This is a genomic window from Pedobacter mendelii, from assembly GCF_014635725.1.
Lineage (GTDB): Bacteria > Bacteroidota > Bacteroidia > Sphingobacteriales > Sphingobacteriaceae > Pedobacter > Pedobacter mendelii.
Window position 1 is genome coordinate 1 of record NZ_BMDJ01000003.1, and the last position, 230,686, is coordinate 230,686.

150 protein-coding genes, 1 other RNA gene and 1 pseudogene (1 of these 152 cut by a window edge) are annotated in these 230,686 nt (G+C 35.4%); 80 read left to right on the forward strand and 72 right to left on the reverse strand.

The features are described from left to right. The 5 genes from IEV50_RS06300 to IEV50_RS06320 form a co-directional block, all read right to left on the reverse strand. Positions 1 to 2,421 (reverse strand): Ig-like domain-containing protein (locus IEV50_RS06300; RefSeq protein ID WP_188412393.1); only part of this gene is annotated, 2,421 nt, incomplete at its 3' end. A 1,456-nt stretch (positions 2,422 to 3,877) separates the two neighbouring features. Next, on the reverse strand, positions 3,878 to 5,053 hold the full coding sequence (gene uxuA / locus IEV50_RS06305; protein WP_188412394.1) for a mannonate dehydratase: 1,176 nt from the start codon (positions 5,051 to 5,053) through the stop codon (positions 3,878 to 3,880). Between the two features lie 50 nt (positions 5,054 to 5,103). Beyond that, complete coding sequence (locus IEV50_RS06310; protein WP_188412395.1) at positions 5,104 to 6,519, reverse strand: glycoside hydrolase family 28 protein; 1,416 nt, start codon at positions 6,517 to 6,519, stop codon at positions 5,104 to 5,106. Positions 6,520 to 6,674: 155 nt separating this feature from the next. After that, the gene (locus IEV50_RS06315; protein ID WP_188412396.1) at positions 6,675 to 8,303 is read right to left on the reverse strand and encodes a sodium/sugar symporter; all 1,629 of its coding nucleotides are present in this window, start codon (positions 8,301 to 8,303) and stop codon (positions 6,675 to 6,677) included. A 124-nt stretch (positions 8,304 to 8,427) separates the two neighbouring features. Then, positions 8,428 to 9,435 carry a LacI family DNA-binding transcriptional regulator gene (locus IEV50_RS06320; protein WP_188412397.1) on the reverse strand — a complete coding sequence of 336 codons (1,008 nt, stop codon included), beginning with the start codon at positions 9,433 to 9,435 and terminating at the stop codon, positions 8,428 to 8,430. Between the two features lie 490 nt (positions 9,436 to 9,925). On the opposite strand from IEV50_RS06320, the gene IEV50_RS06325 reads away from it, so the two are divergent. The 13 genes from IEV50_RS06325 to IEV50_RS06385 all read left to right on the forward strand — a co-directional run bounded on the left by IEV50_RS06325 (position 9,926) and on the right by IEV50_RS06385 (position 33,609). Then, on the forward strand, positions 9,926 to 10,813 hold the full coding sequence (locus tag IEV50_RS06325; protein WP_188412398.1) for an inositol oxygenase family protein: 888 nt from the start codon (positions 9,926 to 9,928) through the stop codon (positions 10,811 to 10,813). Positions 10,814 to 10,880: 67 nt separating this feature from the next. Further along, positions 10,881 to 13,910 carry a SusC/RagA family TonB-linked outer membrane protein gene (locus IEV50_RS06330; RefSeq protein ID WP_188412399.1) on the forward strand — a complete coding sequence of 1,010 codons (3,030 nt, stop codon included), beginning with the start codon at positions 10,881 to 10,883 and terminating at the stop codon, positions 13,908 to 13,910. A gap of 12 nt (positions 13,911 to 13,922) precedes the next feature. Next, a complete protein-coding gene (locus tag IEV50_RS06335) occupies positions 13,923 to 15,518 on the forward strand; it encodes a RagB/SusD family nutrient uptake outer membrane protein (RefSeq protein ID WP_188412400.1) in 1,596 nt (531 codons plus the stop codon). Between the two features lie 96 nt (positions 15,519 to 15,614). Next, on the forward strand, positions 15,615 to 16,604 hold the full coding sequence (locus IEV50_RS06340; protein ID WP_188412401.1) for a purple acid phosphatase family protein: 990 nt from the start codon (positions 15,615 to 15,617) through the stop codon (positions 16,602 to 16,604). A 79-nt stretch (positions 16,605 to 16,683) separates the two neighbouring features. After that, complete coding sequence (locus IEV50_RS06345; RefSeq protein WP_229746653.1) at positions 16,684 to 17,895, forward strand: acyltransferase family protein; 1,212 nt, start codon at positions 16,684 to 16,686, stop codon at positions 17,893 to 17,895. A gap of 1 nt (position 17,896) precedes the next feature. Then, positions 17,897 to 20,119: an alpha-N-acetylglucosaminidase gene (locus IEV50_RS06350; RefSeq protein WP_188412402.1), complete on the forward strand. Its 2,223-nt coding sequence runs from the start codon at positions 17,897 to 17,899 to the stop codon at positions 20,117 to 20,119. Positions 20,120 to 20,128: 9 nt separating this feature from the next. Next, positions 20,129 to 21,646 (forward strand): glycoside hydrolase family 28 protein, encoded by a 1,518-nt coding sequence (locus IEV50_RS06355; protein ID WP_188412403.1) that lies wholly within the window; start codon positions 20,129 to 20,131, stop codon positions 21,644 to 21,646. 46 nt (positions 21,647 to 21,692) lie between these two features. Beyond that, entirely contained in the window at positions 21,693 to 23,975 is a 2,283-nt protein-coding gene (locus IEV50_RS06360; protein ID WP_188412404.1) for a GH92 family glycosyl hydrolase, read from the forward strand. A 399-nt stretch (positions 23,976 to 24,374) separates the two neighbouring features. Beyond that, on the forward strand, positions 24,375 to 26,375 hold the full coding sequence (locus IEV50_RS06365) for an alpha-L-arabinofuranosidase family protein (RefSeq protein ID WP_188412405.1): 2,001 nt from the start codon (positions 24,375 to 24,377) through the stop codon (positions 26,373 to 26,375). A gap of 6 nt (positions 26,376 to 26,381) precedes the next feature. Next, complete coding sequence (locus IEV50_RS06370; protein ID WP_188412406.1) at positions 26,382 to 27,920, forward strand: alpha-N-arabinofuranosidase; 1,539 nt, start codon at positions 26,382 to 26,384, stop codon at positions 27,918 to 27,920. A gap of 3 nt (positions 27,921 to 27,923) precedes the next feature. Next, positions 27,924 to 29,858 carry a glycoside hydrolase family 97 protein gene (locus IEV50_RS06375; RefSeq protein WP_188412407.1) on the forward strand — a complete coding sequence of 645 codons (1,935 nt, stop codon included), beginning with the start codon at positions 27,924 to 27,926 and terminating at the stop codon, positions 29,856 to 29,858. 9 nt (positions 29,859 to 29,867) lie between these two features. After that, the gene (locus IEV50_RS06380; protein WP_188412408.1) at positions 29,868 to 30,803 is read left to right on the forward strand and encodes a glycoside hydrolase family 43 protein; all 936 of its coding nucleotides are present in this window, start codon (positions 29,868 to 29,870) and stop codon (positions 30,801 to 30,803) included. 217 nt (positions 30,804 to 31,020) lie between these two features. Continuing rightward, entirely contained in the window at positions 31,021 to 33,609 is a 2,589-nt protein-coding gene (locus IEV50_RS06385) for a glycoside hydrolase family 3 protein (protein WP_188412409.1), read from the forward strand. A gap of 115 nt (positions 33,610 to 33,724) precedes the next feature. On the opposite strand, the gene IEV50_RS06390 is transcribed toward IEV50_RS06385, so the two are convergent. From IEV50_RS06390 to IEV50_RS06450, 13 genes are all read right to left on the reverse strand, one after another. After that, the gene (locus tag IEV50_RS06390) at positions 33,725 to 35,380 is read right to left on the reverse strand and encodes an alpha-L-fucosidase (protein ID WP_188412410.1); all 1,656 of its coding nucleotides are present in this window, start codon (positions 35,378 to 35,380) and stop codon (positions 33,725 to 33,727) included. Positions 35,381 to 35,411: 31 nt separating this feature from the next. Beyond that, on the reverse strand, positions 35,412 to 38,186 hold the full coding sequence (locus IEV50_RS06395) for a family 78 glycoside hydrolase catalytic domain (RefSeq protein ID WP_188412411.1): 2,775 nt from the start codon (positions 38,184 to 38,186) through the stop codon (positions 35,412 to 35,414). Between the two features lie 28 nt (positions 38,187 to 38,214). After that, entirely contained in the window at positions 38,215 to 39,894 is a 1,680-nt protein-coding gene (locus tag IEV50_RS06400) for an alpha-L-fucosidase (protein WP_188412412.1), read from the reverse strand. 42 nt (positions 39,895 to 39,936) lie between these two features. Then, positions 39,937 to 42,390: a glycoside hydrolase family 95 protein gene (locus IEV50_RS06405; RefSeq protein ID WP_188412413.1), complete on the reverse strand. Its 2,454-nt coding sequence runs from the start codon at positions 42,388 to 42,390 to the stop codon at positions 39,937 to 39,939. A gap of 79 nt (positions 42,391 to 42,469) precedes the next feature. Next, complete coding sequence (locus IEV50_RS06410) at positions 42,470 to 44,179, reverse strand: RagB/SusD family nutrient uptake outer membrane protein (RefSeq protein ID WP_188412414.1); 1,710 nt, start codon at positions 44,177 to 44,179, stop codon at positions 42,470 to 42,472. 25 nt (positions 44,180 to 44,204) lie between these two features. Next, complete coding sequence (locus tag IEV50_RS06415; protein ID WP_188412415.1) at positions 44,205 to 47,288, reverse strand: SusC/RagA family TonB-linked outer membrane protein; 3,084 nt, start codon at positions 47,286 to 47,288, stop codon at positions 44,205 to 44,207. A 376-nt stretch (positions 47,289 to 47,664) separates the two neighbouring features. Continuing rightward, positions 47,665 to 49,812 (reverse strand): glycoside hydrolase family 31 protein, encoded by a 2,148-nt coding sequence (locus tag IEV50_RS06420; protein ID WP_188412416.1) that lies wholly within the window; start codon positions 49,810 to 49,812, stop codon positions 47,665 to 47,667. Positions 49,813 to 49,821: 9 nt separating this feature from the next. Next, the gene (locus tag IEV50_RS06425) at positions 49,822 to 52,314 is read right to left on the reverse strand and encodes a glycosyl hydrolase (protein ID WP_188412417.1); all 2,493 of its coding nucleotides are present in this window, start codon (positions 52,312 to 52,314) and stop codon (positions 49,822 to 49,824) included. A 331-nt stretch (positions 52,315 to 52,645) separates the two neighbouring features. Beyond that, positions 52,646 to 53,515, reverse strand: a complete 870-nt coding sequence (locus IEV50_RS06430) for an AraC family transcriptional regulator (protein WP_188412418.1) — start codon at positions 53,513 to 53,515, stop codon at positions 52,646 to 52,648. A gap of 151 nt (positions 53,516 to 53,666) precedes the next feature. Continuing rightward, positions 53,667 to 55,097 (reverse strand): arabinose isomerase, encoded by a 1,431-nt coding sequence (locus IEV50_RS06435; protein WP_188412419.1) that lies wholly within the window; start codon positions 55,095 to 55,097, stop codon positions 53,667 to 53,669. Between the two features lie 34 nt (positions 55,098 to 55,131). Further along, the gene (locus IEV50_RS06440; RefSeq protein WP_188412420.1) at positions 55,132 to 58,392 is read right to left on the reverse strand and encodes a family 78 glycoside hydrolase catalytic domain; all 3,261 of its coding nucleotides are present in this window, start codon (positions 58,390 to 58,392) and stop codon (positions 55,132 to 55,134) included. A gap of 110 nt (positions 58,393 to 58,502) precedes the next feature. Next, positions 58,503 to 59,975 (reverse strand): RagB/SusD family nutrient uptake outer membrane protein, encoded by a 1,473-nt coding sequence (locus IEV50_RS06445; RefSeq protein ID WP_188412421.1) that lies wholly within the window; start codon positions 59,973 to 59,975, stop codon positions 58,503 to 58,505. Positions 59,976 to 59,992: 17 nt separating this feature from the next. Next, positions 59,993 to 63,007 carry a SusC/RagA family TonB-linked outer membrane protein gene (locus tag IEV50_RS06450; RefSeq protein ID WP_229746654.1) on the reverse strand — a complete coding sequence of 1,005 codons (3,015 nt, stop codon included), beginning with the start codon at positions 63,005 to 63,007 and terminating at the stop codon, positions 59,993 to 59,995. Positions 63,008 to 63,305: 298 nt separating this feature from the next. Between IEV50_RS06450 and IEV50_RS06455 the strand changes: the two genes are divergently transcribed. After that, positions 63,306 to 64,208 carry an AraC family transcriptional regulator gene (locus tag IEV50_RS06455; protein WP_188412423.1) on the forward strand — a complete coding sequence of 301 codons (903 nt, stop codon included), beginning with the start codon at positions 63,306 to 63,308 and terminating at the stop codon, positions 64,206 to 64,208. A gap of 415 nt (positions 64,209 to 64,623) precedes the next feature. On the opposite strand, the gene IEV50_RS06460 is transcribed toward IEV50_RS06455, so the two are convergent. The 12 genes from IEV50_RS06460 to IEV50_RS06515 all read right to left on the reverse strand — a co-directional run bounded on the left by IEV50_RS06460 (position 64,624) and on the right by IEV50_RS06515 (position 91,611). Next, a complete protein-coding gene (locus IEV50_RS06460; RefSeq protein ID WP_188412424.1) occupies positions 64,624 to 66,789 on the reverse strand; it encodes a glycoside hydrolase family 3 C-terminal domain-containing protein in 2,166 nt (721 codons plus the stop codon). An 18-nt stretch (positions 66,790 to 66,807) separates the two neighbouring features. Beyond that, complete coding sequence (locus IEV50_RS06465; RefSeq protein WP_229746655.1) at positions 66,808 to 69,555, reverse strand: glycoside hydrolase family 2 protein; 2,748 nt, start codon at positions 69,553 to 69,555, stop codon at positions 66,808 to 66,810. 37 nt (positions 69,556 to 69,592) lie between these two features. Then, on the reverse strand, positions 69,593 to 71,584 hold the full coding sequence (locus IEV50_RS06470; protein ID WP_188412426.1) for a retaining alpha-galactosidase: 1,992 nt from the start codon (positions 71,582 to 71,584) through the stop codon (positions 69,593 to 69,595). Between the two features lie 3 nt (positions 71,585 to 71,587). Further along, a complete protein-coding gene (gene galA / locus IEV50_RS06475; RefSeq protein ID WP_188412427.1) occupies positions 71,588 to 74,437 on the reverse strand; it encodes a beta-galactosidase GalA in 2,850 nt (949 codons plus the stop codon). A 14-nt stretch (positions 74,438 to 74,451) separates the two neighbouring features. Next, positions 74,452 to 76,116, reverse strand: coding sequence for an alpha-L-arabinofuranosidase (locus IEV50_RS06480; protein WP_188412428.1), 1,665 nt, complete (start codon positions 76,114 to 76,116; stop codon positions 74,452 to 74,454). Positions 76,117 to 76,122: 6 nt separating this feature from the next. Then, entirely contained in the window at positions 76,123 to 77,880 is a 1,758-nt protein-coding gene (locus IEV50_RS06485; protein WP_188412429.1) for an alpha-L-arabinofuranosidase family protein, read from the reverse strand. 68 nt (positions 77,881 to 77,948) lie between these two features. Beyond that, a complete protein-coding gene (locus tag IEV50_RS06490) occupies positions 77,949 to 79,184 on the reverse strand; it encodes a glycan-binding surface protein (protein ID WP_188412430.1) in 1,236 nt (411 codons plus the stop codon). Between the two features lie 29 nt (positions 79,185 to 79,213). After that, positions 79,214 to 80,797 (reverse strand): RagB/SusD family nutrient uptake outer membrane protein, encoded by a 1,584-nt coding sequence (locus IEV50_RS06495; protein ID WP_188412431.1) that lies wholly within the window; start codon positions 80,795 to 80,797, stop codon positions 79,214 to 79,216. Positions 80,798 to 80,814: 17 nt separating this feature from the next. Beyond that, a complete protein-coding gene (locus IEV50_RS06500; RefSeq protein WP_188412432.1) occupies positions 80,815 to 83,979 on the reverse strand; it encodes a SusC/RagA family TonB-linked outer membrane protein in 3,165 nt (1,054 codons plus the stop codon). 36 nt (positions 83,980 to 84,015) lie between these two features. Next, positions 84,016 to 86,862, reverse strand: a complete 2,847-nt coding sequence (locus IEV50_RS06505) for a glycoside hydrolase family 31 protein (RefSeq protein WP_188412433.1) — start codon at positions 86,860 to 86,862, stop codon at positions 84,016 to 84,018. Between the two features lie 169 nt (positions 86,863 to 87,031). Next, on the reverse strand, positions 87,032 to 91,159 hold the full coding sequence (locus IEV50_RS06510; RefSeq protein ID WP_188412434.1) for a hybrid sensor histidine kinase/response regulator transcription factor: 4,128 nt from the start codon (positions 91,157 to 91,159) through the stop codon (positions 87,032 to 87,034). Positions 91,160 to 91,410: 251 nt separating this feature from the next. Continuing rightward, a complete protein-coding gene (locus IEV50_RS06515) occupies positions 91,411 to 91,611 on the reverse strand; it encodes a hypothetical protein (protein WP_188412435.1) in 201 nt (66 codons plus the stop codon). A 137-nt stretch (positions 91,612 to 91,748) separates the two neighbouring features. Between IEV50_RS06515 and IEV50_RS06520 the strand changes: the two genes are divergently transcribed. After that, complete coding sequence (locus IEV50_RS06520; protein WP_188412436.1) at positions 91,749 to 92,111, forward strand: response regulator; 363 nt, start codon at positions 91,749 to 91,751, stop codon at positions 92,109 to 92,111. A 53-nt stretch (positions 92,112 to 92,164) separates the two neighbouring features. On the opposite strand, the gene IEV50_RS06525 is transcribed toward IEV50_RS06520, so the two are convergent. The 5 genes from IEV50_RS06525 to IEV50_RS06545 form a co-directional block, all read right to left on the reverse strand. Continuing rightward, positions 92,165 to 93,037 (reverse strand): sugar phosphate isomerase/epimerase family protein, encoded by an 873-nt coding sequence (locus tag IEV50_RS06525; RefSeq protein WP_188412437.1) that lies wholly within the window; start codon positions 93,035 to 93,037, stop codon positions 92,165 to 92,167. 128 nt (positions 93,038 to 93,165) lie between these two features. Then, a complete protein-coding gene (locus IEV50_RS06530; protein ID WP_188412438.1) occupies positions 93,166 to 94,029 on the reverse strand; it encodes a DUF808 domain-containing protein in 864 nt (287 codons plus the stop codon). A gap of 607 nt (positions 94,030 to 94,636) precedes the next feature. Further along, positions 94,637 to 96,628: an OmpA family protein gene (locus IEV50_RS06535; RefSeq protein ID WP_188412439.1), complete on the reverse strand. Its 1,992-nt coding sequence runs from the start codon at positions 96,626 to 96,628 to the stop codon at positions 94,637 to 94,639. 9 nt (positions 96,629 to 96,637) lie between these two features. Then, positions 96,638 to 97,639: a PorP/SprF family type IX secretion system membrane protein gene (locus tag IEV50_RS06540; protein ID WP_188412440.1), complete on the reverse strand. Its 1,002-nt coding sequence runs from the start codon at positions 97,637 to 97,639 to the stop codon at positions 96,638 to 96,640. A 36-nt stretch (positions 97,640 to 97,675) separates the two neighbouring features. Then, complete coding sequence (locus IEV50_RS06545; RefSeq protein WP_188412441.1) at positions 97,676 to 107,491, reverse strand: Ig-like domain-containing protein; 9,816 nt, start codon at positions 107,489 to 107,491, stop codon at positions 97,676 to 97,678. A 260-nt stretch (positions 107,492 to 107,751) separates the two neighbouring features. On the opposite strand from IEV50_RS06545, the gene IEV50_RS06550 reads away from it, so the two are divergent. Both IEV50_RS06550 and IEV50_RS06555 read left to right on the forward strand, forming a co-directional pair. Continuing rightward, the gene (locus tag IEV50_RS06550; RefSeq protein WP_188412442.1) at positions 107,752 to 110,061 is read left to right on the forward strand and encodes a hypothetical protein; all 2,310 of its coding nucleotides are present in this window, start codon (positions 107,752 to 107,754) and stop codon (positions 110,059 to 110,061) included. A 79-nt stretch (positions 110,062 to 110,140) separates the two neighbouring features. After that, a complete protein-coding gene (locus tag IEV50_RS06555; protein ID WP_188412443.1) occupies positions 110,141 to 110,335 on the forward strand; it encodes a hypothetical protein in 195 nt (64 codons plus the stop codon). Positions 110,336 to 110,341: 6 nt separating this feature from the next. Here IEV50_RS06555 and IEV50_RS06560 read toward each other — a convergent pair whose 3' ends face one another. Further along, positions 110,342 to 110,542, reverse strand: coding sequence for a hypothetical protein (locus IEV50_RS06560; protein ID WP_188412444.1), 201 nt, complete (start codon positions 110,540 to 110,542; stop codon positions 110,342 to 110,344). A gap of 391 nt (positions 110,543 to 110,933) precedes the next feature. Between IEV50_RS06560 and bla the strand changes: the two genes are divergently transcribed. Next, positions 110,934 to 111,812, forward strand: coding sequence for a subclass B3 metallo-beta-lactamase (gene bla / locus IEV50_RS06565; protein ID WP_188412445.1), 879 nt, complete (start codon positions 110,934 to 110,936; stop codon positions 111,810 to 111,812). 3 nt (positions 111,813 to 111,815) lie between these two features. Beyond that, positions 111,816 to 112,793, forward strand: coding sequence for a Gfo/Idh/MocA family protein (locus IEV50_RS06570; RefSeq protein WP_188412446.1), 978 nt, complete (start codon positions 111,816 to 111,818; stop codon positions 112,791 to 112,793). Between the two features lies 1 nt (position 112,794). On the opposite strand, the gene IEV50_RS06575 is transcribed toward IEV50_RS06570, so the two are convergent. Then, positions 112,795 to 113,868: a calcium:cation antiporter gene (locus tag IEV50_RS06575; protein WP_188412447.1), complete on the reverse strand. Its 1,074-nt coding sequence runs from the start codon at positions 113,866 to 113,868 to the stop codon at positions 112,795 to 112,797. Between the two features lie 264 nt (positions 113,869 to 114,132). On the opposite strand from IEV50_RS06575, the gene IEV50_RS06580 reads away from it, so the two are divergent. The 4 genes from IEV50_RS06580 to IEV50_RS19825 all read left to right on the forward strand — a co-directional run bounded on the left by IEV50_RS06580 (position 114,133) and on the right by IEV50_RS19825 (position 118,889). Then, positions 114,133 to 115,209 (forward strand): fatty acid desaturase family protein, encoded by a 1,077-nt coding sequence (locus IEV50_RS06580; RefSeq protein ID WP_188412448.1) that lies wholly within the window; start codon positions 114,133 to 114,135, stop codon positions 115,207 to 115,209. A gap of 255 nt (positions 115,210 to 115,464) precedes the next feature. After that, the gene (locus tag IEV50_RS06585; RefSeq protein WP_188412449.1) at positions 115,465 to 115,632 is read left to right on the forward strand and encodes a hypothetical protein; all 168 of its coding nucleotides are present in this window, start codon (positions 115,465 to 115,467) and stop codon (positions 115,630 to 115,632) included. Positions 115,633 to 115,876: 244 nt separating this feature from the next. Further along, positions 115,877 to 116,650: an HAD-IIA family hydrolase gene (locus tag IEV50_RS06590; RefSeq protein WP_188412450.1), complete on the forward strand. Its 774-nt coding sequence runs from the start codon at positions 115,877 to 115,879 to the stop codon at positions 116,648 to 116,650. A gap of 154 nt (positions 116,651 to 116,804) precedes the next feature. Next, complete coding sequence (locus IEV50_RS19825; protein WP_188412451.1) at positions 116,805 to 118,889, forward strand: AAA family ATPase; 2,085 nt, start codon at positions 116,805 to 116,807, stop codon at positions 118,887 to 118,889. A gap of 182 nt (positions 118,890 to 119,071) precedes the next feature. Here the strand turns inward: IEV50_RS19825 and IEV50_RS19895 are convergent. Next, a pseudogene (locus IEV50_RS19895) lies at positions 119,072 to 119,350 on the reverse strand (SusD/RagB family nutrient-binding outer membrane lipoprotein); the annotation flags it as partial. Between the two features lie 377 nt (positions 119,351 to 119,727). Between IEV50_RS19895 and IEV50_RS19740 the strand changes: the two are divergent. Further along, complete coding sequence (locus IEV50_RS19740) at positions 119,728 to 119,862, forward strand: hypothetical protein (RefSeq protein WP_262890404.1); 135 nt, start codon at positions 119,728 to 119,730, stop codon at positions 119,860 to 119,862. Positions 119,863 to 119,923: 61 nt separating this feature from the next. Here IEV50_RS19740 and IEV50_RS06605 read toward each other — a convergent pair whose 3' ends face one another. The 5 genes from IEV50_RS06605 to rhaT all read right to left on the reverse strand — a co-directional run bounded on the left by IEV50_RS06605 (position 119,924) and on the right by rhaT (position 127,118). Next, positions 119,924 to 121,072, reverse strand: a complete 1,149-nt coding sequence (locus IEV50_RS06605; protein ID WP_188412452.1) for an alpha-hydroxy acid oxidase — start codon at positions 121,070 to 121,072, stop codon at positions 119,924 to 119,926. A 12-nt stretch (positions 121,073 to 121,084) separates the two neighbouring features. After that, positions 121,085 to 122,470: an FGGY-family carbohydrate kinase gene (locus tag IEV50_RS06610; protein ID WP_188412453.1), complete on the reverse strand. Its 1,386-nt coding sequence runs from the start codon at positions 122,468 to 122,470 to the stop codon at positions 121,085 to 121,087. Positions 122,471 to 122,488: 18 nt separating this feature from the next. Next, the gene (locus tag IEV50_RS06615) at positions 122,489 to 123,772 is read right to left on the reverse strand and encodes a sugar isomerase (protein WP_188412454.1); all 1,284 of its coding nucleotides are present in this window, start codon (positions 123,770 to 123,772) and stop codon (positions 122,489 to 122,491) included. Positions 123,773 to 123,878: 106 nt separating this feature from the next. Beyond that, positions 123,879 to 125,999 carry a bifunctional aldolase/short-chain dehydrogenase gene (locus IEV50_RS06620; protein ID WP_188412455.1) on the reverse strand — a complete coding sequence of 707 codons (2,121 nt, stop codon included), beginning with the start codon at positions 125,997 to 125,999 and terminating at the stop codon, positions 123,879 to 123,881. Between the two features lie 27 nt (positions 126,000 to 126,026). After that, positions 126,027 to 127,118: an L-rhamnose/proton symporter RhaT gene (gene rhaT, locus IEV50_RS06625; RefSeq protein WP_188412456.1), complete on the reverse strand. Its 1,092-nt coding sequence runs from the start codon at positions 127,116 to 127,118 to the stop codon at positions 126,027 to 126,029. 118 nt (positions 127,119 to 127,236) lie between these two features. On the opposite strand from rhaT, the gene IEV50_RS06630 reads away from it, so the two are divergent. The 5 genes from IEV50_RS06630 (at position 127,237) to IEV50_RS06650 (ending at position 134,260) form a co-directional block, all read left to right on the forward strand. Continuing rightward, on the forward strand, positions 127,237 to 128,268 hold the full coding sequence (locus IEV50_RS06630) for a GntR family transcriptional regulator (RefSeq protein ID WP_229746657.1): 1,032 nt from the start codon (positions 127,237 to 127,239) through the stop codon (positions 128,266 to 128,268). Positions 128,269 to 128,488: 220 nt separating this feature from the next. Further along, on the forward strand, positions 128,489 to 130,189 hold the full coding sequence (locus IEV50_RS06635; protein ID WP_188412458.1) for a ribulokinase: 1,701 nt from the start codon (positions 128,489 to 128,491) through the stop codon (positions 130,187 to 130,189). Continuing rightward, entirely contained in the window at positions 130,186 to 130,887 is a 702-nt protein-coding gene (locus IEV50_RS06640; protein WP_188412459.1) for an L-ribulose-5-phosphate 4-epimerase, read from the forward strand. The genes IEV50_RS06635 and IEV50_RS06640 overlap by 4 nt, the downstream gene beginning before the upstream one ends. Positions 130,888 to 131,047: 160 nt before the next feature. Beyond that, entirely contained in the window at positions 131,048 to 132,538 is a 1,491-nt protein-coding gene (araA, locus tag IEV50_RS06645) for an L-arabinose isomerase (protein ID WP_188412460.1), read from the forward strand. A gap of 21 nt (positions 132,539 to 132,559) precedes the next feature. Continuing rightward, on the forward strand, positions 132,560 to 134,260 hold the full coding sequence (locus IEV50_RS06650) for a sodium:solute symporter family transporter (protein WP_188412461.1): 1,701 nt from the start codon (positions 132,560 to 132,562) through the stop codon (positions 134,258 to 134,260). 267 nt (positions 134,261 to 134,527) lie between these two features. Here IEV50_RS06650 and IEV50_RS06655 read toward each other — a convergent pair whose 3' ends face one another. The 3 genes from IEV50_RS06655 to fucP all read right to left on the reverse strand — a co-directional run bounded on the left by IEV50_RS06655 (position 134,528) and on the right by fucP (position 137,821). Further along, positions 134,528 to 135,547 carry a zinc-binding alcohol dehydrogenase family protein gene (locus IEV50_RS06655; protein WP_188412462.1) on the reverse strand — a complete coding sequence of 340 codons (1,020 nt, stop codon included), beginning with the start codon at positions 135,545 to 135,547 and terminating at the stop codon, positions 134,528 to 134,530. 121 nt (positions 135,548 to 135,668) lie between these two features. Next, entirely contained in the window at positions 135,669 to 136,457 is a 789-nt protein-coding gene (locus IEV50_RS06660) for an SDR family oxidoreductase (RefSeq protein ID WP_188412463.1), read from the reverse strand. A gap of 35 nt (positions 136,458 to 136,492) precedes the next feature. Further along, positions 136,493 to 137,821 (reverse strand): L-fucose:H+ symporter permease, encoded by a 1,329-nt coding sequence (fucP, locus tag IEV50_RS06665; RefSeq protein ID WP_188412464.1) that lies wholly within the window; start codon positions 137,819 to 137,821, stop codon positions 136,493 to 136,495. A gap of 415 nt (positions 137,822 to 138,236) precedes the next feature. On the opposite strand from fucP, the gene IEV50_RS06670 reads away from it, so the two are divergent. The 4 genes from IEV50_RS06670 to IEV50_RS06685 are packed head-to-tail and all read left to right on the forward strand — an operon-like array spanning position 138,237 to position 141,062. Next, the gene (locus tag IEV50_RS06670; RefSeq protein WP_188412465.1) at positions 138,237 to 139,001 is read left to right on the forward strand and encodes an SDR family NAD(P)-dependent oxidoreductase; all 765 of its coding nucleotides are present in this window, start codon (positions 138,237 to 138,239) and stop codon (positions 138,999 to 139,001) included. Between the two features lie 25 nt (positions 139,002 to 139,026). After that, positions 139,027 to 139,884 (forward strand): fumarylacetoacetate hydrolase family protein, encoded by an 858-nt coding sequence (locus IEV50_RS06675; RefSeq protein ID WP_188412466.1) that lies wholly within the window; start codon positions 139,027 to 139,029, stop codon positions 139,882 to 139,884. Then, on the forward strand, positions 139,884 to 140,213 hold the full coding sequence (locus tag IEV50_RS06680; protein WP_188412467.1) for an L-rhamnose mutarotase: 330 nt from the start codon (positions 139,884 to 139,886) through the stop codon (positions 140,211 to 140,213). The genes IEV50_RS06675 and IEV50_RS06680 overlap by 1 nt, the downstream gene beginning before the upstream one ends. A 9-nt stretch (positions 140,214 to 140,222) precedes the next feature. Continuing rightward, entirely contained in the window at positions 140,223 to 141,062 is an 840-nt protein-coding gene (locus IEV50_RS06685) for an amidohydrolase family protein (RefSeq protein WP_188412468.1), read from the forward strand. Here IEV50_RS06685 and IEV50_RS06690 read toward each other — a convergent pair. Beyond that, the gene (locus IEV50_RS06690; RefSeq protein WP_188412469.1) at positions 141,054 to 142,205 is read right to left on the reverse strand and encodes an aldose epimerase family protein; all 1,152 of its coding nucleotides are present in this window, start codon (positions 142,203 to 142,205) and stop codon (positions 141,054 to 141,056) included. The two genes, IEV50_RS06685 and IEV50_RS06690, sit on opposite strands and share 9 nt — an antisense overlap. 132 nt (positions 142,206 to 142,337) lie before the next feature. Between IEV50_RS06690 and IEV50_RS06695 the strand changes: the two genes are divergently transcribed. Both IEV50_RS06695 and IEV50_RS06700 read left to right on the forward strand, forming a co-directional pair. Continuing rightward, positions 142,338 to 143,009 (forward strand): HAD family hydrolase, encoded by a 672-nt coding sequence (locus tag IEV50_RS06695; RefSeq protein WP_188412470.1) that lies wholly within the window; start codon positions 142,338 to 142,340, stop codon positions 143,007 to 143,009. 1 nt (position 143,010) lies between these two features. Then, entirely contained in the window at positions 143,011 to 143,706 is a 696-nt protein-coding gene (locus IEV50_RS06700) for an NUDIX hydrolase (protein WP_188412471.1), read from the forward strand. A 1-nt stretch (position 143,707) separates the two neighbouring features. On the opposite strand, the gene IEV50_RS06705 is transcribed toward IEV50_RS06700, so the two are convergent. Continuing rightward, a complete protein-coding gene (locus tag IEV50_RS06705) occupies positions 143,708 to 144,484 on the reverse strand; it encodes a helix-turn-helix domain-containing protein (protein WP_188412472.1) in 777 nt (258 codons plus the stop codon). Between the two features lie 313 nt (positions 144,485 to 144,797). On the opposite strand from IEV50_RS06705, the gene IEV50_RS06710 reads away from it, so the two are divergent. Beyond that, on the forward strand, positions 144,798 to 145,163 hold the full coding sequence (locus IEV50_RS06710; RefSeq protein WP_188412473.1) for a hypothetical protein: 366 nt from the start codon (positions 144,798 to 144,800) through the stop codon (positions 145,161 to 145,163). Positions 145,164 to 145,238: 75 nt separating this feature from the next. Continuing rightward, a complete protein-coding gene (locus IEV50_RS06715) occupies positions 145,239 to 146,516 on the forward strand; it encodes an Hsp70 family protein (RefSeq protein ID WP_188412474.1) in 1,278 nt (425 codons plus the stop codon). 1 nt (position 146,517) lies between these two features. On the opposite strand, the gene IEV50_RS06720 is transcribed toward IEV50_RS06715, so the two are convergent. After that, complete coding sequence (locus IEV50_RS06720) at positions 146,518 to 148,155, reverse strand: carboxylesterase/lipase family protein (RefSeq protein WP_188412475.1); 1,638 nt, start codon at positions 148,153 to 148,155, stop codon at positions 146,518 to 146,520. Positions 148,156 to 149,076: 921 nt separating this feature from the next. Beyond that, positions 149,077 to 150,639, reverse strand: a complete 1,563-nt coding sequence (gene treF, locus IEV50_RS06725; RefSeq protein WP_229746658.1) for an alpha,alpha-trehalase TreF — start codon at positions 150,637 to 150,639, stop codon at positions 149,077 to 149,079. 86 nt (positions 150,640 to 150,725) lie between these two features. On the opposite strand from treF, the gene IEV50_RS06730 reads away from it, so the two are divergent. Next, positions 150,726 to 151,184 carry a hypothetical protein gene (locus IEV50_RS06730; protein ID WP_188412477.1) on the forward strand — a complete coding sequence of 153 codons (459 nt, stop codon included), beginning with the start codon at positions 150,726 to 150,728 and terminating at the stop codon, positions 151,182 to 151,184. A 3-nt stretch (positions 151,185 to 151,187) separates the two neighbouring features. Here the strand turns inward: IEV50_RS06730 and IEV50_RS06735 are convergent, their stop codons facing one another. Continuing rightward, entirely contained in the window at positions 151,188 to 152,381 is a 1,194-nt protein-coding gene (locus tag IEV50_RS06735) for a GAF domain-containing sensor histidine kinase (RefSeq protein ID WP_229746659.1), read from the reverse strand. Positions 152,382 to 152,583: 202 nt separating this feature from the next. Here IEV50_RS06735 and IEV50_RS06740 point away from each other — a divergent pair, with 202 nt between their 5' ends. Beyond that, on the forward strand, positions 152,584 to 152,766 hold the full coding sequence (locus IEV50_RS06740) for a hypothetical protein (protein ID WP_188412478.1): 183 nt from the start codon (positions 152,584 to 152,586) through the stop codon (positions 152,764 to 152,766). 229 nt (positions 152,767 to 152,995) lie between these two features. Here the strand turns inward: IEV50_RS06740 and IEV50_RS06745 are convergent, their stop codons facing one another. Further along, complete coding sequence (locus IEV50_RS06745; RefSeq protein WP_188412479.1) at positions 152,996 to 153,763, reverse strand: LuxR C-terminal-related transcriptional regulator; 768 nt, start codon at positions 153,761 to 153,763, stop codon at positions 152,996 to 152,998. 131 nt (positions 153,764 to 153,894) lie between these two features. On the opposite strand from IEV50_RS06745, the gene IEV50_RS06750 reads away from it, so the two are divergent. From IEV50_RS06750 to IEV50_RS06785, 8 genes are read left to right on the forward strand one after another with little or no spacing between them, the layout of a single operon-like run. Then, positions 153,895 to 155,106, forward strand: coding sequence for a hypothetical protein (locus tag IEV50_RS06750; protein ID WP_188412480.1), 1,212 nt, complete (start codon positions 153,895 to 153,897; stop codon positions 155,104 to 155,106). An 18-nt stretch (positions 155,107 to 155,124) separates the two neighbouring features. Then, positions 155,125 to 155,415 (forward strand): hypothetical protein, encoded by a 291-nt coding sequence (locus IEV50_RS06755; RefSeq protein WP_188412481.1) that lies wholly within the window; start codon positions 155,125 to 155,127, stop codon positions 155,413 to 155,415. A 9-nt stretch (positions 155,416 to 155,424) separates the two neighbouring features. Beyond that, a complete protein-coding gene (locus tag IEV50_RS06760; protein ID WP_188412482.1) occupies positions 155,425 to 156,576 on the forward strand; it encodes a hypothetical protein in 1,152 nt (383 codons plus the stop codon). A gap of 33 nt (positions 156,577 to 156,609) precedes the next feature. Further along, on the forward strand, positions 156,610 to 157,917 hold the full coding sequence (locus tag IEV50_RS06765) for a patatin-like phospholipase family protein (RefSeq protein WP_188412483.1): 1,308 nt from the start codon (positions 156,610 to 156,612) through the stop codon (positions 157,915 to 157,917). 18 nt (positions 157,918 to 157,935) lie between these two features. Continuing rightward, positions 157,936 to 161,955 (forward strand): PDC sensor domain-containing protein, encoded by a 4,020-nt coding sequence (locus IEV50_RS06770; RefSeq protein WP_188412484.1) that lies wholly within the window; start codon positions 157,936 to 157,938, stop codon positions 161,953 to 161,955. Between the two features lie 30 nt (positions 161,956 to 161,985). Continuing rightward, positions 161,986 to 162,186, forward strand: coding sequence for a hypothetical protein (locus tag IEV50_RS06775; RefSeq protein ID WP_188412485.1), 201 nt, complete (start codon positions 161,986 to 161,988; stop codon positions 162,184 to 162,186). Between the two features lie 48 nt (positions 162,187 to 162,234). After that, on the forward strand, positions 162,235 to 162,870 hold the full coding sequence (locus tag IEV50_RS06780; protein WP_188412486.1) for an HAD family hydrolase: 636 nt from the start codon (positions 162,235 to 162,237) through the stop codon (positions 162,868 to 162,870). 9 nt (positions 162,871 to 162,879) lie between these two features. Continuing rightward, positions 162,880 to 163,200: an Mpo1-like protein gene (locus IEV50_RS06785; protein ID WP_188412487.1), complete on the forward strand. Its 321-nt coding sequence runs from the start codon at positions 162,880 to 162,882 to the stop codon at positions 163,198 to 163,200. 390 nt (positions 163,201 to 163,590) lie between these two features. On the opposite strand, the gene IEV50_RS06790 is transcribed toward IEV50_RS06785, so the two are convergent. Next, positions 163,591 to 164,775, reverse strand: coding sequence for a proline dehydrogenase family protein (locus IEV50_RS06790; protein ID WP_188412488.1), 1,185 nt, complete (start codon positions 164,773 to 164,775; stop codon positions 163,591 to 163,593). Positions 164,776 to 164,871: 96 nt separating this feature from the next. On the opposite strand from IEV50_RS06790, the gene IEV50_RS06795 reads away from it, so the two are divergent. From IEV50_RS06795 to IEV50_RS06835, 9 genes are all read left to right on the forward strand, one after another. Next, on the forward strand, positions 164,872 to 165,078 hold the full coding sequence (locus IEV50_RS06795; protein WP_188412489.1) for an RNA-binding S4 domain-containing protein: 207 nt from the start codon (positions 164,872 to 164,874) through the stop codon (positions 165,076 to 165,078). After that, positions 165,078 to 166,136, forward strand: coding sequence for a 3-dehydroquinate synthase (gene aroB, locus IEV50_RS06800; RefSeq protein WP_188412490.1), 1,059 nt, complete (start codon positions 165,078 to 165,080; stop codon positions 166,134 to 166,136). Before IEV50_RS06795 ends, aroB begins: the two co-directional genes overlap by 1 nt. A gap of 1 nt (position 166,137) precedes the next feature. Beyond that, entirely contained in the window at positions 166,138 to 167,103 is a 966-nt protein-coding gene (locus tag IEV50_RS06805) for a sterol desaturase family protein (RefSeq protein WP_188412491.1), read from the forward strand. A 594-nt stretch (positions 167,104 to 167,697) separates the two neighbouring features. Continuing rightward, positions 167,698 to 168,531, forward strand: a complete 834-nt coding sequence (locus tag IEV50_RS06810) for a prephenate dehydratase (protein ID WP_188412492.1) — start codon at positions 167,698 to 167,700, stop codon at positions 168,529 to 168,531. Between the two features lie 118 nt (positions 168,532 to 168,649). After that, positions 168,650 to 169,789 carry a chorismate mutase gene (locus tag IEV50_RS06815; protein WP_188412493.1) on the forward strand — a complete coding sequence of 380 codons (1,140 nt, stop codon included), beginning with the start codon at positions 168,650 to 168,652 and terminating at the stop codon, positions 169,787 to 169,789. Positions 169,790 to 169,916: 127 nt separating this feature from the next. Next, positions 169,917 to 171,185, forward strand: a complete 1,269-nt coding sequence (aroA, locus tag IEV50_RS06820) for a 3-phosphoshikimate 1-carboxyvinyltransferase (RefSeq protein ID WP_188412494.1) — start codon at positions 169,917 to 169,919, stop codon at positions 171,183 to 171,185. A gap of 143 nt (positions 171,186 to 171,328) precedes the next feature. Beyond that, positions 171,329 to 172,429 carry a chorismate synthase gene (aroC, locus tag IEV50_RS06825; protein WP_188412495.1) on the forward strand — a complete coding sequence of 367 codons (1,101 nt, stop codon included), beginning with the start codon at positions 171,329 to 171,331 and terminating at the stop codon, positions 172,427 to 172,429. A 96-nt stretch (positions 172,430 to 172,525) separates the two neighbouring features. Continuing rightward, positions 172,526 to 173,137, forward strand: coding sequence for a DUF1684 domain-containing protein (locus tag IEV50_RS06830; protein ID WP_188412496.1), 612 nt, complete (start codon positions 172,526 to 172,528; stop codon positions 173,135 to 173,137). Positions 173,138 to 173,253: 116 nt separating this feature from the next. After that, entirely contained in the window at positions 173,254 to 173,994 is a 741-nt protein-coding gene (locus IEV50_RS06835) for a LytR/AlgR family response regulator transcription factor (protein WP_188412497.1), read from the forward strand. 4 nt (positions 173,995 to 173,998) lie between these two features. On the opposite strand, the gene IEV50_RS06840 is transcribed toward IEV50_RS06835, so the two are convergent. Together IEV50_RS06840 and IEV50_RS06845 are read right to left on the reverse strand one after the other, a co-directional pair. Further along, positions 173,999 to 176,329 (reverse strand): ATP-binding protein, encoded by a 2,331-nt coding sequence (locus IEV50_RS06840; RefSeq protein WP_188412498.1) that lies wholly within the window; start codon positions 176,327 to 176,329, stop codon positions 173,999 to 174,001. A 277-nt stretch (positions 176,330 to 176,606) separates the two neighbouring features. Beyond that, the gene (locus IEV50_RS06845) at positions 176,607 to 179,027 is read right to left on the reverse strand and encodes an alpha-ketoacid dehydrogenase subunit alpha/beta (protein ID WP_188412499.1); all 2,421 of its coding nucleotides are present in this window, start codon (positions 179,025 to 179,027) and stop codon (positions 176,607 to 176,609) included. Positions 179,028 to 179,199: 172 nt separating this feature from the next. Between IEV50_RS06845 and IEV50_RS06850 the strand changes: the two genes are divergently transcribed. Together IEV50_RS06850 and IEV50_RS06855 are read left to right on the forward strand one after the other, a co-directional pair. Then, positions 179,200 to 179,598, forward strand: a complete 399-nt coding sequence (locus tag IEV50_RS06850; RefSeq protein WP_188412500.1) for a DUF1573 domain-containing protein — start codon at positions 179,200 to 179,202, stop codon at positions 179,596 to 179,598. A gap of 62 nt (positions 179,599 to 179,660) precedes the next feature. Continuing rightward, positions 179,661 to 180,860 (forward strand): pyridoxal phosphate-dependent aminotransferase, encoded by a 1,200-nt coding sequence (locus tag IEV50_RS06855; protein WP_188412501.1) that lies wholly within the window; start codon positions 179,661 to 179,663, stop codon positions 180,858 to 180,860. A gap of 232 nt (positions 180,861 to 181,092) precedes the next feature. On the opposite strand, the gene IEV50_RS06860 is transcribed toward IEV50_RS06855, so the two are convergent. The 7 genes from IEV50_RS06860 to IEV50_RS06890 form a co-directional block, all read right to left on the reverse strand. Beyond that, positions 181,093 to 182,184, reverse strand: coding sequence for a phosphotransferase enzyme family protein (locus IEV50_RS06860; RefSeq protein WP_188412502.1), 1,092 nt, complete (start codon positions 182,182 to 182,184; stop codon positions 181,093 to 181,095). 74 nt (positions 182,185 to 182,258) lie between these two features. Then, positions 182,259 to 183,611 carry a Gfo/Idh/MocA family protein gene (locus IEV50_RS06865; protein ID WP_188412503.1) on the reverse strand — a complete coding sequence of 451 codons (1,353 nt, stop codon included), beginning with the start codon at positions 183,609 to 183,611 and terminating at the stop codon, positions 182,259 to 182,261. 130 nt (positions 183,612 to 183,741) lie between these two features. Then, positions 183,742 to 183,891, reverse strand: a complete 150-nt coding sequence (locus IEV50_RS06870) for a hypothetical protein (protein WP_188412504.1) — start codon at positions 183,889 to 183,891, stop codon at positions 183,742 to 183,744. 359 nt (positions 183,892 to 184,250) lie between these two features. Continuing rightward, positions 184,251 to 184,616, reverse strand: a transfer-messenger RNA (tmRNA) gene (gene ssrA / locus IEV50_RS06875). Between the two features lie 84 nt (positions 184,617 to 184,700). Next, the gene (locus tag IEV50_RS06880) at positions 184,701 to 185,654 is read right to left on the reverse strand and encodes a ligand-gated ion channel (protein WP_188412505.1); all 954 of its coding nucleotides are present in this window, start codon (positions 185,652 to 185,654) and stop codon (positions 184,701 to 184,703) included. A gap of 29 nt (positions 185,655 to 185,683) precedes the next feature. Then, positions 185,684 to 186,457 carry an NIPSNAP family protein gene (locus IEV50_RS06885; protein ID WP_188412506.1) on the reverse strand — a complete coding sequence of 258 codons (774 nt, stop codon included), beginning with the start codon at positions 186,455 to 186,457 and terminating at the stop codon, positions 185,684 to 185,686. Positions 186,458 to 186,478: 21 nt separating this feature from the next. After that, positions 186,479 to 187,108 (reverse strand): DUF4159 domain-containing protein, encoded by a 630-nt coding sequence (locus IEV50_RS06890; protein ID WP_188412507.1) that lies wholly within the window; start codon positions 187,106 to 187,108, stop codon positions 186,479 to 186,481. A gap of 182 nt (positions 187,109 to 187,290) precedes the next feature. Between IEV50_RS06890 and IEV50_RS06895 the strand changes: the two genes are divergently transcribed. The 8 genes from IEV50_RS06895 to IEV50_RS06930 all read left to right on the forward strand — a co-directional run bounded on the left by IEV50_RS06895 (position 187,291) and on the right by IEV50_RS06930 (position 199,171). Next, positions 187,291 to 188,259 carry an AAA family ATPase gene (locus IEV50_RS06895; protein WP_229746660.1) on the forward strand — a complete coding sequence of 323 codons (969 nt, stop codon included), beginning with the start codon at positions 187,291 to 187,293 and terminating at the stop codon, positions 188,257 to 188,259. Then, positions 188,259 to 189,146, forward strand: coding sequence for a DUF58 domain-containing protein (locus IEV50_RS06900; RefSeq protein ID WP_229746661.1), 888 nt, complete (start codon positions 188,259 to 188,261; stop codon positions 189,144 to 189,146). Before IEV50_RS06895 ends, IEV50_RS06900 begins: the two co-directional genes overlap by 1 nt. 3 nt (positions 189,147 to 189,149) lie before the next feature. Continuing rightward, positions 189,150 to 190,517, forward strand: a complete 1,368-nt coding sequence (locus tag IEV50_RS06905; protein ID WP_188412509.1) for a BatA domain-containing protein — start codon at positions 189,150 to 189,152, stop codon at positions 190,515 to 190,517. After that, on the forward strand, positions 190,504 to 192,636 hold the full coding sequence (locus tag IEV50_RS06910) for a DUF4175 family protein (protein WP_188412510.1): 2,133 nt from the start codon (positions 190,504 to 190,506) through the stop codon (positions 192,634 to 192,636). Before IEV50_RS06905 ends, IEV50_RS06910 begins: the two co-directional genes overlap by 14 nt. 2 nt (positions 192,637 to 192,638) lie before the next feature. Further along, a complete protein-coding gene (locus IEV50_RS06915; protein ID WP_188412511.1) occupies positions 192,639 to 194,423 on the forward strand; it encodes a hypothetical protein in 1,785 nt (594 codons plus the stop codon). A 92-nt stretch (positions 194,424 to 194,515) separates the two neighbouring features. Further along, complete coding sequence (locus IEV50_RS06920; RefSeq protein ID WP_188412512.1) at positions 194,516 to 196,150, forward strand: TldD/PmbA family protein; 1,635 nt, start codon at positions 194,516 to 194,518, stop codon at positions 196,148 to 196,150. 2 nt (positions 196,151 to 196,152) lie between these two features. Continuing rightward, the gene (locus IEV50_RS06925) at positions 196,153 to 197,469 is read left to right on the forward strand and encodes a TldD/PmbA family protein (protein ID WP_188412513.1); all 1,317 of its coding nucleotides are present in this window, start codon (positions 196,153 to 196,155) and stop codon (positions 197,467 to 197,469) included. A 61-nt stretch (positions 197,470 to 197,530) separates the two neighbouring features. Continuing rightward, positions 197,531 to 199,171, forward strand: coding sequence for a TldD/PmbA family protein (locus IEV50_RS06930; protein WP_188412514.1), 1,641 nt, complete (start codon positions 197,531 to 197,533; stop codon positions 199,169 to 199,171). A gap of 170 nt (positions 199,172 to 199,341) precedes the next feature. Here the strand turns inward: IEV50_RS06930 and IEV50_RS06935 are convergent, their stop codons facing one another. The 3 genes from IEV50_RS06935 to IEV50_RS06945 form a co-directional block, all read right to left on the reverse strand. Beyond that, the gene (locus IEV50_RS06935; protein WP_188412515.1) at positions 199,342 to 200,229 is read right to left on the reverse strand and encodes an SMP-30/gluconolactonase/LRE family protein; all 888 of its coding nucleotides are present in this window, start codon (positions 200,227 to 200,229) and stop codon (positions 199,342 to 199,344) included. 806 nt (positions 200,230 to 201,035) lie between these two features. After that, entirely contained in the window at positions 201,036 to 202,796 is a 1,761-nt protein-coding gene (locus IEV50_RS06940) for an ABC transporter ATP-binding protein (RefSeq protein WP_188412516.1), read from the reverse strand. Beyond that, complete coding sequence (locus tag IEV50_RS06945; protein ID WP_188412517.1) at positions 202,780 to 204,516, reverse strand: ABC transporter ATP-binding protein; 1,737 nt, start codon at positions 204,514 to 204,516, stop codon at positions 202,780 to 202,782. The genes IEV50_RS06940 and IEV50_RS06945 overlap by 17 nt, the downstream gene beginning before the upstream one ends. A gap of 323 nt (positions 204,517 to 204,839) precedes the next feature. Here IEV50_RS06945 and IEV50_RS06950 point away from each other — a divergent pair, with 323 nt between their 5' ends. Continuing rightward, complete coding sequence (locus IEV50_RS06950; protein WP_229746662.1) at positions 204,840 to 205,745, forward strand: CvfB family protein; 906 nt, start codon at positions 204,840 to 204,842, stop codon at positions 205,743 to 205,745. A gap of 883 nt (positions 205,746 to 206,628) precedes the next feature. On the opposite strand, the gene IEV50_RS06955 is transcribed toward IEV50_RS06950, so the two are convergent. Together IEV50_RS06955 and IEV50_RS06960 are read right to left on the reverse strand one after the other, a co-directional pair. Next, complete coding sequence (locus IEV50_RS06955; RefSeq protein ID WP_188412518.1) at positions 206,629 to 208,062, reverse strand: ATP-dependent DNA helicase; 1,434 nt, start codon at positions 208,060 to 208,062, stop codon at positions 206,629 to 206,631. A 677-nt stretch (positions 208,063 to 208,739) separates the two neighbouring features. Then, positions 208,740 to 209,879 carry a putative sensor domain DACNV-containing protein gene (locus tag IEV50_RS06960; RefSeq protein WP_188412519.1) on the reverse strand — a complete coding sequence of 380 codons (1,140 nt, stop codon included), beginning with the start codon at positions 209,877 to 209,879 and terminating at the stop codon, positions 208,740 to 208,742. A 232-nt stretch (positions 209,880 to 210,111) separates the two neighbouring features. On the opposite strand from IEV50_RS06960, the gene IEV50_RS06965 reads away from it, so the two are divergent. The 5 genes from IEV50_RS06965 (at position 210,112) to IEV50_RS06985 (ending at position 213,353) form a co-directional block, all read left to right on the forward strand. Then, positions 210,112 to 210,918 carry a DUF3822 family protein gene (locus IEV50_RS06965; RefSeq protein ID WP_188412520.1) on the forward strand — a complete coding sequence of 269 codons (807 nt, stop codon included), beginning with the start codon at positions 210,112 to 210,114 and terminating at the stop codon, positions 210,916 to 210,918. After that, positions 210,909 to 211,454 (forward strand): 16S rRNA (guanine(966)-N(2))-methyltransferase RsmD, encoded by a 546-nt coding sequence (gene rsmD / locus IEV50_RS06970; RefSeq protein WP_188412521.1) that lies wholly within the window; start codon positions 210,909 to 210,911, stop codon positions 211,452 to 211,454. The genes IEV50_RS06965 and rsmD overlap by 10 nt, the downstream gene beginning before the upstream one ends. A gap of 146 nt (positions 211,455 to 211,600) precedes the next feature. Beyond that, positions 211,601 to 212,071, forward strand: a complete 471-nt coding sequence (gene coaD, locus IEV50_RS06975) for a pantetheine-phosphate adenylyltransferase (protein WP_188412522.1) — start codon at positions 211,601 to 211,603, stop codon at positions 212,069 to 212,071. Between the two features lie 180 nt (positions 212,072 to 212,251). Then, positions 212,252 to 212,755 (forward strand): RNA polymerase sigma factor, encoded by a 504-nt coding sequence (locus IEV50_RS06980; protein WP_188412523.1) that lies wholly within the window; start codon positions 212,252 to 212,254, stop codon positions 212,753 to 212,755. Next, complete coding sequence (locus tag IEV50_RS06985) at positions 212,745 to 213,353, forward strand: hypothetical protein (protein WP_188412524.1); 609 nt, start codon at positions 212,745 to 212,747, stop codon at positions 213,351 to 213,353. Before IEV50_RS06980 ends, IEV50_RS06985 begins: the two co-directional genes overlap by 11 nt. A 291-nt stretch (positions 213,354 to 213,644) precedes the next feature. Here IEV50_RS06985 and IEV50_RS06990 read toward each other — a convergent pair whose 3' ends face one another. Continuing rightward, the gene (locus tag IEV50_RS06990; RefSeq protein ID WP_188412525.1) at positions 213,645 to 214,256 is read right to left on the reverse strand and encodes an NUDIX hydrolase; all 612 of its coding nucleotides are present in this window, start codon (positions 214,254 to 214,256) and stop codon (positions 213,645 to 213,647) included. Between IEV50_RS06990 and pyrE the strand changes: the two genes are divergently transcribed. The 6 genes from pyrE (at position 214,255) to clpB (ending at position 221,660) form a co-directional block, all read left to right on the forward strand. Continuing rightward, a complete protein-coding gene (gene pyrE / locus IEV50_RS06995) occupies positions 214,255 to 214,899 on the forward strand; it encodes an orotate phosphoribosyltransferase (RefSeq protein ID WP_188412526.1) in 645 nt (214 codons plus the stop codon). The two genes, IEV50_RS06990 and pyrE, sit on opposite strands and share 2 nt — an antisense overlap. A 52-nt stretch (positions 214,900 to 214,951) precedes the next feature. Further along, positions 214,952 to 215,350 (forward strand): SRPBCC family protein, encoded by a 399-nt coding sequence (locus IEV50_RS07000; RefSeq protein WP_188412527.1) that lies wholly within the window; start codon positions 214,952 to 214,954, stop codon positions 215,348 to 215,350. A gap of 642 nt (positions 215,351 to 215,992) precedes the next feature. After that, positions 215,993 to 217,576, forward strand: coding sequence for a hypothetical protein (locus tag IEV50_RS07005; RefSeq protein WP_188412528.1), 1,584 nt, complete (start codon positions 215,993 to 215,995; stop codon positions 217,574 to 217,576). 18 nt (positions 217,577 to 217,594) lie between these two features. Next, positions 217,595 to 218,017 (forward strand): hypothetical protein, encoded by a 423-nt coding sequence (locus tag IEV50_RS07010; protein WP_188412529.1) that lies wholly within the window; start codon positions 217,595 to 217,597, stop codon positions 218,015 to 218,017. Positions 218,018 to 218,165: 148 nt separating this feature from the next. Then, positions 218,166 to 218,636: a hypothetical protein gene (locus tag IEV50_RS07015; RefSeq protein WP_188412530.1), complete on the forward strand. Its 471-nt coding sequence runs from the start codon at positions 218,166 to 218,168 to the stop codon at positions 218,634 to 218,636. 426 nt (positions 218,637 to 219,062) lie between these two features. Continuing rightward, entirely contained in the window at positions 219,063 to 221,660 is a 2,598-nt protein-coding gene (gene clpB, locus IEV50_RS07020; protein ID WP_188412531.1) for an ATP-dependent chaperone ClpB, read from the forward strand. Positions 221,661 to 221,824: 164 nt separating this feature from the next. Here the strand turns inward: clpB and IEV50_RS07025 are convergent, their stop codons facing one another. Further along, complete coding sequence (locus tag IEV50_RS07025; protein WP_188412532.1) at positions 221,825 to 222,622, reverse strand: hypothetical protein; 798 nt, start codon at positions 222,620 to 222,622, stop codon at positions 221,825 to 221,827. A 372-nt stretch (positions 222,623 to 222,994) separates the two neighbouring features. On the opposite strand from IEV50_RS07025, the gene IEV50_RS07030 reads away from it, so the two are divergent. Continuing rightward, the gene (locus IEV50_RS07030) at positions 222,995 to 223,648 is read left to right on the forward strand and encodes a putative outer membrane beta-barrel protein (RefSeq protein ID WP_188412533.1); all 654 of its coding nucleotides are present in this window, start codon (positions 222,995 to 222,997) and stop codon (positions 223,646 to 223,648) included. 198 nt (positions 223,649 to 223,846) lie between these two features. Here the strand turns inward: IEV50_RS07030 and IEV50_RS07035 are convergent, their stop codons facing one another. Further along, positions 223,847 to 225,505: a M28 family metallopeptidase gene (locus tag IEV50_RS07035; RefSeq protein ID WP_188412534.1), complete on the reverse strand. Its 1,659-nt coding sequence runs from the start codon at positions 225,503 to 225,505 to the stop codon at positions 223,847 to 223,849. A gap of 335 nt (positions 225,506 to 225,840) precedes the next feature. Then, positions 225,841 to 228,669, reverse strand: a complete 2,829-nt coding sequence (locus tag IEV50_RS07040; RefSeq protein WP_188412535.1) for a S8 family peptidase — start codon at positions 228,667 to 228,669, stop codon at positions 225,841 to 225,843. Between the two features lie 123 nt (positions 228,670 to 228,792). Here IEV50_RS07040 and IEV50_RS07045 point away from each other — a divergent pair, with 123 nt between their 5' ends. After that, entirely contained in the window at positions 228,793 to 229,629 is an 837-nt protein-coding gene (locus IEV50_RS07045) for a M57 family metalloprotease (RefSeq protein ID WP_188412536.1), read from the forward strand. 695 nt (positions 229,630 to 230,324) lie between these two features. Here IEV50_RS07045 and IEV50_RS07050 read toward each other — a convergent pair. Next, positions 230,325 to 230,686 carry the 3' end of a hypothetical protein gene (locus IEV50_RS07050; RefSeq protein WP_188412537.1) on the reverse strand. Its footprint extends 364 nt past the window's final position, so 362 of the gene's 726 nt are visible here — the last part of the coding sequence; its start codon lies off the right edge, out of view; its stop codon occupies positions 230,325 to 230,327.

A 230,686-nucleotide genomic window follows, 5' to 3' on the forward strand; every position in this document is an offset into this window, starting at 1 on the left:
ACTGGAAATACAACCATCACTATTTTTTACCGTTACCGAATAGGTACCTGATGCCAGGCCGGTAAAACTTGTAGAAGCCTGATAATTCGTGCCATCTATGCTGTAAGTTAATCCAGATCCTGTCGGAGCAGTAACCGTAATACTCCCCGTTGCAGTGCTACAAGTAGGCTGAACAGCAGTTGCCGTTGGAGTAGTTGGCAAACCATTAATGGTTACACTACTTGTTGAACTACAACCATTGCTATTGGTATAGGTAATTGTTGCTGTTCCAGCGGCAATACCAGTTACCAGCCCTGTATTGCTCACCGTGGCAACTGCCGTATTCGAAGAAGCCCATGGAGTTGTTGTTGCGGCAGTACCAGATCCTGAAAGTTGAGTGGTACCATTTACACATGCACTCGCCGTTCCTGTAATGGTTGGGGCTGCATTGATGGTTATCGTAGTGCTGGCGGTACAGCCGGTGCTATTCGTATAAGTTATCGTGGTTGTCCCAGCAGAAAGGCCTGTAACTAAGCCTGTATTGCTTACGGTGGCAACGGCTATATTTGATGAGACCCAGGGATTCGTTGTGGCGGGAGTATTTGAACCTGTTAGTTGTGTACCTGCGCCACCCACACAACCAGTTGTGGGGCCTGTAATTGTTGCAGGTACACAAGAATCTGTTATTGTATATGTTGATGTGACCTGGCCATTCGTACAATTGGTTGTTTCGCCTAACGCTAAACCATTAGAGGGATTGGTAAGTGTTAAAGTAATCGTTTCATCACTTTCTGGAGAAATCAGATCAGTAAGTATCTGGATGTAAGATGCCAGGCTAATTGCGGTAGTTGCAGTACCATCGTAAGTTCCTGCAGGAATGTTAACAGTAATGTTGCCTGTAGCTGGGGTAGTGGTATAATCTGTTCCCCTAGTGGCGCTACCACCTACTATAAGTTGTACTGTGGTGGCAACTGTAGTTGTACCAGTGAGCAATAACCGGGGTAAGTTTGCCGTTGGCGTGGTTTCTGGACCGGTAGCCGTTGCAGTGCTTAAGGATACAAGCGTAGATAAGGAGGTAAGACTGACGTTATCTAAAAAGTTGCCACCACCTATTCCTGCACTGGCAGTACTTATAGCCCGGTAGCCGTAAGTTACCTTTTGTACGGAACCAGTGGTATTTCGCCAGGTACCAGTATATTGGGTCCATCCGTTCGCATCAGTCACCGTAGAAGTAATTGTGGTAGTGGCTGGGGTCGAAACAGTTCCCGTATGCGTTCCTGCGGTGGCGTTGTTATCCCGAAAACTAGCAACATCTACATCATTAATCCTTAAGGCCATCCCATCTACACCATCTCTACCCCTATGTGCAAACGACCATGTGAAGGTTTCTCCGTTCAATACACAAATGGGTCGCTGTTCAAGCATGCCATTGGTAAAAGCATTTAATTCTGCAAAAAAAGTACCTTGCCTGGCTGGAACACCCATACCCGGGCCGTTCCATAGCTCGATAAAACTTCCATCTATAGGTGATGTTGAAGGATTTGGTGCCGCTGCCATAGCCACAGCTTCAGTCGCACTCCAGCCAGGCACGGTATTTTCCCTAGTTTGAGCGAAAGTAGAACCAGTATAACCTTGCTCAAATCCGCCATTGGTAAAGGCACGTACGAAAGGCGAGACCGCTTCAAAGACCTGTAGTTCAGTCGGATCAAAATAGTCGTGTTGGAGATCAATAACCATGATGTAACGGGCTTTATGTACCCCTACATTTAGTTTAAGCTGCCCCCCTACGGTTGTAGTATGACCAGGAAAAACAGGACCTAACTTTGAACCAGAAGCCCCTGGAACCGCTTCAGTTCCAGATGCTGTAACTTCACCAAATGTTCCACCACCAGCAGGATCTGTATATATTAATCGATTAAAGAGTGAACTGTTAGCATTATTGATATAATTAGCAGGATTAACATAACTACCTTGTGTAGGAACAAGAGCCGAAACCTGAGCCGCTACGGCACTTGGGAAGCTCACAAACATAAATCGTTGTACCCGAGGGAGACTTGCCCTGTCTCCAAGGGTAATGCTACTGATGAAGTAATCAGCCCCCAAATCGATCATGAACCATTCTGCATTTGTACCTGTGGAGGCATTATTGGTGTGCCCAATTGTACTAAAGTTTCCATCTACCAAATTTGAATTTGGAAGCGTCACAGCATCGAGGTTTGATGATGAAGTAACCGTTTTACCCAGGGCTAAATTAGTCTGCGCCTGCGCGAGACCGATTTGCATGCCAAAAACTAACAAAAATAATAATGCCAGTTTTACAAAAAAACCAAACGAAGATTCGTTTTTAACAGTAAGTGGTATGTTGAGTTGAGAAACACGCGTAAATAACTGGTAGATCGATGGATCTTTTAAAGCATGTTTAGAAGGGTAAAGTTTTTTCATATCTTGATTGATGAAAATGTAAAAGCATTAGTTTATTGCGTTAACGTACTAACCGGCCTTTTGGTGATCGGATGAAAAATGAAGGAGAAACGCTTCTTAGAAGCCGTACATTTTAACGAGGAAAAAATTGGCGGATTGTAGATTTTTTTCATAGACGATGAATAAATTTTTATCAAACGAGCAGTTAGAACGACCCTTGGTTTATCTGTTTGCTTTTAAATTATTTGTGCACTTAATATTTAGCTACAGCTATTAAATAATAATTCAGAAAGAGAAAAACTTTAAGAGTAGTTAAATTTAATTTGTAGTTTTTTAGAGGAAGAGCTAGATATTATGAAATAAAATTAATGCAGAAATTTGCAGTAGAGAATAAACAATCGACACAAAGGCATTTTCACTCCATGAAGTGCATGTTTAACTCCATGAATTAATATTTAGATTATGATCTAACTAGAAAAAGTAATTGTCAAAATATAATTTTTACATATTTGCTGTGCGTTATGATAACCGCAATTCATGTTACAAGTAAAGAAATATTAAGACTTGATAGGATTGAAATCTTTGCTTAGCGAAGCTGGCCATCAGGAAATCTATTCTTCAAAATGATTTTATTAATAATATGATTTCGATTAGACCAGTACCTAACAAAAATTACGTGTGAGAATTTTTTCTGTCTAATCTAACTACATAGTCTTAAATGGATATACTAAAAAAGTGGTATAACTGGACTAGAGAAATATGTGAGCTATATGAAGAGAAAAAAATATAAGCCCAGGAAATCCAGCTCAAGACATTATAGAAAGAGTAATACAGCTTGGTTACCAAGATACATATCCTACATTATCAGATGGACGGGAGAGGTATAAAATGTCCATTGGTAATAAAAAGGAAAAAAAGTATTACAAACCTGATAGTTCGATTAATATTTCTCGAAAACAGGGTTCCAAGCACCGTCTACGGCATGGTGAGGCACGAAGCAATCCATTTAGGTAAGATAGATTGCTTCAGCTTGCACAACTCCAGCTTAGCAATGACGACCACTCTTATAAAATGCTCTCATCTATACTATAAAAGGCATCTTAATAATCAAACTCCCAGGTTTGTAGATAAAATACAAATAACCATAATCTTTGGTCGATGGTTCGAACCAAGCTGGGTTAATAAGTAAAAAGAGGCTGTCTCATAAATCAATTTATCTTCGAATCTTGTCACGTTGAGCTTGTCGAAACGCCTAAAAAGGCAGTTTTTTCAAGTCCTAGACAGGATGACATTTTTTATTAATGATACAACCTCTTTTTTAAACTTTTATCAAAAATTTAAATCACTTTTAAAGTTTAATAATAAAGATATTACAACTTACCAATTCCAAATTTTAGCTTTCAAAAGCTAAATATTTTAATTTTTTCCTAAAAGCTACTAAATACAATTCTTCTGATATTTACAGCAGGATTAAATTTTAATAATTTCCGGTTACGCCGATTTCAAGTCCGCGGAGTTCTGCCAACCCTCTTAAACGTCCAATAGCAGAATAACCCGGATTTGTTTGCTTTTTCAAATCATCTAACATTTGGTGACCATGATCGGGCCGAAAAGGAATTGATTCTTCTCGTAAAGCATTTTCTTCTGATAAGGCCTTCATAATTTCGTACATGTTCACATCACCGCCTAAATGGTCGGCTTCGTAAAAACTTCCATCTTCATCTTTGGTTACATTACGTAAATGAGCAAAATAAACTCTTTCCTTAACAACTTTAAAGATTGCTAAAGCATTATTATCTACTCCTGCACCTAGAGAACCTGTGCAAAAACAAACCCCATTAAAAGGTTGGTTTACATGCTGAAGGATATAATTAAAATCATCTATCGTACTTGCAATTCTTGGCAAACCTAAAATAGGATATGGAGGATCATCTGGATGAATTGTCATTTTAATGCCTTCGCTTTCACAAACATCTGCAATAGACGATAGGAAATAAACCAAGTTTTCCCTCAAGCCATCAAAACCAATTTTTTTATACTCGGTAATGCTGTTTCGCAGGGTTTCCAATTCGATTTCTTTCTCATTAGGAATACCCATTAAAACGTTTATCTGCAAATCTTTTAGCTCCTGCTGATTTAATGTAGCAAACTTGTCTTTCGCCCGGTTTAAAATAGATTCAGAATAATCCAACTCCGCTTCATCTCTTTTTAAAATATATAAATCGAAAATTGCCAAGTCTATCCAATTAAAATATAGGGCTTTGGAACCATCTCTCATTTCTAAATCCAGTTGTGTACGTGTCCAATCCAACACTGGCATAAAGTTATAGCAAACTGTTTTTATACCACATTGCGATAAGTTTTGAAGCGATTTTTTGTACTTTTCGATATATTCGTCTGCGTTAGCAGCACGGGTTTTAATGGCTTCATGCACAGGAACGCTTTCTACAACAGACCATGTTAAACCAGCAGTTTCGATAATAGATTTACGCTCTAAAATATCGTTTACCGGCCAAATTTCGCCATGTGCAATGTGGTGTAGTGCGGTAACAATTCCGGTAGCACCAGCTTGTTTTACATCCTTTAAACTAACAGGATCATTTGGCCCATACCAGCGCCAAGTTTGTTCTAATTTTTTATATTCAGTTTTCATAAATTTAAATTGAGGATGGAAATTATACAAAAAATCCAAATAAATTTTTGTTAAAATGTACTGTTGGTTTCCTGAAAATTTACCGTTCTAAGTTTAGCAACATTTTTTTGTTCAATTGCTTTTCCGGCATAACTAGGTTTTTTTAAACCCCAAATTACTTCGCTGTTTAGCAAATTAATGTTTCCTGTATTTTCAAAATAAAAACCAGCAATAGGACTTTTTACCAACCCTTCTACATTGCTTGGACGGCGATCGTAAACGCCACCGCTCACATTGGTTGTTTTGTTAACCGTAACACTAACCTGGTCAAAATTAATGTTAAAAATCTTATCCTGACTTTCGCCACTAATGTAAACGCCACTTTCTCCTGTACAGCGAATATTGCTAAAATAAATATTTTTTACTGCACCAACTTTACCTTTTGTTTGTCCTTTTGGTAAGCGCCATCCGGCATCTTTATTATTTGCCGTTGCACGTGGATACGCGGTTATGTAAATAGGTTCTGCTTTTCCCCACCAAACATCACTAAAAAGTTTCGATTCGATAATCAAGTTAGAAAAAGTAACGTCGCTAACTGTTCCTTCATCCCTGTTTTGAATGCCAATACCCCTATTACTGTTTCTAATATTGCAATTGTTAATTAGCACGTTACTAATTCTATCCATATTTTCGGAGCCTATTTTAATGGCACAAGAACTTGAAGTCATGGTGCAGTTGCTAATCACAATATTTTCGCATGCGCCATATTCTTCAAACTCGCGTCGGTTTTTTAGGCATATACAATCATCTCCCGATTCGATATAGCAATTTGTAATTCTAACGTTTTTACTGTGGTCGAGATCAATTCCGTCGCTGTTTCTAATTTTTATGCTATTAAGCAGGGTAATATTCGAAATGGAAACGTCATCACAACCAATAAGATGGATAGTCCAATAAGCAGAATTTTGAAAGGTAACACCATCTATATTAAGTTTTTTACATCCAATTAGTGTTAGCAAATGCGGACGAGGATCGATAACATTAAAAGGCTTTAACACATAAGAATCAGATAATTCATCGCCCATGAAAGAAATGCCGTTGCCATCAATTATTCCGGTGCCGGTAATGCTCACCTGCTCCAGTTTTTCTCCGCCTATCCAAATGGTTCCTTCGCCTTTATTTTCGCGGAATGCACTTTTTGTATAAATGCTTTCATCAGCGCTAGCCAATATTTTTGCGCCACCCTCTACTCTTAATTCTACAAAAGATTTTAAATCGAATGGTCCTGCCAGAAAAACATGCCCTGCAGGTACAAGTACTTGTCCACCACCCGCTGCCGAGCAAGCGTTTATGGCTTTTTGAATGGCGGAGGCATCATTGGTTTTACCATCGCCAACGGCTCCATAATTTTTGATGTTAAATTTTTGTTGTGCAAATACATTTAAAGAAAGTAGGAGTGCTAATGTAATAAGTACTTTAATTTTCATTCTATATTGGTATTGGTTCATTTTGTGTAAAACGCTTCATCAATTTATATTCATTTAATGCAAATTATTGTTTTTGTTGGAGCTAATTTGCATTTGAATTAGCAATGTTACTATGATGTAGGCTAGTTGACTCTTCATTTAACATCTTCAATCTGCTACCAGAAAACGGTATAAAGAGCTGCTAAAATGCCACAAATTATAACTGATGAAACCGCAAATGCTGGTGTTACTTTAAACATACTTCTATCAATTTCCAATCCTTGCTCGTTATTTTTACTTTTCGGATCGGTAAGGGTTACAGCAACCATAATAATTATAATGATTACAAAAACCCACGACATTCTATTTAAAAAAGGAATATCCGCAATAAAGCCATTACTTAAAACTGGTAAAAACTTAAGGAAAATTGATAATGGGATGGTTAGCAAAGCAGCAGCAAGTGCTGCCCTTGAAGTAGTTCTTTTCCAGAAAAAGCCTAGCAAAAAGATAGCAAATACGCCTGGTGATATGAAACCAACGTATTCCTGAATGAATTGATAGACCTGATCAAAACTTCTTAAAGCTGGAGCCACAACGATTGCAATAAGTGATGCCACCACAACCGACCAACGACCAACAGAAACTAGTTTCTTTTCGGTTGCTTCTGGCTTAATATACTTTTTATAAATATCTAATGTGAATATAGTTGCAATACTGTTTGATTTTCCGGCCAGTGATGCAACAATTGCAGCTGTTAGTGCGGCAAATGCCATTCCCTTAATCCCTGTTGGCAATAAATTCATCAAAACCGGATAAGCATGATCGGGTTTAACAATTCCATTAGAATCGAGCATTTCTGCCTGAAAATAACCCCGTTGATAAAGCACATAAGCAGCAATACCTGGTATAACTACAATTACTGGAATAAGCAATTTTAAAAAGGCTGCAAATAACAATCCGCTTCTTCCTGTTTTCAAATCGGCACCCAGTGCTCGTTGCACAATATATTGATTACAACCCCAATAATTTAAGTTATTGATCCATAAGCCACCAACAAGAACCGCTATGCCTGGTAATTCATTATAAAACTTATCACCCTTGTTAAAAATCATGTGGAAATGATCAGATGCCTCGGTACGTAAAAGTGGAAGCGCACCAAGAACAGTTTGTGTATCCAGTTTTTCGGAAACCAACTTTAACGCCATATAGCAGGTAATTAAACCACCAACTACCAACACAACTACCTGAATTACATCAGTATAGCCAATTACTTTCATGCCGCCGAGCGTAATAATCGCCGAAAAAATAGCCAGAAATATTATACAAGTACTAAATGGAATACCGGTAATGGTTTCAATTGCGATTGCACCAAGAAAAAATATCGAAGTTAAATTGACAAAAACATATACAAGAAGCCAAAAAACTGCCATCAATGTGCTAACTGTATTATTATAACGTGTAGATAGAAATTGGGGCATGGTATAAATTTTGTTCTTCAGGTAAATTGGAAGAAAATAAACCGCAACAATGATGAGTGTTGCTGCAGCCATCCACTCATAACTAGCAATTGCAAGCCCCATTGCAAAACCCGAACCGGACATACCAATGAAATGTTCTGCAGAAATGTTAGATGCAATAATAGATGCACCTATAGCCCACCAAGTAAGAGAACCTTCGGCCAAAAAATAATCTTTGGTATCGGTCTGTTTATTTTTCTTACTGCGATAAACCCAATATCCGTAAGCAGAAACAATGATAAAATATATAAAAAAGACTGCACAATCGAGTGCGGAAAGGTGGTTCATAGAAAAAGTTATATTTGGTTTTTTTTTAAAAATCAGAAAAAATACTAACGTTAGCAGCTTTATACTTTTATTTAATTACGTAAACGTTTTCGAATAACCCGAAAAAAAAATATCAATAAAATAATTAGCAGCCTGTAGATGCCCTTTTAATGAGGGATGATTTTAATACAATATTCTGATCATCATCAATACCTCTTTTATTCAAAATTTTAAATAGACATTTTGCTGCCTCATTTCCAATTTCAAACGCGGGTTGCGTTATAGTTGTGAGCGATGGATTAAGTAATTTAGCCGAACTCATGTTAGAAAAACTAAGGATTTTTACATCCTTAGGTATCTGAAGCTGCAAATAATTACAGGCTAAATAAGCCGGTATAATAAATTCTTCTATTGATGAGAATAGTGCGTCTGGATATTGGTCTTGAAAAAGTTTCTTTATATTATCCAAATTTACATCTTCATCTTCACTATAATTTAGCACCAAATTTTCATCATAGCTAATTCCATGAGCATTCAAAGCATCTTTGTACCCAGAGAACCTTGCTCTTCCGGCAGGAAGATTTCCCAATCCATACAGGTAAGCAATTTTTAAACAGCCACATTTAATAAGGTGTTCGGTAGCCGTAAAGGAAATCTGATAATCATCTGTTGTTATCTTAAAGGCATCCAAAGATTCGTAGACACGATCAAAAAATACAAGCGGTATTTTCTTTACCAAATCCCTATAGTAATCGCTGTTGTATTCATTACTCGATACAGATGTTAAAATCCCATCCACTCTGCCATTAAGCAAACTGTTGGTAAATGACATTTCCATTTCGGTATCTTCATGAGTTTGGTAAATTAGCACATGGTGGCCGTATTTCCTGGCAATCTCCTCAATACCCTTAATAGCCAATGAGAAAAAATTATTTGCTATACAAGGTATAATTACAGCGATGGTTTTAGTTTTATTGCTTCTTAAATTACTTGCCGCAGGATTTGGCGTATAATTGAGTTCTTTTGCAAGCGACAAAACTCTGTTTTTTGTTTTTAAGCTAATTTCATAGCTATCATTTAACGCCTTTGAAACTGTTGCAATAGAAATATTCAACTCCTGCGCAAGCCTTTTGATATTTACCTCTCCCGACATCTTTAGTTACTCAAGTCTGTTAGTTTTTTTATTCTTTGAAAACAAAATGGTTTTCTTAATTAATATCCCTTTTAATGATTACCACCTAATAATAATAACATCAGGATTATATCTATAAAAAAGGAAAACGTAAAATGTTATCTATTACATTTTATTTATAATGGGTAGAACTATTTGGCTATTTATAAACCGTTATTACATGCATGCAACGTAATAATTTCGTTTTTACGAAAATATAAATAATAGTTATAATAATAGTTAATTAATATTCTAATTAAATGCTAAACGCAAAAACGAATATTACTTTATCAGCCTCTACTCAGCAGAAACAACATAAATATTTGGCTTACAGTTAAATACAACAAAAATAGGAATATTACGTAATCGTTTAAGTAAATAAAATTGGCAAAACATAAAAGTTTAAGCTTTCAAAAACTCAACTTTAACTTATCAAACTAAAGTATATTTTAACCAAATTATTTCCAAACGTATGAGAAACGAAAATTTAGTTTCAAAGGAAGATCAAAATCCTTTGAAAAATATTGATCAGTGGGAAGAGGATTTATTAATCCGTTATCCAGATCCCGCAAGCATAAATGCTGATAAAGAAGAGCAACAGTTTAGAAATTATGAAGAAACTGAAAAAGATGGTGTAAAAGAGTTTTACAGATTAAACCATACTTATCAAACTTATGATTTCGTTCAGCAAAAAAAAGCAGATTATTTAAAGTTTGATAAAGAAGAAATGCCGGTTTGGAGTGCATTCGATTTCCTGAACAAGCTTGTTGACGATTCAGATCCTGATACCGATTTAGATCAGATGCAACACCTTTTACAAACTTCTGAAGCAATTCGAAATGATGGGCATCCGGATTGGATGGTATTGGTTGGCCTTATACACGATATGGGTAAAGTACTTTGCCTTTATGGCGAGCCACAATGGGCTGTTGTAGGAGATACCTTTCCGGTTGGTTGCGCCTATTCTGATAAAATAGTTTATCCTGAATTCTTTAACCTAAATCCCGATATTAAAAATCCAACCTACCAAACAAAACTTGGCGTATATACTCAAAATTGCGGACTTGATAGTGTTCACATGTCTTGGGGCCATGATGAATATGTATACCATATGATGAAACCATATATCCCTGAGCCAGGATTATATATGCTTCGTTACCATTCCTTTTATTCACAGCATAGAGATAATGCTTACGACCATTTAATGAGCGAAAAAGACCATGAAATGTTCAAATGGGTACAGTTATTTAACCCTTATGATTTATATTCAAAAAACCCAAATCAAAAAAGCTGGGATGAGTTAAAGCCATATTACGAAGCATTGGTTAACAAATACTTACCAGCAAACATTAAATTTTAAAAACAACTAATTAACATTTTTTATAACCAAATAACAAACAATTTATGAACCTAATTTTACAAACGTCATGAGATTTAAATTTACAACAATAAAGTATGGCGGAATCTTTTTGCTGCTGTTACTTATTGGACAGTCTTTCAATATCGCTTATGCGCAAACTGAAAGAAAAATTTCTGGAAATTTATTAGATAATACAAATCAACCCATTATTGGAGCTTCTGTAGCAGTAAAGGGAACTTCTAAAGTAACGGTTACAGGAGATGCTGGTGCTTTTAGCATACTTGCTAAAAATGGCGACCAGCTGATTTTTACTTTCATGGGCTTTGAAACCAAGGAAGTAACAGTAGGAACCTCCTCAACATACAAAGTTGTAATTGACGAAGCAAGTGCATCATTAAACGATGTTGTAGTAGTTGGTTATGGAAAAAGTACTCGAAAGGCATTAACCAGTTCTATATCAACCATAAAAGGTGATGAATTAAACAAAGGTGCTATAAGTGATGTTGGACAAATGTTACAAGGTAAAGTACCTGGTTTGAACATTACCAGAAGTGGAGATCCAAACCGTTCGGCAGCCATTATTTTGCGTGGCGCTTCTACCCTGCGTGAGGGTGCACAATCGCCATTATTTGTAATTGATGGTGTAGTTGGTGCTGATATTTCTATCCTTGCTCCAGATGATATTGCATCGATTGATGTATTAAAAGATGCTGCTGCTGCTGCAATTTATGGTAACAGGGCGGCAAACGGAGTAATTATGGTTACCACAAAGAAAGGTGTAGCCGGACAAACTCAATTATCATATAGTGGCTATTTTGGAGTAGAGAATGTTTCTAACCAGTATGAAATGATGAACTCTGACCAGCTGCGTGCTTTTCTAGCAAAGAATAATTCTTCTTTGTTAGCAGCAAATGATCAAGGTGCCAATACGAACTGGCAAGATGAGGTTCAACGTACAGATGCCATATCTCAAAACCATAACATATCATTTAGTGGCGGTACAGAAAGAACGACTTACAATGCCAGTTTAAACTATTTTAAACAACAAGGTATCATCAAAACGAGTGATTTAGATCGTTTTATTGGTCGCGTTGGTGTTGAGCAAAAAGCGCTTAACGACAAATTAAAATTGGGTTTTAGCTTAACCAATTCTGTAAGTAATTCCAATTTAGTGCCTTATAGAAATACCGTTCTTTCTCAGATGTTGACATATATGCCAACTTCTCCAGTTAAGAATGCTAATGGATCCTATTTTGATAATTTAAACCAATCGAATTATTATAATCCAGTTTCGATGTTAGAAAATGCTCAAGAGAACCTAAAATACAAAAACCTACTTGGTAGTTTTACAGCTAACTTGAAACTTCCTTTTGGGTTTTCTTATGATGTATCAGCTTCGTATCAGAACTTTCAAACAGTTTATGGCGCATTTTATAATAGTATATATACATCTCGTTATAACAATGTACGTAGTACACCAGATCCGCCAGCAAACCCTTCTATAGTTCCATTAATAGGTCAAAACGGTGTTGCTGTTAGAAATGCGTATCAAAATACCAATAAAATAATCGAAACCTATTTAACCTGGGATCGTAAATTTGGAGACCACGCTATTAACGCAGTAATTGGCTATTCTTATCAGAGCTCAATTAATGGTGATGGTGTACAGGCATCATCAACAAACTTTCCAATTAACCAGGTAGGTTATTACAACCTAAGTTTAGGAAACCCTTATGCAATCAAGGATTTTCAAGTTAATTATGGAGGTAATACCTATCAGGAAGTTTTATTGATCTCCGATTTTGCAAGAGTCAATTATAATTACAAAAACAAATACGTTTTACAGGGTTCAATAAGAAAAGATGGTTCATCTGTTTTTGGTAGAAACGAACAATGGGGTTACTTCCCTTCTGTTGGTGGCGCCTGGAATATCGATCAGGAAAACTTTATGAAAAATCAAAACCTTTTAACAACCTTAAAGTTAAGAGCAAGTTATGGTATTGCAGGTAACTCAGCTGGTTTTGACCCACTTACTACAAGATTGATTTATGGAAATGTAGGGCAATTTTACTACAACGGCGTAAATGAATCGGCAATTGGAGCAGTGCAAAATGAAAATCCAGATTTACGTTGGGAAAGAACTGCTACAACCAATTTAGGAACAGATTTTAGTTTATTTAAAGGCAGGTTATCTGGTTCATTTGATTGGTATAATAAAGTTACAAGTGATTTAATTTATACATATGATGTAGATCCTAATGTTTATCCTTTTAACAGACTTACAGCTAACGTTGGAAAGATGAGTAATAAAGGTATAGAGTTTGTACTTAATGCTACTCCTATCGCAGGCAAAGAATTCTTTTGGACAACAAACATAAACTTAGCACGAAACGTTAATAAAATAATAAGTTTATCAGATAGCAGATTAGCTTTAGCAAAAGTATATTCTGTACAACCTGATGGAGGCGGACAAACTGGGTCTACAGTTCAACTCTTGGAACCAGGCTTGCCAATCGGAACTTTCTACACTTTTAAATATGCAGGTAAAAATGCAGCTGGTGTATCTCAATATTATGATGCCAAAGGTAATTTAACTACCAATCCTGCAAATAGAACGGATTATTATGTTGTTGGAAATGCACAGCCAAAAGCATTAATCGGTTGGTCAAATAACATCAGCTACCGAAATTTCGATTTCAGTGTTTTCATGAGAGCGGTATTGGGTAATAAGATTATGAATATCACCAGAGCAGATTTGTTCCGTCCGAACACGGCGCAGTTTACAAATATTCCGGTAGAAGTTGCAGATGAATCTACAGCAGATTTTAATTCATACAAATATTCATCCCGTTTTGTAGAGAACGGAAGTTATCTACGTTTGGATAATGCCACACTAGGCTATACCTTCAAAAAAGGTATCCCAGGTGTTAAATCACTAAGATTATACACAACGGCAAATAACCTTTTTGTAATTACAGGATATAAAGGTATTGACCCAGAGATTAACCAAGGCGGTATTGCGCCTGGTGTAGATACCAATAACTTCTATCCAAAAACCAGAACATTTTTATTCGGTTTAAATGTATCATTTAACTAATCCATAAACAAGATGAAAAATCTTATCAATATAACTGCAGGAGCCTTATTAGCCATGGCTACTTTTTCTTCCTGCCAAAAGCTAGATGTGGATGTAAAAACACAGCTAACACCAGAAACCTTTCCGCAAACAGATCAACATTATATTCAACTTACAGGGCAAGTTTATGCACAGCTACGTGGCATTAGTGTAGAATATTTCTTTATGCAAAGCTTAAGTACTGATGAAGCGATTATGCCTGCAAGAGGTGGTAACTGGTACGATGGTGGTCGATATGAACAACACACCAAACACACCTGGGATAAAGATAACGCCCACATTGGTGGCGTATGGACTTTCCTTTCTACAACCATAAGTAAAGCCAATCAAAGCCTTTTTTTAATTAAAGATGCACCTGAAACTACAGCTAAAAAAACAGCAACAGCTGAAATGCGTACGGTTAGAGCATTAGCACTTTACATGATGATGGATCTTTGGGGAAATGTGCCAATCGTAACTCAATTTGGTGATGTAACACCACCAGATACCAAACCGAGAGCCGAGGTATTTGCTTTTATTGAGAAAGAAGTTAAAGAATCTATTCCAGATTTAAGCTCGGTTGTGGGTGTACCAACCTATGGCAGACCAACAAAGTATGCAGCTTATGCTTTATTGGCTAAAATGTTTTTGAATGCAGAAGTTTACATTGGCACAAACCGTTACAACGATGCCGTTGCCATGTGCGATAACATTATTACTGCTACCGGTGTGCCATTTAGTTTAGAAACCGATTATCGTAAAATGTTCTTTATTGATAACGGACCTCAAACCAAAGAATTTATTTTTGCTATCCCTTATGATGCATCATTTAGCGGAGGTTACATGTTCTACGCAAGGTATTCTTTGCCTCGTTCATTACAATCAAAATTTAGTTTAAAAGTTACTCCAAGTGCACCAATGAGTACTTTACCAGAATATTATGCAAACTTCAATGACCCTAATGATAAGAGAAATGCGCAATGGATTAGAGGTTTACAATTTAATAACGACGGAACACCAGTTATGGTTGGTACCACTAAAAAAGGTTATGACCAATTCTATACTGGAACTGATGGTGGTGATAAGATTTCTTATCAAGTAAATATTACTCCAAATATTACGCTAAGAGATGCTACGAGACCATTTGATGCCGGAAACGATGAAATTGCATGGAATATGGGTTACCGTAATAATAAATTTTATTGCGATAGCACGTCATCTACAAGAAATCAAAATAATGATTTACCAGTATTTAGATATTCAGACATATTGTTAATGAAAGCAGAAGCAATTCTTCGTGGTGCCACACCAACGCAAGGTCAAACTGCTTTATCTTTGGTAAACCAATTACGAGCTGTAAGAACGACTTCACCAGCTTGGACTGCTGTAACGCTTGAAGATTTATACAAAGAACGTTGCAGAGAAATGGCTTGGGAAACCTGGCATAGAAATGATATGATTCGTTTTGGCAAATTCGAAGGAACGTGGGGTTTTAAAACAGATGCACAAACGTTCCATCGATTGTTCCCTATCCCTGCTACAGCAACTTTACTAAACCCAAAATTAAAACAAAATCCGGGTTACAATTAATGTTTAGTTGAATAAACACATAATAAGTTTCCGAATTTCCGGTGGCTTATTATGCGTTTTAATATATACACTTAAACTAAAAAAATCACCTTTTTAATGAATGTTCGCCTGCTTTTTTTTGTATTTCTTTATTTAAATATTTTAAACTTATCTGTAAATGCACAGTTAATTTTAAGAGATTCTTCTTCCAATAAGGCACCTACGAAAACACTATTTAAAAAAGACGCTGCCCTTAACTTTATTGCCATGGGTGATTGGGGCAGAAATGGTGCTGACCATCAAAAACCTGTCGCAGCACAACTGGGCAAAACAGCTGCAGAAGTTAAAGCACAATTCATCATATCTACGGGTGATAATTTTTACCCAAGTGGAGTAATTAGTGAGCAAGACCCTTTGTTTAAGTATTCATTCGAAGATATTTACACAGCATTTTCATTACAATGGGATTGGTATGTTGTATTGGGAAACCATGATTACAAATCAAATCCTGATGCACAGGTTGCCTATTCTAAAATAAGCAGAAGATGGAAAATGCCAGCTCGTTATTTTGCAAAGAAATTCCCAATAAACGGCGATTTAAATAATCAGGTTTTGATTGCTTTTATAGATACAAATCCATTAATTCCAGAGTTTTATAAAAATACAGAATACGGACCCAATGTAAAACGACAAGATACAACAGCTCAAAAGCGTTGGTTAAACAAAACTTTAAGCGATACAGACCCATCAATAAAATGGAAAATAGTTGTTGGCCACCACCCTATTTATACTGGTGGTAGTCGTACCGAAGCCTATGACACCAAAGCTGTTCGATCATCTTTAAAGCCGACTTTTGATAAATATGGCGTTGATGTTTATTTAACAGGGCATGAGCACAGCTTGCAATACATTAAACCAGCAGGCAAAACACATTACTTCATTTCTGGCGCTGCATCAGAAAAAACACCTGTTAAATTAATACCCGATGCACAGATGGTTGCATCAGAATATGGTTTTATGCTTTTTTCAATAACTAAAGAACAATTACTTGTTCAAACGATAAACGAAGAAGGCTATATTATTTACAGTACCCTTATCAAAAAATAATCTATTTTTCGTTAGTTATCCTAATTTACTTCACTTAGGCTAAGCTAACTATTCGACAGCTTATATGGCTTTACCCTTAATGTCAGATAAAGAAATGCCCCAGGTAAAAAGCAAAAGGCTTTTGTCTTTAGATGCATTGCGTGGGTTCGATATGTTCTGGATTATCAGCGGAGAGCAAATATTTCATGGTTTAGCCAATGGTGTAATGGAAAAACAATCCCTTACCAGAAGCCAATACGACTGGACGATTTCAACCAATAAAAACTTATCATTTTTTGAACATCTATTTATTGCAATCAGTAATCAGCTGCATCACTCACCTTGGAATGGCTTCACTTTTTATGATTTAATTTTCCCACTTTTTATATTTATTTCAGGTGTATCGATGCCCTTTTCCTATCAAAAATATTTAACAGCAAAAAAAAGCAAAGAAAATGCATCCAAACTTATCTTTTTTGCTTTGATAAAAAGAACATTAATTCTACTTGTGCTCGGCATGATGGTTAACGGCTTATTGAAATTTAATGGCTATGAACAAATACGCTTCGCGAGCGTACTCGGACGAATTGCCCTATCTACTTTTTTTGCTGCTATAATTTACCTTAACTTTTCGCTTCGTAAACAGATTATATGGTTTGTTTCTATTTTAGTCGGTTACCATATTATTATGATTTTTATTCCGGTTCCTGGTTTTGGAAGGGGAAACTTTACACCCGATGGAAATCTTGCTGCTTATGTTGATCGCATACTCCTTCCTGGTAAATTGCATAGAGTGGTTTATGATCCAGAAGGATTACTCAGTACAATTCCAGCCATTGCTACGGCATTACTAGGCGTGTTTACAGGTTCCTTTCTAATATCAAAAGCACACAACTTAAGCCCTTTAAAAAAAGTATTCGGTTTAGTAATTGCCGGTATCATTTTGTTATTAACAGGTTTTCTCTGGAATATATTTTTTCCGATTAATAAAAATATGTGGACAAGTTCGTTTGTACTCTTTGCGGGTGGTTGGAGTGTAATTTTATTTGCAATATTTTATTATATAATAGATGTAAAGTCAATCAAAATATGGAGTTTACCATTTGTATGGATAGGAACAAATTCTATTTTAATTTATGTTTGTGCACACGGCCTTTTTAATTTTGAAGCAACTTCACAATTTCTTTTTGGAGGGCTGGTACAAAAAATGCCTCCAAATTTACAACAGGCATTCTTATGGTTAGGTGTATTATCTATACAGCTATTCATACTAAAGTTTCTTTACGATAGAAAGCTATTTTTAAAAATTTAAAATGAAATTAAAAATATACATATTAGGAATAATCCTGGCATTAAATTGCTTTGACACTAAAGCACAAAAATACCTTGCATCATCAAATGAGCTAATCGAAAGAATTTTACCAAAACAACATAGCTCCTTTTTAACCGAAAGTATTATTTCCAAGAATGGGATGGATGTTTTCGAAATTGAAAGTAAAAACCAAAAAGTTGTTTTAAGAGGGACTAGCGGGGTTGCAATTGCTTCAGCTTTTTATTATTACCTAACAGAATACGCTCATTGTCAGGTTACTTGGAATGGCACAAACTTAAAATTACCAGTAAAATTACCTATAGTAAAACATAAAATAAGAAAAGAAACTCCATACGAATACAGATATTACCTTAATTACTGTACCTTCAACTACAGCATGAGTTGGTGGGATTGGCCAAGATGGGAAAAGGAAATTGATTGGATGGCAATACATGGAATTAATATGCCGCTCGCCATTACGGGTGAAGAATATACATGGTATCTGCTGTATAAAGAAATGGGCTTTACAGATAACGATTTGAAAGATTTCTTTACTGGCCCGGCTTATTTCTCTTGGTTTTGGATGGGTAATATTGATGGATGGGGTGGCCCGCTCCCATTGAGTTGGATGAAAAGTCATTTCGAATTGCAAAAGAAAATATTGGCCAGACAGCGTTCTCTTGGCATGAAACCTGTACTTCCGGCTTTTACTGGTCATGTGCCTGCGGCATTTAAAAAGAAATTTCCAAATGCTAAACTTAAAGCAACCAATTGGACAAACGGCTTTGCCGATACTTACATTCTTGATTCTGAAGACCCGATGTTTGCTTCAATAGGAAAAAAATTCCTTCAAAAACAAACCGAGCTTTTAGGTACGGACCATTTATATTCTGCCGATACTTTTAACGAAAATGAACCGCCATCGGCAGAACCAGAATTTTTGAGCAAGTTAAGTGCAAGAATTTACGATGGCATGTCGGCCGCCGACCCTAAAGCAATTTGGGTAATGCAGGGATGGCTTTTTTACAGCGACAGAAAGTTTTGGAAAGAACCTCAAACAGAAGCGCTTTTGAAATCAGTACCAAACGATAAAATGATTTTGCTCGACCTGGCTACAGAAATTGAACCGGTTTGGAAACGTACTGAAGGTTTTTATGGCAAACCGTGGATTTGGAATATGCTGCATAATTTTGGTGGGAATACAAATCTATTCGGAAGAATGGATGTTGTTGCCAATGCACCTGCTGAAGCATTAAATAATCCGCAAAGTGGTAAAATGAAAGGCATCGGCCTAACGATGGAAGGCATAGAGCAAAATCCTGTTTTATATGAACTGATGATGGCTAATGTTTGGCAGTCGAAGCCCATTGATCTCAAATTGTGGCTACCACAATTTGTTCTCAATCGTTATGGAAACAAAAATGAACATGCACTAAAAGCCTGGGATATTTTAAGAAAAACGGTTTATACTGTTCCGGCAGATAAGTATATAAGAGATGGTGCTGAATCGATAATACAAGCCCGGCCAACTTTTGACTCGCTTACCCGTTGGGCAAAAACGACGTTGAATTATAATCAACAAGAACTATTACCAGCCTGGGATGAATTAATAAAATCGGTTCCTTCCTGCCAAAATAGTGATGGTTTTCAATATGATATTGTAGATGTTACCCGCCAGGTACTCGCAAATTATTCATTGCAAATTCAAAGAAATTTTGTTTTAGCCTATCAAAAAAAGGATTTGGCTACATTTAAAATAGAAAGCGAAAAATTTATTCAGCTTATTAATGACATGGATAAATTACTGGCTACAAGGAAAGATTTTATGTTGGGACCTTGGGTAGCTGATGCAAGAGCTTGGGGTACAAATACTGAAGAAAAAGCACGATACGAAATGAATGCGAAAGACTTGATAACGCTTTGGGGCGATGCTAAAAATCCGCTGAATGAATATGCATGCAGGCAATGGAGTGGATTGATGACAGACTTTTACAAACCCAGATGGCAGCTTTTCTTTTCTCAGATGGAAGATGACTTAATCAATAAAAAAGGATTAAATATTGAAAGATTTAACGATGATATCAGTGAGTGGGAATGGAAATGGGTAAATCAGAGAAAAGATTATCCAATAAAAACAGTGGGCAATCCGGTTAATATTGCAAAGCAAATGCATCAAAAATATCGTGGCTTAATTGAAAAATACGCTGCGATAAACAAAAATTAAGAAAGAAACATGAAAAACCTTATTTATCTAATTACCCTATTTGCATCTATTTCTAGTGCATTAGCGCAAAATAAAACCTTCAACATTATTGATTTTGGTGCAAAGCCGGGATTAAATTTCATCAATACCAAAAATATTCAAAGTGCGATAGATGCTGCATCAAAAAATGGCGGCAAAGTAATTATCCCGGATGGGCAATTTGTTACCGGACCGATAGAAATAAAATCTGGTGTAGAGCTGTATTTATCAGCCGATGCAGAATTGCTTGGAAGCATTAACCGATTAGATTATGGAAAGAAGAATGCAGAGGCGTTAATTTATGCGAAGAAACAGCATTCAATTGCTATAAGTGGTAAAGGAATTATCAATGGAAGAGGTCGCGAAGTGGTTAAAAACCTACTTACCTTATTACACCAAGGCGTTTTAGAAGATGAAACCTGGAAAGTAAAAAGACCATCAGAAAGTAACCGACCTCGATTAATTGCTTTTACCGACTGCGAAGATGTTTCAGTAAAAAATGTGAAATTAAAAAATAGTGCGGGTTGGGTTCAGGATTTTGTGAGATGTAATAAAGTAAACATAGACAGCATAACGGTAGAAAGTACCGAATATTGGAATAATGATGGAATTGATATTGTAAACAGTAAAAACGTTCGTATAACGAATTGTAATGTTGATGCAGCAGATGATGGAATTTGCTTAAAATCTGAAGGCATGCTTGGTATTTGTGAGAATGTTTATGTAGAAAATTGCATCATCCGATCGAGCGCTAGTGGATTTAAATTAGGAACAGGTTCTTACGGAGGTTTTCGAAATATTAAAGTTAGAAACATTACCGTTTACAATACCTACCGTTCGGCCATTGCACTAGAAGCTGTTGACGGTGGCTTTATTGATGGTGTTGATATTGAAGGCGTTGTAGCCAAATATACAGGTAATGCGATTTTTATTCGCTTAGGACATAGAAACAAAACCGATAAATTTAGTACGATAAAAAACATTCGGATTGCCAACGTTAAAGCAGATATTCCAAATACAAAGCCTGATGCCGGCTACCCTATCGAAGGACCACTACCAAAAGTTCCGCCTCATAACTTACTTCCAGCATCAATTGTTGGCATACCAGGACATTTGATAGAAAACGTATTGCTCCAAAATATCGAAATTACGTATGGCGGTGGTGCTTCAGAAAAAACAGCAAACATTCCAATTAATGAGTTGGATAAAGTTGTCGAAAACGAAGCCGGATACCCTGAATTTAGCATGTTTGGAGAATTACCTGCATGGGGATTTTATGTTCGCCACGCAAAAGGCATTACCTTTAAAAATGTTAAATTAAATTATATTGAAAGCGATTTCAGGCCGGCGGTAATATTTGATGATGTAAATGGAATTGATGTGAATGGACTGAAAATCGATAAATCTGAACATCCCAATGTAATGGTATTAAAAAATACTGGTGCTGTTTCCATTAAAAACACGAAATTCCCTTCAAATAAAAAAGAATCGATAAAAGAGATTCAATAATTTAATGACCCGAAGAATTATCATGCATTTATTTACCTTAAAAAGAATGACAAAAAAAAACATTTTAGGATATAAGAATACAGCAATATACCTATTTTTGGTATTGTCAAGTTTGAATTTTGGGTCAGTATATGCGCAGCAGTTAGACTTAATCAAGTACGTTCAGCCATTTTCGGGCACATCGGCTAGTACAACAATGGCTAGCCAGCATATAGAAGATAAAACAGAACGTTTAGCAAATACAATTCCAGCAGTAGCGCCTCCGTTTAGTATGACGCAGTGGACACCCCAAACGCAGTTAACAGAAACAAAATGTTTAGCCCCATACTATTTCAATAATAAAAAAATTTATGGCTTCCGGGCAAGCCACTGGATAAGTGGTTCATGCACACAAGATTATGGCAGTTTTACCATCATGCCAATCTCAGGTAAGCTTAAAACGAATTCTAATGATTATGCTGCAGATTATAATCATGAAAATGAAGCATCAACCCCATCCTACTACAGGATTAATCTTAATAGCTATAAATTACAAGTAGAACTCACCTCAACACTTAGGTGCGGCGTAATGAGAATTACGGCGATGAAAACAGATAGCTTATATCTTTTGGTAAGTCCAAACAGCGACGAAAACAAGGGCTATATTCAAATCGATAAAGCAAAAGGTGAGATTTCGGGTTACAATCCTGTTCATCGAATTTATCAGGGATGGGGTGAAGCTGCCGGATTTAGTGGTTATTTTTTTATCCGTATCAAAAAAGTGCTTAAAACCGGCGGGGTTTACAGTGAAGGAAATGTTTCGCAAAATCAAAACATTAATAATCAAAAAAATATAGGTGCTTACGCTGGTTTTAAACTACAAAAAGGCGAACAAATTATTATCTATTCCGGCACTTCTTTTACCAGTATTGATGCCGCAAAACGCAATCTAGAAAGCGAGATAAATAATGATTCTTTTGAAACTGTTTTAGCTAAAACCAACGCAGCATGGGAAAAGTCTTTATCACAAATAAAGGTTTCAGACTTGAATGAAAAGAAGAAAAAAATCTTTTATACTGCACTGTATCATGCACAACAACATCCCAGATTATTTAATGATGTGGATGGCAAATACCCTCAATTTGCAGGCAATTATCAAACAAAAACAATTAGTAAAGGCAACTACTACGATGATTTTTCCATGTGGGATATCTATCGTGCGCAACTTCCGCTTATAGAATTACTAAAACCCGATTTGGCGAATTCATTTGCAAATTCATTGGTTTTAAAAGGTCAGCAAGGCAGCTGGCTACCCATCTTCCCTTGTTGGAACAGTTACACCGCAGCAATGATTGGCGATCATGCAACAGCTTTTCTCGCTTCTGCTTACAACAAAGGTATCAGAGATTATGATGTAAAAGAGGCTTATCGCCTGATGAGGCAAAATGCATTCCAAATGCCCGATTCAGCAGATTATTTAAATGGTAAAGGCCGACGAGGAATTAATAGTTATTTAAAATATGGGTACATTCCTATAGAAGATAGCATCCCAAATGCATTTCATAAAAAAGAACAGGTAAGCAGAACCTTAGAATATGCTTATGATGATTATGCATTAGCTACGATAGCAAAAGATTTAGGTAAAAAAGAAGACTATAACCTACTTTCAAAAAGATCATTAAATTATCAAAACATATTTGATGCGAAAATTGGGATGGTTAGAGGAAGATTTGAAAATGGAAATTGGTATAGTCCTTTCTATCCAGATCATCGTGAGCCATACATTACGGAAGGAACACCCAGACAATATACTTTTTATGTACCTCATGATATGCCTGGACTCATAAAATTGATGGGCGGGAGTAAAAAACTTGAAAATGAATTAGATTCTTTATTCAACAATAAAGAGTATTGGCATGGAAATGAACCTGGTCATCAGATTCCATTTTTATACAATTACACCGCGTCTCCATGGAAAACTCAAATTCAGGTTAGCCGTATTTTGGATGAAGAATATGATGAAGGCGCAGGTGGACTAAGCGGTAATGACGATGCCGGGCAAATGTCGGCATGGTATGTATTTGCAGCACTTGGCTTTTATCCGGTAGATCCAGTTTCAGGAAATTATCAATTAACAAGTCCTACTTTTAAGCAGACCACTATATCGTTTAACGATGGAAAGAAATTAACTATAAAAGCAATTAAAAGCAGCAACACCTCTATCTATATTTCTAAAATCACTTTAAACGGAAAAGCTTTTGATAAAACTTATATCACTCATAATAATTTGATTAAAGGAGGCGAAATCGTTTTTTATTTGACTGAAAAACCTAAAATTAAGTACCATTAAGTATGAAGTTATCGTCATTCACTCTCATGAGGGAATCTTAAAACGTAAATATTATCAAGGATTTATGGTATGCGGCGCAAAGATCATGAACTATAGCTTACGAATAAGATTTCCACAAGTCGTCAATTCCAAATTGATTGGAAATGCTAAAACGGTGGGTTTGCCTTTCTATTGCGTTAAGATTCCCGCCTGCGCGGGAAAGACGGATGGAGAAACTCAACGAGTATCCCTCAGCAAGTCGTCATTTCCAAATTGATTGAAAATGCTAAGTCGGTGGGTTGAAATTAGCAATACAAACAACAGAAAATAACATTTTAAATAAATAATAATCGTATAAATGACGTTTATTATTTTAAAAGTTTTATTTTTACTACACGATTCTTTCCAAATATCATCATTATGAAACGAAATAATACTGCAAATTGCATATTCTATGTATTCCTGGTATGTATTTTAACCAGTTTAAGCCCTGTTAATTTGCATGCACAAACGTCAAAAACCATTACAATAAATACTGATAATTCAATTGCAAAAGTGCAATCCAATATGTGGGGTGTATTTTTTGAAGACATTAATTTTGGTGCTGATGGTGGCATTTACGCAGAATTAATTAAAAACAGATCTTTTGAGTTTGCTAAACCGCTAATGGGTTGGGCGATACAAAGAGCAAAAGCAAATGAGGGCGAAATTTTAGTTGTAAACCGAAAAGAAGAAAATATAACCAATCCAAGGTACATTCAAATTAACACTGAAAAAGGAAATTTCGGTATAAGCAATGAAGGCTTTAAAGGTATCGGTGTAAAAAAAGGCCTTCGTTACGATTTCTCGGTTATGTATCGGCAACAAAATACAGGTGTAAAATTGCGTTTGCAATTGTTATCGGCTGACAACAAAATTATTGGTGAAGGAAACCTAAATCCAGAAAAATCTAGCAGTGATTGGAAAAAACAATCGACAAGCTTTGTAGCGACAAAAACTGATGCTAAAGCCAAATTCACCATATTATTTGAAGGTAAGGGAAAAATAGATCTTGATATGATTTCGTTATTCCCAGGCGATACCTGGAAGAATCGCCCGCAAGGTTTACGTGCAGATATGGTTAAAATGCTTGCCGATATGAAGCCTGGTTTTGTACGTTTCCCAGGGGGGTGTATTGTTGAAGGCACCGACCTTGCAAACAGATATCAATGGAAAAAAACCATTGGACCTATTGAAAACAGGCAATTAATTATGAATCGCTGGAATGTAGAATTTGCCCATCGCCCGGCACCGGATTATTACCAGAGTTTCGGCCTAGGTTTTTTTGAATATTTTCAACTGGCAGAAGATATAGGTTCTGATGCGCTCCCAATCTTAAATTGCGGAATGGCCTGCCAGTTCAATACAGGAGAAGTTGCTTCGCTTGATGAGTTAGATCCTTATGTTCAGGATGCACTAGATCTTATTGAATTTGCAAATGGCGACATAACTACTAAATGGGGAAAAATGAGAGCAGACCTGGGTCATCCAAAACCATTTAACCTAAAAATGATGGGCATTGGAAATGAAAACTGGGGGCCGCAATATTTAGAACGTTTGGCCATTTTCACTAAAGCAATCAAAACCAAATATCCTGATTTTAAACTCATAAATAGTTCAGGCACAGATCCTGAAGGCGATAGATTTAACTTACTAAATACTTCACTCAGAAATTCCAACGCAGATTTTATAGATGAACATTATTATCGCCCTGCGGATTGGTTCCTTAAAAATGCTGGACGTTATGATGACTATCCAAGAGACGGCTCAAAAGTTTTTGTTGGCGAATATGCCGTTCATGCAGATAAAAACGTAATTGGTAGTAGTAGGAATAACTGGCAAAGTGCCTTGGCAGCTGCTTCACTTATGACCGGGCTTGAGCGAAATGCAGATGTTGTTCAAATGGCATCCTACGCGCCGCTTTTTGCGCATATCGACGCATGGCAATGGGCTCCAGATATGATTTGGGTAGATAATTTGAATGCTTATGGAACGCCGGATTATTATGTCCAAAAACTCTTCTCGACCAATAAAGGCACCGATGTAATTGCATCAAAAATTGATGGAAAGAATATAATTGGCCAGGATGGTTTATACGCTTCGGCGGTAACCGATAAAATCAGCAAAGAAGTCATCATCAAAATTTCCAACACGACAGATAAAGCGCAAAACATTGATTTTAATTTGGAAGGAAAACGGAGTTTAAAAACGAAAGGCTATGTAGATGAACTTGCGAACACGAATTTAAATCAGCTGAATTCTTTTGAAAATCCTGATGCGATAAGTCCGAAAAGAAATTCAATTACTGTTAAAAATAAAAAACTGTCGCTTACTTTGAAACCCTATTCTTTCAACGTAATCAAAATACCATTCACCAAATAAATGATTATGAAAAAATTATTGCTATTGATTATTACATTAGGTTCAACGATTTATGTAAATGCCCAAACTGAAGTAAAACTAACGATTAACCAGGCAAATGAGCAAGTTATCAGCAAACACATTTACGGCCATTTTTCAGAGCATTTAGGCCGATGCATTTATGATGGTTTTTGGGTAGATGAAAATTCTTCCATTCCGAATAAAGGTCGTATCAGGCTTGATGTAGTTGATGCGCTGAAAAAAATAAACATTCCAAACCTGCGTTGGCCGGGTGGTTGTTTTGCCGATGAATACCATTGGAGAGATGGTATCGGCCCAAGAAACCAGCGACCTAAAATGGTTAATACCAACTGGGGAGGCGTAACAGAAGACAATAGCTTTGGTACTCATGAATTCCTCGAACTTTGTGATATGTTAAAATGTGAACCCTATGTTGCAGGTAATGTTGGTAGTGGTACCGTTGAAGAAATGGCTAAATGGGTTGAATACCTCAATTTTGATGGAGTAAGTCCAATGGCAACTATTCGTGCACAAAATGGGAGAGAAAAGCCTTGGAAAGTTACTTTCTGGGGTGTTGGAAACGAAAGCTGGGGATGTGGTGGCCACATGACTGCTGATTATTACACCGATTTATATAAAAGATACGCTACTTACGCCAGAGATTATGCAGGTGCACCTTTAAAAAGAATTGCCAGTGGTGCCAATGCTGATGATTACAACTGGACGGAAACCTGCATGAAAAATATTGGCTCCAGAATGTGGGGACTTACTTTGCATTACTACACTATTCCAACAAACAACTGGAAAGCAAAAGGCTCTGCAACTCAATTTAATGAGGAAGAGTATTTCAGTACCATGAAAAACTGTTTAAAGATGGAAGAACTGGTAACCAAACATTCGGCAATAATGGACAAATATGACCCAAAAAAGAAAGTTGCCCTTGTTGTGGATGAATGGGGAATTTGGACCGATGTTGAACCTGGAACAAATCCTGGTTTTCTTTACCAGCAAAACAGCCTTCGCGATGCATTAATTGCTGGTACAACGCTTAACATTTTCAATAACCATTCTGATAGGGTAAAAATGGCAAATCTTGCGCAAACTGTAAATGTTTTGCAAGCACTTATCCTAACTGAAAAAGATAAAATGGTTTTAACCCCTACTTATCATATTTTCGATTTATACAAAGTTCATCAAGATGCCAAATACCTTCCTATAGCATTTACCAGCCCTGAATATATTGTTGGAAATAATAAAATCCCGGCATTGAATGTATCTGCTTCTCAAGATTCTACTGGAGCAATTCATATTTCACTAGTAAATTTAGATCCAAAAAATAAAATTTCATTGAGTACAGATTTAGACGGGCTAAAGTGGAAAACGGTAACTGGTCAGATATTGACATCTGCGAAACTTACAGATATAAATACATTTTCTAACCCCGATAAAATTCGTAATTCAAAGTTTTCAGGTGCTAAAAAATCAGGTAATTTGCTAAAAGTTGAGTTGCCATCACAATCAGTTGTCGTATTGGAATTAAAATAGAACATGATAAAGAAATACTTTTTACTATTGTTGTTGTTTACTACAGCTGCATCACAGCTTACTAAAGCTCAAACAAAGTTTAACATCATAAGTCCGGATAAGATGCTAAATGTTGAAGTTTTTATTAAAGATGGAAAAGCATTTTACACCATACAAAGAGGTTCAGAACAGGTTTTAAAATCTTCGGAGCTAGGTGTGGTTAGAGCTGATGAAGATTTATCTAAAGGGCTGTCATTAATTTCGGCTTCTAAAGTCGAGGTGGTTAAAGATGCTTATATCCTTAAAAACGCCAAGCGGTTAAATCATAATTACATTGCTAACAAGCGAGTTTTTCATTTAAAAAATTCATCAGGGAAAAAGATAGATGTTATTTTTCAGGTATCAGATGATGGAGTTGCCTTTCGATATTATTTCCCGGAAAAAGATGCTAAGCTGAAAAACATTATGGATGAAAAAAGTTCATTTCATTTCTTTGAGCAAACTAAAGCATGGCTACAGCCAATGTCTGTGGCCAAAACCGGTTGGGAAAGTACCAACCCATCTTACGAAGAATATTATCAAAAAGAAATAAATGTTGGAACACCGGCACCAACAAATGCAGGTTGGGTATACCCTGCCCTTTTCCATTATAAAGATACCTGGATGTTGATATCGGAAACTGGATTAGATGAAAATTATTGTGCTACTCGCTTAGAACAAAACTCGGGTAATGGAAATTATAAAGTTGGTTTTCCAGACAAAAGAGAGGCATTTACTGGCCAAAATGTAAATCCTGAGTCTACGCTTCCATGGTTTACACCCTGGCGTATCATTGCGGTGGGTAGCCTTAAAAAAATAACAGAATCTACACTAGGAACTGATTTGGCGTATCCGGCAAAATCAAAAATAAATCCAGATTTGTTTAAGATGGGAAAGGCTTCCTGGAGCTGGATTATGTTGAAGGATAGTTCTATAACCTACAACACGCAAAAAAAATATATCGATTTCGCTGCGGAAATGAAGTGGGAATATACGCTTATCGATGTAGATTGGGATACAAAAATTGGTTATGATAAAATGCAGGAATTGGCCAATTATGCCAAGCAAAAAAATGTGGGCTTAATATTATGGTACAATTCTGCTGGTGACTGGAATACGGTGAAATATACACCAAAAAACAAATTGACCACGCATGAAAACCGTTTAAAAGAATTTGCAATTTTACAGAAAATGGGCATCAAAGGCATCAAAGTTGATTTTTTTGGTGGTGATGGCCAATCTATGATTAAATATTATTTCGAAATTTTTGAAGATGCCGCCAGGTTTAACTTAAGTGTAAACTGCCACGGAGCAACATTACCAAGAGGCTGGCAGCGAACCTTTCCAAACCTGATGACGATGGAATCCATAAAAGGAATGGAATTTATCACCTTTAAGCAGGAGAATGCAGACGAAGAACCGCAACACGCTACAACAATTCCATTTACAAGAAACGTTTTCGACCCGATGGATTTTACGCCAATGCGCTTATACGAAATCCCTAAAATCGACAAAAAAACGACGAGTACTTTTGAATTGGCCTTACCAGTAATTTTCCAATCTGGGATTCAGCATTTGGCAGAAGCACCCGATGGAATGGAAAGAATGCCAGCTTTTATAAAAACTTTTCTACAGAACTTTCCTTCGAGCTGGAGCGATACCGAACTAATAGATGGTTACCCGGGTAAGTTTGTTGTTATGGCAAGAAAAGCAGGTAATAAATGGTACCTGGCCGGTATAAATGGTGAAGGAAATGCTAAGAAAATCACCTTAGATTTATCAAAATTTGGAGGTAAAAGCGCAAAACTAATAGAAGATGGTGCTGAAAAATTCTCTTTTACTCAAAATGAAATTCAAGTTAACACAACAATACAAATAACAATGAAACCTTTTGGAGGATTCGTAATTACAATAGAATAACCAATTAAAATGAAAAAAATACTTATCACCTGCGTCCTGTTCATTACCATTCTGATGAATGTTCAGGCACAATCTAAAAAAGAAACCTATCTTTTTGCTTACTTCAAAGATAATGGAGAAGATGGATTGCATCTGGCTTATAGCACAGATGCTTACAATTGGACAACACTTAAAAACGATAAGTCGTTTCTAACACCAACAATAAGCAATGATAAATTAATGAGAGACCCATGTATTTTGCGAGGTGCAGATGGTCTCTTCCACATGGTATGGACCGTTAGCTGGAAGTCTAATGGCATCGGTTACGCCAGCTCTAAAGATTTAATAAATTGGAGTGCACAACAATTCTTACCGGTTATGGAAAAAGAAGAAGGTGTTGGAAATTCCTGGGCACCTGAAATAACTTTTGATAATAAAAGCAAAACCTACATGATTTACTGGTCTAGCACTATTAAAGGAAAATTCTCTGAAACTTTATTAAAAAAAGATGATAAAAATAACAATAGAATTTATTATGTAACCACTAAGGATTTTAAATCATTTTCGCCAACAAAACTACTTTATGAACCGGGGTTTAATGTAATAGATGCATCAATAGTTAATGATAACGACAAGTTTGTTATGTTTTTAAAAGATGAAACAAAGGAACCTGTTCAGAAAAATATCAAAATCGCACATAGTGATAACTTAACCGGGCCTTACTCAAAAGCAAGTGAACCCATTACAGGAAACTATTGGGCAGAAGGACCAACATCTTTAAAGCTTGGGAATGAATGGATTGTTTATTTTGATAAATACACTGAGCATAAGTACGGAGCGATTAAATCAAACGATTTAAATACATGGACAGATGTTTCTGATAAAATTTCGCTGCCAAAGGGATTAAGACATGGAACCATAATAACGATAACGAAAAAGGAACTTAAAAAGTTACAAAAGCAGTAAGTCTGCCTTGGTTCTTTTTAGCTTCACTTGTTTATAAAAAATGAGTAAATAGCATTAAGATTAAATCGTTTTAAACGATACATTATTTCACGCTCTTTAAAAACAAACGTGAGCATTAAAGTTTCACTAAATCGTTTACGTAAATAAATTTGACAAAAACTAAGCATTAACACATTAAAACAGCAACTTTAAAAAGTAAGAACTGATTTTTAACCAAATGAATTTTAAAGTAAAACTTTATCTAAGAATATCTTTTTTATGCCTATTTCCTTTTACTGGAATTGCACAACAAAAAAATAAATTACCATTTAACGATACAAAATTACCAATCGAAACCAGATTGCAAGATGTTGTGAAAAGGCTAACCATTGATGAGAAAATTGGTATGCTTTCAGAAACCTCATCAGCGGTTGAAAGATTAGGAATTGATAAATATTATTATGGAAATGAAGGTTTACATGGTATTATGCGTCCTGGAAAGTTTACCGTTTTCCCCCAATCTATTGCTCTTGCCGCCTCATGGAATCCGGCTTTAATAAATAGCGTAGCTACTGCAATATCCGATGAAGCCCGTGGTAAATGGAATGAACTAGGAAAAGGAAAAAATCAAAATGCCCCATTTAGCGATTTACTTACCTTATGGTCTCCTACAATAAACATGGCTCGCGACCCAAGATGGGGACGTACTGCAGAAACCTATGGAGAAGATCCATACCTGACTTCATGCTTTTCAGTTGCTTATATAAAAGGACTACAAGGAAATGATCCAAATCACATCAAAGTAGTTGCGACACCAAAACACCTTGCAGTTAACAACGAAGAAAACAATCGGCTGGCGGCAAATTCGATCGTTTCTGAAAAAACGCTTCGGGAATACTATCTTCCGGCCTTTAAAAGTAGTGTAGTTGAGGGCAATGCACAAAGTATCATGTCTGCTTACAATAAGGTTAACTGGATACCATCAACAGCAAGCAGATGGTTGTTAACCGATGTACTCCGTAAAGAGTGGGGATTTGATGGATATGTAGTAAGTGACTGTGGTGCAGCATGTAACATATTCAGCAAGCATCAATTTACGGCTTCAATGGAAGAAGCTGCTGCCGCTGCGATAAAGGCAGGTATGGATATGGAATGTGCCGCCGGTTGCAATTTAATTAAGGAGTATTTAAAGTTAGCCTGGCAGAAAAAACTAGTTACCGATGATGAGATAAACAATTCAGTAAAAAATGTTTTAAGGGTACGGTTTCGCTTGGGGCTATTTGATAAAACAGGTGCCGGACCTTATGACAATATTAGTTCTTCCGTAATTGGAAATGCGGCGCATCAAAAACTTGCTTTGGATGCAGCTAAAGAAAGTATAATACTTCTAAAGAATGATAAAAATATTTTGCCGTTGCAGCTTCAGAAGCTAAAATCTATCGCAGTAGTTGGTCATAACGCAGATGTGAATGTTTTTGGCGGCTACAGCGGTGTTCCTTTTAATGCACCTGTAACACCTTTGCAAGGCATAAAAAACCTAGTTGGGAATACCGCTACCATAAATTATGCACCAACAAAGTTAGATCTGTTTAATGTTGAAATGATTCCTTCTGATGAATTATTATCTGCAAGCGGACAAAACGGATTGGATGCAGAATATTTTGATAATAAATTTTTAGAAGGTACACCGAAAAAAAGAATTGATGCTCAGGTTAATTTCAACACAAAGGAGAATCCACCTGATCCTTTTATTCCCGCAGGAAAAAAATCCATTCGCTGGACGGGTTGGTTAGTACCATCGAAAAGTGGTGAATATACTTTAGCAGTAAGTTCTGATGATGGTTCCCGCACCTGGTTTAATGGAAAAATGGTAACAAACAGCTGGAAAGACAGAGGCGAAATATTAGATAGCTTTAAGGTAAGACTCGAAGCAGGAAAAAAATATCCGGTAAAAATTGAATATTATGATACTGGAAATGATGCTGTATGCAGGTTTTGGTGGCACACACCATTTGCGAAAGATCGGGTTTATACGGCACAAGTAGAGGCTGCTAAAAAGAGCGATGTTGTAGTTGCAATTATAGGAACAGGCCTTTATAATGAACGTGAAGGCCATGATAAAGAAAGCCTTGACCTTCCTGGCGACCAAATGACAATGCTAAAGACTGTTTATCAGGCCAATCCTAATGTAGTTGTGGTAATGGTTACCGGTAGTCAGCACACTATTGGTTGGATAAAAGAAAACGTCCCTGGCATTGTTAATATATACTTTGGTGGCGAACAGGCTGGTAATGCTATTGCATCTGCGCTTTTCGGCAAATATAATCCATCCGGGAAATTACCGCTAACCTATTACGAAAGCCTGGATAAGGTGCCTGCAATGAACAGGTATGAAATTAGTGAAGGCCGAACGTATATGTATTACCCCGGAAAACCGCTCTATGAATTTGGTTATGGATTGAGCTATACCACTTTTAAATATTCGGCTTTGCAGGTTAAAAGAATCGTTGAAAATGGAAAAAAACGTATTGCTATTGAACTCGAAATTGAAAATACTGGCAATATGGATGGAGAGGAAGTAGTACAATTGTACACAAGTTACCCAGATTCAAAACATGAGGTGCCTTTAAAACAATTAAAGGGCTTTAAAAAAGTATTTGTGGCTAAAGGCAAAAAACTGAAAGTAGATTTTAAAATTAATGAAGATGATATTTCATTCTGGTCTGTTGAAAAAGGCTGGCAAGCAGAAAAGGGTAATGTGATGATAAACATTGGTTCTTCATCAAATGATATCCGGTTGCATTCGTTAATTAATTTAGATAAGTAACGAAGGTTTTTATAATTATACTTCCACCTTAACACGAATATAACAACGGTAAAGAATTTAAAATTCTTTACCGTTATTAATTTATAAATTCAGGACCTTAATGGGCGTGCGAAGATTACACAATCTGAAATACGGCTGCATAACTGCCTTTTAAACGTTCCGGAACATCAATAATCAAACCTTCTGCATTGTGTGCAAAATTAATAGCATTTGTGTCTCCAGGCAAGGTAACCTTTTTAACTTTGCCAGAGTAATGGCGGGAATTTAAAGCGAGTGTTTTAATAAACACCTTTTCCGAATTAATTTCTCCTAATACGGTTGCGTAAATCATATCCTCTTTTGTTGCAAAACGTATATCGGCTGAAGTGAAAGGCTTGCCTTTACCTTCATTAAAACCCTGCGCCTTTAAAGGCTGAGCATTCTCGAGTGCCGGCCCTTCTCCAAGAATTTCCCAAGGTCTCGTACCAAAAATACTCGATTTATTTACAGCCATCCATTTCGTTATTTCTTGTAAAATTGCTTGCTCCTGTTCATCAATAGAACCATCTCCTCTCAAAGGAATATTTAACAACAGGTTTCCATTTTTACTTACTACATCTACAAGCGTTTGGATAACTGCTTTAGCACTTTTGTAGCCATTCCGGTCATATATCCTGCGATCGTAATGCCAATCACCAATGCACGTGTCGGTTTGCCATGGAAGTGGTTCAATTTCATTACTTTGTCCCCTTTCAATATCCCAAACCATGCATTTTCTTTGTTGCACATCCAATATTTTACCAAATAAAACCGCATTCTGTTTTCCATGTTTTTTAATACTTTTATTGTACAGATGAGCTGCAATTTTAAGCCCTGCATCGCTAATCGGCCACAATGGCAATACCGTATCATCAAAATAAACCAAATCAGGTTCGTATTTGTTGATTAGAGAAATGGTGCGGTTATAAAATTTATCGCAATAGGCCTTGCTTGGAATACTTACACCTTTTTGCCATTCCCAAATCTTTATATTCGAATAAGTTGTATTCTCATTAGTACTTAATCCGTGTCGCTGTGCATACAATTCCTGAGGATCCATGCCCTCCCACCATTTACCTGCTCCATCTTCTTTTGTAATATTACCATCATAAGGCATGCCTGCGAAAGGCCCGGTTTTATCTACAAACTGAGCAGACTCAAACCATGTCCAGGCATGAGAAGCATGCACGCTAACGCCAAATTTCAATCCCTGATTTTTCGCAGCCTTCGCCCAACCACCTATTAAATCTTTTTTCGGACCAAATTTGGTTGAATTCCATGGTTGATATTTATTGGGGTATAAATCAAAATTATCATGGTGATTAGCGAGGGCAAAGAAGTATTCAGCTCCTGCATTCTTGTATAATTCCAATAAAGCTTCGGGTTCCCACTTATCAGCTTTCCATTCATTTATTACATCTTTAAAACCGAACTTTGATGGATGACCATATTTTTGAACGTGAAATTTATAAGTTTCAGAACCTTCAAGATACATTTTACGTGCGTACCAATCGCCATGTTCAGGCTGGCATTGTGGCCCCCAATGTGCCCAAATTCCAAATTTAGCATCGCGAAACCAATCTGGCACTTGGAATTGGCTCAAGGAATCCCAAGTTGGTTTAAATGGACCTTGTTGCATTATTTCTCCAGCTGAAGAAGATGGATATAAAAAATCGTCTGCTTTCAAAAAACCCGGAAGGTATAATGCCGGAATTGTTCCAATCGCAGCTTTTAACAAGGTTCTTCTTTTCATGTAAATTGTAGTTTAGAATGTGAAAGCTATATTATTTTATCTGAAAATGATAATTACCTGAACCTACTTTAAATATTTTTTTACCTTCACTATAACCCGAATATTTTATTGAATTATTCGATGTAATGGGTTTACCACTTTCTAAAACTGCGGCACCAGCACTGGAGGGTAAATATAAAGTTGCTTTTGCATTGGCTGGTATTTCAATATCTATTTTAAAAGCATCTTTCTCTTTTCTCCAGTTAACACTAATTAAACCTCTTGGCGAATTATAGCTTGCTTTTACAAAGGTTACGTCTCCCACAGGTTCTGGTCTAATTTCAATATTACCAGAAGCCACATCATTTTCTTCCGCTCTTATTCCTGCTAAACCACTATAAAACCATTCCATTAAATGGCCTAACATAAAATGATTGTTAGATGCATCACTATTAGCCTGCCATGATTCGGTTAGCGCAGTTGCACCTTTTGCTATCTGGTATCCATAACCAGGTACATCTGAACGGCTATTCATATCAAAAATAACATCCGAACGCCCTGCATCATCTAAAGCTCTCAGTAAATATCGATATCCGATATCGCCCGAGGTAAGACTGTTATCTCGCTTTTTTAAATCTTTAATTAAATTATCCAAAACAGCCTGCTTTTTATCAGGCTCAGTCAAATTCATATACAATGCCATTGCATTAGCAGTCTGACTTCCGGTAGCGTACTGATTGGTTTCTTTATTAAAAAATTTCTGATTGAAGGCCAGCTTAACCTTTTTACCTAAATCATCATATTTTTTGGAATCATCATTTTTCCCTAAGGCTTTGGCAATTTTACTTAAAATGGTTAAGTCGTAATAATAAATTGCGGTAGCCGTTACGCCTCTAGGTGTAAGTTGAGAAACACCCGGAGTTTTTGGTCCAATATCGTACCAATCGCCTAAACCATGATAAAGCATATTGTCTTTGGCTTTTGTTCCCAGGTAATTAATGTAACGGCTCATCATACCGTAATTTTCCTCGAGTACTTGTGTATCACCATACCATTGATATACATACCATGGCAGAATAATTCCATTGCTCCCCCATTCCGGCGAATCCCTAAATCCTCCACCAAATTCTGCATATTCGGGGGCAATATCAGGAATAAGGCCTTCTGCAGTTTGCGACATGCGCATGTCGGATATAACCTTTTTACACAATGTTGCAATATCATAAGTGTACCTGATAGAACTTCCAACAAGATGCGCTTCTTCTAGCCAACCTAGTTTTTCTCTATGCGGGCAATCGGTAAACACACTTGCCATATTACTTTTTACAGCCCAATCAATTAAGTCGAATGTTTTATTAAAAAGTGTGTTTGAACTTGTAAAAGTTCCAATTTGTGGCGCAGCATTACGAGTGTGAAGTAACTTGGCTTGTAACACAACAGGTAATTTATTTTCATTAATTTCATCTGCAGGTACTGCACCTTCAATTTGTAAATAACGAAACCCATAATACATAAATTTAGGCTGCCAGCTTTCTGATTCTACTCCGCTAAGCGTATAATTAAAAAAAACAGGACTGCCAATTGCATTTTGAGTAACCGTTCCATCGCTTGCAAGTAATTCACCAGGAATAAGTTTAATGGTTTTTCCTTTTAAGCCTTTAACATTTATGAAAGGAATACCTGATGCATTTTGCCCAAAATCGTAAACCCACATACCTGGTTTAGGTTGTGTTATTTTTTTGGGTTTAAAATTATCAAATATTTTCAAAGGCTCTTCTGCCTGTACATTTAACTGTGATGGGCCTCCAACCACAATAGCATCACGCCATCCCGACGCATTAAATGCTGGTTTATCCCAACCGTTTGGCAATAAATTCGCATCATAATCTTCACCTCCATAAATGCTTGAAAAAGTTACCGGTCCGGCTATGGTTTTCCATGAATTATCACTAATAAAATCTTGTGTTGAGCCATCTTTATATTCAAATGTTATTCTGCAAATCATTTTAGGATAACCGAAAGCACCAGTTAGTTTTCTATATCTTTCTGATAATGAATAATAAAACCCGTTGCCAAGCATTACACCAAATGCATTAGAACCCGATTTAATTTGTTTTGTGATATCAAAAGCTACATATAGCGCATGCTTGTCATATTTTGTCCAACCAGGATCGAGGAAATGATCTCCAACTTTTGTTCCATTAAGAGAAAGTTCAAAATGACCAAGTCCTGATATAAATATTAAAGCCTTTTTTACCTCTTTTTTTATAATAATTTCTTTCCTCAAAAGCGGAAGAATATTATTTTTACCTTTAGTTCCTAAATCTCCAAGTTCGGGTTGCGACGGAACAATGATTTGAGATTCAGGTAGTTTTTCATAACCTATCCATTGTGCACCTTTCCAATCTGTTTTACTAAATAAACCTGTTTGCCAGGCCGATATTTTACTCCAGGTGCTTACACCGCCTGCCTCATCCCAAACCATCACTTTCCAGAAATAATTTTTTACAGATAAAAGCTTTTTACCTCCATATCTTATTTGAATCGAACCATCAGAAGAAACTTTCTTCGTATCCCAAATATTTCCGATGTTTTTTAATAAAGATAAAGAATCATCAGATACTAAAATACGATAAGCACCTTGCATCACATTTCTTTTATTGCTTTTTAGTTGCCAGTTTAATATCGGTTTTGGTACATCTACGCCTACCGGACGTTTTTTATATTCACATAACAGATTACTGACCATTAAATTTTGAGCTTTAGCGCTTAATGAACATGCGAAAACAAAAATTAACAGGTAAAATATTTTAAATTGGTATTTCATCTTATAAAATTTATTTGAAATTATTTTATTATTCTTTGCCATAAAGCTGCCATTCTAAAAGTGTTGGTTGTGTACTTTGATTGTGAATAGTAAGTTTAAAATATCGGGCTTTTACCGATTTAAAATTTTTAATCATCCCGATACCGCCTGTAGTTGCTTTAAGTACAGGCAACCAACTATCCCCTTTCTTATATTCTAAAATAATGTCTTGTTTTTTATCTTCCCAAGGGTGCCATGGTTCATCAATAATAAGGGTTGATATATCAAAAACAGTATTTAAATCTATTTCTAAAATGGCATCTTTTTGCCCTTTAGCAGCCTCCCATTTTGTTAATCGGTTTCCATCTAGAAGATTTTTAGCAATTGCATTAGGTTGTTCTGATGATGCCGTTATTTTTTTACCTGCAACAGGCGGTGGTGCTACATTAGGTTCTCCGCTAAATTCAACAACTACGACTGTGTTTATAGTATCTGGCAATTGCTTAGGAAGCATAAGCTCAAGATTTTTTCCGGCTCGTTTTGTTCGCAATAATTTAGAAGAATCGCTTAGCAGATAGGCTCTGGTAACTTTATTCAACATCGGAACTTTTAATTTGCCATCTAAAGGATTATCAAAAACGTGCAAATAAAGTTTTTGCTGTTTGCGGGTTGCCCTACCCCATGAAAGAAAAGGAAAAGGGCTCGAAGTGGTACCATAAACAGATTCCTGATTTACTTTAAGCCATTTACCGATTTCGGCCAGGCGCTCAATACTTACTGCCGGAATTTCTCCATGAGCATCGGGTCCAACGTTTAGTAGAAAGTTACCGCCTTTGCTTACAACATCTGTAAGATTGCGGATAAGTGTTTTTGCACTTTTCCAATCCTTATCGTTAGATTTAAATCCCCATGTATCATTTATTGTCATACAGGCCTCCCAATTGCGCCCGGGAAAACCTGTTGATGGAACAAACTGCTCTGGTGTTTCCGTATCACCATCAAAACCACCACCTAACCTGTTATTGGTAATTAAATTTGGATGTTGCTTTACAATAGCATCAAATTTGGCGGCACGTTCAGGAGTCATATTTTGTGGTGTATCCCACCATAAAATATCAGGTTCGCCATAATTAGAAAGAATTTCTTTAACCTGAGGAATGGAGATTTTATCTAAATAAGCATCAAAGCTGCCTTTTTGGGCTTCATCCCATGAACCACCACTTGCAGCTCCTCCAGGATGTACCCAATCCTGAGCCTGTGAGTAATAAAACCCAATTTTTATTCCGGCTTTTTTACAGGCATCAACCAATGGCTTTAAAATATCTTTTTTATAAGGAGAAGCACCCATAATATCCCAATCGGTAACTTTAGAATCGAACATGGCAAACCCATCATGGTGTTTAGAAGTGATGATGATGTATTTCATTCCAGCATCCTTTGCCATTTTAACCCAAGCCTCTGGATCGTAACGGTCTGGATTAAATTCTTGAGCGTAACTTTGATAGTCTTTAACAGGAATCTTTGCCGTATTCATTATCCACTCTCCTATACCTTTTACAGGCTTATCTTTATATATCCCTGCCGGAACAGAATAAATGCCCCAGTGGATAAACATACCGAATTTAGCATCTTTCCACCATTCCATTTTTTTTTCATCTTTAGTTGCATGCTGTGCAAATGCCTTTATAAAGCAAGCAAAAACGATGAAGGTTAGAACTATTTTTTTCATTATGTGTGTTTTTTAATAGGTGATAAAATATTGTACAATTTCTTATGAACCAGATAAAGAATAATGCTGCCCTGCCACAGTTCTGAATTCGTTTATATAGCCAAGAGTAATTTTAGAAGTTTTAATACGAATTGTACCTTTAATTTTCAAAGGACGGGCTGAAAGAACCTTACAAATACCGGTTTTTTTTGCTACAATTTCGGCAGTTGATAATTTTCCATTTGCCCAGGCAATATTTACTGTATATGCACCACGTGCAATTAAACCATTTATTTTTCCGTCTTTCCAGGCTTTAGGCAAAGCAGGCAACAAATGAATATAGCCATCCTGACTTTGAAGCAGCATTTCTGCAACACCAGATGTACCTCCAAAATTCCCATCGATTTGAAAAGGTGGATGTGCATCAAACATGTTGGGATAAATCCCACCACCTTCACTGTAATTTGTGTCGTTTTCACGCGTAATTCTAAATAAATTCCGATAAAGCTTATAAGCATGATCGCCATCTAAAAGCCTTGCCCATAAATTTACTTTCCAGGCTAAACTCCATCCTGTGCCATCATCGCCACGCAGTTCAAGTGTTTTTTTTGCGGCATCAGAAAACTTTGGATTGATTAGCGGGGAAATTTGATTAGCAGGATATAACGCATATAAATGAGAAACATGCCTGTGGTGTGGATCTGGAGATTCGAAATCTTTATTCCACTCCTGAAGCTGCCCCTTGCTGCCAATTTGGAAAGGTAATAGCTTAGCTTTCTTTGCAATAAGTGTATCACGGAAAGCTTTATCAATATTTAAAATTTGACTGGCAGCGATAAGGTTGTCAAAAAGATCCCTTATAATTCCGATATCCATTGTGGTTGAAACCGATACCTGCCCTACTTTTTTCGATCCATAAATAAAATCATTTTCAGGAGAGAAAGACGGGGCAGTTACTAAATTCCCCGATCTATCTGGCACCAGCCAATCTAATGTAAAAGCCGCAGCGCCTTTCATTAAAGGGTAAGCGGTTTTGGCTAAAAATTCTTTGTCTTGAGTAAACAAATAATGTTCCCATAAATGGCGTGTAAGCCAGTCGCCACCCATTGGCCAGTTTGCCCATTTCGGATCGCCCGAACCCAAATCGCCTACCGGATTTGCTAAAGCCCATATATCGCTATTATGATGTGTAACCCAACCCTTTGTATTATAGAAGGATGATGAAATTTCACTTCCAGTTACAGAAAGATTTTTTATGAGGCCAAAAAGTGGTGTGTGCATTTCTGATAGATTGCAGTTTTCTGCCATCCAATAATTCATTTGCACATTTATATTTGTTGTGTAATTGGAACTCCAAGGCGGACGCATTTCTTTATTCCAAATGCCCTGCAAATTTGCAGGCACACCTGCAACTCTCGAACTGCTGATTAATAAATAACGACCATATTGAAAGTACATCGCTTCTAATTCAGAATCATTTGCACCTTTGGTATAAGCTTCCAGTCTTTCATCTGTAGGCATATTCATTTTTGACTTTTCGCCTGCATTAAGCTGAAAGAATACGCGATTAAAATATTTTTGAAAATCTTTAAGGTGAGCAGTTAATAATACATTCCAGGTTTTTTTTGTAGCTAAATCTAATTTATCCTTTGCCAGTTTTTGTGCATTCAAATTTGGGCAATTGTTAAATCCATTAAAACCTGTAGCAGCAGAAAGATAAATTAAAACTTCAGTTGCACCACTTACAGTGATTCCGGCGGTATCAACTTTAATTTTACCATCATTACTAATTGCTTTTGTTAATAATTCGAAAGGCATTCCGGCACAATCCTGGTCAGTTCCATATCGAATAGGATCTTTAGTATTTTCAACGTAATTTGGGTCTACGTGTATAGGTGCTCTTCCTGATAAAGATAAAATATTACCTGCTAAAACATTTTTGCCAGACCGGAGTTGTGAGCTTGTACCGATAAAAAAGTTAAGCATTTTAGGTTTACTTGCTGAAATTTTCATTACAATAACCTGATCAGGAGCGCTTGAAAAAACCTCACGTTTATAGGTTACGCCATTTACCGTAAAACTGGTTGTTGCGACGGCACGCTGAATATCTAAATCACGCTTATAACCTGATACCTGATCATTTCCAAAATTCTGTTTAATTTTTAAATCACCCAATGGCATATAGCTCTCGGAATAAACGCCCTGCATTTTTTGGGCTAGTTTTCTTGCAGATGCGTAATCCTCATTAAATAATGCTTTACGAACCTGTGGCAAATAAGTAGAAGCAGTTGGATTTACATTTTCTTTTACCGGCCCGCCAGACCACAGCGTGGCTTCGTTTAGCTGTAATAATTCTTCATTTACACCTCCAAAAACCATTGCCCCTATACGGCCGTTTCCAATGGGTAATGCTTCTGTCCATTGAGCAGAGGGTTTAGTATACCAAAGTTTTTGTGCGAAGGTTTGGTTACCAATAAAAACGAAAAGAAACAGGCTTAAAAGAAAAAACTTATACATAGGATGATTATCAATTGATTAACATATAAAATAACAAAGATCTTATGAAGTTTTCATAAGATCTTTGTTAAAAATTATTTTAGTAGCCTGGGTTTTGAGGGAACGGCCCTCTATTCAGATCTATTTGAGCTTGGGGAATTGGCCTTAATAAAAACTTTGCATCAAGAATTGTTTTGCCTGCCTGAGCAGCTTTCAACTCATCATTATACAGGATAGAACGCGTGAGCAATTTATTAGTTGATACACTACCAACGGTTTCATACATCCTTTTTAATTCATACCATCTAAATTCTTCTCCAACCAGTTCTCTGGCCCGTTCTTCAAGTATTGCATCTAAAGTAACTATACCTGTATATTGCATTTCTGTTGCATAAAGTATTCCACTTGCCGGGTTAGTTCCTGTTTTAGCTGCTCTTGTTCTCAAGATATTTATATAAGCCAGTGCTTTAGCTTGATTGTTTAGTTTTACGTATGCTTCAGCGGCAATCAGATAGGTTTCAGCAAGCCTGAACACATAAGTATCTCTTGCGCCACCATTATCTACATAACCACTAACAAAAGGATCGCGGAACTTTTTAAATTGTGGGTAGTTGCGGACACCATTTAGGAAAGGAGACGTTCTATACTCATCAGGGTTAATAACAATATATTTTCTTAAAGCCTTTTGCGCCGCAGTAAATGGTATTACAGGATAATAGATTAATGTATCGCCAACTGCAAAAGATTTTCCGTTAAATGTGCCAGCTACCTGGGTAAGAACCGCATCGTAAACAGTTGCAGCATAACGGCTATCACTATTCTTATTAAATAAACTAAAAAAGTATGGGTCTGGAGCTATTGCATTATTGGTTTTGCCATAAAAAACGCTTCTACCTAAAAGTGCTGAGTTTTGAACATCCCAAAGAAACCATTGTTGTAAAGTATTTCCTCCACCATTAAAAAGTGCATTTGTACTATACTGAACAGAGAAAATAACTTCATTATTACTTTGATAATTTGGAACTGTTGGATCGAATAAATCAGAGAATTTAGATTTTAAAGCATAGCTTCCTGAACTGATTACGGTTTCTGCAAGTGCTGCCGCTTGAGTAAAATCGGCATTACCCCCACCATAAGTTTTATAGCCTCTAGTTAAGTATACCTTCGCAAGTAAATGCTGTGCAAAACCTTTTGTAACGCGACCAAAATCAGTCGTAGTCGCAGGCAATGCAGTAATGGCTTCATTCAAGTCTTTAATTACCTGATCGTATACATCTTTTTCAGGTGACCTGGTATAAGCTAGTGTAACTTCAGTTGTACGGGTTATGACAATTGGAACATCTCCAAAAGTTTCGGCCAGGTAATAATAATAAAAAGCCCTTAATGCTTTAGCTTCAGCAACCCTGATATTTATAGTTGCTGCATTGCCATCTGTTAACTGTGTGGCCCAGTATATGGTATTGTTCGCAATATTTATGGCTGAATACATTTGCGCATAAAGAGACGCAGAATTCCCGTTTTGTGAATTGAGATTAATGTTATAAAGGTTTTCTCCATTATTATCATTAATATTCGCCGTACTGTAGGTATCTGTACCCAAATTAAAAAAGGTAGGAAAATTTACAATACCCCTTAATGTAGCATAATTAGACTTGGCAAGATCTTCGAAACCAGAAAATTTATTATAATAGGTTTCGGCGGTGCGGTTTGCCGGATTATTCTCATCTGTAAACTTTTTACAGCCTGTTATACTGATTAACAATGCCGATGCACTGATCAGTAGGTATTTTATATTAATATTTTTCATCATATCTAGTATTAAATTATGACTGCTATTATAAAGTTAATGTTAAACCGAACATGAAAGTTCGTGTTCTAAAATCCTGGTTAAGGAAAGAGTTCCCACTTGGATTTTCAGGATCCCAACCAACAAACTTCGAGAATATAAAAGGATTGAATGCATTAGCATAAACCCTAAGACCTTGAATACCCACTTTATTTAACATCGTTTTTGGCAAAGTATAGCCAAGCGTCATATTACTGATTTTGGTATAAGAACTATTCTGAAATTGAGCAACAGTTCTGGCATCTCCATCTGTTTCAATAGCTGTATTTGCCCAGGTGTTGCTTGGATTAGTTGGTGTCCAGTAATCTCTGTCGAATGCACCAAAACGCGCCCTGGTTTGATCACCATTCATTACCTGCTCCAGGAACACGCTGTTTTCAAAAGTTCCCTGACGAGTATACAATGTTATACTGAAATCAAAATTTGCATAATTCATAGTACTGGTTAAACCACCAAACCATTTTGGCATATCACTACCTATAATTTGTCTGTCGCTTGGATCAATTTTCCCATCAGGAACACCGTTTGGACCACTTACATCTTCGATTTTATATTGCCCTGGTATTCTGCCATAACTTTTAGCTGCATTAAGCTCTTCGTTCTGCCAAACACCTATAATTTTATAGCGATAAACGACCCTTGATTTCTGACCGATGAAAAATCCATTTCCTATATCATCTTTTCCATCACCATATAATGAAAGAATTTTGTTTTTGTTAATTGCAAAATTAAAGCTTGTGTTCCAGGTAAATTTATCAGAGCGAACGTTTACCGTGTTAATTCCAACTTCAATACCTTGGTTACGGACTGTACCTAAGTTAGCTCGTGTATTTGGGTAACCATTCGCAACAGGAATTTGTTGATTCAGTAGAGATCCATTTGTTGTTTTACGATAAAGATCTAGTTGCAAACCAATTCTGTTTTTAAACATTTGCATATCTAAACCTAAATTGTATTCGTCTGTTTTCTCCCAGGTTGTGCTTTGATTTCCGAAGTTAGGTGCAAATCCATTCGCACCATTTCCGTTAAAATCATAAACCGTTTGATTTAATGAAGATTGAGTAAAGTAAGGTTGTATAAAGGTACTTAATGCAGCGTTACCCGACTTTCCATAAGACAACCTAAGTTTCAATAGATCTATAGCCTTTACATTGCTGAAAAAGTTTTCTTTACTAACTATCCAGGCAAATGCACCTGATGGGAAGTAACCCCATTTACGACCAGGTGCAAATATAGAGTTACCATCGGCACGAATAGTTGCCGTAAATAGGTATTTATCATTATATGTATAATTTGCTCGTCCATAAACAGAAGTAATATTTTGCTGGCTATAACCACTACCTACAGTGATTACTGGAGCAATACCGTTAACAGTTGTTGCCGACTGTAAGTTATACCATAAAGAATTAAATGGAAGTCCTGTCGCCGAATTTGAGAAAAAGTCTTGCTGGTGATATTCAAATGAATTACCAACAGTTACATCAAACTTATGCTTACCAATTTCATTGTTGTAAACCAATAAGTTATCCCATGTATAATTAATCCATTGATTGGCAGCTGTAGATGCACTATTAGGTAAAGTACCCAATCTGGATTTCGAAAACGTATCGTTAAACTGTCCTTGTTTTTGTATGGTTATATCCGGACTGAAAGACGTACGGACTTTTAGCCCTTTTATAATATTTGCTTCTGCATAAATATTAGGTAAAACATGCAGGTACTGTTGTTGCCTGATTTCGTTTCTAAAATCGAATAATGGATTGGTAATTTGCGCTTCAGATTCATAAGCAAAAAAGCGTTCCGATCCATCTGCATTGTAAGCACTACCTGTGGGGCGAAGGCGGTAGGCACTTCTAAAAGCTTCTCCACTACTTGGGTGTATATCAGCAAAGGTTGTATACATTGATGCCCCAGCTTTAAAAGTTTTGTTTATGGTTTTATCCAAACCAGCCTTTAAAGTATATTTCTTTGTACTTTCGGCTTTCGTTGTTCCCTGGTAAAGCTGATAACCTGCAGCAATAAAATAATTGGTTTTATCATCGCCTCCGCTTATTGATAAATTTTGATTTGATGAGATACCGTTTCTTTTAATTAAATCTATCCAATCTGTGTACGTACCATTTGCAATGTTACTTAATTCAGTTGCTGAAAAAATAGTATTGTCTGCAATAGGTGTTGTTGGGATGGGTTGATTATTCCTGATTGCAGTAGCTCTTGGTAATTCGTAAAAATAATCACGAACGTAATTTACAAATGTTGGCCCATCCATTACCGGCGGCAAATTGTAAGGATTTACTATACCGATAAAAGCGTCATAAGTTATTTTTGTAGCACCTTTAGAACCTCGTTTTGTAGTAACCAAAATAACACCATTAGAACCCCTTGATCCATAAATTGCCGTAGATGAAACATCTTTCAGTACATCAATACGTTCAATATCGGCAGGATTAATATCATTTATAGGATTGGTTGCACTACCATTTTGTCCTACCGGAATTCCATCAATAACATAAAGTGGCTGCGTACTTCCTGTAATAGAATTTGCACCTCTGATTTCGATACTAAAGTCAGCACCTGGCTTTCCAGAGCTACGCTTAATATCAACGCCCGGTAGCCTACCTTGCATAGCTTCTTGAGCACCAGTAGCACGTGCCCTGGTAATTTCTTCAGACTGCAACGAATTTACAGCACCGGTAAGGTCTATTTTCTTTTTAGTACCATAACCGATAACCACCACATCGCTCAAATCATTTTGGCTTTCTGCAAGGGTTACGTTAACAGTACTTTTATCGCTTACTGTGATTTCTTTTGGGTTTGAGCCAATAAGCGTAAATACCAAAACAGATGTTGGGGATGCAGAAATACTATATTTACCATTTGCATCAGTTGAAGTTCCCAGTTGAGAACCTTTTATTTTTACGGAAACGCCAGGAATTGGCTCTCCTTTGGCATCAGTTACTTTACCCGTTACATTGGTTTGGGCTAAAGCATAACTGAGCAGCAGAAATAACTGCATGATCACAATACCTACAATCTTGCAGTTTTGGAAACAATAAAGTCTAGATTTACTCATAATTATTATTTTGGTTAGTTAAAAAATTCGACAGCATATAAGCAATTTTAAAAGCTGGTTTATGCATCAAAATATATTTGGTTTTATTATGTAAGTTGCCTAAAAAAATATAAACGTTATTATAACATTAATTATTTATTTACTTAAACGTTTAAGTGATTTATTTAAAATCTTAATTATCTGTATTTTAATATGTTATATTTTTATTTATGAAAGAGAAATCCATCAACAAGCTGAAATAAATAGCTAAAAAGGATTATATTACATTCTAAATATCTATAAATTCAGTATTTTAGTCTTAACTAAAATAAATTTAAAATCAAATATTTAGATTTTATGTATTTATTTATTAATAGAACCTAACGATTGGTTATAGTTAAGGTGTCATCATTTTATAGGTAATTTTATTAATAGAGTTTGGCTTACCTTTTTGGGCGACACTTATACTCCCAACTAACTTGTTATTGATTTTTGAAATTTTTATAGCTCTCACCGAATATTCTCCTTTTTCATAATTATAAGTCTCTCCATCATCGTCATAAAGTTGGTATATGCCAGGCTTAGAACCATAGTACCTAAATTCAATATCTATTTTTTCAGATGCTTTTGGTGCATGTAAGATTGGCTTTGTCATCGGAATTATTCCACCATCTTTTACATAAACCGGAATTTTCTCTAAACCAGGAATTGTTGTTATCACTTCTCCATTTCCTACATATTTTCCGGTGTAAAAATCAAACCATTTTCCTTTTGGCAAAATGACTGTTCGACTTTTTTGCCCTGTAAACATTGGTGCAACAAGCAAGTTTTCGCCTGCCATATATTGGTCTTTTATTTCTCTCGTAATTGCCTTAGCGTAAGGATTTTCTTCTAAATTATCATTCTTAGTTTCTTTAACCGGAGTGATGTTTTGAAAACCTTGTTCTAAATTCGTTGCCCTGAAAGGAGGAATACCTTCAAAATGATATTTAGCAAATTCACTGTACCAGTAAGGCATCATTTGCATTCTTAACAAGGCAAATTCTTTTATAATTGGCGCAACCTCTGGAAATGTCCATGGTTTAGTTCCGCTAGCCCATGCATTAATCATGGCCATAGGCGAAAATACATTTGACTGAAAACGTCTTACCCATTCTTCAGGGTTACTCGATGCCCTCACTTCTGGTGTCCATAACACACCTGCAAAACCACTATTAATCAAAGCTGTTATAAAATCCTGATGGTTATAATAATCATTGTAAATAACGTAAGGGAAAGAAACACCTCCGGCATTAGAACCTCTTACTAAACCGTAGGTTCTTACATTTCTATCTTGATACAATTTAGTTGTATACCGTTGCATCAATAAGCCATAGGTTTGGCGCATTTGCTCTGCAGAAATTCCTGATGGAAACGTTGCCAAATCAGGCCATAAATAACCATCACCACCATCCACTTCATCAATTTTATATCCACTGATACCTATGCTCACTTTATTTTTCTCTAAAGCGCCAAACAGGAGACTTCTAGCACTATCTGTATTAAGATCTGGCACTACGCCTGCCCAAACCGTATGTGATGCGGTGTAGGGAAACAGCCTTTTATAAAATGGTGCATCTGGAGAAACATAAGGATTTATCCATAAATTAAGCCGGATATTTTTTTCGAGCAATTCTTTCACCATTTTTTCAGGTTCAGGAAATCTTTTCTTATCCCACTCAAAAGTATTTGGATAGGATTTACTTTGCCACCCAGGCTCAAGTCCGATAAAATCGAGCGGATAACCTTTTTCTTCAAAAGCCATCGCTTCTTTATATACCCCATCAGCGTCTGTCAGTCGTTCCATACGTTGCGTAAAGCCTAAACCCCATCGCGGGGGTAAACATCCTCCCCCATTAAAAAGGTTAAATCGTTGAACCGCATTCATGGCTGTCGGACCGCCCATCACAAAAATTTCTACACCTTCTGCAGGTACCAGAATTTCTACGCCATCCGAGTAAGGATGTGGATTCCAGTCGGGGTCTGTATTTCTATCTTGTACTTTTGGCGGGTTTTTACTATCACGCTGAACAGTAGCACCAGCATACACTTTAAGATAACGGGCGCTGTTTATAAATATGCCATAACCCTTTGATGAGACATAAAAAGGTGTTGGAGAATGCGTTCTTCCATTGTCACTACCATTATAATGATCGACATGGAGCTCCATAATTTTCCCTCTCTGATTAACCGTTTTAAAGTTAAGCCCAAACCCAAAAAGCTGTTCAGTTTTGTCTAATGGAAATTTTAAGTAAGTTTTTCCATCAACTACCTTTGCCGTAATATCAGATTTTGAAAGTGGAAAAGAAGATTTTTCTAATCTTACCAAACCTTCATGATAAGGTACCACTCCTGAAGCAGTTAGAAGATTATATTGTTCTGGATTTCCGATAGTTGTTTTCCAAATACCAGGCTCTACTTCCAACCATTCTAATTGCTGAGCATTAAGCTCTGTACAAAAGAAAAATAAATAAAAACATAAAAAAATGTATCGTATTGCTCTCATCTAAATTGGCTACTTATTTTCAGAATAAACAATTTTAACCGGACCTAACAAGCCTGAAGAAATTAAGGGAGAATCTTTGGTGAAATAATTCCATGTTGTAAAAGTATACCTACCTTTTGATGGACGAGGTTTATTATTTAGAAACCAATCTGGAAACTCCTTTAAAAAGGATCCACTATTCATATGACCTGGAAGCCATTCCATATCTGCAGGTTCTTGCTCATCGCCAATTAAACGATTGGCCCAAACATTGGTTACAGCAATTTCAATTTTATTATTTGTTTTCTTTAAGAGGCCTTGAGGAATTTTTACAATCCATGGTGCCGTCCAAACGACTCCAAGGTCAACATTATTCAATTTGATGCTTGCAATATGTTTTACTGTGCCTAAATCGAGTTTCAAATCTTGTTTATTTTGCGTAGAAAGATATTCTGCATTAAAATTTTTGGTGTACAATGCTGTTCCACTGTAATATTTAATGCCATTGTCTGCATTTTTTGTCCAATCGGTTAAGGTTTTAAAACCCACCGAATTTTTTGGACCGCCCCATACTTCATCAAATTTAACACTCCAGCTGCCATCTAGCATTCCCAAAAGCTTATTGGAAGGGAAATTATTGCCTTTAGATTTTTTTTCTGAAGGTTTTCTAAATACGATAAAGTAACTCTGAGAATCTTCAAAATTAAGCTGAATGCTTGTAGAACCATTTTGCTCTTCAAATTCAGGAAGATCACGCATTGTGCCAGTCATTGGGTCCCAAAGTTCAGGTTGCTTTCCTGCAATACTAAAAGTACATTTTGCATTTCCTGGAGATCGGTTTGTATTGGCTACAAAATAAACATCGATATTTCCTTCGCTTCTATGGATATGATTTATATCTGCATTCCCGGTTTTCTCGCTAACGATAAAATCATCTTTAGCATCATTAATTCTTCCCCATTGCAATAGTGCTTGGCAACGTTTCCAATATTCTATCATTGCTTTACCAGGTTCCCACCAGGTTTGTGTACGATCGAAGTGTGTACCCCACTGTCCCATTGTTGCGCCGGGCTTATATTTATCATCCCAAGGTTGCTGAACAAAACGATGCAATATTAACCGATTTACACCTGCACAAAAAGAAGCATCGCCCATAGATTTTAACCAGGCTGGTGTTTCATTCCATTTACTATCTTGTGGATCGCCTGTAAATGCCTCAGCCTCAATAATATTCTGACCTGATTTTCTTAATGCTGCAACTGTTGGATCCAATTCATAAGGCGCATATTTTCCTTTGTGCGTCCAAAATTCTGTCATCACCTTACCAACAAAAGGCATTACTTCATCTTGCCTCCATGGCCCGCCATATGGTTCTGCTAAAAAGGTGAGGTTAGCTTTTTTGAGTTTTTTGGCGATGGTTGCAAAATATACATCTCTATATAAATCCTTTATTGTAGCACCAAAATCATCCTTAAACTTAGCAGATTCCTCATTATTTCCGACAGTACGTTTAGCAAAGGTGGCCAAATATGGAAGTAAATCATAACCTCTTCTGGCTGAGAATTCTTCACGCATTTTGGCTGTCCAGCTTGGGTCACCAGCTTCATAGCTATCGAAGTGTACATGGGTAAAGCTTTTCCCTACTAAATCACCTAAATGTTTCTGTATTTCACCAATTACATGATCAAGGTGAAAGTCAATCGCTTGCTGGCTCATCTTATCGCACTCTAAGCCTGTCGCTTTCCATTGCGCTGGCTGAATTAAAGTACCAGTTGTGGTATGTCCGAATCGATAAATAATCCAGTTTCCGGCAGGTGCATCCCATTCCAATTGGCCGTCAGCATTCATTTTAGATGTTAAATCAATAACATTTTGCTTCGCTACAATACCTGTTGCGGGTAGCGCAATTACCGCTATATCCTTGTAAAATGTATTTCTCGCTTCAATTTCAGGCTTTTCTACTAAACCTGTTTTTGGATTGTATATTGGCCATGGTGTATTTCCTCTTGGATTTACTTTAGGCTTATTTATTTTTAGGCTAATATGTTTATTTCCGGCAACATCTGTTTGTCCCCAACAAATTTCCTGCATGGATAGCTCCGGCGTAATCCAAGGCCCACCGCTAGACTCGTAAGATGGTCCGTTAAACATTCCGAAATCCATATTTAATCGCTTCGATTCTTCTGCTGCATGGCGAACAAGTTTCCACCAAGGTTCAGTCCAGGAAATCAGTTCTGGTGTAGGGCTTTTGCCGATTTCACCTGCCCAAGGTGTTGTAACATCGGCCAGGCTAAACATGGTTGTTCTATTAAATCCTTCTTTTTTAAGGGCTTCCAAATCTTTGGTTATACCTGATTTACTCAGGTTAGAACCCATCCACATCCATAATACACCAGGATTAGCACTTTCAGGAGGATTTAAAAAAACATTCTCAGGATTTATTGCAGCTTTTATTTGCGCCTGGGAATTAACACTAATTCCTAAAATTATAATGAATAAAAAAAATCTTATAAGTTTGATCATAATATTTCTTTGTTAAAAGAGGTATGTTTTCTTTTAGATTACAACAATTTTTTAGTTATTAAAATCATTTACTTATCATTAATTCAGGAAACTCCATTATGGCAAAAACCTGATATAGACAGTTGAGAACTTTATAAAATTTGTTATTCTTTTTATATGTAGACATTTTGATGTTTAAGAATATTAGTCTTCTTTCATCAAAGAAATATCTGGTTAGGTATTATTTAATAATCAAAGAAACAAATTTTATATACCTGAAATTTGCTCAAATTGACCACTTATTAATAGATTTTAACACAATAGTAAATGATATGCAACAATTATGTTAATTTCACCTAATATTGTGATGGTGTTTGTAATCTTTTGGTGTCATTCCTGTAATAGTTTTAAAGTTTTTATGCAGGCATGAAAAATTATTGAATCCTGATTCATAACATATATTTTTCATGTTTAATTTGTTATCAAGTATTAATTTGCAAGCATAACCAACCCGCATATCTGCAAGAAAATTCATGAATGTTTTACCGGTTCGGGTTTTAAAATACCTGCAAAAAGAACTTGCAGACATACCTGCTATACTGGCTACCTCATCAAGTTCTATCTTATTTTTAAAATTGTTAATTACGAAATTATAGATATTATCCATTCTTTCGTTTTCAGATTCTTTAAAATCTTGTTTAAAACCAATGCTTGTAAGTAGAGTTGGTGCTGGAATTTTACTTATTATATTCAGGCAATCCAATAGCCGGATTATTCTCACCATTCCCTGTGAATTATAAACAGCTTCAATTTTTTCTGCTATTTCACATGCATCATTTGCTTTAATCAGTATGCCTCTTTTTGCTATTTCTAACAGTGATCGCATATTGCCTAATTCCGGGAGCATGAGAAACCTATCTCCTAAAAAATTATCAAAAAAGTGAATCACAGTTGAATAAGGTTCCTGATTTTCCTTATCGTTAATAAAGCAGTTATCATATTTCCAATAATGTGGTAAGTCACTTCCGATGAGAACCACATCTCCCGGACCAAAATTCCTGATATTATCTCCTACGAATTGAGTACCGGTACCTTTATGAAAGGTAATGAGTTCGAGTTGCTTATGATAGTGCCATCTATTGTTAATATTCGCATATAAATCCTTTCTTACGCTAAAAGACTGACTTTCAATATTGATGATATTTAGATGTTGAGGTTTCATGAAATATTTGGTTAGAATGTACTCAATAAATTTGCGAGGTTAATTCTGAATTGTTTACTTATTTTTTTTATTAAAGATAGTTTTGTTAATCCTTTTCTAATGGAGTAATATTATAAGTTGTTAAATTATTATAATGCCTTTATTAATGCTATTAACAAACTTTTATTACAGTCATATTTAATAATTGACCCAGTTTCTCTACCTTATCGGCAATATGCCCAATGCCTACAGCGCAATGATGGGCCGGACCATTGGCATTCCAGTCATTTACAAATTTTCTTGCACCTATACTAAATTTATAGCGACTATTCGTATTGCCTATTTGCAATATTGGTCCACTTACAGATGCTCCTTCAGCTACCAAAAGCATTAATTTTCCATCTTTTGTTTCAGCAACAGAAAGGAGGGTTACAGGACCATTTTTTACCGACATTTCTACAGACAAACCGCTTCCTACTTTTCCATGGTATACTTTTAACGGCTTTACTTTAGTTTTTCCCTCTGCAATAGCAATATGCCCGGGTCCATCATGCCCCATTAGCACCACATCATTTTTAAAATCCATAGCATAATACTCCGTGAAAGAACCACCTGCTCCAAAACTATCCATGATTTTCATAGCTTGTGCATTTTTAATTTCGTATTCGCCGGCAACAGGAATTCCACGGGCAGTAAGTAAAGAATTACCCAAAATGATAGAACTAATAGTATTTTCATTTTCCTGATTACCTGTTCCTTTATAATAATATGCCATTGAACCCAGCTTGTACTTTTCAACCAGCATATCAAGAGCAATTGATGTTCTTGCCGAATCACTTAATGCTTGCAAAGAACAATCTTCTTCAACTTCAAACTGATTTTTAAAATATTCTATTCGGGCATTTATTTCAGTTTCGCTTACAGATTTTCTTAAAGCAGCTAATTCATCTACCTCTAAGAGTTCAACATGACCACCAAAATGAGCATATTGTTGAGTCAAATCTGAATATATATCAAGCATACCACTGTAATAATGGCCCATACAACCCAACCTGTTGTACGACATAATATTGGCGACCCGACCAGCTTCAATCCATTGAGAAACTTCTTGCCAGCATTCCTCATCATCGTGAAGCATACCAGTTATCTGATAAAATTTAATGCCTGTTCTATTAAATACATTTGCAATTTCTGGTACCGGGCAAGCAGAACAAAATGCCAACCATTCAGCAGTCATTTTTACTCTATCGTCCATCTGATTAAACTTTTCATAATCAATAGCTGGTTCAGGAGAAATATTAAGAATAATTACCGGAACTTTTGCCCGCTGAACGATGGGCAAAACCGTAGAAGAAAGTGCGTAAGTAGTTACATACAAAAATATTAGGTCTACTTTTTCCGTTCTAAATCTATCGCCCGCTTCAAAAGCCTTATCAATATTATCTATTAACCCAACATTAACAACATCGGGATGCATGGTAGTAATTTTATCTTCAACGGTAGAAAGATAACCTTTCAATCGCTCTTCAAGGCCCTCAAATTGGTTCCAATAGGTATCTAAACCAATGGCAAATAAACCAACCTTAAATGTATTTTTATTCATAGTGTTTGTGTAATATTCAATTGGTGGGGTAAAATCAGGATTTATTTTTTATAAGAAAGTGATATGCGCCTGATTTAGCCTCAAACACTAATTTATCTGATTCTGATTTTAAGAATTTTAATCCTTTAACGTTATTTACTGGCATCCCGCTTTCTGTAAGCAAACCAACATCGCTGCATGGAATAAAGATAGTTGCACTTGTATTAACAGGAATTACAACATCAAGATTTATCCCATCTTTATTACGTTTCCAGCTGCAGTTAATATTTCCACTTATAGATTTAAATTCGCCGTTTACCCAATTAAGTTGACTAAGAAGGGCTGGTTTGATTATTATCTTTCTAAATCCAGGCCCTGATTCGTCTGGACTTATGCCAACTAAATCATTAAAAAACCATTCGTTAATCTGCCCCGACATAAAATGATTTTGCGAGCCAAAATCTCCTACCCCAGCATCCCATTTTTCGGTTAAACTAGTTGCACCTTTCTTTATCTGATAACCATAACCAGGCTTATCAGATTGATTATTCATATCGTAAACTACATCAGAACGACCACCATCCGCCAGGGCTCTTAATAAAAACCTGTAACCTACTTCACCAGAATTGAAGCTGTTATTATTTTTGCGAATAGAATCGACTAAAGAATTAAAAAGTTTGGTGCGGTTTTGTGGTTCAACAATATTTAAAAATAAAGGCATAGCCGATGTAGTATTTGAACCTGTTGCATATAATCCAGTTTCTTTATTAAAAAATTTTTCATTGAAAGATTTACGAATCTGCTCGCTTGATTGTTTATAGAATGCAGCGTCATCTTCCTTATTAAGCTCTTTTGCAATGTTGTAAAGAATTAGGTTATCGTAATAATAGATAGCCGTTCCGGTAAAAGCTTCTGGTGTAAGTTGAGAACCCCAGGCTGGCTTTGGTCCAATATCATACCAATCGCCTAAACCTGTTGTAATGATATTGCTTTTAGCTGTTGAAGCTAAAAAGTTAACATAGTCTTTCATTCTATCATAATAACGCTCCAGCAAGGAAATATCTCCCGAAAATAAATATTGCTGCCATGGAACAATAATAAATGAACTTCCCCACTCTGTTGAGTTACGAAAGCCGTTGCTTAAATCGGAAGATCCTGCAATAAAATATTCGGGAGCGATATTAGGTACAAAGCCGTTTGATAACTGTGCATCAGCCATATCACTCATCGTTTTTCTAAAAAGCGGCGACATGTCAAAATTGTACCTTAGCGATGGGCCGTTAAGGTGGTTTTCTTCTAACCAGCCCATTTTCTCGCGATGAGGGCAATCCGTCATCAGGCTTTGCATATTGCTTCTCTGTGCCCATCTAACCAAATCATATATTTGATTAAACAATTTGTTGGAGGTCGAAAATTTTCCTACAGGGGTAGAAGAGGAATGGACAATCATATCCTCCAATGCGGTTACTACAGGTAATTTACTGCCCTTCTTGGCCGTAAATAACTCTACCTGTACATATCTCGCACCCTGATAAAAGAATTTTGGCTTCCAATTTTCTTGGCCATTTCCTTTAAGTGTATATTGCCACCAGGCCGGTCTCACGCCATCCTGAGTGGCAGACTTTCGATCAACTAGTCCATTTTCTCCTAAAAGCTCAGATGGAATCATACGAACATAATCTCCTTTTTTACCAATAACTGTAAGCTTTGGCATCATAGAAGCATTTTGTCCGAAATCATAAATCCAAAGGTTATCTTTAATCTTTATAATTTTAACAGCTTTTCTGGTTTCAATAACTTTTACCTGAGGTGCTGCAGCTGAGGTTCCTTTCAATTTACCGCCAGGGCCGCCTTTGGTTTCCACTGCCTGGCTCCATTTATTACTAATTTTAAAGTTAGGTTTATTCCAGCCTTCAATTTCAAGATTTGCATCGTAATCTTCTCCGCCAAACATGTTTGAATAGGTTATTGGCCCAGGCGAAACCTGCCATGATTTATCTGTACCAACCGTTTTTACAGTTCCATCAGTATATTCTAAACGCAATTGAGCTATCGCTTTTAATGGCCCATAAGCATTTAGAAATTTAACGTAACGAATAGAATCGGGTTGAATGTTATACATGCCATTGCCTAAAACAATTCCAATAGCATTGGCTCCCGGCAAAACTCTATCCGTAATATCGTATGAGTTGTATAAAATGGTTTTCTTATATTCTGTCCACCCTGGAGCCAATAAATCTGAACCAACTTTTTTACCATTTACACTTAACTCAAATTCAGACATGCCACTAACAAACACCACTGCCCTCACCAAATTTTTATTTACGTCAAAATCTTTTCTCAGCGACATTGAGGAATAGTTTGGCAGCGATTGGCGATCTTCAGGCTCATCTGTTATGTTTTTCTTTGTCCATCCATTTTTCTCACTACTTTCTGATGCTTGTACAGGCATTCCTGAAGCTATATTTTTCCCATTTGAAAAAACCTCCATCTGCCTAAGTGCAAATTGAAAGCTGTTACCCCATTTCCATAATTTATTGGCGGTTAATCTTACAAATCTACCTGATGTATTTTTTACTGAAATGGATACAGGCTTCCAACCAGGATTTCTAAATCCTGTAGCTGTGTAATCTGCGATAACAATAGGATTAGTGAATTTTTCATCATCAGCTACTTCTACTTTGAAACGTGAAGGGAAACCGTATCCAGCACGATCTTCAAAAAACATTGGCGTTAGCCGTACCGATGATATTGGAGATGATTTTTTTAAATCAACCTGTACCCATTTTGTTTCCATTTCTGATGAACTGGTCTCTGCACGATAACCAAAAGGCGTAAGTGCAAATTTTTCTGCACCATTAGCACTTATCCAATCTGCATTCCACTCTTTGTCGGTTAAAATACCCATTGTCCATTTAGCCGGCAAACTCCATTTTGAAACATTACCACTATTATCCCAAATCCTTACTTTCCAGAAATACGTTCTACCCGATTTTAAATTAAAGCCAGAATATTTAATAAACGACATCTTGCTTGAAGTAACTTTCTTTGAATCCCATAAATCCCCGTAGTTTTTTTGCAGGTTAATGGCTGTGCTTGATACGATTATCTGATAAGCGGTTTGCTCAATGCCCCTACTACCCAAATCTGAATTAATGATGTAACTTAAACCAGGTTGCATTACATCAACACCAAGTGGATTGCTATATAACTCGCATTTTAAGTTTATCGGTTCTAGTGCAGCAGGCTTTGCAGAGCAAACAGAATAAGCCAAAAAAAATAAAATGGCTATAGAATATTTTTGTATTTGATGCATTATTATAGGTTTATGTTAATGTAAAAAAGAGCGTCATTCCCTTTAAGTTGAGAATGACGACAAGCTTTATCTATTGATTTTTTAGCCGGATATTACGGCCACTTAAATTACTAAAAAAACGGACTCAACGCAGCTTCTGATGCTGGAAGCGGGAATAACAATCTAATATTTGTATAAGAACCCGGCGATGGCGTTATACCTGCAGGAAAATAATAGCTTAATGGGTTTGCTTTAAATCTTGTTCCAAAAGCTTTCATTACCTGATCGGCATTGCCTGTTCTCACTAAATCTAACCATCTTTTGTTTTCAAATGCAAGTTCTATCCTTCTTTCGACTAAAATTGCATCTCTAACCGCTGCTTGGCCAGCAGCAATACTAGGCGCTAAACCAGTTCGAGGGTTTGCTCTAACCATATTTAAATAAGTTAAAGCTTCTCCTGGTCTGTTTTGCTCATTTGCAGCTTCTGCTAAGAACAGTAAAACTTCTGCATAACGGTAAACTGGCCAGTTATCATTAGTATTATTTGTATTGGCATGTGCGTGGGCATATTTTTTAATGTACGGATAAGTTACTCCACTTGCCGTTAAAAAACCGATTGAAGCGTCTTTACGCTTATCTCCAGGCTCGTAGGCAGCAATCATATCGGGCGTTGGTAAGTTAAATCCCTGAATGGTTCTTGGCACTTCTGCTATGCCGGTTACAGCAGTAATTTCTGCAGCAGAAATTGGCTGAATTAAGAAAGTATAAAAGAAGTTACTTGCTAAACCCTCAGGCCCTTCTTTAAATTGTACCTCAAAAATTGATTCACTATTATTTTTTTGTGAAGGACTAAAAACATTATTGTAATCTGATAAAAGGCTATACCCGGTTACCTCTTTTAATATTGCCTCGGCTTCTGCCCACCTCTTTAAAACCACATAAACGTTTCCAAGTAAAGTTTTAGCTGCGCCTGATGTTGCACGACCTGCTTCTTGCGCCGCCTTATTAGGTAACAAAGTTGCGGCTTGCTTTGCATCAGAAATAATCTGATTGTAAACAGTTTCTACGCTAGAAAGTGGAAGCGAAGTACCATCAAGTGTTGTAACCGGTTTTAAGTGAATTGGAACCTGCCCGAAGTACTGAACCAAATCGAAATAAGCAAATGCACGTAAAAAATAAGCCTGGCCTTTAATATTATTTTTTGATGCCGCGTTAAATTCTACCGCATCAATAGGGTCAAGTACTTGGTTTGCCCTGGCGATAATTGTATAATCTGTAAAGTATTTGTTTGCGGTAACCGGGCTATTGGCATCATCGGTAAAATCTTTAATATATTCCGATTGAATAGAACCTCTATCATTTGGATTATATTTATAAGTGGTATTATCCGAACGCTGCTCTCCCATTGCCCAAGCTCCGTTGTTACCGCTGTAAAGACCTCTTAAAGGAGCGTAAGCGCCATTTATTGCCTGTTGAAAATCACTCTCAGATTTAAAGAATATGTTTGTACTTAATCCTGTTTTTTGAGGAATTTCTAAAAAGGATTTTTTACATCCTGCCAATGATATTACCAGGATGAATGATAAAATTATATTTTTTTTCATGATTGTCTGATTAAAAGTTATTTAAGATTTACATTTAAACCAAGCGTAAATGTTCTTGGCACCGGATAAGCTGAATAGTCTAAACCTTGTTTTAATGAACTTGGTGCATTACCGTTAAGATCAGTACCAATTTCAGGATTTATACCATCATAGTTGGTAAAAACAAATGCCTGTTGTACACTCGTGTATAACCTAACACTCTTTAACCATTTTATCTTTTCAACTGGCAGTGTATAGCCTAATGTAATATTTTTTATGGTTAAGTAACTTCCATCCTGTATAAAACGGGTATGAAACTGCGCACGATCATCACCGGTAGATGCAGTTGTTTTACCATATTTGCCCGCACCAGGGTTTTGCGGCGAACGCCAGCGATCTTTCACCTCTTTAAGCACATTAAATACACCATCCAGGTTTGTTGTGCCTTCATCCATCATTCTCGCAATATCATTACCATAAGAACCACTTGCAACAACAGATAAATCAAAGTTTTTATAAGCAAAGCTATTGGTAAAGCCAAAAACAAATTTCGGGAACGGATTACCAATAACCGTCCTGTCGCCTTCTGCATCACCATATTTAATTACACCATCGCCATTTAAATCTCTGAATTTTATTGTTCCAACCTGCGAGTTTACGCTTTTTGGAGAATTATTGAAATCAGCCTGGTCTTTATATACACCATCCTGTATTAATCCCCAAAACTGACCTATTCTTTCTCCTACCCTGGTTATGGTATGTGCAGTACCATCAGACACGAACAAATCATTGCTTAAAGAAGATAGTGCAAGTACTTTATTATCACTAAATGCAATATTAAAATTTGTATTCCATTTAAAGTTACCCACTAAATTGTTTGAGGTAACTGCAAATTCATGCCCCCAAAATTTAATTGAACCAACATTACCTGTAAATGATGAAAATCCTGACTCACGGGGAACTGGTAATTGAAATAACAGGTTAGAGGTTTTTTTAGTATAATAATCATAGGTAAAATTAATTCGGTTGTTAAACAAAGCCAAATCCACACCAAAATCAAATTGTTTGGTCGATTCCCATGCCAACTCTGTATTACCTAATCTGGTTACTGCTGCGCCACTGTTAATTGTAGAGCCAAAAGCACTATTTACACCGCCGGCAACAGTTGCATATTGCTCATAATTTGGGAGATTATTGTTACCAGTTAGGCCATAACTACCACGAAGTTTTAAAAATGATATGGTTTTAAAATTGCTTAAAAATGATTCTTCACTTACAACCCAGCCTGCAGATACGGATGGGAAGTTACCCCACTTATTATCTACACCGAAGCGAGAAGAACCATCGCGGCGTACACTTGCAGCAAGAAAATACTTGCCTTTGTAGTTATAATTAAATTTAGCCAAAAACGATACTAAACTCCATTCTTGTATATCAGAAGATGGGTTGTTTTTAACCAGTGCAGCACTAATTGTCTCAATCCTGTCATCCGGGAAATTAGAACCGCTTATGGCACTATAATCACTACGGAACTTCTGTTTGGTGAAACCACCTAAAATATCAAAATTATGGTCCTTAATTTGTTTCGAATAACCGATAGTGTTTTCTGATAACCAGGAAAGATATTGATAATTTGAATCGAACACATTTGCAGAAAGTGCACTAGGTGCTGAAGCAAAACTTCTTGATGCGGTAGATGGCTGAAAAGAGTGAAATAATGATTGAGCAAAATCTACATTAATGCTTGATTTTAAAATTAATTTAGGGATTGGCTCATACTCCAGGTAGCCATTAGAAAGGATCCTATTGTCTTTTGCCTTGTTTGTAATATCCTGAATAGACCTTACCCAGTTTGGTGTTGGGAAAGAGGTAATTCCTGGTGTGGTTACAGAAACAGGGTATGTTCCATCAGGATTTTGATAATTAAGCACTGGCGGCGTTAACAAAGCATTGTTGATTAAACCACCACCACCGAAAAACGTTCCGTCTGTTGCAGGCGAATTATTTACCGTATGTGTAGGTGCTAAGTTGAATCCTAATTTAAGTTTCTCATTTAATTTAAAGGTTGAATTTAAACGGACAGAAAAACGTTCGTAGTTAGAATTTAGCAAAACACCATCCTGTTTTAAATAACCTGCAACAATAGCACTGCTAAAATTTTCTTTATTGGTATTAATAGAAATGCTATAATTGGTTATAGGAGCTGAACGCAACATTGCATCGTACCAATCAACCCCTTCTCCGTATTGAGCCGGATTTTGTAATGGAACAGGTACGGGTTGACCCAAATCTTCGTAATATTCTTTTTTAAATTGCGCCCACTCTGTTCCATTCATCATATCAGGCCTTCCTTTTTGAGGTACCTGTTGTGTACCTGTATATACACTTGCAGATATATTTGTTTGACCAGATTTTGCACTTTTAGTGGTTACAACGACAACCCCAAAAGCGGCTCTTGAACCATATAAAGAGGTTGATGCAGCATCCTTTAAAACCGTTATGTTTTCAATTTCATCCGGATTGATATTGCTGATATCTCCTGCTATCGGGAAACCATCAACAACATATAATGGCGCGTTACCTGTGCTAATTGATGCGCTACCACGTATGCGCACTTGTAAACCTTGCCCTGGTTTCCCAGAAGCCTGGTTAATTTGCACACCGGCAAGCTTGCCCTGAAGTTTTTGCGTAATCTGGGCGGCAGGTATGTCCTGAAGTTCTTTTGAATTAACCGTTTGCAGTGCCCCTGTAGAACTTCTTTGCGTGGTTGTTCCATAGGCAACTACCACAACATCATCTAATGCCTGAGTTTGCTCGGTTAATTTAGCATTAACAATCGTTCTGTTTCCGACCTGAATTTCGGCAGCTTTAAATCCAATAAATGAAAAAACAAGTATTGAGTTGTTGTTCGGAACGGTTATCTTATAATTTCCTTCTCCATCGGAACTTGATGTAATTTGACTACCCTTAACCATAATGCTTACTCCGGGTAATAGGTCGCCAGTGGAAGACGTGACCTTTCCGGTAACAGTTATCGATTGGGATTGGGCCATTAACGGCACTGAAATTAAAAAGAAACACGCGGTTGCGCAGATGCCAATTAAGTAATTGAGCATAACCTTCCTAAAAAGGTTTTGGGATGTAAAAATCTTCATGAATTCTTTAGTATTTGGTTAGTAACTGTTTGATTTAGTTATTATGATAAAATTAGGCTTTGCATTAGCGATAGAAAATACACGATTTGATTATTCGATTATAAATTTTGACTTTTACATGCCTTTTAAATATGAGTTCGCTATTTTGAAAAAATTATAACACTTATGATAAGTTCCACTAATTCAATTAAGGGATATGGTTAACTATTTCAAATATCTTCCTGTAAGCGAAGATGAAAAAATATGGGGCTTGTATGTGCTAAATGCCGGATGTACTCGTATTGAGCCCGAGCAGGCTTACCCTTACAAAAATCATCCTTCACACCATAACTTCACATGGGATAATGGCCGCGTATTGAATGAATTTCAACTAATATATATTACAAAGGGCAAAGGTTTCTTTGAATCAGAATCGGCAGGTAAACAAGAAATTGCTGCAGGTAACATAATACTTTTATTTCCTGGCGAAAGGCATCGTTATAAACCAAATACAGATACAGGCTGGGATGAGTATTGGATTGGTTTTAAAGGCGGAATAATTGAAAATTTAATATCAAACAATTTTTTCAACAAAGAAATACCCATTACTGATTTAGGTTTTAACGAACGTATATTAAATTCATTGCTCGAAATTATAGAAAGAACCAAAGAAGAAAAGTCTGGATATCAATCATTAATTTCTGGTGCTGTTCTTTATCTTTTAGGTCACATACACAGTAGCACCAAACAGGTAAGTTTTAATGGTAAAGAAGAACTGGTAAAAATGATAGATAATGCTAGGGTGATATTAAGGGCAAATGTTGATGAAAATATATCTCCTGAACAAGTTGCCTGCGAACTAAAAGTAAGCTATTCATATTTTCGAAAAATATTCAAAACCTATGTTGGGATATCTCCTGGGCAGTACTTAATACAATTAAAAATACAAAGAGCCAAAGAACATTTATTAAACCATGAGAAATCCATTAAGCAAATCGCTTACGATTTAAACTTCGAATCTAATTTTTATTTTTCTAAAATTTTTAAAGATAAAACTGGCTTTACGCCTAATCAGTATCGTGATATGCAGAACGTAAAGATGAAATCAGCGAAGATTTAGACTTGCACCTAATTAATGGGTCAACTTAAATTTAAAAGCTACCTTGGGTTTAAGGTTTATAGATAAAATCAAAGGAGGCTGACCGGAACTTTATTCTTTCGCAAACTTAATATTATCGCCTGCAAAATAAAAATGAATAACTGCTCCGGTAATAAGTTACCTACTTCTTAAACAGAGTCATTAACTGAAAGTATAGAACTGTTCAATGCAAGTTTAAAACTGTTTACTGCGATTTCAAAACTACTTACTGCAACATATAAATCTAAATATCACCTTGTAAATGGTAAGTTTTACCACCTAAGAGACCAAAGATACACCTTAGGCATATTAAGCTAAACTATTATTTTCTTAAATTAACTAAGGTGTCTTACTTGGTCAATATATTTAAAAAGCCTGAATTAAACAGTCTCAATCATTAGAATACAACTTCTCCTGATGCCTGAATGTCTTTTGATGAATTGCCTACAGCAATCAGATATTGTCCCTTATCTGCAACCCATGCTTTTTTCTTTTCATCGTAATAAGAAAAAGCATCTTTATTCAGTATAAATTTTACGGTTTTGGTTTCGCCAGCTTTCAAAAATACCTTTTCAAAGGCTTTCAATTCTTTTCTAGGTCTTGATACTAAGGGATTAATCGGTTCTACATAGACCTGCACAACTTGCGCCCCATCTTTTTTACCTGTATTTTTAATGTCAATTGAATAGCTAACCTGTTTATCTCCCGTTACTTTTTTTACGGCATTTTGGTAGGAGAAACTGGTATAAGATAAACCATGTCCGAATGGAAATTGTGGCTCAACATTATAGGTATCGAAATAACGGTAACCCACAAATATATCATCCTTATAATGTACAGTTCCATTTACGCCAGGAAATTCGCCAAGTTTATGCGCCGGCGAATCTTCCAGTTTTTTAGGAAAGGTCATCGGTAATTTACCTGATGGATTTACCTCACCGAAAATAATTTTAGCTAAAGCTGTTCCGCCTTCCATGCCCGGGTACCAGCCTTCGATAATGGCTTTACTTTCGCCAACCCACTCGCGGACATCTATCGGGCCACCACCCATTAAAACGATAATGGTTTTAGGATTGGCTTTTAAAACGGCTTTAATTAATTCGTTTTGCCCGAAAGGCATATTCATATCCGGTTTATCCACACCTTCTGCATCATAAGCATTATCATCCCATTTGCTATAGTCGTAACCGTGTGTCCATCCACAGAAAATTATAGCGGCATCTGTTTTACTGGCTATATTCACTGCTTCCTGAATTAATGTATCATCTGCCTGTTGATTTCGGGCAATTTTATATCCTTGTGCATATTGTACACTTATTCCACCGCCAACTAAATTCTTTATCCCTTGCAAAGGCGTAATTTCATATTTTGCTTTAACTTGAGAACTTCCACCGCCCATTGCATTTTCGCGATTTGCGTTCTGACCAATAATGGCTATACTTTTAATTTTACTTTTAGCCAATGGCAAAACATTATCCTCATTTTTCAGCAATACAATTCCTTCTTCGGCAACCTTTAATGCAGTTTGTTGATGTGCTTTTGTATTATATGCACCAGGCGTTCTTTTTGCCGCAATCATATTGGTTTTGAACATCACTCTTAAAATACGGCGAACTTTATCATCTACTAAAGCAACCGGAACTTTGCCGCTTTTAACTAAAGCAATTACGGTATCGCCCATAAAAAACTGATCGTATTTTAACGGTGGTGTTCCAATGTCAGATCCCATTTCCAAATCGGTTCCATTTTCTAATGCTTCCATGGTGTTATGCACCGCTCCCCAGTCGCTCATCACCAAGCCTTTAAAACCCCATTCTCCTTTTAATATATCGTTAATCAGATATTTGTTTTCCGTTGCATATTGCCCCCTGAACTTATTATAAGCCCCCATTACCGTATTAACCTGCCCTATTTTAACGGCAGCCTCAAAGCCCGGTAAATAAATTTCGCGTAAGGCTCGTTCACTCATTTCCACATTCACGGTTCCTCTATCTACTTCTTCATTATTGGCAGCGAAATGTTTTAAAGAAGCAGATACACCCTGAGCCTGAACACCTTTAATATAACCAACTGCCATTTGCGAAATTAGATAAGGGTCTTCACTCTGATATTCGAAATTACGACCGTTTAACGGCGAACGAATAATGTTAATACCTGGACCAAGGATTACATCTTTTCCTCTAAATTTAGCTTCGCTACCTAAAACCGCACCAAAATCGTATCCTAATTTTGGGTTCCATGTTGCAGCAAGTGCATTTCCTGTTGGAAGATACGTTCCGGCATCATTTACATTTTTTAAAGGTGTCCAACCTCTTCCATGTTCTATACGAACGCCATGAGGACCATCCGAAGTAACCATTTCAGGAATTCCTAAACGTTTTACACCTCCTGAAGTAAAAGAAGAATTTGCATGCAACATGCCTACCTTTTCATCTAGCGTCATTTTTTTAATCAATGCAGTTATTTTTGCTTCAGTTGCAGGATTAAATAAACTTTGTGCATTAACGGTTAATACAGTTAGCATCAAAACACTTCCAACGAAGCCTGTTATTTTATTATTCATGTATTTATTTTATACTTTTTAGTTAAAATCGAACCAAAGGCTACCTTTATTCCAGGAATAATTTAGCTGCATATTTTTTTGGCTCTGCGGACCAAGTTTTTCAGCAGCTTGAAACTTAGTTCCTATTGCACTAATTCCATCTAAAAAACCTAAATCGCCATCAGGGAATGCAGGAGTGGTATTATTATTAGTCGCACCAGCTGCTTTTTGAGGTTTTAGCATTTGAAAAAATGTGCCCTTTTTTGAGGTGTAAATTGTAAATGGTGATTGTTTATTCTTTACCGTTACCCAATACACATTTGAATAATAGCCCTTAAACTCTGGGTATTTCCAACTTTCTCCGGTTATGGTGTTGTTAAAATCATTATTCCAAACGCCAAAAGTTGTGCCTTTCAATCTATTTTTCCAAACGCGATAAGGACCATTTCCTTCCCATTTCATACCGGTGATGTTTTCTTCAGGATAGTTAAAAGTAATGCCCATAAAATCAACTTCGCCGCTTACGCTATATTCATAATCGAGTTTAACAGTCTTTCCTGATGAGAAAATCCATTTCACTTTAAATTTCGCTTCGTTATTATAAATAGGCTCAATAATGTAATCATCGCCCGAGGCATAATGCTTAAACTCTTTAAGCTCACATTTAACACCCGCCAAAGCTGGTCCGCCAGAAATTGAAATTTCGGATTTCGCATTTTTAACATTCTGGATGTAGCCTGTTTTTTTATCGAATTGATAAGAAATGCCATCAACAACAAGGGTTAAAGCCTTACCAGTTTCTGAAACATTTATTTTGGATTTTGAATTCGCAGTATTTGTTATTGGAGCAGCAGGCATTTTGATTGCCCAACTCCAGGTAAAAAGTTCTTGTTTAAAAGCATCAAAAGCTGTTAAATACAAAACATCGTTACTTTTCCAGTTTGCAGGAAGTGGAATGCTTAAAAAACCCTTCTCGCCGGGAGATAAAGTAATGCCCTTAATTTTACCTGAGGCTACCAGACTTTGCTGATTATTTGCTACTGGATTTGGCAGGTTTGATAACTTCCACTCGAAACTACATTGATTTAAGTTTGTGAAGCTATATTGATTTTCGACTAAAACCTTTCCATCAAAATTAGCAGGCAAATCTTTCATAGCAATTTGCACCGGCGACCAAATTTCTTTAATGGTATAAAAACTTCCTTCCTTTTCACGGTGTGGGCCTAAAATTCCATCTGGTGCGGCATTGCCTTGGATATCCATTTGGCCATTTCTGTCTAAACGAGTTACACCTTCATCAGCAAATGACCATAAAAATCCACCTGCTGCGTAAGGATGCTTCATCATCATAGACCAAAAATCATCCAAACCCGCACCATGCCCACCATCGTGCAAGCCATGCATAAACTCGGTCGGGAAAAACACGTCATTTCCGTATAAAGCTGTATTAACTACATAATTATAATCCGGGTAGTGTTTGGTATCGGTGCCATTGAAGCGCTCCCAAGGATGAATAACCAAACGTTTCTGGTTATCGTATTTTGCATACAGGTAATCTAAATCGTAATTGAAGCCACCTTCGTTTCCATTTGCCCACATTACAATTGATGGGTGGTTAACATCCCGAACAACGAGTTCCTTTACGAGTTTTGTGCCAACTTCGGTATCGTATTTAGCCTGCCAGCCGGTTAATTCATTTATTACGAATAATCCTAATGAATCGCAGGCATCCAAGAAGCTCGGATCAGGCGGATAATGAGACATACGAACCGCATTCATATTCATCTCCTTAACCAGTTTTACATCTTCAATGTTAAGCACTTTGCTTAAAGTCCTTCCCGATTCAGGCCATTCGCTGTGCCTGTTAACACCTTTGAAAATCACTTTTTTATTGTTTACATAAAAGCCATCATGCGGGCGAAGTTCTGCTGTCCTGAAACCAAATTTTTGTTTCATCCGGTGGATTAGTCGGCCGTTGGCATCGCTTAAAGAAACAACAACCTGATAAAGATTTGGTGATTCCGGGTTCCATAAGTTGATATCTTTAAACTGGCCTTTAAGTTTTGTAGCATTTTCAACAGATGTAATTTTAGAAGATATTTCTAATCCGACCTTTTCGCCGCTTATTTTTTGAACCTGAGCTTTTAAAACTGAACCTAATGGTGCATTTTCGGTGTAGGCATCGAGGTTAAATGAACCATTTGCTTTGGCATCGATAGCAATTCTGTCTACATGTGCTTTTGGCAAAATTTTTAAATACACCGGTCTGAAAAGGCCTCCAAAAAGCCAGAAATCTGCTTTCCTTTCTGCATTGTTTACCGATTTATCTGCAGACTGCTTACTTACTTTTACTTCCAGCAGGTTTTCACCATCAAAATTTAATAGGGGTGTAATGTTGTATTGAAAAGTATAAAACCCGCCCTGGTGTATCGCACCAGCTGACTTTCCGTTAATTTTTACTTCAGCCTCTGTCATTGCTGCCTCAAAAACGATGAAAATCTCTTTATCGTAATTGCTTTTAGCAACCTTAAACTTGTATTTGTATTGCCCAGTTTCTTCAGGATTTTGGGTATCTTTATAATAGTTGTAAGTACCAAAACCTTGTTGTTCCCAATTTGATGGCACTTGTATTTTATCCCAAGTCCCACTTTTCATCCCGGTATTTACAAAGAAATCCCAAGTAACAGTATGGTCTTTATCTTTTCCGGATAAATATTGATATTGAGTTTCCTGAGCATTTAAATTTAGTGTAAGAAACACAGTTGCGCACATAAAAAATAGCTTCATAATCATATTTGTATTTTTGACTGTAAACGTTAACAATTTAATTTATCGGATATACTTTTGCAGCCCAGCCACCACCACCAAACATATTTACTTTTAGTTTTGTATTCGAATTTACTTCAATAATTTCTCTTTTGTAGTCGGTTGCATCTTTATCTGCATTTAAGCCATCCTTAAATACAATTGCCTGGAATTTCCCTTTCCCTAAAAAAGAAAAATCTATTGTTATTTCTCTTTGATTCCAATTATTTAATGCGCCAATAAACCAATCGCTATTATGTTTTCGGGCAATAGCCGCATAAGCACCAACTTCAGCATTCAGCGCCACCGATTCGATAAAAACTGTAGGAATTGATGCAATAAAATCGGTACTTTCCTGCTCTTTCATATAAGCAGTTGGACTGTCGGCCATCATTTGCAACGGGGCTTCGAAAACAATAAATGTTGCCAATTGATGTGAACGTGTTCCTTGGCTCATTGGTTTTGAGTTACTAGGTTTAAATTCCGCTTTAGTGGCATTGCGCATTGCTCCTGGCGTGTAATCCATTGGGCCGGCAAGCATTCTGATAAATGGAATAGTTACATCATATTTGGGAACATCATCATTTGGTGTCCATTTTACATTTTCTAAGCCTTTAACGCCTTCAAAGTTTAAAACATTTGGATAAGTTCGCTGTAAGCCAGTTGGTTTATACATGCCATGAAAATCGATTAGAAGTTTATGAGCAGCAGCATTTTTTGCAATTTGATAAACTGATGAAACCATTTTTTGATCATCACGGTCTAAAAAATCTATTTTAAAACCCTTCACACCCATTCTGGAATATTGTTCGAAGGCATTATCCATTACTTTAGAAACTGCAAACCAACTTGCCCACAGAATTATTCCTACATTTTTTTGTTTTGCGTAAGTAATGATTTCAGGAAGGTTAATCTTGTCGGATACTTTAGTCATATCGGTTTCATCGCTCCACCCTTCATCTAAAATCACATATTCAACCTTATTTGCTGCTGCAAAATCTATGTAATACTTATAAGTTTGTGTATTTATTCCAGCTTTGAAATCCACACCACTAATGTTCCAGTCATTCCACCAATCCCAGGCTACCTTACCGGGTTTTATCCAATCCATATCAGCAATTCGCGATGGTGAAGCCAACTTCTGCACCATATCGTTATCAAGCAGATCTTTATCGTTCTCACTTATTACAACAGCCCGCCATGGAAAGCTTCTTGTACCTTTAGTTTTCGCAATATAATCAGCCCTTTGGGTAACCATATAATTCATATTGTTAAAACCACCAGCCTTTTCTGCCAGCGGATATGGCGCAAACAAACCTTTTAACGAATTACTGTTTTTTGGGTTTTTGCTGATAAACATACCCGGATAATCTTCCAAATCTGCTTCTAAAATAACCGCTTTCTTGGCAGAATTGATGTTGAACATTAAAGGTAAAAAAGCCAATGAATCATTAAACATTGCCGATACTCGGGTTTCAGTATATAACGATTCGAAAGAGGAAATAAATTGTTCCTCTCCCCTTAAGTCTCTAACATAAGGGATCAATGAAGTTTTATCTTCAGATAGATTAAAATTTGCCTCCTCGCTGTTTACCGTAATTTCGCCTTTTTTAGCCGTAGAAAACCGATAAGCAACACCATCATTGTAAGCCCTGAAAGTAAGACTATAATCGCCTTTAAAATCAATAATTAATTGATTGTATTTATCCTGAACCGAACTTCTTTTATAAATGGGTGTTACAAAACTGGTATTTATTGATGTTTTATTTGTTTTGATGATCTTCGGATTTTCACCTAAAACTTCTCCCGTTGCTAATGTTAAAGACATATTCGATGGCGCTAAAACCACATCATTTTGATTTTTGACTGACCAGCTAATTTCAGACCCAATTTGAACCAAAATTTCATTGTTTCCGTTAGGTGATTTGAGTGTAAAGACTTTATCCTGCGCATAAACAAAAGCAGTTATGCAATTTAGCAAAATAAAAATCTGAGCTATTTTTATGCGCATAACTTATAATTTTATTTTAATGATGGCCGGTTTTAAACCATTTGACGAGGCTTTTAAAGTAACTTCTCCTGCTTCGCCAGTAGATTGTACAATAACCTGTGCCAAGCCGCTAAATAATTTTCTTTTCCAGTCGGCAGCAGGTTTTAACACCTGAAATAAACCAGGATCAGCATTAATATTATCCCAGCTTTGAACTTTCAAAATTGGTGTTGCCAATATAGCGATGGTATTTTTGCCAACTTTTAGTACTGATTTATCAAGTGTAAAAGCATTTCCTTTTTTATTTTCTGTAAGCTTATCGGCTATTTTTTTCCCGTTGATGTAAATAGACTGTTGTTTGCCTATGCTTTTATAAAAGAAAGTGATTTTGGTTGCATCATTCCAATCTTCCAAATCAAAGTTTCCTCTATAAATTAATGCCTTAACTTTTTTGCCAAATTCCTGTGTTCTTTCCTGTTTAAAAGCATAATCCCAATCAGTTAAATCTGTAGTAAGTTCGGTTATATCATCAATATTTGAAATAGGTTTTTCTTTAAAATCGTTAATTTGAATTACATCAATATGCTCAATAAATTGGTCGGGCTCTAACGAGGTTGGGTTTCCATTACCAACACCAATAATTTTGGCCGGGCCACTGATTTGAAAATCAATCTCATTAACCGCTGTTGGAACAGCCTGATTAGAAGCATCTCTAACATCAACCTTTAAAATGGCTAAAGTAGATTTTTCTATAGGTATCGCTTCCTGTATTATGGAAACATGGGTTGGATTTGAGGTTGTTTTAACTTCATCCGTTAATATTTTTTTACCATTTTTAAATCCAACTGCTTCCAGTGTTCCAGGTGTATAATTTACGGTCCAGTTTAAATGTCCGTTGGGTTCCATCCGCTTTTTACCTAAACTTTTTTTATTCAGGAATAATTCTACTTCATCGCAGTTGCTGTAGGCTTTAACTTCAATTGGCTTTCCTTCGCTCCCTTTCCAGTTCCAATGTGGCAAGAGGTGTAAAGTAGGTTTATCTGTCCACCATGATTTTAAGTACCATGTATTATCTTTCGGGAAGCCACATAAATCAACCATACCGAAATAAGAAACTACCGATGGCCATCCGAAAGGTGTTGGTTCTCCACGGTAATCAAAACCGGTCCAGATAAACATTCCTGCTAAATAAGGACGGGCGGCATAATGTTTCCAACCATCTTCTAAACTCAGGAAATTCTCATTTTGCCTGGTATCGTAAGCAGCGAGTTCATGCTTTTCCATATTATTGCTGTACAAACCTCTGCTTGCTACTGTTGATCCTTCTTCTGTTCCCCAACTAAACTGTGCAGGATATTTTTTATGTTGCTCATCAGTGTTTTTTGTTGCTACATAATTATAACCAAGTAAATCAATAGTTGTCGAAATTCCATTACCAATACCTCCGCTTATGGCTGCTGTTATCGCCCTTGTTGTATCGATGGTTTTAGCGAATGCCTGCATGGTTTTAGCAATTCTGGCACCTGTTATATTGCCTTCAATATTCCATTCCTCATTACCGATAGACCAACTGATGATACTTGGGTGATTGCGATCACGAATAATTAGCTTTTTAAGGTAATTTAAATTCTGTTCGGTAATGCCCATCAAACGGTTTTCATCAATTACCAGCATGCCCAACCTGTCGCATGCATCTAGTAATTCTGGTGTTGGTGGATTGTGCGAGCAACGATAAGCATTGCTACCCATTTCTTTTAGCTTACTGATTCTAAAATATTGTACCTCATCTGGTAGTGCCACACCAACACCTGCATGATCCTGATGGTTATTTGTGCCTTTAACTTCAACTCGTTTACCATTTAAAAAGAAGCCTTTATCAGCATCAAATCTTATAGTTCTTATTCCGAAGTTTGTTTTATACTCATCAATTACTTCTTCGTTTTTTGTTATAGTCGTTAATAGCTGATACAGATATGGATTTTCCAAATCCCATAATTGTGGTTTAACTACCGGAATATCTATGGTAAATTCCTTTTCTGTTAATGCATTCAATTCAATATTTTGGAGCGAGCCAGATGCGACAACCTTGCCTTTTGCATCGACAATACTTTGTTTGATATTAAATTTATCATTTTCTAGTGCATCATTTTTTAAGGTTACGCTTGCTTTTACAAGTGCCTCATTATTATTTATCGTGCTACGTACAAAGGTTCCATTCGGTATTATATGTAAAGGAGCAGTTTTATTAAGCCAAACATGGCGATAAATACCGGCACCTTCGTAAAACCAACCTTCTTCTATAGTTACATCAACACGTACAGCAATTACATTTTCACCTCCATAATTTAAATAATCTGTAATATCATATTCGAAACCATGGTATCCGCTTGGTTCAATACCCAGGTAATGCCCATTAACCCAAACGATTGAATTTCTAAAAACGCCATCAAAAGCTATGCTAATTTTACGACCTAAATCTTTAGCTGGGATAGATATCGATTTACGATACCAGCCTACACTTGCATCTGGAAAATTACGACCAATAGCTTTAAAACCGTGACTTAAGCTTGCATTTTTATCAAAGCCTTGTTCAACTGCCCAATCATGTGGCACATTTAACTTCCGCCAGGTTCTGTCGTCAAAACCTGGTGCTGCGGCTCCATCTCCATAACCAGTTTTAGCCAGATAAGAAAAATAACCTGTTCCATTGTAAAAATCTTTTTTAACATCGTAAGGATGCCCTAAGGCAAAACGCCAACCAGTGTCTATCAATATATGTTCACGCTTTAACTCAATTTTATCCTGGGCAAATGATGCGGTTGCTTGGCTCAATTTAATCAAAAGCAAAAAAGCCAATATTTTATATGATTTCATTTATATGTTTATCCTTATTTAATTAATAGATATTGAACTGAAAAAGGAGCAGATTCAAATTTAATATTACCTGTAACCGTAGCAGATAATGCTTTTATTGCTGATGGATTTTCTGGTCCGCCAGCTGTAAATTTTGTAGTTTCTCCGTTTACGAAGACTTTTTGAGAGAAAGAGCCATTATCATCTCCTCCGGTTAAAGTGTAGAGGTAATATTTTTTAGAAGACTTATATTCGGATAAGGAAAGCTCAACCACCTGCTTCGAATTACCTTTATTAACAAGGACAACCCCTACTGCTCCATTATTAAATTTTGAAGCATAAGTTAATATATCAGGATTTGTTATTGTATTGGCTTTAAGCAATTCATCGCCAAAAAAACGCTGAAAATAAAACATATAATAATAAACTGGTCTTGGGTTCCAAAGCGGAACACCCGGTTCATCGCCTTTATTAAACATACCATGATCATTACCTTTTGAGTAACCATTTGCCAAATCCCAGCGGCTAGCCATACCAAATTTTAAATTGGCTAATTCTCCTAAAACAATTGCAGCATGCATTCCATTAATAAAAGAACATGATTGTTTAGAGCCCGTTGCAAAAATATTCCATTCTGTAAGTGCCAAAGGTTTCTCCGGAAGGTTGTAAAGCTTAGCCAATTCTTTCATATAGCTGGCCATTTTGCTGGTTTCTGTTTTGGCTGTATTTAAAATTATTTCTGGCGATGAATTTTGCTCATAAGGCGTAAAGTAACTATGCAGAACATAATAATCAATAAAAGAACCAGCAGATTTTAATAATCCATCATTCCAGTTTTTCGTAATTCCGCCTTCCCACGATTTTTCTTTGGCTGTTTCGATAACGACTGCACCAATAAATATTTCGGAGTTGATTTCTTTTGCGGCAGCTCGCATTGAATCGGCAAAAACTTTTAAGTGTTCGCCATAAAGTTTACCGGATATCAGTTCGGGCTGATTATCCTTATTTTTTGAAGTATCAATTTTATAGCCTGCTTGCCAGGTACCATAATTTTCGTTACCTATTTCCCAAAATTTAGTTTTTCCTTTATCGAAACGAACCCAATCTGCTGCCAAATGAGCGGCTTTTTGAACAGGATTATCGCTGGTTCCATATCGGGCATAGCTATAATTTACACAAATGATGCCTGTACTATTGGATTCCTTAAGTAATTTATAATAGTTTTGTAAGGAGAGTGAAGTTGGACTATCATTAATCCCATACCATAAACGCTCGGGTTTGGGTACTCTTTTATCACCATATAAAATAATTTCAGGAACATCTACAGGGCGTTTATCCCTGGATGAATTCCAAAAATAAACATTACTCAAATTTCCACCAGGAAAACGGATGATATTTGGCGAAAGTGTTTTAATATGACTCATTAAGGCAGGTTGATCAACAATTTGGGTCATGTAAGGATTTGCATTATTTCCATACAAAAATTTAGAAACCCTACCTAAAGTGTCTTTATAACTTATATTAACAAAAATCGATGATTTGTTTAACGGTATAGCATGTTTTTTAGAACCAGGTATATCTACACCTTTTTGGTTAATACCCTTAACAAAAAAGCCTTGAGTATTTTGGCAAAACGAATTTTGATAAAAAATAACTGAGAATAAGAGAATAAAGATGTAAGGTGATTTTTTGTATATCATGTAATATTATTTTTTATCAACTGCAACGAAAACAACTGAACGCGGTGGTAAGGCAATTTTTATTCCACCATCAACCGATGCAGATTTTGCTGTTAGAGTTTGATAATTTGTTGGGCCTCCAGAAACTCCGGTTGGCCCATTGTCGTTAACAAATACCTTTGCCGAGAATTCTCCATTATCATCACCACCGGTTAAAGTATAATAATAATATCGTGTACCTGCTGCAAAATTTGAAAGATTAATGTTCGCGGTTTGAGTGGATGTACCTTTATTTACGACAACAATACCCGCAGCGCCTGATGCAAAACCTGAAGCATAACTCACAACATCTGTAGAGCCGGATACACTTGAAGAAATCATCCTATCGCCAAAAAATTTCTGAAAATAATACATGTGGTAAAATGCTGGTCGGGGTGTCCACTTCGTGGTACCATTGCCTTCATCGCCCAAACTAAAAAGGCCATGGTCATTTCCATCAGCGTAACCATTAGCTAAATCCCATCGGCTTGCCATGCCATAGTTGTTTTTTATTAATTCGCCCAAAACCATTGTAGCATGCATACCGGCGATGTGAGACACTTGCTGCTTTGATCCTTCGGCAAAAATGTTCCACTCTGTCATAGCGATTGGTTTTAAAGGTGCGCCATTTTCCTGCGTCGTCTTTTTCATAAAATCCATAATGCTTTTAGATTCTGTTGCGGCAGTATTTAGAATAACTGAAGCCGATGAATTCTGTGCATAAGGTGTGTAATAGGTATGAACAATATAAAAATCGGCAGTATTGCCCGAAGCAGATAAAAAACCAGAATTCCAGGCTTTATCTACGGCATTGCTATTTCCGATGGATGCATCGTACTGAATAAGTTGTCCACCAATTTTAATGGTTACACCTAATTCTGCCGCAGCCTTTCGCATTGAATCGGCAAAAACTTTAAAGTGTTTTCCGTATAAAGCGCCATTAATAATTTCAGGCTGACCATCTTTATTGTTAGCTGTATTTATTTTGTAGCCCGCCTGCCATGGTCCGGCATCTTCATTACCTATTTCCCAGTATTTAGTTTTGCCTTTATCAAAACGAACCCAATCTGCTGCTAAGTGTGCGGCTGCCTGATCGGGATGTGCGCTTGTACCGTAACGGGCATAACTATAATTTACAGATATAATCCCTGTACTGTTTGTTTGTTGCAAAAAGCTATAATAGTTATCAACAGAAAATGTCCAGCTTGCTGTATTTTTACCATACCAATAACCTGCATTTACGGGAGCGCCAGATTGGTTATAAAGCATATCAGGTGCATCTGAAGGTTTCTGTCCGGGGCTGCTATTAAAGAAAAAAACACTCGAAATATTCCCACCAGGAAAACGGATAATATTCGGATAAAGGTTTTTTACATGATTAATCAGTACTGATTCATTAGCTAACTGACCAATGTATGGGTTTGTATTGTTTCCGAAAAGATATTTAGAAACTTTACCTATCGTTTCACTATAATCAGCATTTATGGTTACACCAGCTGATGCTGTTGGTTTAGCTACATCAACAAAACCTGGAGCAGCAAAACTTTTACCTTCCCAATTATCCAAAAAAAAGCCTACAGTTGTTGCAGTGCTTACATCTTTAGGTGGAATAATGGTAACTGTACCTGGTGGATTTACCTGTGGTATTTCCGGAATTGGAGCTATAGGACTTTTTTTACAGGCTGTAAAAGCTAAACAAACCAAAAGCATCCATCTGCCTGTATTCTTATTGTTTACAATTTTCATTTTGCGGAATGATTGAATTTGATAAAATTGGAGCAGACGTATATAAACGTCTGCTACCAATAAGAATACTATCTTCTAGCTCTAACAATTCTGATGTTATCAATCGCTACATCAAACTTCGTAGTTACTGGCGTGGCGGTATCGTTTATGTACATGAAAACAAGCGGGCCTTTACCTGTATTATTTACTGTAGTTGCAGTTTTAATCAAATCATTTAACGTTGGTGCTGATGTACCCGTTCCTTCACCATTACTGGTTTTGGTTTTGAATTGAGTTAATGGAATGGTAACGGTATACCAGGTATCAGATTTAAACGGAACAGGTGCTATTGCTTTCCAAGGCTCATAGCGTGCCAAATAAAGCCATGATCCTTCGCTACGACGAATCATCAATCCACCACCACCCCAAGGTTCTTTAACCGAAATTTCGAATTTTAACACATAACTTGAAACCGGATCTGCAAGATTGGCCTGCGGCACCCATTGAACATCGTTTAAATTAATAGAACGGTTTGGATCATACCAAGCATAATTAAAAGCAGATATTGCGCCTGTAAACATTCTTGCATATTTACCTGTTGCACCCGGATATAAAGTTTGGTCACTTATAACACTTGCGCCGTAACTGTAACTGTTTATGTCGTCGAAATTGCACAACATGCCTGTAACCTTATCATTATAAGAACTATAGGCAGTAGAACCACCTTGTGTTTTAACAATAATATCGCCCGAGGTTGCTGATGAAGGGACAGTTACGGTACAAGAAGTTCCATCGGATTTAGACACAATATTAGTTCCATCGGCACCGCCAGGAAAAGTTATATTGGTAATTAAATATAAATATTGGCCATATAAAGTAATGGTTTGGCCTGGTAAAGTATATTCATTGCTAACTGAAGAAACCACAGGTGGTGGTGGAGATATTGGAAAGGTAAAACTGGTTTCGCCAAATTTGGTTACCAACCTGATGGTGTTTTCCTGACCTTTTGGTATGCTTGAAAATAAAATTGAAGGCACGGTTACTACAAAATTATCATCACCTACCAAAGCTGAATTAAATGTTGCTGGAAAACCACTAAAATAAACTGCCGAAACTGTTTTTAAATTGGATCCCTGAATAACAACATTTTGCCCAGAACCTACTTTTGTTAATGTAGAGTCGTTGGGAGCCGGAGTGATTGCCCTTAGTTTTGTGATTACAGGAGGTTGCTCATTATTTGTTTTTTTGCAAGCAGTTTGCAAGGCTAAAACCACCATCAATAACAGAAGGGTTAAGCTAAATCTGCTTTTTATAAGCTTTTTCATTATGATTTAATTTAAAATTAAATTAACGGTTATTTATAATATGGTACAGCTGGCTGACTTAACAAAGGATTTGTTGAAACATCGGCCAAAGGGTATGGAAGTTTAAAGGAAGCATCAGTCGGAGTAGAAAACTGGTCTTCATTAACCCGTACGTTTGTTGCCGAGTTAAATGTTAACCTACCTCGATTCTGAGCCGCAATTTTGGCTATTGTTTGCGATGGATTGATATCGTGTTCTCTTAACAAATCGAACCAATATTGTCCTTCAATAGCTAGCTCCAACTGCCTGTCTACCAAAACATTTGCTTTCGAAATTGGAGCAACTCTGGCATCTACCCCAGCTCTGGCACGAACCAAATTGTAATATTTAACGGCCTCAGGATCGGATGTTGTCGCTGAATTACCTAATATTGCCTCTACATAAATTAGGTAAACATCCGCAAGTCTGAGCATGTAGGCTGCAGAACTTGTTGAAAGAGAATAAACCTGACCTGGATTATCATCATTGGTACCTACTACATATTTTTTTACATGAGGTCTTTCATCAGTAACTCTATAGCCTCCATCTTTTTTTAACAACTCCGGATAAAAATCGCCGTTTTGCATAAAAGTCGCTTTGCGTCGTAAGTCCTTTACATCATATTTGTTATAAATATCTATACTTGGCGTATTCGCAGCTCCATAACCATCGCCAGCATTGGTTAACTTACCTTCTGCTGCATAATAACCCTGAGTACTATTACCAAGACCGTAGGAATTTGGACTTGCAATGAATTGCAAAGCAAATAAAGATTCCTCATTATTATTATTTTCTATTTTAAACAAATCGGCATAATTTGTTAATAATTTTAACCCACTGTTATTGCATACATCGCCAGCATATTTCTTTGCACTGTCTAATAACGCAACATCGCGTTGTCCATTACCTGTTCCAGTTCCATCATCTTTCAAACCAGAACGAGTTAAGTAGATTTTGGCAAGCATACCCTCTGCCGACCATTTATTTACTCTTCCCTTATCTGGAACAGAGCGAAGATTCTGCGCTGCAAATTTCATATCCTCAATAATGAAACGATATACATCTTTAATAATATGTTTGTTAACCTGAGGTTGTTCTGCCAATGTACGGTTATCGGTAATAATGGGTATTTCACCAAAATATTGCACCAGATAAAAATAGGCTGTTCCTCTTAAAAACCGAAGTTCGCCAATGGCATTATTTTTGGCTACCGAACTTACTGAAGCATCTGTATTTTGATTGATGTAGATAATATTCAAATTGCAATAGGCAATAATTTTGTAAAGTGAGCGCCAGGCTTCGTTTATTCTGGCATCAGAATTATTAACTGCAAAAGTAGAATACGCTACAAAGTTTGTTCTGGATAAGTTACCTGACATGGCATCGCCTAAAACTAAAACAGACTTATCGTTAAAATCGAACCATGGAGTTCCGTAAAGTGCACCTGTAGCAAGACGCAAATCGCCTTCCGATTTAAAAAAACTTTCCAGCGTAACTTTATCCTGTGGTGTTCTATCCAGAAAATCTTTTTTACACCCGAAAAATGAGCTTATGCCAATCATCAGGGCTATTGTGAAATATATTTTATTTTTCATCTCTATAAGTATTAATGTTAAAAACCGGCATAAATACCAAATGTGTATGTTCTTGAAGAAGGGTATCTTCCGTTATCAACGCCTGCCGATTGTGCATTTTGGAAACGTGAACCAACTTCAGGATCGTAGCCTGTATAGTCAGTAATGGTAAACAAGTTGGTTACATTACCATAAACCCTAAAGTAACTCAGCTTTATTTTTTGAACTAATTTAGATGGGAAACTATAGCCCACAACCAGGTTTTTTAACCGGAGGTATGAACCATCTTCTATATACCTGGTAGAAACCCTGTTGTTGTTATTTAAAGTTGATGTAGAAATTCTTGGTACAGTTGTATTAGGATTAGTAATGTAAACATTATTGATGTCTGCCGCACTTCCATTCGGATCTTTTAAACCGATACGTGCATAATCATTAACAGATTGCAATAAACCAAAACCACTTTGCAAATCTTCGTTTGTTCTTTTTAATTGATTGAAGATTTTATTGCCGTAATTTCCGTTGAAAAATACGGTCAGGTCAAATGCTTTGTACTTAAATGTATTGCTAAATCCATACTGGAATTTTGGTAATGGAGAACCCAGATAAGTTAAATCTTTATTATCTATGATTTTATCACCATTTAAATCTCTAAACTTAATATCACCTACCCAAATGCCATTTACACCTATAGTTCCTTGACTTGCACTATTTGTTAAATCTGCACCATCTTTAAAAACGCCATCTGCAATGAAGCCGTAAAATTCGCCGATTGATCTGCCTACAGTAACCTGCTGAACAATATCAGTTCCTAAATACTGAGGTAAATTTGTGTTTTCTGTAATTAGACTGGTAACCTTGTTTAAGTTTCGGGATAAAGTAACATTGGTTGTCCAGGTAAAATCTTTGCCCTTAATGTTTACCGAATTTAAGCTGAACTCAATCCCTTTGTTAACAATAGAGCCAATATTTTTGGTTGGTGCATTTAATTTTGCTACAGTAAACTGATCTTGTGGTGTTGTACCTGAATAAAGAGGTAACGATAAACTGTTTAATAAGTTATTGGTATTTTTATAATATGCATCTACAGTAAATTGTAATCTATCTTTAAAGAAACTGGCATCAATACCTACGTTAGACGATTTTGTAGTTTCCCATTTTGCATCGGGATTAGGAACGTTATCCAATAAAACACCAAGACCCAATGCTGTTTGTGTTGTTCTGTAAGAAGTTCCATAAACGTAATCAGAAATGTTTTGATTGTTTACCAATCCATAACCTAAACGAAGTTTAAGATCACTTATGAAATCAACAGATTTCATAAAGCTTTCTTGTTTCAAACGATAAGCTAAAGCAAATGCATAAGTAAAGTTCCATCTATTATCAGGTGAAAATTTAGATGAACCATCATATCTAACGGTTGATGTTAAGGTATATTTATCGTTGTAAGTAAAATTAAACCTGCCATAATAAGAATCTATAGCTTGTTGGCTTTTACCACTTGTTGAGGTAGCTTTAGTAGGATCGCCTAAGTTAAGTTCAGAGTTTGTGGTTTGAAAATAACCCGTAGCAGTTGCATCAACAAAGCTGCTGGTATTTAATCTGGATTCATGACCAAGCGTACCATTTAATTTATATTTAGAAGCAAAAGTATGATTGTAAGATAAATACGTACGAAATGTATTGTTGTTGTAAGCGGTAGTGCCTCTTCTGCCAAAACTGTTTGTTTTAGGAAACTGTCCAAACTGGTAAGCTGGTTCAAATTGTTCTATCTGACCAAAATTATAGTTTACCGCAATTTCATTTCTTAAAACAAAATCTTTTAAGAAGGTAATATCAGCATAAGCACTACCATAAACCTCACTTCTGGTTCTGGTATTGGTATTAATTTCAGTAAGTGCAAATGGATTTGTTAAAGTAAATAAAGAACTGGATGGGCCTCCATAAGAACCATCAGGATTTACCACTGCAATATCGGGCGATTGCCTGATGGCTAATTGTATCAAATTACCATCCTGATTATTTATATTTTCATTGATGCGATTTCCAGATATGTTTGTAGCCAACTTTAACCAGCTTGTGGCTTTGGTTTCTACATTTAATCTAACATTGTATCTTTTAAAATCTGATTTAACTGCAATACCATCCTGAGAAAGGTATCCGGCATTCAAAATGTAATTAGTTCTTGAATCACCTCCATTTACGGATAGATTGTAATTTTGAACAGGAGCCGTTCCAAATATGGCTTTCTGCCAGTTTGTTCCCTGCCCCAAAATAGAAGGATCTGCAAACAGCGGATTAGGTACTGCACCGTTAAGTACATCTCTAACATTTCTGAATGCGGCATATTCCGGCAATTCCATTACAGGTAAATATTTAGGTAATTCCTGAATACCATAAGAAGCGTCGATACTTACTTTTGGTGGTCCTGATTTTCCTTTTTTAGTGGTTACAATAACAACTCCATTACTAGCCTGGCTTCCGTAAATTGCAGTTGCAGATGCATCTTTCAAAATATCAATGCTTTCAATATCTGAAGGTGAAATGGTTGCCAGCGGATTTGTTCCGGGACTACCACCAGTATAAATTGCACCATTTACATCTCCGCCATAAAACACCCCATCAACTACGTACAGCGGCTCCTGATTACCACCTAAAGTTGATACCCCTCTGATTTGAACAGAAATACCACCGCCAGGCTGACCAGAATTGGTGTTAATAACAACTCCTGCAACACGACCTTGTAGCGCCTGGTCGAAAGTAGTTGCTGCTGATTTAGCAATATCGTCGGCCTTTATTGATGATACAGAACCTGTTAAATCTTTACGCAAGGCTGTACCATATCCAACTACAACAACATCATTAAGGTTATTAACCGACATGGATAAACTGATATTAATTACATCCTGATTACCAATAGTAACTTCCTTTGCTTGAGTACCAACGTAGCTAAATATCAATACATCGCCAACTGAAGCCTTAACAGAATAATTCCCAGCCGCATCTGTAACGGCTAACTGTGTTTTCTTTGATTTTAGTGAAATGCTTACCCCTGGGATAGCATCTTTTGAATTGTCATCACTTATAACTTTTCCGCGAATAGTTTTTTGAACAACCTGGCTATAAGCCTCGGAGCTAATTTGCGTTAGAATGAAAATTAGAAACAGGTAAACAATACAAGTTTTGTTTATTAGGCTCTTCATCTTTTTAGTTTTGTAAATAATTGTCTCATAAATTGTTTATTTAAATTTGGTTATTGTTTGTTCACCATTATACTGAATGGTTTTATCGGGCTTTTGGTTAAAATTTAAAGGCTTTGGTTTTTTAGGGTTTATGAAAACGATGTTAAACGTTCTATCCTTTACCATTCCCTTGTAAGCTCCTTTACGTTCTGAAATGGTTAAAGATTTTGAAACTTCATTATAACTGAACTGAATAGTAGCAAAAGCACCTTTTTCATAATTATAGTTTAGTCCCTCATCCTCATAAAGCGTAAACGTTCCATCTTTTCCTCCATAAACATATAAAGTGATTGGGTCGGCAGGTTTCTCATCGGTATATTGTATTTCTGGTCCATAAGGAATAATAGAACCATCCTTAACATAAATTGGCATTTGATTGTATGGTGCATTTGCAGTTATCATTTGACCACCTTTAGTATATTTTCCGGTATATAAATCGTACCATCCATTACCTTCCGGCAGATAAACTTTTCTTGTTGTTACGCCATATTTGTAAACCGGATTGATAAGCAATGATGGCCCGAACATGTATTCATCAGCAATATTATTAACTTTTGGGTCTGCTGCATAATCCATAACCAAACCACGCATAATGGTATAATCTTTTTGGTAACTCGCTCCAGCAAGCGAATAGATATAAGGCATTAAACGGTAGCGTAATTTGTTATAGTAAAGAATACTTTTATAAGCAGGATGATTTTCTGGGGCAATATTATAAATTTCGCGATAAGGAAATTGACCATGTCCTCTAAATAAAGGAACAAAAGCACCAAATTGATACCATCTGGTATTTAGTTCTCTCCACTCCGCCAAATCTTTTTCATTGGGTTTTTCATACCTGCGCTCTACAGAAAAACCACCAATATCCATGGTCCAGTAAGGTAAGCCTGATAAGGAAAAATTAATGCCAGCAGAAATCTGCGATTTCATGTCTTCCCATCTTGATGCAATATCACCACTCCAGGTTGCTGCTGCATAACGCTGCAAACCACCATAAGCAGAACGGGTTAAGATAAATACGCGATCGTTAGGGTTTTCTTTACGCTGCCCTTCATAAACACCTTTTGAATTTTGCAATGGAAAAGCATTAAAATACTTAGTTCCCGAACCTAAATAAGTTGGAGTCATATTTTGTTTTCTTTCCCAGATAGGCAAATTTGAGTGGATATCGGGTTCAGTAGCATCCATCCACCAGGCATCGATACCTTTTTTGTATAACGTTTTGTTCATTAAATTCCAGAACATGGTACGGGCTTCAGGATTAAAAGCATCGTAAAAAGTAGATTGGTAGCCCAGCCAGTCTTTTCTTCCATCGGCAATATTTCGTTTATACAAAAAGCCATTTTTGTTCATCAGCTCGTAATTGGAATTGCCTGTGTAAAATTTCGGCCAAACCGAAATCATTAAACGCGTATGGTAAGTATCGTGCAAGGTTTTAATCATACCATCTGCATCAGGGAAACGACTTTTATCAAATTCATGTGTACCCCAGCTATCCGGTTTCCAGTATTGCCAATCAAGAACAATATTATCTAATGGGATTTTACGATCCCTGAATTCTTTAACCACGCCCAAAAGTTCTTCCTGAGTTTTGTACCTTTCTCTGCTTTGCCAAAAACCCATTGCCCATTTCGGCATTAAAACGGCTTTACCGGTAAGCGTTCTGTAACCGCTGATTACCTCGTCAGCATTTGCGCCTGATACAAAATAATAGTTAATTTCATTGCCCGATTCGGATGAAAAAGCGTACTGATTCTTGTCCGCCTGAGGTATTGGCGTTAAACACTTGATGGATAGGTAGGATTCATTACCATCAGGAATCCATTCTATTTTTAAGTCGTATTTTTTATCTTTCAACATTTCCGTTTCCACAACTGCCGAACCAGGATTCCAGGCTTGTCTCCATTTATCGACAAGCATTTCGCCATTAATCCAAATTTTTATGTAGCCGGCATATTTAACATTGAAATGTTGAAGACCAGAATATCCGGAAGAAATTTTACCTTCCCATTTTACAATTCCATCCGCCATTTTAAAACTGTCGGGGAATTTTTTCATATCGCTTAAAAAAGAATAGTCAATATCCGATTCTGCTCTCTTAACAACTATCTCGCCTGTTTTCTTATTCGAATAACTAGCTGTTAACCAACCCCTTTCTCCTTCTTTAGAAAATAAACCCAAACTTGAAAGTGGCTGATAATCTCTGATATCGCCAACTTTGGTAATCGAATAATTATCCCAAAGAATACCATAATTTTTATTGCTTAATAAGAATGGAATTGCAACATCAGTATTGTTTTGAAGTAATAAGACCTGTTTACCTTTATAGTTCATCATATCATCTTGATGTTGGCCCAAACCATAAATTGCTTCCTCTTCTGGAGAATTAAAAATCTGTTCAATCTGATAGCTTGCTTCACCATCATTAGATACAGCTTTAAATAATCTTGATGCATTCTGCTTCTCTTCAAGAATATTTTTTCCGTTAATATCCTGATATTGAATTTGGCCAGTTGTTATATTAACCTTTGCAATAAGTGCATGAGTTTTGAGCTGTATATAATCGCCAGCTTCTGAAACGGTATATTCGGGCTTAGATTTAACAGGTATAACCATTAAACTTGGTTCAAGCGAAAAATCATCGGCTGATGTAATTACGGCATGGATTATTTTATCAGATATTACATTTAGCTTAATTTGTTTTCCAATACTCGAATTATTGTTAATTGGGTATACAATTATTCCATTATCTATTTTTTTGTAATGGATATTTTGTGCAGAGCAAAAAACAGGGATAGCAAATAAAAATACTGTTGTACTTAAAATGGTAGAAATTGTTCTCATAAAGCTTATTGTAAATCGCACTTCGCGTTTACCTAAATATTTGGTTATTGATAAGCTAAAGGTAAGTGACTATTAAAATTTGGCAGGTATGCAAATGTTTAAGAATAGGTGCTCAAATGTTAACTTGCATAAAAAAATGCCTTTATAACTATTTAAACACATTTAAGTATTATTTTTTGTTGGATTTTTGTGTAATATATGCTGAAGGAAGCATGTTAAATTCTTGTTTAAAATATTTTGTAAAATATTTTGGGTTGTTGAATCCAACCTCATAGGCAATTTCTGAGATAGTTAATTGCGATTTTTCTAAAAGCTGCGTTGATTTTTTAAGGCGATAATAGCGGATATATTCTACCGGTGATTTACCTGTAAGTAGTAATACTTTTTTATACAAACTTACCCTGCTCATGTTCATCTCACCACTTAGCTGATCTACAGAATATTCGGAATTAGAAACATTATTTTCGATAAGTAAAGTAAGTTGACGCATAAATTTTTCATCAACGGATTCTATTTCATCAGTCTTCGGGCTAATATTTACTTGTTTTTTAAATTTTATTTCTGACGATTTAAGTTGGGTGAGTTGATTCTTAATTTTAAAAAGTAAAATTTCGAAATTAAAAGGCTTCATTAAATAATCGTTTGCGCCAGTTTCCAAGCCTGAAATTTGCATTTCTTCACCTGTAAGCGCAGTTAACAATATCACCGGTGTATTGGCAGTACGTTGATCGCCTTTAATTTTCCTGCATAAATCAATGCCATTCATTTCAGGCATACTCACATCACTTACAACCAAATCGGGATGAACCGATAACACCTTTTGCCAACCTTCTTTTCCATTTGAAGCTTCAAAAATCTGATAATATTCATTTAGGTTATCTTTTAGATAAAAACGAAAATCATCATTATCCTCAACCAGTAATAATATGGGCTTCTTATTATATTCGGAAAAATTGGGTTGATTTTTTTCTTCTGCTACTATCCTTAAAGGTGATTTAACTGTAAAACTGAGTTTACTGTTTTCTACAATAGTTACATCGGCTTCATTAAAAGGAATTTTAACAGTAAACTTAGAACCAACACCAACTTCGCTTTCGGCCCAAACTTTGCCACCATGCATGCGTACAAACTCTTTTGTTATCGATAAACCTATTCCACTACCCTGATTAACAAAAGAACCTGGAATATCACTTTGAAAAAAGCGGTCGAATATTCTATTTAATTTATCTTCATCAATCCCAATACCATTATCGGTTATATTAATTAAAAGTATGGTTTTATTACTTTCGCTTTGCATTGAGCTTAGCTTAACCGCAACTTCGCCACTTTCAGGTGTGAATTTAAAGGCGTTAGAAAGAAGATTAAATAAAATTCTTTCGATTTTATCGTAATCGAACTCGGTAATAAGACTCGTTAAATCTGATTCAAAATGAAATTTTATATTCTTTTTATCTGCAATATCTGTAAATGAATAGGTTAACTCCTTGATAAAATCAACAATATCACCAAGTTTATAATCGAGTTTCAACTGCTGAACCTCCATTCTTCTAAAATCCAGCAACTGGTTAACCATGTTAAGCAATCGCCTTCCATTTCTATGGATCATTTGCATTTGTTGCTTTTTCCCAATTTCTTCAGTCTGTTTAATCAGCTTTTCCATTGGTGTAATGATAAGGGATAAAGGTGTTCTAAACTCATGACTTATATTAGTGAAGAATTTAATCTTCATTAAGTCTAATTCATGCATTCTTTTTGCCTCAAGTCGCTCCTGTTCAATTGCAAATTCTGTTTTTAATTTCCTTATTCCTCTCTGTCTAACCAGAAAAAGTACACCGCCGATGAAAGATAAATACAGAAGGTAAGCCAAAGGTGTTTTCCAGAAGGGTGGTAATATCTTTATCGAAATTCTTTTCTCGTTTGCAACCCAATCTCCAGCAGAGTTGGTAGAAGCTACTTTAAAAATATATGATCCTGGATCTAAATTGGTATATGTTGCTCTTCTTAAATTACCTGAAGGTTCTTGCCATGTTTTATCAAAACCCTCCAGCATGTACCTGTATTTTATTTTATCAGGATTAAAATAGTTTAATGCAGTAAACTCTACTGATATAACATTGTTCCTGTGATTTAAAGATAGCTTAGAGGTACTATTCAGAATTTTATTTAAAATTATTTCTCCATCAAATTCTTCATCCACACCAACGGCTTTATTAGCAATTTGTAATTCTGAAAGAGCAATTTCGGGTTTGCTATGATCGGTTTTAATATCTTCTGGTTTAAACATATTAAAGCCATTCGCTCCTCCAAATATGAGTTCTCCTTTTTTTGTAACATAAGCAGAATTAACATTAAATTCTTTCCCCTGCAAACCATCTTGCTGATCATAATTCCTAAAAGAATAAGCAAAACCATTAACATTTTTTTTTACTTTAATAAATGTTAAACCTTTTGTAGTACTTAACCAAAGGTTTTTGTTTTTATCTTCTACAATATTAAGGGTTGTATTATCTGGCAAACCATTTTCCATCCTATATACTTCGAAATGGGCTTTTCTTGGGTCATACCGATTTAGTCCATCTCTGGTTGTTATCCAGATAAAACCATAGCTATCTTCTAAAATGTCATAAACATTTCCATTACTTAATGAATTTTTAAGGTGAGGGTCTGCATTAAAATGCGTGAATTTATTTGTCTTTTTTTCCCAGAAATCCAATCCTGATGATGTACCGATATATGCATTGCCATTCTTATCCTTTAACAACGCTGTTATAAAATTAGAAGCAACGCTATTTTTTGATGAATATGCCTTATAATGAGTAAAGATTCCATTTGACCTATCGAGTACATCAATTCCGGCACCTAAAGTTCCAATCCAAAGTTTTTTATCATCACCTTCAATAATATCCCAAATCCGGTCATCACCTAAACTATTTATATTTTTAGTTTCGTGCCGATAATGTTTAAAATTGTTTCCATCAAAGCAATCTAAACCACCGAAATATGTACCAATCCAAAGTTTTTTTTCATCATCTATAAATAAGCTGACAACGATATCATTACTTATGCTATTTTGATTACTTGGATTATGCTTGTATTTCAGGTAGCTCTGTGTTTTTCTGTCGTAATATATTAAGCCTTGTCCATTGGTACCAATCCATAAGTTACCTTTATCATCTTCTACAAATCTATTAACGTCATCGTAAGGCAAACTGTTTGCATTAGAAGCTAAATGTTTAAATAAAGGGAATTTAATAATATTTTGATGGTAGTAGCTTATACCTTTTTTAAAAGTACCTACCCAAATGATGCCAGAATCGTCTTTATAAAGACTTACAACGCTGTTTTGGCTAAGCGTTTTTGGGTCATCTTCCCTACTTTCAACATAACTTATTTCAAAAGTTTTTTTATCTAAAACATTAATTCCACCATGGTCAGTTCCAATCCAAATTTGGCCGTTGTCATCTTGAATAATTCCTGTTATAAGATTATTATTTAAGCCACCTTGCTTTTTGTTGAAATATTTTACCTGATTTATTTTAGGGTCATAGTAAGTTAAGCCATCTTGATCATTAAAACTCCAGATAAAGAACGCTCCGCTATTATCAATAAAAAACCGTAGAGGCTTGAACTCTGTTTGCTCTTTAGTTTTTAAAAGGGTAAAACGCTTTTTTATTTTTAGAGAACCTATTTCTATCAATTCGAAGGTTTTATCAGTATGAAGAACATAGAAATTACCTTTATCATCGTTTTGGATGTGGGCAACTGGTGCTATGCCAAGTGCTCCCAAATTTTTATCAGCACATTTTAATTGAATGGTTTGTTTTTTATTCGGTTGATAAATAAAAACACCATCACCACCTGCATTAAACCAAAAGTTGCCCAGCTTATCTTTTTTAACCCCTATTATTTTTGTGGTAAATATGCCTAGTTTTTTAAAATATGGGGCAACATCCTGTATAAAACTTTGTTTTTCAAGATCAAAAATATTTAAACCCGCACGTGTATCAATTAATAATTTAGCATCAGGAAGTTCACTTATGGTGTTTATAAAATCATCACTTAAAGTTTTAGAATCTCTTGAATTGTGTTTAAAAACTTTAAATTGGTAACCATCATAACGATTTAGGCCTGCCATGGTACCAAACCACATATATCCCTGAATATCTTTATAAATAGCGGTTACCTGATTATTTGAAAGACCATTAGATAAATCGAGTCTTGAAAACTGCAATTGACTTTTTTGAGCCGAAGCGAATCCACAAGTAATCAGTAAAATAGAGATAATTTTGAGACGCATTTTAAATTAAAATAAATATTTGGCTCAGTAATGAAGTACAATGTAAGAATAAAAAGCAAGATACAAAGCTTTAGAAGCGATAAAATTAAGCAGATAATGTGTTTAAAAAAAGGATTTAAACAAAGATATGTTTCAAACGATTATGAAGCTAAAAACGTTGTAGATTTTTAAATGACCATAATGAACAGAATGACAAGGTCGAATTTTTAAAATCATCAGAAAAGATGATTACTTTAGATGAGAGAATTTGTTTACTTAGATACAGATTTTTCTTTTAAAATAAATACAATACCTTTCCCATCAAACAATTGAAAATAATATTCGGTTGCTTGGGGAGTTTTAAGAATATTAATTTGCTCAATTACACCTTTGGATCCGCTTTTATTCTCAATAAAATCACCTACTTGAAGTGAGTCCAATTTAATAGTTGTCTCATCATTATTAATTAACATAACACTAAAGCTAAAGTCATTAAAAAATATCTATCTAAAACAGTTGTATATACGGATATTTTTTAACGCCGGATTTTTAAATAAAATTATTTAAAAAGTATTAACCAACAATTTAATATTTTAATTGTTAAAGCATCATGAAAAATAAAATACTGGTTATAGACGATGATCATCTTACCCTAGAAATTTTGGAAATAATTCTAAATGATGAAGGTTATGATGTTAAAAGCGTTGATTTAACCGAAATGATTTTTCCATCTATCGAAATTTTTAAGCCTGACTTGATAATTATGGATATAAAACTTGATAAAGCAGATGGAAGAATATTGTGTGATGAGATTAAAAGATCTAATGAAACACAACATATTCCAATAATATTATTGACTGCACTCGAATATTCTATTATTGGTGAAATTGCCTGCGACGCAGAAGCGATAATGGGTAAACCTTATGATTCTAAAAATATGCTTTTAACAATCAAAAACCTTTTAGATTCCTAATTATATTATTTAAGTTTAATTGCTAATTAGCAAAGTAACCAACAAAGAAAATATTACTTGTTTTCCGTATAAACTTCGCGGATTTGACCCGAAAGGTATTTGAAAGCGTTTGGAATTTCAACATTGGCATCTACTATATTGCCTTCTATGAAAATAAAACCGTTATACTTTATTTTTTTTAAGGCTCGAAGATAAGGCTTAAAATCATCGCCCATAACTCCAGGCAGCGACCTTTTTTCCTTTTCTGCCAACTCGCAAAATGCAACTAATTTACCTGCTGCAATTATTTCTGATGGTAACTCTCCCTCCCGCATCATGTGGAATACATCTGCATTGAGCCTGAAATTAGCATCATTTACCCTTCTCACAATACTTGCTGCAGATTTTAAAGAAGTTATAAAATTAGTTTCCGTCTTTTCAAGATTTTCAAACACAATTGTAACATTATGTTTTCTGGCAAGTGAACCAAGTCTTTTACCTAAGCTTATAAAATCAGATTCTGCTTTACTTAGATCATAACCAGCAGGAATATTTCTTGAACCTCCGCTGCCTAAAACAATAAACTTTACACCAGCCTGCCCCGCCCTATAGAGAACTGAATCAGAATATGCTAAAACTTTCTCTTCATTTACATCAGGACCTGCTATTTTAAGCGTACCGGGATAAAAAAGATTACACATTATTACTTTACATTTTGCTGTTTTAATTTGCTTTACATTTTCATTAAAAACTTTATCTGTTAATGTAGGTGAAAGCATTTTTCTAACCGATTCACCAAGCATTCTAAAGCCCGAAGAATAAACAATACTATCTCGATCCAAGCTAGTTGCAATACCCAAAAGCGGTGCTGATTGTGTAATAGGTTTAAAGCTGTAAAAAGTTAAAATTACAAGGAAAGCAAAAAAATATAAATCTTTAAATCTCATAATTATTCGGGATAAATAATTTCAGTAATATCCAATCAACAATTTTATAAGTTGAATATAGGTAATTGATTTACATGTGGGATGTAAAAAAATTAAATTTAAATTTTAAAAAAATCAATTCTAATTTATTATTTAAATAATGATATGATTTTTTTAATGCATTCAACAATGGCAACTGCAATTAATCCGGCAAGTATTCCAATTGCAAATTCTTTAATTATTGATGCTAAATTTGGATACAAATCATGAATGTATGGTACATTATGTACGAAAATTCCGCCCGCAACTAGTATTAAAGCTATCGTACCTCCTATACTTAAGATTCTGATTATCACTGGTAAAGATTTTACCAATAAATTTCCAAGACGACCAAAAAAACCTTTATCGCCCGAACGCTTTATCAGGTTTTGTCCGGCATCATCCATTCTAACAATAAGTGCAACAATGCCATAAACACCAATGGTTGCCAATAATGCAACAACCGAAACGGTTAAAATTTGTAAGGTTAAACTTTTATCTAGAACGGTTCCTAAAGCAATAATTACAATCTCTACAGATAAAATAAAATCTGTTGTTACAGCAGATTTTATTTTAGCCCTTTCGTTTTCAGCATCATTTTCTACAATAACTTTCTCGGCTGTTTTAGGAACTGCAGAACGATGAAAGAAGTATTCTATAATTTTTTCTACACCTTCGAAAGCCAAATAAAATCCACCCAAAATTAAAATATAGGTAATGGCAACAGGAAAAAAAGAATTTAAAAGTAATGCAACTGGAACAATAATCAATTTGTTTAAAAATGAACCTTTTGTGATAGCCCACAAAACAGGTAACTCCCTTGATGATAGAAAACCTGTAGCTTTTTCGGCATTTACGGCTAAATCATCGCCTAAAATACCAGCGGTTTTTCGTGTAGCAATTTTGGCTGTTACAGCCACATCATCCATTAAAGCTGCGATATCATCTAAAATTGCAAAAAAACCTGACGCCATGTTTATTATTTATATTGTAAAATAGATTTCAAATTTAAAACGAAATATTTAAATCAGTTCAAATCTCATCAAAAAACCAGCATTACACAAAATAGTTTTAAATCGTATAAATAAGTGTAGAGTTTTATGCAAACCTATTGGTGTTAAACTTGCTTAAGATTTCCACAGAATTCATGGAATATGGCGTTTGTACTGCAGCTTTACGATTCCCCATAATTTGGGGAATGACGAAAAGTATAAAAAGGTGGTACAGAATAATGCCAAAAGCAGCTTACTTTTGTTAGATAAACCTGATTAAAGTGAAAAGCCCGCAATCCCGATTTTTCATCGGAAGCGGAATTGAAACGAAAAGCAGGACTGAAAACTGCCATAATTTACTGTCATTTAATTTCCTAAAAATCGTTGTTGCAATAGTGCAAATTGCCTAAAGCGCAATTTACTGAAGTGGCAGTCATTTTCAGCAAAATACAGAGACTGATATCTAATGACAAAAATTTCTCGGCTACACTCGAAAGGACGGACCGAAACGATTAGATTAATTCATTTTAAACAAAAAAAAGGCAGGAGCTCTCAATCTCCTACCTAAACTAAACCAATATAATAAACGCTATTTCTTAGTTACTTTAAATTCTGTTCTTCTATTTTTTGCTCTGCCTTCGGGATTATCTTTACCCTTTTTTAATTTATTCGGTGCTATCGGCATGCTTTCGCCATAACCTTTAGATGCCAATCGGCTTTGCGAAATATTCTTTGTTGCTAAATAATCAACGCAAGATTTTGCTCTTCTTTCTGATAATTCCTGATTGTAAACGTCGGTTCCAACATCATCTGTATGGGCTCCCAGTTCTATTTCCATTTCAGGGTTATCATCTAAAATAAGAGCCAAAGCATCAAGTACTTTTTTAGACGATTCTGTTAATTCGGCACTATTAAATTCGTAATAAATATTATCCAGTACGATTGGTACATTTATTTTAAAGGCATTAATACAATAATCGGCATACATCAAAGTATCGGCTTTAGCAATTTCTTCATATGCATAATTTTTATTCAAGGCGAAATAATTATCCTTTGTCATATTTAATTTTACCGGCCTTTTGCTATCCATTTTAAAATTATATTTTCCCGTATTATCTGTAGTAAAGCTATAATCATTTTCCTGGTCGTTCATTTTTACCAAAACACCATCCAATGGCTTTTTGGTTTTACAATCGGTTATGATGCCTGATACAGAAATATATTCTCGTTTCACTTCAAAAATTTCCAGGCAACAAGCAGATTCTCTATCGGAACTGATGTAGCCTTTGCTGGCATCAGCATTTATTGGGGTAAAATACACATCATCTTTTGATGAATTAAAAGGATAACCCATGTTTTTGGGCTTTGTCCAGTTAATTAAATCGCCCTCCGATTCGAAAAAGTCCATTCCACCAAAACCAATTCTACCATCAGTGCTGAATATTAATTTTTTAGTAATCGTGTTATAGTAAGGCGCCTTTTCATCGGCTTCGCTATTAATTTCAGGTCCCAAGTTTACCGCCTGACCAATTGAACCATCACTTCTTATCGCAGCATACCACAAATCGTATTTTCCATAACCGCCCATTCTATCTGATGAGAATATCAAAAATTTACCATCGCTGGTTACAAAAGGTTGTGCAGAATTAAAATCCTTACTATTAACCTGCAAACCTACAGATTGCGGAATCGACCATTTATCTTCTGTTTTAGTAGCGGAATAAACAGAATATTTTTCTTGCCCTTTCCAGGCCGTAAAATACGCAACATTACCTTCAGGATTAAAACTTACCGCAGCAAATTCCATATCATTTGGCAAATTGAAATCGATTTTCTTAACATTAACTTTATCATCTTGAAAATTTGAGCTCGAACTATAAAGTTTGTTCATAAATGGATTTGCCTTAGTAGAAATTGGCGATTCGCCTTTTACCACCTTAACCACATCGGGCTTACCTGAAACGGCAACCGGCCTTGAAGAAGTAAAATAAAATGAACTGCCTTGTTTAATCGGAGCATAATTAGAACCTAATCCATTAATTTCTGAAGGCACTTTTTTAATTTGAACCAGCCTTGGGAAACGCATTTCTTTCATGGCGAATTTGCATGACAGCACTTCTAAATTTGCTGTTTTTACCAATCCATCAGTTTTGTTATTGGCAATAAATTTTTCAAAAGCAGCTATTGCCTGTGGAAATTTTTTATTTGCCCTTAAACTTTCGGCATAATAAAACAATGATTTGTAGTATTTAGGATTGCTAAAAGTGCTGGCTAACTCGTAATATTTCTCAGCTTCTGTATAATCGCGGTACATCCGACTTGCTTCAGCCAAGTTATAAAGTGAGCCTTCATAATCTTCAATTACCTTTTCTTCACTGCCCAATTTTTTATCCTTACCATAAGGCAAAACAACCTGACTACTATCTGCTGTAATTTTTAAAGCCTTTTTATAAAATGTAGATGCAGCGTAGTAATCTCTACTTTGAAAATAAGCATCAGCTACTTTTTTATAATTAACTACATATTGTGCTTTAACACTCGTTAAAGAAGCAACAATTAAAAAGAGGATTAATTTTTTCATAACAAATAATTATAAACGAGGACAGAAAAAGTTTGGACCAATAATACCGTTACGACCGATAAGCGAGATAGATAATTCTAAACCTCCATTGCTGTTTGATGCCCTTTGCAATGTTGATGTATTTACGTCATAACTTAAACCGAAAACCATATTTTTAAACTGTAGCCCAACAAAAGCAATTGCAGCATCTTTAACGCGATAATTACCACCAAATAAAATATTCGATTGATTATTAACCATTAATTGTGCGTATGCACCAACAGAGATTTCATTTGTATTTCCCTGATACATAACCAAAGCGTTTGGAACTATATCTAACATTTCTGAAGCCCTTATCCTGGCTCCACCGTGCCCGGTAAAACGAATTGGAGTACGCGTACTATTATCAGAAAAGCGTTCTATTGGTCTGTTTAAATGGGCGGCACTTGCACCAAAAAATACGTTAACATTTTGATTTGGATTACCATCGAAATACATAATACCAGCATTTATATCTGGTACAAATGATGATGTTGACGAAAAACTTTCGCCACTAAATGTGCCTCCATCATAACCAGTAATAGGATTAAATTGATTTCCAAATCTACCTTGAGATAAATTGAAACTTCTGTTTACGAAACCAGCCTGCAAGCCGAAGCTTATCATTTGTAACCCTTCTAAACCAAACCTTAATCGGTATGAGCCAGAGACTAAAGCCGTTAAATAATTAAAATCGAGTTCGCCAGCCCTTTGATTTAAAATGGTAGCACCGAAAGCAAAATTCTTTGTCGGTGCGACATCAAAAGATGCTCCTCCTGTTAAAAAAGAATTTGAAATTGCGCTCCATTGTTGCTTAAAATTAACCGATGCCCGATAATCGCCATCTATAACTCCAGTAAGCGCAGGATTTAACCACAATGGATAAGCATAATACTGAGAAAAATGAGGGTCTGTTTGTGCTTTTACGCTTAATGATGCAATACACAATAAAAGCATTGAAACAGATATTTTAAGAGATGATAGTAATTTCATAAGATGTAGTTTAAAGCGGTAAATGTTATCTATTAATTATCTGATTATAGTTACGGTTCCTTTTTTCATAACCTTGGTGCCATCCGTTGATTCTACCTCAATCATATAAACATATACACCATTTGGTTGAGCAATACCTTTATAGGTTCCATCCCAACCATTAGTTGTAGAATTAACCTGGTAAATTAATTGTCCCCATTGGGTATAAATATTCATTTTAACCGACGCGATTGTTGTTCCATAAACCAGAAATATATCATTCTTGCCATCATTATTAGGCGTAAATACATTTGGAATATAAATTTCATTTCCTATCGGATTAGCAGCTTTCCCAGTTACCGGAGTAGAATTAGCGCTGGTTTGACAACCAATTTGTCCCAAAGCACGAACGATTAGGGTAACGGCCTGGTCTGGTTTTAAGCCAATAATTAAATGACTGGTTGCGTTCGCCCCGTTGGAAGGTGCTTGCCATGTTGCGCCATTATTAAGCGAAACTTCATAGCCAGTTGCACCAGAAATAGCATTCCAACTAAATGTTACACTTGCAGGTGTTGTAGTTTCTACCCGAACAACTGGTATCGATAAAACTGGTAAAACGGTAACGGTGATTGGAGTTCTAACTGCACTTGTGCAACCTGCCGCACTAAAGCTTTCTACATAAAATGTTGTGTTAGCACTTAGCGACGGTGTTGTAAACGTAGTTCCTTGTCCTAACACAGTTCCGCCGGTACTTGCTGCATACCACCTGTAAGTTAAACCGGGTTCTGGCGTGTTCACGTTTAGTACGGTTGTAGTTCCAGAACAGATTGTACCATTTGTAGCACTAACCAAAAGTGGTGCTACAGGAAATGGTAAAACCGTAATATTAACCGCAGTTCGGTTGCTTGAGATACAGGTACCAGCCACACCCTCAACATAATATGTTACATTATTGGTTAATGATGGCGTTGTAAAGGTACTTCCTGAACCAGCAATAGTACCTCCGGTTGAGCTGGTGTACCAATTGTAAGTTACCCCAGTTTGAGCATTTGTTACCGATAGGTTTGCTGCACTTCCAAAACATACGTTTTGTGTAGCACTCGCAACTATTGGAACAAATGGTTGTTGATTAACGGTTACAGTAATCAAGGTTCTGCCTGCGCCATTAACACAACCTCCTGCACCTATCGCCTGGATGTAATAGTTTACGGTATTGGTTAGTACAGGAGTTGTATATGAAGTTCCGGTTGTTAAAAGATTACCGCCAGTTACCGCATTATACCATTCGTACGTTACACCAGCCTCTGGACTTTGAATGTTTAATGTAGTGGCATTGCCCGAGCAAATGTTGGTACCAACTGATGAAACTACAGGATTAGAGGGTGCCGCACTAACAGTTACTGTTACCAACGTTCTTCCGCCTGTATTCACACATCCTCCGTTTCCTACCGCTTGTAAATAATAATTAACATTAGCTGTTAAAACAGTTGTGGTAAATGTACTTCCAGTGGTTAAAAGATTACCTCCTGTTGCAGCATCATACCACTCGTAGGTTACACCAGTTTGAGGATTTTGTATGGTAAGAGTGGTTGAATTTCCAGCACAAATTGCAGTACCAGTTGTAGCAACAACCGGGTTATTTGGTGTAGCATTAACTACGATGGTAACCAGTGTTCTTCCCGCAGCATTTAAACAACCACCCGCTCCAATTGCCTGGATATAGTAATTCGTGTTTGAGGTTAGAACTGGTGTAGTAAATGTTGCACCTGTTGATATAAGGTTACCTCCAGTTGCTGCATTATAAAATTCGTAGCTTACGCCATTTTGCGGATTTTGAATATTAATTGTAGTTGTATTACCAGAACAAATTGTTGTACCAGCTGATGAAACAACAGGATTTGCAGGAGCAGGATTTACAGTTATTACAACCACTCTTGCAGTTGATGGTGCGTTTTCACATTTATTATCGCCTTTAACAGTTACATAATAAGTTGTGTTAGCATTTAAAACCGGTGTAGTATAACTTGCACCCACAAAAGATATGTTCGTAAGTGATGCATCGCTATACCAGGTAAAAACGGGGTTAGTTACCGTGGTTGAGCTTGCAGTGAGAATAGCTGAAGAACCAGCACACGCTGCCGTATTTCCAGCAACAATAATATCGGTTGATGTAGCCAGCGGATTTACATTGATGGTAACCACTTTTGCATCTGCGGCAGCATTTTCGCATTTATTTGTTCCTTTAACCGTTACATAAAATGTAGTTGTAACAGAAACGGCAACATTGTAAGTTGGTCCGGTAAAAACAGGAACCGTTAATGATGCATCGCTGTACCAGGTAAATACAGGTTGTGTTACCGTTAAACTCGATGCCAGCAAAGTTGCAGTACTACCTGAACAAATATTTGCATTATTAACCGAAATATCTGCTGCGGTGGCATAATCCTTTACCGTTACGGTAATGACCTTGGCATTTGCTGCAGCGTTTGCGCAATTGTTATCACCGCTAACCGTAACATAATAGGTTGTTGTAGCAGTTAAAGCTGGTGTTGTAAACGATGCCCCAACAAATGCAACACTGGTTAATGCCGCATCGTTATACCAGGTAAATACCGGGTTGGTTACCGTAACTGATGATGCGGATAATGATGCAGTAGCATTACTACAAATGATGTTTAAGCCTGTGATATTGATATCTGCTGCGGTTGACAGCGGATTAACATCTATTAAAACAGCTTTTGCAGTTGCGGGCGTATTTTCGCATCTATTGCTACCTTTTACGGTTACATAATAAGTTGTTGCTGTTGATAATGCAGGTGTTGTAAATGATGGTGTTGTAGATACAACTGTGGTTAAAGCAGCATCGCTATACCAGGTAAATATTGGATTTAGTATAGTTGAAGTTGCTGTTAATGTTGTTGTTGAGCCAGCACACAGGCTACTTGCACCAGTAACATTTATGTCTGACGCTAAAGCTACAGGGTTTATGGTAATGGATACGCTGGCCGCATTACCTACAGGGTTTGGACAACGATTTGAACCGCTTACCGTAACATAATAAGTTACGTTCGCATTTATTTGTGGAGTGGTAAATGCTGCACCAACAAAAACCGAAGTGCTTAGTGATGCATCGCTATACCAGGTAAATAACGGATTTGTAACTGTTGTGCTGCTTGCGGTTAGGGTTGTTGTACCCGCATTACATAATGCTGTGTTACCAGAAATTACTATATCTGCAGCAATTGCATTTTGGTTAACCTCAATCGTTACCGGTGTGCGTATAGCATTTGTACAACCTCCGCTTGATGCAGCTTCTACATAATAGGTATAAATGCCTGGCGACAGATTTGCAGAAGTTACAAAACTATTGCTATTGCTCACCAATAAATTACCTGAAGTTGCTGCATCATACCAATTGTAAACCACACCCGTAACTGATTGAACAGCTAAGGTAACCGGAGTATTGATACAGGTTGATACCGGATTTGTTGTAGCAGGTACAGGTGGTGTTGGTGGCGAAGTTATGGTTACCGTTATTTTAACTTTCGGACTTTCGCAGCCATTCAAGTCTGTAGCGGTTACAAAGAAATCATAAGTGCCAGCAGTTAGGTTCGCATCTGTTAAGAAAGTAACACCATCTTTTCCATTTTGATAAGCCAAACCTTGATACCATTTATAAATAATATTTGGTTTAGGATTACTTACGCTTAATGTAGCAGAAGAGCCGAAGCAGGCCGATACTGCAGTAGAACTGATTTCTGGTTTGGTTAGGATTCGTCTGGCATAATTAAAATCTACAGATGTTAAAACACCAATTAAACCCGAACTTAATCTTAATTCTACACCATCAAATTGAGCAGTTGGAATGAATGATAAAGTAGCTTCACTTCCATCGGTGGCTAAATTAAGTTGTATGGATTGACTGTTAAGTGTAACATCATCATTATTGCTTGCCGAACCATTGTAGGTGGTTAATGTTAGATTTGGTAAAACTGCGGCTGATAATAATTTTCCTGGAGAGGAGATTTTAATACGCAACGTATCACCGATGTTTGATAATCCACCCGAAAATCCTAAACGATGAAAAACAGATGTTCCTAAAACCCCTGCCGGAATAAATAAGGTAGAACCCGTATTTACATCTGTATCAACAGCAGAAGCTTCATTTATAACACCCGCTCCTACATTTACACCATTAACTCCAGTTAAAGCACTTATTGTTGCAATACCGCAATCAACTGTTCCTGGGGTTTGAGGTATTACGGTTACCAATACAGATACAGTTGGACTATTACCACAGCCTGGAACTGTTGCATTTACATAATAAGTTGTATTTGCATTTAATATTGGTGTTGTAAAAGACGTGTTTGGACCACTGTACTCAAGGGTAGTTAATAATACATCGCTATACCAATTAAAAGTAGCACCAGCAACTGATGATGTTGCATTTAACACCGCCCTAGTACCCGATACAATTGTGGCCGATGCAGGCGTAATAACCGGAGCTTGTGGGTTTGCACCAATAGTTACCGTGGCAGTTGCTCTTGCTGATGCCGTTCCGCAACTATTTACAGCTTCTAATGTGTAAGTTGTATTTGCTGTTGGTGTAACGGTTAAAGTTGTGCCATCAGGTCCAGCACTTATTCCGTTCGAATCATACCATTTATAGGTAACGCCAACAACCGGATTTTTAACCTGTAAAACTATTGCTGTACCTGCACATGCGCTAACGGTAGGCGATAATAATTCTGGCGTTGCAGGTGCTGGCTGAACTACAACATTCACTTCTGTTTTTGCACTCAAGCATCCCGAAGCCGAAACGATTGCAACATAATATTTTGTATCGGCTGTTAATGCCGCTGTTGTGTACGTTGGTCCATCGGTTAAAGCATTTTGTGCAGCATCAAACCAACGATAAGTTACGCCAGTTATTGGATTTAAAACTGATAACGTACTTGTTAAACCTGCGCAACCAGCAACATTTGCAGATGTAACTTGTGGTGCCAGTAATGAACGCTGCATGTAGTTTAGGTTAACCGATGTTAACGCACCCAATACACCTGAATTTAAACTTAACCTTGCTCCATCAAATGCAGCACCGGGAATTAATGTAATTAAAGCCTGAGTGTTCCCGTTTAATAACCTGATGTTTAATAATCCATTGTTTAAAAGAGTAGCATCATTATTGGAATTCGCACCATTATACGTTGTTATCGAAACATTATTTAAAACGCCAAGGGAAGCTAAGCTTTGAGGGAATGAAACCAAAACTCGTAAAGTATCGCCCACATTGGATAAACTTCCAAAATATAAAGTTTGATAAACGCTGGCACCTAAAGCGCCCACCGGCATAACCAATGATGATGCAGTTTGTGCATCGTTATCTATTGCCAAGCCTGCATTAAAAACTCCCGCTAGTAAAGCAACTCCTGTTACACCATTTACCTGAGTTGATGCAACCTCACAAGGAATTGTTATTGGTGTACCTGTTCCATTTACATTGATTGTTACCTGAACTCGAGTGGATGATGCACAACCTGAAGCAGAAACCGTTTCTACGTAATAGCTTGTTGTTGAAGTTAAAGGCGGTGTTACGAAGGTCGAACCAGTAAAAACCGGAGTTGTAGATGCCTGAGCATCATACCAATTAAAAGTAACGCCTGTTTCTGACGAAGTTGCGGCTAATATTGCTGTCTGACCAGAATTTACGGTTGTAGCTGATGCTGTAACCGTAGGTATTAGCGGACGTGGATTTACGGTAATCGCTGCTGCAACTCTACTCGCACTCAAACAATTTCCGTTTGCAGCTTCTAAGTAATAAGTTGTATTGGCGTTTAATGCCGGGGTTACAAAAGTGCTTCCAGTAAATATGGCTGGACCACCAGTTGCTGCAGCGTACCAATTGTATGTTAGGGCAGCATCAGGATTACTAACCGTTAATGTTGCAGATGAACCTGAACACACATTAGCAAGAGGTGCCAGAACAGGTTGCGCAACTGCAGGTGTTACCGTTACAACAACAGGAACTCTGGTTGTATTTGCACAAGTTCCATTTGCTACTTCTATATAGTATGTTGTAGTTGCAGTTAATGCAGGTGTTGTAAATGAAGCTCCACTGCTCAATAAATTGCCACCAGTTGGCGCATCAAACCATTTTAGGTTGGTTCCGCCATTTGCAGTGGCAGAAAGTGTTGCTGTATTTCCGGCGCAAATGGTTTGCGAACCACTTGTAATCGTTGGATTTGGATAAATTACGGTAGCACCATAAATATCTAAACTGCTAATTGCAGCTACTAATCCACCAAATCGTAGCTCTACCCTATCATAAACTCCTGCCGAAGGTAATGTTGCGGTAAACCTGGTACCACCAAGTAACCTAAGATTTAAAACAGATGAATTGAGTGGATAGCTGGAAACAATTGATGCACCATTAAATACATTTACAGTAATGTTATTTAGTACCGATAGATCCAATAAGCCAGTTGGCAAACCTAAATCTAAACGAATACTATCGGTTGCAGCTCCAAGAGCTGGAAATATTAATTGTTGGAAGCCTGTAGAAGTAACGCCAACGGCAAGCGATATTCTGGTAAAATTATTTGGATTTGAATCGGTTGAGTTACCAGCTCCTGATATGTTACACAATAAGCATATTCCTGTTATTCCGGAATTTTGACTGTTTGATGCGTTACAAGCTGTAGCACCACCACCTGAAATAACAGTAACCGTTACCGGAACTCTACCAGCGCTAACGCAACCATTAGCGTTAGTGGTTTCTACATAATAGGTTGTGGTAGTTGTAAGTGCCGGAGTTGTAAAATTAGAACCTGTTGCAAGCTCGGTACCTCCTGTAGCAGCTGCATACCATTTAATGGTATTTCCTGAATCAGCAGTAGCAATTAATGTAGTGCTTTGTCCAGCATTAACCACCTGATTGTTTGTTGTAATTACTGCCGGATTAGCTGCTGGATTTACAGTTACATTAACTGCTGTTCTGGCGCTTACGGCTGTTCCTGAAACAGCTTCTGCATAATATGTAATCGGGGCATTTACAATTGGTGTTACAAAAACTCCGTTATTATTTGTTACTAGAGCCGTGCTCCCGGTAGAACCATACCAATTGTACGTTACGCCAGATTGCAAATTACTTACCGTTAGTGTAGCAGTACTTCCAGCACAAACCGCAGCATTTGCTATAACCGGTTGGTTTACATTTACAACAATCGTATAGTCAGAATTAACAGTATTGTTATTGGCATCAGTTCCTGTAACCGAAACTACAAATGTTCCACCTAAAGTTGGCGTACCTGAAATTTCTCTAGTTGCGGTATTAAAACTTAATCCCGGAGGTAAATTACTAGCAATGTAATTGTAAGGTGGCGTTCCACCTGCAACAGCAGGTAGCGTTTGTGTTGGGTAAACACTACCTACAACACCACTTGGCAAACTTGCAGTTGGTAAAGAAAGTACACCAGTTACGCTTAACGGGTAGGCATTTCCAGCAGTTCTACCCTGACTATCAGTAACAGTAACCGAAATGGTATAGTTACCAGCCTGAGTTGGCGTTCCGGTAATTGCTCTGGTTGTAGCATCGTATGCTAATCCCGGCGGTAAACCAGTTGCCACATAAGTATAAGGACCAACACCACCTGTAGCCGCTGGCAATATTTGTGTGGTGTAAACTGTACCAGCAACACCACCTGCCAATGTAGCCGGAGGTAGTAATAGCGGGTCGGTTACCGAAATGGTATAATTTGTACTGGCAGTTTTTCCATCAGCATTTGTTACCGTAACAGGAAACGTAAACGTACCTGAGCTAGAAGGCGTACCTGTAATTTCTTTTGTTGTCGGATTAAAAGACAATCCAGGAGGCAAATTAGTTGCTGCATAAATATATGGACCAGTACCACCTGTTGCAGATGGAATTGTTTGTGGAGTATAAACCTGCCCGGTAACACCACTTGCTAGAGTTGCAGCAGGCAAAACCAATGGATCAGTTATTTTAATGGTATAAATAGCGGTTACACTATTTCCTGTGGCATCAGTTACCGTAACCGGGATGCTATAGTTTCCTGCTTGTGTTGGAGTTCCGGTAAATTCTCTTGTTGTAGCATTAAATGCCAATCCCGGAGGTAAATTTATGGCACTGTAAACATACGGTCCAGTACCTCCAGTTGCAGCAGGAATAACCTGAGCGGGATATTGTGTTCCTGTTACGCCATTTGGCAAAACGCCGGGCGCAAAAGTAAGTGCTGCAGTAACGCTTAGGGTATAACTTGCAGTCGCTGTACAACCTTTGGTATCAGTTGCAACTATAGAAAATGTTGCATCCACTGTGGCTGTTGGTGTTCCTGATATTAATCCTGTTGATGATAAACCTAACCCCGCAGGTAAAGAACTTCCGCTAGCTAAAGTATAAGTAAATCCGGGTGTTCCGCCTGTAGCCGCATCAATTTGCTTTGCATAAACAAATCCGTTTGATGCATTAACCAGTGTTGTTGTATTAAAAATAATCGCCGGATTTACGGTCACCGTAATTGGTACCCGAACAGATTCATCAGTGCAACCTAATTTTCTAGCTGCTACATAATACACTTTATTGGCAGTAAGTGCAGGCGTTTGAAATGTGCCATTATAAGCGGTTGTTGCCAATGCCGTTCCACCTTCTATTACATCGTACCACCTTAAATCGTTAGTACTAGCCGTGTTTGCAGTTAAAGCTGCAGTAGTATTGTAACAAGCTGCAACGCTATTGGTTGCTGGCAAAGTAAAAGTTGGTCGCCCTGCAGATTTTGTTAACCCATAAATAAATATGGTTTGTGTTAAATTAGCATTTAATAATGACGAAAGTGTAACCTGAACCCTATCAAAAGCAAAACCTGGCGAAAATGGTACTGTAACTGGCTGACCTGAATTTAGCAATGCCAACAAATCTAAATTTAACAAATTTGAAGCAGAGGCAGAATACACCTGGCTATTGCCATTAAATGCAGTAACATTTAAATTGTTAAGCACACCTGCTGTTAACAATGCCGATGATACCCTAAACCTTAAATTGAAATCATCTCCTGCACTTGCTGCAGTATTAAAATAGAAATTCTGACTAATAGAGCCAGCAACACCAAGTGCGCCTAAACTTAATTCAGAGTAATTGGTTGTACTGGCATCAATCGCAAATTGGGCATTGGTTACGCCTGCTTTGCCTAATCCTAAGGCATCTACGGTTAAACCACTACCTTCAAAACTGGTAGCAAATGCTTGTGCGCATGGGTCAATACCACTGGTGTAAAATGCATTGTAAACTTTTGTGTTATTTGATGTACCCAATAATAAAGCATTGGTTACATCCCTAACATATACCCTATCATAATTTTGCGTTGGCCGTAAAGCAAAATAAAAAAAGCCGTCGGCATCTTTCACTAAGCGTAAATTCTGGCTTGTAAATGCACCCGTACTCGAACCGCTTAATACAGTTGTACCTGCCGCATTTCGAGCACCTACTTCTATAGAGTGATCTCCTAAAACAACTCCGCCTACAACTCCTGCAAGTAAACCGCCTAAATTGCCACCAAGTAATTGATTTAGCAAAGTTGCATCAGCATCTATTCTGATATAAGATGTTGTTCCGGCTGCAATTGTACTTGGAAACTTCAGTTCCAATTCTCCCGAAAATGCTCCTAAACCTAAAGCTAATCCGCCAAATGATTTAACGGTAGCAAAATCAGTTTGGACTGGTGTTATTGCATTTGCAGGATTATCTACCGAAGAATTTCCGGTAGCAGGACTAACCGTGTTGGCATAAATTTTGGTTTGACTATACGATTTCTGATTTAGAATCGTTAATAGAGATAGTATTGCAAATAGTTTAAGCATGCAACGTTTTCCCGATTGGGAATTGAGAGTAAAGATTTTCATCATGTCAGGCGCTAGTAGGTTTGATTTTTAAATCACTTCAAATAGTTAAAAAGGAGTGATCAGTTTTTAAATCTACACAGCATTAGCGAAGCGCATTTATCCATTCTTGTTCATTATTCGTTTGTCGAATTCATTCATTTTGTTCATCAGATTATTCTTACCCAAATGATTTCTGCTATTGCAGAATTTTGATGACATTAGCATTATTATCCTCTACTATGAATACAAATGAATTAATCTCTCAGCTCAGGAAATTCGTTCTTATAAAATCGGGACTAAGAAATATCGATCCTGCTCATTGTAAGACTATTTCTGAGTATATATTTAAGGAAACTAAAAATTATATTAGCGAAACAACGGTCAAACGATTCTTTGGTTTCGCCCAGGTAACTCATAAGTTTTCATTATTTACATTAAATAGTCTTTCTCAATATGTTGGTTATATAGATTGGGAATCTTTTTGTAAAGGCAAAAAAGTTCAAACCCAAGATGAAGATGATGTTTGGTCAGACCTTCGAATTAGATGTAGAGCGATTACAGAGGCATCTTTAGTTGAGAAAAAGAACAGCTCAGGAATACCCTTTGATTCAACTGCAAACCGAAGTTTTCTATACGCTGATTTCGATTATTTTTTAAAAAACAACTATCAGTTTACGGCAATAAGTGCACAACCCGGACAAGGAAAATCAATACTTCTTGCGCATCTGATAGAACATTTTTTTTTTAGCGATAATGCACTTCATCCAAAAGATATTGTTCTGCTTATTAATTCAGATACAATCATTGAAATTATACAAAATGATTTATCACTAAAAGATTGGTTTAATAAAGAATTTAAATTTGGTGGCGTAAGTGAGCTTATTTCTTATTTCAGAAAAAACCATACAGAGCGTAAAGGCCGTTTTATACTTGTAGTTGATGGAGTTGACCAATTCTTATCGAATGATACATATTTTAAAATTTTAACAGACTTTTTATTAGGTGTTGAAGAAAGCAATTTTGTTAAAATTGTATTGGGACTGAGGGTTAATAATTGGGTAAATATGCAACCAACGATTTCAGGTTCTGCATTTTTAACTAACGCCTGGTACAAAGGATTATTTTTTGATAATGATAACGGAACAAATGTACCTCTGCTAAATAAAGAAGAAATTCTTTTCTCGCTCTCTCACATTGAGAAAAGAGCCATTAAAGAAGAAGATCTTCACCATGGCTTAATTAATCAGTTTAGAACACCGTTCTGGCTACAGGTTTATTACAAGCTTAAAAAAGAAAATAATACTATAAGGCTAGATAATTACCTGATATGCTTTGAATTAATTAATTATTTTTTGGAGAATAAAATTTTTCTATCAAAAGATAGCACAGAAAAAATTATCATTCTAAAAGAGGTTAGTAGTTCTATTTCTAAAGGACATGTTCGCCACAGAGTTGCCAAAGAAAAAATTCTAAGTACCATTACCCTTTATCCTACCGCCTATCAAGAACTTATATATGGAGGGATTCTTATAGAAGAAAAGCGATTAACAACGTCAATTCCAACTGAAGTTATCCGTTTTTTAAACGATGACATTTACACTTATTTTCTATTTCTACAGCTAAAAGAGAAATTTAAATTTAAACCAGATGAAAATTTCTTCAAGGAAATTTTAACAATTTACTCAGACCAAATTGATCTTTTGAGTTTAATGCTTAATTGGAGCATTCGTTTCTGTATAAACCGAAACGAAATACAGGCTTTGAAACAAATTTTCAAATTGCCATTTTCTAATAAAGAAAAGAATAAAGCATTTGATTTTATATGTGATGTAGCTGTATTTGAGCTTGAAAAGACAGGTTCTAATTTTAATTCTCAAACAATTGATATGCATTTTATAGATATCATGGTGATGGGAAAGATTTTAAGCCAAAACTACAAAGAAGCAATTAAGAAAATCTCTTCAAAGGTAGTAAATGATGATGTTCAGATTATGCTTAATGTTATAGAAGCTAGTAACTGCATAATTGACATGGACGAAAAGGGTTTAGCCGAGAGCATGCATCTTTTAAAAAGGCATTTAAAAATACTACACGATTTATTTCCGATAAACCCAAATGATTTAATTTTATATTTTTATAACATTCTTGCAAACAAGCCCAATAATGGCAAAACACTAGCAGATAAAATTATTAGCCTGCGCCAGCAAATTGAATTAAGCAACCCACATAAAAATGAGGAACTTACAAGCATTGAAATGATCTCTTACAGATTAGTTCTTATTGTTTTGTTTACAAATAAAAATTATGAGGAATGCAGAAATTTTTTAGAAGCCATTTTAAAGAAATTTCCAAATATATTTTACTTAAGGTCTTCTGTTTTTTCATCTTTCTTATTAATAATGATTACCCAAACTTACATAAAACTTAACTTGAATAAACAAGCAAAAAGAATCATTCAATTGTTAGATAAAGTAATCGATGAGAATAAAACTTATTTCACACCACACACCAAATCAGCATATATTTTTAGCGAAAGCAAATTTTCTTAATCATACAAAAAATTATACTAATTCTCTTAATGAAATAGAGCGAGGAATCGAATCATTAAAAAACAATCAATTCAAGGCAATGGAAATATCTTTCAGATTATTGAAAATTGATGTGTTGAAACGCTCTAACGATAATGAAGGTGTTAACCAAGCTATTCGCGACTTATTAAATTACATCTCTTTAAAGAATTTGAGCATACCAGATTTCGTAAATATCAATAATAGTGATTTTGATCATATGTTTAAAATTCTTAAATCTTATAAGCACAGCTAGAGGAAATTATAGGCTATCACTCATCAATTGAACACCTACAGCTACCAAACCTTTGTTTCCTAAATCAATTCGAAAGCTAACTGTTGCACCTGTAAAATCTTTTAGAAAATCTTTCTCAAATTTAAAGGGAATTTCTTGATCATTTTCATCGGTTATTATCCCGGAACCATCCTCTTTTATTAATGTAACAATACCTTTTCTAAGCATAATAACAAAGCATATAGCAAAATATAATATTGCACAATTATATGAATTTTTGTAATATTAATAAGTATAATATATATTACATATAAAAACTTTTTTGTAAAAAATAAATTTTTAAACATCTATACTTTATTCATTTACAGTTAATTGCTAAGTAAAAAATATTTAACTAGTTATCAAAGACTTAAATATAAAATATAGATAGCCGAACGTTTTATTAAACACACTAATCTTGTTATTTAATAGAGTTTAATGAAAAGAAATTCATTGTTAAGGGTTTGACAAAATTTCTTTTAAAAAGATATTCAATACAAAACCATATTTAACGACCATTATTATAGCGGTGTATTATTTGCAACTGCGATTGTTATCTTAGCAATTAATTTTTATTATTATGTCTAAATTCAAATCGCAATTATTGTTGCTCTTCTGTTTTTTACATTCATATATTTCTGCTTCTTCACAAATCGTTAAAGAGCCTTCAGGAACGCCAAAAGAATGGTCTGCATCATATACCCCATTTAGAATTGTAGGTAATTTGTATTATGTTGGTACTTATGATCTTGCTTGTTATTTAATAACTACCAATAAAGGAAATATATTAATAAATACTGGACTTGCATCGTCAACTAGTCTAATTAAAAATAATATTGAAAAACTTGGTTTCAAATTTAATGACATTAAGATCCTGCTAACTACTCAAGCCCATTACGACCACATGGGCGCAATGGCAGAAATAAAGAAAATTACCGGTGCAAAATTTATGGTTGATGAAAAAGATGTCGACGTATTAGTTGATGGAGGAAAATCTGACTATGCATTAGGTGGAAAAGAAAGTAGTTATGCTCCTATAATACCTGATAAATTATTGAGAAATAACGAAGTAGTTACTTTAGGAAATTTTAGTCTCAATATGCTTCATCATCCTGGCCATACAAAAGGTTCTTGCAGTTTTATTTTCTCTACAGCAGATAAAAATCGGAGTTATAAGGTTTTAATTGCAAATATGCCATCAATAGTAACAGAGAAGAATTTTAAAGGTGTAAAAAAGTATCCTGAAATTGCTGAAGATTACGCTTATACTTTCAAATCGATGAAAACTTTAACTTTCGATATTTGGTTGGCTTCTCATGCAAGTCAGTTCAATCTACACAAAAAACACAAACCAACTGATGGTTATCATCCTGAGGTTTTTATGGATAAAAATGGCTACATACAATCATTAAAAGAATTGGAAAAAGCTTACACAGAAAAAATAAAGAATAATAAATAGCACATGGAACAAATTAATTGGGGAATAATTGGTTGCGGTGATGTTACCGAAGTAAAGAGTGGTCCGGCGTTTAAAAAAGTGCCCAACTCTCGGTTGGTTGCAGTTATGCGAAGAGACGCACAAAAAGTGGAAGATTATGCTTTACGACATGGTGTTCCAAAATGGTATACCGACGCTGATAAATTGATTAACGACGCCGATGTAAATGCGATATACATTGCTACACCTCCATTGCAACATGAAATGTACTGCCTTGCTGCATTAGAAGCTGGCAAAGCTGTATATGTTGAAAAACCCATGACTATGGATGCAAATTCTGCTCAGCGAATGATAGATGCAGCAGAAAAGAATGATGTGAAGCTATCTGTAGCACATTACCGAAGACTACAGCCCATGTTTTTAAAAGTCAAATCGCTATTGGATGATAAAATCATTGGAGACATTCGCTTTGTAAATCTAAAAATGCTTCAGCCACCAAATCCTGATTTGATAGCTAAAAGTGATGAAAACTGGCGGACCAACCCGGCAATTTCTGGCGGTGGCTTATTTCATGATTTAGCGCCTCACCAAATCGATTTAATGACTTACTATTTTGGTAGCGTAAAAAAAGCCCAGGGCATGGCAATTAAACAGCAACACAATACAACAGCCGATGATTTAGTTGCAGGAAATATTCTATTTGATAGCGGAGTTGTATTTAATGGTTTGTGGTGCTTTTCTGTTTCGAAAGCAGAGCAAGCTGATGTTTGCGAAATATATGGCGAAAAAGGAAAAATAAGTTTCCCGATGTTTGGTCGTAAAATTTCTGTAACTATAGATGGCATTTTAAAAGAATATGAATTTGAGCCTTTAGAACACGTCCAGCAACCGATGATTGAGCAAGTTGTGAATTATTTTTTAGGGAAAGGTACGAATCCGTGCAGTGGTGAAGATGCATTAATCACAATGAAAATAATGGACACTTTTACTATTAATAAATAACTTAAGGCACTACCGTGTAAAACAGATAGGAAAAGAATATTACCAATAATACAATACCCTGTTGAATATTAGTTTTCCCGGTAGCTAAAGAAAACATTATAGTTAACATCGAGAGTAATAATAGCACCGTAGAAGTGTTATTTATGCCCAATACAATAGGCATTTCTGTTAAAATTGACACCATTGCTACAGCTGGTATAGTTAAGCCGATACTTGCTAGTGCCGAACCCAGCGCTAAGTTTAAACTGGTTTGTAAACGATTAGATTTTACTGCGCTATAAGCTGCTAATCCTTCTGGAAGTAGTACAATTGCAGCTATGATAACACCAACAACAGATTTTGGTGCTCCCATTTCAACAACAATGGTTTCAATATCTTTTGATAAATATTTGGCCAATAGAACTACGATTATCAAACTTAAAATTAAAAAAGCTAAGCTGGATAGTGCTGTAATATTATTTGGAGCTTCTGCATGATCATCTTCAGATTGTGATTCTTTTGGAAGAAAATAATCTCGATGCCTAACGGTTTGCATAAAAATAAATCCGCCATATAAAACGAGGGAAACAACAGAAACAAATATCAATTGACTTACGCTATATTCACCTTTAGCTCCACTGGTGTAGTTTGGCAAAATAAGAGTAAGTACGATTATCGATAATAAAGTTATTAAAGCTGCATTTACACCTTGAAGTTTATACAATTGCTCTTTAAATTTTAAACCACCTTTTAGCAAACAAATTCCAACAATTGCAGTTAAAATTATCATTACCGCAGCAAAAACGGTATCTCTGGCTAATTCCTTAACGCCATCGCCACCGGCGAGCATTAACGATACAATTAAACCAACTTCAATTGTAGTGATTGCAATAGCAAGTATAATTGTACCAAAAGGCTCTCCTACCCTGTGCGCAATAACTTCGGCGTGATGCACCGATGCAATTACAGAACCGATAAGCAATACGGCCAAAAGTAGTTTTAAAAAAAGTCCTGCATCATAACCTGCCACAAAATATAAAATTATAGCAGCAACAGGCACAAGCATTGTCCATTTTGGTAAATGTATTTCTTTCATGTTTTAGGAGTATTTTCAACAAATTAACATAAAAGTTCTGCATTATGTTATCATCACTATTAATCGAGTTAGTTTATTTTAACTATAATGGTTTTAAGTGAGCGAAAATTTATATTTCAAACAAACCGTACCGAACTATGTTTCGTACCTATATTAGCAGCAACAAAAACTGCCGGGAATTTTCCCGCAATACCTGATGAGTGATGAGTTATATAGCTGCTTTAAACGAAATAGTGGTGAAACAATTTGTTTAACCCAATTTCAATGAAGTTAAAAGCTAAATTCCCGTCCGCGGCATCTGGTCCGTTTTATTCCGTATTGCGCTCTAGGGTAAATAATCATTTTAAAGAAAATCAAATCTCTCCAAATGCCAACGCTGGTATGTGGATAAAAACAATTATTTTCCTCGCTAGCTATGTTTTACTTTATTTGGGTATTTTATTGCTTCCAATAAATTTATTTGCTTTAGCAGTTTTAACTGTATTGCTTGGAATGACGGCTGCTTTTGTTGGTTTCAATATTTGCCATGATGCTATACATGGTTCATTTTCAAAATCAAAGAAAGTAAATCATTTGCTTAGTTTTCTATTCAATTTATTGGGTGCAAGCCCGTATGTTTGGAACATAACACATAATGTTGTTCATCATACTTACACAAATATTGCTGGTCATGATGAAGATATTGAAGTTGCACCAGGTTTGATTAGGATATCAGATACTGATGAATTAAAAAGTTTCCATAAATATCAACAGTGGTATGCCTTTCCTCTTTATGGGCTTGCATCGCTATCATGGGTTTTAAGAAAAGACTATAAAAAGTTTTTTCAGGCATCAGTTGGCGCACATACAAACAAGCATCCTAAAATAGAATATTTTAACCTTTTCTTTTTTAAAGCAATCTACTATTTTCTATTCTTAGCATTACCAATTATGCTAATGGATATTGCATGGTACAACATAATTGCTGGCTTCGTGATACTACATTTATCGCAAGGTTTTACCATGGGCTTGGTTTTCCAATTAGCGCATGTTGTTGAAGGAACTGAATTTCCAATACCCGATTTGGCTGGTAATATGCAAGAATCATGGGCAGAGCATCAAATGGCAACAACAGCAAATTTTGCAACCGATTCTAAGTTTGCTGCATTTTTCCTTGGCGGATTAAACCGACAAATTGAACATCATTTGTTCCCTAAAATCTGTCACATTCACTATGGCAGTATCTCCAAAATTGTTAAATCAACAGCTTTAGAATATGGAATTGTTTACCACGAAAACAAAACATTTCCATTGGCTTTGCAATCACATTTTAATATGCTAAAAAAAATGGGAAGTAAATAAACGTAAATTTCGATTTTATTTTCTAAAGGGTGATGAATTGATGAGGAATTTGCTGCGCCACCATCAATTAAATCACTTAAAATGTCCAATACCTAAATGTTCTAGAAAATACTTGGCTTAAACAGCATTTTAATTCAAAATTTCGGCAAACTCAATCTAACAAGCTTATTTTTTATTTAAAAGTCAATTAAGTTTTGATTTTAAACATTTTTGAAGTATATTCACACCATTCAACGAACATTAAATCAAGAAGTTATGAAAAATTTTTTCTATTTCTTCCTGACCGTTTTAATTTCCACAGTTATATTACTTATTGGTTATGATTATTATGAACCTGAATTAATTTTCAGCACGATTACCATGGTGTGGATACTTTATTTGTGGCAAATTTCATACGCGAACAAGAGAAATTATAGCGAATAGCTAATTCAAGAATCTTTTCACCATAATTTCCTTATCACAAGGAATAAATACTCTGTGTTTAAAATTTAAAATGGTTAGACTGCTCATACTAATCTTTCTCTTTAAAAAAACCACACTACAGCAGGCAAAAAAAACATACTCACCTATTAATATTAAGCTAATGTTAAACAGTTTTTATTGTTTAACTAACAGTTATTTTAAGCCTATATTTGTGCCTAATGTTAAAGCAAGCTACATTTTTAATATGAAACAAGGACTTTTAATTGATATGGACGGCGTTATTTATAGCGGTGAGGAACTTATTTTTGGGGCTGATAGATTTATCAATAACCTAATAAAACAAGATATTCCATTTGCTTTTATGACAAATAACAGCCAAAGAACAAGTTTAGAAGTTCGTAGAAAGTTAAAAAGCTTAGGCATTAAGGTTGAAGACAGACATGTTTACACAAGCGCTATGGCTACAGGAAAATTTCTTGCAGACCAAAGTCCTGCCAGTACAGCTTATGTTTTAGGTGAAGGTGGATTGCTAAGTAGTTTGCACGAAAATGGAATTACACTTGTTAATACCGACCCCGAATTTGTGGTGCTTGGAGAAGGAAGAAATTTTACGCTTGAAATGGTTCAAAGAGCTGTTGATATGATTTTAGCAGGTGCAAAATTTATAACAACTAATCGCGATCCATCACCTAAAAAACCAGGTTGGAACAATTTAGGCATTGCAGCAACAACTGCTATGATTGAGGAAGCAACCGGAAGAAAAGCATTTGTTACCGGGAAGCCAAGTCCGGTTATGATGCGCTCAGCACGTAAATTTTTAGGCCTTGAAACCTCAGAAACTACCGTAATAGGCGATACGATGGAAACCGATATTCAGGGTGGTGTACAAATGGGTTACAAAACCATTTTAGTACTCTCTGGCATATCAACCAAAGATCGCCTAAGTCATTATGCTTTTAAGCCCGATTTAATTGCAAGTTCGGTTGATGAAATTAAATTTCCATTAACATGGTGGTAATAGTTAAAATTTTTCTCCATTAATTTACGCTGAATGCTTCTATTTAATTTATAAATAAATAGATACTAACATTTTTAGTAGCATTTAAAAAATCGTTGTATTTTTGAGGTGGAATCGCCCATAGGGTGCTCTTCAAATCCTTAAAAAATATACATTGGCTCACGAACATCAGCTTATACTCGATTTCCTTAAATCAACAAATCAATCTATTTTTCTAACCGGAAAAGCTGGAACGGGTAAAACAACTTTACTCCGACATATAAGGGAAACCACTGAAAAAAATTACGCCGTAGTTGCGCCAACTGCTGTAGCAGCGATTAATGCAGGTGGCGTTACGCTTCACTCCTTTTTTCAAATTCCTTTTGGTCCGATCATTCCAAACCATCTGGGTGAACCAATAAAATATTCATCTGAAAAAATTAAGCTTTTAAAGTGCCTTGAATTATTAATTATCGATGAAATCAGTATGGTTCGGGCAGATATTGTGGATTTTATTGATGCTGCCCTAAAAGGGGTAAAATCATCACAATTACCTTTTGGTGGTGTTCAGGTTTTAATGATTGGCGATTTATTTCAGCTTTCTCCTATTGCACATGATGCCTGGCATATTTTAAAAGCTTACTACAATAGCCCTTATTTTTTTGACAGCCTTGCTATTAGTTCTAATCCACTCACAACTTTCCAGCTCGATAAAGTTTACAGGCAGTCGGACCCAAAATTCCTTGATATTTTAAATGGCATAAGAGAAAACAATCTCTCTGATGATTTATTGCTTGAATTGAATAAGCGAAACGAAGTTAACCTGGCTGAAATTAAAAAAGATGAATATATTACATTAACTACCCACAACAATCTGGTAACACAAATAAACCAGGAATATTTACAGAAACTGGAAGGTGAGCTTCATCAATTTGGCGCCAAAATTACGGGTGATTTCCCAAAAGACGCTTACCCGGTTGATAACATTTTGGAATTAAAAGTTGGTGCAAGAGTTATGTTTCTTAAAAATGATTCTTCGGGCAAAAAGCTTTACTACAATGGCAAAGCAGCAGTAATTACCGAAATAAAAAGCGATGGTATAAAAGTGAAATTTAACGATGAACATACAGGGTTAGCGGTTGAACGGGAAGAATGGCAAAACATTAAATACAATTTAAACCCTTCTGATAACAAAATTACGGAAGTAAATACGGGTTCATTTTCTCAATATCCTTTTAAACTGGCTTGGGCAATAACCGTTCACAAAAGCCAGGGTTTAACATTTGATAAGGCTATCGTAGATGTTAGTTCATCATTTACCCACGGACAAGCATATGTTGCCTTAAGCCGTTGTAGAAGTTTGGAAGGTTTAATTTTGAAATCACCCATCACAGCAGATAATGTAATTACGGATCAACGGGTGATTCGGTTTACAAATGATGCCGTTGTTTCTAAACCGGATGCAGCAGCTTTAGCAAACGCATCAAGAAATTACGAATGGACACTTATTCTTGACTTGCTTGATTTTACTACTATTCATAAAAACTGGCTGACACTTAAGAAATCGAGTTTTGGAAATAATCCCGGAAATACAGCTTTCCAAGAAATCGTACATAAAATTACTAAGGTTTTGGAAGAGGAAATTATTGGTGTTGCGGGTAAATTTGTAAAAAAAGAATTTAATGGCTTATCGAAAAATAAATCCGTTAAGGATGAGGTTGAATTTATTGATCGACTAAGGAAGGCTTCAAAATACTTCATTCCAAAAGTGGAAACGGTTTTAAACGAGGCGGATAAATTCAATGAGCTGAATATTTACATTGATGAAAAATCAGAAAAAATATTGAACAGAATAAGTGATTTAATAAATGATTTAAGTTTAAAATTATCCTTACTCAAATTATCCTGGGAGAAATTTAACATCAACGAATACATAAAAGCTTATCATAAAGCAGGCAGTAAATACGAGCCTGTACAAACCGGCAGAAAGCCGAAGGTTGTTATCGAACCAAAAGAAATATCCAACATACAATTGTTCAATGAACTTTTAAGAATAAGAAAAATCATTAGTGAGAAAAGAAATGTTCCGGAGCATAATGTGCTTTCTGAACAAGCAATACTTTTAATAGCAACCAAGTTACCAAAAACAACTGATCAGCTTGCCGCGATAAAAGGTGTTGGGATTGGAAATGCTGTAGAAATAGGTAGTGAGATTTTAAAATCGGTTAATGGCTATTTGGGAACAAGTGAACTTTTTTAAAAGGATTTTGCGCCCTGTCTTGCTCTCAACCCGTCTTTCCCTCGCAGGCGTGAATCCTAATGCATAATAAAACCAACCGTTTTAATATTCCCTGTCAAGCAGCGAATATTAAAACGCATTAAAAAGCATCGAACCATAGTTTGGTCGTTAATAAATCTACTCCTTGACTAGCGACTGTATTTTTATATCTTGTACCATTTAATGATTGTTCTGTACCCGGATAAATAAACCGAACAGGAATCTTCCTGGTTAAAACGGTATTTACCCATGTGCTTGTTATCTGTATCGTCGCTGATAAATAAATTGCCATCTGCTTTAATTTCATCTAAAACGGATTTTGATTTTGCCGCATCTTTATCAGCAATTCGCAATGCGATACGAAGCCTTAAAGAATTAGCTAATTTTTTCCATCTGGCAATATTCCTACTATAAATCACGTCACCTCCAATTGCTTTCCCAGCAGTATCTAAATTATTTTTCGCAGTTTTTAAATCCTCAAAGAAGCCAAAATAAACATCCTTTTACTGGCTATATCGGTCCGGCTCAACAGGTAAATACTAAGATAATTTTGTGAAGGAATTTAATACTGAAATTAATAGTCTACTTACAAAATAGTAAAAATTATTCTACTCCATCTAATTCCTATGCAAGCGAAAATCTTAATACTTCTGATTATTTTGCATTAAGATTCCCAATTAAATTTGGAATGACGACTTTCTGAATAAGCTTGCGCTAGTTTTTAACGAATTCAGAACAGCATTAGATTATTTCGCATTAAGATTTCCAATTAAATTGGGAATGACGACTTTCTGAATAAGCTTGCGCTAGTTTTTAACGAATGCAGAACAGCATTAGATTATTTTGCGTTAAGATTACCAATTTAATTGGGAATGATTACATGATGAGAAATGTGCCCAATACCACTAAAACACCTTTCCCCTCAAGCCGTATTTTCCGCGAAGGCAAATCTTAAAAGAACCTAATATGAATGAATCTATCGAATTAAAATTCCCAGTTAAATTGGATATAGCGGATTACAAAGACAAATGTTTATGTAAATCCTCTACCCTTTCACAACCAAGCTGATCCATAACTTGTTTCAATTGAGTTTTAAGCATACCGATTGTATGATTGCCTCCTTCATTTCCTAAAGCACCTACGCCATACATAAAAGTTCTGCCTAAAAATGTAAAATCGGCACCTGCTGCAATCGTTCTTGCTACATCAGGACCAGAACGAATTCCGCTGTCCATCATTACCGTAATTTTATCTTTATATTTTTCAGCAATTGGAACTAAGGGTTTAATGGAAGATTGGCCAGCATCAAGTTGTCTGCCACCATGATTCGAAACAATAACACCATCCAAACCAAGGCTTATCGCCATTTGAGCATCTTCTTCTGTTGCAACGCCTTTTAAAACCAGTTTACCTTTCCACTTATCGCGAATTGAAGAAATTCTTTCTGCATTTAATCTACCCGAAAAAGTTTTATTCATGTACAATCCGAGCTGTTTCATATTTAAACCTTTTGGCATGTAAGGTTTCATGGTTTCAAAAGCGGGCTGACCGTGGAACAATGTTCTCAATGCCCATTCTGGTCGACCTACAATTTGAAGCATATTTCTTATTGACATTTTTGGTGGCATAGCCAAACCGTTACGAATATCTCTAGGACGAAATCCAAAGCTCGGAACATCGCAAAGAATAACCAAAACCTTACATCCAGAAGCTTCAGCACGATTTATAATGTCGTCAGTAATATGACTTTCTGCAGGATGATATAATTGATACCAGGCGTTTCCTTCCGTTATTTTCATTATGCTTTCTATTGACGATGTACTTACAGTACTCAGTACAAACGGAACATTATGCTCAAAAGCTGCCTTTGCTAAAATTTCTGGTGCGTTTGGCCAAATCAATCCTTGTAAACCAACTGGGGCAATTCCAAACGGAGCATCGTAAGTATGCCCAAAAAGTGTTGTTTTAAGCGAAACTTCTTTAAAATCTTTGAGATAATATGGTAATAATTCCAAATCTCTGATGTCTGATGTATTACGAAAAAGATTAACATCTTCATTACATCCTCCATCCAAATATTCGAATGCAAATCTTGGCATTTTTGATTTTGCCTTGTTTCGTAAATCATCTACCGAAGGATAATCAGTATTGTATTTCCAGCTCATTTTTGTTTAAATTTATAGTTGTGTGCTACGTTGAATAGCAGAATAATACTTTAATTGAATGATATCAGTTGGTGCAGGGCTTTCATTCCACGCATCATTAATTGCGAGAGCAGTTCCTATTGCTGTAGCCTGAGATACTGATGAAGCATAAACTTCAATATCAGGAATTGCAGTAGCAAGCAGATGCATATAAATTGCATTTTTACCAAAACCTCCATCGACAAAAATTCTTTTTACTCCTTCATTTAAAATTAGTTTAAGCGAATAAACCTGTTGTTTAACCAAATCGAAAATTAACTGATGATAAGCTTCTTCGGCCGTTTTGAAAAGATTTAAATCCCTATCCGGAAAGCCAGAATTTATTGAAAAATCAGTTTGAAGTAAAGCATTTTCAGTAATTTTATTAGCAAGGTTTAAAACCATTCCCGGGTTAAATTTCAGGTGTTTAAAAATGTAAGCTGCCCTATCAAAATGGTCTGCAATTCTTTTTAGCTGAATTTCGTGTTCATTACCTGCAAAAATCCGTGATGCTTTTACCGCTTTTCCTTTATAATGCATGTAGCAAAGACAATCTTGTTTAAGCTCTGTTTCTGTTAGCTTTTCCTGGTTAAAAGGATTTAAACTAATGCACCAGGTTCCGGTTGAAAGTAATATAAATGGTGTTGAAAAATTCGCAAGATAAGGAATTAATGCTGCTGAACTATCATGCAAGCCAACACCAACCTTTATATTATGTCCTTGAAAATTTGTTCCTAAACTTGAATCTGCAGGTGTAAATTTACCAAATTTCTTATCAAATTCTTCAATTGAGACCCAACTATGGTATTCATTTTTTTCGAAATCCCATAGTTGTGTATGGCAGCCAATGCTTGTAATATCTGCAACGGCCTTACCAGTAATCAGGTAACTTAAATATTGTGGTAAATGCAAGGCATACTTAACTCTTGCAAAAATTTCGGGTTTCTCTTTTTTCAACCGATAAAATTGCATACCAGAATTAAGGCTCCCTAAAATTGGCGAAGCTGTTTCTAATGAAATCTTTTCTTCGCCACCATAAGTTGAATAAAACTCTTTTTTTAAATCTTCGGGATATTCTTTCAGGTAATTATAAAGTGGTGTTAGCGGCTCGCCTTTTTCATCAAGATAGACGAAACTTGCCCCATAAGTTGAAAAGTTGATGGCTTTAATATCGTACTCTTTCAGCTGAAATACCTGATTTAAGGAATCGTATACCGAAGAGCGCAAACTTTCAAGGTTTTCGCAAGGGTCACCATCTTCATCTTTTGTTTCTACAAAACGAGCAGAACGTTCGTAAACGATGTTGTAATTTTCATCAATCAGAAACAATTTTTTATTCGTTTTCCCAACATCAAATATCGCTGCAACGGTTTTTGGCATTTTTTTCCCCTGTTTAAATTATAAGCCCGTAGCAACGGTTCCTAAGCCTCTGTCTTTTACTAAATTCTGGCGAACGCTAAGTTCACGATATAAACCAATTGGCGATAAAGCTGCATTTGTTCTTAATCTCGCCTCCGCAATCAAAGCCCTTAAATCACTACGGAAGGTATTTTGCAAAATTTCCTGTGCTTTGGCCACATCATTATTATCTTGAGCAGTATTTAAGGCTTTCCTATCAACCAATAAAGCTTGTGCGTATGCAATCATAATGGCTTCAACAGATTGCAATAAATCTTCTAAAGGATCTTTCACGTTGTGAGAAGCATCAATCATCCAGCCTAAATCTTTTGCATGATTCATTCCTTTTGCATCCATACCTTCAACTAATTCGTTAAAAATTAAAAAAAGTTGATAAGGCTTAATGCTACCGGCAGTTAAATCGTCGTCTCCATATTTAGAGTCATTGAAGTGAAAACCACCCAATTTGCCTTCCATTAAAAGTAGAGAAACAATCTGTTCAATATTCGCATTTGGCAAATGGTGACCTAAATCTACTAATGTATATGCTTTTTTACCAAGTTTAGAAGCGTAAAGAAGCGATTGTCCCCAATCGCCAACCGTAGTTGAATAGAAATTCGGTTCGAAGGCTTTGTACTCAACAAACATTTTCCAGTTATCGGGCAAAGCAGAATAAACTTCCTGTAAACTCTCTAAAGTATTTTCGAATGCTTTACGAAAATTCAACTGACCAGGAAAACAAGAACCATCTGCAAGCCAAACCGTTAGCGCATCAGACCCTAAAGCAATTCCATGTTTTATTACTTCGACGTTATGTTCAATCGCTTGCTTGCGAATGGCTGCATTTACATTTTGCAAAGAACCAAATTTATAACTGTATGCACTACCAGCCTGATCTTGAAATGTATTTGAGTTCATGGCATCGAACTTCAAGCCATAACCTGAAGCAAGCTTTTTTAAAGCTTCTGCGTTTTGAGGAATATCCCATGGAATGTGTAAAGAGATTGCGCCACTTGCGCCGTTTAAAGCATGAAGCAAACCAACGTCTTCAATTTTTTCTTCAATTGTCCGGGGTTCGCCACCTGTAATGGCAAATCTTCCAAAACGTGTTCCACCGGTGCCTAATGCCCAACTTGGTATTGCGATTTGAAAATCAACAAGTTTTTGAATGACACTTTCTAAATCAATGTGCGACCATTCTTCCTTTAAAAAGTTAAGCTTGCGCTGATGGGAGGTTAAAAGGGAATCGTTATGTTGTTCTATTTGGTTACGCTCGATATTCATTGGTCTATTTGATTAAAACAGCTTGCAAAAAACAAACTGAGGTTAGGTAATATTTAATTCTTTGTTTCGGTCTGTGCGGACACAGACCGAGGAGAAGAATATGTCCTTATCTTACAAATGCCATGGCAACACCACCATCAACATTTAAAACATTTCCTGTCGATTTTTGTAATAAGCCGCCAACGAAGGCAAAACAAGCATTTGCAATATCTTCAGGCAAAATAATTTGATTTAATAAAGTACGTTTAGCATAATAAGCAGGCAATTCTGCAACAGTAATGCCATATGCTTTAGCTCTGCCTTCTGCCCAGCCACCTGCCCAGATATTACTGTCGCTGATTACCGCATCAGGGTTTACAACGTTAACACGAATATTATCTGCACCCAATTCAGCTGCATTTAATCTGCTTAAATGTAGTTGCGCTGCTTTTGCACTACCATAACCTGCATTATTTGGTCCGCTTACCAATGCATTCTTACTTACAATATTAATGATATCGCCGCCAATACCTTGCTTTTGCATCGTATTTGTTGCAGCCTGAGTAATAAAAAACTGACCTTTAACTAAAACATCGTACAATAAATCCCAATCTTTTTCGGTGTGGTCGCCAATTGTTTTCGAAATGGATAAACCTGCATTATTTATAACGATATCAATACCGCCGAAAGCCAGTGCTGCTGAATCAAAAGCAGCATTAATATCTGCCTGGCTGGTTACATTTAAAATAGCAGTTGCGTAAGAATCTTTTCCAAACTGAGTTTCAAATTCTTCACCGGCAGCTTCTAACCGTTCGGCGTTCATGTCATTTAAAATCACCACACCACCTTCAGCAACAAATTTCTTTGCAATTGCCTTTCCAATTCCACCGGCACTACCTGTAATTAAGGCAATTTTTCCGGTTAGCGGTTTTGGTTTCGGCATACGTTGTAATTTTGCTTCCTCTAATAACCAGTATTCGATATTAAAAGCTTCCTGATGGGGCAATGAAGTATATTCTGAAATGGCTTCAGCACCTTTCATCACATTGATGGCGTTGGTATAGAATTCTGCTGCTACTCTCGCGGTTTGTTTATCTTTAGAAAAAGTAAACATTCCGATTCCGGGATATAAAATTACAACCGGATTGGTGTCGCGTATCGCCGGACTATTCGGATGTTTGCAAGTTTCATAATAATCCGTGTACATTGCCCTGTAAGCCTCGAAAGCGGGTTCTAAAGTTTCCTTTAAAGATTTTGTATCTGATAAATCAGCATCTGCTGTTAGCGTTAAAACCAGCGGACTGATTTTAGTTCTTAAAAAATGATCAGGGCAACTGGTACCCATAGGTGCTAAACGGCTTAAATCATTTGAGTTAATGAATTCCAAAACACGGGCATCATCCGTAAAATGACCAATCATGTGTTGTTTTGAAGAACATAATCCACGTAAAACGGGTGCTAATGTTGCAGCTTGTTTTTTGCGCTTATCAGCCTCTGCACTTTCTATTTTTTGTCCACCAAAAACCGGAGCTTTTTTACCATAATTCTGAGCTAAATAGTCTGAACAGATTTCGATAACATCTAAAGTATTTACATAGCTTTCGTAAGCTGTATCGCCCCAGGTAAATAAACCATGAGAACCTAGCATAATTCCACGAATTCCAGGATTTTCATCAAGGCATTTTTTCAAAGTTAAGCCCAATTCAAAACCAGGTTTTTTCCATTCTACCCAACCGATTGTACCACCAAATAATTCTTCAGTAATTTTTTTCCCATCTTTTGCTGCTGCAATGGCGATAGCGGCATCAGGATGCAAATGGTCGATATGCGCAAAAGGTAAAAATCCGTGTAATGGTGTGTCAATTGATGGTGCTTTTGAGCTTAAATCGAAAATACAATGGTTAAACAATTCAACCATTTCATCTTCATGTTCTACACCGCGATAAATATTTTTCAAACTCCTTAATCTATCGACGTAAAGCGCAGCAAGACCACTTTTTTTCAATGTACCTAAATCGCCACCCGAACCTTTAACCCACATTACTTCAGTTTCTGAACCTGTTAGCGGGTCTTTTTCTAATAATTTACACGATGTATTGCCTCCGCCATAATTTGTTAAACGTAAATCGGCACCTAATAAATTAGAGCGATAGATTAACAGTGCAACTTCATCTCCGGCTAATTTTGCAGCCTCTTCTTCATCCCATAAGTAGCTTACGTACTTATAATTTGTTTCTTTAACAGACATCTATATTGATATTTTACTTTTTAAAATTTATTTAATTGAATTTCCATAACCCACGATAAGTACAGAAATGATGATGGTTAAAATCCCCACGATAACAGTGGTGAATGTTTTTTTGGAAACACCTTTCCATTCTTTTAATATTAAGCCCCAAACGTTAGCGATTAAAATGATAAACGCCATGTGTAAAATCCAGGAACTTGCACCATTGCCCATTTTACTTTCGCCCATGCCATAAAAGAAAAACTGCAAGAACCAGGTTGTACCAGCGAGCGCTGAGAAAATATAATTTTTTAACAATGGAGTACTTGCCTTTGTGTAATCGCCAAAAGTTTTATTCCTTGCATTTAGAGCCATACACCAGATAAAATTTGTGGTTAAACCGCCCCAAAGTACAATAATGTATGTTACATTATTTTGAAAAAGAAAATTTCCGGTTTCAGCAGGATTTGTAGCTTTCCAAACTGCATTTGCTGCATCGGCCATTGGTTTACCCGCCTCAATACCAAAGTTAAAACAAGCGCTTAATACTCCCGAAACAATGCCAACAAATAAGCCCAAACCAAATTTAAACTCAGTTTTAACTTCCATTCCATGAGGGTCCGTAACATCTGTTTTAATCTCTTTCTCTTTCATCATACCTGCTTTGCCACAGATAACAATTCCTAAAACGCATACTAAAAGTCCAAGCAAAACCATTCTTCCCCAATCGGTTGTAATAAACATGGTAAAAGTGTCTTTACCGGCCTGAGGAAAAAAATCAAAATAAATGGATGGCAAAATAGAACCAAGCACCATACAAAGGCCCAAGATAATACTACTACCTAATGAAACACCTAAATAACGAACGCCTAAACCATAAGTTAAACCGCCGATACCCCATAAAATACCGAAGAAGTAGGTTAACCACAAAATACTACCACTTGTACCAGATATAATTGCTGTAAAATTAGGTACGGTTAAAAATGCGGCAAGAGGCGGAACAATTAACCAGGAAAATATGCCACCTACAATCCAATAGCTTTCCCAAGCCCAGCCTTTAACTTTTTTATACGGAATGTAGAAACTCCCGGAGGCAAACCCTCCGATAAAATGAAAAATTACACCTAAAATTGCTTGCATGTTATTGGTTTTATATTTGGTTTTCGAATGTAAAAATTGAAATAAACTTAACTGTTATGTACTGTCATGCTTATAAGAAATGTGTTTTGTTATATTTGGAGAAAATAACCACCTAGTTTTGAAATCCGAAGATTTAATCAGTTACATTATTATCGATGAATATTCTGCTACACCTAAGTATAAGCAGTTGGTAAATACGATTTTATATGCGATTGAAACAGGAAAAATTCAAAACGGGAATATGCTCCCTTCGATAAATGAGTTGAGTTTCGTTTTAGAAATATCAAGAGATACTGCTGAAAAAGGTTATCGCCGATTAAGGAAGCTTGGTGTTATAGAATCTATTCCAGGGAAAGGTTACTTCGTAATCAATACCGATTTTTCAAGAAAACTTAAAATTTGCTTACTATTTAATAAGTTAAGTACACATAAAAAAATTATTTATGATTCATTTTCAAAAGCCATAGGCGAACAGGCTGCGATAGATTTATATGTTTACAATAATGACTTCTCTCTATTTAAAAGCATATTAAATAATAAAAAGGATGGTTACACACACTATGTAATCATCCCTCATTTTAACGAAGGCGATGAAAAAGCACAGGATATTATAAATGCAATACCTAGAGAAAAATTGATTATTCTAGATAAGCTGCTTCCTGGAATTACTGGTGAATATGCTGCTGTTTATGAGAATTTTGCCCAGGATATTTATAATGCTCTAGAACAAGCTTTAGCACCACTTTCAAAATACCATACGCTAAAAATTATCTTCCCCAAAAACACCTATTTTCCAAAGGAGATTTTAGATGGCTTTTACAAATTTTGCCAGCAATATGCTTTTAACCATAAGGTTGTAGATAATATTATTGTTGAAGAAATAAGCAAAGGTGAAGTTTACATCAGTTTAATGGAAGATGATTTGGTTACACTAATCGAAAGATTACTGGCCCTGGAAATGGAAGTTGGTAAAGATGTTGGTGTAATTTCTTATAACGAGATACCTTTGAAGCGGATTATTTTAAATGGCATTACAACCATTTCCACTGATTTCGCAATGCTAGGTACTGAAACAGCAAACTGTATCTTGAATAATATCAGGGAGAAAATTCATGTTCCTTTTTATTTAAATTTGAGGAAATCGCTATAAAAAAAACGCACAGATATACGCTATTTTTATCCGAAAATTTTTGAGCATACTCCCACCCAAAGTTTTAAAATTTATTTTTTAAGAAAATCTCCGTTTTTTATTTGTAATAATGCAATTCAAACATCTACTACAAAAAATGTTGAAATTTATAACCAGTAAAAACACAACAAAATTTTTTAATTCAAATAAATAAACGTTAATTAGACATTTATTTATTGTTATGAGCACAGCAAATTATGTAATCGGAGTAGATTACGGGACAGATTCTGTTCGATCCGTTCTGGTTGATTCCGCAAATGGAAACGAAATTTCCTCTTCTGTTTTTCTTTACCCTCGATGGCAAAAGGGCCAATATTGCAAACCATCCATTAATCAATTCAGACAACATCCTTTAGATTATATTGAGGGATTAACCCACACCATAAAAGATTGTATTGCAAAGGCAGGCGGTGAATCAGTTGCTTCTTTTGTTAAAGGAATTTCAGTAGATACAACAGGATCTAGTCCTGTGGCTGTTGATGAAACCGGCACTCCATTGGCTTTAAAGGCTGATTTTTCTGAAAACCCTAATGCAATGTTTGTATTATGGAAAGATCATACTGCGGTTAAAGAAGCGGCAGAAATTAACAATCATGCAACAAAATTCCCAGTTAACTATTTAAAATATGTTGGTGGAATTTACTCTTCAGAATGGTTCTGGTCTAAATTGCTTCATATTTTAAGGGTTGATGCACAAGTAAGAAAAAGCACAGTTTCATGGGTTGAACACTGCGACTGGATTCCTTTTTTATTGAGTGGAAAAAGAGATGTAAAAGAGATGAAACGCAGTCGTTGTGCTGCCGGACATAAAGCACTATGGGCAGAAGAATTTGACGGATTACCTCCTGAAGAATTTTTTGAAACTCTAGATCCTTTATTAAAGGGATATAGAGCATTATTATTTAAAGATACCTACACTTCTGATATTTCAGCAGGAAATTTAAGTGCCGAATGGGCTGAGAAATTAGGTTTAAGTAAAGATGTTGTTATCGGTGTTGGTGCTTTCGATGCACACATGGGGGCTGTTGGTGGACAAATTGAGCCTTACTATTTGAGTAAAATAATGGGAACCAGTACCTGCGATATTCTGGTAGCACCAAATGAAGATATGGAAGGTAAATTGGTAAACGGAATTTGCGGACAAGTAAATGGCTCAGTTATTCCAGGTATGGCAGGTTTAGAAGCCGGCCAATCTGCCTTCGGCGATGCTTATGCATGGTTTAAAAATCTAATAAGCTGGCCAATTAATAATTTATTAGCTGAATCTATACTGATTGATGAGCATACTGCGCTGGCTTTAAAAGAAGAAATTGAACACAAAATTATTGCAAATTTAAGTAAGCAGGCATCAGAATTACCTGTTGATGATTATCCTGAATTGGCCTTAGACTGGTTAAATGGCAGAAGAACCCCAGATGCTAATCAAGAATTAAAAGGTGCAATAACCGGCTTGAGTTTAGGTACTGATGCACCAAGATTTTTCAGGGCTTTAGCTGCTGCAACCTGTTTCGGTGCGAAGGCAATTGTAGATAGATTTAAAGAACAAGGCGTTCCGGTTAAAGGAATTATTGGCATTGGTGGCGTAGCCAAAAAATCGCCATACATTATGCAAATGATGGCCGATGTTTTGGAAATGCCAATTCGCATTCACCGCTTTGAACATACCTGCGCTTTGGGTGCAGCGATGTTTGCAGCAGTTGCAGCAGGCATTTATCCAGATATAGAAACTGCAATGGCCGCTATGGGAACCGGATTTGAAAAGGAATATCAGCCGCAGCTGAAAAACATAAAAATTTATCGCCAGCATTACCAACAGTATTTAGGCTTAGGCAGATATATTGAAAAATACCATAAGAAAGATGTAAAACCATATATATCATGAGCAACTATATGGATATAAAAGAGCAGGCTTACGCAGCAAATATGCAACTGCCGAAATTGGGTTTAGTGCTTTTCACTTTCGGCAATGTTAGTGCAGCCGATAGGAATAAGGGTATTTTTGCAATTAAACCAAGCGGTGTTCCCTATGAGGATTTAACTGCTGAAAAAATGGTTATTGTAGATTTCGATGGAAACACTGTTGAAGGAAATTTACGCCCATCATCTGATACTAAAACCCATGCAGTACTTTACAAACATTGGGAAGATATTGGGGGCATTGTACACACGCATTCTACTTACGGAACAGCGTGGGCACAGGCACAACGGGCAATTCCGATTTTCGGGACAACACATGGCGACCACTTAACGGTAGATATTCCTTGTGCGCCACCTATGGATGACGAAATGATTAAAGGAAATTATGAGTATGAAACGGGTTTCCAGATAATGAATCATTTTAAAAGTTTAGGTCTTAGCCATAAAGAAGTAGAAATGATTTTAGTAGGTAACCACGCTCCTTTTACCTGGGCCAAAACTGCTGAAAAAGCCGTATACAATAGTGCTGTTTTAGAAGCAATTGCACAAATGGCCATACTAACCGAACAAATTAATGCGAATGCACCAAGGTTAAAAGATTCTTTAATAAAAAAGCATTATGAACGTAAACATGGTGCCGATGCATATTATGGCCAAGAGTAGATTTAAAGTTATTAGTACAATTTTGGCTAAAATAAACCTGATTAGAGTGTGCATGAAGGCTAATTTTTCATTGGCCAAATAAAACGGAAAGCTAGACTATCGAAACCGAAAACTGCTTTTCAAAAAAATATTAACATAATTAATTTCTAACCACAATAAAATGATTGATTTAAAAAAATTACAGGTTTGGTTTATTACAGGTACCCAGGATTTGTACGGAGAAGAAACATTAAAACAAGTTGCAAGACATGCCGAAAAAGTTGCAAAATCATTAAATAATAATGAAAAAATTTCAGTTTCGGTTGTTTATAAGCCAATTGTAAAAAATACAGATGAAATTTTTGAAACCTTGCAAAGTGCAAATACAGATGAAAATTGTATCGGGGTTGTAACCTGGATGCACACCTTCTCTCCTGCAAAAATGTGGATTAGAGGCTTAAATATTCTGCAAAAACCACTCTTACATTTACATACACAGTTCAATCGAGATATTCCATGGAATACCATTGATATGGATTTTATGAATTTAAACCAAAGTGCGCATGGCGACAGAGAGTTTGGGTTTATGGTTACTCGTATGCGTAAAGATAGGAAAGTTGTTGTTGGACATTGGGAAGATGAAGAAGTTGCTTCTCAAATTGATACTTGGTGTAGAGCTGCTGCAGGCTGGCACGATTGGCAAGGTGCAAAATTTGTCCGTTTTGGCGATAACATGCGTTATGTTGCAGTAACCGATGGTGATAAAGTTGAAGCAGAAATGAAATTCGGTTTTTCAGTAAACACCTATGGTATCGGCGATTTAGTTGCTGTAATTAATGCTGTAAATGAAGATGCAATCCAAACTTTGTTAAAAGAATATGAAGAAACTTATGAAATGGCCGATGATTTAAAAACGGGTGGTGCCAGACATTCTTCAGTTTATGATGCAGCAAAAATTGAATTGGGTTTAAGGAAATTTTTAGAAGATGGTAATTTTAAAGGCTTCTCTGATACATTTGAAGATTTACATGGCATGATTCAATTACCAGGAATCGCAGCACAACGATTAATGGCTAGTGGTTATGGTTTCGCAGGAGAAGGCGACTGGAAAACCACTGCATTAGTGCGGGCATGTAAAGTTATGGGCTCTGGTTTGGCTGGAGGAAATGCTTTCATGGAAGATTATACCTACCATTTCGATCCGGAAAATTCAATGGTTTTAGGCTCACACATGCTTGAAGTTGATGCTTCTTTAGCAAAAGGGAAAGCAAGTTTAGAAGTTCATCCATTGGGTATTGGTGGTAAAGCAGACCCAGCTCGTTTGGTTTTTAATGTTGCAGGTGGTGATGCTCTAAATGCATCTTTAATTGACATGGGCAACCGATTCCGTTTATTGGTTAATGAGGTTAAAGCAGTTGAGGCTGAGCATGACTTACCAAACCTGCCAGTTGCAAGGGTGCTTTGGAAACCGCTTCCTGATATGAAAACAGGTTGTGCTGCATGGATTTATGCAGGTGGTGCGCATCACACAGCTTACAGCCAGAATTTAACTACTGAGCATTTAGCTGATTTTGCAAACATTGCAGGTATAGAATATATTAATATCGGCGCAGAAACCAAAATAAACCAGTTCAGAAATGAGCTTCAATGGAATGAAGTTTTTTATAAATAAATAACCAAATCAAACTAAATTATGAACAGTTTTTCTACGGTAGATTACACCGTTTTTATCTTCTATTTCATCTTAATTTCCGCTTACGGTTATTGGATTTACAGTAGTAAGAAAAATAAAGCTACATCAGGAAGTCACGACTTCTTTCTCGCCGAAGGTTCTTTAACCTGGTGGGCAATTGGAGCATCCCTTATTGCATCGAACATTTCTGCTGAGCAATTTATTGGCATGAGTGGACAAGGATTTCAAGTAGGTATGGCCGTTGCAGCATACGAGTGGGTAGCCGCTATTGCATTAATTATTGTTGCGGTTTGGTTTATTCCGGTTTACCTGAAGAATAAAATTTTTACCATGCCACAGTTTCTGCAAACACGGTACAATGAAACAGTAAGTTTAATAATGGCCATATTCTGGTTATTCTTATACATTTTTGTAAACCTTACCTCTATTTTATACCTGGGTTCTATCGCTATAAGCAGTATGGTAGATCCGATGTATTTTAAATACATTGTTGTTGGCTTGGCTGCTTTCTCACTAATTATTACACTGGGTGGAATGAAAGTAATCGGCTTTACAGATGTAATTCAGGTAATCGTACTAATTGCGGGAGGCTTAGTTACAACCTACATAGCACTAACCATGGTGAGTGATCACTTTGGATTAGGAAAAGATGCCATTGCGGGTTTTAAAATGTTGATGAAAGACTCGCCAGACCATTTTAAAATGATTTTAGCTAAACCAGATGCTAATTCATCTCAGGAATATGTAAATAAATATTTGGCTTTGCCAGGTATTGCAATGTATTTTGCCGGCCAGTGGATTGTGAATTTAAACTACTGGGGTTGCAACCAATATATTACTCAAAGAGCGCTTGGTGCAGATTTGAAAACAGCTAGAACAGGTATTTTATTTGCTGGTTTCTTAAAATTAGGTATGCCGATTATCGTGATGTTACCGGGTATTGCAGCATATGTTTTACACAGAAATGGTGCATTGCAGCATGAAATGGCTCCTCATGGAAAAGTAATTGCTGATAATGCATACTCGGCGGTACTAACATTTTTACCCAACGGATTAAAAGGTTTGTCGTTAGCAGCATTAACAGCTGCAATTGTGGCATCTTTAGCAGGTAAAGCAAATAGTATTTCTACCATCTGGACTTTAGATATATACAAAAAATACATTAACAAAAATGCTGATGACAAAAAATTAGTTATAGTTGGAAGAATAAGTATTTTCGTGGCAATTACAATGTCGGTAATTTTAACTTGGGATGACTTACTAGGAATTGGAGGCGAAGGAGGATTTACTTTCATCCAAAAATATACAGGCTTTATTAGTCCAGGTGTATTTGCCATGTTCCTTTTGGGGATGTTTTGGAAGCGTACCACGGGTACCGCGGCAATTGCTGGTTTAATAACCGGATTTTTGCTTTCGGTGGTTTTCAATAATTATGCACCAATATGGTTTGGTCACGAAAATTTCTTGTATACAGCTTATATCAATAAGGATGGTATTTACGAAATTCCATTTTTAATATGTATGGGTTTATCGTTCTTATTTACAATGATTGTAATGGTTGGACTGAGTTTATTAGGGCCAAAAGTTAATCCTAAGGCATTCGAACTAGATAAATCGATGTTTAAAGTTGCGCCATCTACCTTAGTATTGATTGTAGTTACCTTACTTTTAATTACACTTATTTATGTCAAGTTCTGGTAATTAGCTTTAGAACTATAATAAAAAAGGGCAATTTTATACACGAAAATTGCCCTTTTTTATTAGTTGATGGTTAATGATTATTTTTAATTATGTTTTTTCAAAAACGCTTTAAGATTCCCGCATGCGCGGGGAATGACGACTTACGGAAGAGGGAATCTGCGAAAATCAACAAAATCTGCGGGAGAATTATTGGAGGTATAAAATAAGCAGCAAGATTCCCGGCTTTGCGAGATGGACGAATTAGCAGAAGAATCTGTGGCTAAAAAACTAATCCTCCATCCTAACCATTGCCTTAATTACCCCATTTCTCGGATCTAACCAACTTGCAAATTCATTTTTTACTTCTTCAAATTTCACACGATGCGTAATGTAATTTGTGGGATTAACCAAACCTGCTTTCATCGATTTAATTACATGTTGGAAATCTTCTATAGTTGCATTTCTACTGCTCATTAATGTAGATTCTCTTTTGTGAAATTCGGGGTGATTGAAAATTAAATCGCCTTTTTGCAAACCAATCAGTACAAATCTGGCGCCATGAGCCATATAATTAATGGCGTTATTAATTGCTTTCTGATTCCCTGTTGCATCGATTACAACTGTTGGCATATCTCCATTTGTAATTTTACGCAACTGTTCTACAACATCTGGCGAAAGTGCATTAACCACATGGGTAACTTTCAATTTATTTTTACAAAAAGCCAGTCGATCTTTGTTTACATCTAAAGCAATCACATTTGCACCCGCAATCCTGGCGAATTCCATGGTTCCTAAACCAATCGGACCAGCACCAATTACGAGTACAAATTCTCCAGGTTTAACATCCGCCCTTCGAACCCCATGCGCTCCTATAGCTAAAGGTTCAACTAAAGCTAGTTCATCGTAACTTAAGCCCTCGCCGTGTAAAAGTGTTTTGGATGGAACAGACAAATACTCACACATTCCACCATTTATATGTACTCCACAAACCTGCATTTTAACACAACAATTTGGTTTATTCATTCGGCAGGCAATACATCCATCGCAATTAAAATATGGTATAAATGTTACCGCCTCTCCTATGGTAAAACCATCAGCTCCATCTGCCTCTACCAATTCTCCTGAAAGCTCATGGCCTAAAATACGCGGATAATTAAAAAAAGGTTGTGTGCCTTCAAATGCATGTAAATCAGTTCCGCAAATGCCGATTCGCTTAATCTTTATAATTGAATGCGCTTTCTTAAGTTCTGGTTTATCAGTCTCTGAATAATCAAAAGTTCCGGGCGTTGTACAGGTTAGGGATTTCATCTTAAAATTAATGATTGAATTTTGATTGATTGAATGAATTTTGAATGATGAAATGAGCGAATGTTAACAGTGATTCTATATCATTCAATCATTTACCCCATCTATCATTCTCTAATTTTATTTACGCATTCGCTAAGGCCCTATCCAAATGAACATAACCACCATCTACATGAATAATTTGTCCGGTGGTATGACTTGATTTGTTTGACATTAAAAAAGCCGTCATGTTGGCGATTTCTTCAGCTGTCGTCATTCTATTTTCCAACGGAATTTTGGCTGTTATTTCATCTAATTTTGCTTGAGCATCGGGCAAGGTTTCAATCCAGGTTTCGTAGGCTGGTGTCCAGCATTCGGCAACCACTACTGCATTTACACGAATTCCGTATTTCAACAGTTCCACTGCCCACTCGCGTGTTAAAGCATTTCTACCACCATTTGCAGCAGCATATGCAGAGGTATTTCCTTGTCCCGTTTCGGCGGTTTTCGAAGTGATATTTACAATAGCACCTTTGCTTTTAATTAATTCTGGCAAAGCATGATGTGCCATTAAATAATAGTGAACTACATTTTTATGTAATGAAGCCATGAAATCTGTATAGTTTCCACTTTCTAAACTTACACCATCATTAACACCAGCATTGTTTACCAAACCATTAATTCTTCCGAATTTAGCAACAATTTCTGCCACAACTTTTTCGCAATCCTGTGGATTCGAAAGTTCCGCAACAAATTGAGCAGCTTCACCACCGTAGGCTACAATTGCATCAACAACCTTCTGGTTATCTTCGGCTTTTCTACCAACAATTACAGCTATTGCATTTTCTTTAGCAAATACCTCTGCAATACTGCGACCGATGCCCTTCGCAGCACCAGTAATAATAATAACTTTATCTTTTAACTGTAAATCCATGTAAAACTAGTATTTCTTAAAAATCATTTAAAATATTAACCATTTAAGCTAACTTCTTGTTCAATTTGTGTTGGCTTCCATACTTTCCAACCATAAAAAAGAATTACGATAAAGCATATCAATGGAACTGAATACCCATATTGGATATTTTCTGTCAGGTCGGAGATATACCCTAAACCCAATGGTAGCAGCGCACCACCAACTATAGACATTACAATAAGAGATGAACCTATTTTTGTATCGGCACCTAAACCAGCTATACCCATACTAAATATCGTTGGAAACATAATAGACATAAAAAATGCCACACCAATTAAAGCATAAATCGTAATTGCACCATTACCAAAAATTGCTACAGATGTAAGTAATGCACTTGCTAATGCATAAAACATCAATAAACGATTCGGAGCAAAATATTTCATTAAAAAAGTACCGGCAAACCTACCTACCATAAAAGCCAATCCTGCTGCACCAGAATACCAACTTGCTTCAGAGGCATCAATATTTGCAGATATAGTAACAAATCTGATAAAAAAACTCAAAACACAAACTTGTGCACCTACATAAAAAAATTGCGCTAAAATAGCCCAACGTAAGTGTTTATGGCGTAAAGCATGAATTATTTTTTCTAAAGCGCTCCTATCTTTACTATCAATTAGCTCCTTATCCTCTTTGATATCAGGTAATTTTGTAAAAATAAATAATATGGTTACCAGGATGATAATTAAACCCAAAATTAAATATGGCCCTTTTACACTGCTGGCTTCATGTGTTAAATATGCTTCTTTAGCTTGAGGCAGCATTTTTGCTAATTCACTATCTGTATAATTAACACCTGATAGTATAAATTTTCCACCCACAATCGGTGCCATGAATGCGGCAAAACCGTTAAACGACTGAGAGAAATTTAACCTTTGAGTTGCAGTTTCTGGTGGACCTAAAATAGTTACATAAGGATTTGCAGCGGTTTCTAAAAAAGTTAATCCACAAGCAATTACAAATAATGCTCCTAAAAAGAATATATACTGACGAGTATCTGCAGCAGGCAAAAACAATAAACAGCCAACCGCAAAAAGCGATAGACCTAAAATTATTCCACTTTTATAGCCCCACCTGCGCATTACATAACCTGCTGGTAAAGCCATTAAGAAATAGGCGATAAAAACTGAAAAATCTACTAAAGATGTTTCTAAATCGGTTAGACGAAATGCTTTTTTTAAGTGAGGAATTAAAACCGGATCTAGATTGTGTACAAATCCCCAGAAAAAAAATAAGCTCGTTATTAAAATTAGTGGCAATAAATATTTTTTTCCTGACGGTGAATTGTCGTCGGTTACAATTCCTGGCTGTGTGTTGTGGTTCATTATATTTGGTTTTGGCTAATCACATTTAAAATTTGGTCAGGTGCATTTATAATTTATAAAAAGCAAGTCTTCTAAATTCGGTTTGTAAATGGTTAAGACGTATTGAAATCGATTTAAGAAATCAATAAAAAAGTAAATCTTATAAATCCAAATATATATGTTTTTTTAAAATCGCAAACATATATTAGTTATCTCTATTATGCAGAATTATCTCTTCAATTTGCATGTTTTAAATATAAAAAAATGATTACAGCAAAATTTAATCCTATATGGTAATATCAATTAATATTTAGATAAAAAATTAAAATTTTATTGGATAAATACCACTTAATTTGCAATAACTATAATTTATTTAAAATAGAGTTTAGGGCAGTCAATCCGTAAATTATTTTTAATTTAAACCAATAATATAAATATGTTTTCATTACAAAATAAAAGAGCAGTAGTTACAGGTGGAGGAAGTGGTATTGGAAAAGCAATAGCAACCATTCTGGCAAAGCAAGGCGCAGAAGTTCATGTAATTGAACTGGGAACCGAACAAGCTGAAACAACTTTAAGTGAAATAAAAGCCGCTGGTTTTAAAGCATTTAGTTATGCCTGTGATGTTTCAGACCATAATGCTGTTAAAGATGTTTTTAAGCAGATTGGAAAAATAAATATTTTAGTAAATAATGCCGGGATTGCACATATTGGCAAAGCAGATACAACTGAAGAATCTGATTTTGATAGAGTAATGCGTGTAAATGTTAAAGGTGTTTACAATTGTTTATATGCCGCAATTCCGCAAATACGATTGTCAGGAGGAGGCGTTATAATAAACATGGCTTCAATTGCTTCTTTAGTTGGATTACCAGATCGTTTCGTTTACAGCGCTGCAAAAGGTGCCGTAAAAGCAATGACAATGAGCGTTGCAAAAGATTATATTGGAGAAAACATCAGATGCAATTCAATTTCTCCTGCAAGAGTCCATACGCCTTTTGTTGATGGTTTTCTGCAAAAAAACTATCCTGAAAATATTCCTGAAATGTTTGAGAAATTATCAAAAACACAACCAATAGGAAGAATGGCAAAACCTGAAGAAGTTGGTGCTTTGGCCTTATATTTATGCAGTGATGAAGCTTCTTTCATAACCGGTTGTGATTATCCTATCGACGGAGGCTTTACTACACTAAATAATTAAATACTAAAAACGTAAATAACTTATAATGAAATTAATACGATTTGGCGAAGCTGGTTTTGAAAAACCGGGTGTTATTATAAATGATAAATATTACGATGTTTCTTCGCTGGTTACAGATTATAACGAAGCATTTTTTGCAGGTGATGCAATTGAAAAATTAGCAGCTGACATTAAAACAGCCAATCTTAATGAAGTTGATAAAAACGTACGTTTAGGTGCTGCACTTGCTCGTCCATCAAAAATTATATGTGTTGGTTTAAACTATAAAGACCACGCGGCAGAAACAAATGCACAAATCCCTACCGAACCAATTTTATTTTTCAAAGCTACATCAGCAATAGTAGGCCCTAATGATGATTTGATAATCCCAAAAAATAGTAAAAAAACAGATTGGGAAGTTGAACTGGCTATTGTTATTGGTAAGAAAGCAAGCTATGTATCAGAAGAAAATGCATTAGAACACATTGCTGGCTACGTTTTACATAATGATTACAGCGAGCGTGAATTTCAATTGGAAAGAAATGGACAATGGGTTAAAGGTAAAAGCTGTGATACTTTTGCGCCTATCGGTCCATTTATCGCAACACCTGATGAAATAAGCGACGTGCATAATTTACGCCTTTGGTTAACAGTTAACGGTAAAACTTTACAAGATGGAAATACCTCAAACCTGATTTTTAATGTACCCTTTATGGTTTCATACATCAGTCAGTTTATGACACTATTACCTGGTGATGTGATAACAACAGGAACACCTGCTGGTGTTGGTTTAGGCCAAAAACCCGAGCCTTGGTACTTAAAACCTGGTGATGTTGTAGAATTGGGCATTAATGGTTTAGGAAGCAGCAAACAAGTTGTTAAAGCTTATAAAGGAAATATATAATGAAGAGACATTGCTTTGCACTCGATTTAATTAATGATGAAAAGCTTATTGAAGCTTATAAAGAATACCATAAAGCCATTTGGCCAGAAATTGAAGAAAGTATAAAATCAGCTGGTGTTGAAAAATTAGAAATTTACCTTTTAAACACTCGTCTTTTTATGATCATGGATGTAAATGATTCATTTTCTCTGGAAGCTAAAGCAAAGGCTGATTTAGAAAATGAAAAAGTTCAGGAATGGGAAAAGCTGATGTGGAATTATCAAAAAGCTTTACCAGGGGCTAAACCGGGTGAAAAATGGATGATGATGGAAAATATTTTCAAACTCTAACAATAGCTTATGATTGATACTCACGTGCATTTTTGGAATTTTGATCCTGCAAGAGATTCTTGGATTACTGAAGAAATGAATGCCATTCGTAAAGATTTTACACCTAAAAATTTAATCAGAACTTTTAACGAACTGAAAATTACAGGTTGCGTTGCCGTTCAGGCCAATCAAACAGAAAACGAAAATAATTTTTTGTTGAGATTAGCCGATCAAAATGAAATTATTAAAGGTATTGTTGGATGGGTTGATTTAAAAAGCAAAAATTTAGAGGAACGCTTGAGTTACTGGTCTTCTTTTAAAAAAATTAAAGGCTGGCGACATGTGCTTCAAGCAGAAAATTCAGCATTTTTTCTATCCGATGATTTTGTTAGTGGAGTTAAAAATTTAAAAAAGTTTAATTACACTTACGATCTTTTATGTTATCATGATCAGCTTCCAGATATCATTAAACTTGTGGATAAGGTACCTAACCAACCATTTGTTCTAGATCATTGTGGTAAACCAAATGTTAAAAGTCAGGATTTAAAAGCCTGGGCTGAAAACATAAAAAACCTTGCTCAAAACCCAAATGTATATTGTAAACTTTCGGCATTATTAGTAGAAGCAGATTGGAAAAACTGGAAAGAAATAGAGATTTTTAATTGCTTCGACGTAATATTCGAAAACTTTGGACCCAATCGTGTGATGTATGGCAGTGATTGGCCTGTTGTTTTACTAAGTAGACCATATATTGATTGGTTTAACCTGGTTTCTAAATATGCTTCAAAATGCACAATTCAGGAAAAGGAAAATCTTTTTCTGAATTGTGCATCCTCTTTTTATAAATTAGAAAGCCAGGATTTACTTTAAAAATTTATAGGTTGTTGTTGTTTTATATACTTCACCCGGTTTTAACACTGTAGAAGCGAAATTAGCGTGATTTGGTGCATCAGGAAAATGCTGCGTTTCTAAACAAAATGCCGAACGGTGTGGATATGATTTACCACCTTTACCATCTTTATCTGTACCAGTTAAAAAATTTCCACTATAAAATTGTAAACCTGGTTCACTTGTGTAAACTTCCATGGTAATTCCAGTAACTGTACTTTTTACAGTAGCAATAGCCTTTTTTGCATCATGTTTGTTTAAAGCGAAATTATGGTCGTACCCTTTGCCGAATGTTAATTGCTGATCTTTCTCTTCGATATTCTTACCAATCGTTTTTGCCTTGTTAAAATCAAAAGGTGTTCCTGTAACCAGCTGCAATTTTCCAGTAGGAATTAATGTTGAATCTACTGGTGTATATGCATTTGCATCAATAAATAATTCGTGGTCAAGAATTGTCGAATTTCCTTCACCATTTAAATTAAAATAAGCATGATTGGTTAAATTAACAATTGTAGCCTTATCAGTTGTTGCAGAATAATCAATTCTTAAAGCATTATCATCGGTTAAAGTATAAGTAACTGTAACATCCAGCTTACCTGGGTATCCAGCTTCTCCATCTTTTGAAGAATAAGTTAATTCTAATTTCTGCTTATCAATTTGTTTCGCATCCCATACTTTAGAAAAGAAACCATCGCTGCCTCCATGCAAAGTATTTGGTCCGTCGTTTAACTGTAACTGATAATCTTTTCCATCAAGATTAAATTTTCCTTTAGCAATTCTATTTCCGTAACGCCCGATTAAAGCACCAAAAAAGGGCTCGCCTTTTTTACGGTATGAACCAATACTGTCGTAACCTAAAACAACATCAGTTAACTTATCATTTTTATCTGGTACTAAAAGAGAAACTACCCTGCCACCATAATTTGTAATAGAAATAGAAGCACCCTGTTTATTCTTCAGGGTATAAAGTGAAATTGCTTTCCCATCTATCGTTGTATTGTAGCTGGAAGAATCTGCTTTTACTTCCTCAGAAGATTTTTTTTCTGCAGAAGGATTACAAGAAAATAAACTGATGGATAGACTTAAAGTCGCAATTGATACTGCTGAAAGAATTGTTCTTTTCATAAAGATTTAATTTGGTTAAGGCTAAAGTAATAAATTAATTAACGTTATTACAACGATTATAAGTATAATTTCCATTATAATTGGTGGTGTAATTATAACATCAAATAAAATAATATATTTTAGCAATACAATATGCAAGTTTTAGAGTTTAAGTACAAAGCCTTTATTTTTGATTTAAATGGCACCATGATAAACGACATGGAGTACCACACAATGGCTTGGCACTCCATTATCAATAAAGATTTGGGTGAAAATCATTCTTACGAATCAGTTAAGAAAGAGATGTATGGCAAGAATCACGAGGTTTTAGAGCGTATTTTTGGCAAAGAACGATTTACTCCTCAAGAGATAATAAATTTGTCTATTGATAAGGAAAAGCGTTATCAAGAAGGATATATTCCACACCTTGCATTAATTGATGGCCTTTATGAACTTTTAGAAATAGCCAGAAGCAAAGGAGTTTTAATGGCTATTGGTTCTGCAGCAATAACTTTTAATATTAATTTTGTTTTGGATGGATTAAAAATCCGTGAATATTTTAAGGCTATTGTAAGTGCTGATGATGTTGAAATAAGTAAACCCAATCCCGAAACTTTTTTAAAGGCAGCAAAGGCTTTGGGAATAAATCCTTCAGATTGCCTTGTTTTCGAAGATGCTCCAAAGGGTGTCGAATCTGCGTATAACGCAGGAATGAAATGTATTGTACTTACAACTACCCATGATATTGAAGAATTTGCCGAATATTCAAATATTTTAGGATTTATTGATAACTTCAAAAACCCAATTTTAAAAACGCTCTTATAAAATGACCAAATATATAAATCAAAACCCTGTTCTTGTTGCTGTAGATTGCATAATTTTTGGTTACGATGGTGAACATCTTAAACTTTTAGTAATAAAACGTGCTATAGAGCCGGTAAAAGATCAATGGAGTTTAATGGGTGGCTTTATTGGTACTAACGAAGATTTAGATGGTGCTGCGAAGCGAATTTTATTAGAACTTACGGGTTTACATGATGTTTATCTGGAGCAATTGCAGGCTTATGGCCAACCCGATCGTGATCCGATTGAGAGAACGATATCTGTTGTTTATTTCGCACTTATTGATATCAATAAATACAGCAAGCAAATAAATGATCAATACCATGCAGAATGGTTTGAGCTTAAAAAAGTGCCCGAATTAATTTTTGATCATAGTATAATGGTAAAAGCAGCAATGGATAAAATTAGATATCAAGCCGCTTTGCATCCTATTTTATTTGAATTATTGCCAAAGAAATTTACAATTCCTCAACTGCAAAATCTATATGAACAAGTTTACGATTCTCCTATTGATAATCGCAATTTCATAAGAAAAATTACCGCCAGCGGATTATTGATTAAACAAACAGAGAAGGATAAATCAAGCTCGAGAAGGGGGGCATTCTATTTTAAACTTGATAAGTTGAAACACAAAGCACAATTTCAGTCGTTTTTAAGTTTTATATCAAAACCAAAATAAATTAGTTTAACCTTCTAAATTCAAGGGCAGATATTCCTTTAGTTTTTTTAAAATTACTCATAAAAGAATTCGCTTGCTCAAAACCTAGTATTTCTGCAATAATTGCAATAGAGTAATCGGTATGGATTAGAAGTTCTTCAGCTTCTCTAATAAGTCTTGCGTATAAAACTTCGGGCAGGTTTTTAGAAAATGCCTTTTTTAAGAAACCATTTAATTTTCTAGAATTCATACCCATACCTGCTGCATAAAATTCTGTTGAACGTTCCGTTTTAAAATATTGTTCTAAAATAGCTCTGAAACGCAAAACCTGCTGCAATTCATCTACGCTTAAATCCATTAATTCGGCATTTAGAACTGCAGAAAAACCAAGCAATAATGAAAGGTATTGAGCAAGATATGAAACATCTCTTTTTGCAAGGATTTCTCTTTTTAACTGTTCCAGTAAACTATAAGCTTTTTGAGCTTGCGAATTATTTAAATCTCTAAAAGATAAAGACATAAAAAGATTCCGCGATTGAGAATCTCTATGCTGAAGCAAAAATTCTGAATATAAAAGACTGCTAAAACTTAACCAATATGCAGAATTAACTTCTCCCTCAAGGCGAATGATACCCTCTTCAGGTATAAAAAATACTCTTCCAGGAGTAAGTACATAATCGCCAGAATTCATACATAACAATCCTGAGGCCTCCTTAATTATAAGCACCCTTATCGAGTATTCGGCTTTTAGTGCTCTATCTCTTTTAAAATTTCCCTTGATATCTTCTAACTGTATCATTTCACATCAAAGTATCTTGTTTTTACTAAGACATTATTACAAGCTTATTGATTACACTAAAAAATAATCTAATCTGTTAAAGTTTTGCAATGTAGCATATTTATAATCTTAAAAAAGTCAAATACAATCTTTTATACCCATCTTTTTTATTACAAGCGCATAAATTTAAAAATTGTTTATTAGGTTTTAAAATACCTAATTAAATTTAAACACGTCAAAATTACTTAATTATTAGTAATATTAATACTACTTTTTTTATTAATATTGCTATTTTTTAAAACCATTTTGAAAATCCTTTGTTGTGTACCTTACCATGAAGAATTTTATAATTATTTCAGTGCTATGTCTTTTTTTTGTTGCATGCGCGAAAGAAATTCCTGAACCAGATGTAGTTAAATTACAAGTGTATTCAACTAAAATTAAATATGCCAACCATAATGAGCCTGATATTCTTTACTGGTATTTACGTGAAGCTAATAAGGGAGGGTATTTTTATATAACTTCAACAACAGATATAAAGAATTTTAGCGATTATACTTTCACGTATGCGGCCAAAATGCCTGAAGATTTATTAGGAAAATCTGCAATTAAAGATATCGTCGTCTTCATAAACCAGCTGAACGGAGATATGTTTTTTGATATTACCGGCAAAACAGCAATAACATTATTAGGCGAATAGCTAATTTTATTTGCTATTTTTTATATACTTTCGCAACCCGATTTAAAACGGCTAACTAATATTATTTCATAAGCGATGAGTAAGTTTTTATATGGAATTGATTTTGGAACAACCAATTCAGCCCTTTCTATTTTTAATGAAGATAAAAAAGAAATCATTTCAACAATTTCCATACCCTCTTTGATTTATTTTAAACATGAGCTAACATCAGCAGATGCAGAAAATTATGTTGTGGGCGAAAAAGCTATCGAGGAGTATTTAAATGACGGTATGAAAGGTCGTTTCATTAAGTCGATTAAGCAAATCCTATCCAGAAGTACTTTTACTGAAACACGAATTCAAAATAGAAGATATAATGCTTCTGATTTAGTGACACTAATTTTAAAAGACCTAAAAAAAACTGCTGATAAAATTACAGGATTCAACTGTACAAAAGCGGTAATAGGCCGACCTGTATTTTTTGATGATGATAACGCACAAAGAGATACACTAGCACAAACACGTTTAAAAAAAGCTGCCGAAAATGCTGGTTTTACAGATGTTCGCTTCCAGTTCGAACCTATCGGAGCAGCTTTCGCGTATGAAAGAACTATAACAAAAAAAGAAAAAGTATTAGTTGCAGATTTAGGTGGTGGAACAACAGATTTCACTTACCTAATTCTTGATCCCAAAAAAGTTGGTAATCAGAATAGGAAAAACGACATGATAGCTTCAGGCGGCATCTATATTGGTGGCGATAGCCTTGATTCGGCTTTTATGTGGGAAAAAGGAACACCCTACTTTGGTAAAAACACAAAATATGAAGCAACAAGAGGGCAAATACTAAGTGTACCTAAATCGCTTTTTGCTAATATTTGTTCCTGGGATAAAATGAATTTTTTTAATGGTCAGAAAATCCAAAAAGATATTGAAGATTACTATTACTTTTCGGGTAATGATAGAAAATTTAAAAATCTGATTACATTAATAGATAATAACCTGGGTTATTCAGTATTTCAATCTATTGAAAAAACGAAAATCGAACTATCTGATAAATCTTCGTCAGAATTTATTTATTCAAATATGGGCATTGATATTAACGAAAGCATTTCGCTTACTGAGTATAACTCCGTTATTGAAAAAGACGTTGAAAGAATAAACGACTACCTTGATAAATTCCTGATAACTTACAATATAAATCCGTTAGATATTGATTGTCTTTTCCTAACTGGAGGTACATCAATGGTTGCTGCGATTCAAAATTTATTTAAAAATAAGTTTCCACATACACCTTTGAATTCAGGTGATAATTTTAAAAGTGTTGCAAAAGGATTAGCCTATAGTGGTTACCTGTTTGGAACTGAACAAAATTAAACTACTTTAAATAAGTTTTATCCAGAAACAGATATCTTGCCCGTTCAGTTTCCTTTTCAATAACTTCAGCAGTGTTCAAACCTATATTAATATAATGCACTGAATTTCTAGTAACGGGCGACCACTTAGGCAACCCATCTCCGTTAGGATTTCCTGTTTTAATAAAATTGGCAAAGTACTCAAGCATTGTATCCGAAATTTTGTGGTCTTCTGCAGTCCATGCATAAACAGGATTGGTGCTTAAGTTTCCCATTGCATATTCGATTTCGAATGCATGTGGAGCACCTTCCGAAATTAATTGTTTTGGTGCGGGTTTAGCGTTTGCTGCATTCATGCTAATTCCACCAGCCAAACCAGGAGTTGCCTGAGCAAACTTAGCCATCATTGGTGGCTTTGATTTCGAAAACAGGTAACGATAAACGGGTTTTTTACTTGTACTAACTTGCATATCCAGCCATTTCCAGGTGCTGTAGGCAATAAACCTGTCGCTTGCCAAAGCCGTTGCAGAAACAACAACTTCTTCGGGATTTGTAGCAGGATATAGTTTCAAAACTTCATCTGCCTGCTGTGGATATAACTGCTTTAACTTTTTAGTGTAATTTTCTACACTTGGCGTATCTCTGCCCATTACAGCCTGAAAAGAAACTTCGGCGGAATTCCAACCAGCAAGTAATGGCACTTGAGCTTGTTCTCCGGCGGCGAATATTTCTACTAAATTTTTATTTAGAAAATAACCATCAATATTTGCAGCAGTTTTGAAAGCACCTTGTTTTGAAGATTCTTCCAATAATTTTTCAGCAGGTAAAGCTCTCAATTCGGCTAATGATTTTACGCCTGTTTTTTCTGCAAAAGCCAAACCATTTTTTTCTGCAGCATCAAGCGTAATTGGTGCAAGTGTAGGATTTATCATTGCGCCGCTCTCTCCTATTGCGCCGGCAAAAAGCTTTTTCGATAATGGAGATGCCATTTGTGCAGAAACAGAAATCGAACCTGCAGATTCTCCGGCTATAGTTACTTTTTTAGGATCACCTCCAAAATTTTTAATATTTTCCTGTACCCAAAGTAAGGCCATACGTTGATCTAATAAACCATAATTACCCGATGATTTATTTAATGATTCTTTTGTAAGTTCAGGATGCGCAATGAAACCAAAAACACCTAATCTATAATTTACCGTTAGTACAACGATACCCTTTTTTGCCATCGCTTCGCCATCATAGCGAGGTTCTGAACCATCACCAGCAACATAACCTCCTCCATAAAAATAAACCAATACAGGTAATTTATCTTTAAAGGTTTTTGAGGGTGTCCAAACATTTAGGTATAAACAATCCTCACTCCCTCCAGAAGAACGGAAGCCCATATCGCCAAACGGTTTCTTTTGCATTGCGTTACCGCCAAATTTGTCCGCTTTTCGAATTTCTGTCCAATTATTTACAGGTTCGGGTGCTTTCCATCGTAAATTACCAACCGGAGCTTTTGCAAAAGGTATGCCTTTAAATGTTATTATACTTTTATCTTCTTTGGTACCTTCTAATATGCCGTTGGAAATTCTCACCTGAACTTTTTCAGCCGTTTGAGCGAAAGTATTCATGGGTAAAATGAATGCAGAAATCAAAAATAAATAAACAAATTTCATAATATTAGATCAGTGTAGTATGATTTTCTATTAAGGTAGCTGTTATAAATTGAAATTTTTGCAGGTAACCAACTTTTTATATAGCAGATTATAGATTAATAAAAATCTCATAAAAAATTAAATGTCGCAATTTTACGTGCAACTTTAATTTCTCCTATTTTTTAAACATTTACAAATTGCATTTTCGATTCATCATAACGAGTGCCGGAGGTTTTAACAACAGGAATGTAGCTATCCCAGGATAAGGAACTAGAAGATTAGTAAAAACCAACGAAGGATGATTAATTTTTATATCACGATTTGCATAAAGCAAGGTACTACAACCTTTAATAATTAATGAAATTTTGTAGAAATCCCTGCGATGTAAGAAAATGACTAACACCTGCCTTCATCCATTTTAGAAACGCTAAACTGGATAGAATCTGGCTGCACACTTTTTAATTGCACAGATTTAATATCGATTCCAATTTGTTTCTGCATTTAAGAATTAAACATTTCAAAGTAAAAAATTACCCATCGAAATATTTAATAGTTATCAGCTTTTCTTACCGCCAAAAATAACACAGAAAACGCTAAAACCACCTGCGATGAAAACAACGCCAAGTATAAAATTAAGTGTATCGCCCATTTGGTTAAGGTATGTTTAATAAATGACATTAAACAGACTTTAAGAATTTTTAGCATTCTATTTTGGAATAAAATGCTTCGGTGGTATTTTATCAGCAATTGCTTGATTTTTAAATGAATCATCTTATGCCATTAAGATTGACATTACTACTTCACTTAATATTTTGGATAACATTAAGATAGGTGATTTAGATTCTGACGCCTACCAATTGATGGAGGAAGTTATTAAAATTGAAAAAACATGTTTAAATTAATACACAATTTGTAACTACGCTCGATAATTATAAAAGTATTTTATTGTTGAGGTAATTTATTCAATAGCTTTAACAAAACGCCATTAGTCCAACCGAAACCATCTTGAAGCGGATATTCTCCTCCACCACCCTTGCTATTAAAATTTACTACGTTGTATTTTTCCATTAGCTTACCGGTTTGTTTAAAAACAGATATGTTCTGATTAACCCATCGCTGAGTTATCGTATTTGCAAACTTTTTGTAACCATAATTATCCAAACCCATAATGCTTACCCATTGCAGAGGTGCCCATGCATTGGGAGCATCCCATTGCTCTCCAGTAGTTTTTAAAGTAGTTGCCAATCCACCTGATTTCAAAAATTTTGCCTTAACTTTTAATGAAACAAACTTTGCCTGAACAGGTGTAGCGATTTTGAAATACAAAGGAAATAATGCAGCAAGCGTTTCTTGCTTTGAAAAACTTTGATTTTTCCAATTGTAATCTGTAAAGAAATTCAAATCCTTATTCCAAAAATATTTTAAAATGGCTGCTTTACGATTTTTTGCTTTTAGTGTAAATAAATTTGCCTTTTTCACATTACCCGATTGTTGATTTGCTAACGCAATTACGATTTCGAGATTATACATTAATGTGTTTAAATCTACAGGCAATAAATCTGTAGTAATAATTTGGCTGTAGCTGTTACCATCGGCAAACCAACGGCTGCTGAAATCCCAACCTGATTCTGCTGCCGAACGAACATTGCGCAAAAAAACATCAGGCGCTTGCTTTGTTTTCTTAGATGCTTCAAAATCTTCTTTGAAAGATTCTTCTCTTGGCCAATCTCCTGCATCGTAGTATCTATTCAATATACTTCCATCCGTTAATTTTACTACATGCCCTAATGCCCTGCCTTTATCAAGTTTTTCTATGCCTTTCATCCAAAAATTATACTCTAATTCAAGTACATCTTTATAATCACTTAGCTTAACTTTTTTATTGCTATTGACTAACAATTGAACCATTAAAGAGAAAAATGGCGGTTGAGAACGAGTTAAATAATAACTTCTGTTTCCATTCGGAATGAAGCCATACTTTTTAATTAGGTAAGCGAAATTATCTACCATATCTTTAATTACCTGCGTTTTACCTGCTCTTTGCAAACCCAACATTGTAAAATAAGAATCCCAGTAATAAATTTCTCTAAATCTTCCTCCTGGAACAATGTATGGTTTTGGCAAAGGAAGCAAAGAAGTTGTGTATAAAGAAACAGTATCAGGATTTCGCTTTAAAACTTGCCAAAGTGTATCCAAATGCTTTTCTATTCCAGCTTTAATATCCGATTGACAGAGCGTCGTATGGCTTTCTGGCAAGCTAAAATATTGATTAACAAATTGTTTTAAATCGAAATCTTTTAAATTCTTCTGAGAAGAATATGCATCCATAATTACTGCAGTTTGCTGTTTTGGTATTGCATCTGCAAAAGATTTACTATCAGGATATATACCCGACAATTGCACTTTTTCGAATAAACCCGGGTAAGTTAGCCTCGGACTTAATTCCTGTTGGGCAAAAACATGATGGGAAACAAGCAGAAAACTAAATAAAATTATTTTTCTCATAATGATAACATTGTTAAGAAAGGTATGCATTTCTCTTCAAATTTTATGTTAGCTTTAATTTAAAAACCAAATAATCAAACATACCAATGAAAATTAATGCACTTTCTGTGATTATAATTTTAACATTTTTAGCCTGTAATCAACCACAAATTAAAGTTAACGATACTGTTTTAAAAATTAATGGCACCTGGAAATTAGTATCAAGTTTGTGCATAACAAAAGGAGATACGGTTAATACATCGCCCTCAAAAAAAGTAGAAATGATAAAAATCATAAACGATACTCATTTCGCATTCTTTAAGCATAATTTAAACAAGGGAAAAGGTGTTGAAGAAGTTTACGATTCGGGTAGTGGAACTTATTTAATAAATGGAAATAATTATATTGAACATTTAGAATATTGCAGTGCAAGAGAATGGGAAAACCATGATTTTAAATTCATTTTAAAATTAAAAAATGATACTTTGATTCAGAGCGGAATTGAGAAATTGGTAACTTTAAAAGTTGATAGAGAAATTGTAGAAATTTATGTAAGAAAAAAATAATTATTAAACAGGAATTTTTAAGGTAAAACAAGTCTCAGTTTCTGTAGATGAAACACTGATGGTTCCGTTATGTGCTTTCGATATTTCTGATGCTATAAAAAGGCCCAAACCCAAACCTTTTTTATTCTGATCTTCATTACCACGAGAAAACGGCTGAAATAATCGTTCCATAGCTGCAGTAGAAATTTGCTTTCCCGTGTTAATAACTGATAACTCAAATCCTTCGTCATTGCTTATTGCTTTAACATTAATAGGAGCATTAACATTTCCATAGCTTAACGCATTGCCTAGCAAATTAGAAAAAAGCTGAGCAATACGTTTTCCATCACAGTTAACAGGTTTTTGCAAATCAAATAAGACATTAATTTCACGTTGTGGAAAGTTAGCTTCCAGCTCTGCAACTACTTCTACCAAAATGGTTTCAATAGCCTCGTTTTCTTTTTTATTTAAGAGTATTCCTTCTCCAAATCTTCCGCTTGCAAAATCAAGCATATTTTCAATCAATCCATTCATCCGATGGGAGGACCTTTGAATAATACTTATAATTTTTTGAATCTTTTCATCTTTGGATAAATGATTTAAAAGTTGTGCACTGTTTAATATCGCATTAAGCGGGTTACGCAAATCATGACCTAAAACGCCAATAAAATGCTCCCTTAATTCGGCAATATACCTTTCTTCAAAAAGATTTTGGTCTGATAAACTAACCTTTTCAATAGCATCTAGGTGAAAAGCTATCAAATCTGAGAAAAGATCAAACATCCCCAATATTTCGGGTGTATTGATTACGTTTGGTTTAGGATCTATTGCACACAGCGTACCAAAATAATCCCCCGATTTAAGTCGAATTGGAACAGAAATATAACTTTGAAAACCATACAATAATGGCGTATGGTGATTAGCAAATTTTGCATCTTCAGCTACATGATTAATAACCACCGGATTATGGTGTTGGCGAATTTCATTGCAAATAGTTGTTTCTAATTTTAATTCTCCACCAGGTTTTAATCCAAAATTAATATGATCTAATAAGGCACAAGCTACCCATTTATCATCCGTTACACGGGCAACGGCAGCAAAACCCATACCGGTAGTTCTGCAAATAACTTGTAGAATATTTGCAACAGCAGGAATATTAGAAATGGCCTCAATATCAGCCTTAATGTTTAGTGGAGTTTGCGATGATCTATGATTCACTTGTATATTTTCTTTACTGTTTCAGTATAAAAATCCGTAATTCTTTTAATGTTTTCAAAAAGCAAAGATATTCTTATATTAAAAAGTATTTATACGCAAAATAACGGTTATTTAACGGTATTATTTTTAATTAAACAAATTCATTAGGTAATTAAAAAAATCCAAATTACATAATTAGTCTAATGGAGATTACCTTTACAAAATGAAAAGATTGAACAGCGATACCTCAAGCGAAGAACTTCAGGAAATTAAGAAAGGTGATTTAGTTACCGATACTTTCAGCAAAACAGGTTTAGTAGAGCGTATAGAGATAATTGATGATGGATTATACAGAATTTATGAATTTAACCTCGTTACCGGAAGAACGATTACGGTAAAAAAATAGAAAGAGGGGCATCTAATACCCCTCTCCAAAATTGCCATGAAATCCATCATTAGTGGTAATAATAAATTTCTCACAATCAAAAATAATGTAACATCATAGTTTAGTATACGTCTGGTTTTCAGACTACTCTGTAATTGCAGGCGCCTTATGAATTACATTGATAACACGAAAACAATTATTATTCCAGTTTTCATGTAGGTTGTTCTAATATTCTCATTAGCGATAAAGTTTATAATCCAGAAATTTTGTTAATTGCTGCAAACATGTTTCCTGCGCCTGTTTTTGCCATTATATGTTTCCTATGGCTTTTAACAGTTTCTATGCATAAATAAAGTTTTTCTGCAATTTCTTTACTGGTGTAGCCCTGTCTGGCTAAGTCTAAAACCTCTTTTTCTCTTTTTGATAATTGATTACATGCTTCAGGAAATTCATTTTCATGGCAAAGCGTATAAGTGCCTGAAGTAGAAAGTACATGAACAGTGAAATTTATTGAGTTTATAAACCTGAAACCTGTAATATCGATACAATTAATGTATTCAAGTGTTGGTTTACCATCATCAGTAAAACTGGCAAAAGTACTTTGCCTTAAAATAGTAACGTAAGAATTATCGGCTTTTCTTAATCTGATATTATAGCTAAAACGCAGCTTAGCTCGTTGCTCTTTGGGGGTATTGTAGTAATAATTAAAAATAGCGAGATGCAAATCCCTCAGCCGCTCCAGGTCTGCAACATGAATAATGCTCAAAGAAAAAGTAAATCCTCTGTTCAGAAAAATTTCTTTATCGTAACCCAAAATTGTTTTTATTGATGAACTTATGCTTATATATTCCATACATGCCCAGTTAAAAATACCCTGATAGCCAGCATAGGTTTGCATATCTTGATTATTTGAATCGAAAACAGAGCTTTCAGTTCGAAAACTTGAATTGATTGATTTTTTTGAATAGCCGGCAATTTTGTATAACTCGCCGGTTGAGAGTGTATTCAATAGATTCATGTTGATTAATTATAGGGTAAATAAAATTAAACAATTTTATTTAAATATAACAAACTGAAAATCAATCTTTTGGGGGATAATTAGCTTGAATAATATTTTTGATATTGTATTTAAAATTAATCTCCCTAAAAATGATTAACAACGTAGCTTTCGACGTAGTTATCGGATTGATATTTATCTACTTGCTATATAGTCTGCTGGCCACTGTTGTTGCAGAAATTATTGCTACAAAACTTGGTTTACGAGCCCGGAATTTAAAAGAAGCCGTAAACAGAATGTTGACTGATGAAGATGATTTTCGACTAAAAGGAAGATGGTACGATTTTTTAGGGAAATGGTTTTTGGAGAAAATTCAAAGAATAGGTGATTCATTACGGCTAATGAAAAATCCGAAAAATAAGATAATCGACCGTTTCTATAGTAATCCTGAAATAAAGTACCTCGGCAGTTCGGGTTTGTTCAAATATCCATCATCTTTCAAAGCTGTTAGTTTTTCTAAAACTTTGCTATATCTTTTAAATGGTAATACACCATTAAATGTTAGCAATATTGATAGTACATTAAGGAATGATGCACAAAAAGTTTTAGGAAAAGAAACTGCAGAATATGTGTTAAATATTTGGGAAGATTCTGAAAAAAATATAGTAAAGTTTAAAATGCAACTCGAAGCCTGGTTTGATAGAACCATGGAACAGGCAACAGAATGGTACAAAAGAAAAATCCAGATTGTGTTGCTGATTATTGGTTTTGTGATGGCTTGGCTATTCAATGCCGATTCTATTTCAATTGTACACAAACTTTCGAAAGATAAAAATGCAAGGGAGCAAATCGTATTGCTCACCTCTTCTTACCTAAAAAGTAATCCGAAAAAACCTGAAGATATTTCAACATCTCTAACCGCAAATGAAGCAAAAGAATACAAGCAAAATTTAGATTCTTTAATTAATGTAAAAGAAACAATTGAGGCAGATATAGAATCGACTAAAACACTGCTGGGCTACGGAAGCTGGCCGCCAGATTCCGTAGAAGTTTACAAAAGGAGCAACCAAATCAAATTCAAACCTCAATTAGATGCTTCAATCCTTTCTGTTGCTCAAAAAATAAATGCGCAAACGGGTAAGAGTTTAAAATTCAATACATCAGATAAGTGGAAATATTTCTTTGGGATTTTTGCAAAACATTTCTGGGGATTTTTAATTACCGCAATCGCAATATCACTTGGCGCACCATTTTGGTTCGATTTACTGAATAAATTAATGAGTTTAAGAACATCAAACAAAGAGCAAACCGAAAGTACAAATACAAACAAAAATAACGTAGTAAAGCCTTCGGAAAGCAATTGAAATTAACTACAAGAAGCTATGATTACATTAAAAGTTACAATAAACGGTGGCATTGCGCCATTACCTATTAAAGTTTATGTAGATAATCTGGCAACAACAAACGATTTACGCTTTACTAGAGATGAATCTTTCGAAGAAATATTAAACCTACAGCCCGGAAAATATTCGATTATGGTTGGAGGGAAAAATCCACAAAATGGAAATACTGATATTTCCTTAACTGGCGATTTTAAAGATGGGCCAGACCCCCAATCGAGCTTTAATAGATCTACGCCCGTATTCTCTGTTCTGTATTTCATCGAAATTTAAAGTTTAGTTATGAAAAAGACCTTGATTATTTGCGTTTTATTTTTCATTTTTATCAGTTTAACTTATGCCCAAACTAAAAAAGACAGTATTCAAAGTGCAATAACGAGCTTAAAAAAAGAAAAAATCTCTTCCCTAATCAAAAACGCCGAAAATCTTAAATCGGGTAATTATAAAGACGTTTTATATAGTTTTTTCCAGCTGGCTGCAAAAGATTTAACGGGTCAGAATAAATCCTTTGGTTTTAACAGCACTTTATTTGCAATAAAATTAAAGCTCGATTCTACTTTAAACCGAGATTACAATTTAAAGAATCAAAATTTTGCCCGTAATTTTCAGTTTAATTTTAAACTCAATTTAGATACTGCATTTAAATTTAAAGGTTTTACAAGTGGTTTTACCTTTGCAATTGTTAATCAGCGAGATCATCAATTAGCAGATTTTAGTGAAAGCTATCTTGGAAAGGTTTTGTATCCTTTATTGGATACAATTCAAAAACAATCATCAGCTTATACGGCTTTTATTGTCAATCAAAATTTATCTAGGGAGAAACGTGTTGCCTTACTTACAGAAATGCAAAGTGGTATTGATTCTTTGTTTACAAATTATACTTTAAGCTATCTTCCTGAAGCATTCTTTAATGGATTAAAATATCCTGCAGGCTTAATTTCATCGCTAAGAAAAATCGATGTAATATCAGATTCGCTTTATAAAGAATTGGATAAAAAATGGCTTTGGACGATTAAAGGCAATGCTTCATCTAACAAAACGGGCCGGTTTAATAGGGCAAATTTAGAAACTATAATCCTAAAAGGTAAAAAGCCTGAGCTCGATATTAGAGCTGGGGTTTACTATGCTGATACGCTTGTTAAAAGCAGGCTTTCAAGGTTTGTAGTTTATTCTTCAGCAGGATTTAACCTGCCCCTACTCATAACCAAAAGAACAAACATAATCGAATTTAAGCCTTACTTAGAATATACCCAAATTTTAAAAAACCTACTACCAAATGAAGAGAATTACAGGTTTTTGGCAAATGCTGACTTAAGGTTTAGAATAACAGAAGGCTTATGGCTGCCACTAACTTTAAAGTACGATTTAAAAAATGGTAATTTTTTAGGCTTTCTGAATGTTTCCATCAATTTGAACGGTATTAATAGCAATTAAAAATATTAAGCAGATAAAATCAAACCTCCAATTATGGCATATAAAATTCTTTCTTTAGATGGTGGCGGTTCCTGGGCAATGATTCAGGCACGTGTACTTATGGATATTTACGGCGACATAAATGGCCATGAACTCCTAAAAAAATTCGACCTGGTTATTGCAAATTCCGGAGGAAGTTTAGTACTGGCTACGCTTTGCAACGATATGAAGCTGAGCGAAATTATTTCTGTTTTCGAAGATGAAACGAAACGTAAACAAGTATTCTCAAAATTATCATTCTGGGAAAAACTACGTTGGCGAAATATTGCCAGTTTGACGAACGTGCTTGGCCCTAAATATAGTATGGAACGAAAAATATCGGGCTTACAAAATGTTTTAAAGCAATACAACAGTTTGGAAACTCAAGGTAAAACTAATCACCCAATTCTGGAGATTCAACTTAACGAATTACCTAAAATTATTGGTAAGCCCGAGCTTCAGATTATAATTGTTGGCTTTGATTATTTCAGACAGCGAGGTACATTTTTTCGTTCTAACCCAACCAGCAAAACCGATGTTTTCAGCGGTAAAAATTATTACCAGGTCAGTTTAGGTCATGCCATCCATGCATCAAGCAATGCCCCTGTTAATTATTTTGATGCACCAGCAGAAATAACAATTAACAGGCTAGATGGTAACGATACGCGTAAAACTAAATATTGGGATGGTGCAGTTTCGGGTTTTAACAACCCGGTTTTAGCAGGTTTAATTGAAGCCATTACCAACAATACAATTCCGATGAGTGATTATAAAATTCTTTCTCTTGGTACCGGTACAGGCGGGCAGGCAATGATTGCAGATTACCAAACCTCAACAAATGATGAAATAAAGACAATTTACAATAAGAATAAGGATAATAAACTGGCATTTACAGATTATGATTTAACTTTTGTATCAGATATTAAAAAAATGTCGACAAGTATTTTAGGCGATCCACCTGATGCTGCTACTTTTATTGCTTATTCCATAATCGACCCCACTTTAGCAAATACCGCTTGTTTGGTGCGGATTAATCCTTGCATTAAACCTGTTCTAAACGCTCAAACTTTAATTTTTGAAGCACCTGCTGTTTATAAAGGCGAGCCAAATGGCGCTGAACTGTTTATTAAATTAATGGATTTAGATATGGATGCTGTTGCAAATGAAGAAGTCTCTTTAATAACTCAGTTGTGTAATAAGTTTATCACTCAAAATAATCTCTGCCTACCAAATCAATTGATTAGAGGTGATGGAAATGGAATTCACCTGGGAGATGATACATACCAAAAAGCAAAAGCAAGATGGATGAGTTGCAACCCATAAAATTAGTCTGTTAGCAATATGTCAAAACTTTTCACATTTAGCAGAAACCAGGGCGTTGTTATGTTTACGCTGCTTTTCGTTCTTTTACTGGGAGGAATTTACTTTTTCATGTACATTCCAAATAATCAAAGGAATTTAGAAGAGCAGCGATTTAGGTGTTTGCAGAATATTGAAACCAACGTTCATGCTAAAATTGATAACTCCGTAGCACTTTTAAACAACCTTTTAATTACTTATGAAAGCAATAATCCACAGTATAACCGCAAAAGATTAAATACTTATATTAGAAATTATCCGCAGCAAAATTTTACGTTATTACCTATAAACGTTGTTAAAGATTCTTCAGATAATACCATAGATAGCATTTGTAGTATCGATTTTAATAAGCAAGAATTGATTATTTACCTCAAAAAAAAAGGTAATCAAATCGGACTAAAATACAGTATAAATCAATTTATCGATCCGCTTTTACCGCGTGATATTTACAGCGAATACATTCTCTTAAAATCGAATAAAATTGTTTATCAAACTTTCCCCAGCGGTATAACAAACATTACAACAGATTCATTAAAAACTGATAAAAGTGCTTTTGCTGGTGGCCAGGTAAAAAACATTGAACTCAGTGGAACACAATACAAATTATTCTCTCAACAGCTTAGCCTTAATGCCGATTCAGTTTTAACAATTGCTGGTTTGCTTAAAGATCAAAATTATCAGCATGAGAAAAACAAACTTCAAGAAAATGTAGTGCTCTTACTTTTGACATTAGCCATAGCCACTATTTTGGCTTTACCATGGATAAAATTATATCAAATGGGAAGTCAGGATAGGCTCACTGTTGCCGACGGATTATTTTCTTTCGCGGTTTCTATGTTACTAATGTCATTACTATTTTTTGCCTTTTTTAAATATAATGTTTTGCTAAGGCCAGGTGAAAATGGTTCTCAACTCATTGGTAAAAATTTAAGCAGCCAGTTAGAGAAATCATTCACTACAGAAGTAAATTCTGCTTATAAACTACTAACAAGACTTGATCAGGTAAGAAGCAATAATAAAGCAGCAGCAGCATTTATTAACTTCAGCGATAAAAATATAAACTATAAGACTAAAAATCCTGACACATTAAATTCGGTTGAAATTTTTGCCGATAAAATTGACTCAATTACAAGGGGAATAGATATTAATCAGGTTTTTTGGCTAAAGAAGAATGGTATCGAATCGAATAACTGGTCGGCAGCAGCAAACATTGCACCGCCCGGAAATTTTGAAAACCGAAGTTATTTTACAAATCTTCAAAATAAGAATTCATATTTTTTACCAAAGCCAAATAAACAGCCATACTATCTTGATCAGGTTATATCATGGACTACAGGATCATTTACCTCCGTAATTTCAAAACCATCTATAAATAAAGGTACACCTGTTACGGCAATGTCTTTCAATTTTAAATGCTTAAACAAGCCAATTTTACCTTCAGGATTTCTTTACTGCATAATTGATAGTAAGGGTAAAGTTTTATATCATTCAGATGCTTCGAAAAATTTAAATGAAAATTTATTAAATGAATTTTCTGAAAAAGATCAATTAAAAACCACGATATTAACACATGGTGATGCCTTTTTTTACACCCAATATTCGGGTAAAGAATATTATGCAACCGTTAAATCGATAAAAAACCTCCCATACCAAATTGTTATTTTTGAGGATAAGGATTACAAAAACATTCGCGATATAAATGTTTTCAGTTTTAGTTTCGTTATGCTTTTCGGTTTTTTCTTAATTCTTATAATTCAAATTCTTGCCGTTTTCAGTATCTCTCAAAAAACTTCATTTTTTAAAAAGCATTATTTCGATGTATCGTGGATTGGCCCAAACAAGAACTTTTCTCATCAATATAATCTTGCCATTGTTTATAATATCATAAACATTATCCTGCTTATAATTTTCTATAATTTCACCTCTTTTCTCCAATTTCTATTTATACTTTTTATTTCTTCTACTTCGGTTACTTTATTTTTAAATTACAACTATTCAAAAAGTTATTTACGAAAGATTACAGAAAAATTTAAGCTTAAAAGAGATGCAAATGTTGCACTTATCATATTTATCATTGTTATAAATATTTTTGCAAAAATCGTAATTAACCCTTATAAATTCTTTGTTTTCGAAATCATTTTAATGGTTATAGTATTTATATTTTTAAATGTTTCTGAAAATGCTTTTAATCATATAAAAGAATGGAAAATTGCATCAAACATTCGCTGGAACTTCAGTAGCAGCTATTCATTTATGATTTTTACCCGGTTAATCATAACCAGTGGATTGCCTGTAATGTTATTTTTTACTGCTTCCTATAATTACGAACTTAAAATGACTAGCCGCTACAGGCATTTGCAATTCGTAAAAGAGCTTTTAGCAAAATATCCATCAACAAATAAAAAACTAAAATTCAATGATATTTATGTTGATAGTGTTTGGGTTAAAAACATTCAAATTTCAAAAGAAATCCCGAACCTTATAGTAACTAATGAGGATAGAAATACTGCTATCTTGTTTAAATATTTAACAAATTATACAACCAAACAACTGCCTGATGTTGATGAGTATAATCCAAATTCTACAGAGAATTTTATGCTCTTTTCAGGTCTTTTTGAATCAGGGATGACTAAAAGCTTTCATCAATTACCAAACGGCAATTTTTTAGAACTTAATTCTGCAAAACTGCAATATGTTACTCCAACAACTCAAAATAACAATAAGTGGTATTTAGGTGCTATTTACTGGATTCTTTTTGTTTCAGCATTATCTGTTTTTGGCATTGTATTACATAACATATTTAGAAAGCTATTCGCACTTAACCTTCCATTAACACAAGGTTGGAAAGAAATCGATAATCTTTTGCTAACAAACAGCAAACTAAATGGGTTGCTATTCATCATTGGCTCTCCCGGCTCAGGAAAGCTAAGCAAGTTTAAAAGACTTATTCTGGAGAAAAAAATTACAGGTAAAAATGATGCCGTTTTGGTCTTAGATGAGGTTAATCCGCAAAATAATAACGTGTTTATAGCTGATATGATTTTGATACCTGAAAGTGCTGAAGAAGCTAAAACAGATAAGGATTGGCTTAATATGCAAGATTTTGCGCTCAACAAAAACTATGAGCTTGTAATCGTAAATCACTTTGAATATGATATAAAAAATTCGGCTACTAATGCGGCGAAACTTAACTTTATGGAAGCGCTGTTGCAAAGAAACAAAAGCAAGATTGTTATAATATCAACTGTACATCCTGTTAACTTTTTAGATTCCCTTAATCAACAAGAAATGTATAAGGAGGAAGATAAAAGGCTGCCTGAACATGATTTGGAAAGATGGCATGTTTTGCTAGGTCACTTTAAAATTGTAATAGAAAAGTTGGAAACCGAAAAGTTTGAAATAGATACTAAAATGCCTTTGTGGGAAAGAATTATTAAAATGGAAACGCAAAGCGGTCATTTTTTAAAGAAAATGCAGCAACCTGTTATTGATAAAATAAAAACGATTTCTAAAGAAGAATTGCCTGTTCTTGATGGCGATTCTTTTGCTTTTAAAATGCAAATTACCTCCCATTACTTTTATATGTACGTTTGGCAGTCATTAACTAAAGAAGAAAAATTTCTACTTTACGACCTTGCAGAAGACGGGCTTGTAAACCCTTATGATGATTATAATTTAACATTGTTAATTAGTAAAGGTATAATTACCAAAGATGATGGTGTTATGAGATTGTTTAATAAAGGATTTAGAAATTTTATACTTACGGCTATCGGCAATTCAGAAGCAATTAAAATCAGGAAACAAATAAAAGATAATGGAAACTGGAATAACTTAAAAACGCCATTAATTATCTTAATTGTGGCGGTACTTGCGTTTCTGTTCGCATCTCAACAGGAAGCATATTCAACAGTAATTAAATATTTAACAATTCTTTCGGTTGGTGTACCGGCAATTCTTAAATTCTTTACTTTATTCAGCAGTGAAAAAGCAGATAAGGGATAACATTTTTTATCTAATGTTTATCTTTACCTCATGTTAACAATTCTTGATAAGAATACACCTACATCTAATTTATTGGAAATTAATGTTAATGACCATATTTCTGATGGTAAAGGCATTGATGGAACTGTAAATAAAATTGTAATAACCGATAATGATGAGTTTTGGTTATTTATTTTTATGCTGAATAACAATAAGCAAATTGAAATCAGAAAAATTAAAAATATCTGCTAAAGCTTTTAGTAACCATTTTATTAAAGATATTTGCAAAAAAATAGACTGATGCAAAACATTAAAAATATAATTTTTGATTACGGCAACGTAATTTTCGATATAGATTTCAGAATAGCGCAAGCTTCATTTCAAAAACTAGGTGTAACTGATGTAGAAAATTTCTTCGCACATAAAGCACATAATCAATTATTTGACGATTTAGAAACTGGAGCAATTTCTCCAGCAGAATTTAGAGAAGGAATAAGAACTGCTGCGAACAAACCAGAACTTACAGATAAACAAATTGATGATGCTTGGAATAGTTTATTGATTGGAACCATCCAGGAAAATCACGATTTACTTTTAAAAGTAAAAGAAAAATACCGCACATTTTTACTAAGTAATAATAACGAAATCCACTACGATTGGATTATTAATTACTTAAAAACAACTTTTCAGATTAATAATTACGACAATTATTTTGAGAAAGCATACTTTTCGCAACATATGAAATTGCGTAAACCTAATATTAATATTTTCGAACAGGTTTTAAAGGATAATAAGCTAAATCCTGCCGAAACTTTGTTTATTGATGATAGTTTACAGCACATTGAAGGTGCAAAAAAAGTTGGGTTAAATACGTTATTAATGACAGAAAAACCAGCTCAACTGGAAGCCTTTTTAAAAACAAACGGAATTCTGTAAATTTAAATTATGCCAGATAAAGAATTTAAATCGCTTAAGGAATTTTATCCTTACTATTTAACAGAACATACCAATACTACTTCCCGAATTCTTCATTTTATAGGCACCGGCTTAGTTACACTGGCATTTTTTACAGGATTTTTATTTCACGAATGGCGGTTTTTCATTGCCATGCCCATATTAGGTTATGGTTTTGCCTGGTTTGGTCATTTCTTTTTTGAGAAGAACAAACCCGCAACTTTTAAATATCCAGGTTATAGCTTTGCCAGTGATTTTATTCTTTTCTATGATTTACTAACAGGTAAGCAGGGATTTGTGGCAAAGAAGTAATGTATGATTCATCATTGTATTTTGTACATATTTATTAGCGGTCATCACCCTGAATTTTTCATAAATATTTTATCTTTATTTGTATTCAATAGGACTAAGCCGTTCATTTATGGTTTTAATACTATGGTTTGTTGAGGTCTGCCTTCTTAACTGCTATGAAGAGAATTTGTAATACTCTATAAAAATTTTTGACATGGAAAAAAGAATGAAGTTTTATAGTTTTTGCAGACTACGTTTATCATACTGAATTGAGTTTTTTAAACGCGATTGCAATGAAAAGCCCCAATATTTTATTGGGCTTGTAATGTAAAGCGGGACTACAGCATCAGAAGAACTACAGAATGATCATTTTCAAAAACAGTGACAATTCCAAAGAAAGTCTTTTAACAACTATACTTTCCTTCTCTTCAACTCCCTTTCAATCAAACCCAACTCCCTGCCTGTTTGCCCAGCTACCGAAGTATTCTCTTGAGCCCGCCTAAACAAATATGGCATTACCGCTTTAATTGGCCCATAAGGAACATATTTTGCAACATTGTAGTTAGCATCTGCAAGGTTGAAACTTAGGTTATCGCTCATACCTAAAAGCTGTGCGAAGTAAACATGAGGATGATTATGAGCCACTTTTTTCTCATCTAATAGATAAGTTAACAATCGACTGCTTTCTTCATTGTGCGTTCCGCAAACAATTGCAATCTCTTCAATATGATCTACACAATAGCGTAAAGATTCGTTGTAATCCTTGTCTGATGATTCTTTATCTTTCTGAATAGGCGATGGATAACCCATTTCAGCGGCACGTTTACGTTCCTTTTCCATATAAGCACCGCGAACCATTTTCACCCCTAAAATAAATCCAGCTGCTTTGGCAATTAAGTGGTCGGCTTTCATGTCGGCCAGTTTATCATGGCGATACATTTGATAAGTATTGTAAACGATGATTCGCTCTTTATTAAATTTACTCATCATATCTAAAGCCAAGTCATCAATCGTATTCTGTATCCAGGTTTCTTCGGCATCAATCATAATTGGCACAGCTTTTTCGAAAGCCGTTCTGCAAATCATTTCGCAACGCAGTTTTACTTTATCAAATTCGGCTTGCTCATTGGCAGTTAAAGTTTGTTTAGCATCTAATTTTTCTAAAAGCGCAAAACGGCCAATCCCGGTAATTTTAAAAACCGTAATCGGAATGTTAATGTCGCCATCAGCACGAAGAATGGTACGAATAATTTCTTGGCAGGTTTCATCAAAAACGATTTCTTCTTCTTCACCTTCTACAGAATAATCTAAAATAGTACCAACATTGCCTTTAGCCAATTGGACAATCGCTTTGTCGCACTCTAAAATGGTTTCGCCACCACAAAATTGCTGGAAAATTGTTGCTTTTATTGCACCCTGAATCGGCAAGCCAACATTTAAAAAAAAATTAGTTATTGCTGGCCCAACTTTAGTTAAAAAATTACTACCAATCATCTTAAAAAGCCAAAAAGTCTTTTTTAATTCGCCATTTGTTTTTTGACGGAAAGCTATTTCTGTATTATCGAAATTGGGTTGTTTATTGGGGGATAAATCCATTGTATGATATAAAATAAGTCAGATAGATGCAAAATTATAAAAAGCATTGGTTGTTGAAATTAAAAACGGTTAAAATAATCGTATTTTTGCACCAAAATGATACAATTTAAATTAGAAGGAGAATTTATTCCATTAATCCAGCTGCTCAAAGCAACGGGGCTGGTTGGTACCGGTGGCGACGCTCAAGCCGCCGTAATGGATGGGCTGGTAAAATGCAATGGCGAAATAGAGTTTCGTAAACGATATAAAGTAAGGGTTGGCGACATTATCACTTTTGGACAAGATAAAATAGAAGTAATTTAATGGAAACTTTAACCAGCGCTGGGCATTCTCTCTATTTCGAAAGTGGATTAGCAGAACTCAAAACTCTTTTAAAAAGCAACAAATACAGCAAAGTATTTATCCTTGCTGATGAACATACAAGTGAAATATGTTTACCTGTTTTTCAATCCTTATTGGATGATTTTGCTGATTTCGATTTGATTGAAACCTCAGCAGGCGAAGAAAATAAAAATATCGATTTTTGTATTGGCATCTGGAAAACCCTTTTGGATTTTGAGGCCGACCGTAAAAGCTTAATGATAAATTTAGGTGGTGGCGTAATTACCGACATGGGTGGTTTTATTGCCTCTACATACAAACGCGGCATCGATTTCATTAATATCCCCACTACCCTACTTTCGCAGGTTGATGCTTCGGTTGGTGGCAAAACAGGTATCGATATCGATAACGTTAAAAATATGGTCGGTACTTTTACCATGCCTCAAATGGTTTTTATTGAGACAGAATTCTTAAAAACTTTGCCACAGCGTGAACTTTTATCAGGCTTTGCCGAAATGATTAAGCATGGTTTAATTTACGACAAGGCTTACTACGAGAAATTAAAAACGACGGATTATTTAACGCCATCGGCTAATGATATTTACCGTTCAGTTGAAATTAAGAATGAAGTGGTAACCATAGACCTGCATGAAAAAAATCTGAGAAAGATTTTAAATTTCGGTCATACAATTGGTCATGCAGTAGAAAGTTACTCTTTAGCTAATGATGAAAATCCATTAACTCATGGTGAAGCAATTGCTATTGGTTTTATTTGCGAGGCCGCTTTATCCATCAAAAACAGCGGATTAACAAAAGAAGAATTGAAAGATATCAGCGATTATATTTTATCATTATACCCTAAATACCATATTAATAAAGATAGTTTCGAGACGCTTTTGGAGTTAATGAAAAGCGACAAAAAGAACGAAGATGGCAACATTTTATTCTCTTTACTAGAAACCACGGGCAAATGCACGTTTAACTGCCGTGTAAGCACAGCTGATATTTTAAGCAGTTTGGATTATTATAACAGTTTATAAAATGAAGTACACCGGAAGTGATATTTCTGTTGGTGCATTATTTGGCTTTGTAATCGTTTTAACTTTGGTTGAAATGTATTTCAGCTACGCCCACGACAGGAAATTATATACAAAACGCGACACCTGGACCAATATTTACTTAATGGTTTCGGCGATTGTAATTAACCTTGGCATGAAAACGGCGACATTCTTTTTATTAGAATATTGCTACCAGTTCCGTTTGTTCCAGATCTCAAACATTTGGATTTACTGGACGGTTTTAATTTTGGCGCAAGATTTCTTATATTGGTTTCTGCATACAGTTGGTCATTATGTACGCTTTTTCTGGGCAATGCATGTTACACACCACTCATCAGAGCATTTTAATTTAACCACGGGTTTCCGTTCAACCGTTTTTGAGCCTTTGTACCGCGTATTCTTCTATTTACCATTGGCATTTATGGGTTTTACCGCAATGGATATCCTTTTTGCATACCTGGTAACACAGATATACGGTAACCTGGTTCATACGCAATACCAAATCAATTTCCCGAAATGGTACGAATATGTTTTCGTAACACCATCACACCACCGCGTTCATCACGCCAGCAATGTGCGCTATTTAGATAAAAATATGGGCATGGTTTTAATCCTTTGGGATAGATGGTTTGGCACTTTCCAGGCTGAATTACCTGAGGATGTAATTAAATATGGCTTAACCACCCAACCGAAAGACACTGGCCCCGTAAATATTATTTTTCACGAATTTATATCCTTAACTGCCGATGTTAAAAAAGCACCGACATTTATGGATAAGGTGAAATACATCCTTAATCCTCCTGGTTGGAGCCATGATGGCAGCACAAAAATTGCTAAAATTATGCAACAAGAATTGCATGATGCCGAAGAACTGGAAAAGCAAACCAAGGATAGCAAAAAAGTTAAAGACATTAACGAGCCACAAAGAGATTTAAGCTCAACAGGATAAAAGGGATGGTCTGTATTTTACAGGCCGTTTTTTGTTTAATTGTTTTTTTTTGAAAACGAATGGTTCTGTTCCTTTGGCTAAACCTACCCTGCAGTACACTTCAATCTTTTTGGCAATGTCAGTAAGAACCTTTAAATACCTGCAACAAAAAGTATTTCCGTTGCTATCAGGTTTACAAATTTAAAAACTGTGCTACGAAAACCCAGATGAAAATTTAATTCTCATTTTTGATCTAGACCAATGTTGCTTGCGCTCGTTTCTAACGAGTGCACAACAGAAAAGCGATTTAATCGCACATTTCAACACCTACTGTTAACCCCCATTCAAACCTTTTATACTCATCATCAAAACAGCCTAAATCAAAGAAAATTAAATTTTATTAAAAATAATTTCATTTTCCTATTGACAAATTAAATTTTGTTATTACATTTGGCTCATTCAAAAAGAAAAATGAAATTATTCAATACATATTACTTTGGTTACTTTTACTATTTTAGTAAGAGCAGGGACTAATATGCAAAAAGATAGATAACAATATTAAAATGTATAAAAAAGTCCCGGCAAACAGCCGGGACTTTTTTGTTTTAAGCAAAAATGGAAACGACAAAACGAGTAGCAATTCAAGGTATTAAAGCATCTTTTCATGAGGAAGCAGCCTACAAATTCTTTGGTAAAAACATCGAAACTATAGAGTGCAACTCATTTAAAGAAACCTGCGATAAGCTAGAAAAAAACGAGGCCGACTTCGTCATAATGGCCATCGAAAATTCCATCGCAGGCAGCTTACTACCGAATTATACATTGATTCGCGATTATGGCTTTTCGGTTGTTGGAGAAGTTTATTTAGCAATTCAATTGCACCTCATGGCATTGCCAGGTGTAAAGTTTGAAGAGATTAAAACGGTAACCTCCCACCCTATTGCTATCCGCCAATGCATCGATTTCTTTTACGATTATCCGCACATTAAAATTGTAGAGAGTAACGATACTGCAGCTTGTGCAAAGCGTATCCAGGATGAAAAACTGACAGACACCATGGCCATCGCAAATACTTTAGCCGCAGAACTTTATGGCTTGAATATTTTAGAGCGCAGAGTGGAGTCCAATAAAAAAAATTACACTCGCTTCCTTATCCTGAAAAAAGATAAAACAGATGAGGGAAAAAAAATAAATAAAGCATCAATTTGTTTTCAGGTGGGCCATAAAGCAGGTTCTTTGGCAACCGTGTTAAACATCTTTGCCGAACAAGAAGTAAGCTTAACAAAAATACAATCTATGCCGGTGTTAGGCAAAAGAAACGAATATTACTTTTATGTCGATTTAGAATGGCCAAGCACAGAAAAGTATGATAAGGCAATCAGAAAGGCATTAAAGTATACTTCAAACTTTAATATCCTTGGAGAATACCAGAAGAACGATAAAGTATAAAGAAATTGGAAGTCCTCAGTCAGGAGTCCGAAGACAAATACAAAAAAGTAAATAATTTAAAATCAAAATATAACTTCGGAATCCGACATCGGAATTCGGACTAAAATAACCCAATATCATGAAACTTAATTTAAACATCCAACCTTTAAACACTTGGTTAAACGTTAATAACGAACCATTAATTATCTCTGGACCATGCAGTGCAGAAACTGAAGAGCAATTATTAACTACAGCACATTTATTGGCTGCAACTGGTAAAGTATCAGTTTTAAGAGCTGGTATCTGGAAACCACGTACTCGTCCGGGAGAATTCGAAGGTATCGGAAGTATTGGTTTAGAGTGGTTAAAACGTGCTAAGGCAGAAACTGGTTTACCAACGGCAGTTGAAGTTGCAAACGCAAAACACGTTGAAGAGGCTTTAGCTGCAGGTGTAGATATCCTTTGGATTGGTGCACGTTCTACCGTAAACCCATTCACAGTTCAGGAAATTGCTGATGCTTTAAAAGGTCATGATGTTCCGGTATTAATTAAAAACCCGGTAAACCCTGATTTACAATTATGGATTGGTGCTATCGAACGCATCAACGGTGCTGGTATTACTAAAATTGGTGCAATTCACCGTGGTTTCTCATCATTCGAGAAAAGTTCTTTCCGTAACGAACCAATGTGGGAATTGGCCATTCAATTGAAAACTTTATGTCCTGAATTGCCAATCATCAACGACCCAAGTCATATTTGTGGTAACCGTGAATTAATCCCTTACATCTCTCAAAAAGCATTGGATTTAGATATGCAAGGCTTAATGATTGAATCTCACGTTGACCCATCAGTGGCATGGACAGATGCGAAACAACAAGTTACACCAGCTGCTTTGGCAGAATTGGTTGACCGTTTAACGGTTCGCGAACCGGAATCTACTAACGAAGCTTTTGTTGATAAATTGGCTGATTTACGTTCTTCTATTGATAAGATTGATGATATTTTATTACAGAAATTAGCGGAACGTATGGCTATTGTTGAAAAAATCGGCGAATTTAAACGCGATAATCAGGTCACGATTTTGCAGGTTAACCGTTGGGATGCCATCATCAAAAAAGGTCATGCTTTTGCAAAGGCTTTAAAACTGGATTTAAACTTCACGGAGAAATTCTTAGAATTAATGCACGGCGAATCTATACGTAAACAAACTGAAATCATGAATGCTGGCAAAGCTGAAAAAGGAATTGCTGCAGAGCAACATACTGAAGTTGCAAAATAAGGCAGAAGGTTTAAAGGTTTAAGGCTGGGGGGGTAAAACCATTTGCTTTAAACCTTTAATTTATAATAAATTTTCACAAACTATTTAAGTTCCCTCTCCTCAGGAGAGGGTTAGGGAGAGGCTATAAATGTCAAAAAATGCCTTAGTTTCTTTTAAAGGAACCAAGAATATTAATACGGAAATCCAATTAACCGGCTCTAAAAGTGAATGCAACAGAGCTTTGATTATTAGCGCTTTAAGTAATAAATTAGTTAAGGTAGAAAACTTATCCAATGCTGCAGATACGGTAACACTTAACGGTATCCTTAATAATTTGGAAGAAGAATTGGAAGTAGAAATACAAGAGTCGAAAACTGTAGATGTTGGCCCAGCAGGAACAGCTATGCGTTTCCTTTCTGCATATCTTTCTGCCAAAAACGGAAACTTCTTATTAACCGGTACCGAACGGATGAAACAACGCCCGATTGGAATTTTGGCCGAGGCTTTGAAAACTATTGGTGCAGATATTTCTTATACAGAAAATGAGGGTTTCCCCCCACTTACCATTAATGGCCCGTTAAATCAAAAAACATCGCGTATCAAAATAAAAGGTGATGTCAGTAGTCAATATATTTCAGCTTTGTTGATGATTGCACCAACGCTTCCAAAAGGTTTAACTTTGGAAATTGAGGGCGAATTAACGTCTAAGCCATATGTAAATATGACTTTAGATATGCTTGCTGAAGTTGGCATTGAACATTCGTGGAATGAAAATTCGATTTCGATTAAACCGCAAACTTTTAAACCCGGAACGCTTGTTGTAGAGCCTGATTGGAGTGCAGCATCTTATTGGTATAGCATTGCAGCTTTGGCTGATGAGGCTGAGATCAGTCTTCCTGCTTTAAAAGAAAAAAGCTTACAAGGTGATAGTCAAATCCAGAAAATAATGAAGATTTTTGGCATCGCAACAAGTAAAACAGAAACCGGAATTTCAATCAGTAACTTAGGTTTATCATTAGAAACTGACCAGGTTTTAGATTTAAAAACATGTCCTGATTTGGCGCAAACCATTGTTGTTGTTGCAGCTGCATTAGGTAAAAACATGTCTTTCACTGGCCTTGAAACCCTGAAAATAAAAGAGACTAACCGCATTGCGGCATTACAAAACGAATTGGCTAAAATTGGTGTTACTTTAACTGAAAATAATTTAGTTTACACGCTGAATACCAACGAACTTCATTTCCCTGAAAAAATTACCATCGCCACTTACGAGGATCATCGCATGGCTATGGCTTTTGCTCCGCTTGCATTATTAATCAATGAAGTGGAAATCGAAGAAATGCAGGTCGTAGAGAAATCTTATCCTTATTTTTGGGAGGATTTGAAGAAGGCAGGATTTGATGTTAGTATCAAGTAGCGAGTATCGAGTAGCAAGTATCAAGAATCGAGTAGCAAGTAGCAAGTAGTGAGTATCGAGTAGCAAGTATCAAGAAGCGAGTATCAAGTATCAAAAATGGGCATTAAAATCCATTCAAAATTCAATCATTCAATAATTAAAAAATGGCAGGCAACTCATTCGGACAACTATTTCGCATAACCACCTTTGGCGAATCTCATGGTGTAGCCATTGGGGTAATTATTGATGGCTGTCCGGCGCAATTGGATATCGACATGGATTTTATTCAATCCGAATTGGATAAACGTAAACCGGGTCAATCGAAAATTACTACACAAAGAAAAGAGAGTGATACCGTTCAAATTCTGTCTGGCATCTTTGAGGGAAAAAGTACAGGAACGCCCATTGCGTTATTGATTCCAAATGAAGACCAACGTTCTAAAGATTACGGTCATAATGTTGATGTGTACCGCCCAAGCCATGCCGATTATGTTTACGATGCAAAATATGGCATTCGCGATCATCGTGGTGGCGGACGTTCATCTGCCCGTGAAACAGCTGCTCGTGTAGCTGCAGGCGCAATTGCCAAATTATTTTTAAAACAACAAGGCATCGAAATTTTTGCTCATGTAACTTCAGTTGGAACTATTGAAGCACCAAATTTAGAAAGTAATAACTTGTCAGCTTTGCTTAATATAAGAGAAGAAAATATTGTTCGCTGTGCCGACCCGGCAACTGCGCAGGAAATGATTGAATTTATCGACTCTATTAGAAAAGATGGTGATACCGTTGGCGGCAAAATTGGGTGTGTAATTAAAGGTTGTCCGGCTGGTTTAGGCGAACCTGTTTTTGATAAATTACATGCTGATTTAGGTAAAGCAATGTTAAGCATCAATGCAGTTCATGGTTTTGAATATGGCTCTGGTTTTGCAGGTAGTGAATTAAGGGGGTCTCAACACAATGATCGCCCCATCCCAAACCCTTCCCCAGATGGAAAGGGCTTTATAACGGTTACAAATCACGCCGGTGGTATTTTAGGCGGTATTTCAAACGGTATGGATATTACTTTCAAAGTAGCCTTCAAACCAGTGGCTACGATTATGCATAATCAACAAACGATAAATGCTGCTGGTGAGGCTTCAGAAATTAAAGGCAAAGGTCGCCACGACCCATGTGTAGTTCCTAGAGCAGTTGTTATTGTTGAGGCAATGGCCGCTTTGGTTTTAGCCGACCAATTTTTGAGAAATAAAGTTACTGTGGTTTAAAAATCGTAATTGCGAGGAATGAAACAATCTATTTTGTAAGAAAGATTGCTTCGTGCCTCAGAATTAAAGCCATTTTAATTTGTAATGAAACAAAATATGAAAATCATAACTATCCTATTCCTTTTCATCCGCTTTAATTCTTTTGCTCAATCTTATTCAGAGCAAATTACCAAACATCGCGAAAACTATAAAAACGATTTTTTAAAGGAATCGAATTCACCTCTGAAGGAAGATGACTTGAAAAATCTTCATTTCTTTGATGCAGATAGCACTTATAATATTTTAGCCGATATTGAAGTTTTAAAAAACGAAAAGGTTTTCAAAATGCCAACTTACGATGGGACCAGCAAAGAATTCACACGCTATGCGAAAATCAATTTCATTTTAAATGGAAAAAATGCACAAATGACTTTGTACAAAAGTATAGCATTAGCCCATAATCCTAAATACAAAGATTTACTTTTCCTCCCTTTTACCGATGAAACCAACAACAAAGAAACTTACGGAGGCGGCAGATATATAGATTTAAGTTCGAAAGCTATTACAGATAATAAAATTGAAGTCGATTTTAATAAAGCTTACAATCCATACTGTGCTTACAGCGATGGCTATCGTTACCCTGTTCCGCCAGAAGAAAATGACCTTCAAATAGGAATTAAGGCTGGTGAAAAACTGTTTACAGTTAAAAAAAAGCACAAAAAACAGTAATCTTGAATGCTAAAAATTTTAAATTTAGCATACTAAATGATTAAAAATAACTTTTTAGCTACCTAAACCATTACCTTTATTTCCTGTATTATTTTATTTTAAAAATCAATTCCTAAATGATATATAGCTGTTTAATTGTAGATGATAACGAAATAGATCGTGATGCAATTGAAATGCATATTAAAAAAATATCCTCACTTAAAATTGTTGCCATTTGTTCGGATGGTGTTGAAGCAGCAAATTTTTTGGCAAACAATGCTGTAGATATAGTTTTTTCTGATATAGACATGCCGGAATTATCAGGAATGGCACTTCTTAAAACTTTAAAAAACAAACCTATCTTTATTTTTATTACTTCTTACAGCCAGTATGCCGCAGAAAGTTTTGATTTAGATGCTTTAGATTTTGTTGTTAAACCTGCAACATTTGAGCGTTTGTTAAAGGGCACAAATAAGGCGATAGAATACCTTGAACTAAAAAAATTAATGTATAATTCTGCGGAGAATATTCCAAAATTATCAGATGATTATTTCTTTTTCAGGGAAACGAAAGGCATAACGAAACTCAACTATAGTGATGTAATTTATATAGAAAGCATGGGAGATTTTTCTAAAATTTACACCAAAGATGATAAGCACATTATTTTAGTTGGATTAAAAAATTTAGAAAAACAACTTCCAAATTCTTTCTCAAGAGTTCACAAGCAATATATCATCAATGTAGATCATATATCTACGGTAACCGCTCATGAAGTTCACCTAACAAATAATTTTATGGTACCTATAAGCTCTACAAACAGACAAGAACTTTTAGATACTATTATTGATAAGAAAACATTATCGAGATTTAAAAAGTAAAAGATTAAGTTTTCTTAAACCATAAAATAAAAGTACTTCCTCCATTTTTCTTTGATGATACTGTTATTCTGCTGTCCATCAAGGCCATAAAAGTTCTACACAGTAGCAAGCCTAATCCTGTACCTTTTTCTTTATTTGTTCCAAGTGTACTTACTCCTGCGCCCTGATATTCTGATTTATTAAAATGATTCACTAGTTCTTCAGACATCCCAACACCTGTATCACTTACTTTAACCTTCAGTTCTTCGGCATTATACTCTGCGGTTAATACAATCACTCCTTCTTCAGGTGTAAACTTTATAGAATTGCTGATCAGATTTCTTAAAACTAAAGAAAACATGTTTGAATCAACCTTACAAATAGTATTTTCGGGTATGTTATTTTCGATAGTAACATGCTTTAAATCGGATGTACTTTTCAATGAGTTAACAACATCTTCAATTAGAACAGATATGTTCAAAGATTCTAAATATGGATTAAAACCCTGCATTTGGCTTGCAGCCCAATTTAAAAGATTCTCCATCATTGATGAAGTATAAGTTAAACTATTTTTTAGCGAACCTGCATAACGATTTAATTTTGCCTGCTCAATATTCCCTCCCTCCAATAGTTGCATAAATGAAATAAGAGAATTTACTGGCGTTCGCATATCATGACTTACAACACTAAAAATTCTATCTTTAACCCTGCTTAATTGCTCTAATTCTCGCTTTTGCTTGTTTATAATTTTATTAAGCCTAGTTGTTTTTCTTTGATTAAAATATATCAGGCCTGCAGTAAATAAAACCAGTGCAAAAGCCACTAAAAGAAATATCTTTACTTTTCCATCATACTTAATTTGCTGATCTTGCTTTGTAATTTGTTTCTCTCTTTTTACGGCTTCGTATTTCGACAAAAGCTTTGAACGCTCGAAATTGCTGTTTTGTGTTATCTTTTCATTTTCTAAATCTTTCTGTTTCTGAAGAAATTTTAATCGCTGCAACATTTTCTCTTTATCACTTAAATCCAGCTGTTGTTGTCTTAAAATTAATTTCTGATGTTGTTGTTTTGCAAATAAAAACTGCTGTTGCAAAACTGCATTTGTTACCTGCTGCTTTAACTGATAATCTTTTTCTTTTACCGCAAAATCCAATTGCATTTGTCTTCTTGTTATTTCCTTTTCCTTTTCAGCATTAAATATTTCATCCTTTACAATAACATATCGTTTATAAAAAGCTAAAGATTCATCATATTTCCTCAACTTATCATAACATTCGCTTAGCAGTAAATTTGCATCCCTTTCAATATCTTTTAATTTATTAGCTTGAGCAATATTTAGTGCTTCCGTTGAGAATTTAACAGCATTCGTATAATTTTTTTGATTATTATAAAATTTACCTAATGCCAGAAGGCTTTCTGCATGCACTCTTCTATCATCAGAATTCTTATTTATTTCAATTGATGTTAAATAAGATTTCAGTGCCAAATCTGTTTGGCCCATTCGCTCATAAATCATCCCTAAATTCATTTTTATAGCACCAATCAAGTCTTCTTCAACTTTAGCCTCTTCTGCAATTTTTAAAGCTTTATTTAAATTATCTAATGCCACTTTTAGCTTTTGAGTTGGCAAAATATCCATTGTAATCAATTCAGAAGGATTTGAATTGAAGTAAGCTAAGCCTATTCCCATATAAACAACTGCCGCACCTCTTGAAATTTCACCTTCCGAATTAAAAATTTTCAATGCCATTCTTAAATACTCCAGCGCCTTTTTATGCTGCTCCAAATCTTGATAAATTTCTGAAATATTTACATAACAGCTCCCCAATTCCTCTTGATGATTGCTCTTCAGGTAAATTGATACGGCTTTTTGATTGGCTTCTAAAGATTTTGCATAATCGGGTATAGCATTATATAATGCACCTAAATCTAAGTACACACCTGCCGCACGGTCTTGTTCATCCGCTAATGAGAATACATTTATTGCTTTTAGGTAATTGTCTTCTGCCTTTATATAATTTGTATGTCCATGATAAAGGCGAGCCATTCTGCGATAAGCCGTGCCTGCAAATACTCGAAGATTAAGTTTATAAGCTAAAGAAACTACTTTATCTAAGTAATCTTCAGCTTTTTCGAAATTTTTAGTTCCAATGTATTGCTGTAAAATTTTATTAGTTATTTCTAATTTAGCAGAATCTAAACTAACTTGTTTTTGATTCAAATTAAGAAGACTATCTAAATTTTCTCGTTTATAAGACATTTGTGCATTCGCAATGAATCCAAAAAACAAGAAAGCATAAACAAGAATAATCCTGAAAACTTTCAGATTTATGAAAACACAGCGCAAATAACTCATTGGCTAAATTACATTATATAGGAAAAATGAAATTTATTGATTAAGAAATCCAACTTATTAAAAAAGATTTACTCAATAACAAGGAGAAAAATGGTTATAATAAATAGGGACTATTTTGGTTTCTTAAATTACAGTGTAATATAATTTTTTTCTTTTAATTAGCGCAAAACAATCAGGTTGTTTTATTAAAATTTAATTCACAAAAAACTAAATCCATAATCTATTTTTACTTAATTCTAGATTATGGATTTAACGCTTATAAATAATTCGACTAATTTTAAAAAAGTGAAGGAAATTTAGAGGGGTTTGCATCATGCATCATTTTATAAATTGTCTCAACTACATCATCCACTGATGGTTTGCTAAAATAATCTCCATCAGATCCAAAGGGAGGACGATGTGCTTTTGATGATAACGTTTTTGGCTGTCCATCTAAATGGAAATATCCATTTTGATTCTCTAAAATTTGCTGAAGAATATATGCTGAAGCACCTCCAGGTACATCTTCATCAACCACTAAAAGTTTATTAGTTTTCTTTAAAGATGCAGAACAAACATTATTAATATCAAAAGGTAAAAGTGTTTGAGGATCTATAATTTCTAAAGAAATACCAAATACAGCAAGCTCCTCTGCAGCTTCCTGCACAATTCTCAAGGTAGAGCCGTAAGAAACAACGGTAATGTCTGTACCTTCTTCAAGTACCTCCGCATAACCGAGTGGAACTGTAAATTCGCCAATATTATTTGGTAATTTTTCTTTTAAACGATATCCGTTCAGGCACTCAATAACTACAGCAGGTTCATCAGCCCTAAAAAGCGTGTTATACATGCCTGCGGCCTGGGTCATATTTCGAGGAACACATAAATGTAACCCACGCAAGGAGCCTAAAAGCATGCTAATTGGCGAACCTGAATGCCAAACGCCTTCTAAGCGATGGCCCCTTGTTCTTATAATTACAGGAGCTTTTTGAATACCTTTAGTTCGATAGGATAAAGATGCCAAATCATCACTCAATACATTTAGTGCAAATATTAAATAATCCAAATATTGGATTTCTGCAATCGGCTTTAAGCCACGCATTGCCAATCCAATACCCTGACCCATAATTGTCATTTCACGTATTCCTGTATCGGTAACCCTCAATTCGCCATATTTAGCTTGTAAACCGGCAAAACCCTGATTAACATCACCAATATTCCCTAAATCTTCTCCGAAAGCTACTAACCTTGGATCTCGGGCAAAATTTTCATCAAAACATGCGTTTAAAACTTCGCGGCCATCAACCATTTTTGAAAACTCATCAAAAACAGCATTTAATACTGTAATTTTATCTGGACTATCGCTCCCGTTGGTATGTAATTTTGAATTATATCTATCATAATTGATCTCATCCTGGTTTTTATACCAGTTTAGAAGTTCATCTCGCTCAGGAGAGTGCTGACTTGTAGATAAGCGTATTGCCTTACGTGCAGCCACAAATATTTCTCTCCTTTGTGCATCAGCAGTTGAAGCCAACTGACTTGAAATTTTTGCAAGTTCCGGCTGATTTTTTGCCATTGCGGTAATATAATCTACAACCAGCTTTTGCTCAGGCTTCATGCTATCCAGAAACTCATTCCAAGCTTCTTTCTGCGCATTACGCACAAAAACTTTAGCTTCCTTTTCTAGTTCTACCAGTTCTTCTTCTGAGACAATTGCCGATTCTAGCATCCACTCCCGCATTTTTAAAATACAATCGTGTTCACTTTCCCATTTTAATCTATCTTTTGATTTGTACCTTTCGTGCGAGCCTGACGTACTATGACCCTGAGGTTGGGTAAGTTCTGTAACATGAATTAAAACAGGAACATGCTCTTCACGACAAACATTTATCCCCTTTTCGTACACCTCACATAAAGCAGGATAATCCCAACCTTTAACTTTATAAATTTCGTAACCGGGATTCTTGGCATCGCGTTGAAAACCCTTTAAAACTTCAGAAATATCTTCTTTTGTAGTTTGATATTTTGCAGGCACTGAAATACCATAGGCATCATCCCAAATGGAAATGGCCATAGGCACCTGCAAAACGCCGGCTGCATTAATGGCTTCAAAAAATACACCTTCTGATGTGGATGCGTTACCTATTGTTCCGAAAGCAACCTCGTTACCATTAACAGAGAAGTTTTTTAAATAATCAAGCTCTTTATTGTTTCTGAATAATTTTGATGCATAAGCCAAACCAACCAAACGAGCCATTTGCCCACCTGTTGGCGAAATATCTGATGAAACGTTCTTAATTTGAGTTAAATCATTCCAGCTTCCGTCTTTATTAATTGATTTTGTTGCAAAATGACAATTCATTTGCCTGCCTCCTGAAAAAGGATCAGCGCCTTCTGTCGGATTTGCGTACAATTGAGCAAAAAATTCCTTTATAGTAGAAATTCCTGCAGCAAAGGCAAATGTTTGATCACGATAATAGCCAGAGCGCCAATCGCCATTCTTAAATGCCTTAGCCATAGCAACCTGAGGAACCTCCTTACCATCGCCAAAAATGCCAAACTTTGCCTTCCCTGTCAATACTTCCCTGCGCCCTAAAACACTGGCCTGCCTGCTTTCGTAGGCTATTTTGTAGTCGTTTATAACGATAGATTTGAATTCGTTAAAACTTAATTCAGAAGCATCAATAGCATTCGGTTTTAATTTTTCATTCTGCATCGTAATCAAATATTGGTTGTGGCAAATATATACAAAATTAAAAGTTTGCCTTTATCATAAACTGTAAAATTATATATGGATAAGCAAAATATATTTGGAATAGTTTTTGTTTTAGCATATAAATATTAAATTTGTTTTAATAAATTTTAAAAAACGATTTCAACACATAAACATGAAAAAGATCTTAGTATTATTCGCCTTTGTAATGGGTTTTGGTGTAGTGGCAAACGCACAAACTGCTGCCAAACCTGCTGAATTTAAATTTGAAGCGGAAACGCACGATTTCGGTAAAATTACCGTTAACAAACCTGTAACTTACGATTTCAAATACACTAACGTTGGCGAGGAGCCATTAATTATTACAAAAGCAGAAGCAAGTTGCGGTTGTACTGTTCCTAAATACACAACAGTTCCTTTGAAAAAAGGTGAAACGGGTACCATTTCGGTAACTTTTAGTGCTGCTGGTGCACCACAACCTTTCACTAAAACTGTAACAGTTTCTTCAAATGCTAAAACACCTGTAAAAGTGCTTTATATCAAAGGTGAAACCGTTGCTGCTTCATCTAAGTAATTTTTTAAACGATAATATTTAAAAAGTCCTGATTTTAATCGGGACTTTTTTATTTTTGCTCCATGCCAAAAATTTCACAAAAAGGTGTGCAGATGCCTGCATCACCAATCAGAAAGTTAACGCCATTTGCAGACAAAGCTAAAAAAGATGGTAAAAAGGTTTTTCATTTAAATATTGGCCAGCCTGATATTGAAACACCGGAAGGAATGTTAAACGCCATTAAAAATATTGATTTCAATGTTTGGGCTTACACGCCATCAGAAGGCACTTTAGCTTACCGTGAAAAATTGACTGAATACTACAATAAATTAGGTTATAACATTACACCTGAAAATATATTGGTAACTGTTGGCGGTTCTGAAGCCATTACCATTGCCATGCAAACTTGTGTTAACGAAGGTGATGAAATTATCATTCCTGAGCCTTTTTATGCAAATTACAACGGTTTCGCTTGTATGAGTAATGTTGTAGTGAAACCCATCCTTTCTTTTATAGAAAACGGATTTGCGCTACCTCCTATTGCAGAATTCGAAAAACTTATTACAGAGAAAACCAAAGCGATTATTATTTGTAATCCTAATAATCCAACAGGTTATTTGTACTCAAAAGAAGAATTAGATGCCTTAAAAACACTTTGTATTAAATACGACCTGTTTTTATTTTCTGATGAGGCTTACCGTGAATTTTGCTATGATGGACGTGAATTTATTTCGCCAATGCATTTAGATGGTTTAGATGAAAATGTGGTGATTATGGATACGGTTTCTAAACGCTATAGCGCTTGCGGTGCCCGTTTAGGCTGTTTAATTACTAAAAATAAGGAAGTTATCGCTTCAGGATTAAAATTTGCTCAGGCCAGATTAAGTCCTGGAATGGTTGAACAAATTGCTGGAACCGCAGCTGTTGATACACCAGATAGTTATTTTGAAAAGGTAAATATTGAATATACTTTACGAAGAGATACTTTAGTTAGTAGGCTAAATAATATTGATGGTGTTTTCTGCCCTAACCCAGGTGGTGCTTTTTACGTGGTTGCAAAATTCCCGATTGATGATTCGGATAAATTTTGCCAGTGGATTTTGGAAGATTTTAGTCATGATAACCAAACGGTAATGATGGCTCCAGCCACAGGTTTCTATTCTACACCGGGTTCGGGTAAAAATGAAGTGCGTATGGCTTATGTTTTAAATACCAACGATTTAAACAAGGCGATGGATTGTTTGGAAGTTGCATTGCAACAGTATCCGGGTCGGACGGTTTAATTTTTTATTCCGGTTTATAATTAACCATCCACGGAATACACAGAAAATTAAGTTACCGTCATTGTGACGAGAAACGACGAAGCAATCTTTTCTTCTTTTTTACTCGCTTGGTGTCTCACCAACCAGCTAAGTTAAGTTTTGGTTGGTGAGACACCAACCAATAGTTAATAGCAAAAACCACCCCCCAGGCTTCTCCATCGAAATAGAGAGGAGCGTTACTCCTGAATCATTCTTATTCTATTACAATAGGTTTCGAAAGCTTCAACTCTGATTCGTAATCTTCTATAAGTTTTTCGAAATTCTCTACAGATTTCATGTATTCCATTAACAAAATAAGTTGATTTTTCGCCCGCATGAGGTTGTGTTCTGCATGCAAAACCGGATAATAAATATCGCCATTCAAATAATCTGTTAAAAACCTAATCGCTTGCATGTATATCATAAACTGTCCGCTATAAATAAACAATTCCTTTTCAGTATTTGTTAAACTGCGGCGCATCTCTTCCATATAGCCTTTATATATCGCTAAAAATACATCAGAGCGTACTTTAATTTTATCAAGTACAGTTTCTTCTTCATTTACAGGCGATAAATATGTCCTCATCATATCACCAACATCACTAATAAAATATCCCGGCATCACGGTATCTAAGTCTATAACGCCTAAACCAACACCGGTATTAACATTTAAAAGCACATTATTTATTTTAGTATCATGATGTATAACCCTGGTTTTCAAAACATTTCCTAAAAAAATTTCATCAAATCGTTCAGCAATCCATAAATATTTATTTACAAGTTCTATTTCTCTATCTGCCGTTTTTAGCCGCTGCAGATTCGCATTTTTTAAAGCCTTAAAAAATTGCTCTTTTCTAAGCGAAAGATTATGGAAATTTGGAATTGTAACATTCAAACTATGGGGGTTAAACGCTTCAAGAACACGGCTAAATTTTCCAAATTGCTTAGCCGCCTGGTATGCCTGTTCTGCATTAGTAACGGTATCAATAGTAAATGAATCTGCAACAAAAGAAAAAAGCCTGAAAACATCTCCATTTTCCTCAAATATAAATGCTTCATCAACTGTTTTTAAAGGAGCAATAAATAAATATTTAGGCGCAACACTATCCAGATAGTGCTTTATTAACAATGTATTTTCTGCAATAAGTTTAGGATATTGGAATACTTTAGTATTCACTTTTTGTAAAATATATTGCCCGCCATTACCGGAAACTTTCCATGTTTTATTAATTAAACCATTACCGAAAGGTTCAACTTCACAAGTATTATAGTCTAGTCCGTAGGCTTTTAAAACTTTTTCAATCATTTACTTAATCTTTTATTGCAGATATTTAGTTTTAATACGTCAAAAATTAATTCGATTCATCAGCTTAAATCATACTAAAATCCACTGTCATCAATCGCAAAAACATTTTTTCGCTCTTTCCACTTGCCTTTAGTAAAATCAGGAAACTTTTGAGGCATGTTACCTTCTTTAAGTGATTTTGTTGAAAGCGGCGTGATAACGCTCATCGTTACAGAATCATATACATCAATTGGTGTTTGTTTTTTCTGTTTTACCGCCTGGATAAAGCCATTGAATACAAACCAATCCATACCCCCATGCCCTGCACCTACCGCTTCTTTTTCATATTTTTTCCAAAGTGGATGATCATATTTATCAAACCATTCTTTAACAGGTTGCCATTTATCATCTCCTTTAGAATCTTTCTCAATGTATATTGATTTATTTACATCCATCCAAATGCCATCAGTTCCCTGTACCCTGAATCCGATAGAATAGGGTCTTGGTAAATGTGTATCGTGACTTAAAAGTACCGTTTCGCCATTTGCACAGTTAATTAAGGTAGTGGTCACATCGCCATTCTTGTAATTCAGCTTAGCATTCGGGTGTCCGGGCACCATATCTTCTACATAAGCAGCAAGCCCAAGTGCTTTAGAACTAAAAGAAACAAGGTTTGTAAATCGGTTTCCTCTGTTTATGTTAGCATACTGCATTATTGGTCCCGCACCATGAGTAGGATATAAATCGCCATCCTGATCGATGTTAAACTGCGTTCGCCACTGCGCTTCACTTAATGCATTTGTACCATATTCTACCCCACCGCCATAATAATCTTTCCCGTTGTTAAACAACACATTTCTAAGGTTGTGCTGATAACCGCCTTCTAAATGTATAAGCTCGCCAAATACACCTTGCCTAACCATATTCAACGCAGCCATTACATCTCTGCGGTAACAAACATTCTCTAAGGTCATGTAAGGCATGCCTGTTTTTTCAGAAGTATTTACAATATCCCAATGATCCTGTACGGTAAGACCGGCAATAACTTCACAACCCACATATTTTCCAGCTTTCATGGCATAAATGGCCTGGTCTTTATGAAATTGCCATGGCGTTGCGATGATAACGGCATCAATATCTTTTCTGTCTAATAATTTTTTGTAGGCATCTACCCCACCTGTATATTCAATAGCTGCAGGTCTGCCATTTTTCGCAATAAAAGATCTGCAAATTTTTAAAGAACGTTCTTGCGTATCACAAATCGCTACAATCTCTACATCATCACGAAGTGCACCTTCAGAAATATGGCTCATACCACGGGCACCAACACCAATGTAACCCAGCCTAACTTTTGAAGAATCACTTGAGGCAAATAAACTTCCGCTTGGTAAAATCGTAAGTCCGGCTGCAGCTATTGCACTATTTTTTATAAAGTTTCTACGTTCCATTATTTAGTTTTTAAGTTTAAATTTTCTATAAAAACCAACCATCAATTTGCGAAGGCTGGTTAACCTGGTTTTTGATTTCTATTTTGATTTCTTTTAGATTAATCTCAAAAATACCCTTCTTTTACAATACTCAATTATTCCTCATTACGAGAAGGAACGACGTGGCAATCTTTCCTAAGATAATTTCAATTTCTTTTCTTTCAAAAAAAATCACCTGAAGGATGGTTTCTAAAAATGGCGGCAAATACCAACCATCAGCAGCATAGAAGTCTTCTTTCATAAGTTTATTGATAATAGGTTAGACCAATATAAGGCGATAGGCAGAACGTTTTACAAACAAATGAAGCGCAAACGTTTGATGAGTAACATTTTGTTTTAAGTCATGATTTTAATTAGAAGAGGGATTTTTAGAGAAAGAAATCAATTTTGGAAAAGAAAAAGACCATTTTTTTTCTGGTGATAATCATTTCAATAATGGAGCTGAAAAAAGAAAATTGAAGAGGGAAGAAATGATGCGCAAACGTTTGATGAAGGGGGAGGAATATTGATAATGGATTTAAAAGATTATGAGGGGTTTAATAATAGAAATTAAAAAGAAAATCCGCGAGATTGTAAGATTTCGCGGATTCTTTTAAAGATTTGTGGAGCCGAAGGGAGTCGAACCCTTGTCCAGTTGTGAGATAACTTATACCTTCTACATGCTTATTTTTCAATTGATTTTCGGGAAATAAACGGGCTGAAAACCGACCTTATTTAAATCCTTAGATACTTTATCTCACCTTAAGTCGCATCTCCTCAAGGCCAGCATTGTTGTTTCGATGCCCCGGTTTCTAACCCAACAATGCAGCAGTTAGAGGGACAAAAGCTAGCTAGTTCTAAACTAGGCAGCTAAGGCGTAAGTATTTTCGCCAACTAAAATGTGAACGTTCACTTTAAGTGCTCTCCGAACAACGCACTGCATGCTAACATAACCTTCGCCACCCTGTCAAATCCAAGAACGGCCCCAATTATATCCTGTAAAATACTTTTCGGTTAAACAGGATTGCAAATGTACAAAAAATTACAGGCATGTTTGTTAATTAAAAACAATTAAGCATTGATGGATTGTATAATGAAAAAGGCGTTTAGTAAAATATAAATACCCAGCAAAATTATAGCAAAGCGCTTATCAAATTTGCTTGCATCTTCTACCTTTCCCTTCTTTATCATCCTCAATGAAATAGCAGTAGAAACTATCACAATTAAAATAAACACCAACGTAATGCCATGCAAGGTATCTACAAGCGTAAAAGTTATGGTATCGGGCAGAGAGCCATCGATAATATATTTGTTACCAATTACAGCAAATAATGAACCTACACTTAACCCAAATCTCGAATCGATGCTATCTGCATGAATATAAAAGCACATAAATGAGATTAAAAATGCAACGTACATCCCCAAAAACATTTTGCAAAATAAGCCAAAAGCATCTCTGCTAATTCCAATTCTAACTTTGTAATTGCTGTACTCGGTATGTGGCGTTTTTATACTTTCATCCCCAAAAGCAGTTTCATATTTTTTAATACCCACTGATGTAACTAAGCTATCGATATTCCAGCCACGTAATGTAAATCTGGGGTCGTATGGTTTGCCCAAAGTATCAGTAACAAAAATTAACGATTTTGAATCGTATTGTGAGTTTTCTATGGATAGCCTTAAAATTTGATGGTCAAAAGGAAAGTTATCTATCGCCCATGAATCTTTCATTACACACTGCAGCTTCATCAGCATATAAATTTCATTTCCTGTGGTATCAATAGTAGAAAAAGACTTTATTACTTCTTTTGCTTGCGGAATTTCGAGATTATTCAAAAAATCGAAGTCTTTATTTTTATATTTTAACCACAACCAGAAGTTTACACTATACTCTTTATCCTTAAAATTAATATCATGAATGCTGGTTACATAAATGCCGGTTTTAACCGTATCCGCTTTTTGGTTCTGACCAAAAGATGAAGTACCGATAATCAATAAGATAAAAATCGGAATTAAAAATCTCATATTGATTATCATGTATCGTTTAATGTTTTTTACAAGTCCGAATAATCTGTAGGATAAACAAACAGCGTTACATTTTTTGAAACATTATGCTGGTATTGAGGTAAGCCACTTATCTTTTTGTAATCTTCGCCAAAAGCAACCCAATGCTTATCACGGTCTTCTTTATTGTTAAATGTTGTCATATACATTAGGTTTGGCATTTTACTTCCAGAAACAACCTGTCCATAAAATATGGCATTGAAGTTTAGTTTAGAAAAAATCTCAACCTCATAATCGTTAAACATACCAATTTTATTTATAGAAAGATTTTCAGTAGCAGCTTCATAACTTCTCAATTCGTAAACCCTTTCGCTTTTTGGCGTAGTTAATTTAGGGATAGCAAATTCAGGCATTGCTGAAAAAGCTTTTAAAATAATAGATTCTACCCTGGTGTATGGTGCTGCACTATATTCCGCATTAAGGTAGCCCGAGCCTGCTGCCAGGTACTGCTTATCTTTCTCTAATGTTTCGTTGAGTTTTAAAAAATCATCCATCTTTTTAAATGGAATAAAAACATATACAAGTTGCTCCAGTGTATCTTTTGCAATTGGTTTAAAAACACCTACACTATTTATTCCCGAACGATGAAGCGCGGGTATAAAGGCATCCTTTAAATAGGCATCAACAATGGCTTCCTGTTCTGGTGTTTTTAAATGATAAACTTTTAGCTGATAATAGTATTGAGCTTTAGCTGCAAAAACATTTGTACTCGCAGCAATTAAAACTACTGTTAAAAAAAGCAGTTTGGTTAGGGTAGATTTCAAAATATTTGGTTTTAGTTTTTGTTAACTGTTAACACCCATGGCGTATAAAATAATATTCACGCCGAATTTGGTGTTGTCTTCGGCCAGAAAACGTTTGTTCCTGAAATCGTAATCCCATTCGCAACCGTAATCTTTATTGCTGTATAAAACGCCAATCCTGTTATTTATTGTTATCGCTTTAAGGTAATCGTGTACTAAATCATCGCCCCAACCATTTAATTCAAAAGAAGTTGTCGGCGGACCTTTCTCAAATTTAAAGAATGAATTGTAAATACCATGGTTATTCGGAATTTTCTTTAATGCAGTTGGCCCGAATAAATTACTCATCTGTGTTTCAAATGAGCGGGCAAATAAACCATCAATGTCATGGTTGCAATCATCAACAAAAACGAAACCGCCATTGTGTACATAAGTTTTAAAATTTACAGCCTCCTGCTGACTGAACTGAACCAGTTTATGACCACTTAAATAACAAAAAGGATATTTAAATAAATCCTGACTACTCAGTTCAACAATCTTCTCTTCTTCATCTAAAGGAATGGTTGTGTATTCTAAAAGTGAGTTTAAGATATTAGAAGGCATACGCTGATCGGTTTCCCAGTCACCTGAATTGTACTTTAACCTCGCAAAAGTGAATTTAGATCTTTGCATCGTCCTAAATTACCGCCATTTTTTATTAATTCAGTTTTTTATCTCGATTATCGTGTAAATTTTTTGATATTATTTCCACCAGGCTAAAGAATATATGCCATTATGCCCTATATTGAGGCACAATATCTCACTTACTAAAAAAATCAACCGTTTTGGAGCGTTCAGAAAGCAACCTAAAAATATTGATCGATAAGATCTCCTCGTTAAAAAGCGAAATACAAAAAGTAATTGTTGGGCAAGATGTAATTATAGAAGAAATGCTCATTGCGCTAATGGCGGGTGGCCATTGTCTTTTGGAAGGAGTGCCAGGTTTAGCAAAAACTTTAATGGTTAAAACCATGTCTCAGGCATTAGATCTGTCTTTCAGAAGAATTCAGTTTACGCCCGATTTAATGCCAACAGATATTGTTGGAACAGAAATCCTGGAAGAAGATCATGTAACCGGAAAACGCTTCTTCAAATTTAACAAAGGGCCTTTGTTTGCAAATATTGTTTTAGCAGATGAGGTAAATAGAACACCTCCAAAAACACAATCGGCACTTTTAGAAGCCATGCAAGAGTTTGAGGTTACGTATGGTGGACAAACCTATCCATTAGACAGACCCTTTTTTATCCTTGCAACGCAAAACCCAATTGAACAGGCAGGAACTTATCCCCTTCCGGAGGCTCAATTGGATCGCTTCCTTTTATACATCAAAATTGGATATCCAACGGCGCAAGAAGAAGCGCAGATTTTAAGCAGTACAACCGGAAGTAAAAAAGCGGTTATCAACCCGATTATTGGTGCCGAAGAAATTAAAGAATTACAAGCCATTACGAGAGAAATAAGCATCAGCGACGATTTGATAACTTATGTTAGTGAACTAATCCGTGCAACAAGGCCCGATACTACAACAGTAAATTTTGTTAAAGAATGGGTTCGTTGGGGCGCAGGTCCACGTGCAGGTCAGGCGTTAATTTTAACAGCCAAAGCAAGGGCTTTATTTAAAGGCAGGTACGCTGTAATTATGGAAGATTTACAAACCATGGCTTATCCAGTATTGCGCCACAGGGTTTTGATGAATTTTAAAGCCGAAGCAGAAAATGTATCGGCAGATAAAGTAACGGATGAATTGATTAAAGCAATTTCAAAACCCAAAGCGAATATTTAATGAGTAAATTACTCGATCCTAAAGTATTGATGGCGATTAAAGAACTGAGTTTGTCGGCCAAAATGACAATCGATGGTTTCATGAGCGGCATTAATAAGAGCACAATTAAAGGCGGAGGATTGGAGTTTAGTCAGTACCGCAGTTACCAGCCTGGTGATGATTTGCGATCTTTGGATTGGAAAATGTTTGCTCGGTCAGACAGGTATTACATTCGCGAATCGGAAGTAGAAACCAACATTGGGGTGCGTATATTAATTGATGCAAGTGCTTCGATGAATCACAGCGATGGCGATTTTACAAAGATTCAATATGCAAAATACCTCGGCGCATCACTAGCCTATTTAGCTAATTTGCAAGGCGATGCAATCGGATTATACGTTTTCCAGAATTCGGGTATTTTCTCCATGACACCAAAGCAGGATTTCCAGCATCTGGCAAGACTGTTTTATCAGTTAGAAAGCATTAATCCTGATGGAGAATTTACCAAACCGATACATTATAAAGAACTTTTTGCAGGCACTCAAAAACGCGAATTGTTAATTTTCGTTACTGATTTATATCAAACCAACGATGAAATAATCCATCTGCTCGACACCTTAAATACGCTTCGCCACGAAGTTGTGGTTTTCCATGTCGTATCTAGGAATGAATTAGACTTAGACTTTAAAGGTTATACCACTTTCGAAGATTTAGAAACTGGTGAAACCATTCAAATCGACCAGGCAAAAGCCAGAACTGAATATAAAACAAAATTGGCTAACTACTTGGAAGAAACAAGAGTTAAAATGCTGGATAGAAGGATTTTTTACAGAACAATTTGTACTGATGAACCTCTGGATCAGGCTTTAAGAGATTTTTTAAAACAAAGAAGTAAACTTAGAATTTAAACTGTGCAATTTTTATATCCCATAGGTTTACTGGCGCTTGCAGGTTTAATTATTCCGCTTATTATCCACTTGTGGAACATTAAACAAGGCAAAACATTAAAGATAGGCAGCATTGCCTTTTTGGGTGAAAGCTCACGTGCAAGTTCAAAAAGTTTCAGAATTAATGATTGGCTTTTATTGGTTTTGCGCTGTTTGCTTTTAATTTTAGTTGCGTTTATTGTAGCACAACCTTTTCTAAAAAAAATGTTATCAGGTAAAAGTGTTGGATGGATTTTAGTCGAGAAATCTAAATTCCAAACCGTTTTTAAAAACAATAAAAATAAAATCGATTCTTTAATAACGATTGGTTATGAAATCCACGATTTTAACATAGGATTTAAGGCGTTAACTTTAAAGGATACGGCAAATATTGATAGCGCTAAACAAAATGCTATAAGTTATACAGCACTTTTAAATCAATTAAATACAATCATTCCTACTGGAAATTCAGTTTACTTGTTTGCAAACAATCGATTAAATTCCATTGGAAATGAGCTGCCCAAAATTTCCTATAAACTCTTTCGAAACCCTATAAATGAAACAGATACATTAGGCAGTTGGATAATGGATTATGCTGGCAAGAAATATGAAGCAAAATCAAATCCATCAAGCACAGTTTATACAGCAATTGCATCTAATGATGTTCCGCCAATTCGGGTATCAATTTACGAATCTGCAGGAAATTCTGATAGAAAATATCTGAATTCAGCACTCAAAGCCATCGCAAGTTTTACTGGAAGGCGAATTGAAATAAATCCTGCAGGAAAAGTAGATGTTGGTTTTTGGCTTTCAGATGAAGCGGTTTCATCAGATTTTAAATCTTCAATTACGTCTGGCGGAGTTTTATTTCAATATGAAAAAGGTAAAATAATTCCCGAAGCTTCGTTTATTGTAATTGATGGAAAAAACATTACATCGAGTAAAAGAATCGAAGCTCAAAAAACTTTAGAAACCATTTGGGCTGATGGTTTTGGCAATTCGATTTTATCAGCAGAAAAACAAAATGAATTAAACGTGCTCCATTTTTATAGTCGTTTGAACCCGCAATGGAGCCAATTGGTTTGGAACGAAACATTTGTTAAAGCTTTAATGCCAATAGTAATTCAGGATAGTAAAAGCTCAAATTTTGGCTTTGAAGATAATCAGGCTGACCAAAGGCAATTGGCAAAAAACCAAAAAGAAATCATTCAAATTTCCAAAACAGAAAAAACAACACAAAACACTCAAAACAAGCCACTTGATAATATATTTTGGATAATTGCATTTTTGATTTTCCTTACCGAGCGCATGCTAACTTTCAGTAAAAAAACCGCAAACTATGTTAAAAACTGAAGGACAAAATTGGATTCATAACCTACGCAAAAGGTGGACAATGCTTTACGTGCTACGCATATTAGCAATTGGTTTAGCCATCGCTATGGTTTCATCTGCCTTATTAATTTATTTAATGCATTTACCAGTTTGGTTATTTGCTATAGTTTTGCTTCTGGTGCTTGCAGTTGCATTTTTTATAAAACCAATATGGAAAACTACAGATAAAGATTTCTCAAGATTTGTAAATAATCGTTATCCGGAGTTAGAAGAAAGTGCCGATTTGCTGCTTAGAAACCCAACCGAACTTTCGATGTTGCAACAATTGCAGCGAAACAAAATAGAAAAAATTATTCCGCTAATTCCTAAACCGAAAGAACCTGTAAAAAAATTATACACCGGCTTGGCCATACTTTTAGCAGGAATTTTAATGAGTTTTGGCATCACAAAAATTCCGCAAATTCAAAAGGCATATCATTCTGAACAGGAAAATCAAATATCTGTCCCTTCAATAAAAGAAAATGTTCTGCCAGAAATTTCTAGTTTGAACGCTACGATTATTCCACCGGCTTATACCCGAAAACCAGAACGTAAACAAAAAGAATTTACCATAAAAGCCGAAACAGGTTCGAAAGTTAATTGGAAGATTGAAACGAACATCAGCATTAAAAACGTTAAAATCATCTTTAATGATAAGGAAACCATTTCGCTTAATGCCCAAAATACAGACAAAACACTTTGGTTTTACTCAAAAACAGTTTCAAAATCTGGTTTCTATCAATTGGTTTTAGATGGCAAAAAATCAGATTTATATCAAATTGAGGTCATTCCTGATTTGCCGGCTACAATTAAAATTACACAACCAAAGCAACATACCACCATTGATGTTGGACAACCACAAAAAATAAATTTGAAGGTTAATTTAAGCGATGATTATGGCGTAAACGATGCATTTATTTCGGCCACAATGGCGAGTGGAAAAGGCGAAGGTGTGAGTTTTACGGAGAAGAAATTAAGTTTTAACACCAAATTTAACAACGAGAAAAGTATTGTTTTAAGCAAGCAAATTGATTTGAAAAGTTTGGGGATGAAACCGGGTGACGAACTTTACTTTTTCATCAAAGCGATGGACAATCACGGACAATCCAGCCGCTCTGATGTTTATTTCGTTTCAATTGTAGATACCACAGAATTGATGAGCATGGCTGGAATGACAAATGGAGTGAACTTGGTTCCAGAATATTTCCGTAGTCAAAGGCAAATTATTATCGATACGGAGAAGTTATTAAAAGAGCAATCTTCTTTATCTATAGAGGCTTTTAAAACCAGAAGCAACGAATTGGGTATAGACCAAAAACTTTTAAGGTTACGTTACGGGCAATTTTTAGGCGAAGAAAGTGAAACGGAAATTGGTGGCGACCATGAAGAACACAACGAACATGCCGGGCATAAAGAGGAGGAAGAAAAGTTCGGCGATGTTACGGCGATAATGGATAAATATGCCCACAAACATGATATTGCCGAAGACGCGACCTTCTTTGAACCGGAAATGAAGGCCCAGTTAAAAGCCGTTTTAACTGAAATGTGGAATTCTGAACTGCGTTTAAGAACATACAAACCTCAGGAAGCCTTACCTTTTGAATATAAAGCTTTGCGGTTATTGAAAGATTTACAGCAAAAATCAAGAGCGTATGTAGCTAAAACAACAGTAAAAACTGCTTCCTTAAAACCCGAAAAAAGATTAAGTGGCGAATTGGATAAAATCACCCAACCTGTACAAAAAATGTCTTCGGAGCAGAAAGACCAGCGACTAATACATTTAAAAACATCACTGGCTTTATTGGAAAGCAGAAAATCAGGTAAGAAATTTATGGAAGGCGATAGGTTTTTATTAAGTGAAACAGAAAAATACATGATTGGTGCTGCAGCCGATAATCCGGCAACGTATTTAAATGCTTTAACTAGTTTAAGAAGATTAGCTGCAGAAAATAAGGTACAAAGCAGGGATATTGATGTAGTTCAGCAGGCTATACAAAAAATGATAAAAGGAGAATCTGCCAAACCGCAAATGCAAAGTGCTCAACCAGCTTCCGCTTTATATCAGAACTATTTTAATAACCTTAACAAAGCAGGCCGATAGATATGGATTTTAAATACATCGTTCTGATTTTATGCTTGCTTTTACTTGCTTTTTTGCTCTATAAAGAAATTAGCAGGGCAAATAAAGGAAGGTTAGTATGGCGGGTTTTAGCAAGTTTAATAGCTGTAATTTGTTTTGCACTATTAATAATACCGGTAAAATATGAAACAAGTTTAAGGCGAAACGCTAACGAAATAACGCTGTTAACTGCAGGAATAAATCCTGATTCGATTGCAAAACTTAAAGGCCAGAAGTATTCGCTGGCTTCAGCAGATTTAGTAAATGCCAAAACCATTCTAATTCCCGATCTCTCCTATTTCTTAGCAACGCATAAAGACATAAAAAAACTGAACATTTATGGTAACGGTTTATCCGATGAAGAATTAAAAAGCGTAAATGGTTACGAAATTAATTTTCACCCTGCAGCAAAGCCTAATGGCGTAATTTCTGCAAACTGGCAACATAAAATTAAAACTACCGAACAACTAAACGTTCAGGGAATTTATCAAAACACGAGCAATGAAAAGGTTAAAATTTTACTTAAAGGCTTAGGCAATTCAATAGATTCTTTATCAATTGAGCCCAAATCGGATAAAAGTTTTTCATTTAACACTCAACCAAAGCAAACAGGAAAAGCAATTTATCAGTTAATTGCTTTGCAAGGAAGAGACACATTATCCAAAGAACCTATTCCTTTTTTAGCTGGTGAACAAAGCCCGATGAAAGTGTTAATCTTAGCTTCTTTTCCAGATTTTGAATACAAATTTTTAAAGAAATGGCTGTTTGAAAATAAATATCCATTAGCTTTTAGAAGCCAGATAAGTAAAAATAAATACAGCACTGATTTTCTGAATATGGATAGTTTAAGCTTAAACCGAATCAATGCTTCTTCCTTAAAAAAATTCGATGTTTTAATTATTGATGAGGAGGAACTCGCTGCCCTTGGCGGGAGTGAAAGAGCAGCGATTGATAATGCCGTGAATAGCGGAATGGGCATAGTTATCAGAATTTTAAATGCAAAATCAATTACGCCAATTAGCGGCAGGTTCGGCAGATTTGAATCGCCGGTGCCGAAAGATAAACAACTTGGTCTGCTGCTAAAGGATGAAAATTATAAATTCAGCAAGTTGCCTTTAGAACAAACGCTGTTTTTAAAAGCTTCGCAAAACGACCAACCCCTAGTTGCTGATGGGAGTGGGAAAATTTTAGTCAACAGCACCATCAAAGGCTCAGGAAAAATATTAATTTCTTCTCTTGTTTCAACTTTTAACTGGCTTCTTTCTGGAAAAACAAGTGATTACACTACCTATTGGTCTGAAATTTTATCAAAAGCGGCACGAAAGAAACCAGAAATTCAATCTGTTAAAACTACTCCTCAATTTCCTGTTATAAATGAGAAAATAAGATTTGTTGTTGATCTTGGTGAATCTGGAAAAATTCCTAAGCTAAAAATTGATAGTTTAAAATTGGCACCAAGGCAAAACATAGAACTTCCATTTCAATGGGATACAACTTTTTGGCCAACTCGCGATGGCTGGAATAATCTGTCTGTGAATCAATCTACACAATCTTTCTTTATTTATAAAAATACGGATTGGCAGGCATTAAGAAATCAACAGAAAATAAACTTTACGCAGTTATTTATAGATAAATTGAAAAACCAACAACGAAAAACTACAATAACTGACATTTCTTTTCAGGAAGACGTATCGCCATGGTGGTTTTTCGCTGGATTCTTATTAGCTTCTGCCTTTTTATGGTACGAATCCAGAATTTTGACTATATAATATCGATTGAAACTAAAATGTTATAATCCAATTAGCCATTTTAACACCATAATTGGCTATCTTGGAATCGTAAATCACCTAAACTGAACCAATTGAAAAGAAAAGATTTCCTCTATTTATCAGGAATGGGTATGGGCGCTCTGATGCTTCCCGACCTTTCCGCTTTCGGAACTCCCATTGATCCTTTACAGGCGCTGGATGGAGTTGATGTAAAAATTAAAAAAGAACTGGCTGATGTTGCGCTTAATGCCGCAAAATCTAAAGGTGCAACTTATGCAGATATTCGTATTGGCCGTTACCTGAATCAATTTGTGGCAACTCGTGAAAAACGGGTACAGGGTGTTGCAAACACTGAATCTTATGGTGTTGGCATACGTGTTTTGGCCAATGGATGCTGGGGTTTTGCCGCAACAAACAATGTAACTAAAGATTCAATTGCTAAAGCAGCTGAACAAGCTGTTGCCGTTGCAAAAGCCAACTCAAAAATTCAAGGCGAGCCTGTACAACTTGCACCGCAAAAAGGTTACGGCGAAGTAAGCTGGAAAACACCTATTGAAATTAATGCTTTTGAAGTTCCTGTTAAAGAGAAAGTAGATTTGCTTTTAAATGTGAACGATATTGCCATGCAAAATGGTGCTAACTTTGTTAATTCGGTAATTTTTGCTGTAAACGAACAAAAGTATTTTGCTTCTACTGATGGTTCATACATCGATCAGGATGTTCATCGCATCTATCCAAACTTTAATGTAACCAGAATTGATAGGGCTTCTGGCCAGTTTAAAACCCGTAACTCATTAAGCTCCCCAATGGGTAAAGGTTACGAATATATGCATGCCCGTCCCGAAGATAAAGTAAGTGGAATTGTAACGCGTTACAAAGGCCGATACGATATGCTTGAAGATGTGAAGGAAGCTGCTCGTGTAGCCTCAGAAAAAATTAAGGCAAAATCTGTTGAGCCAGGCAAATATGATTTGGTTTTAGATCCGTCTCACCTTTGGTTAACCATCCACGAATCTGTTGGTCACCCAACTGAATTAGATCGTGTTTTAGGCTACGAAGCAAACTATGCAGGCACAAGTTTCTTAACCTTAGACAAATGGGAATCGAAAAAATTCAAATTTGGAAGCGATAAAGTAAATATTGTTGCAGATAAAACCCAGGTTGGCTCATTAGGTGCTGTTGGTTATGATGACGAAGGCGTAAAATGCAAGAAATGGGATTTGATTAAAGATGGCGTTCTGGTGAATTATCAAGCCATTCGCGATCAGGCACATATTATTGGCTTAAACGAATCTCAGGGTTGCTGTTATTCTCAAGGTTGGGATGATGTTCAGTTCCAACGCATGGCGAATGTTTCGTTACAACCAGACAAAGAAAAACTAAGCGTTGATGATATGATTAAAAATGTTGAAAAGGGCATTTATATCATTGGTGATGGTAGTTTCTCCATCGACCAGCAACGTTACAATTTCCAATTCGGTGGACAAATTTTCTATGAAATAAAAGATGGAAAAATTGTTGGCATGCTTAACGATGTTTCTTATCAGGCAAATACTCAGGAATTCTGGAATTCTTGTAATGCCGTTTGCGATGAAAGTGATTACCGTTTAGGTGGTTCATTTAACGATGGAAAAGGACAGCCTTCTCAAAGTAGTGCAGTTTCTCATGGTAGTTCTACCGCGAGATTTAATGGAGTTAATGTTATAAATACAGCAAGAAAAATATAATTATGGCCATATTAAGTAAAGAAGAAGCCCAGGCAATATTAAAAAAAGTGGTCGGCTTTTCTAAAGCAGATTTCTGCGAAGTAAGTTTAAGAGGTTCTGATGGCGGTAATATTCGTTATGCCCGAAATGCAGTATCTACAGCAGGACAAATCAGTACCATGAGTTTAGGCGTAAGCTCAACTTACGGAAAAAAAACAGGTTCGGCAACGATTAACGAATTTGATGATGCATCATTAGAAAAAGTGGTTAGAAGAGCAGAAGAATTAGCCATGCTCGCTCCGGAAAATCCTGAATTTATGCCACTTTTAGGTCCTCAAACATTTCCAGAATCTAAAACTTTTAATGCAAGCACCGCAGCCATGACGCCTGATACAAGAGCAGAGATGGTTGGCAAAAGTTTAAGTGTATCAAAAGCAGCAGGTTTGGATGCAGCAGGTTTCTTAGAAAACTCTACAAGCTTCAATTCGGTAATGAATTCAAAAGGTTTATTTGCCTATAATAAAGGTACAAACGTTTCCTTTTCGGTTACGGTAAGAAACAAACAAGGTACTGGTTCTGGCTATGTAGAACAAGATTTTAACGACCTGGCTAAAATGGATACGCTTGCTCTAAGTAAAATTGCAGCGAGTAAAGCCAATGGTTCTGCAGGTGCAAAAGCAATCGAACCCGGAAAATACACGGTTATTTTAGAGCCACTTGCTGCAAGTGATATTTTGGGAAATATGTTTAGAGGTTTTGATGCCCGAAGTGCTGATGAAGGCCGTAGTTTTATGAGTAAGAAAGGTGGTGGAACTCGTTTAGGAGAACAACTATTCTCTGAAAATGTGAACATCTACTCAGATCCGATGAATCCTGAAATTCCTTCTTCTACCTGGTCTGGCGATGGCTTACCTGTTAAAAGAACACAATGGGTAGAAAAAGGTGTAGTTAAAAACCTGGCTTATTCAAGGTATTGGGCTTCGCAAAAAGGTGTTGAACCGCTTCCATTTAGTCGTGGTGTAATCATCGAAGGTGGTAATCAATCGTTAGAAGAATTGATAAAAAGCACGGAAAAAGGAATTTTAGTAACGCGTTTTTGGTACATCCGTTCGGTTGACCCACAAACCTTATTGCTTACGGGATTAACCCGTGACGGTACTTTTTACATTGAAAATGGTGAAATAAAATTTCCGATTAAGAATTTCAGGTTTAATGAAAGTCCGGTAATAATGTTAAACAATGTTGAAGCATTGGGTAAACCAGTGAGAACAGGTAGTGGGTTAATTCCACCGATGAAAATCCGCGATTTTACTTTCACATCTTTATCAGATGCTATTTAAATAATTTAAACAGCGGTGATTATTTCTCCGCTGTTTTTTTACACTCTAAAATTTTCAAAAATTGAGAAGAAGAGATTTTTTATATATGACAGGTGTTGGACTTGGTGCAACCATGATCCCTAACATTCCTGCTTTTGGCAAAATTATTTCCGTCGAAGAATCTTTAACACCTGTTGATGTTGCCTTGAAGAAAAAAATGGCTGATGTTGCACTTAACGCGGCAAAAAGCAAAGGTGCAACTTATGCCGATGTTCGCATTGGAAGGTATTTAAACCAGGTTGTAGCTACCAGGGAAACCAGGGTTGAAAACATTTCAAATTCAGAATCTTATGGTTTGGGTGTTCGCGTTATTGCTAACGGAAGCTGGGGTTTTGCAGCAACCAACAATATGGATAATGCCAGCATTGCAAAAGCTGCTGAAGCTGCTGTTGCAATTGCAAAAGGCAATTCAAAGTTGATGGAAGAACCTGTACAATTGGCTCCACAAAAAGGTTACGGTAAAGTAAGCTGGAAAACACCAATCGAAATCAATGCATTTGAAGTTCCAATTAAAGATAAGGTAGATTTATTATTAAAAGTAAACAGCGAAGCGATGAAAGGCGGTGCAAAATTCATCAACTCTAATCTTTTTATGATTAATGAGCAAAAATATTTCGCTTCTACAGACGGTTCTTATATCGATCAGGATATTCATAGAATTTGGCCAAATTTCACTTTAACCAAAACAGACTCAGCCAGCGGCAAATTTGAAACCAGAAGTGCTTTAAGTGCGCCAATGGGAATGGGATTTGAATATCTAAACCCAAAAGATTCAGAAAAAATTAAAGGCGGACCAGTAACATTATACAAAAAGCGTTATGATATTTTGGAAGATGTTCGCGAAGCCGCAGTTCATGTTGATGAAAAGCTAAAAGCAAAACCCGTTGCTCCAGGAAAGTATGATTTAATACTAGACCCATCTCACCTTTTTCTGACCATACACGAATCTGTTGGTCACCCAACTGAATTAGACCGTGTACTCGGCTACGAAGCCAATTATGCTGGTACAAGTTTCTTAACGTTGGATAAATGGGAATCGAAAAAATTCAACTTTGGAAGTAAGGAAGTAAATATTCTTGCCGACAAAACTGAAACAGGCTCGTTGGGTGCCGTTGGATACGACGATGAAGGCGTTAAATGCGGCAACTGGGATATCATCAAAGACGGCATTTTAGTTAATTATCAAACCATAAGAGACCAGGCTCACATTTTAGGATTGAAGGCTTCGCAAGGTTGTTGTTATGCAGATAGCTGGGATAGTATTCAATTCCAACGAATGCCAAATGTTTCATTAGCACCAGGAAATGCAGCTTTAACTGCCGCAGAAATGGTTAAAAATGTTGAGAAAGGCATTTATATGTTTGGCAGAAATTCATATTCAATAGACCAGCAGCGTTACAATTTTCAATTCAGTGCACAACTAGCTTACGAAGTTAAAGAAGGTAAAATTGTTGGCATGTTTAAAGACGCAGCTTATCAGGCAAATACACAAGAATTTTGGAATTCATGTGTTCAGCGCTGTGATAAAAATGATTACCGCTTAGGTGGAACTTTTTCGGATGGTAAAGGCCAGCCCGGGCAAGTAAGTGCTGTTTCTCATGGCAGTGCTACAACACGTTTTAATGGTGTTAATGTAATTAATACAGGTAGAAAATTAGGGTAAAATAAAATGAGGCTGTATCATAAATACGAAATGTCATCCTGAGCCTGTCGAAGGACTTGCAAGAAATACCTTCTGGGGCGTTTCGATCCTTCGACAAGCTCAGCACAGGCTTAGCTCAACGTGACAAGATTCAAAGATAAATTGCTTTATGATACAGCCTCATTTATTTTTTATTCAACTCCTTTTGCATTTGTTACAATTTTATAAATCGATTTTGATGCGGTAATAAATAAAATATTTCTGTCTTTTCCGCCAAAGCAAATGTTTCCACACCAATTTTCTGGTACATCGATATGGCCAATTTTATTTCCTATTGGGTTATAAATATCAACCCCTTTGCCAGTTAAATAAATATTTCCATTACTATCTAAAGTCATTCCATCAGACCCCTGCCTAAGTAACAACTGGCGGTTGCTTAATGAAGCATCTTGGCCTATCTCATATCTATAAGTTACATCAGCAACTCTATCTGCCACGTATAAATATTTTCCATCGGGTGTACCAACAATACCATTTGGTCTTTTAAAATCTTCTGCCACAACCATTGCAGTCTTTTTTCCCTTCGGGAGATAATAAACCTTTTCTCCAACAATTTCTGGCGATTTTCTTGTCCAGTAATCACGTTGATAATATGGGTCGGTAAAATATATTCCGCCTTTTTTGTCTATCCAAATATCATTCGGGCCATTTACTTTCTTACCCTCAAAATCAGAGAACAAAACGGTTACTTTTTTATTTTTATCGATAGACCATATTTGATTGTTTTCATCAGCACAAACAATCAAATTTCCTTTTCTATCGAAATAAGTTCCGTTAGCCCTACCCGATTTATCCATAAACAAACTCAAATTCCCATCAAAGTCATATTTCCAAATCTTATCATTGGGCTGATCCGTAAAAAAAATATTGCCTTTCTTATCTACGGAGGCTCCTTCTGTAAATTTAAATTGCGAGGAAATCAGTTTTAAACTATCCTGAACAAAAATTAGATTTGTGGATTGGGCAGAGGAAACTAAAGAAAGCAAAGTTAAAATCGAAAAGATAAGGTACTTTTTCATAGGATGATATTTGGTATTGCAAGGTGATGAATAAACATCTCTGTTGCAAATAAAAAAGCTATCATCATATCGAGAGAAGCCGAGAAATCTTTAAACATAGAAAACTTCCTCCTCCTTTGTCTGTGTCCCCACAGACCGAAACCAATATCATATAACAACATTTGAGGACACAGACAAATGAAAAAAAATGAAAATATCACAAAATAGATAAATTTTAGAAGAGCAAGTCCTGAAGCATTTATTAATGTTAGCCGCTCTATCGGGTCTAATTAACCCATTCCTCGGTCTGTGTCCCCACAGACCGAAACTAATATCATATAATAACATTTGAGGACACAGACAGAGGAAAAAAAATGAAAATATCACAAAATAGATAAATTTTAGAAGAGCAAGTCCTGAAGCATTTATTAATGTTAGCCGCTCTATCGGGTCTAATTAACCCATTCCTCGGTCTGTGTCCCCACAGACCGAAAATAAAAGTTTAATGTTCAGTAAGGACATTGGCCATGGTTAAGAACATTTAAATAAATATTTCAAAATCCATAAATTTTAGAAGAGCAAGTCATGAAATCTGTATTAATGTTCGTCCCGCTATCTCTTCAAGCCCTCATACTCATTCCTTGTCTTCCGCTCTATCGGGTCTAATTAACTTTTGCTTCTGCAAGTATTTAAGGTTGCAAATAAATAAGCTATCATCATTTCGAGCGAAGCCAAGAAATTTTTGAAATAATCCCTGATGTGAATATATTGCCTTAAATAAGATAGGAATGCGATATATTTTTATTAACTGAAACAAATAAAATAACTTAACTCACTCGCTTGCCTTTTAACAACATATTCAAAGCTTCATTTAAGGTTCCTGCTTTTTGAACTTCTCCTTCGTTAACGAAATAAATTTCATCAGCATTTTCTATGGTATTTAATCGGTGCGCAATAATTACTAATGTAGTTTCTTTCGATAATTTGTTTAGGATATTGCTTAACAACTGCTCTGTAATGGTATCAATATTTGCAGTTGCTTCATCTAAAATCAGTAATTCGGGATTGCGCAAAACAGCACGCATAAATGCAATTAATTGCTTTTGTCCCAAACTAATATCATCAGAGCCTGAAGTGATTTGCGTATTCAATCCTTCATCAAAAATGGCCAAAAGCGCATCGAGATTTGCATCCTGAATAATTTTTTTCAGTTCATCATCACTTACATCTTTATACTTACTGTTGCCATATAAAATATTATCCTTAACACTTCCAGTAAATAAAAATGGTTCTTGCAGAATAAAACCAATTTTTTGTGAACGCTCTTCAGCACTAAACGAACGAATATCTTTTCCATTAAGTAAAACCACACCTTTTGTGGCATCGTATAATCTGGAAATAAGCGATGCAGTAGTTGTTTTTCCGCCTCCAGTAGGCCCAATTAAAGCGTAAGTTTTACCTTTTTCGAACCTTAAATTAATGTTATGCAGAATTTCTTTTGAATCATCATAAGAGAAATGAACATTTTTAAATTCAAGCAAAGCATCAGAGGTTATGGTTTTATTACCCTCAACCTGAGTTAGGTTTGTATCCAATAAAAGGATTTGAGAAATCCTATCCCAACTTGCCATTGCCACCTGAAAACTCGTCCAAAGCGCAGCCAATTGTCTTAACGGATTGTAAAAATTAGTACAATACGAAATGTAACTGACTAATAATCCTAATGAAAACTGACCAATAGAAATTAAATAAATACCAAAAAGCAATACGATTAATTGCGCAATACTCGAAAGCAAGCCATAAACAGGCACAAAAATATTGTTGGCTAAACCGGCACCAATGGCCGTTTTGTAATTTTCTTTATTAGCCTCATCAAAACGTTTCCTAAAATAATCTCGACGATTAAAAGCAATAATAACTTTGAAATTATTTAAACTTTCCTGAATTTCGGCGCTCATTCCGCCCACGCTCTTTAAATTTTTAGCATTTTTCCGTTTAACCCAAGGCGATAAAACCATGGTAAAAAGCACAATGATAACCGCTGGCGAAAGAGCTGCCGCACCAAGCTCTAAATTTATAGACAAAAGGAAAATCCCTGCACCAAGCATAGTTACAATACTACTGATAAACTGCATCAGCGATTGTGAGAAAAACTGATTTAGCTTATCTGTATCATTATTTACCCTCGAAATTAAATCGCCGGCTTTATTCTGATTGAAAAAAGAAACCGGAAATTCCTGCAGTTTATTAAAAATAGCATTTCTTAAAGTGTAAAGCATTCTTTGGCCCACGCCACCCATTAGTTTAGTTTGCGTGTAGCCCGTAATCATGGCAATCATATACATCACTAAAAGAATTCCGCCAAAAACTAAAACGCCATGAAATTGCTTTGTTCTGATGTAAGTATCGATGGTATGACCAACTAAAAGCGGCCCAAGTAAAAGCAAACCAGAGTTTATTAGAATCGCTATCAGCGCCAGCCAAAGATTTTTTCGCTCAGCAGAAATGAGTTTCAACAATCTTTTAAGCGCTTTATAAGTAGATTGCTTTTCTTGCTGTTGATTAATCTGGTTAAGATTGTAGTTCATAATTGCTGGTGCTCTGTTGTGAATTATAAATTTGAACGTATTCAGGACTACTTTTTAGTAATTCTTGATGGGTTCCGGAGGCAATGATTTCTCCTTGCATCAGCAAGATAACCTTATCGTAATTTTCAACAGATGCTATTTTCTGAGTTACCGATATTAACGTTAAACCTGGATAATTCTGTTGAATATTTTCCAGTATCCGCTTTTCGGTATTGGTATCTACACGAGCGGTAAAATCATCTAGCAACAATATTTTTGGATTTACAGCCAATGCCCTTGCCAACATAATACGCTGTTTTTGACCACCAGAAAGGCTATTTCCTCGTTCAGAAACAATTGTATTAAGTTTCTCCGGGAGACTATCAACAAAATCTTTCAGCTCGGCAGTTTGAATGGCTTTTGCTAAAGATTCATCAGTAACTGTATCGCTGAAAGCAATATTTTCTCGAATGCTCATATTAAACATGATGCTATCTTGAAACACAAAACCAACTTGCTTATGAAAATTCTCTTGATTATAATGGTTGATTTCTTTTCCATCGAAAAGAACTTCTCCAGCATTTGGATTGATTAAGCCTGTTAAAATGTAAAGTAACTGTGTTTTACCCGCAGCCGTTGGGCCGATAATTGCCGTTTTAGAACCTGATTTGGCCGCGAATGAAATATCTTTTAAAATTGGCTTCTGCCCAATCGTTAGCGAAATATTGTTTGCCTCCACTTCACCGATTAATTCATCGGTTAGTGTTCCCGGATGTTTAATTTCCGCGGCATTTAAAACACTTTCAATTCTTTGATACGATGCCGTTGCCTGTGCAATTACATTACTCATAAACCCAATAACGAGAATTGGAAAAATTATTAGCGCTAAGTAACTATTAAAAGCGGCGAACTCGCCTAAAGTCATGGTGTTGTTAATTACAAAATGCCCACCAAGTACTAAAATTGTTAATCCTGATAAGTTGGCAACGAATACAATAATCGGAATTAAACCTGCAAATAAGCGCAGAATAGATAGACCCAAATCTCTGGCTTTTGCATTTGCATCGAGAAATTTATTGTATTCAAGCTGTTGTGAATTGATTACCCGAATTAATGCTGAACCCAAAATACTCTCACTAATTACTTTATTTAACCAATCTATAACCTCACGACTTTTGATAAAAAGCACTCTTACTTTTTTCAATACGAAGAAAAATGCGCCACCAATAATCGGTACAATTGCGATTATACACAACGCAAGTTTCCAATTAATCATTAAAAGTAAAATGCTTGCACCAACTATTAAAAAGATGGATGATGCTAAGGAAACGATGGCTTGAGAAACAAACATTTTTATCGAATCAGCATCCGAAGTGAGGTTAGTTAATAGTTTTGAGGGATTTGCCTGAATAATATAAGCATGACTTTGACGCGAAATTTGGTCTGATAGTTTGGTTCTTAAATCTCTCGCCACGCGTTCTGAAGCGTAAGTTTGCACAATACTTTGCAAGTAAGTAAAAATAAAAACCAGCACAATTGCCAGCGCAAACTGAAACAAAATCGAATTTAAGTTAAAAGTTTTGTTCGTGTAAGAATCAATTCCTTCAGCAATAATTTTAGGCAATAATAAATTGATTCCATTGCTCAGTAAAGCAAATAAAATCAGTAGGAAAATTAAGCCTTTATAAGATGCAAGCAAGCTAAAAACACTTGGTTTTTTAGCCTCTTTGGGTTTTGCCATATTACGATATAAACTATTGTAAACATCAAATTTAACCCATTTATTTGAATAGTTTATGTTTAATTTGTTTTTCGAAATTTGAGGAGGCAACTAATCAATTTTGACATCATTCCCATGCAGGTGAGAATCTTAATACAGAATCAACAACAGAAAAATCCATTTTTACTAAACGGGATGGCAGCGATATCCTTTTGGAGAGTTGACAACTTTCTTTCTAAATCGCTATTAAAGTTATCAACTTTAATTACTAAAAGATATAGCGAACAGCCTGACTGAATTCTCCGATGAAACACTTCAGCACCTTCCCAAATATTTAAAATATATTGCAAGCAAACATTGCTACCTTTGCAGTACAACCATTGAAGAAAATGGTTCCCAATATTATGATTGAAATAGGAAAATATAACGAATTAAGAGTTTTAAGCAAAACTGAGGCAGGTTTAAATTTAACAGATGGCGATAAATTGGTGCTTTTACCATATCAATATGTGCCAAAAGGCTTAGAAATTGGCGAAAATGTTAGCGTTTTTGTTTACATCCAAAAGGACGGCCGCTTAACTGGAACTACCCAAAAAGCTTACGCTGAAGTTGGCGATTTTGCTTTCTTAAAAGTTGCTTCGGATGGCGATGATGGCGTCTTCTTAGATTTAGGCATCGATAAAGATGTTTATGTACCAACAAAAGAGCAAAAAAGACCAATGCAAAAAGGGTATAAATACGTGGTTTATTTGTACTTGGACGAAAATAACGATCGCCTTCTGGCATCATCAAAATTGTATGACTTTGTAGAGGAAGAGAATTTCGATTTTGAAGAGGGCGATGAAGTAAGTTTACTAATTACCGAGGAAACAGATTTAGGCTTCAATGCAATTATAAACAACACTTATATCGGTTTGCTTTACCACAACGAAGTTTTTGATAATATTCAAATTGGCGAACACCGTAAAGGTTGGATTAAAAAAATTCGTGTGGAGGGCAAAATAGATTTGACTTTACAACCAAGTGGTTATGGACACATTTTAGATTCGAAAGAAATGATGTTAGCCGAGTTGAAAAAGAGTGGCGGTGTAATTGAATTGGGCGACAAAAGTTCTCCTGAAGAGATTTACCATCGTTTCCAGATTAGCAAAAGCGCTTTCAAGAAAACCATTGGTTCGCTTTATAAAGAACGTTTAATTATGCTTTCTGATGATTCGATAAGGTTAATTACCGACGAAGACGCGGAGTAAAATGATTAATTTTTTAACCATATAAGAACATTCGAGCTTGGATGTTCTTATATCTCTTATATGGTTAAAACCTTTGGAAAACCGCCTTTTAGAAAATATTGTTTTGTTTTACAAAGAACAATGATTGTGTTTTCTTATAAATCATTAATTCATTTTTAAACCATATAAGAAATATAAGGAATATATAAGCTGGGTGTATAATCTGGTATCATTGATTGAAAATTTGCCCAGAAAAAATCAGTGTAATCTCAAAATCGGTGTAATCATCTTCAAAAAGGTTAATTACCGACGAAGACGCGGAGTAATATGGTTAATGTTTTAACCATATAAGAACATTCTAGCTTGGATGTTCTTATATATCTTATACGGTCAAAACCTTTTGGAAAGCGCCTTTTAGAAAATATTGTTTTGTTTTACAAAGAACAATGATTGTGTTTTCTTATAAATCATTAATTCATTTTTAAACCATATAAGGAATATATAAGCTGGGTGTATAATCTGGTATTATTGATTGAAAATTTGCCCAGAAAAAATCAGTGTAATCTCAAAATCGGTGTAATCATCTTCAAAAAGGTTAATTACCGACGAAGACGCGGAGTAAAATGATTAATTTTTCAACCATATAAGAACATTCGAGCTTTGATGTTCTTATATCTCTTATATGGTTAAAACCTTTGGAAAAGCGCTTTCAAGAATATATTGTTTGAAAGTTAAATTGTACTTCCTAATAAATCAATAGTTCATTTTTAAACTATATAAGACATATAAGGAACATATAAGCTGGATGTATAATCTGGTATTATTGATTAGAAATTTGCCTAGAAAAATCAGTGTAATCTCAAAATCGGTGTAATCATCTTCAAAAAATCGATAAAATCACCTTCTAAAAATAATCCTCTTGTGCGGTCTTGGCAAATAGTTGTGGGGCAAAATTTACCAGATACAACTCTTTCTTAGCTCGTGTTACTGCGGTATACAACCACCTTAAAAAATCCAAATCTATCATCTCTTCCGTTAAATAACCTTGGTCGGCAAAAACCGCATCCCATTGCCCACCTTGAGCTTTATGGCAAGTAACCGCATAAGCGAACTTGATTTGCAAAGCATTGTAAAAAGGATCTTGTTTTATGGCAAGCATTCTTTGCCGCTTATTGGCAATGTGTTCGTAATCTTCATTTAAACCATCAAAAAGCTTTTTATTTTGCTCGTATGGCAAATTTGCCGTTTCCAAATTCAGCGTATCCAACATCACCTTACAACTAATTTGTCCAGCCGCAGGGAAATCAAGAAACTCCAAAGTAGCATCAGCAAAGCGGAAACCATAACGTTCTTCTTCTCCCCTTACCCGAATCACTTTCGCCATATCGCCATTAGCAATAAAGGCCGTTTCCTCATTTTCGGGCAGCCAGAAATAATTATTACGAACCACCATAATCTGGTCGCCACCAGTAAGTTCTTCTTCACGATATAGCAACCTCGCCCTGATTTGTTGGTTGTAAATATTCGCCGATTTATTTGACCGGCAAACCACCAGCGTATTTTCCATACCGAATTTTCGATAAGCATATTCCAAACCCTCAACCAAACGAGCACCCGCCATGTTGTAAATATCTTTATAGTTTTTAGTCAGAAATTTTGGCAATGGTTTTTCCGGGTTTTTAGAAATCTGGTTTCTCAGCATCGTTGCATTAGCCAAAATCCCCGATTTCTTTTCCTGGCGAACAACCTCTTTCAACTCTACAGAAACGATGCTTAAAGCAAATTTATCTTTCAAATACTGTTCATTCAAAGCGGGGCTTTCCAAACTTCCAACTGGAGGTAACTGTGCTGTATCGCCAACAAAAAGCAAGAAACAGTTTTTTGTATTGTACACAAACTCCAGTAAATCTCTCAAAATTGAAGAACCTGTTTCGTTAAATTCATCCGCAATCATCGATGCCTCATCAATAATAAAAAGTGTATTTTCTGATAAGTTTGGTGCCAATTGAAACTGCATTTCTGGCGATGCCGCCGAACGCTTTCTATAAATTCTTTTATGAATGGTTAATGCTTTTCTGTAAGAATACTGGCTCATTACTTTAGCCGCCCGACCAGTTGGCGCCAACAATTCACTCCTCAAATTGAATTGAGCCAACACTTTTACCAAAGCCGCAACCGAAGTGGTTTTACCTGTACCCGCATAACCTTTAAGTACAAAACAACGATATTCATCATCTTCTTGCAAAAACTTCGACATCCGCTCGCAAAAAAGCAATTGCTCTTTAGTTGGCGTATGTCCGTAAGCCTCGGCAATGATTAAACTTTTATCGATGTACATGTATTGTTGAATGTTTTTATTGGTAAATTGTTTTGAACAGCGTTTGCTTTAACGTTTTGGAAAACAATTGTGGCACTAATCGGTTGCAGCAGTCCGTCTTTCCGCTATATCTTTTTTGTGAATGGTTGTGCTATTTCAATAGAGATATTGCAAAAAAGGATGCCGCTGCAATACGGTTTAAATAGCAAAGATAGAGGCTTTTTTTAAAGTTGGTTGCTGCAAGATGTATAAAGTTATTTATTTATTAGGATATTCTATTGTAGATAAATTTCCAACCATTAAAACTACGAGAATAATAAAAACCTCCCCCTGCCCCCTCCAAAAGGGGATAGCATGATGGAAATCAATACATTCTAGAAAAACTAGATTTATCATCTAGCCTTTCCACCTAACTAAGCCTTACCACATCATCTCCGTTCTACTTTAATCCGGCCTAACAAATTTTTCGGGATAGCTTATCCAAGCCAAACCACTAACTTTAATAGAAAAGTTTTCAGCCGGTGTTTTTTGTTTCTTTTGACATCAAAAAGAAAAAAGCCCGTCCGTCCAGGACAAATAATAAATATAAAACATTACCAAAAAATAATAAAAATTAATCAAGCAATTTTAATTTTTATTAACATCAAAAAGACAAAAGCCCTTTCGGCCAGGACAAAATATAATATCAAATAAGCCTATTACAACAACAACGTCTCAATCCTATGCGCCATCACCATATTCTGCTGCTTACTCCAACTAAAAATCGTAAAATGCCCGTCTTGAGAGGCAACTAAACCGATGGCTTGCGGCTGGTCGTTTACAAACTGAGCAACAGAAAAATGCCTTGTTCCACCCAACTGACCAGGATATAAAATTTTATCTTCTCCGCCAACAATTGGCTCAGAAAAAGCAATTTGCTCTACTGTAGGCTTCCCTTTAGCACGACCGATTTTAGTGCCAAAAGCAATCAAATCGAATTCTTCATTAATAATTGTTGCGCCATCTACAGCTGTTAAACCTGCCAAATGTTCAACCTCGCGACGTAAAGCGCCTTGAGAGAAAATCTCACTTTGATTACCACTCTGTTTCGCCAGATTCGACAATCCGCAAAAAGGTGGTTCTACTAAGTATTGTATCGGATGGATAATGGATTCCTCCCATTTTGTATCACCTTTCGGAATGATAAGCAAAGCTCCGCCCCGCCCATGGCTACGCATGGAAACAGAAAATTGAATTAAAATATTAATCGGATCGTTCCAGCTTGCCAGCACCGTTAAATCAAGTAAAGCTTTCAAAATCGGCGGACAATCGCGATCCGTACATGATGTATCATCTACAATTCTAATCTGCTCACCCTTTAAAACTGCCACATTTGTAAATTTTCCAATGCCATAAATCCTGCGGTGTTTAATTACAATTAAGCCAGGTTCCGAAACATCTACTACAAAACAAAAGTTGGGAATATTTAATGTTGTACCCCAAATGTAAAGTTCGCCATCTTCTTCCCAAACGCCTAGATGAATACCGGAACGCTCAATCCCAGGTGCTATTTTAGTAAGCGTATTGGCATTTAAGGGTAAAGGTTTTGCAAATTTTAATGGTTTTGAAGTTTGCGAAGGCGGTAAAAAAGCAATAGAAATTCGTGGAGAATGCCCCTCTTCTTTTCTTAAACTGCTCCAAAAAGCTACATCAATTAAAGCCTCAATAATTTTCTTATCAGGCTGAGTTGCCAAATCTTCCTCTCCTTGCGCCACTGCATTCTCATGCAGTTTTATAAAATGTTGCTCAATTTTAACAGCAACCGTGTTCGCTGCTTTATAAGTAGGCTTGTAACTCATGTTTCGAATTTAAGCCGAATATTTTGAATTTTGAACAAGTGAAAGGTTTGATTTTGGTCAAAAGATTTAGTTTGATTTAATCGCAAAAAATGCAGAGAAATTTTAACCACCAAGGCGCAAAGAACACAAAGTTATTTGCAGCAACAAAATTTATACGCCCAACTTTGTGTCCTTTGCGAAAAAACTTTGCACCCTTTGCGGTTAATCCTTAAAAAACTCTATTTTTGTTTCAATGAGTAAAAACAGCCTTTTATTAGTCGACCCGAATTTTAAAGCTGATGCATCTGCAAACTGCCATTTATTGTTAAAAATAACGAATGATAGTTTTTCTTATGCCGTGGTTGATAAAGATTCGGAGCAGGTTAATGTGATTTTTGATAAGCAAGGCTGTGAAAATGTTGAGCAAGATTTGAAATATGCTTTTGAAACCGACAGTTACTTATCTAAAAAATATGGCGCTATAAAAGCTGCTTTACATACCTCAAATTTTATCTTCATCCCTGATGAATGGTTCGATGCCGATAACCTTGCTGTTTACTCAAAATTCTTAGGTTCAGATGGCAAGATTTACACCAAACATCACGATGAATTGGGGTTTAAAACGCTTTTTTCATTAGATGAAAATGTTGAGGAAAAACTTCCGGAAAACACGATTGTTTATCCTCAATCTTCTCCGCTTTTGGCTTTGTTCAGTCATTTATCTGGAGATGCTTTGCTGATTGATTTCACTGCATCATCATTTAATATACTGTTTGTAAAGGATAAGAAAATTAATTTCCAAAACCACTTTGCAGCAGAAAATGCAGAAGAGTTCAACTACTTTTTATTGTTGATTATTGAGCAGTTAAGACTTACAGAATCTATCCCGATTTATTTAGAAGGCATAATTAATGAGGATGATGATTATTACAATACGCTATTAAAATACTTCAATAACCTTTATTTCTTTCTTCCCGCCGGAAAACAAAATAGTGAATTGTTGGCCGATATGCCAAAACACTATTTCAGCGGATTGCTTGCTTTAGATTTATGCGAATAATAGGAGGAAGATTAAAAGGCATTCATTTGCAACCGCCTGCAAATTTGCCTGTTCGCCCTACAACGGATATGGCTAAAGAGGCTCTTTTCAATATTTTAAATAATAAATTTGATTTTGAAAGCTGCTCCGTTTTAGATTTATTTTGTGGCACGGGTAACATAACTTTTGAATTCGCCTCTCGCAATGCTAAAAATATTTTAGCTGTGGATATGGATTACGGTTGTGTAAACTGGGTTAAAACAACAGTTAAAAACTATGAATTTAATCAGGTAGAAGTGCGAAAAGGCGATGTTTTTAAATTACTGAAACAGATGTCTGCTTCGTATGATTTAATCTTTGCCGACCCGCCATATAACATGCCAAACATCCCACAAATTCCAGTAATGGTAAAAGAGCAGCAATTGCTTAAACCAGATGGATTGTTGGTTGTAGAGCACCAAAGTAATATGAAATTGAATAGCCAACCTGGCTACACCGAAACTCGTAAATACGGTAATTCTTCTTTTAGTTTTTTTGAGTACGTGGCGGCTACTTAACCGCAAAGAACGCTAAGTTTTTCGCAAAGAGCACAAAGGTTTAGGTTATTAGTTGAACGGGGGGTCGTCAGCTAGGCACGAATGCCAAGCTTTAGTCTTTAATCTTTTTGCTTTAAGCTTTCCACATAAAAAATCTATATTTGATTATGAAGATAGCGCTATTTCCAGGTTCATTTGACCCGATAACAATTGCACATGTAAATATTCTGCAACGTGCTACTCCCCTCTTCGATAAAATTGTTATTGGTATTGGATTAAATAGCTCTAAACAAAATTTTCTTACCGCCGAGCAACGTTTACAAATTTTGGAAACTGTTTTCACAGGTTATAAAAATATCGAAATTAAAACTTACGAGGGCTTAACCGTTGATTTCTGTCGCAAAATAAATGCAACATATATGGTTCGTGGCATTCGTTCCGCATCAGATTTTGAGTACGAAAGAGCTATTGCCCAAATCAACCAAACCATGATGCCCGAAGTAGAAACCATTCTCCTTTTAAGCAAACCCGAATATTCTGCCATTAGCTCTACAATTGTTCGCGATATTTTAAGAAACCATGGCGATGTGAGTCCGTTTGTACCTAAAGAGGCTTTAGAGTTTTTATACAAACCTTAAAAATCGACCGCAAAGAAATAATTTTTCTTTTTGCGAAGTGTGTAACGTTTTAAAAAATCGATTACTAATTGAGTAAATAATAAAATTATGGAAACTCAAGCGGTTAAAATTTTACAGGTATCTCATTACATTTTCTTCCACAACTAATTTCTATTCATTAAGCCTTACAAAACGTCTTAAATGAAAGAAACCGAAACCATATTTCTCTCCCTAATTAATCAGCATAAAGCTATTATACATAAAGTTTCGAAAATGTATATGAACGATGTTGAGCAACAGCGAGATTTGTTTCAGGAAATAGTCATGCAGCTTTGGAAAGCTTACCCGACTTTTAAAGGCAAAAGTAAATTTTCCACATGGATGTATCGTGTGGCTTTAAACACCGCTTTGGTTTACTTTAAAAAGGATAATCGTAAAGTAGATAAAATACCACTTGATGAAAACATCGACTTGATTGATGTTATTGAAAACGAATTAAAAGAAGAAAAACTTGCTTATCTCTACAAAGCCGTACAAGAATTAAATTCGGTAGAAAAGGCATTAATATTTCTCTTCTTAGAAAATCAATCGCACCGAGAAATTGCCGAAAATTTGGGTATTAGTGAGATAAATGCCCGAGTAAAACTCAACAGAACTAAAGAAAAACTACAATTCATCATAAAGAAAAATGGTTATGAATTTTGACGATTTAAAAAACGAATGGAATGCAGATGGTGCTGAAGAAACCAACATTTCAGAAGATATGCTTAAAATTAAACAAGCCCATACGCCTATTGATATCATCAGAAGAAAGATGAAACACGAATTTAATTACCAGATTGTGGCATTGGTTTTAATGGCTGGCATTCCGTATTTCTTTAATTTCAGTACTAATATGAAAATGGTTTACATGGTTTTCTACGCCGTAACCTGTGGATTCACAGCTTATTACTTCTTCAAATTTTACAGATTTTACAAAAATTCATGCGATATGAGTAGGGATAGTCGCAAAAGTATTCTCTGGTTTTTCTATGAAATGAAACTGAACATCGAACTTTATAAATCGCTTACTTACATCATTGCTTTTATCGGACTGGCTTTTTTTGCTGTTTATCTGTTTGTAGAAAAAGCCTCCATATTTACCAAAATCATGGCTAAGCTTTCTACAACTTATTTAATTTTGAACTGTTTTATCTCCATTTTAATTATTGGTGCAATTACCGAATTATGGGCTTGGTACTATTATGGAAAACACTTAAAACGAGTAAAAAAAGTGGTTGATGAGTTGGATTTTGAAAATTAATTTTTGTTTTAATCACTGATGAAAATGATTAATCCAGATAATGAATTGAGATACACGCATTGGTGAATTGATGAAAAACGAAGCATTTAAAATTTAAGTATAATCGCCAATTTTTTTACGCCTTTGGGTTTTGCATGAGGGATAATAGTGAAAATCCTTTTTTGATTTTTCTTCAAAAAAGATTGTAACGAATAGCCCGACCCTTGCACAGCTTGGGGCATGCCCAAAAAATTTAAATAGAATTTGAAATTAAAATCGCCGCAAACATAAGAATACGAAAAACCAAATTTACTACAAAATCCCTCCAGCCCTCAATACATCCATAATTGATGGAAAAGTGTTTTTTATAACCGGACTAATATGATTTTTATCTAACCAAATGGCTTCATCAATTCCCTCCTCTTTTTGAGGAATTAATTTAGGCTCCCCCTTTACTTTCATTTTGTACCAATTGGTTTTCTTAATCACCATTTTGGAGCCTATCGGGTAAACGTGATACGTTTTACAAAGCTTTTCTTCGCGTTTAGCTACCTTAATTCCACACTCTTCTTCCACTTCGCGAACGGCGGTTTCTTTCATATTTTCACCTTCTTCAAGCTTACCTTTAGGTAAATCCCACTTTTTATTTCTAAAAATAAACAGATAATTACCTTTTGCGCTTTCTACCAAACCACCAGCGGCTTTTATGATGGTACAATCCTTTTTTAACTTCTTAAAGGTTTCCTTTGGGTTTTTAGTTAGAAAAATGTAGCTTTTTTTAGACCCATTTTTTAATTTTTTGTAAAAAATTTGTAAATCAAAATCCTGTAATTCAAGTTGTTGAATTTTTTCTTTTTGCTCAGGTAAAACATCTGAGATAAACAAGGTGTTATCGTTAATATAAATTCTGTAATTTTGGGCCATGTATAATAAAAGTGATATTGAATTAAAGGTAGCGGAATTTTTATTACAAATAAAGGCAATTAAATTACAACCTAATAATCCTTTTACATGGGCATCTGGTTGGAAGTCGCCAATTTACTGCGATAATAGAATTACCCTCTCCCATCCACAGGTTAGAACTTACATCCGTCAAAAACTTGCACAAGCAATTCAAGAAGAATTTGGTTCTGTTGATGTTATTGCAGGGGTTGCTACTGCAGGCATTCCACAAGGTGTTTTAGTTGCACAAGAATTGGGTTTACCTTTTATCTATGTTAGAGCAAAAGCTAAAGAACATGGAACTGGAAGTTTAATTGAAGGTGAAGTTGTGGAAGGTCAGCGTGTAGTTGTTATCGAAGATTTAATTTCTACAGGCAAAAGCAGTTTACAAGCTGTTGAGGCATTAAGAGCCGCTGGTTTATCTGTTGCTGGCTTAGCAGCAATATTTACATATAGCTTTGCACAGGCCGATGAAAACTTTGCAGCAGCTAAATGTCGTTACTTTACATTATCCAATTATGCAGCATTAATTGATTATGCCGCCGAACATAGCATTATTGCAAAAAGCGACATGGAATTACTAGGAAAATGGCGTTTAAATCCTTCAGAATGGGGACAAGATTAAGCATTAAATTCTGAATATTGAATTGAAAAAAACTAACGTATAAAGACATATAATGACAATTATTGAAAGCGCTGTACAAGTTAATAAACCTGTAAATGTGGTTTATGCTTTTCTCTCAAACATGAACAATCATCAGCAACTGATGCCTGAAAACATTTATAACTGGGAATCTACAGAAGATGATGCTCGTTTCACCATCCAAAATATGGCTAAATTGGCGATTAAGATCTCTAATCGTGTTGAAAACCAAGAATTAACGGCAATTCCATCTGAAAAAGCACCTTTCGATGTAGAATTGAAATGGACTGTTGAGGATAATGGAAATGGAACCACAACCGCAAAACATATCATCTCGGCAGATCTAAATATGATGATGAAAATGTTGGCTTCGGGTCCACTTCAAAAATTGGCCGACCACCAAACTGAAAAGTTGAAAGAGATTTTAGGATAATTAGTTTTTTAGTTGGTTGGTTTTTTTTGTATTTAGTTACCAATTCGCCATCAAAATTTACTTAGATACATATACAAGCATTTGCATTTAAATCGGCAGATGCTTTTTTTATGCGCCATGAATTCCCATTAATAGTTCTACTAACCTATCCACCTAAACCTGATTGAATGAATGCCCTTTTCGGGCAGAAAGGAAAGCAGGCCTACCGATAGCATAAACATGAGGCGTTAGATTAATTTCATAACTAATTGATTAAGAGCATTTTTTATTTGTCTAAAAATAATGATAAATAGAAATATAATTATGACCAAATTAAAATAATGAATTATTTCTGAATGCTCAATATTTCAATCAAACTACTTATCATTGATATTGAAAGCATTAATTTGATAAGGGAAAGTGAAAAGTTGCTATTCCTTTTTCTTTTCATCGCAATTTCTAAAAGCCTTTTGAATCTAAAGCCTGTATAGTTCTTATTATCATATATTGGCTACTTTAAAAGTCAACATAAATTACCTACTTATATCTTTTATATGTCAATAATTTTAACCATAAATAAGTCTATTCTGTAAATTAAATTTTACTTTTTCGATTTATAAAATTACATTTAGAAAAAAATAAAAAAATTGCAATAATAAATTGATGATGAAAAAGTTAAACTCTCGCTTAACGCCTGTAAAGGTATTTGTGTTCTGTTGCCTTTTACTGGCACTTGCCATTGCAGCATGTAAAAAAAATGACACAGAACAACTGGCAGAACAAAACGAATTGGCAAAGTGGTACATTCAAAACAAACCTACAACACATGTTTCTTACTTCGATGATTTGAAACCACAATGGGAATCAATATATATCAGCGAACCCTCAAGTGAGTTACTGGTATATGAAGTAAAACTATCAAACCCCAAAAAAGTTTATCAAAAGCTTAGCGATGAATCTCAAAAAGATAGGAGTCAATTAAGAAATAACATCCGACTTCTTATTTTTAAAGACAAAGTCACGAAGCAAATTATCTCAAGCTGTTATATGTCTATATTAAATGAAGGTGAATTATCTAAAAGCTTAGATGAAATTCATTACAAGCGAGTTAATGACTTAAGCGGCAAAATCATGTTTTTTAACATGCTTGGTAAATTGGAAAATGGCTGGGGATATCTTGATGGACAAATAACTATGAGATTTAACGGTAGTCTTGAAGGGTATTATTTCGGCTTAAAAAAGCCTGTGCTTGGGGATTTAAAAAACCCAGCAATTACTGAAACTGGATCTAGGTTTGATAAGTTAATGACCTATACTCCGGAACCTTGTGCATTTCCACAGCCTGATTGGAGAACTTCCTGTGTTGGGGTTGATGGGTACATGACATGCACGATGTATTTAGCTGGATATTTTTGTGTAGATCAGACACCTAATGGAGGTGGCGAAGGTGGCTATAATCCATACGGAGGAAATCCTGGACACGGTGGTGGCGGTAGTGGTTCAACAGGAGACAATAGCACACCAAGCATTGAGATAAAAAAAGATAGTATAGCAGCTAAATTTCCATGTGTTAAAGTAATGGTATTAGATTCCTTGGAAACAATACCTGCCTATAATAAAATGGTTCAACCATTTATCAAAAATGGACAAAAACCTTCTTTGACTTGGAACGCAACTACTCAACCCTGGTCTGATGGTAATTTTAGTGCAGGACAAACCAAAGTTTCCAGCGATTCATTTACTGGTATGAGTTCCGATATTAATATAAATACAGCAATGCTACAACAGGGGTCAAGATTATTGATTGCTGCAACAATTATACATGAAACTTACCATGCATACATCAACTATCTCTTTGCCTCAAGTGGCAATGTTTCTCTTGTTAACTCAAGTAAACCTAATTATATGGCAGGACTTTATCAGTATATAATTTACGAGAAAACGGGAAATAGCAATAATTATACTGATCATTATAATATGCTTACAAGCCAGTTTGATAACTTTACAGATATTCTTTATTCTTATGGGAAAGGAAATTTTACAATAGATGATTGTCGAAAAACATTATTATTCGGAATGAACAATCCGGGTCCAAATCCAGAAGCAGGGCAACAAGAATTTATTAATCAGGCGTACAATGATTTACTTAAAAAGTATGGTTATACTGCCGATAATATTAATATGTTTACATTAGAACAAACAAACGCCATTGCTTCCAAAAGAATTCCAAATTCTGGCTGCCAATAATTATAATAATCTATTAGGATGAAAAATATTTTGAAAATCATTAGTCTCTTACTAATTCTTTTTAGTTCGAAATTAGTTTCGGCTCAAGAAATCACAAAGTCGATATATTTTCTTGCAGATACTATGAACATTCAAAAAGATAATAGAATTTTTGAAATGGGAGAAGAGGGCGTATGGACTTACTTTAATTTCTACTGCAGATGTATTTCTAATTACGATAGAGATATCACTTTTATATATTTTACCGATACTGCAGCAAAAAATGCATATATCGATAAACCACCTTTTGTTTATATAAGTTGGAAAGAGTTATCAAAATTAATTTGGGAGGAGGGGAAAGGCTTTGATAAAAAGTACAAACTCAATATGGTTGAGGTTCTTCCAAATAAGAGATTTAGGGTCAACCCAGTCATGTTGTTTCTTGCTGAAATCAAATATTAATATCAGTAATATTCTCTACATCAATTAAGAGCGTAAAGTTTGCTCAGGTTATAATATCTAAATTTTGAACTCCAAGCGAATATTTAAAAATAATAAAAATATGATCTATAAAAAGATTGTAATCACTTCACTTTTTTTGTTCTTTCTAATGATAGCAACTAAAAGTGAAGCCCAAGTTAGAGATACATTTTTACGGGAGAAGTTTGAGAAAATCCTTAAAATGCGACCAGAACAATTTTCTATTTTAGAAAAAACTGAAAATAGAGGAAAAGCATTTATATTTTCTTTTGTAATATCTGTAAATGCATCTGGAAAAGCTGATTATATAAAATATAATAGTACACCTGAGATGAGCAATTTATTTGAGGGGTCTAAATTTGAAGAAAAAATAAAGGAAATTGATTTCATAAAGTATAAAAATAAAAAACTGTGGCTTCCATTCCTGTTAAAAAACATGAACGATAATACTATAAAAAATGGATTAAATAAGGAATTTGAACTGCAATGGCAAAATTTAATCCCGCCAGAATTAGTTAATTTTGCTCCAAATAGAGCAATAGTTTTATTTAGCCCAGAAATTTATTCATATAAAACATTGCCCTCGAAAATCATTAATTAAATAATACGATTATTTTCTATTTCTTAACCAAAAATTTTATAAAACATAAGGGGGCTTCCGCCCCTTTATGTTTTATAAAAACTACTCTACAGAAAGAGTTTTTTTATTTCAATTTATAGAGCTGCTTAATAATATTGCTTTTTCTCTTCATAATCATTTTTAAAAAGGGGTTTTGCACTCAAAAGCCACCTATACTTTTTGTATTGGCATTAAGAGATAGGTCATCCATAAATGAATAATAGCTCTAATATGAAACAATTAAATTGTAATTTTCTGCGTGAGGCTTGTTGTTTTACAAACACGTCAAAATTTCAGGCTAAATAACTAAAAATCAGAAAATTAGTCACAATAATCTTAACCTTACCGACAAAATTTCCGATTATAAAATTAAACTTGCCATGGCATTTGTTTTGAACGTAAAGGAATATGAACCTCAACAATTTTACAATAAAAGCCCAGGAAGCAATTCAACAGGCTTCTGAAATAGCTCAGGGCAATCAGCAACAAGCTATTGAAACAGCGCACCTACTTAAAGGTTTGCTTACTGTTGATGAAAACGTGGTTTCGTATGTATTAAAAAAACTGAATGTTAACCTTAACTCATTAAACCAAAATTTAGATTTAGAAATTGCCAAATTCCCGAAAGTGAGTGGAAGCAATGTCTATTTGTCATCAAATACCAATAGCGTTTTGCAAAAAGCACAAACATTTTTAAAAGAATTTAAAGATGAGTTTGTTTCTGTAGAGCATTTATTATTGGGCATTTTAGCCGTTAATGATAGCACTTCGAAATTATTAAAAGAGCAAGGCGTAAATGAAAAGGACCTTAAAAAGGCCATAACAGAATTGCGTGGAGATAACCGCGTAACCGACCAGAATGCTGAAGCAACTTATCAGGCTTTAAATAAATATGCCCGAAATTTAAATGAATATGCAGAAAGCGGAAAGCTAGACCCTGTTATTGGTCGCGATGAAGAAATTAGACGTGTAATACAGATTTTATCTCGTAGAACAAAAAACAACCCGATTTTAATTGGTGAACCAGGTGTGGGTAAAACCGCAATTGCAGAAGGTATTGCTTTCAGAATTATTAAAGGAGATGTACCCGAAAACTTAAAAAGTAAAACGGTTTATTCTTTAGATATGGGTTCACTTATCGCCGGTGCAAAGTACAAAGGCGAGTTTGAAGAGCGTTTAAAAGCTGTGGTTAAAGAAGTTACGCAAAGCGATGGCGATATCATTTTATTTATCGATGAGATACACACTTTAGTGGGTGCCGGTGGTGGCGAAGGCGCAATGGATGCCGCCAATATTTTAAAGCCAGCATTGGCTCGTGGCGAATTACGTGCAATTGGTGCAACAACTTTGGATGAATATCAGAAATATTTAGAAAAAGACAAAGCTTTGGAACGCCGTTTCCAAAAAGTTATGGTTAATGAGCCTGATACACAAGATGCGATTTCTATTCTACGAGGACTGAAAGAACGTTATGAAACCCACCATAAAGTGAGGATTAAGGATGAGGCGATTATTGCGGCTGTAGAAATGAGCCAGCGTTATATTGCCGACCGTTTTTTACCTGACAAAGCGATTGATTTAATGGATGAAGCCGCATCGAAATTGCGTATGGAAATGGATTCTGTACCAGAAAATGTAGATGCGTTAGACCGTGAAATTATGCGTTTAGAAATAGAACGTGAAGCAATTAAAAGAGAAAAAGACGATAAAAAAGTTAAAGATTTATCGGAAGAAATAGCAAACTTATCGGCTGAACGTGATGAATTAAAAGCCAAATGGCAAGGCGAAAAAGATTTGGTTGATAACATTAACAATCAATTAGAACAAATAGAGCATTATAAATTAGAAGCTGAACAAGCCGAACGTGCAGGTGATTATGGTAAAGTTGCTGAAATTCGTTATGGCAAAATTAAAGAGGCTCAGGACACTTTCGATAAACTGAAAGCCACTTTAGAAAGTCAACAGAGCGATAGCAGAATGCTTAAAGAAGAAGTTACTGCTGATGATATAGCTGGCGTGGTTGGGCGTTGGACAGGCATTCCGGTTACAAAACTGATTGCAAGTGAACGTGAAAAATTACTAAATCTTGAAGCTGAACTACACCAACGTGTTGCCGGACAAGATGAAGCAATTGAAGCCATTTCTGATGCCATTCGTCGCTCTCGTGCTGGTTTACAAGATAAACGCAAACCGATTGGTTCATTTATATTCTTAGGTACTACAGGTGTAGGTAAAACAGAATTGGCAAAAGCTTTGGCCGAATTTTTATTCAACGATGAAAATGCTTTAACACGTATAGACATGAGTGAATACCAGGAGCGCCATGCAGTTTCACGCTTAATCGGTGCGCCTCCGGGCTATGTTGGTTACGATGAAGGTGGACAATTAACAGAAGCAGTTAGGCGTAAACCTTACTCAGTTGTGTTGCTTGATGAGATTGAAAAAGCGCATCCAGATGTTTTTAATATTTTACTGCAGGTTTTAGACGATGGCCGTTTAACGGATAATAAGGGTAGAACGGTTAATTTTAAAAACACCATCATCATCATGACATCTAATATTGGTGCACATTTAATTCAAGATAATTTTAAAGATTTAAATGATGATAACAGAGATGAAGTAATAGCAAAAACTAAAAATGAGTTGTTCGAAGTATTGAAACAAACTATTCGTCCTGAGTTTTTAAACCGTATTGATGAACTCATAATGTTTACACCATTAAACCGCAACGAAATTAGAGATATTGTGAGTTTACAGTTTAAACAAGTACAGCATACTTTAGCTGAAATGGGTATTGAAATGGAAGCTAGTAATGAAGCGCTCGATTGGTTAGCGCAATTAGGTTACGACCCTCAGTTTGGTGCAAGACCATTGAAAAGAGTTATTCAGAAAAGAATTTTAAATGAACTATCGAAAGAAATCCTATCAGGAAAAGTTGATAAGGATAGCAAGATAAAGCTGGATATGTTTGATAATAACTTCGTGTTTTTAAACCAGAATAAGTAATTCTAATTTTATATTGGTATCCACAGATTGGCAGATTACTATTAATCTGCCAATCTGCGGCTTTGTATTGCTATGCATCACATAGCTTTAAAGTTAATTTTAAACCATAATTGCTATTGGAAGTTTAGCTATTTTATTTATAAGGGTAGCACTTTATAACTTATTTACTTTAACTCCTCCTGAAGTTTAATTTTATAATTCACAGGCATTTTCCATGAGTAGGTTGAGAGTATTGTTCGATAAGTAGTAATCCAATAAGTCGAGTTTTTATCTAATAATTTATCTCTGTTTTTCGTTAAATATCCAACAATACCAAAAAGATCATGATATCCATGCCATGCCTCTTCTCCTTGATTAAATGCAGTAATTGAAGTATTTATATCTCTTTCTAAAAGTGCTTTAAAACCTATTTCTTCAAACTTCTTTGCCTCTTCTACTCCTTTTGAAATGCTTGAAAGAGGAGTTTCAAAAAGCTTAACCTTTTCCTTATTTTCATCAATTTTCTCTAATCGTTCTAAAGAAGGTTTAGAATTTGAATCCTTTATTGTCGTATCTTTTCTAGCCATTAAATATTCCTGATATTCTCTCTTGATTGTATCATAATAATTGGCCCATGATTTTTTCATTTCGCCATTAGGGGCAACAATTGATAAATACTTAGAGAGTTGCAATCTGACCAATGCAGAGTCTTCGTTTATAACATGTTTTACATATTTATCGAAATATTCAAGTTCTTTAATATCTTGTTCCCGTTCTTTAAACAGGTCGCTAATAATTAAAGTAACAGTGCTTATAGCGAGTGTAACAATTACCCATTTAAAATATTCGACAAATTTATTTAGACTATTATCAGCTAAATCGCCTTTCTTAATCAATTTATAAACAATAAAAATCGATAATAAGCCTATGATAATGAAGAATAAATATAGGCAAAACGAAATTATTCCAGTATTTGAGAACATAGTTATGAATTTAGGTATATCTTAAAATCGCGTGGATGTACAAGGATTTATTAAAACTAAGTAATTTATAATCGGTAAAAAATACTTACTAATTGGTATTTTAAAGAGATTTTATCGCTCCTGAAATGATACAGAATATTTCTATTATTTAAGATTACAGAGATTACTTCTCAAATTCAATATAATCTGCGGATACTTTTTTTCATGAGCTTATCTAAGCGGCAGAATCATAAAACTCTAAATAAAGTAACATTCTACTTACAGATGTAAAATTTAGTTTTGATTTACAACAACTTACACATAATTAAACTAAACTAATAGTTCTTTAGTGTTTTTTTTATTTATCATTACATACACATAAAAAACACACAAATGAAAAAACAATTATTAATTACTGCCATGGCAGTATTATGCCTTGGCATGACCGGATTTGCGCAAACCAAAGGAACTAATGCCCTTAGCTTTGGTATTAACGCAACAACCAACAAAAACAGTTATAAAAATCTAAATCAAACCGAACAAATAACTGAGCAAAAAAGCAATTTATTTTCGTTAGGTTATGGCTATTTTATTAAGGATAATAGTAAAATTGGCATCGAGGCAACTTATAGTCAAAATACCATTAATTCTACCGGTGTTACTGAGCAAACCTTTAAAAGTTATGGGGGAAATGTATCTTATCAAAAGTATTTTCCAATAGTAAAAACTTTGTTTGCCTATGCTGGCGGTAAAGCAGGTTACGCCCACGGAACTCAAAATCAGTCGCAACCATTAAATTCAAATAATATATCGCAGGATTATACAAGCAATAGTTACACTTTAGGTGCTTATGGCGGCGTTACCTGGTTTTTAGGAAAAAGATTTGCATTGGAAACGAGCTTATTATCTGCAGATATTGCATATAACTCTACTGAACAAACACAGGGTACAAATTTAACTGCCTATACATCTAAAAATACTTCATTTAACTTTAATAGCCAGGGTTTTATAAATAATTTAGGATTTAAAATTTATATCCTATTTTAATTAAATTGGATGTAAATTAAAATAAGTAATTCTAATTTATTTAGCCGCAAATTTGCAGATTCTTTAATCTGCGAATTTGCGGCTCTCTCTTTTACTGATGTCAGTAAGCTGTCTAATCAATTGTCAGGCCGATCCTGTCAAAGCCATATAAGTACTTCAAAAGCATTTCGACAAGCTCAATGTGACAACATAAATAAACTATTTCTTTTCACGTATCGATTTAAACTCCGAGCCATCTTTCCATTTTGGATAAATAGTTTCATCGCTTAAGCGATAACCCATATCAAATAACATCCGCACATCTTCCACAATGCCAGATAAATCCCAAGTTTTTGAATCAAAATTGTCCTGAGGCGAATGATATCGATTTTTGGTAAAGTTTGCAACTTGTTGTAAGCCCCATTCTCTACCGTTTTTAATATTATCTATGCCAGAACCTGTGAACAAAGACGGAACACCAACTTTAGCGAGATTAAAATGATCGGAACGATAATATAATCCTGAAGAAGGAACGGGATCAGGAACAATTACACGGTTTTGTTTTTTCGCCGATACTGCTGCAAAATCTTCTAATTCTGATTGACCATAACCATACACCACAATATCTTTAGTTTTACCCGCAAGCCCCATCATATCCATGTTAATGTTCGCAACTGTTTTATTCAATGGAAAAGTTGGGTGCTTTGCATAATATTCTGAACCCAGTAAACCTTGCTCCTCCGCAGTGTACGAAATAAATAGAATTGTTCTTTCTGGATTTTTAGGTAATTTTTTAAAAGCTGAAGCGATTTCGAAAAGCGATGCTACACCAGTCGCATTATCAACAGCACCATTGTAAATTGAATCGCCCTGAACTTTTTCGCCAATACCTAAATGGTCCCAATGTGCTGAATAAATAATTGCTTCATTTTTAAGTTTATCACCAGGAATTAAAGCTAAAACATTATAAGTTACCGATTTTTTAATTTTATTTTTAACTGTTAACGATGTAGTTAAATTTAAATCTACTGCTTTAAAGTCCTTCTTGCGAGCAGCTGCAACCAAAGCTTCAAAAGATTGACCGCCTAAAGCAAATAGTTTCTTCGCTATATCCAAGCCAATCCAACCCTCAACAACAGTTCTATTCATACCATTATCTTCAGTTTGTAAAGTTAGTTTAGATTTAGACCAACCGCTACGAACAACTGTCCAGGGATAAGCTGCCGGTGCTGTATCGTGGATGATTAAAATCCCAGCCGCACCTTGTCTTGAAGCTTCTTCAAACTTATAAGTCCAACGACCGTAATACGTCATGTTTTTGCCTTTAAACAAAGTAGAATCTGAGAAACCTGGGTCGTTAATCAGCACAACAACGGTTTTGCCTTTCACATCCAGATTTTTATAATCGTTCCAGCCATACTCAGGTGCAATAATCCCATAGCCAGCAAAAACCAAAGGCGAGTTTTTTATACTAACTTCATTCTGAACACGACGAGAACCTGCCACGAATTCTGTTAAATAATTTAAAGATAAACTAACCGACTTGCCTTTAATGAGCATTTTATCATCAGGAATCGATTTTATTTCTACCATAGGCACTTCCTGAAAATAGCTATCGCCATTGCCAGGTTTCAAACCCAGTTGCTCAAACTCACCTTTCAGGTAATTAATGGTTTTTGTTTCTCCACTGGTAAAGGGTTTTCGTCCTTCTAAACTATCGGCTGCAATCACAGATAAGTATTTGCTTAGGCTTGAATCGTTAATGGCTTTTATCGCTGAAGAATCCGGCGATCCATAAGAATCATCATTTTTGCCTTCTTGCTTACATGCAGCCAAAAATATTAATGCGCAAGCTGCAAGCGCTATATGGTTTTTCATAACATCTATTTTTATAAACTGTTTAAATTTCAATAGGAACTTTTACTTGTTTGAGGGGTTAATTTATTTCATAAAAATCAATATAAATGACTTTAATTAAAAGTTCGTCATTTCGACTGCAACGTAGCATAATGATAAAATCTTTGAACCAGAGAATACAATCCAAAGATTTCTCCACTGCGATCAAAATTACGGTTTGACCAAAATAATGTCTACCATTCAATGGTAACTTATCGGGAACTTTTGCCATACAGCGTTTCGACAGGCTCAAAGAGATAAGTCGTATAAATTACAAAGAATTATCATTAAACAAATATCTATACGTTTAAAAAATCTTAATTCTTAATAATTTTGAATTTGTTTAATTGTTGTCCATTCTTAATAATAACACCAACATAAACACCCGAGGAGAGTTTGCTCAAATCAAATTTATTCGAACTTGTGGCACGCCCATCGAATACTTTTTGCCCTAATATGTTAAAAACAGAAAGGCTGTAATCATCAAATGAGCCACTCAATATGGTTAGGTAATCCGTTACCGGATTTGGATAGAATGAAAAATCATCAGGTTTTAAAAATACAACTGAAACTAAATCACTAATTATTTTTCCATTTGTGGTTTCAAAAGTTACCCTGTAAAACTGAAGACCATTTTTGGGATTTTCATCAAAAATAGAATAGTTAAGCTGATTTCCAGATACGTTAGTTTGTTTCAATACAATAAATGTATTTACCCCTGCTTGTTTCTCCCAAATAATGTTTTTCAAATCAAGCGTGGTACCGATGCTTAAATCGAGCTGAATTTTCTGACCAGCGACTACAGAAGCAGATAAACTTCTGGTATAACAAGAAACACCTTGTTGGGTGTAGTCAATCGTATAACTTTTCAATCCCGAAAAACCATTCCCGTTTGCAGCCACAGCAAAATAATTGCCCATTATTTTTGCTTTATCTAACTTTATAATTGTATCTGCGGTGTTTAAAAAAGGTGATAATTTATTATCAAAAATGGTATAAAGTGTATAATCTTTTGCATTTGGCTGAGAATTCCAATTTAATACAACAGCATCTGCACAGGCGTAGCCCACAGTTAAATTCCGTGGAGCAGATAATACGAAAGACTTACTAAAAACAACATTTCCGCTAACTTCCATTTTCACCATTGCTTTTGAAAAAAGATTCGGTGCAGCCCACTTGTAAAATCCTTTGCTTAAATCGACAGAAGTATTAATTGAGTTCCAGGTTTTGCCATCATCATAACTCACAGACAATACTCCTGTTTGTGCGGCAAAGGTATTCTCCCAACGGATATAATTATCCTCGCCGGCAAAGAAAAACTCATCTTTTTCAGGGCTGATGAAGCTAAAAGTATTATTGAATTTGTAACTGTAGGCTAAATAAAAACGCTGCCCTGTACTTTGAGTTATTCCGGCACCTTTAACATGAATTTTATAATTGCCATTTTCAGGTTGATTTAATGATACCTGCTGAATATTATTTAACAAATCTTTCTTTTGAACGGCTGGCTTATTCAATGAATCGAGATTAGGAAAATTACTTAAAACCCATGGTAAAGTTAATCCTCCAGCAGGATTTTCCACGCTCATTTCCAATCGATTGACCAAACTCTGTACAGCATTTACCGCTGCAGGCGGATCGTTCCAGGTTATAGTTGCCTTAACTTCTGCTACGTTAGCCGGAACACTTAATGGAATAACTAAATCCTGATTTTTTTGCACTTCGCTACCTATAAATCTATTTTCATCTAAAGTTTTTAATGCCTGATAAACATTTACTTTTCCATAGCCATATATGTAATCTACCTGAGGATTGCCCAAATCATCTGCAGCATTAATTAAAATAGACCTGATTAGCGCTGAAGATGGACTTTTGCCATTCTTATTAAGATAATATTGTTCTAATAAAGCTACCGATCCACTCGTAACTGCAGCAGAACCCGAAGTTCCATCTTCACCAAGTGCAACCAATTCTGGCTTTACCCTTCCATCATAGGCAGGTCCTCTGCTACTTAATGTTTCAGAAAGGTTATCCCTGTTAATGCCACCAATTACAAGCAGATTTTTAGCTTGTTTAAAATTTCCGGTTAAATTTGCTTTGGCTGTTAAATCTTTATAAGAACCTAAACCTGGTGTTGATGTACCTTTATTCCCTGCAGAAAATATATGAACAATGGTATCGGTTTCATAAACCTGCTTATCATAAGCCGCCGCCTCAATGCCATAAACATTTTCCAAGTCAGTTCCATAGGAATGGTTTTGTAATCGAATATTTAAAGCCCTTAAATTTGCAATCTCATCAGGCATTAAATTGGCAAAGCTAGAAAAAGCTAACCTTGCTACTGGCGCAACCCCCATACCCCTAATAAAAGAATTTCCGCTTCCTAAAGCTAAAGAAGCCATAATTGTTGCATGGGTGGTTATCGGACTAGCGATTAAACTTCCTGAAATTGTTTTGCCAAGTAAATCCAAATCTTTTGTATCATACATACCTTCTTTGAAAGATATATTAACTCCAGCACCATCTATTGCCGGATAAGCAACACGTGCGTTTGAAACCTGGTTTAACCCTAAATCTATTCCATTAATTACAACATCTGGCTTTGCCACCTGTTCTATATCAGCATATAGAATTTCTTCCCGAAACAGTAGCTGATACAAATCGTACGCATTAATATAAATTTTTGCTAATCTGTTTTCAACATCGTAATTGGCAATTTTATACGATTTTAAAAAGGCTGGCGGTTGATTACTATATACTTTAAATGCAAGCCTAGCCAATATTAAATAGTCCTTTTTAAAGCTATTTTCCAGTAATTTAATTAAAGGATCGCTTGCCTTCCATAATCCATTAGCTTTGGCCTCGAAATTTACATCATTTACTAAGCTTACATAGCTTTGTTTTTCAACAATAAAACAGGTTGCTGAAATACTTTTTCTGGGTTTTAATTCCTCAATTTCTTTCGCATTTAGTACGCGTTTAAAATCAACTAAAATTAAATTTTCAGCTTGTTGGATAGGAACAATATTAGTTCGATCTACATATTTTTGAATTTTTTTTTCAATTCCTATATGTTGTACCTGTGCGTTTAAAGCTTGTACAGATAGACAAATTAATAGAACTAAGTATATAGATATGACTCTCAAATAATATTTTTATTGTAAAATTTTGTTTACATCATTTTAGTCATTAAATTAGGCTTAAGAAGGTAATACGTAAACATAATTAACTAACTAAATTCTGACTAAAACTAACTAATTTTAACTAGTATGAAAAATTTAAATTCCCTAACCCTAACAGCGCTATTTTTTTCGCTCATTTTCATTACATCATGTAAGAGTAATAATACAGATTTAATTACTCCTGAAACAAAAACTGAAATTTCTGCTAGCACATTATCACAAATAAAAGCATTAGGCTTCAGTGTTACCAGTGCACGTAAAGTTGAAGGAGGTTATCTTGTTGAAAATGATATTCTTTTAACCGAAGAAAATTTATCAGATGCATCTAGCAGCCCTAATTTAAATATTGCAGAAACAGAGCAGTACCGAACCACAAATGTTGTAAAATCTTTACCAAGAGTAATTACCGTATCAGTTACCAACTTACCACAGGTATATAGTGATGCTGTTAATACTATGATTTCGAGATATAATTCTTTAGGCTTACGCATAACTTTTCAAAGAGCTAGCGGCAGTGCTAAAGGTAGTATAGATGTAGTTGGCTTTAATGAAGGTCCAAGTGGTGGTTACATTACTTTAGGGTCGGCAGGTTTTCCAACTTCAAGTGGTAATCCCTTTAACCAAATCAGGATGAACACCAATTCAGCTGCTTATGGTTCTAACCCTAATTTACTTTACTTAGCTTCTGTATTGCAGCATGAAGTTGGCCACTGTATCGGTTTTCGTCACACGGATTACATGAACAGAGCTTACTCTTGTGGTGGAGCAGCTTCGAACGAAGGTGCTTCTAATGTTGGTGCGGTTCGTATTCCAGGAACACCATCTACAGCTGATGCTGAATCTTTTATGCTTGCTTGTTCTAATGGTGGTAACCGCACCTTTAACTCGAACGATGTAATTGCAGTAAACTACTTATATAAATAAAAATTTAAGTTTACGTATTATTCTTAAACAAAGAAGCCTCGATTATTCGGGGCTTCTTTGCTTTTTTCATAAATTTCCAGCTTATTACAACCATATAATGATTTAAGAAATCATATTAAAATTTGTTTTATCCCTATTTTTTTTCTGTTTTACAGCACAACTCGAAACTTAAAACACAATTACTTCTAATTAACACCTTTAATTTTGAAATTTTTACCAAAAAAATCTACAATCAGGCATTGCAAGTTGCATAAATTTAAGTTAACCATTAAAAAATTTAGATGTAACCATATAAAAAACATGTTTTCATTTATTTTAAGTTCAAACTAAAGCTATAATAATCCCTATTAATTTATGACAGCAGCATAATTACCGCCGCCACCTAAATAATGACTGAAAACATAGTAATAATAACCTATACCTAAGCAATAATGATTTTTGACACCGCCATAATGATGAAGGACATGATAATAATGAACTTTGACTAAATGATAACGATTTCTGCCACTACCCAATTGATGCGAGCAAGCTTAATATTGATGTTAAATTTGTCATTATTGATTATTTGGCCAGGACTTATTTAAAGAAGAAAAGTTTCTTATTGGCTTAGTTATAACCAAACTTATTAGCTATTGATATAAGATGAGTTCGGTTTGTTAAACACTCCGAACTCAATTTATTGATTTAAGTTAATGTTAAGCTCTTTTTTTAAATGTAAAACCCATTAATGCATTATAAAAAGGATTACTTTTTTGTAATGTTGCCTTCAAATAACTTTTAACACTTAACACTAAATCGGCAATACCTTCTACTGGTGCATAAAAAATAATATCGCGTTTTTTACGCACCACCTCAAGCGGCAACTTTGTTATTGCAACAGTCCTATTGGTATCTTCCATCTGGTTTAAAATTATTCTTAAGTCGTCTAGCTCAATATCATTTCCAGGATTAAGGTAGACATTACTCAAAGCCAACACATCGATATATTGCTTTAAGTTTTCTATTCTATTATCGTAAGACATACGCGACTGTGAAATACTTTTGTTTGCGGGTTTAT

Bases quoted from the DNA above. Each gene is read 5' to 3' on its own strand.
- IEV50_RS06655 (WP_188412462.1), bottom strand. From the start codon at position 135,547: ATGAAATCCCTAACCTGTACAACGCCCGGAACTTTTGATTATTCAGAG.
- IEV50_RS07000 (WP_188412527.1), top strand. From the start codon at position 214,952: ATGACAATTATTGAAAGCGCTGTACAAGTTAATAAACCTGTAAATGTG.
- IEV50_RS06835 (WP_188412497.1), top strand. From the start codon at position 173,254: ATGATATATAGCTGTTTAATTGTAGATGATAACGAAATAGATCGTGAT.
- IEV50_RS06585 (WP_188412449.1), top strand. From the start codon at position 115,465: ATGAAAAATTTTTTCTATTTCTTCCTGACCGTTTTAATTTCCACAGTT.
- IEV50_RS06700 (WP_188412471.1), top strand. From the start codon at position 143,011: ATGACCAAATATATAAATCAAAACCCTGTTCTTGTTGCTGTAGATTGC.
- IEV50_RS06915 (WP_188412511.1), top strand. From the start codon at position 192,639: ATGGATTTTAAATACATCGTTCTGATTTTATGCTTGCTTTTACTTGCT.
- IEV50_RS06620 (WP_188412455.1), bottom strand. From the start codon at position 125,999: ATGTCTGTTAAAGAAACAAATTATAAGTACGTAAGCTACTTATGGGAT.
- IEV50_RS06390 (WP_188412410.1), bottom strand. From the start codon at position 35,380: ATGAAAAGAAGAACCTTGTTAAAAGCTGCGATTGGAACAATTCCGGCA.
- IEV50_RS06615 (WP_188412454.1), bottom strand. From the start codon at position 123,772: ATGAATATCGAGCGTAACCAAATAGAACAACATAACGATTCCCTTTTA.
- treF (WP_229746658.1), bottom strand. From the start codon at position 150,639: ATGAGAAAAATAATTTTATTTAGTTTTCTGCTTGTTTCCCATCATGTT.
- IEV50_RS06410 (WP_188412414.1), bottom strand. From the start codon at position 44,179: ATGATGAAAAATATTAATATAAAATACCTACTGATCAGTGCATCGGCA.
- IEV50_RS06785 (WP_188412487.1), top strand. From the start codon at position 162,880: ATGCCAGATAAAGAATTTAAATCGCTTAAGGAATTTTATCCTTACTAT.
- pyrE (WP_188412526.1), top strand. From the start codon at position 214,255: ATGTATAATAAAAGTGATATTGAATTAAAGGTAGCGGAATTTTTATTA.
- IEV50_RS06755 (WP_188412481.1), top strand. From the start codon at position 155,125: ATGATTACATTAAAAGTTACAATAAACGGTGGCATTGCGCCATTACCT.
- IEV50_RS07025 (WP_188412532.1), bottom strand. From the start codon at position 222,622: ATGTTCTCAAATACTGGAATAATTTCGTTTTGCCTATATTTATTCTTC.
- IEV50_RS06765 (WP_188412483.1), top strand. From the start codon at position 156,610: ATGGCATATAAAATTCTTTCTTTAGATGGTGGCGGTTCCTGGGCAATG.
- IEV50_RS06830 (WP_188412496.1), top strand. From the start codon at position 172,526: ATGAAAATCATAACTATCCTATTCCTTTTCATCCGCTTTAATTCTTTT.
- IEV50_RS06455 (WP_188412423.1), top strand. From the start codon at position 63,306: ATGGTTAACTATTTCAAATATCTTCCTGTAAGCGAAGATGAAAAAATA.
- IEV50_RS07035 (WP_188412534.1), bottom strand. From the start codon at position 225,505: ATGAAAAACCATATAGCGCTTGCAGCTTGCGCATTAATATTTTTGGCT.
- IEV50_RS06605 (WP_188412452.1), bottom strand. From the start codon at position 121,072: ATGAGCTGGAAATACAATACTGATTATCCTTCGGTAGATGATTTACGA.
- IEV50_RS06385 (WP_188412409.1), top strand. From the start codon at position 31,021: ATGAATTTTAAAGTAAAACTTTATCTAAGAATATCTTTTTTATGCCTA.
- IEV50_RS06525 (WP_188412437.1), bottom strand. From the start codon at position 93,037: ATGAGATTTAAAGATTTATATTTTTTTGCTTTCCTTGTAATTTTAACT.
- IEV50_RS06850 (WP_188412500.1), top strand. From the start codon at position 179,200: ATGAAAAAGATCTTAGTATTATTCGCCTTTGTAATGGGTTTTGGTGTA.
- IEV50_RS06400 (WP_188412412.1), bottom strand. From the start codon at position 39,894: ATGAAAAAAATAGTTCTAACCTTCATCGTTTTTGCTTGCTTTATAAAG.
- IEV50_RS06325 (WP_188412398.1), top strand. From the start codon at position 9,926: ATGAGAAACGAAAATTTAGTTTCAAAGGAAGATCAAAATCCTTTGAAA.
- IEV50_RS06815 (WP_188412493.1), top strand. From the start codon at position 168,650: ATGAAACTTAATTTAAACATCCAACCTTTAAACACTTGGTTAAACGTT.
- IEV50_RS06925 (WP_188412513.1), top strand. From the start codon at position 196,153: ATGGCCATATTAAGTAAAGAAGAAGCCCAGGCAATATTAAAAAAAGTG.
- IEV50_RS06715 (WP_188412474.1), top strand. From the start codon at position 145,239: ATGAGTAAGTTTTTATATGGAATTGATTTTGGAACAACCAATTCAGCC.
- IEV50_RS06790 (WP_188412488.1), bottom strand. From the start codon at position 164,775: ATGGATTTATCCCCCAATAAACAACCCAATTTCGATAATACAGAAATA.
- IEV50_RS06780 (WP_188412486.1), top strand. From the start codon at position 162,235: ATGCAAAACATTAAAAATATAATTTTTGATTACGGCAACGTAATTTTC.
- IEV50_RS06570 (WP_188412446.1), top strand. From the start codon at position 111,816: ATGGAACAAATTAATTGGGGAATAATTGGTTGCGGTGATGTTACCGAA.
- IEV50_RS06365 (WP_188412405.1), top strand. From the start codon at position 24,375: ATGAAACGAAATAATACTGCAAATTGCATATTCTATGTATTCCTGGTA.
- IEV50_RS06945 (WP_188412517.1), bottom strand. From the start codon at position 204,516: ATGGCAAAACCCAAAGAGGCTAAAAAACCAAGTGTTTTTAGCTTGCTT.
- IEV50_RS06320 (WP_188412397.1), bottom strand. From the start codon at position 9,435: ATGTCGGGAGAGGTAAATATCAAAAGGCTTGCGCAGGAGTTGAATATT.
- IEV50_RS06465 (WP_229746655.1), bottom strand. From the start codon at position 69,555: ATGAAGCTATTTTTTATGTGCGCAACTGTGTTTCTTACACTAAATTTA.
- IEV50_RS06635 (WP_188412458.1), top strand. From the start codon at position 128,489: ATGAGCACAGCAAATTATGTAATCGGAGTAGATTACGGGACAGATTCT.
- IEV50_RS06545 (WP_188412441.1), bottom strand. From the start codon at position 107,491: ATGCTTAAACTATTTGCAATACTATCTCTATTAACGATTCTAAATCAG.
- IEV50_RS06375 (WP_188412407.1), top strand. From the start codon at position 27,924: ATGATAAAGAAATACTTTTTACTATTGTTGTTGTTTACTACAGCTGCA.
- IEV50_RS07010 (WP_188412529.1), top strand. From the start codon at position 217,595: ATGAAAAATATTTTGAAAATCATTAGTCTCTTACTAATTCTTTTTAGT.
- IEV50_RS06430 (WP_188412418.1), bottom strand. From the start codon at position 53,515: ATGAAACCTCAACATCTAAATATCATCAATATTGAAAGTCAGTCTTTT.
- IEV50_RS06370 (WP_188412406.1), top strand. From the start codon at position 26,382: ATGAAAAAATTATTGCTATTGATTATTACATTAGGTTCAACGATTTAT.
- IEV50_RS06855 (WP_188412501.1), top strand. From the start codon at position 179,661: ATGCCAAAAATTTCACAAAAAGGTGTGCAGATGCCTGCATCACCAATC.
- IEV50_RS06520 (WP_188412436.1), top strand. From the start codon at position 91,749: ATGAAAAATAAAATACTGGTTATAGACGATGATCATCTTACCCTAGAA.
- IEV50_RS06955 (WP_188412518.1), bottom strand. From the start codon at position 208,062: ATGTACATCGATAAAAGTTTAATCATTGCCGAGGCTTACGGACATACG.
- IEV50_RS06540 (WP_188412440.1), bottom strand. From the start codon at position 97,639: ATGAAATTACTATCATCTCTTAAAATATCTGTTTCAATGCTTTTATTG.
- IEV50_RS06865 (WP_188412503.1), bottom strand. From the start codon at position 183,611: ATGGAACGTAGAAACTTTATAAAAAATAGTGCAATAGCTGCAGCCGGA.
- IEV50_RS06795 (WP_188412489.1), top strand. From the start codon at position 164,872: ATGATACAATTTAAATTAGAAGGAGAATTTATTCCATTAATCCAGCTG.
- IEV50_RS06760 (WP_188412482.1), top strand. From the start codon at position 155,425: ATGAAAAAGACCTTGATTATTTGCGTTTTATTTTTCATTTTTATCAGT.
- IEV50_RS06940 (WP_188412516.1), bottom strand. From the start codon at position 202,796: ATGAACTACAATCTTAACCAGATTAATCAACAGCAAGAAAAGCAATCT.
- IEV50_RS06990 (WP_188412525.1), bottom strand. From the start codon at position 214,256: ATGGCCCAAAATTACAGAATTTATATTAACGATAACACCTTGTTTATC.
- IEV50_RS06575 (WP_188412447.1), bottom strand. From the start codon at position 113,868: ATGAAAGAAATACATTTACCAAAATGGACAATGCTTGTGCCTGTTGCT.
- IEV50_RS06985 (WP_188412524.1), top strand. From the start codon at position 212,745: ATGAATTTTGACGATTTAAAAAACGAATGGAATGCAGATGGTGCTGAA.
- IEV50_RS06445 (WP_188412421.1), bottom strand. From the start codon at position 59,975: ATGAAAAAAAATATAATTTTATCATTCATCCTGGTAATATCATTGGCA.
- IEV50_RS06355 (WP_188412403.1), top strand. From the start codon at position 20,129: ATGAAAAACCTTATTTATCTAATTACCCTATTTGCATCTATTTCTAGT.
- fucP (WP_188412464.1), bottom strand. From the start codon at position 137,821: ATGAACCACAACACACAGCCAGGAATTGTAACCGACGACAATTCACCG.
- IEV50_RS06560 (WP_188412444.1), bottom strand. From the start codon at position 110,542: ATGCTTAGAAAAGGTATTGTTACATTAATAAAAGAGGATGGTTCCGGG.
- IEV50_RS06980 (WP_188412523.1), top strand. From the start codon at position 212,252: ATGAAAGAAACCGAAACCATATTTCTCTCCCTAATTAATCAGCATAAA.
- IEV50_RS06380 (WP_188412408.1), top strand. From the start codon at position 29,868: ATGAAAAAAATACTTATCACCTGCGTCCTGTTCATTACCATTCTGATG.
- IEV50_RS06590 (WP_188412450.1), top strand. From the start codon at position 115,877: ATGAAACAAGGACTTTTAATTGATATGGACGGCGTTATTTATAGCGGT.
- IEV50_RS06315 (WP_188412396.1), bottom strand. From the start codon at position 8,303: ATGAACCACCTTTCCGCACTCGATTGTGCAGTCTTTTTTATATATTTT.
- IEV50_RS06515 (WP_188412435.1), bottom strand. From the start codon at position 91,611: ATGTTAATTAATAATGATGAGACAACTATTAAATTGGACTCACTTCAA.
- uxuA (WP_188412394.1), bottom strand. From the start codon at position 5,053: ATGAAAACTGAATATAAAAAATTAGAACAAACTTGGCGCTGGTATGGG.
- IEV50_RS06840 (WP_188412498.1), bottom strand. From the start codon at position 176,329: ATGAGTTATTTGCGCTGTGTTTTCATAAATCTGAAAGTTTTCAGGATT.
- IEV50_RS06345 (WP_229746653.1), top strand. From the start codon at position 16,684: ATGTCAGATAAAGAAATGCCCCAGGTAAAAAGCAAAAGGCTTTTGTCT.
- IEV50_RS06680 (WP_188412467.1), top strand. From the start codon at position 139,884: ATGAAGAGACATTGCTTTGCACTCGATTTAATTAATGATGAAAAGCTT.
- IEV50_RS06360 (WP_188412404.1), top strand. From the start codon at position 21,693: ATGACAAAAAAAAACATTTTAGGATATAAGAATACAGCAATATACCTA.
- IEV50_RS06460 (WP_188412424.1), bottom strand. From the start codon at position 66,789: ATGAATAATAAAATAACAGGCTTCGTTGGAAGTGTTTTGATGCTAACT.
- IEV50_RS06890 (WP_188412507.1), bottom strand. From the start codon at position 187,108: ATGCAAAGATCTAAATTCACTTTTGCGAGGTTAAAGTACAATTCAGGT.
- araA (WP_188412460.1), top strand. From the start codon at position 131,048: ATGATTGATTTAAAAAAATTACAGGTTTGGTTTATTACAGGTACCCAG.
- coaD (WP_188412522.1), top strand. From the start codon at position 211,601: ATGAAGATAGCGCTATTTCCAGGTTCATTTGACCCGATAACAATTGCA.
- aroA (WP_188412494.1), top strand. From the start codon at position 169,917: ATGTCAAAAAATGCCTTAGTTTCTTTTAAAGGAACCAAGAATATTAAT.
- IEV50_RS06505 (WP_188412433.1), bottom strand. From the start codon at position 86,862: ATGAGAACAATTTCTACCATTTTAAGTACAACAGTATTTTTATTTGCT.
- IEV50_RS06510 (WP_188412434.1), bottom strand. From the start codon at position 91,159: ATGCGTCTCAAAATTATCTCTATTTTACTGATTACTTGTGGATTCGCT.
- aroC (WP_188412495.1), top strand. From the start codon at position 171,329: ATGGCAGGCAACTCATTCGGACAACTATTTCGCATAACCACCTTTGGC.
- IEV50_RS06580 (WP_188412448.1), top strand. From the start codon at position 114,133: ATGAAGTTAAAAGCTAAATTCCCGTCCGCGGCATCTGGTCCGTTTTAT.
- bla (WP_188412445.1), top strand. From the start codon at position 110,934: ATGTCTAAATTCAAATCGCAATTATTGTTGCTCTTCTGTTTTTTACAT.
- IEV50_RS06435 (WP_188412419.1), bottom strand. From the start codon at position 55,097: ATGAATAAAAATACATTTAAGGTTGGTTTATTTGCCATTGGTTTAGAT.
- IEV50_RS06805 (WP_188412491.1), top strand. From the start codon at position 166,138: ATGAAGTACACCGGAAGTGATATTTCTGTTGGTGCATTATTTGGCTTT.
- IEV50_RS06420 (WP_188412416.1), bottom strand. From the start codon at position 49,812: ATGAGAGCAATACGATACATTTTTTTATGTTTTTATTTATTTTTCTTT.
- IEV50_RS06860 (WP_188412502.1), bottom strand. From the start codon at position 182,184: ATGATTGAAAAAGTTTTAAAAGCCTACGGACTAGACTATAATACTTGT.
- IEV50_RS06340 (WP_188412401.1), top strand. From the start codon at position 15,615: ATGAATGTTCGCCTGCTTTTTTTTGTATTTCTTTATTTAAATATTTTA.
- IEV50_RS07030 (WP_188412533.1), top strand. From the start codon at position 222,995: ATGAAAAAACAATTATTAATTACTGCCATGGCAGTATTATGCCTTGGC.
- IEV50_RS06335 (WP_188412400.1), top strand. From the start codon at position 13,923: ATGAAAAATCTTATCAATATAACTGCAGGAGCCTTATTAGCCATGGCT.
- IEV50_RS07015 (WP_188412530.1), top strand. From the start codon at position 218,166: ATGATAGCAACTAAAAGTGAAGCCCAAGTTAGAGATACATTTTTACGG.
- IEV50_RS06425 (WP_188412417.1), bottom strand. From the start codon at position 52,314: ATGATCAAACTTATAAGATTTTTTTTATTCATTATAATTTTAGGAATT.
- IEV50_RS06685 (WP_188412468.1), top strand. From the start codon at position 140,223: ATGATTGATACTCACGTGCATTTTTGGAATTTTGATCCTGCAAGAGAT.
- IEV50_RS06530 (WP_188412438.1), bottom strand. From the start codon at position 94,029: ATGGCGTCAGGTTTTTTTGCAATTTTAGATGATATCGCAGCTTTAATG.
- IEV50_RS06965 (WP_188412520.1), top strand. From the start codon at position 210,112: ATGAGTAAAAACAGCCTTTTATTAGTCGACCCGAATTTTAAAGCTGAT.
- IEV50_RS06705 (WP_188412472.1), bottom strand. From the start codon at position 144,484: ATGATACAGTTAGAAGATATCAAGGGAAATTTTAAAAGAGATAGAGCA.
- IEV50_RS06650 (WP_188412461.1), top strand. From the start codon at position 132,560: ATGAACAGTTTTTCTACGGTAGATTACACCGTTTTTATCTTCTATTTC.
- aroB (WP_188412490.1), top strand. From the start codon at position 165,078: ATGGAAACTTTAACCAGCGCTGGGCATTCTCTCTATTTCGAAAGTGGA.
- IEV50_RS19740 (WP_262890404.1), top strand. From the start codon at position 119,728: ATGCAGAACAGCATTAGATTATTTTGCGTTAAGATTACCAATTTAATT.
- IEV50_RS06330 (WP_188412399.1), top strand. From the start codon at position 10,881: ATGAGATTTAAATTTACAACAATAAAGTATGGCGGAATCTTTTTGCTG.
- IEV50_RS06675 (WP_188412466.1), top strand. From the start codon at position 139,027: ATGAAATTAATACGATTTGGCGAAGCTGGTTTTGAAAAACCGGGTGTT.
- IEV50_RS06415 (WP_188412415.1), bottom strand. From the start codon at position 47,288: ATGAGTAAATCTAGACTTTATTGTTTCCAAAACTGCAAGATTGTAGGT.
- IEV50_RS06845 (WP_188412499.1), bottom strand. From the start codon at position 179,027: ATGCAGAATGAAAAATTAAAACCGAATGCTATTGATGCTTCTGAATTA.
- IEV50_RS06775 (WP_188412485.1), top strand. From the start codon at position 161,986: ATGTTAACAATTCTTGATAAGAATACACCTACATCTAATTTATTGGAA.
- IEV50_RS06710 (WP_188412473.1), top strand. From the start codon at position 144,798: ATGAAGAATTTTATAATTATTTCAGTGCTATGTCTTTTTTTTGTTGCA.
- IEV50_RS06750 (WP_188412480.1), top strand. From the start codon at position 153,895: ATGATTAACAACGTAGCTTTCGACGTAGTTATCGGATTGATATTTATC.
- IEV50_RS06880 (WP_188412505.1), bottom strand. From the start codon at position 185,654: ATGAGATTTTTAATTCCGATTTTTATCTTATTGATTATCGGTACTTCA.
- clpB (WP_188412531.1), top strand. From the start codon at position 219,063: ATGAACCTCAACAATTTTACAATAAAAGCCCAGGAAGCAATTCAACAG.
- IEV50_RS06770 (WP_188412484.1), top strand. From the start codon at position 157,936: ATGTCAAAACTTTTCACATTTAGCAGAAACCAGGGCGTTGTTATGTTT.
- rhaT (WP_188412456.1), bottom strand. From the start codon at position 127,118: ATGCAAGCAATTTTAGGTGTAATTTTTCATTTTATCGGAGGGTTTGCC.
- IEV50_RS06535 (WP_188412439.1), bottom strand. From the start codon at position 96,628: ATGAAAAAATTAATCCTCTTTTTAATTGTTGCTTCTTTAACGAGTGTT.
- IEV50_RS06870 (WP_188412504.1), bottom strand. From the start codon at position 183,891: ATGAAAGAAGACTTCTATGCTGCTGATGGTTGGTATTTGCCGCCATTT.
- IEV50_RS07005 (WP_188412528.1), top strand. From the start codon at position 215,993: ATGATGAAAAAGTTAAACTCTCGCTTAACGCCTGTAAAGGTATTTGTG.
- IEV50_RS06490 (WP_188412430.1), bottom strand. From the start codon at position 79,184: ATGAAAAAGCTTATAAAAAGCAGATTTAGCTTAACCCTTCTGTTATTG.
- IEV50_RS06640 (WP_188412459.1), top strand. From the start codon at position 130,186: ATGAGCAACTATATGGATATAAAAGAGCAGGCTTACGCAGCAAATATG.
- IEV50_RS06695 (WP_188412470.1), top strand. From the start codon at position 142,338: ATGCAAGTTTTAGAGTTTAAGTACAAAGCCTTTATTTTTGATTTAAAT.
- IEV50_RS06500 (WP_188412432.1), bottom strand. From the start codon at position 83,979: ATGAAGAGCCTAATAAACAAAACTTGTATTGTTTACCTGTTTCTAATT.
- rsmD (WP_188412521.1), top strand. From the start codon at position 210,909: ATGCGAATAATAGGAGGAAGATTAAAAGGCATTCATTTGCAACCGCCT.
- IEV50_RS06910 (WP_188412510.1), top strand. From the start codon at position 190,504: ATGTTAAAAACTGAAGGACAAAATTGGATTCATAACCTACGCAAAAGG.
- IEV50_RS06730 (WP_188412477.1), top strand. From the start codon at position 150,726: ATGAAAATTAATGCACTTTCTGTGATTATAATTTTAACATTTTTAGCC.
- IEV50_RS06450 (WP_229746654.1), bottom strand. From the start codon at position 63,007: ATGGCCCAATCCCAATCGATAACTGTTACCGGAAAGGTCACGTCTTCC.
- IEV50_RS07045 (WP_188412536.1), top strand. From the start codon at position 228,793: ATGAAAAATTTAAATTCCCTAACCCTAACAGCGCTATTTTTTTCGCTC.
- IEV50_RS06310 (WP_188412395.1), bottom strand. From the start codon at position 6,519: ATGAAAATTAAAGTACTTATTACATTAGCACTCCTACTTTCTTTAAAT.
- galA (WP_188412427.1), bottom strand. From the start codon at position 74,437: ATGAAATCATATAAAATATTGGCTTTTTTGCTTTTGATTAAATTGAGC.
- IEV50_RS06900 (WP_229746661.1), top strand. From the start codon at position 188,259: ATGAGTAAATTACTCGATCCTAAAGTATTGATGGCGATTAAAGAACTG.
- IEV50_RS06550 (WP_188412442.1), top strand. From the start codon at position 107,752: ATGAATACAAATGAATTAATCTCTCAGCTCAGGAAATTCGTTCTTATA.
- IEV50_RS06810 (WP_188412492.1), top strand. From the start codon at position 167,698: ATGGAAACGACAAAACGAGTAGCAATTCAAGGTATTAAAGCATCTTTT.
- IEV50_RS06480 (WP_188412428.1), bottom strand. From the start codon at position 76,116: ATGATATACAAAAAATCACCTTACATCTTTATTCTCTTATTCTCAGTT.
- IEV50_RS06350 (WP_188412402.1), top strand. From the start codon at position 17,897: ATGAAATTAAAAATATACATATTAGGAATAATCCTGGCATTAAATTGC.
- IEV50_RS06670 (WP_188412465.1), top strand. From the start codon at position 138,237: ATGTTTTCATTACAAAATAAAAGAGCAGTAGTTACAGGTGGAGGAAGT.
- IEV50_RS06935 (WP_188412515.1), bottom strand. From the start codon at position 200,229: ATGAAAAAGTACCTTATCTTTTCGATTTTAACTTTGCTTTCTTTAGTT.
- IEV50_RS06690 (WP_188412469.1), bottom strand. From the start codon at position 142,205: ATGAAAAGAACAATTCTTTCAGCAGTATCAATTGCGACTTTAAGTCTA.
- IEV50_RS06745 (WP_188412479.1), bottom strand. From the start codon at position 153,763: ATGAATCTATTGAATACACTCTCAACCGGCGAGTTATACAAAATTGCC.
- IEV50_RS06470 (WP_188412426.1), bottom strand. From the start codon at position 71,584: ATGCGCATAAAAATAGCTCAGATTTTTATTTTGCTAAATTGCATAACT.
- IEV50_RS06720 (WP_188412475.1), bottom strand. From the start codon at position 148,155: ATGAAATTTGTTTATTTATTTTTGATTTCTGCATTCATTTTACCCATG.
- IEV50_RS06555 (WP_188412443.1), top strand. From the start codon at position 110,141: ATGGAAATATCTTTCAGATTATTGAAAATTGATGTGTTGAAACGCTCT.
- IEV50_RS06395 (WP_188412411.1), bottom strand. From the start codon at position 38,186: ATGAAATACCAATTTAAAATATTTTACCTGTTAATTTTTGTTTTCGCA.
- IEV50_RS06610 (WP_188412453.1), bottom strand. From the start codon at position 122,470: ATGCCAAAAACCGTTGCAGCGATATTTGATGTTGGGAAAACGAATAAA.
- IEV50_RS06960 (WP_188412519.1), bottom strand. From the start codon at position 209,879: ATGAGTTACAAGCCTACTTATAAAGCAGCGAACACGGTTGCTGTTAAA.
- IEV50_RS06740 (WP_188412478.1), top strand. From the start codon at position 152,584: ATGAAAAGATTGAACAGCGATACCTCAAGCGAAGAACTTCAGGAAATT.
- IEV50_RS06440 (WP_188412420.1), bottom strand. From the start codon at position 58,392: ATGCATCAAATACAAAAATATTCTATAGCCATTTTATTTTTTTTGGCT.
- IEV50_RS06495 (WP_188412431.1), bottom strand. From the start codon at position 80,797: ATGAAAAATAAAATATATTTCACAATAGCCCTGATGATTGGCATAAGC.
- IEV50_RS06660 (WP_188412463.1), bottom strand. From the start codon at position 136,457: ATGGATTTACAGTTAAAAGATAAAGTTATTATTATTACTGGTGCTGCG.
- IEV50_RS06485 (WP_188412429.1), bottom strand. From the start codon at position 77,880: ATGAAAATTGTAAACAATAAGAATACAGGCAGATGGATGCTTTTGGTT.
- IEV50_RS06405 (WP_188412413.1), bottom strand. From the start codon at position 42,390: ATGTATAAGTTTTTTCTTTTAAGCCTGTTTCTTTTCGTTTTTATTGGT.